A 224158-nucleotide genomic window follows, 5' to 3' on the forward strand; every position below is an offset into this window, starting at 1 on the left:
CGCGAGCCGAGGTCGAGCCCCTCGGCCGACGCGCCCAGCAGCAGCTCGACGCCGAGGACTTCGCGGAGCACCTCCTCGGTGTGGAACGGCTCGACCGCCCGCGGGCCGCCGGCGGCGAGGAACGCCTTGGACAGCGGCGGCCGGTCGTAGGGCAGGTGCTCCTCGGCCCCGATCAGCACGATCCGGCCGCGGTACCCGGTGCGGCGGGCGGCTTCCACGGCGCGCAGCCCGGCGAGCGACGCGCCCACGACGACGAGGGTCATGCCAGCCTCAAGGCCAGCACGGGGCAGGAGTCCACGGCGGCGGCGACGTCCTGCCGGTGCTCCTCGCCGGGCCGCTCGTCGAGCACGACGACGGTGCCGTCCTCGCCGACCTCGAAGAAGTCGGGCGCCATCGCTTCGCACATGCCGAGGCCGTCGCACTTGCCGCGGTCCGCTTCGATCCGCATCACGCACCCACCCGGCCCGGCGCGACGAAGTCGACCTTCTCGCGGACGCCGCAGTCGGGGCAGCACCAGGAGTCCGGGATCGCCGACCACGGCGTGCCGGCCGGGAAGCCCTCCCGCGGGTCGCCGAGCTTCTCGTCGTAGACGTACCCGCAGCCCGGGCACATGCCGCCTTCGGTCGCGTCGCCGTGGGTGTCGGCCGGCGCGGGCCCGGCCGCGGTGACGCGGGTGCCGTACCGGGCCAGGATCTTCTCGCGCTTCGACGGCTGGATGTTCGCGCGGGAGACGTCGCCGCCGAAGTGGGCGAGCACCCGCGGGTCCATCACCCGGCGCCACACCGGCGGCACGAGCGCCAGCACGATCATCCCGGCGTACCCGGTCGGCAGCACCGGCGATTCGGCGAAGTCGCGCAGGGTCTGGTAGCGGCGCGTCGGGTTCGCGTGGTGGTCGCTGTGCCGCTGCAGGTGGTAGAGCAGGACGTTGGTGGCGATGTTGTTGGAGTTCCAGCTGTGGCTGGGATCCACCCGCTCGTAGCGCCGCTTGCCTTCGACGCCGACCCGCTGCCGCAGCATGCCGTAGTGCTCCATGTAGTTGACGACCTCCAGCAGGGAAAACCCGACGACGGCCTGGATCACCAGGTACGGCAGCACGCCCACGCCGAGCCACGCGACCATCGCCGCCCACAGCACCGCGGACATCAGCCAGGCGTTGAGGACGTCGTTGCCGAGGCGGAACGGGTGCTTGCCGCGGCGGGCGTAGCGCTTGCGCTCCAGGCGCCACGCCGACTTCAGCGAACCGAAGACCGTGCGCGGCCAGAAGCGGTAGAAGCTCTCGCCGAGTCGGCTGCTCGCCGGGTCCTCCGGCGTCGCGACGCGGACGTGGTGACCGCGGTTGTGCTCGATGTAGAAGTGCCCGTAGAAGCTCTGCGCCAGCGCGATCTTCGACAGCCAGCGCTCGTGGCTCTCCTTCTTGTGCCCCAGCTCGTGCGCGGTGTTGATGCCGATCCCGCCGATGCAGCCGATGGAGACCGCCAGCCCGATCTTGTCCGCGACGCCGAGGTCCCCGCGGGCGATCAGCCAGAACGCGGCGGCGAAGCCGACGTACTGGATCGGCAGGAAGGCGAAGGTGATCCAGCGGTAGTAGCGGTCCTTCTCCAGCCGCTCGATGACGTCGTCGGGCGGGTTGCTCCGGTCCAGCCCGGCGCCCAGGTCGATGAGCGGCACGATCACCAGGATCACGACCGGGCCGATCCAGAACCACCCGCCCCAGCCGGTGGCCGCGTGCAGCCCGATGGCGAGGAACGCCAGGGACGGCACGACCAGCCCGATCAGCCACAGGTACCGCTTGCGGTCCCGCCACAGCTCGGTCGAGCCGGCGGGGACGGTTCCGGTCAGTTCGCTCATCACGCCTCCTCGAGTGATTTACGAAACTGTAGGTGATGTAAAGCTGGTTTGACAAGAGCTGCCACTTTGTCAATCCGGGCCTTGCCGGCGCCGCTACCCTGGGAAGCGGGTGAGGAGCAGTGGCGGACGAACCGCGGCCGGTGGTCGTACCGGACTTCCGGGGCAGGCAGGCACTCGACGCGTGGCTGTCGGGCCACGACGCGGGCTTGACGCTGCAGGGACCCGATCCGGACAGCCCCCACCCGCTCCTGAACGGCTTGGTCGTGGCCCAGCTCCCGGCCGCGGGGACCCGGCTGGACCGGTGGGGCACGGTGACCGTGTGGGTGACCAGCGGCGGTGACCCCGGCGGCGTCCGCGAGCCCCGGCGGCCACGTCCCGACCTCCGCGCGGAACCCGGCTACGGCGAACCCTGACCGCTGTCACGACGCGCCCGCGACGGACCCCTGTGGTCAAGACCATCAAGCGCCGCCCGCCGCATCAGACGAATTCACATTCACCCGTTCGGCCCAGTGTGCAAGACGGCGAAAACAGCCGCGAGGCCGTTACCAGAGGAAATGCGCGTAACCACGCCGACGCACTCGGTAAACACCGTTCGCCCCTCGCCGGACAACCGTCCGCGAGCTGGGTCAGCACCACGGGCCCTCGGCGGTTCGTGGTAAAAAACGGACCCTGATCGATTCCGCGGCAACACGGAGGGTGAGGCGAAGACGGGTGACGGCGGCCGCTGTGTCCCATCGTCGTGTCCGCTTCCTCGTCCGGGTCCCCTTTCCTCGCCGACCGTCACTCAGGAGTTCGTGAACCGCCGTGCTGAACAAAGACGCCAAGGACGAGTCGGACAAGCCGTACGACAAGTCGATCCGCAAAAGGCTGACCAGGACCGTTCTCATTCCCAGCGTGACGCTGCTCGTGCTGTGGATCGCGGTCTCTTCCTACTTCCTCTTCAACGGCGTTTACGTCCGGCTGGTCGCCGCTTCGGTCCGTGAGGTGTCCATCCCCGCGGCGACCGCGCTGGCCGAATTCCAGAAGGAACGCCAGAGCGCGCTGCAGTACCTGGACGACCCCGCGCTGGGCCCGGGCCGGCTGCAGGCGCAGCAGAAGGTCACCGACGAGAAGCTCGGCACGCTGCAGGACGCGTTCGCCGCGACGATCTCGAACGCGCCGGACGAGATCGCGTCCAAGGTCAACGCGCTGAAGTCGCAGTTCGACCAGCTGCCCGTGCTGCGCTCGCAGATCAGCTTCCGCAGCATCGACCGCGCGCAGGTCAACAACTACTACAACGGCGTGATGGACACGGCGTCGAACCTGTTCGACACCCAGGCCCGCATCGTGCCGGACGCCGAAGCCGCGACCGGCGGCATCACCGCGACCTCGGTCTTCCGCGCCGGGGACGCGATGTCGCGCGAGACGTCGCTCGTGTCGACGGCCTTCTCGGCCGGCACGTTCGCCCCCGACGACTTCGCCCAGTTCGCGCAGCTGTCCGGGACCTACCGCACGCAGCTGGCGCAGATCGAGCCGTTCCTCGACGCGAACGTCCGCGACCGGTACCGGGCGCTGACCAAGAGCACCGCCTGGCAGCAGCTGGCCACCGCCGAAGAGGCGATCGTCAAGCACGGGCCGTGGTCGCCCAGCGAGCAGAACACCGTGCCGGTGTCCGAAACGGACTGGCTGAACGCGACCACCCAGGTCGCCCAGGGCCTCAACGACCTGGCCATCACCCAGGCGGACAAGGTTTCCGCGGCCGCGATCGACTCCGGTGACGCGCAGCTGCGCAACGTCATCATCGGCAGCATCCTGGCCCTGCTCGCGTCGCTGGCGGCGATCATCGTCGCCGTGCGGGTGTCGCGCTCGCTCGTCGACCGCGCGCTGATGACGCGCCTCGCCCGGCTGCGCAACGACTCGCTCGACCTCGCCCGCAACCGGCTGCCGGACATCGTGGCGCGGCTGAAGAACGGCGAACCGGTCGACCTCGAGGAAGAGCTGCCGCAGCTGGACCACGGCCGCGACGAGATCGGGCAGGTGGCGGAGGCGTTCAACACCGCGCAGCTGACCGCCGTCAACGCCGCGGCGAGCGAGGCGAAGGCCCGCAGCGGCGTGCACAACGTGTTCCTCGGCATCGCGCACCGGAACCAGGTCCTGGTGCACCAGCAGCTGCAGATCCTCGACGAGATGGAAGCGCGGGAGGACGACTCGACGCAGCTGGCGTCGCTGTTCCAGCTCGACCACCTCGCCGCCCGCGCCCGCCGGACCACCGAGAACCTGATCATCCTGGGCGGCAAGCAGCCCGGGCGCCGCTGGCGCAAGCCGGTCGCGCTGATGGAGGTCCTGCGCGCGGCCGTCTCGGAGACCGAGCAGTACGCGCGGGTCCAGGTGGAGCAGGTCGCCGACGTCGCCATCGTCGGCGCCGCGGTGGCCGACACCATCCACCTGATCGCCGAGCTCGTCGACAACGCGACGTCGTTCTCGCCGCCCGGCTCGCCGGTCGAGGTGACCAGCCGCATGGTCGCGCGCGGCGTCGTCGTCGACGTGTCCGACCAGGGCCTCGGGATGAAGGACGGCGTCCGCGAGTGGGCGAACTCGATGATGGCGGAGGCCCCCGAGTTCGACGCGATGGCGCTGCGGGCCGACTCCAGCCTCGGCCTGTTCGTGGTCGCGCGGCTGGCGGCCCGGCTCGGCATCACCGTCACCTTCGACCCGTCCCGCTACGGCGGTCTCCGCGCCACCGTGCTCATCCCGGGCCAGCACCTGGCGGGCGAGGACGCCGCGGGTGCCGAAGAGCCCGGCAGCTCCCCGGCGGAAACGACCGCGGTCCTCGCCCCGGTGGGCGCCCCCGCCGCGCGGGCCGCAGAAAGCTCGCTCGGTTCCATGGACTCACCCAGCTCGTTCACCGGCCAGATCCCGATGAAGCGAGAGACCAAGCCGAGGCCGTACCCGGCGCGGGCGCTCACCCCGCCCGACGCCTTGCCGTCCGTGCCCGCCGCGGTGCCGGAGCCGGAGGCGGCGCCCGCCGCCGAGACCCCCGCCGCGCCGCGCCCGGCCGACGACCGGCCCCGGCTGCCCCGGCGCGAGCCGCAGCAGAACCTCGTCGCCCAGCTCGAGGCCGAACCGGACGACAGCGACGACGACGTGGTGGCGCCGGGCGAAGGCACCGCGCGCACGCTGGCGGCGTTCCACAAGGGCACCCGCCGCGGCCGCGGGCCGGACGAAGCGTAGTTCCCGACCACACAGAAAAGTCCACACAGGAAAGTCAGGGTCTGACGTCGAATGAACGAGTACGGGAACCCCAAACCCGATCTCAACTGGCTGCTCGACGACGTGGTGAGCCGCGTGGTCGGCGCGCAGAACGCGATCGTGCTGTCCGCCGACGGGCTGCTCATCGGCAAGTCGGCGGGCATGAGCAAGGACGACTCGGACCAGCTGTCGGCGATCGCCTCCAGCTTGCAGAGCCTCGCCAAGGGGGTGAGCAAGCAGTTCAACCGCGGCCCGGTGCTGCAGAACATGATCGAGATGGAACGCGGCTACCTGTTCGTCTCGGCGGCGGGCCAGGGTGCCTGCCTCGCCGTGCTGGCCGCGGACAACGTCGACGTCGAGATGATCGCCTACGAGATGAGCCGCCTGGTGAAACGGGTCGGCGACTACATGGCGTCGGCGCCGCGCGAAGCGGCGTCGGTGCTGCGGGAGGCCACGTGAGCTCGGACGACGGCTGGTACGACGAGGCCGCCGGGCCGCTGGTCCGGCCGTACACGATCACGAGCGGCCGGACGCCGGGCGACAGCGCGCGGCTGGACCTGTCCACGCAGGTCATGACGCTGCGGTCGGAGCAGGAGCCGGTCGGGCTGGGCCCGGAGCACGTGGCGATCGTGCAGCTGTGCCGCCACCCGGTTTCGGTCGCGGAGATCGCGGTGTACGTGAAGATCCCGCTGGGGGTCGTGCGCGTGCTCGTCGGCGACCTGATCGAGCGCGGCCTCGTGATCACGCGCTCCCCCACCCACCACCCGGCGCAGTCGCCGGACCTCGAAACACTCCAGGCGGTTCTCGATGGCCTCATCAAGTACTGACGGCACGGGGACCGACCTGGTCCCGACGCCGGTCAAGATCATCGTCGCCGGCGGGTTCGGCGCCGGGAAGACCACGATGGTCGGTTCGGTCAGCGAGATCCCGCCGCTGACGACCGAAGAGGTGCTCACCGAGGCGAGCGCCGGGATCGACGACCTGTCCGGTGTGGAGCGCAAGACCACCACGACGGTCGCGCTCGACTTCGGCCGGATCACGATCTCGCCGCGGCACGTGCTGTACCTGTTCGGGACGCCGGGGCAGGCGCGTTTCTGGTTCATGTGGGACGACCTGGCGCGCGGCGCGATCGGGACGGTCGTGCTCGTCGACACCCGGCGGCTGGAGACCAGCTTCGCCGCCATCGACTTCTTCGAGCGCCGGAAGATCCCGTTCGTCGTCGCGGTGAACTGCTTCGACAACGCGCCGCGCTACACCGCCGACGAGATCCGCGAGGCCCTCGTGGTCCCGGATCGAGTGCCCATCGTCATGTGTGACGCGCGTGACAGGGACTCCAGCAAGCTCGCGCTGATCCGGTTGGTGAAGCACGCGATGACGGTGGTGCCCGCGCGGGTCTGAGACCTGCGCGTTGTCCGCTTGGTGTCCGGTCCGGACTCGCCGGTGCCCGAGGTGTCCCTCCGTGTCCACCCCGGACACCGGCGTACCCACATGGCCCAATTGGTTGCACCACCCGGGTGCAGCTTTTTAGTTGAGCAAGCATCCAACTGATAGCATCCGCTGGTGACCAGTCGAGTGCCGGACTTTCCTGAATATATAAGGGAAAACTATCCGGCACACGGCCGTCTCTTCGGTGACTTTCTGTGCGGGCTCTGGGCTACTGCCAGTGAAGCGCTCGGGGTCCCGGTGGAACAGTCCGTCCGGACGACCCGGGCGTTGCGCGCCGCGCTCCCCCGCTGGGCGCACGACCGGATCGGGCTCGTGCCCGCGCACCCGTCCTATGTGGCGGAAGACGGCTTCCCGGCCGAGATGTCGGTGAACTGGTCGGGCGGCGAACCCGAGCTGCGCATCCTGTTCGACAGCCTCGGTCACGACGTCGTCTGGCCCGGGGACGGCGGGCCCGTCACCCGCCGGCTGGACCGCGTCCACGAGACGTTCACCCCGCGGGCGGGCCGCCCGTCCCCCGCGCCGGTGTGGCATTCGATCGCCTGGCGCCCGCCGTCGCGGATCGTCCACAAGACCTACTTCGGGCTCTACGCCTGGCCGCACGCGCACCGCGAGGCCGCCGTCGCGGAGGCGATGGACCGGCTCGGCATGAGCGCGGCCTGGGACGATGCCCGCCGCCGCGTCGAAACCGTCGGCGGCGAACGGGAAATCGAGTTCTTCGCGGTCGACCTGGCCGACGAAGCCGACGCCCGGGTCAAGATCTACTACCGCAACCACGACGCCGGTCTCGCCGAAGTCAACGACGTCGCTTCGGTGGCGCTGAGCCACGACGCGGCCGCCGCGTCGGCCGCGTACCGCACCCTGACCGGCGGCCGGCCCGAAGCCGGGGAAGCCGCCCTGAGCTGCCTCGCGTTCCGGTCCGGGGTGGACCGGGCCGCGGAGTCCACGACGTACCTACGGCTGCCCGATCTCACGTCCAGTGACGAAGAAGCCGTTGAGCGCACGGCGGAACTGCTGCACCGCGAAGGCGTCGACCCGGGCCGGTTCCGCCTCCTCACCGCCGCGCTGGCGCCGGGTCCGCTGTCCGGCACGCGCGTGCTGGAGCTGGTGAGCTACCGCACAGCGGGCCGCCGCGGCGACGTGACCACGTACTTCCGGTTCCCCGTCTACGATCGGGCGCTCGCGCCCGTTGATCTCGGCTAGGCGTCCCGGAAGGATGATCTCCCGCAGCACCAAGCTAAGGAGCCGATCGTGACCCAGCAGGACGTCGAGCGCGTCGCCCGCCACAACGAGCAGCGGCAACGGGAATACGAATCCTCGGACCTGATCCGCCTGCTGAGCGACGAGACCACACCGCCGGAAACCCGGAAGGCGGTGCTCACGTACCTGCAGCCGTGGTCGAACGCCTTCCAGCGGATGATCAGCGCGCGGGTCAGCTTCGAGAGCGACCCGGAACTGCGGGCGCTCGCGCTGGAGCACCAGCAGGAAGAGGTCGGGCACGACAAGATCCTCGCCCGCAGCCGCGCGGAGGACCGGCAGCTGGTCTGGGACCCGGTCATCGAAATGGGCGCCTCGTGGTTCGTCGACCAGTTCGCGATCCTGCCCGGCGTGCAGCGCGCGGTGCTGGCACACCTGGCCCTCGAAGCCGGCAGCCTCGTGTTCAGCCAGGCGGGCACGAAAGCGTTCCCCGAGGACGAATACTTCGAGCTGCACGACGAAGCCGACGTCGAGCACCTCGAGATGGGGTACGAGCTCCTGCGGCAGCGCGAGGACTGGACCGACGACGCGGTGATCGCGGTCCTCGACCGCGCGTGGCAGGTGATCGGCGTGGTTTCCGACCGCATCGCCGAGTGCGCCCGCCGCGATACGGTGGTGGCATGACCACACCCGACCCCGCCGACACCGCCCGCGCGATCGCCGCCGAAGCCGCCGACGCGTACCGGGAAGCGTTGGGAGAGCGCCTGATCGGCGCGTACCTGCTGGGCAGCCTGTCCTACGGCGGCTACTCCGCGGCGGCCAGCGACATCGACGTGGCCCTCGTCCTCACCGACGTCCCCGAAAGCGACGAGGTCGCCCCGGTGACGGCCGCGCTGCAGGAGCGGAGTCCGTTGCACCGCAAGCTGTCGGTGTTCTGGGCCTCCCTCCCGGCCCTGCGCGAAGGCCGTGACGACGGCCGCTTCCCGGCGTTGGACCGCCTGCAGCTCGCCGACCACGGCGTCCTCTTGACCGGCCGCGACGTCCTGTCCGAGGTGGCCCGGCCGGCCGCGTCCGAAATGCTGCTGGAAAGCGCGCGCTTCGCGATCGCGGTCCTGGCGACCGACGAGGTGGCGGCCGAATTCCGCGAGCCCCGCCGCCTGCTGGCGGACAAGGTGTGGTTCACGAAGGCGGTGCTGTTCCCGGTCCGGTTCCTTTGCTCGGCAACGCTTCCGACGGGCCGCGCGGCGAACAACGACGAGGCGATCGAGTGGTACCTGTCCCAGCCGGACACCCCGGCGGCCTCGCTGGTGAAGCTGGCGGAGCGCGTCCGGGCCGGCCACCCGCTGGAGGCGGCGGAGGCACGCCCGGAGCTGCTGGCGGGCCTGGTTCCGTTGTACCGCCACTACATCGAGGCGGAGACGAAGCGCCTGCGCGACACCGGCGCACCGGCGGACGTCGTGAAGGCGTTCGAAGACTGGGGCGACCGGCTGGGTTGACCAATCGACTGAACCCGAGCACTCACGACTGCGGCGTCGGCACCTGCGGGTTCCGGGCCGCCCAAGCGGCGACCTGGGCCCGTGAGTCGAAACCCAGCTTGCGCAGGATCCGGTTCACGTGGCCTTCCGCCGTGCGCCGGGAAATGACGAGCCGGTCCGCGATCTCCTGGTTGCTCCGGCCGTCCGCGATCAGGAACGCGACTTCGCCTTCCCGTTCCGTCAACGGCGTCGGGCGCGCCGGGTCCGTCGCCGCGGGCCGGGACGGGCCCGAATCCCCGAGCGCGTAAGCGATGGCCTCCGGGAGGCCGAACTCGCGGCCGCGGCGCACCGCCGCTTCGAACGGCCCGTCGCCCAGCGCGCGCCTGGTGCGCGTCTCGCATTCGCCGTGCGGGGCGCCGAAGTAGCGCGAGCCGAACATCGGGAAGCCGACCGCCTGCCAGATCGGCTGCGCCGAGCCCAGCATGACCGCCGCCGGCTCCCACTGTTCTCGGGCGGCCTCGGTCCACGCCAGTGCCTCGATCGCCAGCACGATGCCGAGCAGGTCGTGGAACGTGCTCTTCACGCGCAGGCAGTCCCGGCCGTGTTCGGCCGCCCGGTCGAGGTCGCCGCGGCCCAGCGCGACCAGGGCCTGCGCGTAGACGGCGTACGCGTGCGCCCACTGCTCGCCGTGGGCGGCGCCGGTCGCGCACGCCTCTTCGCACAGCCGGCCCGCGCGGTCGAGGTCGCCGAGGAAGACGGACGCGATGGCCAGCTCGATGCCGGCCAGCATCACGTTGCTGTTGAGCTCGCCGAGCTGCCGGTAGCGGGCCAGCGCCTCTTCGAACAACGTCTTCGCGTCGCCGACGTCGTCCCCGACCAGCAGGTTGCAGCCGAGCCGGTGCGTCGCGTAGGCCAGCGCGACCTCGTCACCGGTCCGCCTCGCGTAGGCGCGGCACTCCTCCAGCATCGCGACCGCGGCGGCGTTGTCACCCTGCAACGTCGCGACGTACCCGTTGACGCACAACGCTTTCGCCCGTTCCGCGTCCGGTTCGGCGGCGAGGGCGAGCGCGCGGTCGAGCCAGTGGCGGCCTTCGCCGAACACCCCGCAGCCCGCCCAGTAGAACCAGAGCGTCGAGGCCAGCCGGAGGCCGGTCCCGAGCTCGCCCGGCTCCGTCAGGCTGTAGTCCAGCGCGGACCGCAGGTTCGCGTGCTCGAGGCGGGTCCGCCGGAAGATGTCCGCCTGCTCGGGCCCGAACCACGCCCGTTCGCTCCGCTCGGCGACGTCGAGGTAGTGGTCCCGCATCCGCCGCAGCACCGAAGCCGTCTCGCCGGACGCGGTCAGCTTGTCGCGGCCGAACTGCCGCAGCGGTTCCAGCAGCCGGAACCGCTGCCGGTCGCCGTCGGCCTCGCGGATCAGCACCGACTTCTCGACGAGCCCGGCGATCCGGTGCCGCAGGTCCGCGGCGGGCAGCCCGTCGCCGGCGCAGACGCGCTCGGCCGCCGCGAGGTCGAAGCCGCCGGCGAACACCGACGCCCGCGCCCACAGATGCCGTTCGGCGGGCGAGCACAGCGTGAAGCTCCATTCGACGGCGGCGCGCAGCGTCTGGTGCCGCGGTTCCCCGCCGCGCTTCACCGCGCGGGGCAGCGCGAAGCAGTCGTCCAGCCCGGCTTCCAGCTCCGCCAGCGTCAGCACCCGCAGCCGGACGGCGGCCAGCTCGATCGCCAGCGGAATGCCGGCCAGCAGGCGGCAGATCGAGCCGACGCGGTCCTGGTTCTCCGCCGTGACGGCGAACCCCGGGTCGACCGCCATCGCGCGTTCGGCGAACAGCGTCAGCGCCGGGTAGCGCAGCCACGCCCCGCCGGCCAGCGGGCGGCCCGGTTCCGGCACCGGCAGCGGCGAGACCGGCCACAGGTGCTCGCCCGCCAGCGCGAGCCGTTCCCGGCTGGTCGCGAGCAGCCGGAGCCCGGGCGCGGCCCGCAGCAGGTCGTGGGCCAGCACCGCGCAGGCGTCGAGGAGGTGCTCGCAGTTGTCCAGCACCACCAGTGTCCGGCGGTCGCGCAGGTGCTCGGCGAGCACGTCCGCCGGGCTCCGGCCGGTTTCGTCGTGCACGCCCAGCGCCTCGAGCACCGTGTGCGCCACGAGCGCCGGGTCCTGCAGCCCGTCGAGTTCGACCAGCCAGACGCCGTCGGGGAACGCGCGGGACAGCCCGGCGGCGGTCTGCACGGCGAGCCGGGTCTTGCCCACCCCGCCGACGCCGGTCAGCGTGACCAGCCGCGCCCGCGTCAGCAGCTGCTTGACCTCGGCGACGTCGGCCTTGCGTCCCACGAAACTCGTGGTGTCCGCAGGCAGGTTGCCCCTCTCGCACCCCGTGCCGGCCTTGCCCACCCGTGAACCGTAGGGAGCGCGCCGCGGACGGGTCAATGCGAACCCCTCGGAGGTTGCAACGCCCGGGCGTCAGGCGTCCGGGATTCCGTACAGCGTCGGCGCGTCGCCGCCGTGCATCGCGGCCAGGCTCGTCCGGCAGGCCTGGCGGACGTCGCGGTTCGCCGCCGAACCCGCCTGGCCGCAGCGCGGGCAGAACAGGTGCACCGCGCCGGGCGGGGTTTCGTCGACGGCGACGTCGACCGGGCATTCGCAGCGGCGGCACCACCGGTGCCCGGTGGCGATCAGGACGTGCAGCGGGTCGCCGACGCACTGGTGGGTCCAGCACCGGTGGACGTAGCAGGTGCTGCGGGTGTGCGGGCTGAGGCCGTGCTCCTCGGCGGTGTCCTCGGCGGCCAGGATCGCCGCGAGCCGCCGGTCAGGGAGGTCGGCGTACCGGTCCCGGCCGCGGCCGGGAGAGGGGGCCGGCCGCGCCTCCGGGACGTCCGAGGGGGTGACGACCCGGAGGAGGGGACGCGGCCGGCCGTGCACCATGGGTTCCGAACCTCCTGCGGACTTCTGCGGCACGTCCGAGACTGCTCCGGACCCACCACGCACCGCACCCGTACAAGTACCCGACTCCATACCTGTCCGCATCACCCACCGCACCCGACGGACTACTTCCCGCAGTCGCGGCGGTCGCCACCGCGGCGCGCGGCGAGTAGGCTCCAGGGTCAACTCAGTGGTGATGCCGGGAGCCGTCATGACCGACTCCGAGTTCGACTTCCGCCGGGCGATCCCCGACCGGCCCGGTCCGCGGGACATCGAGCAGCTGGAAGCGCAGACCAGGGCGCTGCGGGCGGTGGACTACCGCAGCGGGGGCGGCATGTGCCGCGACGCCGTGCTCGTCCGGATCCACCTCGGGCACGAGCTGCTCCGCGCGTCCGTGGCGGAGCCGGTGCGCTCGCGGTTGTGCGCGGCGGTGGCCGACCTGCACAACCTGGCCGCGTGGGCGAGCTTCGACAGCGGCCACGTCGGCGCCGCGCACCACCACCTCGACCTGGCGCTGAGCCTGGCCGAGCACTGCGGGCAGGACGACCTGGCCGCCAACATCCGCTACCGGCGCGGCCGGATCCACCTGCACCACGGGGCCGCCGACGAGGCGCTGGCCCAGTTCCAGCACGGCAGGCTGGCGGCGCGGCGCGCCGGATCGGCGCTGGCGGCGAGCATCCTGAGCGCCAACCAGGCGTGGGCGTACGCCGAAAAGGGCGACGAGCGGCTCGCGCTCGACCTGCTCGGCCGGGCCGGCGAGGAGTTCGAGGCGGCGGGCCCCGGCGAACCGCCGGACTGGGCGCGGTTCTTCACCGAGACCGACGTCGCCGCGATGACCGGCACGGTGCGCACCGCGCTCGCCGTGCGCGCCGGCCCCCGCCACGCCCCGGCCGCGATCGCGGCGCTGACCCGCGCGGTCGAGCGCTACGACCAGGACATGGCCCGCAGCCGTTCCTTCTGCCTGGCCATGCTGGCCACCGGCCATCTGATCGAGGGCGAGCTGGAGCGCGGCGCGGAGGTCGGCACCGAAGCGGTCGACACGGCCGAGACGCTCAAGTCCGTCCGCACCAAAGACCGCCTGCGGCCGCTCAAGCTGGAGGCGGAGAAGCACCGCGACCACGCCGGCGTCCGCGCGCTGGCCGAGCACATCACGGCGTTCGCGGTGAGCTCGACGCACGTCTAGCGCAGGGTCAGCGGCGTCTCGGACTCGACGCGGGTGAGCTTCTGCGGGTTGCGCACGTAGTAGAGGCCGGTGATGCGCCCGCCCTCGACCCGGACGGCCATGACGCCGTCGAGCTCGCCGTCGAGGCGCAGGGTGAGGGCCGGGTTGCCGTTGACGACGGTGGCTTCGGTGGTGAGCGCGGCGTCGTTCTTGGCGATGCCGCCGAGCACCAGCCGCGCGAGCCGGTCGGCTCCGGTGACCGGCCGCGGCACGGCCTGCTTGACGCCGCCGCCGTCGCTCATCAGGACGACGTCCGGCGCGAGGACGTCGAGGAGTCCTTGCAGGTCCCGGCTTTCCAGTGCGCGCTGGAACGACTCCAGCACCGCCCGGGTCTCGCGCGCGGAGACGGTCTCGCGGGGGCGGCGGGCGTCGACGTGGCGCCGCGCGCGGTGCGCGATCTGCCGGACCGCGGCGGGGGTCTTGCCGACCGCGGCCGCGATTTCGTCGTACCCGAAGTCGAAGACCTCGCGCAGCACGAAGACGGCGCGTTCGGTCGGCGCGAGCGTTTCGAGGACGAGCATGAGCGCCATCGACACGCTCTCGGCGAGCTCGACGTTCTCGGCGACGTCCGGGGTGGTGAGCAGCGGCTCCGGGAGCCAGGGGCCGACGTAGGCCTCCTTGCGGCGCTTCATGGTGCGCAGCCGGTTGAGCGCCAGGCGGGTCGTGATCCGGACCAGGTAGGCGCGTTCCTCACGCACCTCGGCCAGGTCGACGTCCGCCCAGCGCAGCCAGGTCTCCTGCAGCACGTCCTCGGCGTCGGCCGCGGACCCGAGCATCTCGTAGGCGACGGTGAACAGCAGGTTCCGGTGGGCGACGAAGGTGTCGGTGGCGTTCATGGTCGGCTCCTTTTCCCGGCCGCGGTCAGACCGCGAACCGCCCCCAGGCGACGAACACGGCCACGGCGAGGTACGCGAGGTTCAGGAAGGCCAACTTCGCGCTGCCGTGCCGGACGTGGGTGATCATCGCACCGATCATGAGCAGCACCCAGCACACGGCCGTCACCGGCACGAGCACGGGCGCGATCCCGGTCACCGCCGGCAGCACCAGCCCGGCGGCGGCGAGCAGTTCGAGCACCCCGAGCCCCTTGACGAACCCGGGAGCCGCCTCGGCGGTCCACTCCCCACCCCGCGCGGCGGCCAGCTTCGCCTGCGGCAGGAAGGCTTTGCTGACGCCCCCGGCGAGCGCGACGAGCGCGAGTGCTCCGGCGGCGATCCACAGTGCGAGGTCCATGGCGGTCTCCTTCTTTCGGCTGGTTCGGCCTCAAGACACCGCGGTATGGACGGCTGTGACAGAGCATGACGTGGATCACTTGACGGGCAGGTACGCGGCGACGTCCGCGAGAGCGTCCAGCGTCCCGCGGTCGACGTGCCCGGTGGCAACATCGGCCTCGGCGACCACCATCCCGTAGCCGTCCGGGCGCGACTGGTAGTGCAGCCCGGTCATCTCGACCCCCGCGATCCCGAGCACGGCGGCGATTTCCAGCGGCCGGACGTCACCGCTGCCCTGCACCGCCTCGACCTTCTCGAACTCCTTCGCCTGCCGCTTCGACCGGAACCCCACCCGCACTACGGAGATCACCGCGGCGTTGCCGTGGCCGTCGCCGACCGCGAGCAGCATCCGGTCCAGCGACGTGCACGGCGTCCGGGTCAGGAACTCCCGCACCTTGCCGGTCGCGGCCGCGACGCAGTCCCCTTCCCGCTCGAGACGGCGCACCTCGCGCTTGAGCTCCTTGAGCTTCAGGCGGCTCCAGGCCTCCTTCGGCTTCCCCCGCTTCGCCGACTCCCGCGCCTCGGCCCGCCGGGTCTTGAGCGAGCGCCCCGGCAACGAGTCGACGACATCACCGGCGGCGTTCCCGGCCAGCGCCTCGGACGCGGCCCCGGCTCCCCCACCGCCGCGACCACCACCCCCTTGCCCCTTCCGACCGGGATGAAGATCCGGCGCCCGTCCTTCGTGATCCAGCGTCCCTTTTCCGCCACGCAAGCTCCCCTCGCCGCACCGCGATCAACGCGGCACCCGGCGCGGAAGTTGCCCACCGGCCGCGACTGTCCGGGATCTGTCCACTCGGCGACGCCGTAAGGTGCGGAGCGTGGATCTCGGTCAGGTCTTCGCCGGAGTGCCCCGCGCCGGGCGGGTGGACGGTTGCGCGTACTGCTACCCGCAGTCCGACCTGGACCTGCTCGGCGGCGACCCCGCGCTGGTGCCGGACGAGCTGGTGGGCGCCTTCGCCCGGGAGGTCACCGACCACTGGCCGCAGGAGCAGTACGGCCTGGTGTGGCGTGGCCTCGCACCCCGGATCCTCGGGCTGCTGGAGGCCTCACCGGACGTGCTGTTGCTGCGCGGTCTGCCCTACGCCCGCTTCTCGACATGGCCCGCCGAGGAGCAAGCCGCGGTGCGCGGCGAACTCCGCGCGATGGTGACGCGTGCGCTCACCGGGCCTCCGCTTGCCGCGGCGGATTTGGTGTGCGCCGCGGCCCACGTCGACCACGACCTGCGCCCCTGGCTGAGCCACCTCGACTCGCTGACCGGCGCCGACGCGGAAATCGCGCGCCTCGCCCGCTTCTGGGCCGACGACTTGGCCGCGGGCGGCGAGCCGAGCCTGTGGTGGTTCCCGCCGGACCCGGCCGCGCCGATCCGCGATTGGCTCCACTCCACCGCCCTGCACGAGCGCCTGTCCCGGCTGGACGACCGGGACACGCTGATCGCCATCGCGCAGCTGTGACCCGCCCGCAGCTCACTCGTCGACGCCGCTCTTCCACAGTGCATAGAACGCAGAGCGGGTAACGGGCTTGAGACCGGGTTCGGCGCCGTCCAATGCCTGATCGGTGAGTCCACCGGCGTCATCCTCCAGATGCCGCCACCAGTAGCGGTGAACTTCCCCGGACGAATCCAGCACGATCTGTTTGACGGCCGCCGTTTCGTGGTCGACGATGACGGCCTCGAACAGCCAGCGCGCTCCCGCGTCGACCAGACCTTCGTGATCCACATACTCGAAGTACCGGCGCGGCTCGGAGCCCTCGTCCAAATCCCGATACCACGCGACGGTCGCCCGGAACGCCGCCTCCACGTCCGCCGGAAGATCCGTCACGACCTGAGTATGCCAGCGGTACAACGAGCACTTCGGTAATCGCGTTGGTGGGACTTCCATGATCGGGAACAATGGCTGAAATGGACATGCGCGCCCTCCTCGCACGGATCGATCCGCTGGCCGCGCCGGCGCGGCGGCGGGTTCTCGCCGACACCGCACGCGCGCTGGCCGGGTCCCCCGAGCTGACCACGCTGCTCGCGGAACTGGACGCCGTTCCCGGGATCCCCCGCGGCTGGGCCGCGACGATGGCCGTCATCGCGGCCGACGACACGCACATTCGCCGCAGCGTCGTCGCGGCCGACCTCCGGGTCTCCGGTCAGCTGATGATCCACTGCGCTCGCCACGGCCTGCACTTCGACGTCCTCACCGCGGCTCTGCCCACCGCGCCCCTCGCCTGGCGGCACACCCTCTACCGCGCCGTGCGTGCCACCGGCGCCACGGCGTGGGCCGAAGCACTGCTGCCCTCGGTGCGCGCACGGTTCGGTGACCACGAGGCCGCCGCCGTGCTGGCGGCCTGCGAAGCCGGCACAGTCACGGCTTTGCTGCCCGAACTGGACTTCGCCGTGCCCAACCTCGCCGCGCTGGCCCGCCGGCACCCCGCCGTCGTGCTCACCCACCTGCGCCGTCGGCTGACCGAAGCCGGGGATGCCGGCCGCCAGGCCGTCTGGACGCGGTTCGGTCCCGCGCTGGCGCGGCTCGTCGAGCACGACACGGGACAGGTCGTCGACCTGCTCGCGCACCTCGGACCGCCGACCGGGCTCCCGGCCGGGGCGAACCGCTGGCTGGCGACGGCGATCGCGGCCGAGCCGGACCGCGTTGCCGCCATCCTCGCCGATCCCCTGCGGCGCATCCAGGTCCAGGCGGGCCGGAGCACCGAGCGTGCGCTACGCCGGGCATCGGACGCGTCGCTGACCTCCCTCGCACGCACCTACCTCACCCACGCCCCTCGCCTGACGGCGTTGCTGCGCGGACTCCCGCCCGCACGGCGCGCGACCGTCCTGAGTGGAGCGCTGGGCGAACGGACCCTCCAGCAAGCCAGGCTGCCGATCGCGCTGCTCGACGTCCTGCCCTGGCCGGCGCGGCACGAGCACGCTCGCCGGCTGCTGGCCACCCGCCCCGTGGCCGACGACCCCGGCCTGCGCCGGGAAGCGAGCGCTCGGCTGCCGTGGCCGGAAGCCGAGCCCGTCCTGCGCACCACGACCGCCAGGCCGGCCGCCGCCGAGCGAGCCCTCGGCTACCCGCTGCTGATCGGCGCGGCGGCCGCGACGCGGGACCCGGAGGTCGTCGCCGGCCTGCTGGGGTCACTGACCCGGCTGGCCAACGAGCAGGATCCGGTCCGCCACGCCGCGCTCGCGGCCGTCGCCGCGCTCCCGGGCTGGCTCATGCGGTCCGCCGATCCGGCCACACTGGTCAAGCTGGCCACCGACGCCGTCCAGGCCAGGGACGCGTCCTGGGGCACCCGCCGAGCGGTCGGCACGCTGGCCGTCACCCTCGTCCGGCAGGGAACGCTCACGGCGCGGCCCGACCTGGTCGAGAGCGGACTGCGGATCCTGGAGCTGTCCGGTGGCCACGCGCACAGCCTCACCTTGCACCGGCTCGACCAGGACCTGCCGCGCGGTGCCGAGCAGGCCGTGTGGTCCGCGCTGCGGCCGCTCATCGCCGCCGACGCCCGAGCCGGCCGCTTCAACCTGGTGCTGTCCCTGGCCGCCGGCCTGCACCGGCGCGCGTGGACCATGCCCGATCTCCAGGCCGCCGTGGGCGAAGCGACCGGCGCGGCCGACGACGCCACGGTGCGGTGGGCGCTCGAGCTGTGGCTGGCCCCGCCCGCGACCCGGGACGAACGCGTCGAGGCCGTGCTGCGGCACGACTCGTCCACGATCATGGTGACCGCGGTGGCGAACGCGGTCAGCGGACGCCGGACCGACCTGCTCGACCAGGTGCTGGACCGGCCACCGCAGGGCCGGTTCGTCGCCCGCGGCGTCCGGCTGGTGCCGGTGTTCGACGGGTCGTTGCGGCACTGGCTGCCGCGTCAGGTCGCCCGGTACGCCGAGTTGCTGGCCGACCTCGCCACCGCGCCCCGCAAGGCGGCCTGGGAACGGGCCTCGGCCGTGCGCCGCCTGGCGAGCCTGCCCGGTACCGGTATCGAGGACGTGCGGCCGTTCCTCCAGGACGACGACGTCGCCGTGGTCGAAGCCGCGCTGGCCGGGCTGGCCTGGACCGACCGGCCCGGCGACGCGCTGGGCACCTTGCTCGGCTACGCCGGCACCGACCGCGCCCGGGTCGCGATGTACGCGGCCGGCCGGGCCGCCCGCACCATCCCGCCCGCCGAGCTGCGTGCCGCACTCCGGCCGGTGCTGGCGGGGAAGAAGGTCACGTCGCGCAAGGAGGCGCTCCGGCTCATCGCCGAACACCGCGTGCCCGGCGCCGCCGACGAACTGGCCGCGCTGTGGGCGGAGCCGGAGCTGCACCGCGACCTGCGCCGCGCCATCGTGTCGGCCGCGCGCCGGGTGCTCGACGACGGCCGCGCGTGGCAGTGGCTGGCCGAAGCGGCCGGCCTGACCGCGGTGGCCACCGCCGTGACCGAAGCCGACCCGATGACCATCCCGGAGCGGTATCGGGCGCGCTACGGCGCGCTGGTGCGGACGGTGGCCGGCAGCGCCGACCCGGACACCGCGCGAACCGGCTTGGCCGCCTGGCCCGCGTGGAGCGTCTGGGACCGCGAAGGAGCCGCTGCACTGGTCGCCCTGATCGCCGACCTGCACCGCACCGCGACCTGGCAACCGGCGGCCGAAGCGGTGCTCACCGCGTGCGCTGTCACCGGTGACACGGCGCCGTTGGACGCCGTCGTCACCGCACTCCTCGACATCGACGACGTCGTGGTCGCCGACCGGGACCAGCCGGCCCGGCAACGACTGCGCCACTTCCTCCTGCGCCTGGGCAACCACCTGAGTGCTGACGGCGAAACGATGCGCGGCGCGGCGGAGCGGCTGGCGACGGAACTGGCACACCGCGAGGAGCACCGAACGGACGCGCTCATGCTCGCCGTCACCGCCCTGCCCCGCCGCGGGGACCTGCTGCCGGCGCTGCGCGGGATCGCCGCCCTCGCCGGCCGTCCGGCCCTGGCGTGGCAGGTGGCGGACCGGCTGGCGACCTGGCTGGCCGGCCACGACCCGGGCCGTCCCGAACTGCTCGGCACCGCCTTGGCCCTCGAAGCAAGCCCGGCGGAGGCGTTGCTGGCGGCGAGCATCACGAGCCAGGCCGGCCCGCAAGCCGGCTGGCCGCGTCCCTGGCGCGAGCTGGTGTTGTCGCTGCGCGACCATCCCGACGCCGACATCCGCGACCGCGCGTCCCACCTCTCTTTCGCTCCCGAGTGACCGCCCTGGTCACCAGCCGACGGGACCGAGGCGGTCGATGAAGATGCCGGTGGGTCCGTCGGCGTCGAGTGTCGCGAGTTCGATGATCGGGTCGGTGCCTTCGGTGACCGTCAGCTGGCCGGTGTGGTTGTTCATGTCGGTGGCGGTGAACTTGTGGTTCGCGACCTCGCCGGGGGTCATGGCGTTGAACTTGATGCCCGGGAACGCCTGGGCGTACCGGACGGTGATCATGTTCAGCGCCGCTTTCGACGAACTGTAGGCGAGCTCGTGCATCTTCGAGACGCGCTGCGCCGGATCGGCCATGACCGCGAAGGAACCGCCGCCGCTGGACACCATCACCACCCGCGGGTGGTCCGCCGCGATCAGCAGGGGCAGGAACGCGTGCGTGACCCGGACCGGCCCGTACACGTTGGTGTCGTAGACGGAATGGAGCTCCTCGGCCGTCGCGTCCGCGGGCGGGACGACGTTTCCCGGTGCGCCGGCGTTGTTGATCAGCACGTCCAGCCGGTCGGTGTGCTTGCGCACAAGCTGCTCGGCACCGGCCACCGACTCGTCCGAGGTCACGTCCAGCGGGACCAGGACCACGTTCGCGCCCCCGGCGGCCAGCTTGCCGGCGGCCGCCTGGCCCCGGCCTTCGTCCCGCGAGCCGAGGAAGATCGTCCAGCCCAGCTCGCCGAGCCGCCGGGCCGCTTCGAAACCGAGTCCCTTGTTGCCTCCGGTGATCAGCACCGAGGTCTGTTCCTTGTTCGTCATGCCCACCGGACACCGCTTTTCGCGCTGCTGTGACGACATGTGAACGGCCTCACAGGCTCGGTCAGCAGCCTGGAATGGCGGCCGAGATGCGAAGTCGGCTCCTCAACGCGGCGCTATGCCTTGAGCCGCCGCTCCGATTTACCGAGTACGTGGACCCTGTCGCATCCAGTTCTCCGCACCCCGCGATGGGCAGCGCAGTGCCCCGTCCCCTGTCATGAGACCCGACCGCTCGGTCTGCTCTCGACGCGCTGCCCGGCTCGTCGTCCACTCCCGGCCTTGCCGAACATCCGTACCTGCCGGTGACCGTGGACTCCGGTCAGTCCCAGTAGTTGAAGAGCGTCTCACCCAGATCCCCCGGAGCCCAGAACTCGATGTCGCCTGGGTGGTACCCCGGCCACACCCGTGCGTCGAACGGCCCGGCCAGATCAGCCGGGGTCAGTACCCGGTAGGCCGGGAACTCCGCCAGCACGGCGACCAGTTCGGGAGCATCGACGAACGTCAGCGGCCCGGCGTCGACCGCCGTCCCGTCGATCGCCCGCGGCTCAGCGACCGCCACGACCGGCTCGGTGCGGTCGTTCGTGCACACGATCGACAGGCGATGGCCGCCGTGCTCGACGACGCCCTGGTGGAAGTTCGGCGTGACACCGTCGGCGATCCGGAACTCGACGACCTGGCCGCCGGTGCGCCTGGCTGCTTCGTGGCACGCCCGGCGGAACTCACGGAGGTCGACCATCGCGCGACGGTACCGGCTCGACGCGTCTCCAAGTAACGGATTTCCGGGAAGCCGGCCCAGCCGGACCCGGCCCCTGCCGATCGCCGCGTAGTCGGGCGGTCGACTCGACTCGTGGTCCGAGCCCAGGCTGCAGGACGCCTAGCGCGACGGCGTCCGCACCTACCTCGGCCTGCTGACCGCGGGCCTCCCCCACTTTCTTCATGGTCGCGGGCCGCAGAGCCCCGCGCTGGCCAGCAACGTCGTGCTGACCATCGAGCAGGAAGTCGACCGGATCGGCCAGGACGACTGGGTGGACATCACGGAGTGGACGTGAACCAGACGCTCTACGCGACCACCGACTCGTGGTACCGCGGCTCCAACGCTCGGCGAAGGCATCCTGCGCCGCCACCCGCGCGTCGTGCCGTTCTGGGTCCCCGACTACCAGCTCGACGTACCGTCGCTGGCCGACGCCGGGCCGGCAGGTGGCACCTGAGTCAACCTGACACGACCACAGACGCAATGAAGGCCCAGGTCGATGACCTGGGCCTCTGCTCCCCCGCTTGGACTCGAACCAAGAACCCTCCGGTTAACAGCCGAATGCTCTGCCAGTTGAGCTACAGGGGAATGTCGCTCACTTCCGGTGCCGGTCTCTCCGACCGACAAGAGAAACCTTAGCCCATGCCCCAAAGCCGCTTCACAGCACCCCCCACTTGGCGCAACCAGTACGCGGGCCGGGGTTTTCCTGGACAATGGACAGTCGGACGACCTAGCGACGGGAAGGCGTGGACGCGGATGAAGAAGTTCCTGCTGGGGGCAGGCCTGGGGTACGTACTGGGCGCCAAGGCAGGCCGGGGGCGGTACGAGCAGCTCGTGCGCACCTACCGCCGGGTCGTCGACCACCCCATGGTGCAAGGGGCCGCCGGGGTGGCGCGGGCCAAGATCAGCGAGAAGGTGCGGCGCTGACCCTGGCCACGAAGAACACCCGGCGGAACTCGAACCACGTGGTGCCGTCGGCGCGCACGGGGTAGGCCGAGGCCAGGAGCGGGGCCAGTTCCGCGCGGAACCGGTCCCACTCGGCGTCGGCCAGCGCGGCGCGGACGGGGCGCAGCGCCGTTCCGGTGATCCACTCCAGCACCGGGTTCTCGCCCCGCAGCGGCTGCACGTACGTCGTCTCCCAGGCGTCGACCTCGCAGCCGGCGTCGGCCAGGAGGTTCGCGTAGCCGAGCGGGGTCGAGACCGCGTCGTCTTCGCGCAGGACGACGTCGGCCAGCCGGGACGACCAGGCCGGCGACGCCGCGAGCTGCCGCGTCAGCGCGTGCGAAGGGGCGTTGAAGTTGCCCGGCACCTGAACCGCCAGGTAAGCGCCCGAAGGCAGCGAAGCAGCCCACCGGCGAAGCAGCGAAGCGTGGTCCGGGACCCATTGCAGGACGGCGTTCGACACCACGACGTCGGTGTCCGGTGCCGGCGTCCAGTCGCGGACGTCGAGCACCGTGGCGTCGAGGCCGCGCGAGCGTGCTGCGGTCACCATTTCGGGTGAACTATCGCCGCACTCCAGCACCGCCGACGGCCAGCGCTCGCGGAGGGAAACCGTCAGGTTGCCGGGGCCACAGCCGAGGTCCACCACGCGCCGGGGCGACGCGGCCCCGATGCGCGAGACGAGGTCGTAGAACGGGCGGGCCCGCAGGTCGGCGTAGTCGAGGTACTTCCCGGGATCCCACACGGCCGCCTCCAGCAAGCAGTACGCCTGTACTGAGTACGAGCGTACTGCTATTCGGCAGGCTTGACCAGCTTCGCGGCGGCCTGCTCGGCGATGGCCGCCACCAGGGCGACGTCGGTGCCGGGGTCCGGGCGGACCTGCAGGACGCTGCCGTCGCGGCCCGGGACCTTGCGCTGGACGAACCACGCTCCCCCGGACCCGATCTCCTGCCGGTGCCGCGAGCGGATCGAGCCCTCGACGCGCTGGTAGGCCTCGCGCGGCACCTTGCCCGGCGCGGGCAGCCGGAAGCGCACCGGCGGCCGGTCGGCCAGCACGACCGCCGCTCCCGCCGTGCCGACCTCTTCCGACTCGGTCAGCGTGAACACGCCGTCCGCCCAGGTCGCCTTGGCGACGAGGTGCCAGCCGACGCGCCGCGCGCCGTCTCCGGCTGGGACCCACAGGCCCAAAGCCGTCACGACCAGGTGGCCGCCGCCTTCGACCGGGGCGCTGACGACGACGTCTTCACCGGGCGACAGCGTCCCGGGGAAGTCGGCGGGCGTGCGATCGCCCAGCAACCGGCGCAGGAAGCTCATCTCAGCCCCACGCGCCGGCGGCCGCCTGCTCGCCCAGCGACTTCTTGTACTGCTCCAGCGCGACGAGGTCGCCGAACAGCGCGCGGTAGTCGTCCGGCGCTTCGACCGGCGACAGCCGCTGCAGCTTGCCCTTGATCTCCGCGATCTGCCGCCCGACGAGGCTCTCCTGCAGCCGCGCGAGGATCGACGAGATGTACCGCGAGTCGACTTCGTCCTTGGCCTGCAACGGTTCCACGGCCAGCTCGGACAGCACGCGCCGGACCGTCCCTTCCGGACAGTGCGGGGCCGCCGCGTCCAGCAGCGCCGGGCCGGTGAGGCCCGAACCCGCGCCGCCCGCCTTCAGCACGGCCTCGTGCACGGCCACGTACACCGGGTGCGTGAACGCTTCCAGTGGCAGCGCGTCGTACTCCGGCCCGGCGATCGCGGGCTGCTGCAGCGCGGCCTTCAACGCCTCGCGCTGGACGGCGAACCGGGGGTCCTTCGGGGCCGGGCGGGCCACATCCTGAGCCGGTGCCGCCGGGGCGGCCTGCTGGCCGCGCGCGGGCTGGCGCAGCGGCGCCCCGCCGCGCTTGTCGGTCGCGCCCGCGCTGCCGCGGACCCGGTTGACCACCTGCGCGACGTCCTGCCAGCCCACCCACCAGGCGAGCTTCGACGCGTAGCCGTCGCGGGCCGCGCGGTCCTTGATCGAGGCCACCATCGGCACGGTCTTCTGCAGCGCCGCGACCTGGCCGTCGACCGAGTCGAGGTCGTAGTTCTTGAGCGTGCTGCGGATGACGAACTCGAACAGCGGCGTGCGCCGCGCGACCAGGTCCTTCACCGCGCTGTCGCCCTTGGCCAGCCGCAGCTCGCACGGGTCCATGCCGTCCGGCGCGACCGCGATGTACGTCTGGCCGGCGAACGTCTGGTCGCCCTCGAACGCCTTCAGTGCCGCCTTCTGACCGGCTTCATCGCCGTCGAACGTGAAGATGACTTCGCCGCGGAAGGCGTCGTCGTCCATCATCAGCCGGCGCAGCACCTTCATGTGGTCCTCGCCGAACGCCGTGCCCGACGACGCGACCGCCGTCGGCACGCCCGCCGCGTGCATCGCCATCACGTCGGTGTAGCCCTCGACCACGACGACCTGGTGCCGCTTCGCGATCTCGCGCTTGGCCAGGTCGAGGCCGAACATGACCTGGGATTTCTTGTAGATCGGCGACTCGGCGGTGTTGAGGTACTTCGCCGAGATCCGGTCGTCGTCGAACAGCCGCCGCGCGCCGAAGCCGACGACGTCGTTGCCGACGTCGCGGATCGGCCAGACCAGCCGCCGGTGGAAGCGGTCCATCGGGCCGCGCTGGCCCTCCTTCGACAGCCCCGCGGTGAGCAGCTCCTTGACCTCGAACCCGCGGTTGAGCAGGAACTTCGTCAGCTTGTCCCAGCCGCCGGGCGCGTAGCCGCAGCCGAACGTCTTCGCCGCGGCGGCGTCGAACCCGCGCTCGGACAGGAAGTCCCGCGCCGCGCGCGCCTCGTCGGTGAGCAGCTGCTCGGCGTAGAACTCCTGGGCCACGCGGTGCGCTTCGACCAGCCGGGTGCGGCTGCCGCGGTCGCGCTGGACCGTCGCGCCGCCGCCTTCGTAGGTGAGCCGGATGCCGACGCGGTCGGCCAGCCGCTCGACGGCTTCCACGAACGAGATCAGGTCGATCTTCTGGATGAACTTGATCACGTCGCCGCCCTCGCCACAGCCGAAGCAGTGGAAGGTGCCGTGCGTCGGGCGGACGTTGAACGACGGGGTCTTCTCGTTGTGGAACGGGCAGAGGCCCTTCAGGCTGCCCCCACCGGCGCGGCGCAGTGCCACGTACTCCCCGACGACCTCGTCGATCCGGTTCCGCTCGCGCACCTCCGCGATGTCGCTCTCCCGAATCCGTCCTGCCACGTCACCCACTCTAGCCGCGCCGTTTGCGGCACACTCGGGGCATGGTCTCCACGCCCACCGCCCAGGACACGCTGGCCACGGAGTTCGCCGAGCACCGGAGTCACCTGATCGGCGTCGCCTACCGGCTGACCGGCACCCGCGCCGACGCCGAGGACGCCGTCCAGGAGTCCTGGCTGCGGCTGGCCGGGCTCGACGACGCCGGCCGCGCGGCGATCCGGGACCTGCGGGGCTGGCTGACCACCGTCGTCGGCCGGATCTGCCTCGACCGGCTGAAGTCGGCCGCGGCCCAGCGCGAGAAGTACGTCGGCAACTGGCTGCCCGAGCCGGTCGTCACGCCGTTCGGGCGCCCGGTGAGCGAAGACCCCCTCGACGTCGCCGTGCGGGACGACGGCCTGCGGATGGCCGCGCTGGTCGTGCTCGACAAGCTGACCCCGGAGCAGCGCGTCGCGTTCGTGCTGCACGACGCCTTCTCCGTGCCGTTCGCCGAGATCGCGGACGCGCTCGGCGTCTCGGCCGAGGCCGCGCGCCAGCACGCGTCCCGCGGCCGCAAGGCACTGGCCGACGCCGACCCGGCGCCGCGCGTGCCCCTGGAGGACCAGGCGAAGATCCTCGAGAAGTTCGTCATCGCCCTGCAGGCGGGCGACATCCGGGCGATGACCGAGCTGCTGGCCCCGGACGTCGTGCTCGTCGGCGACTCGGACGGCAAGGGCCGGACCACGCGCCAGCTCATCGTCGGCGCGGACAAGATCGCCCGGTTCTTCGTGGGCCTCACGAGCAAGTACCCGCCCGGGGTGCTCACCGCCGGCACCCCGGTGCTGGTCAACGGCGATCTGGGCGTGTACCTCGCCCCGCAGCCGGGCCAGGACGGCTACTTCGCCCTCGACGAGCACGTGCAGGCGATGACCGTCCGCGACGGGAAGATCGTGGCGATCTACGACATCGTGAACCCGGACAAGCTGACCCGGATCACGCGTCCTGGCGACGAGCCCGCGTGATCCCGGCCGCCAGCAGCAGCGCGGCGAAGGCGCCGAAGTAGGCCAGCGCCCAGGCCGGGGGCAGCGGCGAGTCCGACAGCACCGCGGCGTTGCCGCCGTCGCGGCCCGCGTTCGCCTCGCCGGTGCCGCTGAGGAACTTCGTGGCGGCGTTCAGCGGCAGCCACCGGTGGATCGCCTCCCCGGCCCGCGGGATCAGCTGGACGACGTTCTCCGCCATCAGCGGGTAGGCCACGAGCACCGCGACCGCGCCCGCGGTGTGGCGCGCGAGCAGGCCGACGCCGACCCCGCACACGGCGGCGAGCGCGAACACCGGGCCGGTGCCGGCGACGATCGTCCAGTCCGCGGCGCTGTCCAGCGCCAGGTCGGCGTCCGACGCGAGGACCCGCGCGACCAGCCACGCCGCGAACGCGGCCGCCTCGCCGATCCCGAACGCGTAGCCGGCGACGAGCGCGGCCTTGGCCAGCAGCACCGGCGTCCGGCCGGGCACGGCCTGGAAGGTGCCGTGGATCGTGCCGGAGTGGTATTCGCTGGTCACCGCGAGCGCGCCCAGCACCAGCACCGCGACCAGCGCGAGCTGATAGCCGAACTGGGTGCTCGCGACGGTCGGCGGCAGCCGGGACTCGGTGGCGGTCAGCGCCGTGAGCGCGGCCGGGAAGGCCAGCGCGACGAGCGCGAAGAGACCGCACACCCAGGGCGTGGCGATGCTGAAGAGCTTGATCCGTTCACTGGCGACGAGGTGCATGCGCGGAACGGTCCCGCGGCGGACCCCGGTGGCGCGTCCACCCGGGGTCCGATCCTCCGCGTCCTACGGGAGCGGGACGCGGCAGGCGTCGCCCGAGGTGAAGCCCTGGTCGACGATGCCGAGCGCGCTGTTCATCCGGGCGCGGGAGTTCTCCAGCGCGATCTGGTAGGTCAGCTCGACGACGCCTTCGCGGCCGAACTCGCGCTCGAGCTCGGCGACCTGCTCGTCGGTGACCGTGACCTGCTCGCCGGACATCGCGTCGGCGTAGGCGATCGCGAGCCGTTCCTGGTGGCTGAACGCGGGCGAGGTCGCGTAGTCGTCGATCTGCTTCAGCCGTTCGATGTCCAGGCCGTCGTGCTTCTGCAGCATCGTGCCGAAGTCGACGCACCACGAGCAGCCGATGCGGGTCGCGACCCGGTAGACGGCGAGTTCCCGCACGCTGACCGGCAGCCGCCGGGACGCGCGTTCCACCAGCAGCTCGTGCACGACGTTCGCGCGCAGCAGGCCGGGGTGGTGCGCGACGACGGCCATCGGCTCGGGCACGGCGCCGTAGCGGCGGCCGGCGATCCGGTAGAACAGCTTGAGGACCGGTCCGGCTTCGGTGCTCTTCTTCGCGGTGATGCGCGGCATTTCCGTTCTCCTTCGTCTCGCGGTCACGAGGAGGACGAGACGGCTTCCCCGGACGTGACAGCGGGCGCTGTGAGCCACGCCACCAGCAGGACCGCGGCCGCGCCGGCGAACACGACGGTCAGGCCCGGCGCGGCCAGGCCGCCGGTCGTGGCCAGCGCCAGCCAGCCGAAAACAGCGGCGCCGGCCAGGCCGCCCGCCTGCCGGGCGAAGGTCAGCGACCCCAGCGTGACGCCGAGCAGCGCGCGGTCCGCCCGCGTCTGGCCGAGCACGGTGTAGGCGGACGTGCAGACCGCGAACGCGGCGCCGATCGCGAACAGCCCCGGGGCGAGCAGCCAGGGCACGCCGTCCAGCGCGGCCGCGGCGGCGATCGCGGCGAGTCCCGCCGTGCCGAGCAGGCAGCCGAAGCGGCCCCACGCCGTCATGTCCGGGTGACGGCGGGCCAGCGCGGCGAAGGACGCGGAGAGGGCGAGCTGCCCGGCGGCCATCGCGACGAGCAGCAGCCCGGTGCCCGCCGCGTCGGAGCCGAGCGCGGCGACCAGCGCGACGTAGGTGAAGGTGCCGTAGAGCGCGGCGCCGGCGAGGCCGTTGACGACCACCGCGCGCTTGAGGACGGCGTCCGCGAAGACCTTCGGCGAGATCAGCGGGCTCGCGGTGCGGCGCTGCCTGAGGACGAACAGGAACCCGGTCGCAACGACGGTCGCGACGAGCAACGGTGTCCACAGTGGACTGCGAGCGAGGGTGTCGAAGGTACCCAGCGCCACCACCGCGGCGCCCGCGACGGCCAGCAGCGCGCCACCCGGCACGTCGAGCTTCTCCTTGGTACCGCGGGGTTTCGCGGGCAGCCCGCGCCACCCGAGCACGAGGGCGGGCACGCACAGCGGGAGGTTGACGAGGAAGATCCACCGCCAGCCGGGCCCGGCCGCGAGCAGCCCGCCCAGCGGCGGCCCGCCGAGGGTCGCGGCGGCGAAGACGGCGGTCTGCCAGCCTTGGCGGCGCAGGAGCTCGTCGCGTTCGAACAGCTCGCCGAGCGCGCTCATCGCCGTGACGATCAGGCCGCTGCCGCCCAGCCCCTGCAGCGCGCGGGCGGCGATCAGCGACCCGACGTCCGGCGCGGCGGCGCACCACGCGGACGCGGCGGCGAACACGAGGACCGACGCGGCGAAGGACGCGCGGCTGCCGTAGAGGTCGCCGAGCCTGCCGTGCAGCGGCGTCGCGACGGTCAGGGTCAGCAGGCCGGCGGCGGTCACCGCGACCAGGCCGGTGCGGGCGTGCAGGTCGGCGCCGATGGACGGCAGGGCCGCGGTGACGATCAGGCCGTCGAGCTGGGCCATGGCCATGCCGAGCAGGAGCCCGGCGAACGCGAGGTTCCGAGATGCGTGCATAAAGCACACGTTATAACGTGCATTGTGCACACATCAAGCGATGGTGGTCCCGCGCTCTTCCGCCTGGTCCGCCACTGGGCCCGCCAATGGGCACCGGACGTCGTCGAGCGCTTCGCCGCCGACGCGCCGCCGACGTGGACGGTGCCGAACCTCTTCGTCATCCAGGCGATCGACGGCACCGCGTCCGACGAGGTCACCGTCGCGGACGTGGCCCGCCAGCTGGGCATCGACCGCTCGGTCGCCAGCCGGATGACGACCGAAGCGGCCCGCGACGGCTTCGTGACGCGCTCGACGTCGACCCGCGACGCGCGCCGGGCGGTGCTGACGCTCACCGACGAGGCGAGGGCGTTCCTCGCGGCTTCGCAGGCCCACCAGCGCCAGGCGTTCGAGGCGCTGGTGGGGCATTGGCCCGCCGAAGACCGTGAGCGCTTCGCGGGCTACCTGAGCCGGCTGGCAGGCGAAGTCCTCGGCTAGCGGTGAGGCCGCTAGCAGGGACCAACTCACCGGCAGGCGGGTGAGTTGGCCGTTCCGGTCGGTGAGTTGGCCGCCGGGGTTGCTGCCTTGCCGAGCCCCGCCGCAGGCACCGCCATCGCAACCCGGCGAACGCGCACTAGCTTTCGCCCAGGAAGGCGTTCAGCGCTTCCCAGGCGTGCCAGGCCCGGGTGACGCCGAACTGGGCGTTGAAGCGCACCGCGGCGCGGACGTCCTCCGGGGCCGCGCCACCCCGCAGCGCCCGCCCGACGTGCGTGCGGAACGTGTCGGCCAGCGTCTGGTAGTGGATGTCGACACTGAGGCTGGCCAGCCCGCGTTCGCGCTCGCTGAGCGTGCCGGGACCGTGCCCGGACCGCATCCGCGACTGCAGGTCGAAGTAGCCGGCGTACTGCGGGTCCAATTCGGCGAGCCGGGCCCGCACCGCCTCCGGCAGCGGGCTGGGGCCCGCCGACAGCAATTCCTCCGGCAGCGGCTCGGCGCCCGGCCGGGGGATCCCCAGCTCCGCCTCCAGCCCGGCGAGCCGTTCGAGCCCCTCGGCGGCGGCGTGGTAGCCGGTGTCGTAGGAGACGAACCGCAGGAGTTCCCGCAGGTCGGCGGTGGAGACGCCGGCGGCGAGCCCGGTCCGCACGTGCGCGGCGAACACCCCGCCCAGGGTCGATTGGCAGACGTCGGCCGTGACGCGCAGGAACGTCTTCTCGCGATCGGTGAGCTCGGAAATGGCATCGAGGTAGCCGGCGGAGGCGCCCGCGAGCTGCGCGAACACCAGGTCGAGCGGTTCGGTGGTGGTCAAGATCGTGCTCCCTCATCGAGTTAACGGACGTAGCGCTACAGCTGTAGTGCGAGTGACACTACAGCTGTAGCGCAATGGGTGTCCAGCTATGCTGCCGGTGATGGACGGAACCCCTGCCGCCCGACGGCGGCCCAATGCCCGAGGCCAGGGCGAGCTGCTGCGGGACGAGATCGTCACGGCCGCGGTCGGGATGCTCGACGAGCTGGCCGACGACGAAGCGCTGTCCCTGCGGGCGGTCGCGCGGGTGGTGTCGATCGCGGCGACGTCGGTCTACCTGCACTTCCCGGACCGGGACGCGCTGGTGCTGGCCGCGATGCGGCGCTGCCACGAAGACCTCGTCCGCACCGGCGACGAAGCCGCCGAAGCCGCCCCGGATCCGGCCGCGGCCCTGCGCGCCCGGATCCTGGCGCAGGCCGCGTGGGCGCGCGAGCACCCCGGGCTCTACAAGGTGCTGCACGAAAGCCGGGTCCACCGGCGCCACGGCATGCCGTTCAAGGAGGTCATGGTGGCCCGCACGACCGAGGCGGTCCAGGCCTGCATGGACGCCGGCCTCGCCCCCGCCGACGACGCCGCGACGGTCGCCATCGACCTGCGGACCGCCGTCAACGGCATGCTGGCCCAGCGGATCAACGAGCCCGACCTGCCCTGGCCGCCGGCGGTCGAGCAGATCGACCGGTTCCTGGTGAAGCTGGCCGGCCTGCGGCGCTGACTTGTGATCACGGCGAGAACGGGCTTGGGTGGGCGGGTATGAACCCGGGTTACCCGACGGTGCTCCCGCGGATGGTGGTGCGCGACGTCGTCGCCACCGTCGCCTTCCTGCGCACCGTGTTCGGCGCGACCGGCGAGACCGAGAGCGGCCGGCCCGCCGAAATCCGCATCGGTGACTCGCCGCTGCTGGTGTCCGCCGAAGGCGAGCGCGAGCTCTTCCCCGCGTTCCTGTACGTCTACGTCGCCGACGTGGAGGCGACGTACCGCCGCGCGCTCGACTGCGGCGCGACGAGCCTGGAGGAACCGGCCGACCAGCCCTACGGCGACCGGCGCGCCATGATCCGCGACCCGTTCGGCAACGTCTTCCAGATCGCCCGGCGCCGCGGCTGACCGTCAGCCCGGCAGCGCCGTCCGCCCGGTCAGGCAGCGTTGCACGAGCGGGCCGAAGCTGCCGGCCAGCTCGTCGACGGACGCCGACGCGATCGGTTCGATCCGCACGATGTAGCGCGCGACCGCGAGCCCCAGGATCTGGACGTTGACCATGCCCGCCCGCAGCGCGGCGTCCGGCGCGTCGAGCATCGCCGCGAGCCGGCCGGTGATCTCCCGGTCGATGAACTCGCGCAGCAGCGCTTCGGACTGTTCGTCGGTGGGCGCCGACCTGGTCAGCATCACGAGCGGGGTGCGGTCCGACTTGTCGAGGTTCTCCAGGAGCGTCCGGACGATGCGGTCGCCCATGCCGTCGAGGCCGCCCGTGAAGATCGACTCGATGGCCGGCGGGACGGCGCCGGACATTTCGATCGCGGCGGCGAACAGGCCCTGCTTGGTGCCGAAGAAGTAGAACACCATCGCCGGGTCGACCTCCGCGGCGGTGGCGATCGCGCGCACGGTCGTGCCGCGGTAGCCGTGCCGGCCGAACAGCTCGCGGGCGGTCCGCAGGATCCGCTGCTTGCTCTCCGCGCCGGACCGCCAGCGTCCGGGGCGGTGGGGGACGTCTTCCTCTGCCATGACCGCCGAAGCCTAACACTCTTTCTTCATCACTCGGTGGAGTTTGCCGTACAGTGTTCTTCATCAGGCGGTGAAGAAAGGGGTGGTGGCGTGAAGGTGATCGTGGTCGGCGCCGGACTCGGCGGGTTGACGCTGGCCCACGGGTTGCGCCGGGCGGGGATCGACGTCGTGGTGTACGAGCGGGACGGCGAAGCGGGACGTCCGCAGGGCATCAGCCTGCACGTCGACGACCGGGGCACCTCGGCGCTGCGGGCGTGCCTGCCTCCGGAGCACGCCGCGATGGCGGCGGCCACCACGGGCGGTCCGCGCGAACGGACGCTGACGCTGTCCGACGTGGCCGGAGAGCTCACCGTCGTGGCGTCCCGGCCGGCGGACGGCGCCGAGGGCCGGGCACGGCCCGGTCGGCAGACGCATCGGCCGCTGCTCCGGGCGATTCTGCTGACCGGGCTGGAGGATTCGGTGCGGTTCGGGGCGGAGTTCACGCGGTTCGAGCGGCGGGCCGGCGGCACGGTCCGGGCCTGGTTCGCCGACGGCCGCGTGGACACCGGGGACGTGCTGGTCGGCGCGGACGGGATCGGTTCGGCGGTCCGCCGCCGCTACCTGCCGCACGTGCGCGTGACCGACACCGGACGACGCATGCTCATGGGCGCGACGCCACTGCGGGCCGCGGCTGGGCTGCCGGAGCTGATCGGCGACAGCCCGGCCGTCGTGCGGGTGGGAGGCACGATGATGGTGCTGGGCGTGCTGCGGTTCACCGAATCTCCCGTGACCGCGCGGGAGCGGTGGCTGCCCGCACTGCGTCCCGGCGCCGTCGCCGGGATCGAGGACTACGTGATGTGGGCCTTGCCCACCACGCGGGAGCGGCTCGGTGCGGCGGGGTCGTTGCCGGAGCTGGCCGGGGACCTGCACCCCACGTTGCGGGCGGTCGCCGCCGAGGCGTGGCCGGACGTCACGGTCGCGCTGCGGATCGGGACGATCCCGCCGATGCCCGCCTGGCCCGCCGGTCCGGTCACGCTCCTCGGCGACGCCATCCACCTGGCGCCGGGCTTCGGCGGCAACCTGGCGATGCGGGACGCGCACCGCCTCTGCGAAGCTCTGGCCGAGGCGCGGCGCGGCCGGCTCGATCTGCTCGACGCGATCGGCTCCTACGAGGAAACCCTGCGGCGCACCAGCTTCACGTCCGTCCCGGCGGAGGCGGGCGCATGAGCCTCGACGCGCTGACGAACAAGTCCCTGTCGTTGTTCAGCGCGGTGGGCGGGTGGCGCACGGTCGCCGAAGGCGTCGCGTCGCGGGCGCTGTTCCTCGTCGCGTACCTGCTGAGCGGGCGGGTGCTCACGGCCGCGCTGATCGCCGTCGGCGGCGTGTGCGCGTTCGCCGTGGTCCGGATGTGCACCGACCGCAAGTTCTGGCAGCCGATGGTCGGGCTGGTCGTGGTCGGGGTGTCGGCGCTGCTGGCCGGGAGCACCGGGCACGCGATCGACTTCTACCTCACCGCGGTCCTGATCCAGGCAGGCGGCGGCGTGGTGTTCGGCGTCTCGATGCCGGCGCGGTGGCCGGTCATCGGCGTGGTGCTGGGCGCCGTGCGCGGCGACCGCTTCGCCTGGCGGCGCGACCGGCGGCAGCGGCGGCGCTACACGGTCTGCACGGCGGTGTTCCTGGCGAAGTTCGCCGTCGTGACGGCCTTGCTGGTGCCGCTGTACCTGGCCGGGAAGGTCGTCGCGCTCGGCGTCGCCGCGACGGTGCTGGGCGGTGCGCCCGCGGCGGGGGTCTGCGTCTACCTGTGCTGGCGGATCCTGCGCCCGCGCGAGCCGGCCGTCGCCGCGGCGAGCGGTGGTTGACGGCCGGGCTACTCCCCGGTGCTGCCGTCGATCGACTCGCGGAGGAAGTCGGCGTGGCCGTTGTGGCGGGAGTACTCCTCGACCAGGTGCACCAGGATCCAGCGCAGGGTGGGCGTGTTGCCGTCCCGCAGCGAACGCCGGGCCCGCTGCGTCAGGTCGCCGCTCGCCAGCGCGTCCCGCACCGCCGCCCGCGAGCGCTCGACGGTGTCCTGCCAAAGCCCGCGAAGCTGCTCCGGGGTGTCGTCCGCGGCGGAATCCCAGTCCCAGTCCGGTGTCTCCGCCCAGTCGACCGCGTCGAACGGCGGCCTCCGGTCGTGGGCGGCCCAGACGTAGGAGAACCAGTTGTCCTCCACGTAGGCCAGGTGCTTGAGCAAGCCGCCGAGGGTCATCGAGGCGGGCGCCACCGTCGCGCGCAGGCCCGCCTCGTCCAGTCCGGCGCACTTCCAGGCCAGGGTCGCGCGGTGGAAGTCGAGGAAGCCGAGGAGGGTCGCGGCTTCGTCGCCGTCGAAAGGCGGTTCGGGCCGCCCCTGTTCGTCCACAGAGGTCAGCTTACGGCGTCAGCGGGCGCACGTCCCAGACCCACACCCCGCCGACGAACTCCGCGGGCTTGCGCAGCAGCAGTTCCACTGTGGACTTGAGGGCTTCCTGGTTCTGCCGCGGGCCGACCACGAGGACGTCGGCCTTCCAGTAGCGGAGGTCTTCCAGTGCCTGGGTGCGGTCGGCTTCGGTGACGTTCGCGGCCTGGCCGGTGCGCTCGACCTCCGCGAACAGGTCCGACGTCGGCCGCGGGACGGCGCCGTACCGGCCGCGGCGGTCGTCGGCCGAGGTCGGGCCGACGAAGTAGCCCTCCGGCATCGGGTAGCCGAGGCCGGCGTCGACCTGCCAGTGCAGCGGCTCGGCTTCACCGGTGCTGGGCAGCGGGACGGGCACCAGCGAACCGCCGGGAGCGATGTACTGGCGCCAGATTCCGTCGGCGAAGAAGGGCGGCGAAAGCGGGCGCTGGTGCGTCACCAGCTCCGTCGGCGCGATCGGGAGGAGCACGGCGACGACGGCACCGACCCAGAGCATCTTCACCGGGAAGCGAGGTTTGTCTTCGAGGGGCTGCGGCAGTTCGGCCGCCGCCGTCCAGACGCGGTGCGTCGCGATCGCCAGGAGCCCGCCGACCGCGGGGATGCAGCCCATCGCGAGCCGGGACTCGATCAGCGAGTCCAGCAGCGGCAGCTGGCCCAGCCACTTCCACAGTCCCGGGACGCCGGTGTCCTGGTGCGCCACCGTGATTTCGACACCCAGCGAAAGGAAGGCCATCACGTACATCGTGATCGCGAGCGCCCGCGCGACGACGTCGCGCCACAGCCAGATCGTGAGCACGACCATGAGCACGATCAGCGGCCAGCCGAAGAACGCGTTCTCCTCGGTGCGGTTCATCGAGACGTCCGCGGCGGCTTCCGGCGTGCCGGCGATCGACTGCGTCGCGAAGCGCGTGAGGGCCGCGGTGTCGTTGCCCGCCGAACCGTGCAGGAGGGAGTGGAAGCTGTAGGGACCGAAGAACTGCCAGTACAACGGGAAGCCGGCGATCACCAGCGCGACCACCGCGCCGATGCCGACGCCCTTGCCCAGCGGCGCCAGCATGCCGCGGATTTCCGCGCGGCGCGGGATGAGGTAGGAGATCGCGAAGACGAGGAAGGTGAGCGCGAAGATCGCCAGCGGTTCTTCACCGAGCAGGATCTGCCACGCGACGAGCACGCCGAGCACGATGCCGTTGCGCACCGGGCGTTCGCCGTGCGCGATCTGGATGGTCTTGAGGGCGATGAACGGCAGCACGAACAGCACGACGAAGTTCGGGTGCGCGTTGCCGTGCGAGATCATCGGCGGGGCGAAGCCGCAGAAGGCACCACCGATCGCGGCCGCGGTCCGGTTCGGCACCAGGTGGCGCGAAAACACCCAGTACCAGCCGAACGCGGTGCCGGCGAGGCCCGCCGTCAGCACGATGGCCCAGGTGAGCGTCGCGCCGAAGGTCAGCGTGATCGGCGCGAGCGGGATGTTCAGGCCGAACATCGCCGCGTTCGCCGCCATGTTCACGCCGTCCGGGTAGTTCTGCAGGTCCGTGGTGAACGGGTTCTGGAAGTGCAGCACGGACTTCGCGACGACCGTGGAGTACCACTCCCACTGGCTCTGGTCGGACGCGCCGTTCCAGAGGTAGCCGCGCTTGAGGTCGAACCAGAGCCCGTTGTAGAGCAGGATCGTGAAGAGGAGGTAGCCGCCGCCGATGGCGGTGTCCTGCCACGCCCAGCGTTTCGGGCCGGTGGGTGCTTCGGGGGCGGGCGGGACGAGCTCGGGGACGGCTTCGGACTTCAAGCTCACGGTTCGACCACCCTGGCGAAGAAGTAGAGGGCACCCGTGGCGGCGTGCCGGACCAGTAGCAGGAACGGCCGGTCCACCGTGACGGCGACCGGTTCGTCGATGATCATCGAGGTGAGCCGCATCGTCAGCGCGGTCGCCGCGGCCCCCTCGAAGCCCTGTTCGTCGACGCGCAGCACGGCCTGGTGCAGCACCTCGGAGACGGTCAGCCGCGGGTCCGGGGAAAGCCCGGAGAGGTCGGCTTCGTCGGTGAACATGGTGCGCACGCCCAGGCCGCGCAGCACGCCGGTGAGCGAGCTGGGCACGTCGAGCGAAACTTTCGGGAGCGCGAGCTCGACCGGCTTGAAGCGGATCTCGCCGAGCAGGCTCGCCAGCTTCGCCTCGTCGAGCGCGGCTTCGGCCTCGGCGAGGTCGCCGTCGGGCAGCAGCACGACGGCCTGCAGCCCGCCACCGCCCGCCAGCTGCACGACCTGCCAGCCGTCCGCGTGCGCGTAGCCGACGCTCTCGCCGAGCCACATGGTCGGCACGTCCCGGGTGCCGGAGGGCGCGTGGAAGGGCGCGTCGGAGGTGTTGGCCTCGCGGAACGGCAGCTTCCAGGCGGACTTGAGGTACAACGCGTTGACGAGCACGGCGGCGACGTCCCGGTCGATCGACCCGGGCGGCAGCAGCTGCGGGATCAACCCCCGCGTGGTCCGCCCGACGTCGTCGTTGATCAGCGCCCGCGCGGCTTCGGGCTCCGTCTCGAAAGGCGCCCCGGCAACGGCGGCCCCAGGCCACCCGGCGAGTTCGCTCTTGAAGGAGTCCTCGAGCGGCAGCCGGTCGTCGGCCCACAACGTGTTGGCGACGGCCAGTTCAGGCTGCTCACCACGCTCTTCCCCGAGCTGGGCGGCGTCCTTGAGCAGTCCGGCCTGCTCCCCCAGCAGCGCGACGAGCTCCTCCCGAGTCCGCCCACGCGCGGCGAGCGCGGCGAGGGTCAGCGCACTGGCCACCGAATACGGCGAGAAACAGCTGTTCCCGCCCTCGGCACCGAGGGCCTGGTGAACGGCGAGGGCGAACCGGAGGTGGCTGTCCGTGGCCATGCGGGCGAGACTACCGGAACGCCGCACCCCACCGGGCGCCCACGCGCAACTCCGCCCACCGGTGACAAATCCCCCACCGGCCGACGCGGAGGAGCGTGCTAGCGCCACTCCCCCGAATGCCGCTCGGCCCACCACCGGTGAGCGGAACGGCACTCGCCCCGCGCCGCCGGCCGAGACAGCCGGGCCCGCCGCCGCACGACCGGGAGGCTGAGCCCAAGCCCGCCGCCGCAACCCGCACCGCCGAGCGAATCGCCGCCCGATCACCGCGCCCGCCGGCCGAAACAGCCAGGCCGACCGCCGCCGAGCGAGCCGCCGCCACCCGCCGCCGAGCGAGCCGCGGCCAGAAGCAACCAGGCCCGGCCGCCAAGCGAGCCGCCGCCAGAAGCAGGCCCGGCCGCCACCCGCGCCGCCAAGCGAGCCGCCGCCAGAAGCAGGCCCGGCCGCCACCCGCGCCGCCAAGCGAGCCGCCGCCAGAAGCGACCAGGCCCGGCCGCCGCACCGTGAAGCCGAGCAAGCCACTGGCCGAAACAGCCGGGCCAGCCGTCGCAACACCCGATGCCGGTCAGCGGTGCAGGCGGGTCACGTGCCACGAGTACCACGCGTGGGCCTGCGCGTCCGTGAGCGAAGCGACCTGGTCGATCACCACCCTCAACAACCCGGCGTCATCCTTCGCCGCGTTCCAAGCCGGGACGAACAACGGGTCCAGTGACTCCGGGGCCCGGCGGGCCAGCGCGTGCACCAGCTCCGCCAGCAGCTCGCGCTGGCCCTCCTGCATCGCCAGGCGGCGGCGGTCGCTCATCACGTACCGCAGGGCCAGTGCCTTCAGCAGCGCCACCTCCGCCGCCACCTGTTCGGGGACCGCCAGGCGGGCGCCGTAGCGGCTCAGGGGGCTGGTGCCGAAGGCCGCTCGGGTGCCGGTGACCGCCGCTGTCGTGAAGCGGCCGACCAGTTCGCTCGTCAGGCGCTTCAGCGCGACCTGGGCGCCCGGGGAGCCGTCCGGTTCCGCCTCGGCCAGCGCGGCTACCGCGGGCAGGGCCAGCAGCTCCGTCGCCGCGTTCTCCAATGTGGACACCGACTGCGACGAGAAGTGCTTGGCGGCGGCCTCGGCGACCGCCGCGCGCTCGTCCGGGTGGGCCAGTACGCGCAGCTTGATGCGGCCGGCCAGGACGCCGTCCTCGACGTCGTGGACCGAGTACGCCACGTCGTCCGCCCAGTCCATGATCTGGGCCTCCAGGCAGGTGCGGCCCTCGGGCGCGCCCTCCCGGAACCACGCGAACACCGCCGTGTCGTCCGGGTACACGCCGTACTTCGCCGTGCCGGGCTTGCGGGGCCACGGGTACTTCGTCGTCGCGTCCAGGCACGCGCGGGTCAGGTTGAGGCCCGCCGGGGCGCCGTCGGGGCCGAGGAGCTTGGGCTCCAGGCGGGTCAGGATGCGGATCGTCTGCGCGTTGCCCTCGAAGCCGCCGCACGCCGCCGCGACCTGGTCGAGCGCGCGTTCACCGTTGTGGCCGAACGGCGGGTGGCCGATGTCGTGCGCCAGGCCCGCGGTGTCCACCAGGTCCGGGTCCGCGCCCAGCTCCTCGGCGATGCCGCGGCCGATCTGCGCGACCTCCAGCGAGTGCGTCAGCCGCGTGCGCGGGACGCCGGTGACCTCGGCGCCCTCCCCCGGCCCGACCACCTGGGTCTTGCCCGCGAGCCGCCGCAGCGCGGCCGAGTGCAGCACCCGCGCGCGGTCGCGGGAGAACGCGCTGCGCCCGTCCGCCCGCGCGCCGGGCAGCGCCGCGGCCTTCGCCGGCTCCGGGAGCAGGCGCGCGATGTCGTGTTCGGTGTAACCCACCCGCTCAGCTTAAGCGGCCGCACCGACAAAAACCTCAGCCCAGGAAGGTGGCGAACAGGTCGTCGGCCGGGGTCTTGGTCAGCCGGTAGTACAGCAGCGCGCCGGTCTCCCGGACGATGTAGCGCACCTGGGTGACGCGCTCCTGCACGATCGGCCCGCTGTGCGTCGGCGCCGTCCACGCGTCCAGCCCCAGGTCGCCGGCCATCGTCCGGGCGCGGAAGGAGTGCCACGGGTCGCTGACGAGCACCGCCGTGTGCCAGTCGCGGGCTTCGACCTGCTGGGCGACCGCGCGCAGGCTCCGCAGCGTGTCGCTGCCCTCGCCGACGGCCAGCGTCGCCGACGCCGGGACGCCGTGCCGGGTCAGCCACAGCTGGCCGGCCCGCGCCTCGGTGAAGTTGTCCTCGGCCTTCTTGCCGCCCGCGGTGACGATCGTCTTCGCGACGCCCGCGTCGTAGAGCTGCTTGGCCTTCACCAGCCGGGCCGCGTAGATGTCCGACGGCCTGCCGTTGTACTGCGCCGCGCCCAGCACCACGATGACGTCGGCGGGCGTCCGGTCGTTTTCGCGGGCGACCTGCCACACCCGGAACGCCGTACCGCCGACGAGCGCGAGCACCACGAGCACCACGCCCAGCGCGATCCGGCGTGCCCAGTTCGCGAGCGACGGTTTGGTGCGTTCAGCGGTACCCACCCGTCCCATCTTGTCAGAACGCGGCGGCCCGCTCAGAGCCAGCCGCGCTCCTCGGCGACGCGCACGGCTTCGGCCCGGGTCCGGGCGCCCGTCTTGCCGATCGCGGCGGACAGGTGGTTGCGCACGGTGCCCTCCGACAGGTGCAGGGCCCGCGCCACGTCGGCCACCGTGGCGCCGTCCTTGGCTTCCCGCAGCACGTCCAGTTCCCGCCCGGTGAGCGGGCTGGCCCCGGTGGCGAGGGATTCCGCGGCCAGCGCCGGGTCCACCACCCGGAGTCCACTGTGGACTCGCCGGACGGCTTCGACGAGCTGCTCGGGCGGCGCGTCCTTGACGACGAAGCCGGCCGCGCCCGCCGCCATCGCGCGGGCCAGGTAGCCGGGCCTGCCGAACGTCGTGCAGATGATCACGCGGCACGACGGGAGCGCGGCCCGCAGGTCGGCCGCCGCTTCGAGGCCGTCCTTGCCCGGCATCTGCACGTCCAGCAGGGCGACGTCGGGCTTCGCCTCGCGCGCGGCGGCGACGACCTCGTCGCCCGAGCCGACCTGCCCGACCACCTCGATGTCGCTTTCCAGCCCGAGCACGGTGGCCAGCGCCCCGCGCACCATGGCCTGGTCGTCGGCCAGCAGCACCCGGATCAAGCGAGTCCTCCCGCGGGTTCGGCGCGCACGGCCGGGGCGGCCGCGCGCGGTTCGGGCTGCGGGACCTCCGCCCGCACCAGCAATCCTCCCCCGGGCCGGGCGGACGTCCGCAACGCGCCCCCCACGGCGGCGAGCCGTTCGGAAAGCCCGCGCAGGCCGTTGCCCGCGACGACGCCGGTGGCCCGCCCGTCGTCCTCGACCTCCAGCCAGGTGTCGCCCAGCCGCACCTTCACCTGCTTGGCGCCGGAATGCCGCAGCACGTTCGTGACGGCTTCGCGCAGCACGTAGCCGAAGGTGTTCTGCAGCTCCGGCCGGACGTTGTCGACGGCGTGCGGCAGGTCGGCGTCGATCTCCGCGGCGCGCAACGCCGCCCGCGCGCCGACGAGCTCCGCCGACAGCGACACTTCGCGGTATTCCGAAACCGTCGCGCGGACGTCGGAGAGCGCGCTGCGGGTCAGGCTCTCGATCTCGCGGATCTCCTCCACCGTGCGCGGGATGTCGCCGGAGCTCTCCAGCACCCGCCGGGCCAGCCCCGCCTTGACGGTGATCGTGGTGAGGCTGTGCCCGAGCAGGTCGTGCAGGTCGCGGGCGACGCGCTGGCGCTCGTTCGCCACCGCGAGCGTGGCGATCTCCTCGTTGGCCCGCTCCAGCCGCCGCACCGCGCGGACGAGGTTGGCCATGAAGAACATCGCCAGCGTCACCGAGGCGACCGTGATGAGGTCGCCGTAGTCGGCCAGGAACCGGCCTTCGACCAGCAGCACGACGGCACCGGCGGCCAGCGCGCCGACGTCCAGGATCACCGACCAGGCGGCCGGGAGCAGGAACACCAGCACCGCCGTGCCGTAGAGCAGGACGAACCCGCTCGCGCTGGTCGTCGCCAGCGTCGCGACCCCCAGGGCGTTCATCGTGATCCCGAAGGCCAGCTTCACCCGCCGCTCCCGTTGGAAGAAGAACGGGAAGATCGCGTAGCACAACGCGTACGTGTAGATCAGCACGCCGGTGAGCACGGCCTCGACCGAAACGCCGGGCTCGGCCAGCAGACCCCGCGTGACCGGAACGAGGAACGGCAGCAGGAACACCACCGACATGACCGTCCACCGCAGGCCCTTCGGGCCGCCGCGGCGCCCGGCATCGGGCAGGGGGTCCTCCCACCACGATTCCTTGGTGTCCAGCCCGAACTTGCGCTTCGCCATCGCCGTTCCTCGTTCTCCCGGCCCTCAGACCCGGGCGCTGTCCTTACGGTAACGCCTGATCACGAGCGCCCCCAGCACGACCGCCCACGCCCCCAGCACGCCGGCCGCGGTCGGCAGCGACACCACCATGTCGGTGGTCACCGCGGGCCGCGCCACCTGCAGCACCCAGTACGTCGGCATGATCTGGGCGACGTCGTGCATCCAGCCCGGCATCGACTCGATCGGGATCCAGAGGCCGCCGAGGAAACCCATGCCGAGGGTGACGATCATGTTGACCGGCTGCATCGAATCGGGCGTGCCGAACTGGCCGAGCAGCAGCCCGAGCAGCACCAGCGGGATCGTGCCGAGCCAGACACCGGCGAAGATCCGGACCCAGCCCGCGGCGTCGAGGTGCACGCCCTGCATCGTCACGGCCAGCAGCGGCACCAGCACCAGCGCGGGCAGCCCCACGAGCATCCCGGAGATGCCCTTGCCCGCCAGGTAGCCGCTGCCGGTCAGCGGGGTCAGGCGCAGCTGGCGCTGCCAGCCGACGGCGCGTTCGAGCGCGAGCCGGGCCCCGCTGTTCGTCGCGGCGGCGAAGGTCCCGAACGTCATCATGTTGATCATGATCACGGCGGTGACCGTGGCGTGGTCCGGCGCGTCCGACTTCGTGAAGACGTTGGCCTGCAACAGGAACATCAGCACCGGGAACGCGACGACGAAGATCAGGAAGCGCGGCGCCCGGAAGTTCCGGCGGATCTCGGTGAGCAGGTAGGCGGCGTTCATCGGACGGGCTCCGCGGTCTCGTCGGCGGTCAGGGAGAGGAAGGCGCCTTCGAGGCCGACGGCCCCGATTTCGACGTCGTGCACGGCCGGGACGGCGGCCTTGAGCGCCCAGAGCGTCTCGTCGGAGTCGGCGCTGGAGATCGCGACGCGGTCGCCGCGCAGCTCGAACTCCTTGACACCGGGCAGCGCGGCGATCAGCGCCTCGGTGGCACCCGGGACGGCGGCGCGCAGGGTGCGGCCGCCGGCCAGCGCGCGGACCTCGGCGACGCTCCCGTCGGCGACGATCCGGCCGCGGCGCATCAGCACCACGCGGTCGGCGAACTCCTCGGCTTCTTCGAGGTAGTGCGTGGCGAACACGACCGTGCGGCCGGACTCGGTGAACGCGTACATCGACTGCCAGAACTCGCGCCGCGTCCCGACGTCCATCGCCGCCGTCGGCTCGTCGAGGATCAGCAGGTCGGGGTTGCTGACCAGGGCGACGGCGAAGCGCACGCGCTGCTTCTGCCCGCCGGACAGCTTGTTCGCGCGGCGGCCGGCCAGCTCTTCGACGCCCGCGGCGCGCAGGGCTTCGGCCACCGGCATCGGGCGGCGGTGCAGGGCCGCGACCATGCCGACGGTCTCGCCGACGGTCAGGTCGTCCATCAGGGCGCCGCCCTGCAGCATCGCGCCGATCAGCCCGGCGCGGACGGCGTCGATCGGCTTGCGCCCGAACACGCGGACTTCGCCGGCACCGGGGCTGGTCAGGCCGAGGATCATGTCGACGGTGGTGGACTTGCCGGCACCGTTCGGGCCGAGCAGGGCGACCACCTCGCCCGGGGCGATCGTCAGGTCGAGGCCGTCGACCGCGTGGACGTCGCCGTAGTGCTTGCGCAGGCCGGTGAGGTGGATCGCGGCCCCCGCCGCCACCGCCTGGATGTCTGTTTCTCGCATGCCCCCAGGCTGCCGCGCGACGGGCCCGGGTCCCCAGACCGTGCGTCACGACCTCGCCGTGACAGGTGTCAGGGGTACCCGGGCCCGTGCGTGGTTCAGCAGCCGATGAGGCGGGCCGCCAGGTAGGACTCGAGCTTGTCGATCGCGATGCGCTCCTGCGCCATCGAGTCGCGCTCGCGCACGGTCACGGCCTGGTCCTCGAGCGAGTCGAAGTCGACCGTGACGCAGTACGGCGTGCCGATCTCGTCCTGGCGGCGGTAGCGGCGGCCGATCGCCTGCGCGTCGTCGAAGTCGACGTTCCAGTGCTTGCGCAGGGTCGCGGCGACGTCCTTCGCCTTCGGGGTCAGGTCGGCGTTGCGCGACAGCGGCAGCACCGCGACCTTGAACGGCGACAGCCGCGGGTCGAGCTTGAGCACCACGCGGGTGTCGGTGCCGCCCTTGGCGTTGGGCACCTCTTCCTCGTGGTAGGCGTCGACCATGAAGGCCATCATCGACCGGCCGACACCCGCCGCGGGCTCGATCACGAACGGCCGGTACCGCTGCCCGGACGCCTGGTCGAAGAACGACAGGTCCTGACCCGAGTGGTTCGAGTGCGTGGTCAGGTCGAAGTCGGTGCGGTTGGCGATGCCCTCGAGCTCGCCCCACTCCTGGCCCGCGTTGAACGCGAACCGGTACTCGATGTCGACGGTGCGCTTCGCGTAGTGCGAGAGCTTTTCCTTCGGGTGCTCGTAGTGGCGCAGGTTCTCGGCCTTGATGCCGAGGTCGGTGTACCACTTCGTGCGCTCGTCGATCCAGTACTGGTGCCAGCGCTCGTCCTCGCCCGGCTCGACGAAGAACTCCATCTCCATCTGCTCGAACTCGCGGGTCCGGAAGATGAAGTTGCCCGGCGTGATCTCGTTGCGGAACGACTTGCCGATCTGGCCGATGCCGAACGGCGGCTTCTTCCGCGACGTCGTCTGGACGTTGGAGAAGTTCACGAAGATGCCCTGCGCGGTCTCCGGGCGGAGGTAGGCCAGGCCCTCTTCGGACTCCACCGGGCCGAGGTAGGTCTTCAGCATCATGTTGAAGTCCCGCGGCTCGGTGTACTTGCCGCGCGTGCCGCAGTTCGGGCAGGGCACCTCGGACAGGTCGTCCTCGGTGGTCTCCTTGCCGCTGCGCGCGGCGTACTCCTCGGCGAGCTGGTCGGCGCGGAACCGCTTGTGGCAGGACAGGCACTCGATCAGCGGGTCGGTGAAGACGCTGACGTGCCCGGAGGCCACCCACACCTGCCGCGGCAGGATCACCGAGGAGTCGAGGCCGACGACGTCGTCCCGGCCCTGGACCACGGTCTTCCACCACTGGCGCTTGATGTTGTCCTTGAGCTCGACCCCGAGCGGTCCGTAGTCCCACGCCGAGCGGGTACCGCCGTAGATCTCCCCGCTGGGGAAGACGAACCCACGGTTCTTGCACAGGCGGACTACGGTTTCAATGGTGTTCGTGGGCACTCCACGCTCCGGAAGCATGCGGGGACGGTTATCGGACTAGAACGTCCAGGGTATCCGCCGGGGCCCAGCGGTTGACGCGCAGGCTAGGGCCGCGACACCAGCGACGCCGTCACGACGCGGTTGTCCTCGTAGCCCTCGCTCCCGCCGACGTATTCGCCACCGCAGGTGACCAGCAGCAGCTTGTGCGGGCCATCGGGGTCGAACAGCTGCTCGGAGCGGCCGGCGAGGTCGGTCTTGTGGACGGTCTCGGCGGCGTCGACCCGGTAGACCCAGGCGCCGCCGGCGGTGTCGGTCAGCTTGACCTCCTGGCCGGGCTTGACCTGCCAGAGCTCCATGAACGGGCCCTTCTTGCCCTTCCAGTTGACGTGCCCGGAGAGCAGGGCGACGCCGCGGTCGGCGCCCAGCTCGGCGCCCCACCAGGCGGCTTCGTCGAGGCCTTCGGGGATCTTGAGCGCGCCCTCGGCGTCGAGGTCCTCCTGGACGAGCTTGGCGGTGCCGCCGCCGGGGAGGCTCAGGTTCGCGGGGTCGCGGGCGATGTCCTGGGTGGTCTGCTGCTCGGCGGGTTGGTGGGTGGCGGGCGCGTTCGCGACCGCGGGTTCATCCTTTCCAGTGAAGATGAGCAGGGTGGCAACGACCGCGGCGACGACGAAAGCGCCGGCGACGCCGACGATCCACCAGCGGCCGGAGCCCTGCTTCCGCTCCGCCGGGTTCTGCTCCTGCATGGGGTCGGGCTCCTTCGCTCGGTGACTTCGGCGAAGCAAGACATGCGGCGGCGGGCGCGGGAGGTTGCACCGAGATCGCGGCCCGTCCGGCGACGTGAATGACATTCCCGACGTCCAACAGCATCGTCCGCGGAGACGAATCGGTCATTCACGTCGCTTGGTGGGGTGCGCTCAGCCGGTCGGGCGGGTCACCAGCTTCGCCGTCACCAGGCGGTTCTCGTCGTACCCCTCGGTGCCGCCCACGTAGTCGCCGCCGCAGGTGATCAGGACCAGGCGGTGGGGGCCGTCCTGGCCGAACCAGTGCTGGGCCTGCTGCGGGAGGGCTTCCTTCGGGAGCGTCACCACCTCGTCGACGCGGTAGACCCAGCGGCCGCCGCGGGCGTCGACGATCGTCACCTCGTCGCCCGCGCGGGTGCGCCACAGCTCGTCGAACGGGCCGCGCTCGCCTTCCCAGTTCACGTGGCCCGAGAGCAGTGCCGCGCCGCGGTCGGCGCCCAGTTTCGCGCCCCACCAGGCCGCGTCGGCCAGGCCGCGGGGGATCGGGAGGACGCCCGTGTCGGTCAGTTCCGTGCGGACCAGGCGGGCGGTCGCGCCGTCGGGGAGGCGGACCGTGCCCGGGCGCTGCTGGGCCGCCGATTCGCTGTCCGCCGGCAGCACCGCCGGGGCCGCGTTCTCGCCCGGCAGCGTGCCCGGGGGTGGTGCCGCGATCGGGGGCGACGTCGGGGGCAGCCAGGTCAGGACGACGATCCCGGCCGCGAACGCGGCGACCGCCAAGGCCGCCGCGACGGCGGCCAGCGCGGTGCGGAGCACCTAGTCCGTCCCGGTCTTGCGGCGCCGGCCGAGCAGCAGCGCGACCGCCGCGAAGAACACGCCGCCGAAGAGCAGGCCGACGCCGAGCGGGACGCGGGAGCCGTCGCCGTCGGTCGCGGGGGCCGCCGCGCCGAGGTAGCCGGCCGGGACCTGCGTCGGGACCGCCGCCTGCGACGCGGTCGTGCCGCCCGACTGGTTGCCCGCCTTCGCGACGAACCCCTTCGGGACCGAGCAGCTGACGCCGCCGAGCACGATGTTCGTCCGCACGTCCTGCAGCGCGGCGCCCTGCGCGTCCTTGACGTGGGTGGTGATCTCGACGCGCCAGCCGGCGACCGCGGTGAAGTCGCCGCCGCGCCAGCCGTCCTGCCGGATCAGCTGGTCGAACGTGGCAACGCGGGTCAGCTTGAGGTCGGAGACCGTGGTCGCCTTGTCGGCGTTCGTGATGTCGCCGGGCGGGCCGAGCTTCAGGTTGGTCAGCTGGAGGCCGGCGGTTCCGCCGGGCACCGGGACGATGCCGAGCGTGCCGTCGGACTGGCGCACCCACAGCCGCGCGAGGGAAGTGGTGGCGGTGAGCTTCGCCGGACCGGTGCAGTCCACCGCCGACTTCGCGCCTTCGAGCACGAGCACGGTGTTGTCGACCGGCTTCGCGGCCCCCTGCCAGACGTCGCGGAGCGCGTAGTTCGTCTCGGCCACCGCGGTGGGCACGGTGGTCGCCTGCAACGCGGCGACGACGTTGTGGTCGCGGCTCGCGACACCCGGCGGGTACGGGTTCTGCGACGCGCTGTAGCGGCCGAGGTCGATCTGGTAGTGCCCGCCGAACGTCGCGCGCTCGCCGTCGTCCTTGGGGACGGTGACGCGGTCCGTGCCGAGCTTGGACTGCCCCGGCAGCAGGGGTGAACGCTGCGTTTCGGTGATGAGGGCGCCGCCGCGCTGGCCTTCCGCGCCGATCCGGACCGAAGCGATGTTCGCGAACGAGACCGGCCCGGTCTTCTCGTCGACGGCCTGCGTCTGCGCTCCGGCCAAACCCACTCCGACCAGCGGGAACACCACAGCCGTCAGCGCGGCTGCTTTCGTTGCGAAACGGGTCATGTCTCCCCACTGGTCTGCTCGGGCGCGGCGCCGGCGTGCGAGAAGCGACGAAACGCTCCGCGACAACCTTGCACCGTCGGCCACTACATGCGAAGCCGAAGAGCCAATATCCCACGAACTCACCCGAACGGGGTAATACGACCTGCCGTACCCCGCAGCTCGGCGCCGGGGCGGGGCTCCCGTCCGGGGGAACACTAGGATGGGCGGGGCCGTTATCGGCAATGACTACGGAATTCATGGTCCGGACGGGCAGGCTGGAGGCGGGCATGGCGACGGTGACCGGGAGTGGCGCCCAGCCGGGGCTCGCGGAGTGCGCGCCGGCGTCGGCGCCGGTCCACCCGTCCCCGTCGGTGCTGACGGACGCGGGCGACCTGCTGCGCGCGCTGGCCGCGCCGGTCCGGATCGCGATCGTGCTGCAGCTGCGGGCCGCCGACCGGTGCGTGCACGAGCTGGTGGACGCCCTCGACGTCGCGCAGCCGCTGATCAGCCAGCACCTGCGGGTGCTCAAGACCGCCGGGGTGGTGCAGGGCGAACGCCGCGGCCGCGAGGTGGTCTACCGGCTCGCCGACGACCACCTGGCGCACATCGTGGTCGACGCCGTGGCCCACGTGCAGGAAGGAAAGTGATGAACCCCGCCGCGCCGCGCAGCCAGGCCCCGGTGCCCGGGCGCCGATCGACCCGGCAGCGAGCCGCGGTCGTCGAGCTGCTGAGCACCGTCGACGACTTCCGCTCCGCCCAGGAACTGCATGACGAGCTGCGCAAACGCGGCGACGGCATCGGCCTGACGACGGTGTACCGCACGTTGCAGTCCCTGTCGGAGGCCGGCGAGATCGACGTCCTGCGCACCGACTCGGGCGAAGCGATCTACCGGCGGTGTTCCGCGCACCACCACCATCACCTGGTGTGCCGCCGCTGCGGCCGCACGGTCGAGGTCGAAGGACCGGCCGTCGAGCGGTGGGCGGAGAAGATCGCCGCCGAGCACGGGTTTTCGGAGATCTCGCACACGGTGGAGATCACCGGCACCTGCGGGGAGCACTGAGCGAGCCGGTCACGAGGGCCAGGCCACGTCGTCGATGGCGAGCCACGGCGCCGCGGCCAGTTCGGACGGCGTGAGTCCCGCGATCGCCCGTGCTTCGCGGTGCAGGTGCGACTGGTCCGCGTAGCCGCTTCGCGCCGCCACCGTCGCCGCGCTGTGGCCGGCGGCCAGGAGGTGGGCCGCGTGGTCGAAGCGCACCAGCCGGCCCGCCCTCTTGGGGGTCAGTCCGAGCTGGGCGCCGAACCGGGCCCACAGGCGCTTGCGGCTCCAGCCGACCTCTTCGGCCAAGCCCTCGACCCTGACCCGGCCCCGGCCGTCGAGCGTCCGGCGCCAGGCTTCGACGACCTCCGGCTCCACCCGGGGCCGCGCCGCCATCCGGCGGGTGAGGAGGTCCGTCGCGAGGGCGAACCGGTCGTCCCAGGACGGCGTGGCGCGCAGCCTCTCCTCGACGCGGGCGGCGTCGCGCCCCCACACCTCTTCGAGGGTGGCCACGGTGCCGGTCAGCTCGGCCGAGACGTCCAGCAGGGCGGCGGCCACCACCGGGGACAGGCGGATCTGCAGGCATTCGCCTTCGCGGCCGCCGGTCCGGATACCGCCCGGCAGCAACCCCGCGACGAAGCTGCCGCACCGGCGCGTACCACCGGTTTCGCGGATGATGCCGCCTGTCTCGCTCAGGTCGAGGAACAGGGTGATCGACGGGTGCGCGACCATCGCGATCCCGACGTCCCCGGGGATCCGCTGGCGGAACCCCGCCATCGCGACGCCCGGGAGCCGCGCGGCCGCGCGCGGGACCGCGACCTCCACGTCCGCCCACTTCCAGCCGGTCGGCAGCACGTACGCAGCTTATGCCGGTGAAGCGTCCGCCGTCGCGAAGTGCAGCAGCAGCTCGCTCGTCGGCTCGGGAGCTTCGAGCGGCGGGATGTGCCCGACGCCGGGGAGCAGTTCGACGCGTGCGCCCGGCACCGCGTTGTACTGGTGCGCCGACCGCGGGTCCCAGCGGGGATCCGCCGCGCCGAACACCACCAGCACGGGCTTTCCGAGACCGGCCAGGCGGTCCGGCACGCTCTGTTCGGCGAGGTAGGCGGAATTGGCGCGCAGGATTCTCCGGAACGTGCGGTAGGCGATGCTTCTCAGGTCGGCGACGGCGTCGTCCGGGATCGCCACCGGACGGGCGGTCGTCGCGCGGATCCCCTTGCGGATCACCGCGTCCGAACGCCGGGGCCACAGGATCGGGCCGAACGGCGGGGCGAGCAGGGCCCGCAGGATCAGCGGCTGCGGCAGGAGCGCGCCGAGGCTCGGGCCGGTGCTGACCAGCGCCAGCGACCGCACCAGGTCGGGACGCTGTTCCGCGAGCGCCGTCGCGACGTAGCCGCCGCTGGAGTGCCCGGCCACCGTGACCTGCCGCAGCCCGAGGTCGTCGAGCAGCGCGGCCACGCGGGCGGCCTGCCCGGGCACCGCGTACGACGGCGCGGGCGGCGACTGGCCGCACCCCGGGAGGTCGACCCGGATGACGTGGTGGCGGGCGGCGAGGATCCCGGCCACCGGCCCCCAGGAGGCGCCCGAAGCACCCGAGCCGTGGATGAGCAGCAGGGGCGGCGCCTGCCCCGGACCGTCGTGGACGACGTGCATCCCGTGAACAACCATGTGCCGGACGTTAGAACGCCGCCGGCCGCCCGTCTTGGACGAATGTCAGTACTCGTAAGGATCCTTGGGGGCCGGGACCGTCGCCAGCGAGGCCGGGGTGAAGTCGGGCGTGTAGCTGTTCGCCCGGGTCGCCGTGCCGGGGACCACCTGGCCGGTCACGCGGATCCAGGCGTCGCTCGCCAGGTGGTCCGCGTCGCCGCCGCGGAGGCGGACCGTCACCGGGAACGCGTCGGCCGCGCAGCAGCTGATGACCAGCCGGGCCAGCAGGGTGCCCCCGTCGGTGTGGACGACGAACCCGGTCAGGGCGACCGTGCGGCCGTTCAACGTGCCCGCCGCGTCCCAGCCCGCCCGGCTGACGAACTCGTTGACCGCCAACGGAACCGGGTCGCCCGCGGGGAGCGGCGGGAACGACGCCGCGTTGGCCGCCGCCGCGCTCGCCGGAACCCTCGCCTCCGTGCGGATCACCGAGTCGGCGCCCAGCGCCGGCGGTGCGACCAGGAACACCGCCAGGACGGGGACCAGCAGCAGCCACGCCGGGCGGGCCGAGTGGGCGTGACCGTGACCGCCGTCCGGGGAAGCCGGTGCGGGCGCGGCGCGGGCGGCCAGCAGATCGCGCACGATCGCCACCGCGCCGAGTGCGACCATCACCGCGCCGCCGGCGATGATCCACGGCTGCTGGGCCGGTTTCACGTACCTCAGGTAGTCGCCGTTCACCGCGATCTTGATCAGCGCGCCACCCAGCAGGAGCAGCAGGATGTTCTGCGTCTCGCGTTTCACGCCACCCCCACCAGGAACCCGGCCACGACCGCGCAGGCCACGGCCACCACGAACGTCGCCGGCGCGAAGCGGACCGCGAACGAGCGGCCGAACGTGCCTGCCTGCAACGCGAACAGCTTGACGTCCACCGCCGGGCCGACGACCAGGAACACCAGCTTCGGCAGCAGCGGCAACGCCGTCAGGGACGCCGCCACGAACGCGTCCGCCTCGCTGCAGAGCGCCAGCACCACCGCGAGCACCGCCATCACCAGCACGCCGAGCACCAGCTGGTCGCCCAGCACGCCGAACCACTTCGCCGGTACCAGCACGTTCAGCGCCGAGGAGATCAGCGCGCCCAGCACCAGGAAACCGCCCGCCTCCACCAGGTCCGTGCGGGCCGTTTCGGCGAAGACCCGCCACCGCTGCCCGCTCGCCACCTCCGGGAGCCGCCGCAGCGCGCGCGACGTGATCCACTCGAGCTTGCCCCAGCGGGCCCACAGCCAGCCCATCACCACCGCCGTCGCCAGCGAGCCGGCGAAGCGGGCCAGCACCATCTCCGGCTTGCCCGGGAACGCGACCGCGGTGGCCACCAGCACCACCGGGTTGACCGCCGGCGCCGCCAGCAGGAAGGTCAGCGCCGCGGCCGGCGCCACGCCCTGCCCCATCAGCCGGCGCGCCACCGGGACCGACGCGCACTCGCAGCCGGGCAGCGCGACCCCGGCCAGCCCGGCCACGCCGACCGCCGCACCGGACCGGCGGGGCAGCACCCGTTCCAGCACGCGGGCGGGCACGAACGCCGCGATGGCCCCGCTGATCAGCACGCCCAGCACCAGGAACGGCAACGCCTGCACGCAGACGGCGACGAACACGGTCGACCCGGTGCGCAGCGCGGGCACGTCGAACAGCTGCTGCAGCCAGCCCTGCCCGAGGATGGCGATCAGCAGGATCGCGCACAGCACCTCGACCGAGCTGATCCGGAAGCGGCGGGTGCGCCGGCCGGGCTCGGTCTCGGAAGTGGAAACGATGTTCACGACGACGATGATGCCAGTGCCCACCGACAAGAAATCGGCCGCACCGCCGCGAACGGCCGGAAACGGTCCGTTTCCGACCGGAATCCGCCGTTCGCGGCGGAAATTCCACCCCGTGTGGGTTACCCGGCGGACCCGATACCCGGCAATTCGGTCCGCAGCTGCGAAGCCGTCGAGACGACCAGCATCAGCAACGTCCCCAGCGCCGACGCGTCCAGGCCGGCGGCCGGGAACGCGTACCGCAGCGTGACGTCGAGCCCGGAGTCCGAGTGCCCGACGCCGAGCGTCCCGAACAGCCCCTGCCCCGCCCGCTCGGCGACCGCGACCGACAGCGCCGGCCCGTCCGCCAGGTCCCAGGCGACCACGCAGGTCAGCGAGAGCACGGTGAGCCCCTCGCCGAGCCGGGTCGCCTGGATGACGCACGGGACGTCGCCGTGGGAGAACGTCAGCGCGCCGTCGTCGTCGACGCGCACCTCGAGGTAGCGCTCGAGGGCTTCCTTCGCCTGCGTCAGCAGCTCCGCGGTCTCGGCCGCTTCGGTCGCGCTCACGAGGAAGCCGCCTGGTCGACGGCGCCGCCGAAGCGGCGATCCCGCTTCGCGAACTCCAGGCACGCCCGCCACAGGTGCGTCCGGTCGAAGTCCGGGAACAGCGTGTCCTGGTAGACCATCTCGGCGTAGGCGGACTGCCACAGCAGGAAGTTCGACGTCCGCTGCTCCCCCGACGGCCGCAGGAACAGGTCCACGTCGGGCATCTCCGGCTGGTACAGGTACTTGCCGATGGTCTTCTCGGTGACCTTGCCCGGGTCCAGCTTGCCGTCCGCGACGTCGCGGGCGATCCGCTGCATCGCGTCGCCCAGCTCGGCGCGGCCGCCGTAGTTGACGCACATCGTCATGTTCAGCGCCGTGTTGTGCTTGGTCTTCTCCTCGGCCGCCTGCAGCTCCTTGATCACCGACGCCCACAGCTTGGGACGGCGGCCCGCCCACCGGATGCGCACGCCGATCGAGCCGAGGTAGTCGACCTGGCGGCGGATGGTGTCGCGGTTGAAGCCCATCAGGAACCGCACCTCTTCGGGGCTGCGCTTCCAGTTCTCCGTCGAGAACGCGTACACCGAGAGCCACTTGACGCCGATTTCGACCGCGCCGGCGGCGACGTCGATCATCACCGCTTCGCCGCGCTTGTGGCCCTCGATCCGCGGCAGGCCGCGCTGGTTGGCCCAGCGGCCGTTGCCGTCCATGACCAGCGCGACGTGCTTCGGCACCAGCTCACGCGGGATTTCCGGCGGCTTCGCGCCCGACGGGTGCGGATCCGGGGCCCGCAGCTCATACCGTGACGCCTTGTTCTCGCGTCCCCTGCGCAGCACTGCGAGCCTCCCTGGATGGGGTGAACCGATCAGGGCCGACCCTACTGCCCCTGCGCGGCGGCTTCCCGGGCACGTCGCTCGACGAGGGGAAGCGACCGGAGCTGGCGCTCCAGATGCCACTGCAGGTGGGCCGCGACCAGGCCGCTCGCGTCGCGGCGGGTGCCGGGCAGGGTCGACTCGGCCAGCGGCCATTCGCCGTGCAGGAGGGCGGTGAGCAGGGCGAGGACCTCGGGCGCGGGGTGCACGCAGCCGGGCACCCGGCAGTCCTGGCACATCGAGCCGCCCGCGGCGACGCTGAACGCGACGTGCGGGCCCGGCAGGCCGCAGCGGGCGCACTCGGTGAGCGCGGGCGCCCAGCCGGCGTAGGACATCGCGCGGAGGAAGAACGCGTCGAGCACGAGGGACGCGTCGCGCTCCCCGGCGGCGAGGGAGCGCAAGGCGCCGCAGACGAGGAGGTAGAGCTTGAGCACCGGTTCGCCCTCTTCGGCCGAGAGCCGGTCCGCGGTTTCGGCGATCGCGCTGGCCGCGGTGTAGCGCTGGTAGTCGGCGACCAGCGGCAGCTGGAACGCGTCGACGGTCTCGACCTGCGTGATGACGTCGAGCGTGCGCCCGGTGTAGAACTGCACGTCGACGTGGCCGAACGGCTCCAGCCGGGCCCCGAAGCGGGACGACGTGCGCCGCACGCCCTTCGCGACGGCCCGCACCTTGCCGTGCCGCCGGGTCAGCAGGGTGACGATCCGGTCGGCTTCACCCAGCTTGTGCGTGCGCAACACCACCCCGGTGTCGCGGTAGAGGTTCACCACCCCGACATCGTCCCACTTCCGGGCGATGCCGGGGTGGTGCGCCCCGCGGGAATCAGCAGTAGTAGCCCGTGCAGTAGCTGACCGAGGCCGCCGTGGCGAGCGCGATGATCCAGACGACGATCGCGGTCACGCAGCCGAGCGCGCCGACGATGGTCGCGATCAGGCAGAGCGTCTTGGTCGTCTTCGACGCCTGCTCCGCCATCGCGTAGTTGCCCTGCATCTTGTACGTCTGGACCTCGTTGGACTTCATGATCGCGAAGATCGCGAGGATCCAGAAGAGGAAGATGCAGCCGATCGCCCAGCCCTTGTAGTCCTTGATCTGGTTGATGTCGCCACCACCACCGGGCATGCCGTAGCCGGGGGCGCCGAACCCGCCGGTGGGCGGCTGGCCGTACGGCGCGGGCTGGCCGTACGGCGCCGGCTGGCCGTAGGGCGCGGGCGTGCCGCCGGACGGCGGGCCGTAGCCCGGCTGCTGCGGCTGCTGGCCGTAGGGCTGCTGCTGGCCGTAGGGATTGGTCATGAACTTCTACCCCAACTACTCGTGATTTCCCGCCGGGTCACCCCGGCGGTGGTGCGGGAAGTGCTAGTGCTGGCCGAACTGGCCCGGGTCGATCTTGCGGGTCTGCTCGGCCTCGTCCTGGTTCTCGGGACGCAGCATCTGGGTGCGCTCGGCTTGCTCGTCGAAGGCGGGCGTGCCGCCGGCGTCCGGGCGCAGCATCTGGGTGCGCTCGGCCTGCTCGTCGAACGCGGGCCCGCCCGGCGGCGGGGCGAGCGGCTGGCCCGGCGCCGGGAACCCGCCGGACGGCGGCTGCGGCTGGCCGAAACCACCCGGCGCGGGCTGCTGCGGGAAGCCACCGGATTGCGGCGGCTGCTGCGGGAAACCGCCGGCTTGCGGCTGGTCGAGTCCCCCGGGCTGCGGCTGTTGCGGGAAGCCCCCGGACTGCGGCTGGTCGAGTCCCCCGGGCTGCGGCTGCTGCGAGAAACCACCGGACTGCGGCTGGTCGAACCCACCGGACTGCGGCTGCTGCGGGAAGCCCGCGGCTTGCGGCGGCTGGGCGAGCCCGCCCGGCTGGGGCTGGCCGAAGCCGCCCGGTGCCGGCTGCTCGAACCCGCCGGAGGGCGGCGGGTAGCCGCCCGCGAACTGCTGCGCGCCCGGCTGCCCGAACGGCGCGGGAGCGGCGGCGTCGTCGGCCTGGACGACGACCGTGCCGACGATCTTGTCGGCCAGCGTCTGGGACTTGTCGTCCCACAGCGGCCACAGCCAGCCGACGTAGCAGATGACGTTGTCGACGAAGTGGGCGAGGTCGCGCACGAACGCCATGCCCGCGCCGACCGGCTGCCCGTTGTCCTCGCGGACCAGCTTGATCTTGGCGATCCGCTTGCCCATCGACTGGCCGGTGTTGCCCTGCTGGATCCACCGGTTGTAGACGGTCCAGGCGATCCAGCCGAGGAACGCGAGCGCGCCCACGATGCTGATCAACGGGCCGGCGTGCCGGACGACCAGGTAGAGCAGGCCGAAGACCGCGTACAGCACGAAGATGGGGCCGATGTCGACGAGCCAGCCGAGGGCGCGCTGTCCCCAGGTCGCGTAGTTCCGCGGGGCGCCGAAGGGTGCGCCTTGCCCGAACGGCGCCGGCTGCCCGAACGGCGCGGGCTGGCCGTACGGCGTCGGCTGTCCGAACGGCTGCTGGCCACCGGGCTGCTGCCCGAACGGCTGCTGACCGTAGGGATCGGTCATTGCGTCTTCCCCTCGCTGGTCACTTCCCCGACGCGCGGAAACGGATCCGCCCTCATCGGTCCGGTCCGCGGGAGCGTACTCGGTCGGGTCACGACCGCGCCTCCCAGGCGTCGGTGACCCGCGCACCGGTCCGACGCGACGGGCGGCTCACCGGTTCCGCCGCGTAGCGGTTCAGACGCGCAACGCCGTGAAGGGCGCGAACGGCAGGTTGCGGATGACGAACCAGACGACGAACACGATGGAGAACGTCAGCGGCGTCCAGCGCCAGTGCAGCCAGCTGTCCATCGCGCGGCCGCGCAGGCGCCCCAGGGTCCACGCCGCCGTGCTCCACACGAACAGCAGCACGACCACGAACGACACGGCGTTGTAGTGCAGTGCCGCCGGGATGTCGCCGTGCATCAGGCTGTACGCCATCCGCATGCCGCCGCAGCCCGGGCAGTCGATGCCGAACAGCGCCTTGGTCGGGCACACGGGCAGGAACCCGCCGGGGGTGGTGGGGTCGCCGACCCAGACGACCGCGCAGCACACGCCGAGCCCGGCCACGAGGGCCAGCGGCGGGCCGATCGCCCGCAGCTTGGCCTTCGCGCCCTGCGCCGGGATTCCCGTGTAGACGGTCGTCGCGGTCACGGCGTGAACCAGTCCGCGTTGGCGCCGACGACGAAGATCATCACCACGATGAAGATCACGTAGAGCAGCAGGAGGATCCCGGTCGAGATCGCCGACCACATCGCCCACTTCCGGGCGTCCTCGGCGGCCTTGTGCGCCTCGGCGTGCATGCCTTGGAACCACAGCGAACTGACCTGGCTGGACTTCACGATCGAGACGACGCCCAGCGGCAGGCAGCAGAGCACCGTGCTCAGGATCGCCCACACCATGTTGTTGTCCGGCGGCGGCCCGTAGTTCGGCGGCGGGTAGCCGTAGCCGTAGCCGGGCGGCGGTCCGCCCGGGGGCGGGTACGGCGGCGGGTACTGGTCGGTCACCGGGATCCTCCTGCTGTTCGGCTACGTCAGTATGACGTCGTGCTCGTGCCGAACGTGAAGACGCCCGCGATCATCAGGATGATCCACAGCACGAGCCACGCGACACCGACGACCGCCGAGATGATCGCCCACTTCTTGGCCGAGTCGGCGGCTTCCTGCGCGGCGGCGGTCTGGCCCTGCGCCCACAGCCCGTTCACCTTCGCGGCCTGGACGATCGACACGACGCCGAACGGGAGGCAGCAGAGGATGGTGGTGAGGATGGCCCACACCAGGTTGTTGCTCGGGGGCGGGCCCGGCTGGTACCCGCCCGGCTGGCCGCCGGGGTAGTTCGGCTGCCCGCCGGGCTGGTCGCCGGGGTAGTTGGGCATGCCCTGGCTGTCGGTCATTTTCGGTCGGTCCCCTTCGTCGTGCTCCATGGACGACCACCGGTTCCGCCGCCGCCCCGATCGGCCGCGGTGTGGTCGAGGTGCGAACTGTAGGGGTACCGCTTCGCCGGCGCGCGGGGATTGCGGCCGTCGCGACCGAAATGAGACCAGGAATTCAGAACCCGAGGCGCCGCAGCTGACGGGGGTCGCGCTGCCAGTCCTTGGCCACCTTGATGTGCAGGTCGAGGTACACCTTGGAGCCGAGGAGCCGCTCGATGTGCTTGCGGGCGGTGGCGCCGACTTCGCGCAGCCGCTCGCCCTTGTGCCCCAGGATGATGCCCTTCTGGCTGGGCCGTTCCACGTACAGGAACGCGTGCACGTCGATGAGGTCGTCGCGGCCTTCGCGGGGCAGCATCTCCTCGACGGTGACGGCGATCGAGTGCGGCAGCTCGTCGCGGACGCCTTCCAGCGCCGCCTCGCGGATCAGCTCGGCGACCAGGGTCTGCTCGGGCTCGTCCGTGAGTTCGCCGCCCGGGTACAGCTGCGGGCCTTCGGGAAGCCGCTCGACGAGCAGCTTCGCCAGCGTGTCGACCTGGAAACCGTCCACGGCGGACACCGGGACCAGCTCGGCGAAGTCCATCACTTGCTGCAGGGCAAGCAACTGTTCGGCGACCTGCTGCGGCTGGACGAGGTCGGTCTTGGTGACGATGCCGATGACCGGGGTTCGCTTGGCGATCTTCTGCAGCTCGTTGGCGATGAACTTGTCGCCGGGGCCGATCTTTTCGTTCGCCGGCACGCAGAAGCCGACGACGTCCACTTCGGACCACGTCGTGTGCACGATGTCGTTGAGCCGCTCGCCGAGCAGGGTGCGGGGGCGGTGCAGGCCCGGCGTGTCGATGAGGACGAGCTGGGCGTCCTCGCGGTGGACGATGCCGCGGATGGCGTGCCGGGTGGTCTGGGGCTTGCTGGAGGTGATCGCGACCTTGGTGCCGACGAGGGCGTTGGTCAGCGTCGACTTCCCCGCGTTGGGGCGGCCGACGAAGCAGGCGAAACCGGAACGGTGCTCGGTCATCGGCTGAGCACCTTGAGCACTTCGCCGCTGGGGTCGGCCAGGATGATCGGCGCGTTCGCCGCGATGTCGCGGACCGCGTGCACGGACGCCTCCTTGAGCAGCCCTTCGGCGGTGACGACGGCGGCGGCCTCGATGCCCTCGGCGCCGCTCGACACGGCGGCGGCGACGGCGGCCTGGAGCGCGGTCAGCTTGAACGACGGCTGGTCGACCGTGCCGGCGGCGTACGTGCGGCCGTCGGTGTCGCGGATCGCGGCGCCCTCGGCGGCCTGGGTGCGGGCGCGCGAAGACCGGGCCAGCGTGACGAGTTTCTGGTCCTCGGCCTCGAGGTCAGGCATGTTCGACGCTCCTGTCGCGTTCGTCGGGGTGGGGTACGCGCGTGCGGCGGCGGGTGGTCCGGTCGGCCGGGTCCGTCATCGCGTCGGCGTCGGCCGGGTGGACCACGACGGAGGTGATCCGCATGCGGCCGCGCCGGTCCTTGCCCCCTTCGGCGAACAGCCGAAGGCCGGCGACCTCGGCTTCGGCCCCCGGCAGCGGGACCCTACCCAGTCGTTCCGCGAGCAGCCCGCCCACGGTCTCGACGTCGTGGTCTTCGAGGTCGATGCCGAACAGTTCGCCCAGGTCGTCGACGCTCATCCGGGACGACACGCGGACGGCACCGCCCTCGAGCTCCTCGACCTCGGGGCGCTCGTCGGCGTCGGACTCGTCGGTGATCTCGCCGACGATCTCTTCGAGGACGTCTTCGATGGTGAGCAGGCCGGCGGTGCCGCCGTACTCGTCGACGGCGATCGCCATGTGGTTGTGCGAGCGCTGCATTTCCTTGAGCAGCTCGTCGAGGCGCTTCGAGTCGGGGACGAAGGACGCTTCGTTCATCAGCGTGCTGACGATCGTGCTCGCGCCGTCCGGGTCCATGTACGCGGCCATCAGGTCCTTGATGTTGACGACGCCGACGATGTCGTCGACCGATTCGTCGATCACCGGGAGCCGGGTGAAGCCGGTGCGCAGCGCCAGCGCCAGCGCTTGCCGGACGGTCTTGGCGCGCTCGATCCAGACGATTTCGGTGCGCGGCACCATGACCTCGCGGGCGACGGTGTCGCCGAGCTCGAAGACCGAGTGGATCATCTCGCGCTCGGAGTCCTCGACGACGCCGCGTTCCTGGGCGAGGTCGACGAGTTCGCGCAGCTCGACTTCGGAGGTGAACGGGCCTTCGCGGAAGCCCTGGCCGGGCGTGATGGCGTTACCGATGAGGATCAGCAGCCGGGACAGCGGGCCGAGGACGGAGCCGAGCACGCGGACGGGCCCGGCGACGTACCGGCCGATGCGGTAGGGGTGCTGGCGGCCGAGGGTGCGGGGACCGACGCCGATGAGGACGTAGCTGACCACGACCATGACGACGGCGGCGACGAGCACGGCCAGGCCGAGCGGCGCCAGCCGGGTGCCCACGAACACCGTGACCAGCACGGTCGCGGTGAGCTCGCAGCCGAGGCGGAGCAGGAGCAGCAGGTTGATGTGGCGGCGCCGTTCGGCGACGACCGCGGAGAGGTGGCGGGCGCCGGGCAGCCCGAGCCGGGCGAGGCCGTCGGCCCGGGCTTGCGAGACCGTGCTGATGGCGGCGTCGGCCGCCGCGAAGACGCCCGCCAGCAGGACGAGCGCGATCGCGAAGAGCAGCTGGGCCATGACGGGCGCCTAGTGCCGCGCTTCGGGAGCCAGTGCGCCCCAAGGCCACATTGGTTGCGTCTGACGCACCGAAGGCCGCCTTGGGTGCGTCTGACGCACCGAAGGCCACATTGGGGCGCTTGCGGCGCGGGACACTACGGCGTTTCCCCGGCCGGCTCGTCGGCCGCGTCGAGCCCGGCGATGCCGAGGACGCGGTCGTCGGTGCTGCGCTGGGCGTCCTGCTTGTCCAGTGCGGCGACGGCGTCCTGGTACTCGCCGAGGATGCGCTTCTGGAGCGCGAACATCTCGCGTTCCTCGGCGGGCTCGGCGTGGTCGTACCCGAGCAGGTGCAGGCAGCCGTGCACGGTGAGCAGGTGCAGCTCGTCGATCAGGGCGTGGCCCGCGGTCTTGGCCTGGTCCTTGGCGAACGCCGGGCAGAGCACGATGTCCCCGAGCAGCGCCGGTGACGCGTCGGGCGCGTCGGGGCGGCGGGAGGAGTCGAGCTCGTCCATCGGGAAGGCCATCACGTCGGTGGGACCGGGCAGGTCCATCCAGCGTTCGTGGAGGTCTTCCATGACGTCGAGGGTGACGAGGAGGATGGACAGCTCGGCGAGCGGGCTGACCTCCATCTTGTCGAGGGCGTAGCGCGCGGCCGAGACGATGGACGTCTCGTCGACGTTGACGCCGGACTCGTTGGCGATCTCGATGCTCACCGCCGGTTGCCCTTCCAGCCGTTGCCCTGCTGTCCCTGCGCGTCCTGCACGGCCTGCCACTTCTCGTAGGCGTCGACGATGTCGCCGACGAGCTTGTGCCGGACGACGTCCTGGCTGGTCAGCTCGGCGAAGTGCAGGTCGTCGACGCCGGTGAGGATGTCGCGGACCACGCGGAGGCCGCTGCGCTGCCCGCTGGGCAGGTCGACCTGCGTGATGTCACCGGTGACGACGATCTTGGAGCCGAAGCCGAGCCGGGTGAGGAACATCTTCATCTGCTCGGGCGTGGTGTTCTGCGCTTCGTCGAGGATGATGAAGGCGTCGTTCAACGTCCGGCCGCGCATGTAGGCGAGCGGCGCGATCTCGATGGTGCCCGCCTGCATGAGCCGCGGGATGGACTCGGGCTCGACCATGTCGTGCAGCGCGTCGTAGAGGGGCCGCAGGTAGGGGTCGATCTTCTCGTTGAGGGTGCCCGGCAGGTACCCCAGCCGCTCGCCGGCCTCGACGGCGGGCCGGGTCAGCACGATGCGCGTGACCTGCTTGGCCTGCAGCGCCTGCACGGCCTTCGCCATCGCCAGGTAGGTCTTGCCGGTACCAGCGGGCCCGATGCCGAACACGACGGTGTGCTTGTCGATGGCGTCGACGTACCGCTTCTGGTTCAGCGTCTTGGGCCGGATGGTCTTCCCGCGCCGCGAAACGATGTTGAGGCTGAGCACCTCGACCGGTGACGCGTCGCCGGTCGAAAGCATCCCGATGGTGCGCCGCACGGTGTCGGGGCCGACCTGCTGGCCCCCGCCGGCGAGCTGCACGAGCTCGGCGAAGACGCGCTCGGCGAACGCCACGTCGGCCGGCGAACCGGTCAGGGTGACTTCGTTGCCCCGGACGTGCACGTCGGCGGCGAGCAGCTCCTCGGCGACACGCAGGTTCTCGTCGCGGGACCCGAGCAGGCTCAGCGCGGCGGCGTCGGGAATGGGAAACCGCGACTGCGCAGCCTGAACCGCGCCATCCTCGGTCTTGGCGACGTCCCCGGGGACGTCGGGTCGGGCGGCACCACCCGGTACGGTTCCGGCCACGTGGCCTCAGGCCTGCTTTCTCGGTGAGTACGACTGGACCCCACCGATGCTACTGGCACCCCCCGACAAGACGCAGGCCGGTTTACGCACCCGCCCCGAACAACCCCAGCGGCTCCCCACCCAGTACATGGGCATGCACGTGAAAGACGGTCTGCCCAGCATCGTCACCGGTGTTGAAGACCACCCGATACCCACTCTCGAGCACACCCTCAAGCTCCGCAACGCGCCGAGCGGTCAACGCAACGTCAGCAAGCAACTGCGGATCAGCGGCAGCCAGCTCCCCCAAGTTCCGATACCGCTTCTTGGGCACAACGAGCACATGAACCCGTGCCTGCGGCCGAATGTCCCGGAAAGCAAAGGTCGTCTCATCCTGGTAGACGACATCAGCAGGCACCTCACCAGCAATGATCCGCTCAAAGAGCGTCTCCGCACCATCACTCATGCCAAGCACCCTACCGACGCACCCCCGCGCCGCCCCACCAAACCAACACCGAACGCGACTCGCGGGGGGGTCCGGGGGCTCGCCCCCGGCTGGGGGTCTGGGGGTTTGACCCCCAGAAGACACAACGAACGCAACGCGGCAACCGACGGAGCGAAGCGGAGGAGGATGCCGCGGCGCGGTAGACCCTGGGGGTCGATCTACCGCCGCCGCGGCTGCCGCCGGACCGAGGGGGGAGGTGCCCGGCGGAGCTCGTGTCTTCCCAGTGGCGCGCCGAAACCGTAGGTGGCGCGTTAGTAAACGAGAGTAACGGGTCGGAGTGTGATCGCGCCATAACTGGGCGCAGATTCGCGGGTTTTTCGGGGGTGATCTTTTCAGCGCCAGCGGGTGGTCAGGGCCCCTAGTGCGCCGAGGGCGACGGCCGCGGCGGTGGAGGTGCGCAGGACGGTGGTGCCGAGGCGGACGGCTTGGGCGCCGGCTTCGCGCAGGGTGGTGAGCTCGTCGTCGGTGATGCCGCCTTCGGGGCCGACGACGAGGAGGAGGTCGCCGGTGTCCGGGAGGGTGAGGTCGGTGAGGCGGTCGGGGACGTCGGATTCGAGCACGACGGCGAGGGAGGTGGTGGCGATGAGGCCGGCGAGCTCGCGGGTGGTGACGGGCTCGGTGACGGCGGGGACGTGGGCGCGGCGGGCTTGCTTGGCGGCGGCGCGGGCGGTGGTGCGCCAGCGGGCGAGGGCCTTGTCGCCGCGGCCGCCGTCTTCCCACTTCGCGACGCTGCGGGCGGCGCGCCAGGGTACGACGGCGTCGACGCCGGCTTCGGTGGCGAGTTCGACGGCGAGTTCGCCGCGGTCGCCCTTGGCGAGGGCTTGGGCGAGGACGACGCGCAGGGCGGGCGGGTCCTCGGTCCAGCTTTCCTCGACGGTCAGGGTCAGTGCCGCGTCGCGGCCCGGCTGGACGGCTTCGACGACGCAGCGGGCCATGGCACCGGCGCCGTCGGAGAGCACCAGCCGCTCCCCCACGCGCAGGCGGCGGACGGTGGCCGCGTGCCGGGCTTCCTCGCCGTCGAGCACCGTCCGCCCGGAGGCGGGAACGGTGCCGGCGAGGAAGACCGGCAGGGTGGTGTCGGGCACGGTCAGCGGTGGTTCTTGGCGCGCAGCTTCGAGAACAGGCCGCCGTGCTTGCCGTTCGACGACAACGTCGGCGCTTCCTCGCCGCGCTGCTGGGCCAGCTCGACGAGCAGCTCGCGCTGGGCGTCGTCGAGCTTGGTCGGGACCTGGACGTCGATGTGGACGTGCAGGTCACCGCGGCCGTCGACGCGGCCGGAGGACCGCAGCCGGGGCATGCCCTTGCCGGTGAGGACGAGCTCGGCGTTGGGCTGGGTGCCGGGTTCGATGTCGAGCTCGTAGTCGCCGTCGACCAGCGTCGCGATGGGCACGGTGGCGCCGAGCGCGGCGGTCGTCATCGGGATGCGGAAGTTGCAGTGCAGGTCGTGGCCCTGGCGGACGAAGACCTCGTGCGGGGTCTCGTCGATCTCGACGTAGAGGTCGCCGGCCGGCCCGCCGCCGGGGCCGACCTCGCCCTGGCCGGAGAGGCGGATGCGCATGCCGTCGCCGACGCCCGGCGGGATCTTGGCGGTGACGTTGCGGCGGGCGCGGATGCGGCCGTCGCCGCCGCACTGGCGGCAGGGGTCGGGGATGACCTCGCCGAAGCCGCGGCAGACCGGGCAGGGGCGGGCCGTGACGACCTGGCCGAGGAAGGACCGCTGGACGGACTGGACCTCGCCGGCGCCGCCGCAGGTGTCGCACGTCTTGACCGAGGTGCCCTCGGCGGTGCCGGCGCCGCGGCAGAGGTCGCAGACGATGGCCGTGTCGACGGCGATTTCCTTGTCGACGCCGGTGGCGCACTCCTCGAGGGAGAGGCCGAGCCGGATGAGGGCGTCGGAGCCGGGCTGGACGCGGCTGCGCGGGCCACGGCCGCGGCCGCCACCGCCGCCCGCGGCGCCGAAGAAGGCGTCCATGATGTCGCCGAGGCCGCCGAAGCCGGCGAAGGGGTCGCCGCCGCCCCCGCCGCGCGCGCCGTTGTCCATCGGGTCGCCGCCGAGGTCGACGATCTTGCGCTTCTGCGGGTCCGACAGCACCTCGTAGGCCGTGGTGACCTCGCCGAACTTGTGCTGGGCGTCTTCCGACGGGTTGACGTCGGGGTGCAGCTCCCTGGCCAGCTTCCGGTACGCGCGCTTGATCTCCTGATCGCTCGCGTTCTTCGCCACCCCGAGGATGCCGTAGTAGTCCCTCGCCACCGTCTTCGCTTCTCCTTCTGCTCTGCCCGGCTCAGCTGCCGTGCAGGATCTGCCCCACGTAGTTGGCGACCGCGCGCACCGCGGCGATCGTGCCGGGGTAGTCCATCCGGGTCGGGCCGACCACCCCCATGCCCCCGAGCACCATGTCCTGGCCGTAGCCGATCGACACGACCGAGGTGCTGCGCATCTGCTCGTCTTCATTTTCCTCACCGATGCGCACCGTGATCGCACCGGGGTTGCGCGCGGCGGCCAGCAGCTTGAGCACGACGACCTGTTCCTCGAGGGCTTCGAGGACCTGGCGCAGCGAACCCGGGAAGTCGGCGACGTTGCGGGTGAGGTTGGCGGTACCGCCGAGGACCAGGCGTTCTTCCGGGTGCTCGGCCAGCGACTCGACCAGGACGGTCGTGACGCGGATGAGCGCGTCGCGCAGCTCGCCGGGCGCCTGGTCGGGCAGCTCGGCGACGCGCGCGGCGGCGTCGTTGAGCCGCCGTCCGGACATCGCCGTGTTGAGCACCGTGCGCAGCCGGGCGACGTCCTCTTCGGTCACGACGTCGCCGAGGTCGACCGTGCGCTGGTCGACGCGGCCGTTGTCGGTGATCAGCACCAGCATCAGCCGCGCCGGGGTGAGCGGCACGACTTCGAGGTGGCGCACCTTGGCGTTGGTCAGCATCGGGTACTGGACGACGGCGACCTGCCGGGTCAGCTGCGCGAGCAGCCGCACCGACCGGCGGAGGACGTCGTCGAGGTCGGTGCCGCTGTCGAGGAAGGTGGTGATGGCCCGCCGCTCGGCGGCGCTCAGCGGCTTGACCTCGGAGAGCCGGTCGACGAAGAGCCGGTACCCCTTGTCGGTGGGCACGCGCCCGGCGCTGGTGTGCGGCTGGGTGATGTAGCCCTCTTCTTCGAGGGTGGCCATGTCGTTGCGCACGGTGGCGCTCGACACGCCCAGGTTGTGCCGCTCGACGATCGCCTTCGACCCGACCGGTTCCTGGTTGGACACGTAGTCCGCGACGATCGCGCGCAGCACGTCGAAGCGGCGCTCCTCCGCGTTGGCCACCGGTTCCTCACCTACCTCGTTCGCTGCCGACTCCGAGTTTACGGAAGCCTGAGCCGATCGTGCTCAACCCCGGTCGTCGCCGCGGGTGGAGGCGCGGCCGGCAACGTCATGAACGAGTCGTTCACCTCGCCCGACGCGATGAAAGGGTCGTTCACGACATCCCGGGCCGGCTCGCCCGCCGCGGCCGGGTAAAGGGCGTCCCAATCAATTCCCATGCGCTGTTCTCAATGGAAATTCCCGGGTTGATGGGGGAACCGAAAAGCGGTTTGCTGCCTCTGATCCGCATGCCCTTCCCGACTTCCGAGGTCGCCGTGAACCGAATTGAACCGGCTTCGGCCGGAATGCCCGAAATCGTCCGGCGCGCGGCCGAGGCGAAGGCCCGGCTCGAACACGTCTCGGCGACCGCGTCGAGTCCCGACGGGGCGGTCACGGTCACCGTCAACACCAGCGGTGCGCTGCAGGAACTCACCTTCGGCGCGCGGGCCGACGAGCTGCCGCGGGCCCGGCTGGCCCAGGCCGTCCTCGCCGCCGCCAAGCGCGCGCAGGTCGACGCCGCCCGGCAGCTGACCGCGATCATGGCGCCGGTGATCGGTCCCGACAGCGACGCGATGCATTTCCTCCAGGAACAGATCCCGGCGCCCGAATTGCCCGAAGAACCGGAAAAAGCGCCACGCTGGGAATTCACCGCGACCGAGCCCGCGACGCCGCCGCCACCGCCCGTGCGCCCGGCCCGGCCGCGGCCGGACGACGGCGAAGAAGACTTCGGCGGCCCGATCCTGCGCCGGGGGCTCTGATGGCGCTCAAGGTCGACTTCGACGTCCTCGGCGGGCACGAGGACGAGATCCGCGAGATCGCGGACAAGGTGCAGCAGGCCCTCGACGCCGCCGGCAGCGCCCAAGCGCTCGACTTCGACGCGTTCGGGCTGGTCGGGCAGGTGTTCGCGGTGCCGATCGAGATCTGGACGAGCCAGGCCGAGGACTTCCTCCGCGCGGCCGTCGACGCCGGGCACGAGGTCGCCGACCGGGTGAAGACCGCCCACGGCGCCTTCACCGAGCACGAACAGACGACGAAGTGCCTGATCGAAGGCATCGGCAAGGAGCTGCCGGCATGACCGGGACGCAGGAGAACCCGCTGGTCGCGACCAGCGAGCCGAGCGGCGGCTTCTGGAGCGGGATGGGCGACTCGGCGAAGGGCGAGCTCGACAACGTCAACGCCCAGACGAGCGGCGCCGGCATCTTCAACGACGCCGCGGCCACGCTCACCGACGCCCGCAACGGCGACTGGGGCAACCTCGCGCTGGACGTCGGCACCGACGCCCTCGACCTGCTCGGCGCGGCGATGGACCCGCTCGGCACCCTGGCGAGCGCCGGCGTCGGCTGGCTGATCGAGCACATCAGCTTCCTCAAGGACGGCCTCGACAAGCTCGCCGGCAAGCCCGAAGCCGTCACCGCCAAGGCCGTGACCTGGACGAACATCGCGAAGCAGCTCACCGAGACGGCCGAGCAGTACGAGCAGCAGGCCAAGAAGGTCCAACAGTCGTTCCGGGACTGCGGGTCCGCCGAGGCCTACCAGAAGACGGCGGAGAGCTACGTCGGCGTCCTGCGCGGAGCGGCTTCGCACGCCGACAGCGCGTCGACGGCGATGAACGTCGGCGCGGCGCTGGTCGGCACCGAGCGCGGGCTGATCCGCGACATGATCTCGTCGTTCGTCGGCGAGCTGATCGTCAAGGCGCTGGCCGCGCTGGCCGCGTCGTGGTGCACCTTCGGCGGCACGATCGCGGCGTTCATCGCCGACACGGTCGTCGAGGGCGGGGTCCTCGCCGAGAAGATCAGCACGCGGATCGCGAAGATCGTCGAGAAGCTCGAGAGCCTGGCCAAGGGCGCGGGCAAGTCGAAGGCGGCGCTCGAAGGCGCGGCGAACGCACTGAAGAAGGTCGGCAAGGGCGTCGACAAGATCGTGGACAAGAGCGTCGACACGGCCGCGAACATCGAACGCCGGGCCAACGAGCTCAAGCAGGCGGGCAAGGAGGCGAAGTCCGCCGAGGAGACGGCCAAGGGCTGGAGCGACGCCGCCAAGGCGCACGTGCCCGGCCGCGAGAAGGTCGAAGGGCTCGGCGACAGGCTGTCCGACGACGGCCGCAGCTTCCTCAGCCAGAAGGAGTGGCGCGAGGGCGGCGGCGTCCCCGGCTTCAACCTCGCCGACGGCGTCGGCGTCGCCACCGAAGGCCGCCGCCAGGAGAACGAGCAGATCGACCGCTACCACGAAGGCCAGGAGGCCTACGAGAAGGAACACCCGGAGGGTGAAGGCGAGTGACCGGGCAAGCGGAGGTGGAGCTGGCCAACCGGCAGGGCAGGCTCCACCCCTCGCAGCGGGGGAAGGTGCTCGACGGCTCCTTCTGGCTGGCCGCGGTCGTCGCGGTCGCGGCGCTCGTCGTCGCCGTGGTCGTCCCGCTTTCGACGATCGACACCCGGTTCGGCGCCCGGCTCACCGGGGCCACCGTGGCCGCGGCCCTCGCCACGGCCGTCCCCCTCCTGCTCCTGGCCGCGTGGCTGGCGTTCGTCTGCGGGCGCCGGCTGGCCGACGTCCGGGACGGGCGGCTGGTCGCGATCACCGGCTGGACCCACGACTTCGGCAGGCAGCGGCCCGACCGCGAGTACCCGATCGTGCTCTCCACCCGGCTCAGCAAGGGCCTGAACGAGCACCACTACCTGACCGCGGGCGGGAAGGAGTTCCAGCTCTACGGGACGGGCCCGCGGGTCCAGCCGGACCGGAACAACACCGTCCTGCTGACCCCGCGGTCCCGGCTGCTGATCACCGTCCTGCCGGCGTAGCCCGGGGCTCGATCACCAGGTCGCCGCGGGTGACCGCCCGGATGTGGTCGCCGGCGAGCAGGTCGTGCGGGTAGCCGAGGTCGAGCGCGCTCACCTCGTCGAGGCGGGCCAGCTGGTCCGGCGTGAACTCGACGTCGAGGGCGCCCAGGTTGCCCTCCAGCTGGGCGAGCGTGCGGGCGCCGACGACCGGCGCGGTCACGCCCGGGTTCCGCAGGGTCCAGGCCAGCGCGACCTGGGCGGGCGTGTGCCCCGCCTCGGCCGCGACTTCCGTGACGACGTCGGCGATGGCGAGCGTGCGGTCGGTGACCATGCCGAGCCCGGCGTTGAAGCTCCGGCGGGTGCTCTCGCCGGAGCCCGCGTCGCGGTACTTGCCGGACAGCACGCCGCCGCCCAGCGGCGAATACGGCATCACCCCGAGGCCCAGCTCGCGCGCCATCGGGATCAGGTCGCGTTCGGCGTCCCGCCGGATCAGGCTGTACTCGACCTGCAGCGCGATCAGCGGCGACCAGCCCCGCAGGTCGGCGATGGCCTGCATCCGCGAAACCTCCCAGGCCGGGACGTTGGACATCGCCACGTAGCGGACCTTGCCCTGGCGGACCAGGTCGTCGAGGCCGCGCAGGATCTCCTCGACCGGCGTCGTGAAGTCCCAGACGTGCAGGAAGAGCAGGTCGAGGTAGTCGGTGCCCAGCTGCCGCAGGCTGGTCTCCACCGACGCGAACAGGCTCTTGCGGTGCGGGCCGCCGGAGTTCGGGTCGCCGGGGCGCACCAGCGTCGTGTACTTGGTCGCCAGCACCAGGCGTTCGCGGTGCTCGCGGGCGAACTCGCCCAGCAGCCGCTCGGCGCTGCCGTCGGTGTACGTCGGCGCCGTGTCGAGGAAGTTGCCACCGCGCTCGACGTAGGTGTCGAACAGCTTGCGCGCCTCGGCGGCCTCCGCGCCCCAGCCCCACTCGGTGCCGAACGTGGCCGTGCCCAGGGCCAGCGGCGAAACCCGCAGCCCGGACCGGCCCAGCAGCCGGTAGGTGTCGAGGGTGAGCGTCATCGGGTCCTCCCGTGTCCGTGATGTGCGCCCAGCCTCTGCCGGTGGCGCTCGCGGGGTAAGGGAAGGACCTTCCTGGGAACAGCTGTCCCACCCTGCCGGTTGACCCCGGGTATGACCACCGCCACCGCGGAACTGGCCGCGTTCCTCCGGACCCGGCGGGAACGCCTGGACCCGCGCGACTTCGACCTGCCCGTCCGCCGGTCGCGGCGGACGCCGGGGCTGCGCCGCGAAGAGGTCGCCGAACTGGCCGGGGTCAGCGTCGACTACGTCGTGCGGCTGGAGCAGGCACGCGGGCTGCGGCCGTCGGCGGCCGTGGTGGAGGCGCTGTCGGCGGCGTTGCGGCTGACCGACGGCGAACGCGCCTACTTCTTCGACCTGGCCCGGCAGCGGCCGCGCGGCACCGGCGAGCCCGCCACGACCGCGGAGCCGTCGCTCGCCCGGCTGGTCGACGACTTGTCGCCGCTCCCGGCCATGCTGCTGAACCACCGCTTCGACATCCTGGCCTGGAACGGCGAAATGGCGCGGCTGCTGCTGGACTTCGGCACGCTGCCGCCGTCGCGGCGGAACGCGATGTGGCTGTGCCTGCTGCACCCGGAGATCCGCGAGTACTACGTCGACCGCGAACGCGTGGTGCGCGAAGGGATCGCCCACCTGCGCGCCGCGTGGGCCGCGCACCCGGACGACCCGGTGCTGACCGCGCTCATCGCCGAATGCACCGGTGGCAACGAGGAGTTCGCGCGGTTGTGGGCCGAACGGGACGTCCGGGGCACCGGCCGGGCCGGCAAGGTGCTGCGCCACCCCGGCGCCGGGGTGATCGCCGTGGACTTCGAGGTCCTCGTGCCGCTGCGGGACAGCGGTCAGCGGCTGCTGATCGGCCGTCCGGCGGACGAGGCGAGCCGGGCCGCGCTCAGGAGTTGCGCGGGAAGCCCAGGTTGACGCCCGCGTGCGAGCGGTCCGGCCACCGCGACGTCACGACCTTCGTGCGGGTGAAGAAGTGGAAGCCTTCCGGCCCGTAGGCGTGGCTGTCGCCGAACAGCGAGTCCTTCCAGCCGCCGAAGGAGTAGTAGCCGACCGGGACCGGGATCGGCACGTTGACCCCGACCATGCCGACCTCGACCTCGTTCTGGAACTTCCGCGCGGCGGCGCCGTCGCCGGTGAAGATGGCGGTGCCGTTGCCGTACGGGTTCGCGTTGATCAGGGCGAGCGCGTCGTCGTAGGACGCCGCGCGCGCGACCGAAAGCACCGGGCCGAAGATCTCGTCGGTGTAGATCGACATCTCCGGGCGGACGTGGTCGAACAGCGTCGGGCCCAACCAGAAGCCGTCACCGGCCACCTCGATGCCCCGGCCGTCCACCACGAGGGACGCGCCGGACTCGACTCCCGCGTCCACATAGGACACCACGCGCTCGTGGTGCGCCTTGGTGACCAGCGGGCCCATCTCGGACTCCGGGTCACGGCCGTCGCCGACGCGCAGCCGGGACATCCGCTCGGTGATCTTCGCGACCAGTTCGTCGCCGACCGGGTCGACGGCGACGACCACCGACACCGCCATGCAGCGCTCGCCCGCCGAGCCGAACCCGGCCGAGACCGCGGCGTCGGCGGCGAGGTCGAGGTCGGCGTCCGGCAGCACGACCATGTGGTTCTTGGCCCCGCCGAGCGCCTGGACGCGCTTGCCGTGCCGGGTGCCGGTTTCGTAGACGTAGCGCGCGATCGGCGTCGACCCGACGAAGGAGATCGCCTTGACGTCGGCGTGTTCCAGCAGCCCGTCGACCGCCGCCTTGTCGCCGTGCAGCACGTTGAGCGCGCCCGCGGGCAGCCCGGCTTCGGCGAACAGCTCCGCGATGAACACCGCCGCCGACGGGTCCTTCTCGCTCGGCTTGAGCACGACGGTGTTGCCGCAGGCCAGCGCGTTGGGGACGAACCACAGCGGCACCATGGCCGGGAAGTTGAACGGCGAGATCACGCCGACCACGCCGAGCGGCTGGGCGATCGAGTAGACGTCGACGCCGGTGGAGGCGTTCTCGCTGAAGCCGCCCTTGAGCAGCTGGGCGGCGCCGCACGCGTACTCGACGTTCTCGATCGCGCGGGCGATCTCCCCGGCCGCGTCCGACTCGACCTTGCCGTGCTCGCTCGTGATGATCTTCGCCAGCTCGTGCTTGCGGGCCGAGAGCAGCTCGCGGAAGGCGAACAGCACGCGCGTCCGGCCCGCCAGCGACGTCCCGCGCCAGCCCGGCAGCGCCGCCTTGGCCGCGGCGACGGCGGCTTCGACCTCGGCGTCGCCCGCGAAGTCGACCTGGGCGCGGACCTGGCCGGTGGCTGGGTCGAACACGTCGCCGCTGCGCGCGGGGGTCCCGGTGAACGGCTTGCCGTCGATCCAGTGGCTGATGCGGTCGCTCACGGCGGTTCGCTCCTTCGCTCGGGGGACGTCCACCCGAGTCTCCGGGCGGGCGCCACGCGGACGCCATCGGCAACGTGTACGCCAGTTGCCTCCCGGCCGTACAGTCTGTCCCTGCCGATCACCGCGAGGAGCCATGTACCCGACCGTCGCCGAGGCGCTCGCCCTGCCGGTGCTGCGCCAGGGCCGCCCGCACGTCGTCGCCGGCGCGGCCGGGCTGGACGCGCCGGTGCGCTGGGCGCACGTCGCCGAAGTCGCCGACATCGCGCACCTGCTGCGCGGCGGTGAGCTGGTGCTGACCACCGGCGTCGCGCTGCCCGACGACGGCCCGGCACTCGCCCGCTACGTCGCCGACCTGGCCGGGGTCGGTGCCGCCGGCGTCGTGATCGAGCTGGTCCGGCACTGGAGCGACAAGCTGCCGGCCGCGCTGGTCGAGGCGGCCGAGGAGCACGGCCTGCCGCTGGTCACGCTTTCGCGCGAGACGCGGTTCGTCAGCGTCACCGAGGCGGTGAACGGCCAGATCGTCGACGCCCAGGTCGCCGAGCTGCGCGCCGCCGAGCGGGTGCACGAGACGTTCACCGCGCTGACCGTCGCGGGCGCCGAACCCGGCGTCGTGCTGGGCGAAGTCGCCCGGCTCACCGAGCTGCCCGTGGTGCTCGAGACGCTGTCGCACGAGCTGCTCGCCTACGACGCGGCCGGCACCGACCCGGCCGAGCTGCTGACCGGCTGGCCGTCGCGCTCACGGGTGGTGCAGGTCGGCGAGCGGACCGGCTACCACCCCGGGTCGGGCTGGCTGGTCACCGTGGTCGGCGCGCGCGGGCACGACTGGGGCCGGCTGGTCCTCGTCTGCGCCGACCAGCCGCCGCACCGGCACCGGGTGGTCGCCGAGCGGGCGGCGTCCGCGCTGGCCGTGCACCGGCTGGTCGCGAAGGATTCCGACGGTCTCGAACGGCAGGCGCACCGCGCGGTGCTCACCGAGCTGCTCGCCTCGCCGGCGCCGTCCTCGGAGCTGCTGGCGCGGGCCTCGGCGCTCGCCGTGCCGCTGACCGGGCGGCAGCTGGTCGGGCTGGCGGTCCGGCCGCGGTTGGCCGGCAGCCGCCCCGCGCTGTCGACGCCACCGGTGCTGCGCGAGCTGGCGGAGGCGACGGTGCTGGCGGCCCGCCGCGCGAAGGTGTCGGCGCTGGTCGCGACCGACGACCTCGGGGTGCGGGCGCTGCTCGCGCTGTCGCGGGAGGCCAACGCCGACGCCGTGCTGCACCGGCTCGCCACCGACGTCCACGAAGCCAGGGGCAGTGCGCCCGGCGTGCTGGCGGTCGGCACCACGGTGTCGTCGCCCGCCGAAGCGCACCGGACGCTGCAGGAGGCGGCGCACGTCGCGGCGGCCGCGCTCGGGGCGGGTGACGAGCGCGTCGTGCACCGCCTGTCCGACGTCCGGCTGCGCGGCCTGCTGCACCTGCTGGCGGGCGACGAGCGGGTGACGGCGTTCGCGCACCGGGAGCTGGGTCCGCTGCTGCAGCGCGACGCCGCCACGGGCAGCCGGCTCGTCCAGGCCCTGCGGCACTACTGCGAACAGGGCGGCAACAAGTCGGCGGCGGCCGCGGCCGCGCACACGTCGAGGACGGCGTACTACCAGCAGCTCGCCCGGATCGAGCAGGTCCTCGGCGTCCGGCTGGAGGACCCGGAGTCGATGCTCTCGCTCTACGTCGCCCTCCTGGCGTCAGACCTCACCCGGCCGAGCGAAGAAGACTCACCCGGACGTGGAGCACAGTGATCGGCCCGGGGCTGCCGATGACACCGATATGGCCCTACTCCCCTTCGCTGCCTGCCTGATGAGCCTGAGCTGCCTCGCCCCCGCGCAGCCCCCGGCGTCGACGCTGCAGCTGACCACCCACGACACCGCGAACCGGATCGGCTCGGTGGTGCTCACGTGCGAACCGACCGGCGGCACGCACCCGAAGCGCGCCAAGGCGTGCGCGGTGCTGGCGGGCGTGGACGGCGACTTCTCGAAGATCAACGCCCGGCACCAGGCCTGCACGCTGATCTACGCGCCGGTGGACGTCACGGCCGTCGGCACCTGGCGCGGCAAGCCGGTGTCGTTCCGCGAGACGTACCCGAACCGCTGCGCCGCCGACCGCGACTCGGACGACGTCTTCGCCTTCTGAGCCCGGACGCGCGGAAGCCGCCGGACCGCCCCCACGACGGCCCGGTGGCTTCCGCGCATGTGGTTAACCACGCCTGACCGGCCGGTCCGGTTCAGCCGCAGCGCCCGAGAGGTACGTCACGTGCCGAGGCGCGGGCGAGGTTCCAGGCGGGCCAGCCGTCCGCGGTGTCGCCGGCCAGCACCTGCCGCAGCACGCAGGTGCGCAGCGGTTCCGGCAGCCGCGCCTCGACGACCGGCACGACGTCGGCGGAGAACCCGGCCAGGTACCGGTGGTCCAGCGGCTTCCCGGCGGCGGCGCGATCGAGGTTCGCTTCGGCGATGAGCCGTTCCGGGTCGAGCACGGCGAGCCCGAGCAGCGCGACGGCGGCCGTCCCGATCGCGGCGCGCGGCAGCCACGACGGGCGCAGCCGGACCAGCGACACCAGCACGAGGACGAACACGGCGCCGAACCACAGTTCGCAGACCTCGACCAGCAGCCGCAGCACGGTGAAGCCGTACGCCTCCTGGTAGGTCCCCATCCGGCTGAGCGCCGAGCCGACGAGCACGAGGGTCAACGCGCTCAGCGCCCCGAGCAGGCCGCGCTGGCGGAGCCGATCGGCTTTCGTGCTGTTCGGCGCCCACCGCAGCGCCGCGGCGACGATGGCGAGCGTGAGGACGGTGACGGCGCAGAGCTGCCAGAAGCCGCTGCGCGCGTACTCCGCCGACGTCAGGCCGCTGGTGCGCAGGACGTATTCGGTGCCGCCGAAGAGCACGACCAGCCGGACGGCGACGAAGACGCTGAACAGCACGATCAGGACGACGAGCGGGACCGTCCACTCCAGACCGTACTTGGTCCTTTCCGGACTCTCGGTGTTCGCCGTTTGTACTGGTGCGGCCAGGAAGTAGCACGCCCCGGCCACGAGGAGCGCGACGACGGCGAAGACCACGCACCACCGCACGAGCACGGCGGGACTGAGATCGGGGATCACCGCGGTGACGACGGCGGCGAAGGCGGCATCGGCACTGGAGAGCAGCGGAACGAAGACGGCGACGAGCACGGCGGCTCCGAGCACGGCGAGCGCGATCCGCCGGGCGACGCCGTCCCGGCGTCCGGCGAACCGCCCCAGACCGCGACCGGCCCACGGGATCGCGCGGAGGGCTTCGAGGGGCAGCGCAACCATGTCGTAGAGGACACTGTGGACGGTCCGGGGCCCGACGACAGCCAGCGACCCGGCCACGACGGCGGCCGGTACGCAGAGCGCGAACAGCCAGCCCGAGGCGCGGAAGGTCCCGACGCTCAGGAGGGCGAGGGCCAGCAGGGCCCAGGTGGCGTTCGTCCAGGTGAGCCGTCCTCGGTTGGCGACGGCCACGGCGACGGCGACCGCGAGGGCGGCGAGCAGCCAGCCGATGCCGGGGCGGTCCACGGGGAGGACGAGGGCGCCGGCGATCCCGGCGACGGCGGCGGCGGGGAGGACGGCTGGGGGCAGGGGGACGGTCGCGGACTTCGGGGGCGGGAGGGGCTGGAGGAGGACGGGTGGGGCGGCGATGGCGACGCCGCCGGATGCCGGGGCCATGCCGGTGGCCCAGGCGTTTCCGCCGGGTTGGGCCCATGCGCCGGCAGTTCCCGCCGTCGCGTGGGTTCCAGCGGCGCTCCCAGCCCCCACGCCGGTCCCGGCAACGCTCCCAGCCCCCACGCCGGTCCCGGCAGCGCTACCCGCCGTCACGCCAGTTCCGGCAGCGCTCCCAGCCCCCACGCCGGTCCCAGCAGCACTCCCAGCCCCCACGCCGGTCCCGGCAACGCTCCCAGCCCCCACGCGGGTTCCAGCAGCGCTCCCAGCCCCCACGCCGGTCCCAGCAGCACTCCCGGCCCCCACGCCGGTCCCGGCAGCACCAGCGGCTCCCGAGTCCGCACGGTCTCCCGCAGCACCAACCCCCTCCCCCTCGCCCGCGGTCACCTGGCGCTTGCCCCGCGGCACCCCCTTCCCCGCACCGGGCTTCCCGGCCCCACCCACACTGTTCTTCGGCATTCCACCCACTCCTGACATTCACATTTGCAAACATCCAAGGCCGACCGCCACCTCAAAGGTCTTGAATGAGTCATTCAGGTCTTCGGAGGTCCTGAATGACTCATTCAAGACACTCCGGCGCTGCCGCCCGGCGCCACTCGCGACGCCGTGAGGCCGGTCCGCGATGTCATGAAAGGGTCGTTCACCTCGCCAGACGACATGAACGACCCTTTCATGACATCCCCCGGCGAACGACGCGGCCGGGACCCGGGCCCCAAGTCAGCCGGTCGGCAAGGTCACCCGGATCCGCGACCCCGGCGACGAATCGACCACCCCGATCGTCCCCCCGTGCAGCTCCACCGCCCACCTGGCGATCGCCAGCCCCAGCCCCGTCCCACCGCCGGACGGCCGCTCACCCCGGGTGAACCGCTCGAACACCCGGACCCGATCCGCCGGCGCGATCCCCGGACCCTCGTCGCACACGTCGATGCGCACCTCGCCCGGCCGGACCTCCCCCAGCACGCGCACCGAACCGCCCGCGGGCCCGTGCCGGACCGCGTTCTCCAGCAGGTTCGCCACCACCTGGAACAGCCGCCCGCGGTCCGCGGTCACCTGGACGTCCGGCGCCGACACCGAGAAGCTCACCCCGCGCACCAGCGCCGCTTCGGAGACCGCCTCCGACAACAGATCGGCCAGCGAGAACGACGTCTTGTGCAGCGGAATCGCCCCCGCGTCCAGCCGCGACAGGTCGAGGAGCTCGTCCACCAGCGTCGCCAGCCGCTCGGTCTGCTGCAGGGCCGTCTTCAACGTGGCCGGGTCCGGGTCCTCGACGCCGTCGACGAGGTTCTCCAGCACGCCGTTCAACGCCGTGATCGGCGTCCGCAGCTCGTGCGACACGTTCGCGATCAGCTCGCGCCGCTGCCGGTCCGCGTCCCCGAGGTCCCCGGCCATCTGGTTGAACGCCGAAGCGAGCGAGCCCACCTCGTCCCGCGTGGTCGCCCGGATCCGCCGCGTGTAGTCGCCCTTCGCCATCGCGCGCGCCGCCGCCGTCATCTCGCGCAGCGGGCGCGTCATGCCGTGGGCCAGCACCTGGGACAGCACCAGGGCCAGCACCATCGCGGTGATCGTCGTCTTGGGCGGCAGCCAGCCGATCTGCCAGTTGAAGAACGCGAACGCGACGCCGCCGGACGCGACCATCAGGATCGCCAGCTTCAGCTTGATCGACCGGATCCGGTCGAGCGGCCGCGGCACGAGGTTCACGATCCCGCCTCCAACGCGTAGCCGACGCCGTGCACCGTGCGGATCAGGTCCGCCCCCAGCTTCCGCCGCAGCGCCTTGATGTGGCTGTCCACCGCGCGGGTGCCCGCGGACGTGCCGTGGACGTCCCAGTCCCACACCTCCGACAGCAGCCGTTCGCGCGGCTGGACCGCCCGCGGCCGCCGGGCGAAGTGCACCAGCAGGTCGAACTCGATCGGCGTCAGCTGCGCCGCGACGCCTGCCCGGGCCACGCGCCGCTGGTCGACGTCGATCTCGAGGTCGCCGAGCACGATCCGGGTGCCCGCGACCGACGACGAGCGCTCGACCCGCCGCAGCAGCGCGTGCACCCGCGCGGTCAGCACCCGCATCGAGAACGGCTTCGTCAGGTAGTCGTCGGCGCCGACGCCCAGCCCGACCAGCATGTCCGTCTCGTCGGCGCGCGCGGTCAGCATGAGCACCGGCACCGGCCGCCGCCCCTGGATCCGGCGGCAGACCTCCAGGCCGTCGAACCCCGGCAGCATCACGTCCAGCACCACGAGGTCCGGCTCCGCCGCAGCCTCCGCCTCGACCGCCGCCGGCCCGTCGTGCGCGACGTCCACGGTGAACCCCTCGGCCCGCAGCCGGGCCGCGATCGACGCGGCGATCGTGCCGTCGTCCTCGACGACGAGCACCCGCCGCCCACCCAGTTCCATGGCCACGACCCTATGCACCCCCGGTGGAGACGGTCCGCGTGAAGTGTGGAGATCCTGTGGAGACGTTTCACCCGCTTTGCCGGTTCGTAACGGCCGGATGTGTGACGCAGGTCATGCACCCCGAAGCCCGTTCGCGCAATCGACAGACTGCACTCCAGGCCGTGGAAGAGTGAACACTCTGCCGTTGCCCCGGCGATGACCAGGCGCGCAGGATGCCGCAATGGCGCCGACACCCGCAGACCAGCGCGTGCACGACGACGGCCGGGTCGAACTGGACCCCGCCGACGTCGGGTCTCTCGAAGGCAGCCGGTTCTTCAACGAGGAGCTGGCCCCCGTCGCGATCGAAAAACGGACCTGGACCACCTACAACTACTTCGCGCTCTGGATGGGGATGGCGCACAACATCCCCAGCTACGCGCTGGCCGCGTCGCTGATCGCCCTCGGCATGAACTGGGTGCAGGCGCTGATCACGATCACCATCGGCAACCTGATCGTGCTCGTCCCGATGCTGCTCAACAGCCACGCCGGCACGAAGTACGGCATCCCGTTCCCGGTGTTCGCCCGCGCGTTCTACGGCTTGCGTGGCGCGAACCTGGCCGCGCTGCTGCGCGCGTTCATCGCGTGCGGCTGGTTCGGCATCCAGACCTGGGTCGGCGGCGAGGCCATCTACGTCATCCTCGGGCGCCTGCTCGGCTCGTGGTGGCGCGACTCGGCCGTGGTCGCCGGCCAGCACTGGACGCTGTGGCTGTCCTTCGTGGTCTTCTGGATCGGCCAGATGCTCATCATCTGGCGCGGCATGGAGGCGGTCCGCCGGTTCGAGAACTGGACGGCGCCGCTGGTGTCGGTCGGCTTCCTGATCATGCTCGGGTACGTGCTGGTCAAGGCGGGCGGGCTCGGCCCGATCCTGTCCGACGGCGGCAAGCTCGGCTGGGGCCCGGACTTCTGGAAGGTGTTCGCCCCGGCGCTGATGGCGATGATCGCGTTCTGGTCGACGCTGTCGCTCAACATGCCGGACTTCACCCGCTTCGGCGGCAGCCAGCGCAAGCAGGTCCGCGGCCAGGTCCTCGGCCTGCCCACCACGATGACGTTCATCGCGATCGTGGCCATCCTGACCACGTCGGGCGGGCACGTCCTCTACGGCGAGGACATCTGGGACCCGGCGCAGCTGGCCGACAAGTTCTCCAGCCCGATCGTGGTCGTCGTCGCGCTGGTCGCGCTGGTGCTGGCCACGATCTCGGCGAACCTGGCGGCCAACGTCGTCAGCCCGTCCTACGACTTCTCGAACGCCTTCCCGAAGAAGATCACGTTCGCGGTCGGCGGCGGCATCACCGGCGTCATCGGCATCCTCATCCAGCCGTGGCGGCTCTACTCCGACCCGAACATCTACATCTTCGCCTGGCTCGGCTTCTACGGCGGCCTGCTCGGCGCGGTGGCCGGGGTGCTCGTCGCGGGCTACTGGGTGGTCGCCCGCACCAAGCTCAAGCTGAAGGACCTCTACACACCCGATGGGGTGTACTGGTTCAGCGGCGGCTGGAACTGGCGCGCGCTGGTCGCCACGCTGGTCGGAGCCGTCTTGGCGGTCGGCGGAGCGTATGGCGGGCCGTTCCCCGACGCCGGTCTGATCCCGTTCCTCAAGCCCCTTTACGACTACAACTGGGTGGTCGGCTTCGTCGGCGCGTTCGTCGTCTTCGCCGCCCTGTCCGCATCGTCTACCAAGGAGGAAGCAAGTGAGCGTCGTCCGAGCCGGATTGATCCAGCAGCGGTGGACGGGTGACAAGGAGTCCATGATCAAGGCGGCGGTCGACCACATCGCCACCGCCGCCTCGCAGGGCGCCCAGGTCGTCTGCCTCCAGGAACTGTTCTACGGGCCGTACTTCTGCCAGGTGCAGGACACCGACTACTACTCCTACACCGAGGGCATCCCGGACGGCCCGACGACCAAGCTCATGCAGGAGGTGGCCGAGCGCCACGGCGTCGTGCTCGTCGTGCCGATGTACGAGGTCGAGCAGCCCGGCGTGTACTACAACACCGCCGCGGTGATCGACGCCGACGGCACGTACCTCGGCAAGCACCGCAAGAACCACATCCCCCAGGTCAAGGGGTTCTGGGAGAAGTTCTACTTCCGGCCCGGCAACCTGGGCTACCCGGTGTTCGACACCGCCGTGGGCCGCATCGGCGTCTACATCTGCTACGAGCGGCACTTCCCGGAGGGCTGGCGCGCGCTGGGCCTGGCCGGGGCGAAGATCGTGTTCAACCCGTCGGCGACCAGCCGCGGCCTGTCGCAGTACCTGTGGCGGCTCGAGCAGCCGGCGGCCGCGGTGGCGAACGAGTACTTCGTCGGCGCGATCAACCGCGTCGGCAAGGAACCGCTGGGCGACAACGACTTCTACGGCCAGACGTACTTCGCCGACCCGCGCGGGCAGCTGATCGGCGACGCCGCGTCGGACACCGAAGACGAGGTCGTCGTGCGCGACCTCGACATGGCGCAGCTCGACGAGGTCCGGGACCTGTGGGCGTTCTACCGCGACCGCCGCCCGGACACCTACGGCCCCCTCACGGAGGCCTGATGACCACGCTCATCACGGGTGGCCAGGTCGTTTCACCATCGGGCGCGCTGCTCGCGGACGTCCTCGTCGACGGCGAGACCATCGCCGCCGTCGGGGCGCCCGGCACGCTGTCCGGTGACGAGACGATCGACGCCACCGGCAAGTACGTGCTGCCCGGCGGCATCGACGCGCACACGCACATGGAGATGCCGTTCGGCGGCACCCACTCCGTCGACAGCTTCTCGACCGGCACCACGGCGGCGGCCTGGGGCGGCACGACCACGATCATCGACTTCGCCGTGCAGGCCAAGGGCACGTCCCTGCTGTCCACACTGGACAAGTGGCACGCGAAGGCCGACGGCAACTGCGCGATCGACTACGGCTTCCACATGATCGTCAGCGACGTCAACGACCAGTCGCTGAAGGAGATGGAAGCCTGCGTCGACGGCGGCGTCGGCAGCTTCAAGATGTTCATGGCCTACCCGGGGGTGTTCTACTCCACGGACGGCGAAATCCTGCTCGCGATGCAGAAGGCACGCGAAATCGGCGCCACGATCATGATGCACGCGGAGAACGGCATCGCGATCGACCAGCTGGCCGCGCAGGCGTTCGCGGCCGGGAAGATCGACCCCGTCCAGCACGGCTTGACGCGTCCGCCGGAGCTGGAGGGCGAGGCGACCTCGCGCGCGATCCAGCTGGCGAAGGTGACCGGTTCCCCGCTGTACATCGTGCACCTCTCGGCGTCGCAAGCGCTGGCGGCCGTGGCGGAGGCGCGCAACGACGGCCAGAACGTCTTCGCGGAGACGTGCCCGCAGTACCTCTACCTGTCCATCGAGGACCTCGCCAAGCCGGACTTCGAGGGCGCGAAGTACGTCGCTTCGCCGCCGCTGCGCGAGAAGTCGCACCAGGCCGACCTGTGGCGCGGCCTGCGGACCAACGACCTGTCCGTGGTGTCCACCGACCACTGCCCGTTCTGCTTCAAGGACCAGAAGGAACTCGGCCGCGGCGACTTCCGGGCCATTCCGAACGGGATGCCGGGCGTCGAGCACCGGATGGACCTGCTGCACCAGGGCGTGGTCGCCGGTGAGCTGACGCTCGGGCGCTGGGTCGAGACGTGCTCGGCGACGCCGGCCCGGATGTTCGGCCTGTACCCCAAGAAGGGCGTCATCGCGGCGGGTTCGGACGCGGACATCGTCATCTACGACCCGAAAGCGACGCAGACGTTGTCCGCGGAGACGCACCACATGAACGTGGACTACTCGGCGTACGAGGGGTTCGAGATCACCGGCCGCGTGCACACGGTGCTGTCCCGTGGGCGCGTCGTGGTGTCGCCTTCCGGTTTCTCGGGATCGACGTCGCACGGGAAGTTCCTGTCCCGCTCGCTGAACCAGTACCTGAACTGAGGACGCCATGGACTTCGGGATCGTGCTGCAGACCGACCCGCCCGCGCGCGACGTGGTGCGGCTGATGAAGGACGCCGAGGACGCCGGGTTCCGCTACGGCTGGACGTTCGACTCCTGCGTGCTGTGGCAGGAACCGTTCGTCATCTACTCGGCGATCCTCGCGGCGACGTCGTCGCTGGTCGTCGGTCCGATGGTGACCAGCCCCGGCACCCGCGACTGGTCGGTCATGGCGTCGACGTTCGCCACGCTCAACGACATGTACGGCAACCGGACGGTCTGCGGCATCGGCCGCGGCGACTCCGCGCACCGGGTCGTCGGCAAGCCACCGTCCACTTTGGCCACCGTGCGCGACTGCATGCGCGTGGTCAAGGACCTCGCCGAGGGCCGCGCGGTGACGATGAACGACAAGACCGTGCAGATCCCGTGGATCCGCAACGGACGCCTGGAAATGTGGATGGCGGGGTACGGACCCAAGGCGCTGCAGACGGTCGGCGAGCACGCCGACGGCTTCATCCTCCAGTGCGCGGACCCGGCCATCGCGCGCTGGACGATCGGCGCCGTCCGCGACGCCGCCCGGGCCGCCGGCCGCGACCCGGGTGGCATCACGATCTGTGTCGCGGCCCCGGCGTACGTCGGCGACGACCTGGCGCACCAGCGCGAACAGCTGCGCTGGTTCGGCGGGATGGTCGGCAACCACGTCGCGGACCTGGTGGCACGCTACGGGTCTTCGGGCGCGGTGCCCCGCGAGCTGACCGACTACATCCGCGAGCGGGAGGGCTACGACTACAGCCACCACGGCAAGGCGGGCAACCCGTCGACGGAGTTCGTGCCGGACGAGATCGTCGACCGGTTCTGCCTGCTGGGCCCGGCGTCGTCGCACGTGGAACGGTTGCAGGAGCTGGCGGAACTGGGCGTGGACCAGTTCTCGCTGTACCTGATGCACGACGACCGCGAGGCGACGCTGGCGTCCTACGGCTCGCAGATCATCCCGAAGCTCACCGCGTAGGGCGCCTGCGCTCCCCACGTACTCGTCGCGAGCGGTCAGCGGTACGCGTCGTGCTCGGCTTCCTGCCGGACAGCTGCCAGCGCGTCGCGCAGCTCGGTGAGCCCGACGGAGCCGAGGGCCAGCCGGAGCGCCTGGGGCGCGGTGGGCGTCGTCGCGAACGGCTCGGCCGTGGCGACCGCGACCCGCCGCCGCGCCAAGGCCGCCGCGATCCGGTCCGGGCGCGAATCCGGCGCGAGCGGCAGCCACAGGAAGTACGACGAGGGGTGCGTGACCACGGGAAGCCCGGCAAGCACCTCGGCGGCAATCGCCTGCCGCTGCCGGGCGTCTTCGCGCTTGCGCGTTTCGAGGCGGTCGACTGTGCCGTCGTCGAGCCAGCGGCGGGCCAGCTCCGCGGTCAGCGCGGGGGTGTTCCACGTCGTGGCGCGGATGGCGCGTTCGAGCGACGGCACCAGCGGGTCCGGCGCGACCGCGAACCCGAACCGCAGCCCGGTCGCGACGTTCTTCGACAACGCGGACACGTACACGGTGGCTTCGGGCGCCAGCGCCGCGAGCGGGGGTGGCGCGTCCTCGGCCAGGTAGGCGTAGGACGCGTCCTCGATGATCGTCAGCCCGTGCGCGCGGGCGATCGAGACCAGCCGCGTGCGGCGGGCTTCGTCGAGCACCCAGCCCAGCGGGTTGTGCATTGTCGGCATCGCGTACACCGCGCGGACCCGGCGACCTCGGCACAACCGCTCGAGGACGTCGAGGTCGGGCCCGCCCGCGGTCACCGGCAGCGGCGCCGGCTCCAGCCCGAGCGTGCGCGCGAGCACCCGGAACCCGGGGTAGGTGAGCGCGTCGACCGCGACGACGTCCCCGGGCCGGAACAGGGTCATGGCGGTGATCGCGAGCCCGTGCTGCGCCCCGTCGACGATCAGCACCCGCTCCCGGCCGACGTCCAGCCCCCGCCGCCGCAGGTGCCGGGCGACGGCGGCGCGATCCTGCGCCCGCCCGCGGTGCGGCTGGTAGCGCAGCAGCGCGTCGAGGTCACCGGCGGTGGCGAGGTCGCGCAGCGCCTGGCGCAGCAGATCGGCCTGCCCCGGCACGGCGGGGTGGTTGAAGCTGAGGTCGAGCGCGTCGGCGGCAACGGACCGCTCGTCGGCGGCCTCCCCGATGGCGGGGTCGCGGACGAAGGTGCCCCGCCCCTGCTCGCAGCTGACCAGCCCCATCGCTGCCAGCTCGGCGTACACGCGCGAGGCGGTGACCACGGCGATGCCCTGGTCAGCGGCCAGCCGCCGGTGCGTGGGCAGCTTCGTCCCGGCCGGGAAGCGCCCGTCCCGGATCTGCTTCGCGAGGGTGTCGACGACGCCTTTGTACTTCGGTACGCGCACCCGCCGGATTGTAGGCAGGACAATTCTTGGACTGTCCTGGGTGAGCGGTCTTAGCGTGGCGGCCATGCACACGGCGATCCTGACCTTCGACGGCTACAACGAACTCGACTCCCTGATCGCACTGGGCGTCCTCAACCGCGCGGGCTCGCGGGTGTCGATCGCGAGCCCGACACCGCAGGTGACCTCGATGAACGGCGTGACGTTGACCGCGACGATCGGCTTGGCGGATGCCTGTTCGGCCGACGCGGTGATCATCGGGAGCGGCGTGCGCACCCGCGAGGTGGTGGAGGACCCGGCCATCATGCGGGTGCTGAGCACCCTCGACCCGGCTCGCCAGCTGTTGGCCGCGCAGTGTTCGGGGACGTTGGTGCTGGCGAAGCTGGGGTTGCTGGGCGGGGTGCCTGCGTGCACGGATCTGACGTCGAAGCCGTGGGTGGTGGCGGCGGGCGTCGAGGTCTTGGACCAACCGTTCTACGCGCGCGGCAACGTGGCTACGGCGGGCGGGTGTTTGGCGTCGGCTTACTTGGCGACGTGGGTGATCGCGCGGCTGCACGGGTTGGAGGCGGCTGAGGGGGCGATGCATTACGTGGCGCCGGTCGGGGAGAAGGAGGAGTACGTTGCGCGGGCGATGCGGAACGTGACGCCGTACCTGGAGCCGGCGTTGCGGTGACGGATGTTCCCCGCCTGCGGCCGATCCGGTTCAGTCCAGCAGCGCCTGGTAGACCAGCTGCCGCAGCTGCGGCCGCAGCCGGTAGGTGCTCGACGGCAGCAGCTGCGTGTAGAACCCCACCGTCAAATCCTCGTCCGGATCCACCCAGAACGCCGTGGAAGCCGCGCCGCCCCAAGCGAACTCGCCCGCCGACGACAGCGTGCGGGCCTTCACCGGGTCCTCCAGTACCGAGAAGCCGAGCCCGAACCCGTGACCGTCGAAGGGCATCTCCGCGAACAGCGGGCGGCCGAACGCCTCCAGGTCCACGTGGCCCGGCAAGTGGTTCGAAGCCATCAGGGAAACCGTCCGCGGGGACAGCAGCCGGACGCCGTCGAGTTCGCCGCCGCGCAGCAGCATCTCCGTGAACCGCCAGTAGTCCCCCGCCGACGACACCAAGCCGCCGCCGCCGGAAAGGCAGTCGGGGCGCGCGGTGCCGCTGCGACCGAACGCGTCGTTGCGCACCGCGCGGCCCGACGAAGGATCGCGGACGTACAACGCCGCCAGGCGCGAAAGGGACGTGGCCACGAAGTCCGTGTCCGTCATGCCCAGCGGCGTGAAGATGCGCGACGAAAAGAACTCGTCGAGCGGCAGACCCGAGACCACCTCGACGAGCCGCCCCAGCACGTCCGTCGCGATCGAGTAGTTCCACTCCGCCCCCGGCTGGAACAGCAGCGGCAACGCGGCCCACTGCCGGGTGCATTCCGCCAGGTCCGCGCCCGGCGGGGTGCCCCACTCGAAGCCCGCCGCGCGGTAGATCGCGTCCACCGGGTGGCCGTGGTGGAAGCCGTACGTCAGGCCCGCCGTGTGCGTCAGCAGGTGCCACACGCGGATCGGCGACGTCGCCGGTTCGGTGACCGGCGCCAACGCCGACCCCTTGACGAACACGCGCGGCGAAGCGAACTCCGGCAGCCAGCGCGAAATCGGGTCGTCCAGCTCCAGCAGACCCTCTTCGACGAGCATCATCGCCGCCACCGAGGTGATCGGCTTGGTCATCGAGAAGATGCGCCAGAGCGTGTCGGTTTCGACCGGGAGGTCCGCTTCGACGTCGCGGTGCCCGCCGCGGCCGACGTGCACGACGCGGCCGTGCCTGCTCACCACCGCGAGCCAGCCCGGTAGCCGCCCGTCCTCGACATACCGGTCGAAGTGCGCGTCGAGCCGCCGCAGCCGGTCCGCGTCGAACCCGGCTTCGGCCGGGTCGACTTCCACCTTGAGTTCCGCCATGCCGCGAGGTTACTTCTCGCGCGCCCGTTCGGCCGCCTTCTCTTCACGCCACGCTTCGTCGTTCTTGCCGACGCGCCAGTAGCCCGAGATCGACAGCAGCTCGCGCCGCACGCCGCGCTCGTCGAGCAGGTAGCGCCGCAGGTCCCGCACGAAGTCCGCTTCGCCGTGCACGAACGCCTGCACGACGCCGTCGCGCCACGGCAGCGCGCGGACCGCCGCAGCGACGTCGCCGCCCGAAGCCCGGTGCAGCCAGGTGATCTGCGCGTCGGCCTTGGTGGCCAGCGGCTGCTCCTCGGCCGCGTTCTCGACGAGGATCACCGCGTGCGCCGGGACGCCGGCCGGGAGCGCTTCGAGGGAGGCCGCGATGGCCGGCAACGCGCTTTCGTCGCCCGCCAGCAGGTGCCAGTCCGCCTCGGTGCCCGGCGCGTAGGCGCCACCGGGACCGGACAGCAGCAGCTCGTCACCAGGCTGAGCCGAGGCCGCCCACGGGCCGGCGATGCCCTCGTCGCCGTGGTGCACGAAGTCGATGACCAGCTCGCCGGCCTGCGGGTCGAACGCCCGTACGGTGTACGAACGCATCCGCGGCCAGTGCTCCCGCGGGAGCGTCGCACGGCACTCCTGGACGTCGAACGGCTCCGGGTACTCGACGCCCGGCACCTTGAACAACACCTTGACGTAGGCGTCGGTGAACTCGTTGGGCGTGAAGTCGGCGATGCCTTCGCCGCCCGCGACGATCCGGATCATGTGCGGGGTCAGCCGCTCGGTGCGCAGGACCCGCAGCCGCACCGCGGGACGCCCGGACCGCCGGGGTGCTTCAGCCATCGACCACTCCAATACTAAGGCTTACCTAAGTCAGCCTACGCGCCGGATCCGGCCCGTGCCTACCCAGGTGTACCCGGTTCTTCGGGCAACCGCGCGAACCCGGCGGCGGTCCGCGCCCGGAACCCGAGGAAGAACCGGTTCGCGAGCGGCACTCCCCACCGCCCCCACGAGGCCGCGTTGACGACGCGGTGCTCGACGCGCGCGCCCACGGGGTCCGGCGTCACGCGGTATTCGCCGCGGTACCACCACCCGCCCTGGACCGCGACGAACCCGCGCTCGCGGTCGACGTCCATCCGCATCGGGTACGCGCCCCCGGTCAGCAGCCGCCGCAACCGGTCGAACACCTCCCCGGGCGGCCGCGCGACGACTCCCGAAGCCTCCGCAAGCGCTTTCACGAGCGCGGATCCGAGACGCGCGTGTTCTGGAACGCCGTGATCAGCCACTCGCCGTCCTCCCGGACGAGCACGAAGGTGACGGTCGATTCGCGCCCTTCGTCCGTGGTGTCCGCCCCGGTCAGCGACGAGCCGCCGCCCACGACGGCGACGGCGACGTCCGGGCGGACGAACCGGACCTTCGCCGCCGCGTCGAGCCGCCCGGTCAGCTTGCTCCCCTTCAGCGGGCCTTCGAAGAGCGCGCGGTGCGAGTTCTCGATCCCGGCGCGCCCGGGGAAGTTGGCCCCGAAGAACGTCACGTAGTCGGCGTCTTCGGTGAAGAGCCGGCCGTACGCGGTCGCGTCCCCGTCGTTCCAGGCCTGGGTGAGTTTGCCGAGCACCGCGCGGACGCCGGCTTCCGGAGTGGTCATGGTATCCCCTTCACGAACGCTGTTCGTTTGACGAACACCGTTCTACTGACGAACGACGTTCGCGTCAAGTACAGTGTTCGCGTGACCGTTCCCCCGCCGCCGTGGCGCAGCGCCCCGCGCCGCCGCGCCGCGAAACCCGTCCTGTCCCAGGAGCTCGTCGTGAAGACGGCGCTGGAGATCCTGGCGAAGGAGGGCTTCGACGCCGTCACCATGCGGCGCGTCGCGCAGGAGCTGGAAACCGGGCCCGCGTCGCTCTACGCGCACGTCGCCAACAAGGACGAGCTGGCGGAGCTGATGCTCGACGCCGTGCTCGCCGACGTGCCGCTGCCGGAGCCGGACCCGGCGCGCTGGGACGAGCAGGTCAAGGACCTCGTCCGCGCGCAGATCCGGGTGATGGTCGCCCACCCCGGGATCGCGCGCGTCGCCTGGGACGTCGCCGTGCCGGTGACGCCGAGTTCGCTGCGCCAGGGCGAGGCGATGCTCGCCCTGCTGCGCGCCGGCGGCCTCGAACTCAAGCAGGCGACGTTCGCCGGCGACGCGCTTTCCCTCTACGCCAAGGCGTACGCGTACGAAGCCAGCGGCTGGACGTGGGGTGAGATCGACCCGGCCGAAGTGACCGCACGCGGCGAGCAGATGGTCGCCTACATGCGGTCACTGCCGCCCGAGTCGTTCCCGAACATGCTGCGCATCGGCGAGTTCTTCTCCGCCGAAACCGCCGCCGAACGCCTCGAATTCGCGCTCGACACCTACCTCGCCGGCCTCAAGGTGCTCGCCGCGAGGAACTAGGGCCGCAGCACGATCTTGCCGCGCGTGTGCCGCCGCTCCAGCTCGCGGTAGGCGTCCCGCACCTCGGCCAGCGGGTAGACGCGGGCCACCGGCAGGGTCAGCAAACCCTTGTCCAGCAACAGGCTCAGCTCCCGCAGGATCTCGGCCGACGCGCCGGCCGCGTTGCCGTCGGTCTTGACGTTGTACTTCGCCGCCGCCTCGAAGTCGATGATCGTGTCGATCCGCCCGGGGTGGATCCCCAGGTGCAGAGCCAGTTCCACGTACCCGGAGCCGAAGGTGTCGACGAACGCGTGCACACCGTCCGGCGCCGCCTCCTTGATCCGCTCGAGGACGCCTTCGCCGTAGGAAACCGGCACGACGCCGAGTTCGCGCAGCCACTCGTGGTTGGCCTCGCCCGCGAGGCCGATGACCGTGGCGCCGGCCAGCTTCGCCAGCTGGACCGCGAGCGAACCCACGCCGCCAGCCGCGCCCGAAACGACGACGGTCTCCCCTTCGCGCGGGCACACGGCGCCCACCGCCGCGTACGCGGTCGTCCCGGCGACGAAGAGCGCGCCGGCGACCTCCCACGGCAGGTCCGCGGGCTTCGGCGTCAGGTTCGCCGCTTCCGCGACGACGAAGTCGGCGTGGCTCGAGCGGGTGTCGACGAACCCGATCACCTCGTCGCCGACGGCGATCTCCCCGACGCCTTCGCCCAGCTCGGCGACCACGCCGGCGAAGTCGCTGCCCTGGCCGGAGGGGAACGTCGCCGGGAAGCGCTCGTGCAGGAACCCCCGCCTGATGGCGGCTTCGCCGGGGTTGATCCCGGCGGCGCGCACCTCGACCAGCACCTGCCCCCGGCCCGGCACCGGCCGCGGCACGTCCTCGACCCGCAGGACCTCCACGTCGCCGTACTCGTCGAACCTGATCGCGCGCGCCATGGGGCCTCCTCGAAAGTCGTTGCTGAATACAAGCAACGACCGGACCCTGCCATTGATTCCCGGCTCAGCCCGCGAGCCGCCGGACCACGCCGTCCGCGAGCAGGCGGCCGCGGTCGGTGAGCACCGCGCGGCCCCGGCTGTCCAAAGCGGACGGGTCCAGCAGGCCTTCGGCCGCCGCCGCACGGGCTTCGGCGAGCCCGGGCTCGTCGAGGACGTCCAGCGGGAGCCCCTCGGCGACGCGGAGTTCGAGCATGATCCGCTCGAGGTGCTGGTCGTCGTCGGTGAGCACTTCGCGCCCGCCCGCGGGCGAATCGCCGGCGGCGAGCAGCGCCGCGTACCGGGCCGGGTGCTTGACGTTCCACCAGCGCACGCCGCCGACGTGGCTGTGCGCGCCCGGGCCCGCGCCCCACCAGTCGTCGCCGCGCCAGTAGCCGAGGTTGTGCCGGCAGCGGGCCGCGTCGGACGCCGCCCAGTTCGACACCTCGTACCAGCGCAGCCCGGCCGCCGTGAGCGCGGCGTCGATCATCTCGTAGTCCGCGGCCAGCACGTCGTCGTCCGGGGCCGGCAGCTCGCCGCGGCGGACGCGGCGGGCCAGCGCGGTGCCCTCCTCGACGATCAGCGCGTACGCCGAGACGTGGTCGACGCCGGCGGCCAGCACGGCGTCGAGGGTGGCGAGGAGGTCGTCCGGGCGTTCTCCCGGCGTGCCGTAGATCACGTCGAGGTTCACGTGGTCGAACCCGGCCGCGCGCGCTTCGGCGGCGGCCTGCCCCGGCCGGCCGGGCGTGTGCACGCGGTCGAGGATCTTCAGCACGTGCGGCGCGGCCGACTGCATGCCCAGCGAGACGCGCGTGTAGCCGGCTTCGCGGATCCCGGCGAAGAACTCCGGCGACGTCGACTCCGGGTTCGACTCGGTCGTCACCTCGGCGCCCGGCGCGAGCCCGAAGACGTCGCGGACGGCGTCGAGCACCGAGCCGAGCCCGTCGGCGCCGAGCAGCGACGGCGTACCTCCGCCGACGAACACGGTGTCGGCGGCAGGCGGCACGACCAGCACGCGCGCGGCCAGCTCCAGCTCGCGCCGCAGCCCTTCGAGCCAGGACTGCGGCGACGAGCCGGAGTCCAGCTCGCCCGCGGTGTAGGTGTTGAAGTCGCAGTAACCGCAGCGCGTCGCGCAGAACGGGACGTGCACGTAGACCCCGAACGCCCGGCTGCCGAGCCCCTTCAGCGCGCTCTCCGGCAACGCCGGGTCGATGGGGGTGGCGGGGTCGGGACGCAGCTCGGGCACCCCCCGATTGTCCCCTACGAAGCCGGGAGGTTCGCCGCCGCCCACTCGGGGTCGACGGGGATCATCTCGATGACGTCGAGCAGCACCCCGTTCGGGTCGGCGACGTAGAAGTGCCGCTGCCCGTACACCTCGTCGACGAGCGGGGTGACCAGTTCCACACCCGCTTCCGCCAGGCGTTTCGCCTCGGCCGCCGCGTCTTCGACAATGAGCCCGAACATCACCCCGGCCGTCTCGGCCGCCCGGTACCCCGCCGGCACGGAGGCGTGGCCGCGCTGCACGAAGCTGATCTCGTACCCCGGCGCACCGGCGTTGACGCTGGCGAACCAGTCCAGCTCGACGGTGACCGGCAGCCCGATCACGTCGGCGTAGAAGCGGGTGGTCGCGGCGACGTCGTCCACCAGGTACCCCGCCCCGAAACCCTTGACCTGCATCCCCAGTTCCTCTCTCCAAACCACTGTGCTTGAAGTACTCTACATGTAGTGGTTTGAACAGCGCAAGAGTCCGCATGCAGCACGGTTGACACGATTTTCGCAGGTGAGTGACCCTTCTCCCAGCATGCGGTCAGGCCTGGACCACATTGTGGACGCGTGGCACGCTCAGGTCGTGACTCATGCCGGTGTCTTCCTGGTGGCCCGCCGCCACGTCGACCTCGTGCGGGTCGCGAGCGCCCTCTGCGCACCCGTTCGCTGACTCCCGTCGCCACCACCTGCCACGAAACCGGACAGCCCCATCGGAGGACGCCGTCATGGCCACGCCCACGCGTCAGACCCCCGCCCGACCCGCACGCGCGAAGCAGAAGCGCGGCGAAGGGCAGTGGGCGCTCGGTTACCGCGAGCCGCTGAACCCGAACGAGCGGTCGAAGAAGGACGACCACCCGCTCAACGTGCGGGCGCGCATCGAGAACATCTACGCCCACCGGGGATTCGACTCCATCGACCCGGGTGACCTGCGCGGCCGGTTCCGCTGGTTCGGCCTCTACACCCAGCGCAAGCCGGGGATCGACGGCGGCCGCACCGCGACCCTGGAGCCCGAAGAGCTCGACGACCGCTACTTCATGCTGCGGGTCCGGCTCGACGGCGGCGCGCTGACCACCCACCAGCTCACCGTGCTCGGCGAGATCTCGCAGCAGTACGCGCGCGACACCGCCGACATCACCGACCGGCAGAACATCCAGTACCACTGGATCCGGGTCGAAGACGTCCCGGCGATCTGGGCCAAGCTCGAGAACGCCGGCATGACCACGATGGAGGCGTGCGGCGACAGCCCGCGCGTCATGCTCGGCTCGCCGGTCGCCGGCATCTCGGCCGACGAGATCATCGACGGCACGCCGGCGCTGGACGAGATCAAGCGCCGCTACATCGGCAAGCCGGAGTTCGCCAACCTGCCGCGCAAGTTCAAGACCGCGATCTCCGGCCAGCCCGACGTCGCGCACGAGATCCACGACGTCGCGTTCGTCGGCGTGGACCACCCCGAACACGGACCGGGCTTCGACGTCTGGGTCGGCGGCGGCCTGTCCACCAACCCGATGCTCGGCCAGCGCCTCGGCGCGTGGGTGCCGCTGGACGAGGTCCCGGACGTCTGGGAAGGCGTCATCTCGATCTTCCGCGACTACGGCTACCGGCGGCTGCGCTCCCGTGCCCGGATCAAGTTCCTGGTCAAGGACTGGGGTGCGGAGAAGTTCCGCCAGGTGCTGCAGGACGAGTACCTCAAGCGCGAGCTGATCGACGGCCCGGCACCGGCCGAGCCCGCCAACCCGATCGACCACGTCGGCGTGCACCCGCAGGTCGACGGCAACTTCTACGTCGGCGCCGCGCCGATCGCCGGCCGGTCCTCCGGCGGCACGCTGGTCGCTGTCGCCAAGGCCGCCGAGCGCGTGGGCTCGGGCCGCGTGCGGCTCACGCCGCAGCAGAAGCTCGTCGTGCTCGACGTCCCCGAGGCCCAGGTCGCCACGCTCGAAGCCGAGCTGACGGAACTGGGGCTGGAGACCAAGCCGTCGCCGTGGCGGCGCGGGGTGATGGCCTGCACCGGGCTGGAGTACTGCAAGCTCGCCATCGTCGAGACGAAGGCACGCGCGCAGCAGCTCGTCGCGGACCTCGAGAAGTCCCTGGCGGACATCCAGAAGGACCTCGACACGCCGGTCAGCGTGCACCTCAACGGCTGCCCCAACTCCTGCGCGCGGATCCAGACCGCGGACATCGGGCTCAAGGGCCAGATCGTCACCGACGCCGACGGCAACCAGGTCGAAGGCTTCCAGGTGCACCTGGGCGGCGGCCTCGGCCTCGACGCCGGGTTCGGCCGGAAGCTGCGCGGCCACAAGGTGACCTCGGGCGAGCTGACCGGGTACGTCGAACGAGTCGTGCGCAACTACGTGGCCGGGCGCGAACCCGGCGAACGCTTCGCCCAGTGGGCGGCGCGCGCCGACGAAAGCGCCCTCCAGTGACCGAGCGAGCAGCGCCGTACTACTGCCCCTATTGCGGGGACGAGGACTTGCGGCCGGAAGAGAACGGCGGGTGGCTGTGTTCTGCCTGTCGCCGGGTTTTCTCGGTCAAGTTCCTCGGCCTGTCCCTCCCGGAGGTTTCCCGATGACCGCCACCGCCGACTACAAGACCCTCGCCGAGCGCGCGTCCAAGGAGCTCGCCGACGCCACCGCCGACGAAGCGATCCGCTGGACCGTCGACACGTTCGGCGACGACTTCATCGTCGCGTCCAACATGCAGGACGCCGTGCTCATCGACCTCACCACGAAGGTGAAGTCCGATGTGGACATCCTGTTCCTCGAGACCGGCTACCACTTCCCGGAAACGCTCGGCACGCGCGACGCGGTGCAGACGGTCTACCCGGACGTGAAGATCGTCAACGCCCAGGCCGAGCAGAGCGTCGCCGAGCAGGACGCGGAGTACGGCGAGAAGCTGCACGCCCGCGACGCCACGCTGTGCTGCAACCTGCGCAAGGTCGTGCCGCTGCGCAAGACCCTCGCGAACTACTCGGCGTGGATCACCGGCGTCCGCCGGGTCGACGCGCCGACCCGGGCCAACACCCCGATCGTCACCTGGGACGACCGCAACGGCCTCGTCAAGGTCAACCCGATCGCGGCGTGGACCGACGACGAGTTCAACGGCTACATCCGCGAGCACGGGATCCTGGAGAACCCGCTCGTTTCGATCGGCTACCTCTCGATCGGCTGCGCGCCCTGCACGGCCCGCGTCGAGCCGGGCGCCGACCCGCGCAGCGGCCGCTGGGCGGGCCAGTCGAAGACCGAGTGCGGACTGCACGGCTGAGGAAGGGACGCATGACGACCTTGGAGCCCGCGACCGATGCGGCACAGGACAACTTGGCGGCCTTGGAGTCCGAGGCCATCCACATCTTCCGGGAGGTGGCGGGCGAGTTCGACCGCCCGGTGATCCTGTTCTCCGGCGGCAAGGACTCGACGCTGCTGCTGCACCTGGCGATCAAGGCGTTCTGGCCGGCGCCGGTGCCGTTCCCGCTGCTGCACGTGGACACCGGGCACAACTTCGACGAGGTCATCGAGTTCCGCGACCGCGTCGTCGAGCGGCACGGGCTGCGCCTGGTCGTCGCGAAGGTCCAGGACTGGATCGACGACGGGCGCCTCGAAGAGCGCGCGGACGGGATGCGCAACCCGCTGCAGACCACGCCGCTGCTCGACACCATCGCCGAGAACAAGTTCGACGCCGTCTTCGGCGGCGGGCGCCGCGACGAGGAGCGCGCCCGCGCGAAGGAGCGGATCTTCAGCCTCCGCAACGCCTTCGGCCAGTGGGAGCCGCGCCGGCAGCGGCCCGAGCTGTGGAACCTCTACAACGGCAGGCACCGCCCGGGCGAGCAGGTCCGCGTCTTCCCGCTGTCCAACTGGACCGAGGCCGATGTCTGGAACTACATCGCCCGTGAGAAGGTCGAGCTGCCCTCGATCTACTACGCGCACCGGCGCGAGGTGTACTTGCGCGACGGGATGCTGCTGGCCGAGGGCCCGTGGGGCGGTCCCCGCCCCGGGGAAGAGGTCCGCGAGCTGACCGTGCGGTACCGGACCGTCGGCGACGGCTCGTGCACCGGCGCGATCGAGTCCGAGGCCGCCACCGTCGAAGACGTCATCGCCGAGGTGTCCGCGTCGCGGCTCACCGAACGCGGCGCCACCCGCGCCGACGACCGCATGTCCGAGGCGGCCATGGAAGACCGCAAGCGTGAGGGGTACTTCTGATGTCCAGCCTGTTGCGGCTCGCGACCGCGGGCAGCGTCGACGACGGCAAGTCCACCCTGGTCGGCCGGCTGCTCTACGACACGAAGTCGGTGCTCGCCGACCAGCTCGACGCCGTCACCCGCGCGTCCGTCGACAAGGGACTGTCCACACCGGACTTGTCTTTGCTCGTCGACGGCCTGCGCTCGGAACGCGAGCAGGGCATCACCATCGACGTCGCGTACCGGTACTTCGCCACGCCGAAGCGGTCGTTCGTGCTGGCCGACACGCCGGGGCACGTGCAGTACACGCGCAACACGGTGACCGGCGCGTCCACCGCGCAGCTGGCCGTGCTGCTGGTCGACGCGCGCAAGGGCGTCATCGAGCAGACGCGGCGGCACGCGGCCGTGCTGGCCCTGCTGGGCGTGCCGCAGCTGGTGCTGGCGGTGAACAAGATCGACCTGGTCGACTACGACGAGGCGACGTTCACGGTGATCGCCGAGGAGTTCGCTTCGCACGCCGAGACGCTGGGCTACGCGCGGGGTTCGGTGCTCACGATCCCCGTGTCGGCGCTCGAAGGCGACAACGTCGCGACGCGCTCGGAACGGACGCCGTGGTACACCGGCCCGAGCCTGCTGGAGCACCTGGAGGACGTCCCGGTCGCCCCCGACCCGCACGACTCCGCGCTGCGGTTCCCGGTGCAGTACGTGATCCGCCCGCGCACGGCGGAGTACCTGGACTACCGCGGCTACGCGGGCCAGATCGCCGCGGGCACGGTCCGCCCCGGTGACGAGATCGTCGTGCTGCCGCAGGGCATCCGCAGCCGCGTCGAGCGCATCGACACCGCCGACGGCCCGCTGGCGGAGGCCGGCGCCGGGACGTCGGTGACGCTGCTGCTGACCGACGACATCGACATCTCCCGCGGCGACCTGATCGCCGCCGCGGACGCGCCGCCCCGGGTCACCGACGAGATCACCGGCACGCTGTGCTGGCTGTCGTCGAAGCCGCTGAAGCCGGGCGCGCGGGTGCTCGTCAAGCACGGCACCCGCACGGTCCAGGCGCTGGTCGACGAGCTGCACGCGCGGTTCGACGAGCAGACGCTGTCCAGTGTGGACGCCCCGGCGTCGCTGGAGCTCAACGACATCGGCCGCGTCACGCTGCGGCTGGCCGAAGAGCTGGGCGTCGACGACTACGGCGTCAGCCCGCGCACCGGCGCGTTCCTGGTGATCGACCCGAAGGACGGCGACACGCTGGCGGCCGGCCTGGTGGGCGAGCGCTTCTCGTGACGCCACCCCTGGTCGCCGTCGCGCACGGCAGCCGCGACCCCCGCTCGGCGTCGACCGTGCGGGCACTCGTGGACGTCGTGCGCGCACAGGCCCCGGGTACCGCGGTGCACGAGTCCTTTTTGGACCTGTCGGCCCCGCTGGTGACGGACGTGCTGCGGGGCCTGTACAACTCGGGGCACCGGGCGGCGGTCGTGGTGCCGTTGCTGCTGGGCAGCGCGTTCCACGCGCGGGTGGACCTGCCCGCGCTGATCTCTTCGGTGGTCGCGGACTGCCCGGGCTTCCGCATCCAGGTGTCGGACGTGCTCGGCGCGGACCCGGCCCTGGAGGCGGTGGCCCTGGACCGGCTGGCGTCGGCATCCCACCGCCGGGGCTCGGGCGTGCTGGTGAGCGCGGTGGGGTCGTCGAACGCGTCCGCGAACGCCGTGGTGGCCGCCCTGGCCGCGCGCTGGGAGGAGCGGCTGGGCATCCCGGTGAGCGAAGCGTTCGCGTCCGCCACCCAGCCGGACATCCCCGCCGCGGCCGCGTCGTTGCGTGCGCGGGGCGTGCGGCACCTGATCGTCGCATCGTGGTTCCTCGCGCCGGGCCTGCTGCCGGACCGGATCGCCCGGCTGGCCCGGGAGGCCGATCCGAAGGCGTTCATCGCGAAGCCGTTGGCCGACGACCCGCGCGTGGCGGACGTGGTGATCAGCCGGTACGCGTCCGCGTTGACCGGACTGCTCCGCCAGTACGCCTGAACGCGGGGGAAGGTACGGCGGGCTTCGGGCCTGCGGGCTAGAGATTAGAAGGTTCTCGGTCGGCGCCCGGTCCGTGAAGCGCTCGGTCGCCTCGGCAAGGCCACCTGAGCCACTGTCCGTACCCCAGAGCAGCAGGTCAGCGCCTCCACCACCGCCAAAAGGCGAGTCTCATTCACATTTACCGTCACCCCACGTGCATGGGAACGGTAAATCCTTGACGCGCTAGTTAACTTGCCGGTAACTATCTAATCGCTGCGCAGCTTTCTCCCTCCCCTCTTGAAACCGCAGGTAGGTGGATACAGATGAAAGCTCTTCACCTTTCCCGGCTCGCCGCTCTGACCGCGGCCGCCGCCCTTCCGATCGCCCTCGCCGCCCCGGCGTCGGCGGCCACCTCCGTCACCTTCGACTGCCAGGCCGATGCCCCGATCGTCGGCCCGCAGAAGGTGTCGCTGAACCAGGACGCGGACGTCAGCGCGCCCGCCACGGTCGCCCCCGGCGGGGCTTTCGACGTCGTCATCGACCCGGCGCCGAACACCGTGCCGAGCGATGTGAGCGGGAACAAGGTCAAGAACATCAACACGTTCGCGCTCAAGTTCCCGATCCCCGCGAACTCCACCTACGTCGGCGCCGACCTCGCCGGCGGGTCCGGCCTCGGCAGCACCGCGCCGACCATCGCGGTCGCGAACGGCGTCGCGACGCTGAGCTTCCCCGGCCCGATCGCGGGCGGCGCGACCTTCGAACTGCCCACGATCACCGCGCACCTGACGGCCGGGCAGTCGGGCACCATCGAAACGAAGCTGTCCGGCACCAGCTACAGCGACCCGGGCCTGACCTTCAAGGCGGTGGCGAGCAGCATCATCGGCGACGTCACCGCGCCGACGGCCTGCTTCCCCAACCCCAGCCCCGTCTTCACCACGACGACCATCGGCTGATTTCCCCGGCCACCCTGCGGGTTCCGCCCGTAGGGTGGCCGCATGGGGAACTTCGAACTCGCTCAGGTCAACATCAGCCGCATGACGGCGCCGCTCGACGACGAGTCCTTCCGGGACTTCGTCGACGCGCTCGAGCCGGTCAACGCGATCGCCGACCGTGCGCCGGGTTTCGTCTGGCGCCTGCAGACCGAGGACGGCGACGCCACCTCGATCCGCGCCTTCGAGTGGGACGTCCGCGGCACGTCCGGGATCCTGGTCAACATGTCCGTGTGGACGTCGGTCGAGGCGCTGGCGGACTTCGTGTTCTCCGGCGAGCACCTGGCGGTCCTCAAGCGCCGCCGCGAGTGGTTCCACCGCGTCCAGGACGTGATGACCGCGCTGTGGTGGGTGCCCGCCGGCCACCGGCCGACGACCGCGGAGGCCGAAGCGAAGATCAAGCACCTGCGCGTTTACGGCCCGACCCCGGCGGCGTTCACGCTGAAGCAGCACTTCTCGCCGGCGTCCGACGCCCGCGAGGGTGACCCCGGCTGGCTGTGCCCCGCGTAACACCGGCGTCGCGCGGCGAGTGTGCAAGGGTGACGGGCATGGCTGACGAACTGGTGCACTACGACGTGGTGGGCGGCACCGCCACGATCACCCTGGACTCCCCGCACAACCGCAACGCGCTGTCGGCGCAGCTGCGCCGCGAGCTCTCGGACTCCCTGGCGAAGGCGGCCACCGACGACGCCGTCCGCGTGATCGTGCTGACCCACACCGGCCCGGTGTTCTGCGCCGGGATGGACCTCAAGGAAGCTCGCGGCGGCAGCGCCGGCGACCAGGGCGTCAACGAGTTCCCGAGGATCCTCGAGCAGCTGTGGACGAGCCCGAAGCCGGTCGTCGCGCGCCTGGCCGGCCCGGCGCGCGCCGGCGGCATCGGCATGGTGGCGGCGTGCGACATCGCGGTGGCGGTCCCGGAAGCGACGTTCGCCTTCTCCGAGGTCCGCATCGGCGTGGTCCCGGCGATCATCTCCCTGACGGTCCTCCCCCGCCTGAACCCGCGCGCGGCCCACGAGCTGTTCCTGACCGGCGACACGTTCGACGCCCGCCGCGCGGTGGAGATCGGCCTGCTCAACTCGGCGGTCCCGGCCGACGAGCTCGACGCCGAGGTGACCCGGTTCGTCAAGGCGCTCGCGGCGGGCGGGCCGAAGGCGCTGGCCGAGACCAAGGCGCTGCTGAGCCGCCCCCGCTTCGCGACGCCGTCGGAGGGCTTCGAGGAGATGCTCGGCCTGTCGGCGAAGTTCTTCGCGAGCGAGGAAGGCCAGGAGGGCATCCTGGCCTTCGCCCAGAAGCGCAAGCCGAACTGGGTCCCGCAGGACTGAGCCGGTCCGGGCTGCCGGACGCCGCTCAGGCGTCCGGCAGGACCACCGTGAGCCGCCACGAGCCGGCACTGGGGCCGCTCGGCCCGAGCGCGCGCTGCGCGTCCGAAAGCACGCTGCGGATCGCCAGGTACGTCTTGGGTTCGGCCTTGCGCAGCGCGTCCGAGCCCGGCCAGATCAGCACGTGCTCCCCCGGCGGCAGCCACGACAGGTCGGTCAGGCAGTCGTAGAGCGCGTCGAGGTTGTGCCCGAAGTAGTCCGGAAAGGACAGTGCGGCGGCGAACGCGCTCAGCGTGCTGGCCTTGTCCACGGTGGGCCGCGAGTTCACCAGGTGCGGGTACGCGCCCCGGGCGAACGCCGCTTCGGCGGCGGCCTTCGCCTCCTCCGACGCGCTCATCGGGCCGGGTCCACGACGACGAACGACGAGTAGTGGTCGCCGGTGTAGTACAGCTCGTGCGCCTGCCCGGTGATCAGCCGCCGCGCGCCGCGGTCGGGGCTGCCCGGGGTCTTCACGGTGTACTCGTGGTAGTAACCGGACTTCTTGCCGGGCAAGCGCTTCTCGCGGTTTTCGAACACGACGCCGTCGTTGCGCGGGTACGGGAACGGCCCGCCCTTTTCGATCAGCTGCCACGTGTCCGCGGCCTGGGAGGGCAACGTGGAAAGCGCCTTCAGCGGCAGCCCGGAGTCGGCTCCCGGTACGGCCGCGCTGCCCTTGGCCGGAGCACTCGAGGACGAGCCGGCGGTACTGCTCGACGAGGTGCTCGGGGACGTCGATCCGCCGCCGACGGCGTCCTTGACCAGCCAGCCCCCCAGCACCAGCACGAGGAGCCCGATCAGCGCGGCGGTGATCCGCCTTCGGTTGAACATGGTGCGCGAGCCTATGCCGAGGGGTCGGAGCGGTCGTCGTCACGCCCCGGGGTCAAGCGGCGGGCGAAGAGCCCGACGAGCTTGTCGAGCACCCACGCGGCGGCCAGGCACAGCGGCACGACGACCACCATGACCAGCACGAACTGCACGGGGAACCAAGCCTGGGCGAGCCACAGCTCGACCCCGTCCCACCAGTCGGCAAGCCCGTTGAACACGGTGTGAGCCTACGCGCGCTCTGCTGCCTGCGCGCTTCAGGGCCTCGCTTCCAGAATCGGCGGAGCCGATTGCAGCGGAGGCGAAGCCACCCGACGGAGTCGGGTCCGGGTCCGCCGGACGCAAGGCCCGCTCACCGTGTCTGGCGACACGCAGCACAGGGTTGAAGGAAAAGGTACGTTGCGAGGCATGTTCGCCGTGTACGCGCAGGAACCCAACGCAGACAGCCCGCTGGACTCGCTCGTCGTCGGCGAGCGGCCCGAACCCGACGTGCCGGACGGCTGGGTCCGCGTGCACGTCAAGGCGGCCAGCCTGAACATGCACGACCTGTGGACGCTCCGCGGGGTCGGGATCAAGCCGGAGCAGTTCCCGATGATCCTCGGCTGCGACGGCGCCGGCACCCTCGACGACGGCTCCGAGGTCGTGATCCACTCCGTGATCAACGCCCCCGGCTGGCAGGGCGACGACACCCTCGACCCGAAGCGCACCCTGCTCACCGAGAAGCACCAGGGCACCTTCGCCGACCAGGTGATCGTCCCGGCCCGCAACGTCGTCCCCAAGCCGGCCGACCTCAGCTTCGCCGAAGCCGCCACCATGGGCACGGCCTGGCTGACCGCCTACCGGATGCTCTTCGTGAAGTCCGGGCTGCGGCCGGGCCAGACGATGCTCGTGCAGGGTGCTTCCGGCGGCGTGTCGACTGCGCTGGTGCAGCTCGGCCGCGCGGCCGGGTTCCGGGTCTGGGTCACCGGCCGCACCGAGGAGAAGCGCGCGCTCGCCGAAAGCCTCGGCGCGCACCAGGCGTTCGAGTCGGGCGCGCGGCTGCCCGAGCGCGTCGACGCCGTGTTCGAGACCGTCGGGAAGGCGACCTGGTCGCACTCGGTCAAGTCGCTGAAGCCGGGCGGCATCATCGTGGTCTCCGGCTCGACCAGCGGCCCGGATGCGGGCGCCGAGCTGCAGCGCGTCTTCTTCCTGCAGCTGCGCGTCGCCGGCTCGACGATGGGCACCCGCGACGAGCTCGCCGACCTGCTCGCCTACCTCGACCTGACCGGCGTGCGGCCGCAGATCGGGCAGGAACTGCCGTTCGAAGAGGCAGCCAAGGGGTTCCAGGCGATGCTCGAAGGCGACACCGCCGGCAAGATCGTCTTCACCCGCTGAGGCGCTGACCTGGGCGGATCGCGCACCGGCCCGCCCAGGTCACCGCTTGTACCGCCCACTTGGTGAATTGTCAACGTACTCGGATCGAGATCTGGTCGTTAGCACCCAAATTCGACCAAAACCCAAGGGCGGCAAGCTAATCTGTAAACATGACCGCGACGAAGCGGCCCGCACCGGCTGGACCGGGCGGCCGGCCCAGCAGTGATCCGGACCCCATCCGGGTCTCCTTCCGGCGCTACGCCGGCGTCCGCACCCGCGTCCTCGAGGTCGGCGACCCCGGCCCCGGACCGGAGCTCCCCCGCCGCTCGCGGCGGCGCAAGTCCGCCGCCGCGCACCTGCGGCCCACCGCGCCGCGGCTGGTGCTGCTGCACGGCTACTGCGACAGCGCTGACACCTGGCGCCCCGCCCTCGAGCAGCTCGCGGCCGCCGACATCCCCGCGATCGCGGTCGACCTGCCCGGCTTCGGCGACGCCCAGCCGCTGCGGCCCGGCCCGATGCTGCCGCAGCTCGACGCGTTCACCACCGCTGTCGTCCGCGAACAGGCCGTGCTCGGCTCGGTCGTGCTGGCCGGCAACTCCCTCGGCGGCACGATGAGCCTGCGCGCGGCGCAGAACAGCAGGCTGCCGATCTCCGGCGTCGTCTCGATCGCCGCGCCGGGGTTCGTCGACTCGTGGCTGATCCGCACGGTGGCGCGCTACCCGCTGCCCCTGCGGCTGTACTCGTCCCTGCCGGTCCCGGTGCCGGGTTTCCTGGTGCGCAAGGTCGCCGAGCAGCTCGTCCCGAGGCTGCTCTACGCCGACTCCGCGGCGGCCGACGCGACGCAGGTGCAGCGCTTCACCGCGCTGTTCCCCGACTACCGCGCGACCAAGAGCCGGCTGGAGCAGGCCCGGCAGCTCGTCGCGGAGCTCGCCGACGCCTACCGCCTCGACTCCGTGCAGGTCCCGCTGCTGGTCGTCGCGTGCGGCAAGGACAAGCTCGTCACCGCGGCGTCCGGGCGGCAGCTGCACACGCTGGTGCCGCACAGCAGGCTGCTGGTCCGCGAGGACTGGGGGCACTGCCCGCAGCTGGACGACCCGGTCGAGATCGCGGAGCTGCTCACCTACTTCGCCGCGAGCGCGGTCCGGACCACCCAGGCCAAGCGCGCCGCGGCGACGGCGTCGGAAGCGGTGAGCGAGGACACCGCGGCGGGCTGATCCGCTCACGCTGTCTTCACGCGGAGTTGGCGGTAGGTTCCCCCGTTGGGTCCGTGATCCGGGCTCGCACACCGACGTTCGGGAGACGAAGATGTCCGCTCCAAGCCTGGGCTCCAGCTCCGGCATCTTCCGGCGCAAGCCGATCGACCAGATCCAGGACACCAGCGAAGCCGGCGGCCTCAAACGCACCCTGGGGCTGTGGCAACTGACCGCCATCGGCATCGGCGGCATCATCGGCGCGGGGATCTTCGCCCTCGCCGGCAGTGTCGCGCACGGCGACGACTCGGCCGGCATCCCCGGCGTCGGCCCGGCCGTGCTGATCTCGTTCCTCATCGCGGGCGTCGCGAGCGCGGCGGCCGCGTTCTCCTACGCCGAGTTCGCCGGCCTGATCCCGAAGGCGGGGTCGGCCTACACCTACGGCTACGCGGTCCTCGGCGAGGTCGTCGGCTGGTTCATCGGCTGGGACCTGCTGCTGGAGTACACCGCGATCGTGTCGGTGGTGGCGATCGGCATCTCCGGCTACTTCAACTTCCTGCTCGGGCAGATCGGCCTCGACCTGCCCGCCTGGATGCTCGGCGCGCCCGGCACCGGGCCGGGCCACAAGGTTGACCTGTTCGCCGCGCTGCTCTGCCTGCTCATCGCGTACCTGCTCAACCGCGGCATCCGCAGCGCCGCCCGGTTCGAGACGGCGATGGTCGGCATCAAGGTGCTGATCGTGCTGGTCGTCATCCTGGTCGGCTTCTTCTACGTCAAGACCGGCAACTACACGCCGTTCGCCCCGGCGGGCTTCGGCGGCGCGGTGACCGGCGCCGCGACGGTGTTCTTCGCCGTCTTCGGCTACGACGCCATGTCGACGGCGGCCGAGGAGTCGAAGGACGCGCAGCGGCACATGCCGAAGGCCATCATCTACTCGCTGGCCATCTCGATGGTGCTGTACGTGCTGGCCTGCCTGGTGCTGACCGGCATGCAGAAGTACACCGAGATCGACCCGAAGAGCGGCTTCTCGACGGCGTTCAAGTCGGTCGGCCTCGACGGGCTGGCCACGGTGATCGCGATCGGCGCCATCGTCGGCATCCTCACCGTGCTGTTCACGTTCCTGATGGGCGCCACCCGCGTCGGCTACTCGATGAGCCGCGACGGCCTGCTGCCGGCGTGGCTCGGCAAGACGAACGTGAAGCGCCAGGTGCCGAGCCGGATGACGTGGATCCTCGGCGGCGCGTCGGCGATCATCGCCGGGGTGCTGCCGATCGGCGAGGCCGCGGAGCTGACGAACATCGGCATCCTGCTCGCGTTCGTCGTGGTCTGCGTCGCGGTGATCGTGCTGCGCTACAAGCAGCCCGACCTGCCGCGCACGTTCAAGACGCCGGGCATGCCGGTGGTGCCCGCGATCGGCGTCGTGTTCTCGATCTGGCTGATCACGTTCCTGCAGCCGGCGACCTGGCTGCGGTTCGCGGTCTGGTTCGTGCTCGGGATGCTCGTGTACTTCCTCTACAGCAGGCGGCACTCGCTCCTGAACCGCACCGAGCGCTAGCGGATCCGGTCGAGGCGTGCGGCGGCGTCGCGCGCCTCGACCTTCAGCCGCTCGAGGATGACGGCGGCCGAGGCGTCGTAGGCGAGCGGGTACGTCTGGCCCGCCCACAGCGAAATCGCTTCCGGGTCCCCCGCCTTGGCAGCGGCCTTGCGCACCGGCCCGGCGAGGTGGTTCAGCTGCGGGTACGCCGCGGGGGCGCCCTCGGAAAGCGCGTCCATGAACTTGTTGACCAGCCCCCGCGCCGGGCGCCCGCTGAAGGCGCGGGTGAACGCCGTCTCGCGTTCGGCGAGCGCCAGCGCCTTCCGGTGGGCCTCCGACGTCCCGGCTTCGTCCGCGCGCAGGAAGACGGTGCCGAGCTGGGCGGCGACCGCCCCGGCGGCGAGCACGGCGGCGACGTCCGCACCGTGCACCAGCCCGCCGGCGGCGATCAGCGGCAGGTCGACACGCGCGGCGACGAGCCGCAGCAGCGCCAGCACGCCGTACTCCGCGCCACCGCCGGGCAGGCGGGGGTCGTCGGTGAAGAGGCTCCGGTGCCCGCCCGCCTCGAAACCCTGCACGACGAGCGCGTCGGCCCCGAGGTCCGCGGCCCGCTGCGCGCTCTCGGGCGTGGTCACGGTGACGACCACCTTCGCCCCGGCTTCCTTCAGCCGCTGGACGTCCGACGGCGACGGCGGCCCGAAGGTGAACGACACGACGGGCACCCGCTTCTCGAGCACCACGTCCAGCTTCGCCGGGTAGTTGTCGTCGTCCCACTTCGGTTCCCCGAGCTCGACGTCGTACTCGCGCGCGAAGGCCTCGAGCCGTTCGCGGTGCGCGCCGAGGTCGGCGCCGGTGTCCGGCTGCGGCACGAAGAGGTTGACGCCGAACTCGCCGCTGGTCAGCTCCCGCGTCCGCTCGACCTGCGCCGCCAGCGCGGCGGGGGTGAGCATGCCCGCCGAGAGGAAGCCGAAGCCGCCCGCCTCGGTCACCGCGGCGACCAGCTCCGGGGTGGTGGGGCCGCCCGCCATGGGCGCGGCGATGACCGGGAACGCCAGCTCGTCGAACATGCCACCGAGCGTAGTACTCAGGCGGGCAGCAGCGTCGCGTAGAGCTTCGTGATCACCCCGGCCGCGTGGGCTCAACCACCCAGACTGGTCTAGACCACGGCCGCCGAAGGTGCGACGATCCGGGCAGGCGCGACGGCGAGGTCGCGCCCATCCCGCCAGGAGGTCCCCCGGTGAAGACGTCCAGAACGCGGCGCCTCGGCCGCGCACTCGCCGTGCTGGCCCTGATCGGCGCCAGTACGACAGCCGCCCAGCTCACCCCGGCCGCGGCGGCCACGCCGGCGCTGCAGTCGATCGTCCCGGTCCCGGTTTCGGTGACGGCCGCCGCCGGGGTCTCGTTCCCGCTGGTCTCGACGACGAAGATCGTCACCGAGGCCGGCTCCGCCCCGGCGAAGCAGGTGGGCGACTACCTGGCCGGCGTGCTGCGCCCGTCGACCGGCTTCGCGCTGCCGGTGTCCGACGCCCCGGCGTCCGTGCCGTCCGACAGCATCGCCCTGCTGCTCAGCGGCGCGCCCGCGTCCGTCGGCGCGCAGGGCTACCAGCTCGTGTCGTCGGCGTCCTCGGTCACCATCCGGGCGACGACCGCCGACGGGCTCTTCGCCGGCGTCCAGACGCTGCGGCAGCTCCTGCCCGGCAGCATCGAGAGCCCCTCGGCGCAGCCCGGCCCGTGGAGCGTCCCGGGCGCGACGGTCCTGGACTACCCGCGCTTCGGCTACCGCGGCGCGATGCTCGACGTCGCGCGGCACTTCCACCCGGTGTCGACGGTCAAGCGCTACCTCGACCAGCTCGCCCAGTACAAGATCAACGCCCTGCACCTGCACCTGGCGGACGACCAGGGCTGGCGCCTCCAGATCGACAGCTGGCCGAAGCTGGCGACGTACGGCGGCAGCACCCAGGTCGGCGGCGGCGCGGGCGGCTACTACACGAAGGCGCAGTACACCGAGATCGTGGACTACGCGGCCTCGCGCCACATCACGATCATCCCGGAGATCGACATGCCGGGGCACGTCAACGCGGCGCTGGCGTCGTACGCGGAGCTGAACTGCAACGGGGTGGCCCCGGCGCTGCGCACGGACACGGCGGTCGGCTACAGCTCGCTGTGCATCTCGAAGGACATCACGTACACGTTCATCGCGGACGTCCTGCGCGAACTGGCGGCCCTGACCCCGGGCCCGTACCTCCACATCGGCGGCGACGAGGCGTCCTCGACCTCCGCGTCCGACTACCTGACGTTCGTGAACAAGGTCCTCCCCCTGGTCGCGGCGACGGGCAAGCAGGTGGTGGGCTGGCACGACATCGCGAAGGCGACCCTGCCCGCTTCGGCGACCCCGCAGTTCTGGGGCACCACGACGTCGGACGCGGGCGTGTCGGCGGCGGTTTCCCGCGGCAGCAAGGTGATCCTGTCGCCGGCGAACAAGGCGTACCTGGACATGAAGTACAACAGCTCCACCCCCATCGGCCTGTCGTGGGCGGGCTACATCGAGGTCCAGGACGCGTACGGCTGGAACCCGGGCGCTTACCTGTCGGGCGTGGGCGAATCGGCGGTCCGCGGCGTCGAATCCCCGCTGTGGACGGAAACGGTGACCAAGCCGGCCGACATCGACTACCTGGCCTTCCCCCGCCTGGCCGCCCACGCGGAGCTGGGCTGGTCCCCCTGGTCGACCCACGACTGGACGACGTTCCGCACCCGCCTCGGCGCCCAGGCCCCGCGCTGGGTGGCGCAGGGGATCAACTTCTACCGGTCCACGCAGGTGGCTTGGGACACCGGCGGCACGACGAACCCCGGCACGTGCACGGACCCGGCGTGGAGCGCTTCGCAGGTCTACACGGGCGGCAACGTGGTGTCGCACAACGGGCACAAGTGGACGGCGAAGTGGTGGACGCAGGGCGAGGAGCCAGGAACGACGGGCCAGTGGGGAGTGTGGACCGACAACGGCACCTGCTGAGGTACGGGCCGGGCCCGTCTCGGTGAGGCGGGCCCGGCCGGCGCGGAACTGTAACAGGATCTTTCACCCGTTCGACTCAGCTGGAGTCCGATCCGAAGGCGCACGCTCGCCCTGCGCGGAGCGCCCCGCACGAGGAGTCCAGTGATCGAAGTTCTTCGGGCTGTGGGCAACTCCCAGAGCGCTTTGCTGGGCATCTTCGGTCTCGGTGTCGCTCTTCTGGTGTTCGCGGTGACCGGTGGGCGGGTCATCGTCAGGCACTTCATCCGGGTCGACGCCAAAGCCGGCGCGCTGACGAAGTTCGCGGTCCGGACGATCGGCGCCCTGGGTGTCTTGTGCATCGGCGTTGCCTTCTTCGCGAGCCCGGCGCCGGCGGTCATCGCCTCCTGGTTTCCCGCCGGCGGCAGTTCCGGCACTGCGACAACGCTCACGCCGGACGGGGGCAGACCGGCTCCGGACACACCGTCCCAGCCGCCGGAGACGTCGGGACAGCCGACCAACGCGCAGCAGCCGGAACGACCGCCCAGCACGACGCGGCCGCAGCCGATCGAGGAATCGACACCCGCCGTCGCGGCGGACCCACCGTCCGGGTACCTCAGCCAGATGAAGGCGGTCAAGACGGTCGGCGCCGACGGCACCGAGGAACTCATGACGGCGAACGGCCACGACTACCTGCACAGCGTCTACGCGTCTCAGAACTATTGCCTGAGCAGCAGCCGGGTCTCGTACGTCGACTATTCCCTCGAGCGCAAATACGCGACCTTCACGGCGACAGCCGCTTTGAAGGACACCGACCGGCCGGATCTCAAAGTCCGTTACGAGGTGTTCGCGGACAACAGTTCCAGTCCCCGGTATTCCACGGACATCGCGTACGGCGAACAAGCGTCCGTCTCGGTGCCGGTCAAGGGAGTACTACGCCTCCGGCTTTCCGCAACGTTCTTCACCCCGAAGGACTGCAACGAGTTCGACCGGGCGATCTGGGGAGACGCCCACGTGGGGTGACGGCCCCCGCCTCGGCGTGCACGAACGGTCAGCTCGGCACTTCACCTGGTGATACCGGAACACCGACGGCGGCCGGCGGGTTAGGTTGGGGCATGAGCGCCGATCTGGAGCAGGTTCGCACGCTGTCGCTGCAGGAGCACGGCCTTGCCACCGTCGCCACCACCCGGGCCGATGGGACCGTGCACTCGTCCGTCGTCAACGCCGGGGTCTTCGACGATCCGGTGACCGGGGCGGCCGGGGTTGCCTATGTCGCCGTCGGGAAGGCGCACAAGCTCGCGCTGCTTCGGCGGGCCGGGCACGCCACCGTGACGTTCCGGCGGGGGTGGAACTGGCTGTCCGTCACCGGGGCCACGCACCTCGTCGGACCGGATGATCCCGATCCCGCCTTCGACCCCGCGGGGCTGCCGCAGCTGCTGCGCGACGTTTTCATCGCCGCGACCGGGACGCACGACGACTGGGCCGAGTACGACCGCGTGATGGCCGAAGAGCGGCGGGTTTCGGTGTTCGTCCGGGCGGACCGGATAATCGGCAATCCCTGATCCTTCCCCCTCCGGGAGTCGTCGTTGTCCGAGTCACCCCCTCGCGTCAGCACGCCGGTCAAGGTCCTGCTCGGCGTGCTCCTCGTCGCCGACGCCGGGTTCGGCGTGGTCCTCGCCCTCGGACTGGTGCGCGGCCAGTCGCCGTGGCTGATCGGCGGGGCCTACGCGGCGACCGTGGTCGTCGCCGTGCTGGCCTACCGCGCGTCCCGCGCCGGTGACCTCAAGCGCGGCTTCGAGGGCCTCCAGGACCTCACCGTCGGCGAAGAAGGCCTCCGCCTGCCCGCGGGGACGCTCAGCACGCGCGTGATCCCGTGGACGCAGATCGCCGACATCACGCCACGCCGCTCGGCGCGCTTCGGCGACGGCTTCGTGCGCGACGCCCTCTGGGTCGACCTGGTCACCGGCGGCGGCGTCGAGAGCTCCGTCCAGCGCTACGCACCGCGCGGGCGGCTCGCCCCGGCGCCACCGGGCCGGCGGCAGTTCGAGCAGACGGCGATCCTCGACCCGGGCCTGTTCGACGCCGTGGTCGAGCGCCTCCGGAAGGAACTACGGCACCGGCAGCTGCACGCCCAGCTCCGCGGCTCACCCCGCATCCGCCACCACTGACCGCGCCGGTCCCGGCTCAGCCGCGCCGCCCCAGCAGCTCCCTCGGCACGATCCGCACCGGGAACGGCAGCTCGACCTCCAGCACCTCGTCACCCGCCGCCTTGTCCACCTGCTGGTAGTGACCGTCGCCGTCCAGCTCGAACACCGTCAGCGCGGGGTCGGCCGGGTCGATCACCCAGTAGCTGCCGGTGCCGAGGCGTTCGTAGACCGCCTTCTTGAGGTTCAGGTCGTAGATCGCCGTGCTGGGCGACAGCACTTCGACGGCGAGCACCGGCGGCGCCGGGAGGTCCTTCTCGGTGAAGTCCGCCGCGCGGCCCACCAGGACGTCCGGCTGCAGCTCGATCCGGTCGCCGTGGTGCACCGCGAACGGGGCGCCGAGCACGTCGAACTCCGGCGGGCACACCGCTTCCAGCACGCCGTAGAGGCGGTAGGCGATCTTCTGGTGCCGCAGCCCGGGTGCCGGGGTCACGAGCAGCGCCCCGTCGATGAGTTCGTATCTTCGGCCGTCATCCGGCATCCCCTCCAGGTCGCGCACCGTCATGGGGCCCGACCCGGTCGGATACTGGAAGTCCATCATGAGAGTCATCGTGCCCTCCTTTCGCTCTTCGCACCAGAGCACCAGAGAGCACCGACAGAAACCGCATCGAACACGGGTTCGGCGCCGTTATTCACGCGGAAGAGTGAATAACGGCGCCGGTGTCACTTCGAGGCGACACTCACTTCTTGTTCTTGCCCGAGTCCTCAGTGGACAGTGCGGCGACGAAGGCCTCCTGCGGGACCTCGACCCGGCCGACGGTCTTCATCCGCTTCTTGCCTTCCTTCTGCTTCTCCAGCAGCTTCCGCTTCCGCGAGATGTCACCGCCGTAGCACTTCGCGAGCACGTCCTTGCGGATCGCGCGGATCGTCTCGCGCGCGATGATCCGCGAACCGACCGCCGCCTGGATCGGGACCTCGAACTGCTGGCGCGGGATCAGCTCGCGCAGCCGCGTCGCCATGCGGTTGCCGTAGCCGTAGGCCGCGTCCTTGTGCACGATCGCCGAGAACGCGTCGACGGTTTCGCCCTGCAGCAGGATGTCCACCTTGACCAGGTCCGCGATCTGCTCGCCCGCCTCTTCGTAGTCGAGCGACGCGTAACCGCGCGTACGCGACTTCAGCGTGTCGAAGAAGTCGAAGATGATTTCCGCGAGCGGGATGTTGTAGCGCAGTTCGACGCGGTCCTCGGACAGGTAGTCCATCCCCAGCAGGGTGCCGCGCTTCGTCTGGCACAGCTCCATGATCGTGCCGACGAACTCCGACGGCGCGAGGATGCTGACCTTCGACACCGGCTCGTGCACCTCGGCGATCTTCAGCCCGGTCGGCCAGTCCGACGGGTTGGTCACGACGACCTCGTTGCGGTCCTCCAGGACCACGCGGTAGATGACGTTCGGCGCCGTCGAGATCAGGTCGAGGCCGAACTCGCGCTCGAGCCGGTCGCGGGTGATCTCCAGGTGCAGCAGGCCGAGGAAGCCGCAGCGGAAGCCGAAGCCCAGCGCCACCGACGTCTCCGGCTCGTAGTCGAGCGCGGCGTCGTTGAGCTGGAGCTTGTCCAGCGCCTCGCGCAACTCGGGGTAGTCGGAGCCGTCCACCGGGTACAGTCCGGAGTAGACCATCGGCTTCGGCTCGCGGTAGCCCGCCAGCGCTTCTTTCGCGCCGTGGCGCTCGGACGTCACGGTGTCGCCGACCTTCGACTGCCGGACGTCCTTCACGCCGGTGATCAGGTAGCCGACCTCGCCGACGCCGAGCCCCTTGCTGGGCTTGGGCTCCGGCGAGATGATGCCGACCTCGAGCAGCTCGTGCGTCGCGCCGGTCGACATCATCTTGATCTTTTCGCGCGGCGTGATCTTGCCGTCGACGACGCGGATGTAGGTGACGACGCCGCGGTAGGTGTCGTACACCGAGTCGAAGATCATCGCGCGGGCGGGCGCGTCGGCGTCGCCCTGCGGCGCCGGGACCTGCTTGACGACCTCGTCGAGCAGGTCGCCGACCCCCATGCCGGTCTTGGCCGAGACGCGCAGCACGTCCTCGGGCTCGCAGCCGATGATGTGGGCCAGCTCACCCGCGTACTTGTCGGGGTCGGCCGAGGGCAGGTCGATCTTGTTCAGGACCGGGATGATCTGGAGGTTGTTCTCCAGCGCGAGGTACAGGTTGGCCAGGGTCTGGGCCTCGATCCCCTGCGCGGCGTCGACCAGCAGGATCGCGCCTTCACACGCTTCCAGCGCCCGGGACACCTCGTAGGTGAAGTCGACGTGGCCCGGCGTGTCGATCATGTGCAGGACGTGGTCCTGCCCGTCGACCTGCCAGGGCAGCCGGACGTTCTGCGCCTTGATCGTGATGCCGCGCTCGCGCTCGATGTCCATCCGGTCGAGGTACTGAGCGCGCATGGCCCGCTCTTCCACGACGCCGGTGAGCTGCAGCATGCGGTCGGCCAGGGTGGACTTGCCGTGGTCGATGTGCGCGATGATGCAGAAGTTCCGGATGAGCTCCGGAGGCGTGAAGGTGGTGTCGGCGAACGTCGTCACTCGAATGAGTCCTCGGAAAGTCGGGGATGGCCACCTCTATGTTCCCATGACCCTCCGGGTGCGGGTGGGGGTCATCCCCGATGCGGGGTTCCGCGATCCGTGGTGCCCTCGAAGTATGAGCACTCCGCACCAGCCGGCACCCCCTCCCCAGCCGGAGACCAGCGGCTTTTCCCGCGTTCTCGACCGTGCGTTCGGTCACCCCTCCGGCCCGCTCGGCCGCCTCGGCGGCTGGGTCATGGCGCGGGGCAACGCCGCCACCGAACACCGCGTCGTCGACCTCGCGAAGATCGAACCGGACGAGACCGCCCTGGTCGTCGGGCCCGGCCCCGGCATCGGCCTGGCCGCCACCGCGCGCCTGGCCGGGCGCACCATCGGCGTCGACCCCTCCCCCGAGATGCTCGCGCTGTGCCACGAGCGCTGCGGCGACCGCGCCGAGCTGCGCGAAGGCTCGGCCGCGCGCACCGGCGAGCCCGACGAGTCCGTCGACGTCGTGCTGAGCGTGAACAACGTCATGCTGTGGGACGACCGCGCGGCGGGCTTCGCCGAGCTGTTCCGGGTGCTGCGCCCGGGCGGACGGCTGCTGGTGTCCGCGCACGAGAAGTGGCTGCCCGTGAGCAGGCACGTGCTGGCCGACGAGGCCGCGGCCGCGGGCTTCGCCGACCTGCAGACGTGGACCTGGGAGCCGCCCGGGTTCGCCGCGCTCGCCGCGCAGCTGCGGGCCGTCAAGCCCGCCTAGCGGGTGTCCGTGCGGATCGGGTGGCCCTCGGGCACCTCGACCAGCACGATCCGCGTGCCGTCCGGGTCGGCGATCCAGGCCTCGTCGAGGCCCCACGGCTCGCGCTGGGCGTCCCGCACCGGCTCCAGGCCCTTCGCCTTCAGATCGGCCAGCGTCCCGGCGAGGTCGCGGACCTGCAGCCAGAGCACCAGGTCGGGCGACGAGCCCGTTTCGCCCGCGCCGGAGACCTCCAGGGAGCCGTGCCCGAGGAAGAACACGGTGCCGCCGGGGAACTCGCGCTCCACGGCCAGGCCGAGGGTGTCGCGGTAGAACGCGGTGGTCGCGGCGGCGTCGCGCGGGCGGACGATGAGCCTGCTCTTCAGGACTTCCATCGCACCATCCCTACCGGACGCGCTCAGGCGGCCGCAATCGCGGCGATGCCGGACAGCACGATCACCGACCCGGCCAGCCGCCGGACGGCGTTGCTTTCGCCCAGCACCAGCCACGCGGCGACGCCGCCGATCACGATGCTCAGCTCCCGGGCGGGCGCGACCAGGCTGACCGGCGCCATCGTGAGCGCGAACAGCACGAGGATGTACGCGACCGGCGACAGCACGGCGACCAGCAGCACCTCCCGGCGCTGCTCACGCCAGATGCGGCGGACTTCGGCGCGATCGGCCAGCGCGCCGGGCACGAGCATCGCGCTCTGCAGGAGCGAGCCGAGGCCGAAGTAGACGACCGGCGGCACGCCGATACCGGTCACGGAGTGCGCGTCCCAGAGGGTGTAGCCGGCGATGGTGGCGCCGGTGAGCAGGCCGTAGAGGATCCCCGCCTTGACCGCACGGGGGTCCTCGGCCTGGCGGCCGGTGCTGATCACCAGCACGCCGGCGATGACCAGGAACGCGCCGGCCAGGCCGAGGACGCCGGGCCGTTCGCCGAGCACGAGGACGGCGGCCAGCACCGACAGCAGCGGTCCGGTGCCCCGCGCGACGGGGTAGACGACGGAGAGGTCCCCGACGCGGTACCCGCGTTGCAGGACGACGCCGTAGGCGACGTGCAGCACCGCCGTCACCACGGCGGCGAGCAGCCAGCTCCACTGTGGACGTTCGGGCTCGACGACCAGCAGCACGACGGTCACCGGCAGCAGGAGGACGGCGGAAACCGTGTAGTAGAGCCAGACGAACTGGGTGCCGCCGGAGGAGATCCGCTTGGCGGCGAGGTTCCACGCGGCGTGCACGACGGCGGCGACGAGAACGAGGGACAAGGCGGTGGCGTTCACAGGACCCCTTCGGGTTTTCGCGCGCGCGAAAACCGGGTCCTCCAGGCTTTTGCCCCGTCAGATGAACGACCGGCCGTCCGGGCCCGCCGATGGTGCCGCTCGGACCAGACCCGCCCGGTCCTGGTTGTGTGGTGCGGTGTGCGCGGACCGGCGGCGGAACCCTAGGCACTGACCGCCGTCCACCGTACTCCCGCCGCCGGACGCCCGCGGCCCGGCTGTTAAAGTGGGCGTTCGCTGCCCGTGCGGCATTCCGTCATGGAGGAAACCCGCTTTCCGCGGGGCCACTTCAGCGCGGCGGCGATCTCACCGAGTGAAGCAGGAGTTGCCCTATGGCCAACATCAAGTCGCAGATCAAGCGCATCACCACGAACGAGAAGGCGCGTCAGCGCAACCAGGCGATCCGGTCCTCGGTGAAGACCGCGATCCGCAAGGTCCGCGAAGCCGCCGAGGCCGGCGACAAGGCCAAGGCCGTCGAGCTGCAGCGCGACGCCGCCCAGAAGCTGGACAAGGCCGTCTCGAAGGGCGTCATCCACGCCAACCAGGCCGCCAACAAGAAGTCGGCGCTGGCCAAGCGCGTCAACGCGCTCTGAGCTGGTTGATTTCTGGGAAGGCCCCGGCTTCGGCCGGGGCCTTCTTCGTGTCCGGGGTCAGCGGTCGCCCTTGGCTGCTGCGACTTCAAGGACCGCGCGTTCCAGCGCGTAGCCCGGGTCCGCCGCCACGCCCTTGACCTCGGCGTTCAGCCGCGCGACCACCCGCATGGCCGTGGCCAGCCCGTCCTGGTTCCAGCCACGGGACTGCCCCTGCGCCTTGCGGATCTTCCACGGCGGCATGCCCAGCTCGCCCGCCATCTGATTCGGGTTGCCGCGACCGGCGCCCGAGACGCGCGCGATCGTGCGGACCGCGTCGGCCAGCGCGTCGGCCACCAGGACGTGCGGGACCCCGAGCTGCATCGCCCAGCGCAACGACTCCAGCGCCGCCGAGCGGTCGCCGCTGACCGCCTTCTCGGCGACCGCGAAGCCCGTCACGTCGGCGCGGCCGCGGTGGTACCGGCGGACGGCGTCGGCGTCGACCGCGCCGCCCGTGTCGGCCACCAGCTGGCTGGCCGCCGAGGAGAGTTCGCGCAGGTCGGAGCCCACGGCGTCGATCAGCGCGGCGACCCCGGCCGGGTCGATCTTGCCGCCCGCCCGGCGCACCTCGTGCCGCACGAACTGCTCGCGCTCGGCCGGCTTCGTCAGCTTCGGGCACTCGGTGATCTCGGCCCCGGCCTTCTTCAGCACCGCCGGGAGCGACTTGCCCGCCTTGCTGCGGCCGCCGCCGGTGTGGACGACGACGAGCACGACCCCGTCCGCCGGGTCCTTCAGGTAGGACGCCACGGCGTCGGCCAGCTCCTGCGAGATGTCCTGGGCCGATTCCAGGACGATCACGCGGCCTTCGCTGAACAGCGACGGGCTCACCAGTTCGGCCAGCTCGGGCGCTGTGAGATCGGACACCCGGACCCGGGTCAGCTCGGCCGTCGGGTCCGTCGCGCGGGCGGCGGCGAGCGTGTCGCGGACGGCCCGCTCGATCAGCAGTTCTTCGTCACCCAGGACCAGGTGCAGCGGGGCCGGGGCGGTGGCTTGCGCGGTCACCCCCGAATCTTCTCACCCGCGCCGCGGTGCGCCCGCTCCGGTGATGTCGGGCGGCCACCGTGGCACGGGCCGCGCACGATGTCGTACGGTGTAGCCGAGGCAGCCCGCCCCGGGGACACCCGGCGTGCGCGCACCGACAACCGAATACCGCTCATCCAGAGGGGCAGAGGGAACGGCCCGACGAAGCCCCGGCAACCGGCGTACAGCCCGTCATCCCGCGATCGCGGGGTAGCTGACGACCACGGTGCCAATTCCGGCCCGCTTCGGCGGGGCAGATGAGGAAAGGAACCTCGCGATGACCGCAACCCTCGGCACGACCTCCACCACCAAGACCCCGGACCTCGGTCCCGCCGTCGAGCTGGTGTCGAAGGAAGAGGGTCACCGGCAGCCGCTCGCCCCCGAATTCGTCTCCGCCGAAGACTTCTCGCCGCTCGAGGTCGCCTACGACTTCGGCCGCGTCCGCCGCGAAGACATCGAGGCCGGCCCCAAGAACATCTGGCGCTACAAGAAACTCCTCCCGGTTCCGTCCAACGTCGAAGAGATCCCGAACACCGAGCCGGGCGCGACCCGCCTGGTCCGCGCCGACCGCCTCGCCAAGGAACTCGGCCTCAAGCGCGTGTGGGTCAAGGACGACACCGGCAACCCGACGCACTCGTTCAAGGACCGCGTCGTCGCCGTCGCGCTGGCCGCGGCCCGCGAGTTCGGGTTCGAGGTGCTCGCGTGTCCGTCGACCGGCAACCTGGCCAACGCGACGGCCGCCGCCGCGGCCCGCGCCGGCTGGCGGTCGGTCGTGCTGATCCCGAAGACCCTCGAGCGCGCCAAGATCCTCACCACCGCCGTGTACGACGGCGACCTCGTCGCGGTCGACGGCAACTACGACGACGTCAACCGCCTCGCCACCGAGCTGGCCGGCGAGCACCCGAAGTGGGCGTTCGTGAACGTGAACGTCCGGCCGTACTACTCGGAAGGCTCGAAGACGCTGGCCTTCGAGGTCGCCGAGCAGCTCGGCTGGCGCATCCCGCCGCAGATCGTCGTGCCGATCGCCTCCGGTTCGCAGTTGACGAAGGTGGACAAGGGTTTCCGCGAGCTGGGTCAGCTCGGTCTCGTGGACGCCAGCCCGTACAAGGTGTTCGGCGCGCAGGCCACCGGTTGCTCGCCGGTCTCGGCCGCCTTCCGCGCCGGGCACGACGTGGTCCAGCCGGTGAAGCCGGACACCATCGCCCGCTCGCTGGCGATCGGCAACCCGGCCGACGGCCCCTACGTCCTCGACATCGTCAACCGCACCGGCGGCGCGATCGAGGACGTCACCGACGAAGAGGTCGTCGAAGGCATCCGGCTGCTGGCCCGCACCGAAGGCATCTTCACCGAGACGGCAGGCGGGGTCACCGTCGCCACGGCGAAGAAGCTGGTCGAGACCGGCAAGCTGGACCCGGACGCCGAGACCGTCCTGCTGATCACCGGCGACGGCCTCAAGACCCTCGACGCGATCGAGAACCACGTGGGCCCCAAGGCGATCGTGCCGCCGTCGGCCGCCGCCGTGAACGAGGCGCTCGGCTACTGACGTCCGCGCCGCCCGGGGCGGGCCGCTTGGCGCGCCCCGGGCTTCAGCGGCGAGGTGGCCCACGGGGTTCGCCCCGGCGCGCCACCGCCGGACCCGCCGTGTCCGCGACGACCGCCGTGTCGCCGTCGGCGTCGGTCCGGGTGACGAGAGCACCGAGCGCCGTCAGAGTGTCCATTGTGGACTTGCTCGGGTGGCCGTAGGTGTTGCCGGCGCCCACGCTGACCAACGCCACCCGCGGCGCCACCGCCGCGAGGAACGACGGCAGCGAGTAGCGCGAACCGTGGTGGGGGACTTTCAGCACCTCCGCTTTCAGATCACCGACGTCGGCCAGCAGGTCGGCCTGCGCGGCCAGTTCGACGTCGCCGGTCAGCATCACCCGGCCCGCCGCCGTTTCCGCGCGCAGCACGACCGAGCTGTTGTTGATGGCCGTCCCGTCCTGGCCCACTGGCCGCGCCGGGACGTAACGCGGCCCCAGCACGTCGAGCGACAAGCCGGGCCAGGCCAGCCGCTCCCCCGGGGTCAGCTCCACCAGCGGCACCGCCTGCCGGGCCGCCTCCGCGGCGACCTGCCGCCACGCCCACTCCGGCGCCCGCCCCGGCCCGACGGCGATCCCGCCGACCGCCCGGCCGTCGAAGACCGAAGCGAGCCCGCCGATGTGGTCGGCGTGCAGGTGGCTCAGCACCAGCAACGGAATCCGGTCGACGGCCAGCCGGTGCAGGCACTCGTCGACCGGCCCCGGCTCGGGCCCGGTGTCCACGACGACGGCCCGCCCCGGCTCGGCGGTCGCCAGCACCACCGCGTCACCCTGGCCGACGTCGCACTCGACCACCGCCCAGTTCCGCGGCGGCCACGCCGGCGCCAGCACCCGGACCGGCACGAGCACCAGCAACGCGCAGGCGGCCAGGACTGCCATGAGCACCCGCACCCGCCGGACCCGGGCGGCCAGCACCAGCAACCCGAGGACGGCGGCGGCGAGCAGCCCGCCCCACCAGCCGCCCGGCCAGGCGATGACCGCGCCCGGGGCCCGCGCGCCGTGCCGCGCCACCGTGATCAGCCACCAGGCTTCGGGATCGGCGAGGTGCACCAGGAACCTCCCGCCGCCCGGCCACCACGGACCGGTGACCGTCGCCAGCACGCCGAGCACCGTCGCCGGAGCCACCACGGGCGCGGCGAGGACGTTGGTCAGCACCGAGACCAGGCTCACCGAGCCCGCCATCCCCGCGAGCACCGGCGCCGTCACCAGGAAGGCCGCCAGCGGGATCGCCAGCCCTTCCGCGACGCCCGGCGGGACCCCGCGGCGGACCAGCCCACCCGCCCAGCGCGGCGCGAGCAGCACCAGCCCGGCGGTGGCGAAGACCGACAACGCGAACCCGAAGTCGGTGGCCATCGCCGGGTCCGCCACCACGAGCACGCACACCGCGAACGCCAGCGCGGGCAGCGCCGAACCCCGCCGGCCCAGCGCCAGTGCCAGCAGTGCCACCGCCGCCATGACTCCCGCCCGCAGCACGCTCGGCTCCGGCCCGACCAGCACCAGGAACCCCGCCAGGCAGGTCCCGGCCGCCACCGCCGACAGCCGCGGCCCGAGCCGCAGCAGGCGGAGCAGCAGCAGGACCGCACCACAGGCCACGGCGAGGTTGCCGCCGCTGACCGCGGTGAGGTGGGCGAGGCCCGCGGTGACGAACTCCTGCTCGACGCGAGGCGACAGCCCGCTCGTGTCGCCCAGGACCAGCCCCGGCAGCAGGCCGGCTGGTTCGTCCGGCAGGGCCCGACACAGGTCGTGCAAGCCTGCGCGGAGCCCGGCCGCGGTCCGCTGCCACCACGGCGCCGGGCCGGGCTCCCCCGGCGGGCCGCGCACCGAAAGCACCGCCACGGTCAGGTCCGAGCCGCGGGGCGGCATCAGCAGCCCCGGCGCCGTCACTTCCTGGCCGGGGAGCAGCGACGCCCACTGCTCGACCGGAGCCAGCACCAGGATGCGCCCGGACGACGGCACCGGCCGCCCGTCGACCGACGCCGTGCGCACGTCGGCCGTCAGCACCACCGAGCGGGCGCCGGCCTGCCGGTCGGCGTAGCCCGCGCCGCGCACGGGCTTGGGACGTTCGGCGACCACGACCCGCAGCACCGCGGGCAGGCCTTGGGCCGCTTCGGCAGGAAGGGGATCTTCCTGGGCGTCGCGGATCCGCCAGGCGATCGGACCGGCGGCGACGAGGCCCAGCACCAGCAGCGCTGCCGCCGCGCCGAGCACCCGGGGACGATCACGGGCCCGCCAGCACACGATCCCGGCGAGCGCCGCCGAGGCGAGCCCGGCGGCGAAGGCCGTCCACCAGCCGAGGAGCAGGCCGGCGAGCGCGGCCAGCCAGCACGCCAGCGCCGCCGGGACCAGCCGCAGGTCCTGCCGGGTGTCGATCGGGGGAATCGCGCTCATCCGACCGTCACCTTCTCGCGGAGCTTCTCGAACTTGCTTTCGCCGAGCCCGTCGATGTCGCGCAGCTGCTCGATCTTGGTGAAGCCGCCGTGGTCGGTCCGCCACTGGACGATCCGCTTCGCCATCACCTCGCCGATGCCCGGCAGCGTGTCCAGCTGGTCCGCGGTCGAAGCGTTGAGGTCGACCTTCGCGCCCTCCGCGGGCGCGCCGGCCACGGCGGCGGGCGCCGGGACGCCGACCGCGAGCTGCTCGCCGTCGGCCACCTTGCGGGCGAGGTTCAGCGCGGAGACGTCCGCGCCGGGTTCGGCCCCGCCCGCCGCGCGCAGCACGTCCGCGACGCGGCTGCCCGGGGGCACGGTGACCAGCCCCGGCGACCGGACGCGCCCGATCACGCTCACGACAAGGCCGGCCTGGGGTGCGGCCCGCGCCTCCGCCGCCGGTTTCGCGCTCGGCAGCGCGGGCAGCGGCTCGGGTGCCGGCGGGCCGCCGAGGAGCGCGACCGAGCCGAGGACGATCACCACGACCGCGGCGAGGACACCGGCGAGCGCCCACCGGCGGCGGCCGGCACCGGCCGAGCCGCCCGGCAGCCAGCGCCGGACCAGCCGGCCACCCGGCCCGACCGTGCTCGCGTCGGGCGAGAGCTGGTCGGCCAGCCAGGAGAGCCGGTCGTTGACGGGAGGGCCCGGATCCCGGGCGGACTGCTCGAACACACGATCGACGTTAGGGCGCGCGGGGAGGCGTCCGACAGGGGTGGCGCCGCGTCCTGTGGACAACCGGGGTGTTGTGGACGGATTGCCCCGGCCCGGCCCGGGAACGGCCGTTTCCGTCGTACCCGGGTGGCATGCTGGCGGGTTCGGCTAGCTCCGGGACGGGACCGTGCGCTGGACGACCACGCCCAGCACCCCGGGCCCGGTGTGCGCCCCGATCACCGCGCCCAGCTCGGAGACCACGCAGCCCGCCGAGCGCGGCACCGCTTCTTCGAGCCGGTTCGCCAGTTCGACCGCCCGCTCCGGCGAGGCGAGGTGGTGGACGGCCAGCTCGACGTCGTCTTCGGCCGCCGCTTCGGCGGCGAGCTCGACCAGCCGCGCGATCGCGCGGTTCATCGTGCGGACCTTTTCCAGCGGCAGGATGCGGCCGTCGGCCATGTGCAGCACCGGCTTCACGGCGAGCGCGGTGCCGAGCAGCGCCGCCGCCGGGCCGATCCGCCCGCCGCGGCGCAGGTGGTCGAGGGTTTCCACGACGAACAACGTCGACGAGCAGCCGGCCGCCGTCACCGCCGCGGCCTCGACGTCGGCCGCCGAAGCGCCCGCCGAAGCGGCCGAAGCGGCGTGCAGCGCGGCGAACCCCAGCCCCATCGCCGTGGTCCGCGAATCGACCACGCGGACGCGGTCGGGCCCCACTTCCTGGGCCGCCAGCACGGCCGCTTCCCAGGTGCCCGACAGCTCCCGCGACAGGTGGACCGAGACGATCGAGTCGGCGCCGTCGGCGAGCGCCGCGCGGTACTCCTCGGCGAACTCGGTGGGCGTCGGCCGGGACGTCGTGACGATCTTGCGCTGCTTCATCGCTTCGGCGACCGCCGCCGGCCCGGTCTCCACGCCGTCGAGCGAGACGACGCCGTCGACGAGGACGTGCAGCGGCACCACCCGGACCGCGTGCCGTTCGGCGAAGCCCTCCGGCAGGTGGGCGGTGGAATCCGTGACTACGGCGACCGACACGCCGTCAGCCTACGTGGCCGGGGGTCAGCACCGGTGCCAGCAACACGGACATCGCGTCACCCACCGAGGCGTGCCCCTTCCAGCCCCAGTGCATGCCGTCCGGGTTGCCCTCACCGCTCAGGACGTGCTCTCCGACAACGGCTTCGAGGTCGAGCAGGGGAACGTTCGCCCGTGCGCCCCACGCCGCCATCGCGGCCGCCGCGGCCGGCCGCGCGGTGTGCACTCCGCCGTAGGCCGCCGCGCGGTGCACCGACGGCAGCATCCCGAAGACCGGCAGCTCGGGCCGCAGGGCGCGCAGCGCGCCCACGGCGGTGTCGAGGTACCGCACGGTGAGCTTGGCGGGCAGCACGGTCGGCCGGCCGCGGAAGGCGACCGAAAGCCGGGGCTGCGCGGCGAGGTAGGCCTGGCGCACCACCCGGCGGACGGGGTCGGGACGCAGGTACCGCAGCCCGGTGCGCAGGTAGGTCGGCAGCGGCGACGGCAGCGTGTCCATGCTGCCGACCGCGAACACGACGGCGTCGACGTGGTGCAGGTCGGCCCACACGCGCGGGTCGCCGGTCAGCGACCACCAGGCGTCGCGGGCGTTCCAGCCGATGCCCGCGACCAGGTCGGCGGTGCCGCCCAGCGCGGCGGCCGCGACGTTCGGCCACAGCCGCGGTTCGTCCGCGGCGCACGGTCCTTCGGGACCGTGAAAGCTCAGCGAATCGCCGAACACCAGCAGGCGCGGCCCCATCGGTTAGCCGTGCATCCCCGCGTTGTAGGCGTTCAGCCGCCACTTGCCGTCGCGCAGGCCGAGCTCGACCCAGTGGCAGTTCGAGATCCCGCCCAGCGAAGGCCAGATCGCGACCGGCAGGTTCAGCAGCCGGGCGGTGAGCGCGATGATCAGCCCGCCGTGCGCGGCCAGGAGCACGGTGTCGCCGACGTCGGAGTTGGCCTGCTGCAGGTCGGCGACCACTTCGCCGGCGCGGTCGGCGACGTCGACGCGGTTCTCCCCGCCCGGCGGGGCCCAGGTCGCGTCGGTGCGCCAGCGGTCGCGTTCACCGGGGTAGGCCTCGTCGACCTCCGCGCCGGTGAGCCCCTGCCATTCGCCGAGGTGCGTCTCGCGCAGGCGCTTGTCGATGCGCAGCGGGACGCCGATGGCGTCGGTGAGCACGGTGGCCGTGTCGGTGGCGCGGCGCAGGTCGGACGCGATGACGAGGTCCGGCGAGAACCGGGCCAGCGCGGGTACCGCGAACCGGGCCTGGTTCCAGCCGCGCGGGGTCAGCGCCGAATCGAGGTGACCTTGCATCCGCCCGGCGGCGTTGTAGTCCGTCTCGCCGTGGCGCCAGAGCACGAGCCGCCGCGGGCTCACGGGACGTCCGGGTCCTCGTCGGCGGGTGGCTCCTCGAGTCCGTCCACCTCGATGCGCGGGCAGTCCTTCCACAGCCGCTCGAGGCCGTAGAACGTGCGCTCCTCGACGTGCTGGACGTGCACGACGACGTCGACGTAGTCGAGCAGGACCCAGCGCCCTTCGCGGGCTCCTTCGCGGCGGACCGGCTTGTGGCCGCTCTCCCGCAGCTTCTCCTCGACGTTGTCGACGATCGCGCCCACCAGGCGCTCGTTGGACGCGGAGGCGATGACGAAGGCGTCGGTGATGACGAGCTGCTCGGACACGTCCAGCACGACTACGTCGCTGGCCTTCTTGTCCGCCGCCGCGTGTGCGGCCGCTACGGCCAGCTCTCGTGCCTCGGACGTGGCTGCCACGGTGCTCCTTCACAGATCGGGTTCGCCCGAGAAGGGTACCCGCCGGGACCAGCGGGCCTTCAGTCGCTCTTCCGGTACAGGTCCTTCTTGGCGATGTACCGGACGACGCCGTCGGGCACGAGGTACCAGACGGGCTCCCCGCGTTCGACCCGGTCGCGGCAGCCGGTCGACGAGATCGCCATCGCGGTGACCTCGACGAGGCTCACCTTCCCGCTGGGCAGGTGGTGGGAGTTGAGCCGGTAGCCCGGCCGGGTGACGCCGATGAAGTGCGCGAAGTCGAACAGCTCGTCCGCCTTGTGCCAGGTCAGGATCTGTTCGAGCGCGTCGGCGCCGGTGATGAAGAAGAGTTCGTCTTCGGGGTACTCGGCGTGGAGGTCGCGCAGGGTGTCGACGGTGTAGGTCTGGCCGCCGCGGTCGATGTCCACGCGGCTGACCGAGAACACCGGGTTCGACGCGGTCGCGATGACCGTCATCAGGTAGCGGTCCTCGGCCTTGGTCACCCGGCGGCCGGTCTTCTGCCACGGCTGCCCGGTGGGGACGAAGATCACTTCGTCGAGCCCGAACCGGGACTGGACCTCGCTGGCCGCGACGAGGTGGCCGTGGTGCACGGGGTCGAAGGTGCCGCCCATGACCCCGATCCGCCGTGGTGACATGACTGGGGAGCCTATACATCGCGCGCGCGGGACGCCGGGTGCTGTTCGCCACCCCGCCCGACCGGGCAGAAGGTGTGATTCAGGTCACATAACCACCCGTATTCGTCACGAACGGTCCGTTCGCGACGCCGCCGATTCCCGGATCGTCGGTGCCATGGGGTAGACGTGGGGACGTGGACACCACCGGCACCACCTCAGCCCTCCGCGACCGCGCCGAAACCCTCCTCCGGGCGCTGGCCGGCGACTCGGCGACGCTGCGCGAAGACCAATGGACGGCCATCGAGGCCCTGGTCGCGCAGCGGCGCCGGGCGCTGGTCGTGCAGCGCACCGGGTGGGGCAAGTCGGCGGTGTACTTCCTGGCCACGGCGTTGCTGCGGGAACAGGGAAGCGGCCCGACGGTCATCGTCTCGCCGCTGCTCGCCCTGATGCGCAACCAGATCTCGGCGGCGGCGCGCGCCGGGATCCACGCGGCGACGATGAACTCCGCGAACCCCCAGGAGTGGGACCAGGTGCAGGCGGCGGTCGCGGCCGGCGAGGTCGACGTCCTGCTGGTCAGCCCCGAACGGCTGAACAACCCGGACTTCCGCGACAACGTGCTGCCGAAGCTGACCGCGAGCACCGGCCTGCTGGTGGTCGACGAGGCGCACTGCGTCTCCGACTGGGGCCACGACTTCCGGCCGGACTACCGGCGGCTGCGCACGCTGCTGGGCGACCTCCCGGAGGGCGTGCCGGTGCTGGCGACCACGGCGACCGCGAACGACCGCGTGGTCACCGACGTCGCCGAGCAGCTGGGCCTCGGCACCGGCGGGGACACGCTCGTGCTGCGCGGCAGCCTCGACCGGGAAAGCCTGCGGTTGTCGGTGTGCCGGCTGCCGACGTCGCAGGCGCGGCTGGCGTGGCTCGCCGAGCACCTGGCGGAGCTGCCGGGGTCGGGGATCATCTACTGCCTGACCGTCGCGGCGGCGCACGACGTCGCGTCGCTGCTGAAGGACCGCGGGTACCCGGTGGCGGCCTACACCGGCAAGACCGACCCGGCCGACCGGCAGGCGGCCGAGGACGACCTGCTCGGCAACCGGGTCAAGGCGCTCGTCGCGACTTCCGCGCTGGGCATGGGTTTCGACAAGCCGGACCTCGGGTTCGTCGTGCACCTCGGCGCGCCGTCGTCGCCGATCGCCTACTACCAGCAGGTGGGCCGCGCCGGGCGTGGCGTCGAACGCGCCGAAGTCGTGCTGCTGCCCGGCGAGGAGGACAAGGCGATCTGGGCGTACTTCGGGTCGCTCGCCTTCCCCGACGAGCTGCGGGTGACGCAGGTGCTGAACACCCTCGCCTACGCCGACCGTCCCCTTTCGACGGCCGCGCTCGAGCCGTCCGTGGAACTCTCCCGCTCCCGGCTGGAAATGGTGCTCAAGGTGCTGGACGTCGACGGCGCGGTGCGGCGCGTCAAGGGCGGCTGGACGAGCACGGGCGAGGAGTGGGAGTACGACCGCGGCCGGTACCGGCGGGTCGCGGAAGCACGCGACCGCGAGCAGGAAGCGATGCTCGGCTACCTCGCGACCGGGGGCTGCCGGATGGAATACCTGCGGCGGCAGCTCGACGATCCCGAGGCGGCGCCGTGCGGGCGGTGCGACAACTGCACCGGGCAGCACTGGGACACGGCGGTGGCCGACGAGGTCGTCGACGCGACCCGGGAACGCCTGCAGCGGCCCGGGGTCGAGGTCGCCCCGCGCAAGCAGTGGCCCACCGGGATGTCCTCTTTGGACGTTCCGGTGTCCGGCCGGATCTCGGCCGACGACCAGGCCGAGCCGGGCCAGGTGCTCGGGCGGCTGACCGACGTCGGCTGGGGCAACCGGTTGCGGGAGCTGGTCGGCGCCGGCGCCCGGGACACCGAGGTCCCCGACTCGGTGTTCAAGGCCTGCGTCCAGGTGCTCGCCGGGTGGCAGTGGGCGGAACGGCCGGTGGCGGTGGTCGCCGTCCCGTCGGAGACGCGGCCGCAGCTCGTGTACAGCCTCGCGACGCGGCTGGCCGAGATCGGCAAGCTGGACTTCCTCGGCGCGCTGGACGCGGAAGGGCCACCGCCGCGGCAGGCCAACAGCGCGCAGCGGCTGGCCGACCTGTGGCGGCGGATGAGCATGCCCGCCGACCTCGCGGCGACGCTGCCGGCCGGGCCGGTCCTGCTGGTCGACGACGTCATCGACACCGGCTGGACGATGACGCTGGCCGCGCGGCTGCTGCGGCGGGCCGGGGCACCCGCCGTGCTGCCGTTCGCGCTGGCCAGCACGGCCTGAGTGGAAGGAGGACACGAAAACCGCGTAGTCAGGATCTTTCGCACCGCGAACGAATGTGGCAAAGTCCCGTTCCACCTTCGGGTGACGGGAGGCTGCCATGACCGAGTCCACCGTGCGGGAGCTGCGCCACCGGCTGCCGGTGCGCAAGCTGTTCGCGGCGAGCGCCGGCAACGCGCTGGAGTGGTTCGACTGGACGATCTACGCGACGTTCAGCATCTACTTCGCCGGCGCGTTCTTCCCCGCCGGGAACGACACGCTGGCCCTGATCAACACCTTCGCGACGTACGCGCTGGCGTTCTTCTTCCGGCCGCTCGGCGGTGTCCTGCTCGGACGCTTCGCCGACACCCGGGGCCGGAAACCGGCGATGATCCTCACCATCCTGCTGATGGCGGGCGGGTCGGTGGCGATCGGCCTGCTGCCGACGTTCTCGCTGATCGGCTGGCTCGCGCCGATCCTGCTGCTGGTCGCGCGCATCGCGCAGGGGCTGTCGCTGGGCGGTGAGGTGTCCAACGCGTCGGCGTACCTGGGCGAGATCGCGCCGGCGGAACGCCGCGGCCGGTACTCGGCGTTCTTCTACATCTCGACCGGTTCGGCCGTGCTCGTCGCGACCGTCCTCGGCTTCGTGCTCGCGCGGACCCTGGACAAGGCACAGCTGACGGCGTGGGGCTGGCGGCTGCCGTTCCTGCTGGGCGGCGTCTTCGGCCTGGTCGGGTTGTGGCTGCGCCGCAGCATCGCCGAAACCGAGCTCTTCGAGCGGACGAAGAGCGAGGCCCGGAAGATCGAACGGCCGTTGCTGACAACGCTTACGCACCACCCGAAAGCCGTCGGCAGGCTCGTCGGCTTCTCGATGCTCTCGACCCTTTGCTACTACACGTTCTTCAGCGCGCTGACGTCGTTCGCGGTCAAGACCCGGCACGCCGACGCCGACGCCGTCTTCCTCGCCCTTTCCGTCGGCACGGCGTTGTTCATCGCCCTGCAGTACCCGATGGGGGCGTTGGCGGACCGGTTCGGGCGCAAGCCGCAGCTGCTCGTGTGGTCCGGGGCGACCGCGATCGTCGTCGTCCCGCTGTCCGCGTTGATCGGCCCGGGGATCGGCGGCCTGCTCGTGGTGTTCTGCGTCGGGCTCGGGCTGTACACCGCGATGACGTCGATCGCGCCGGCGATCATGAGCGAGCTGTTCCCGACCGAGCTGCGCGGGCTGGGGATCGGCGCCTGGTACAACCTGACCGTCGCCGTCTTCGGCGGCACCGCGCCGCTGCTCATCACCCTGTTCGGCGAAGTGTCGCAGACGCTGTACTTCTGGTACGTCGCCGTCGGGGCCGCGATCGCGTTCGCGGTGATCCTCACGCTCCCGGAAACGAAAGGCACTGAGCTGAAGTAAACCCTTCGTCGCCGGCCGGTCACGCTCGCTACGCTGCGGGCTCCCCGACCCGAGCCGAAGGAGGGACACCGTGCACACCGCCGACGTTACCGAGGAGCTGGCGCGCCGCGTGGTGGCCGCCGCCGGCCGGGCGCTCGACATCGACCTGACGCCGGAGCAGGCGCTGGTCCAGGCGTCGCCGCGGGAAGGCGTCGACTACCAGGCGAACCTCGCGATGAGCCTCGGCAAGCGGCTCGGCCGCCCGCCGCGCGAGGTGGCCGGGCTGATCGCCGGGGTGCTGGAGCTCGACGGCATCGCGGAGCCGCCCGAAGTCGCCGGGCCGGGTTTCCTCAACTTCGCGCTGCGCAAGGAATGGCTGGAGACGCGCGTCGCCGCCGTGCTCGGTGATCCGCGGCTCGGCGTGCCGGAAACCGCGGCGCCACGGACGATCGCGCTCGACTACAGCAGCCCGAACGTGGCCAAGGAAATGCACGTCGGGCACCTGCGGACGTCGGTGATCGGCGACGCCCTCGCGCGCCTGCTGCGGTTCGCCGGCCACGAAGTGCTGCCGCACAACCACCTCGGCGACTGGGGCACGCCGTTCGGGATGCTCATCGAGCACCTGCTCGACGTCTCGGCCGGGCAAAGCGGCATCGCCGACCTCGACGCCTTCTACCGCGAAGCACGCCGGAAGTTCGACAGCGACGAAGCGTTCGCGACCCGAGCGCGCGAGCGGGTCGTCCTGCTGCAAGGCGGCGACGAAGCGACGCTGGCCGTCTGGCGGGAGCTGATCGCGGAGTCGACGAAGCACTTCAACGAGGTCTACGCGCTGCTCGGCATTTCGCTGACGGACAAGGACATCTACGGCGAGAGCTTCTACAACCCGTACCTCGCCGCGGTGGTCGACGACCTCGAGAAGGCCGGGCTGACCGAGATCAGCGACGGCGCGGTCTGCGTGTTCCCCGAAGGCTTCCGCAACCGCGAAGGCGACCGGCTGCCGCTGATCGTCCGCAAGCGCGACGGCGGTTACGGGTACGCCGCCACGGATTTGGCGACCGTCCGGTACTGGACGGCCGCACGCGGGGCGACCGACCTCCTCTACGTCGTCGGGGCGCCGCAGGCCCAGCACTTCGCGATGGTGTTCGCCGTCTGCCGCGCGGCGGGCTGGCTGACCGGGCACGCCGAGCACATCGGGTTCGGCACAGTCCTCGGCGCGGACGGCAAGACGATGCGGACCCGGTCCGGCGACACCGTCAAGCTGGCCGACCTGCTCACCGAAGCCGTGGCACAGGCCGCCGCGGTCGTCGCCGAACGCAGTGAGCTCGACGCGGCGGGCCAGGCCGAAGTAGCCCGCGCGGTGGGCATCGGCGCGGTCAAGTACGCGGACCTGTCCGGGGACCGCGAACGCGACTACGTCTTCGCCTGGGACCGGATGCTCGCCAAGGAGGGCAACACCTCGGTGTACCTGCAGTACGCGCACGCGCGGACGCGGTCGATCCTGCGGAAGGCCGGCGAGCAGCCCGGCGGCGCGGAAATCGTGCTGGAAGCACCGGCGGAACGGGCGCTGGCACTGAAACTGCTCCGGTTCGGCGAAGCGCTGAAGGCCGCGACGAACGGCTACGCGCCGCACAAGCTGTGCACGTACCTGTACGAGACGGCGGTCGCGTTTTCCCGGTTCTTCGAGGAATGTCCGGTCTTGAAGGCGTCTTCTCCGTCGCTGCGCGCGTCACGGCTCGGATTGACTACGCTGACTTCGCAAACGCTCGCGCTCGGGCTCTCGCTGCTCGGCATCGAAGCGCCCGACCGGCTTTAGCGGAGACCACCTTGGAACTGCCCGCCGACCTGCTCGCGTTGCTGCGCGAACCCAGCCTCTGCTTCCTGGCGACGTCGATGCCGGACGGCTCGCCGCAGCTGACCCAGACCTGGGTGGACACCGACGGGACGCACATCCTGGTCAACACCGTGCTGGGGCACCAGAAGCAGCGCAACATCGAGCGCGACCCGCGGGTGGCGCTCAACGTGGCCGACCGCGACCGGCCGTCGCGGTACTACGCGATCCGCGGGCGGGTCGTCGAAACGACCGAGGAAGGCGCCGTCGAGCACATCGAGGAGCTCGCGCAGCGCTACCTCGGCGGGCCGTACCCGTGGTGGGGCGGGCGGGACCAGACGCGGGTGCTGCTGACCGTCAAAGCGGATCGGATCACCCCATCATGATCATCATCGCCGGTTGGCTCGCCGTCGCGCCCGAAGCGCGGGCCGCCTACCTGGAAGGCTGCGCCGAAGCCGTGCGGCTGGCGCGGGAAGCGCCAGGCTGCCTCGACTACGCGCTGGGCGCCGACCTGCTCGACGCCGGCCGGATCACCGTGTACGAGCGCTGGGAGTCCGATGCGGACCTCGAGCGCTTCCGCGGGTCCGGGCCGTCGGACGAGCAGGCGGCGCAGATCCTCGACGCCTCGGTGGCGCGCTACCGCATCTCGGCGGTCGAAGCGCCGTGAGCCGCTAACAGCGTCACCAGTTCGTCGGCCAGGCCGCGGCCGATCGGCTCGCGCGTCGCCAGCAGGCGGTACCAGAGCACGCCGAACACGACGTCGATCACCGTGCCGGGAGCGACGCCCGCGGGCAGTTCGCCGCGCTCGCCGGCGCGGTCGACGATCGTGCCCAGCGCTTCGCGGCGGCGGTACAGGAAGTCCTCGCGGAACCGCTTGCCGAACTCCGGGTCGAGCTGCGCCTGCGCCATGAGCGCGCGCAGCGTGTCCGCGACCTGGTTCTTCTCCCCCAGTTCGAACGTGCTGTCCAGGAAGCGCCCGAGGTCGGCGCGGAACGACCCCTCGTCGGGGATCGGGATCTGCAAGTCGGCCTTCGTCGCGAGCGCGTCGAGCAGGACGTCGGCCTTCGACGGCCACCAGCGGTAGATCGTCTGCTTGCCGACGCCGGAGCGCGCGGCGATGCCCTCGACGGTCAGCGCGCCGTAGCCCGCCTCCGCGACCAGGTCGAGCGTGGCGGCGAGGATCGCCAGCCTGCTCTGCTCGCTGCGCTTGCGGCCGGGACGGGACTGGTCGGTCATGGGATCCGATGGTACCGTCGATTTCGAAACGAGACGTACCGGTTCGAAATGAGGAACAACGCATGAGCATCGCTCTCGTCGCCGGCGGCACTTCGGGCATCGGCCTGGCGACCGCGCGGCGGCTGCACCGGCAGGGCTACGACGTCCACGTCACCGGCCGCGGCAAGGAGCGCCTCGACGACGTCGCGGCGAGCGACCCGCAGCTGACCGGCCACCAGGCCGACGGCGGCGACGCCACGGCGATGGCCGCGCTGGCGTCGTCGCTGGGCACGGTCGACGTGCTGGTGGTGAGCCTGTCCGGCGCCGAAGGCATGGGGCCGATCGATTCGCTGGACCTCGAGGAGCTGCGGCGGGCGTTCGACGCGAAGTTCTGGGCGCACCTGACGACGGTCCAAGCCGTCCTGCCGCACCTGGCCGCCGACGGCTCGATCACGCTGCTCAGCGCGATCACGGCGCGGGCCGCGATGCCCGGGACAGCGGGGATCGGCGCCCTGAACGCGGCCGTCGAGGCGCTGGTCAAGCCGCTGGCGGTGGAGCTGGCGCCCCGGCGGGTCAACGCGGTCTCGCCGGGCGTCGTCGACACGGCTTGGTGGAGCGGCTTCCCGGCGGAGGTGCGGGAGGGGTTCTTCGCCCAGACGGCGGCTTCGATCCCGGCACGCCGGGTCGCGACGGCCGACGACGTGGCCGAAGTGGTCGCGCTGGCGGCGACGAACGCCAACCTGACGGGCACGGTCCTGGAAGCCGACGGCGGCGCCCGCCTGGTCTCACTGGGCTGAGGCTGTCCCGCACTTTCACGTGAAAGTGCGGGGCCTCGCGTGGGTCAGCGGCGCAGGGGGACCAGGTCGTCGGCGTGGACGACCTCGCGTCGCTGCTCCTCCGGGAGTTCCGGGGTGGAGCGGCCGATCAGGTCCGGGAGTTCCGTCGCGTCGAACGCCACCACCCCGCGGGCCACCGCGCGGTCCTTCGCGTCCACCAGGTCGACCACGTCGCCGGCCTGGAAGTCGCCCTCCACACCGGTGATGCCCGCCGCCAGCAATGACCTGCGGCGGCGGACCACCGCCGTCACCGCGCCGTCGTCCAGGCGGAGCCTGCCCGTCGTGTCGGCCGCGTAGCCGAGCCAGAAGCGGCGGGCGGACAGGCGGGTGTCCGCCGGGGCGAACGCCGTGCCGGGGGACGCCGTGGTCAGGGCGGCGGCGGCTTCCGAAGCCGCGGCCAGGAGGACCGGGATGCCCGCGCCCGCCGCGGTGCGGGCGGCCGCCAGTTTCGAGACCATGCCGCCCGTGCCGAGGCCGGAGCTGGACATGCCGACCGAGATTCCGTCCACATCGGACTCCGACAGGACTTCGGTCAGCTTGCGGGTGGCGCCCTCGCGGGGGTCTCCGTCGTACAGACCGTCCACATCGGACAGCAGGAGCAACGCGTCCGCGCCGATCAGGTGCGCCACCAGCGCCGCCAGGCGGTCGTTGTCGCCGAAGCGGATTTCCTCGGTGGCCACCGTGTCGTTCTCGTTGACCACCGGGACCGCGCCGAGGGCCAGCAGCCGCGAGAAGGTGCGCTGCGCGTTGCGGTAGTGGGAACGGCGAACGACGTCGTCGGACGTCAGCAGCACCTGACCGACCGTCAGCGAATACCGCCCGAACGATTCGGCGTAGGCGTGCGCCAGCGCCAGCTGGCCGACGCTCGCCGCCGCCTGCTGGGTCGCCAGGTCGCGCGGGCGCTTGCCGAGCGAGAGCGGGGCCAGGCCGGCGCCGATCGCGCCCGAGGACACCAGGACGATCTGGGTGTCGCGGGCGACGCGCTCGGCGATCGCGTCGACCAGCGCGTCCAGGCGGGCCACGTCGAGGCCGCTGCCCGCGGTGGTCAGCGCCGACGAGCCGACCTTGACCACCAGGCGGCGCGCCGCCGCGATGGCCTGCCTCGTGCCACTCACTCGCCGGCGTCCTGGTCGTCGAACTCGCCGGTGCCCTCGCGCCGGATGCGGCGGGCTTCCTTGCGCTCGGACGCGCCGACGCGGTCGGTGCGCTCCAAGCGGACGTCGGTGCCGCGCCCGGACAGGTGAACCGCCACCGAAGGCGTCGACGGCTCCCACTCGAACTGGACGTCGCCGATCGTGACCGGGCTGCCGGGCTTCGCGCCGAGCTTCGCCAGCTGCTCCTCGACGCCGAGGCGGTCCAGCCGGTCGGCGAGGTAGCCGACGGCCTCGTCGTTGGAGAAGTCGGTCTGGCGGATCCAGCGCTCCGGCCGCGCGCCGCGCACGATGAACGCGCCCTCTTCCTCCGGGTCGACCTCGACGGTGAACCCGGAGTCGTCGACCGCGAGCGGCCGCAGGACGATCTTCTCCGGCTCCAGCACCGGCTGCGCCTCGCGGTAGCGCTCGACGATCGACGCGAGCGCGAAAGTCAGCTCCCGCAGGCCCTTGCGGGACGCGGTCGAGACCTCGAAGACCTGCAGCCCGCGCGCTTCCAGCTCCGGCCGGACGAACTCGGCCAGCTCGGCCGCCTCCGGGACGTCGATCTTGTTGAGCACGACGACGCGCGGGCGCTCCTCGAGCTTGCCGCCCAGGCTCGGCGTGTACTTCGCGAGCTCGGCCTCCAGAGCGTCCACATCGGACAGCGGGTCGCGGCCGGGCTCGAGGGTGGCGCAGTCGACGACGTGCACCAGCACCGCGCAGCGCTCGATGTGGCGGAGGAAGTCGAGGCCGAGGCCCTTGCCTTCGGACGCGCCGGGGATCAGGCCGGGCACGTCGGCCATCGTGAAGACCGTGTCGCCGCCGGTGATGACGCCGAGGTTCGGCACGAGCGTGGTGAACGGGTAGTCGGCGATCTTCGGCTTGGCTGCGGACAGCACCGAGATCAGCGACGACTTGCCCGCGGACGGGAAGCCGAGCAGGCCGACGTCGGCGACCGAGCGCAGCTCCAGCGTCAGGTCGCGGCTCTCGCCCGGCTCGCCGAGCAGTGCGAACCCGGGGGCCTTGCGGGCCTTCGACGCGAGTGCCGCGTTGCCGAGGCCGCCGCGGCCGCCCTGGGCGGCGACGAACGTGGTGCCCGGGCCGATCAGGTCGGCGACCAGTTCGCCGTCTTCGGTGAACACGACGGTGCCGGAGGGGACCTTCATCACCAGCGACTCCCCCGCCGCGCCCGCGCGGTTGCCGCCCTGGCCGAGCTTGCCGTTGCCCGCCTTGGCGTGCGGACGGAAGTGGAAGTCGAGCAGCGTGTGCACGTTGGGGTCGACGACCAGCAGGACGTCGCCGCCGTTGCCGCCGTTGCCGCCGTCGGGGCCGCCGAGGGGCTTGAACTTCTCGCGGTGCACCGAGGCACAGCCGTTGCCCCCGTCACCGGCGGTCAGGTGGATGACCGCGCGGTCCACGAACCGGGACGCCATGACGTTGCCTCACTTCACTCGCTCTAAAGGGACTGCACAAAACAAACGAGGGGTGGCACCGGATATTCCGGCCCCACCCCTCGTCAGAGGTCTAGACAGAAGCCGAATCAGGCTTCCGACGGCACGATGTTGACCGTCTTGCGGCCACGCTTCTCGCCGAACTGGACCGCACCGGCGGCCAGGGCGAACAGCGTGTCGTCGCCGCCACGGCCGACGTTCACGCCGGGGTGGAACTTGGTGCCGCGCTGGCGGATGAGGATCTCGCCGGCGTTGACTTCCTGGCCGCCGAAGCGCTTGACGCCGAGGCGCTGCGCGTTCGAGTCACGACCGTTGCGGGAGCTGGACGCACCCTTCTTGTGAGCCATAGCTCAGTCCTCTTTCTGAAGAACGAAGATCCGGAGAAGAACTACTTGGAGATGGCGGTGACCTCGACGCGGGTCAGCTTCTGCCGGTGACCCTGGCGCTTGTGGTAGCCCGTCTTGTTCTTGAACTTGTGGATCCGGATCTTCGGACCCTTGGTCTGCTCGACGACCTTGCCGGTGACCGAGACCTTCGCCAACGCGTCGGCGTCCGTGGTGACCTCGCCACCGTCCACGAACAGCACGGCGGGGAAGGTGTGCTCGGTGCCCGGCTCGCCCTCGAGCTTCTCGACCTCGACGACGTCGCCGACGGCCACCTTGTACTGCTTGCCGCCGGTCTTGACGATCGCGTACGCCGACACGGAAGTCTCCTGCATTACTCGACAATGGGTGGGGGCCCGCGCGACCGGCCCACCCGAAAACTCAGGCGGTCCTGGACTCGCGCAGCGACCTGCTCTGGTGGCAGGCCGTACTACAGGTTACGTGGGGTGCCCCGGTGCGTTACCACCGGGGTCCCCTAGTCGTTCAGTTGCTCTGGTCCGAGGCGTGCACCGGCGGGCCCGCGGGCCGCGACGCCGCCCGGCGCGGACGGCGCCGGGTGGAACGCGCGGCCGGTTCGGGCACGCTGACCTCGGGTTCGGCGACCGGCTGAGCGGCCTCCGAAGACTCGTTGACCGGCTCCTCGGCCGGTTCCGGCGCGGACGACCGCTCGACCGCGGGCTCCTCGTCCTGCGGCACCGGGACCTCGTCCGCTTCGGTGGTCACCGGGGTGCCGGCGACCTCCTGGGCGGGCTCGGCGGGCGGCTCGGCCGTCACCGGCGTCTCGTCCGCCTCCGTGGTCGCCGGGACGTCCGCGACCTCCTTGGCGGGCTCCGGGACGTGCCCGTTCACGCCGTGGTCGTGGTCCTTGGCGGCCTTCGAGGCGTTCGCCATGGCCGCCACCGCCGACGCGATCGACTCGCGCTGCTCCGGCGACGGGACGGCGTGCACCTCGGCCTTGGCGGCTTCGGCCTGCTCCTTGGCGGCCTCCTCGCCCTTGCCGCGGCCGCGCGACCGGCGGGAGCTCTTCTCCCCGCCACCGCCGTTGTTGCCGCCGTTGCCGTTCCCTCCGTGGGAGTGGCCCGAACCGCCGCCCGTGCGCTGCACCTCGGTCGAGACGAGCACGCCCCGGCCCTTGCAGTGCTCGCACGGCGTCGAGAACGCCTCCAGCAGGCCGGTGCCGATCTTCTTGCGGGTCATCTGCACCAGGCCCAGCGAGGTGACCTCGGCGACCTGGTGGCGCGTGCGGTCCCGGCCGAGGCACTCGGTGAGGCGGCGCAGCACCAGCTCGCGGTTCGACTCGAGCACCATGTCGATGAAGTCGATGACGATGATGCCGCCGATGTCCCGCAGCCGGAGCTGGCGGACGATCTCCTCCGCGGACTCCAGGTTGTTGCGGGTCACCGTCTCCTCGAGGTTTCCACCCGATCCGGTGAACTTGCCGGTGTTGACGTCGATGACCGTCATCGCCTCGGTGCGGTCGATGACCAGGTAACCGCCGCTCGGCAGCCAGACCTTGCGGTCGAGCGCCTTGGTGATCTGCTCGTCGATCCGGTGGTCGGCGAACGCGTCACCGGTGCCGGTGTAGCGCTTGAGGCGGTCGGTCAGGTCCGGCGCGACGTGCCGGACGTAGGACTCGATGGTGTCCCACGCCTTGTCGCCCTGGACCTCGAGCTTGGCGAAGTCCTCGGTGAACAGGTCACGCACGACCTTGACCAGCAGGTCCGGCTCTTCGTAGAGCATGGTCGGCGCGCCGCCCTTGCGGTTCGACCCGGCGTCGGCCTTCTCCTTGATGACGTCCCACTGGGCCTTCAGCCGGTCGACGTCGCGGCCCAGCTCCTCCTCGCTGATGCCCTCGGAGGCGGTGCGGATGATCACGCCCGCGTCCTCCGGGACGATCCGCTTGAGGATGTCCTTGAGCCGGCGGCGCTCGTTCTCCGGCAGCTTGCGGGAGATGCCGGTGGCGCCGCCCGCCGGCACGTAGACGAGGAAGCGGCCGGGCAGCGAGATCTGCGTCGTCAGCCGGGCGCCCTTGTGCCCGACCGGGTCCTTGGTGACCTGGACCAGCACGGAGTCGCCGGTGGACAGCGCCTGCTCGATCTTGCGGGCCTTGCCCTCCAGGCCGGCGGCGTCCCAGTCGACCTCGCCGGCGTAGAGCACGGCGTTGCGGCCGCGGCCGATGTCGATGAACGCGGCTTCCATGCTGGGCAGCACGTTCTGGACGCGGCCGAGGTAGACGTTGCCGACGATGGAGCCGGAGCCCGACTGCGTCACGAAGTGCTCGACCAGCACGCCGTCTTCGAGCACGCCGATCTGCGTCGAGTCGCCCTTTTCGGCGACGACCATCGTGCGCTCGACCGACTCGCGGCGGGCGAGGAACTCGGCCTCGGACAGGATCGGGGCGCGGCGGCGGCCGGCCTCGCGGCCGTCGCGGCGGCGCTGGCGCTTGGCCTCCAGGCGGGTCGACCCGCGGACGCTGCGCACCTCGTCGCGCGCCGGGCGCTCGGACTGCTCGGCCTTGGCCTGGCGGACGTGCGTGACGGTGTTGGGCGGGTCGTCGGTGCCCTCGGCGTCGTCACCGTCCGAGCCCTTGCGGCGACGGCGGCGGCGACGGCGCTTGCTGCCGCCCTCACCCTCGTCGTCGCTGTCGGACTCCGCCGCGGGGCCGGCGGCTTCCTCGGCCTCTTCGGTGTCCGCTTCGGGCTTTTCGTCACCGTTGCGGCCGCGGCGGCGCGGCTGCTCTTCGGCCTGGTCGTCTTCGGTCTCGGTGCCTTCGTCGGTGCCGTCGGCGCCCTTGCCGCGGCCCCGGCCGCGACGGCCGCGGCGACGGCGACGGCGGCTGCCGCCGTCCTCGTCGTCACCTTCGGTGTCGGTGGCGGGGGTGGTGTCTTCCGCTTCTTCCGTGTCGGCGGCGGGCTCGGGCTCCGGGCGGAGCTCCGGCTCCGCGAACGGGTCGGCGGGCTTGCGGACCGGCTTGACGGCGCGCTCGGCCGGCTCCGGCGGCAGGAAGACCGGCGACGGCGCGGCGAACACCGGCAGGTGGGCGCGGGTCTTCTGGCGCGGGCGCGGCTTCTCGGCCTCGGCGACCGGGACCTCGGGCACCGGCGGGACCGCGGGGGTGGGCTGGGACTGGGGGTGGTTCTGGGTGGCGTCGCGGCCACGGCCGGTTCGGCCCTGGTCGGCGGGGCGGCCCTGGTCGCCGGAGCGGCCCTGGTCACCGGGGCGGCCCTGGTCGGCAGAGCGGCTCTGGTCGGCGCTGGCCCGGTCCTGGTCGGCGGAGCGACCCTGGTCGGCGGAGCGACCCTGGTCGCTGAGGCGGTCCTGGGCGGCTTCGCCCTGGGCAGGTCGCCGACCGGCGTCGGCGTCGCCGCGGCCGGTGGGCTGGCCCTGGTCTGCTTCGGCGCGGACGGGGGCCTGACCGGTGTCGCCCTGGGCTGATCGCTGACCGGTGTCGGCCTGGCCGGTGGACCGGTCCTGCTCGGCCTCGCCCCCGGTGGGGGTCTGGCCGGCGTGGGTCTGCGCGGCGGTGTCGCCGGGGCCGGTGTGCGGGGTCTCACCGGTGGCGGTCTCGGCCGGGGTGAAGGCCTCGGCCACCTTGAGGGCCACGTCCCTCGTCACGCTCGACTGTGCGCTGCGCACGCTTTCGCCCAGCTCGGCGAGCTTGGCGAGGATGTCCCGGCTGTGCGACTCGAGCAGCTTGGCCAGCGCGTGCACCCGGATCCGGGCGGGCAGGTCGGCCAGCGGGCCGCTCGTGGGTGTGGCGGGATTCCCGCCGGTGTGCTCGGCGGGTGTTTCCGCGTTCGACATGTTTCTCCTCCGCCCCCGGGCGCGTCTGCCGGTTCGCACCGGCAGGGACGCGGCCGCGCAGGGGCCCCTTTCTGTTCGTTCCGCCGTGGTGGTCACCAGCGGCGGGAATCCTTGCCCGACAACCGGGCGCCGCACCACCGCTTCCGGTGGGACGCAACCCGGTCAAAGGTCTGCTCGGCGGCGTGCGTGACCCACTCGCGGCCCCCGGGCCGCCCGCCACGTCGTCCAGCCGCCCGGTTCACGGGCGGCGACGCGCCGCGGGAGTTCATGCACATCACCGGGCCGAAACACCGCGGGCAGCACCTCTCACGTGCGCCCCGCGGCCCAGCGGCCACCCCGAGTATCCCACACCGGGTGACCACTCCGGTGTACTCGGTACCTCCCGCAGGCGTCCGGGCGCGCCGCGGGGGCCACCGGCCGGGCGAACTTGGCCGCAGCGCTTGTCCGCCGGGCACGGGGTGGCTACCGTGCGGCTCGGGGTGGCCGGATCGATCGCGCGCACCGGCACCCGCGGTACCTGCATCCGGTGGGAGGTCCGGTGTCCCTGCTGGCGCGGCCGCTGCGGGCGGCCGTGTGCACCGCCCTGGTGCTTTCGGGGTGCGTCACCGCCGGTCCGGCGGTGGCCGACGAGCCCGGCTGCGTCCCAGGGCGGTCACTGCGCTACGTCGTCACCTTCGACCGCGGCACCCCCGAGTCCACGGCTCGCGAGCGGATCACCGGCGCGTGCGGCGCCACCACCGTTTACTACCCGCAGATCGCCGTCGCGGTCGCGACCTCCGGTGACCCGGGCTTCGGCGCGCGGATCGGGCTCGACCGGGCGTTCAGCGCGCAGGCCGAGCGGCTGGCCGCGCAGCGCGCCACGGACCCGGTCAAACCCCAGCCCGCGCGGGCGGCACTCCCCCGGACCGATCCCGGGACGGTACCCACCGCCGACCTGAGCGCGCAGCAGTGGGACATGCGGATGATCAACGCGGACCGGGCGCACGGCTTCACCGGCGGCAGCCGCGACGTCGTCATCGGCGTGCTCGACTCCGGCGTCGACCCGGACCACCCGGACCTCGCCGGCGCGCTCGACCCGGACGACTCGGCCGGCTGCCTGACCGGCGCGCCCGACCGTGCGCCGGCGGCTTGGGCGCCGACGACGTCGGTGCACGGGACGCACGTGGCGGGCATCATCGCCGCGGCCGACGACGGGCGGGGCGTGACCGGTGTGGCGCCCGGGGTGCGGGTGGCGTCGGTGAAGGTGATCGACGACCGCGGCTACGCCGACCCCGAAGCCGCCGTGTGCGGGCTGATGTGGGCCGCGTCACGGCACATGCGGCTGACGAACAGCAGCTTCTTCGTGAACCCGTGGACGCTCTCGTGCATCCGCGGCAACGACCGCGGCGTGGTCCACGAGGCGCTGGCGCGCGCGGTGGAGTACAGCACGTCGGCGGGCACGCTGAACGTCGCGGCGGCGACGAACGAAGCCGTCGACCTGACGCCGTCGGCGCGGTCGGGCTCGCCGGGCGCGGGCAGCGGCTGCGAGGCCCTGCCGGCCGGGCTGCGGGACGTCGTCGCGGTGTCGGCCGTGGGTCCGGACCGGGTGAAGGCGGGCTACAGCTCGTACGGGCTGGGCGTGATCGACGTCACCGCGCCGGGCGGCGAGACGGGCGAGTGCGTCCTGTCGACCGTGCCGGGCGGGTACGCGCCGCTGTGCGGGACGTCGATGGCGGCGCCGCACGTCACCGGCGTGCTGGCGCTGCTGGCTTCCCGCGAGCCCGGCGCCCGCCCTCGGCAGCTGCGCCGGACGCTAGAAACGCAGGCGACGCCGATGGCGTGCCCGGCCGACTACGACCTGACCGGCGACGGCACGCAGGACGCGTACTGCGCCGGGTACGAGGGCTACAGCGGGTTCTACGGGCACGGGATGGCGGACGCGCTGGCGGCCGTCGCGCCGAAGGGGCGCCCGGACCCTGCCCGCTGATCGGCGTGGAGATCCGAACGGTTCACGACGCGGACGACAAGGTTCCGGCGAAGTCGGGCCGGCACGGCGAATTCGGCGGCGCATGCGTCGTGAACGACTCGTCGATGACGTCGCGGCGATGACATGAACGGGTCATTCATGTCGTCTGACGAGGTGAACGACCCTTTCATGACATCGGCCGGCCAAGTCGTGTCCGACCGGCCGGCCGGCGTGGGCGGTGACTGATGTGGCCGCTGGGCCTGGTGTCCTGGTTCCGGATGCCCGCCGGCCGGGAGCGTCGCCCGGCCGCGTGGTCTGCCCGGCGCCGCGGGGATGTCGTGCGCGACTTTGCCGGGATCCTCACGTCAGGAGCAGCTTCGCGATGCGGCGCGTCGACGCCCAGAGGCCCACCCCTCCCAGGAGCAGCAGGTACGCCAGGTTGATCAGCATCGAGCCGGACAGCAGGCCGGTCGCCAGGCCGCGCATCAGCTCGATCGCGTGGTAGAGCGGGAGGCAGCGGACCACCCACTGCAGCGGCTCCGGGTACACCGACAGCGGGAAGAACGTCGTCGCGAACAGGAACATCGGGGTCAGGCCCAGCTGGATGTAGTCGAACTGGGCCGTCGAACGCAGGAACGTCACCAGCGCCATGCCGATCGCCGAGAAGGCCAGGCCGACCAGCAGCGCCGCCGGGACCATCAGCAGGGCCCACCAGGACGCCAGCAGGCCCATCGCCGCCGCGATCGCCAGGAACGCCACCGCGTAGAGGCCGCCGCGGGTGATCGCCCAGCCGATCTCGCCGAGGGCCACGTCCAGCGGGCCGATCGGGGTGGCCAGCATCGCGTCGTACAGCTTGGCGTAGCGCAGCTTGAAGAACAGGTTGTACGTCGATTCGAAGACGGCGCCGTTCATCGCCGACGTCGCCAGCAGGGCCGGGGCCACGAACGCGACGTAGCTCATCGGGCGCCCGTCCGGGCCCGCGACTTCGTTGACGAGCGTGCCGAAGCCGAGCTGGAAGGCCAGCAGGTACAGGAACGGCTCGACCGCGCCGGACAGGAAGATCAGCCAGCTGCCGCGGTACACCATGACCGAGCGCTCGACGAGCATGCGCGCGCGGCCGGCGTACAGCCCGGGTGGCAGCACCCGCAGCAGCAGCCCGGCACGGCGCGGCGGGGCCTGGACGCTCACCATCAGACCACCAGCCTCCGGTAGAAGGCCCGGTGCGCGAACGCCCACCCGGCCGCGAACAACGCCGCCAGCACCGCGAAGTGGCCGAGCATCGCCCAGCCGCCGACGCCGCCGACGCTCACGCCGCGGGCCAGCTGCGTGCCGTGCCACAGCGGGGAAAGCCAGGCCAGCCAGCGGATCGCGGCCGGCAGCTGGGTGATCGGGAAGAACGTGCCGGAGAACAACGTCATCGGCATCACGACGAAGCGGAAGATCAACCCGAACCGCTGGCCCTCGTCGAACGTGCGCGCCGCCAGCGCGGCCATCGGCGTGGTGCAGGCGAGGCCGGTGACGGTGCCCGCGAGGATCACCAGCAGCACCCCCGGCCCGGTCCAGGCGCCGAAGAACAGCGCGACGAACGCGTAGATCGCGCCCGCCAGCGTCAGCCGCAGCGCCGACCAGATCAGGTGGCCGCCGAAGACCTGGCCCGGGGACACCGGGGTGGCCGTGACGGCCAGGTAGTCCTTCTGCCACTTGAACCCCGACAGCACGGGGTAGCTCGATTCGCCGACCGCCTGCTGCGCGGCACCGGCGGCGAGCAGGGCGGGCGCGATGTACTGGAGGTAGGTCAGGCCGCCGGTGACCGCGCCCGGGCGCACCTGCGAGCCGAAGCCGAGGCCCATCGCGGCGAGGAAGAGGACCGGTTGCAGGCCGGTGGAGTACAAAGTGGACACCCAGTGGCGGCGGTACCAGGTCCAGTAGCCCTCGACGCGCAGCCAGGCGCCGTGCCACTTGCCGACCACGCGGCCGGTCGATTCGACGGTGGTCACGGGCGCCGCCCGGGGGTTGCGGGGTGGCAGGGCGACGCGGCCGCCCGCGCGGAGGCATGAACCGGCGGGCGGCCGGCAGCGGCACGGGCCGCGTGGGTCGCCGCTCGGGGCGGGCGAGCCGGCACACCGCGAACGTCGGCCCCGGGAGCCAGGCGCGCCGGGCGGCCGGCAGCAGCACAGGCCGGCGCACCGGGAACGACGAAGGCGGCACCCGGCTCTGGGCAGCTCGCGGCCGGGTGGGTCGGCGAAAGGGTTCCCATCAGTCCACCAGCGTCCGGCCGGTCAACCGCAGGAAGACGTCCTCCAGCGAACTCCGGCGCACCAGGCTCGACAGCGGACGGACCCCGCGGGCGTGCGCGTGTTCCAGCGCCGCCTCGCCGTCGTCGCTGTACAGCAGCACCCGGTCCGGCAGGATCTCCACGCGCTCCGCCAGCCCTTCGACCTGCTGGGCCGCCGCGGCCTGCTCCCCCGACGTGAACCGCAGTTCGACGACCTCGCGCCTCGAGTAGCGCTTGATCAGCTCCGACGGCGAGCCCTCCGCCGCGATGCGGCCGTGGTCCATCACCACCAGCCTGTCGCAAAGCTGCTCGGCTTCGTCCATGTAGTGCGTCGTCACGATCAGCGTCGTGCCCTGCGCCTTGAGGCGGAACAGCCGGTCCCACAGCAGGTGGCGGGCCTGCGGGTCGAGGCCCGTCGTCGGCTCGTCGAGCAGCAGCAGCTCCGGGTCGTTGACCAGCGACCGCGCGATCGTCAGCCGCCGCTTCATGCCGCCGGAGAGCGGTTCGACCTTGTCGTCGGCGCGGTCCGTCAGCTGCGCGAACTCCAGCAGCTCCCCGGCTTTGCGCCGGGCAGCCGCCCGTGACAGGCCGAAGTAGCGGCCGTAGATCAGCAGGTTCTCCCGGACCGTCAGCTCGACGTCCAGGTTGTCCTGCTGCGGCACCACGCCCAGGCGCGCGCGGATGCGCGGCCCGGCGGTCTCCGGGTCGGCGCCGAGCACGCGCAGATCACCGTCGGTGCGTGGCGACACGCACGCGATCATCCGCATGGTCGACGACTTCCCGGCGCCGTTGGGCCCGAGGAAGCCGAACGCCTCCCCGCGCCGCACTTCGACGTCGATCCCGCGCACGGCCTCGAACCCGCCGAAGCGCTTCACGAGCGCTTTGGCCTGCACCAGTGCCGGTTCCCGGTCCTCCGATTCGTCCACCCCACGACCATACGAGCGGGCACCGACAAAAACCGAACGCTTTAGCCGCGCACGGTCACGACCAGCGACTGAGTCACCCCGTTGACCGTCACCGACAGCCGCGCGACGCCCGGGCGCAACGCCGTCAGGACACCCGAAGCCGGGTCGAACGAAACGACGCCCCAGCTCGCCGTCCAGTCCGCGCTCACCGGGTAGGACACCGGCACGTCACGCGTGCCTTGGCGCACCGAAGCACGCACCACCGCGCGTTCGCCACGGGCCAGCAAAGACGGCCCGGACAGCGTCAGCGAGTCGACGTTCGGCCGCGTCTCGAAGCGCACCGGCTGGGCGCGGTCGGCCGGGTCGACGCGCAGCAGCGTCCAGCCGACGAACCCGCCGTCGCCCGGGGCGGCCGCGGGTGCCTTGCCCGAGTTGCCGTTGACCAGGTACGGCACGCCGTCCACCCGGGACAGCGAGAACACGCCGGCGTGCGAGGCGACCGAAGCGGCGGGCTTGCCGGATGCCTGCTCGAACCCGGTCAGCCACTGGGTCAGGAGCGTGGCTTCCTTCCGGTCCCCGAGCTGGGAGTTCCCGGTCGGGCTCGGGTCCTTCACCGGGTGGTGCATGGCGACGACGACCCCGCGCACGGACCGGTCGGCCGCCGCCGAATCGAGCGCCGAGCGCAGCATCCGGACCTGGTCGAACCCGCCGGCCCGCAGCGAGCCGCGCGAGGAGTCCATGAGCACCAGCCGGATGCCGTGCACGTCGACGACGCGGTGGGTCTCCCCGAAGACGGCCTGGAAGTTGGCGAGCCCGTTGCCCGCCTCGGCTTCGTGGTTGCCCGGCACGTAGTACCAGGGCACCTTGCCGTCCAGCTCGTCGGCGATCACCTGCCGGGCCAGCGCGAAGTCGGGAGCGGTCCCCCGGTCGACGAAGTCGCCGTTGATCAGCACCAGGTCCGGCTTCGCGGCGACGGCCTCGCGCAGCGCGCGCCGGGCCTGCGTCACCAGCGGGCCCGCCGGGTCGTCCGCGGTGAACTGGGCGTCGCTGACCACCGCGACGCGCAGGCCGCCGGTCAGCACGCCGTCGGTGACCAGCGCGGGATCGTGCGGCGCCGCGTCCGCGGGCACCGAAGTCGTCGGGGCCACTTCGAAGGTCAGGTCGTCGAACACCAGCCGGCCCTCGTACTGCTGGTCCGGCACGTTCTCGACGGCGTAGAAGCGCGCCAGGCGCTGGCCGTCGGGCAGGCCGGCCGGCACCGCCGCCGTGACGTACCGCCAGCCCGTCCAGTCCACGCTCAGCGAAAGGTCCACGACGGACGCCACGTTCGCGGCGTCGCGCAGTTCCGCCCGCAGCCAGGCGCCCTTGCCGTCGCCGTTCACCCAGAGCCCGATCTTCTGGGTGCCCGCCGGGACGGCGAGCGGCGCGGACGGCGTCACGTAGGCCGCGCGCGTGGCGTTCGTGCCGGTCAGCCGGTAGTCCAGCGCGAGACCGGCGCCGCCGTCGCGCCCGGGTGCCGCCGACAGCGCCGCGCCGACGACCGCCGGGTACACCGTCGCCGTCCAGCCCGCCGGGCCGTCCAGTGGCGCGGCGACCTGGGGCACGGTGCCCACCGAAGCGGCCAGGTGCGTGGTGAAGCCCGCGGCGGACGCGGTGATCGCGGTCGCCCCGGACGCGGTCAGCGCGGTCACCGCGTACCCGTCGCCGGACGGCTCGATCCGCACCACCGAGTGGTCGTAGTCGAGCTTGACGTCGTCGGGTTCCAGCCAGGTGCCGTAGCCGTCGGCGTCGTAGCCGTAGACCTTGAACGTGCTCTTGGCGCCCGCGCCCGACAGCGCGACCTGCTCGGTGCTCGTGCCCAGCCGGACCGGCGCGCCCAGCACCGACAGCGTCGTCTTGCCGGACGCGCGGCCGGACTTCGCGACGACGTCGACGGCGCCCGGGCCGTGGCCGGTGACCACCCCGCGCGTCACGGTCGCCCGCCGGCGGTCCGACGTCGTCCAGTGCGGCTCGGCGGCCACCGCGGCGCCGGTCTCGTCGTGGCCGTCGGCGACCAGGTGCCGGGTCAGGCCGGTCAGCACGCGGTTCGCGTCCGCGGTGGCCACCGCGGGGGCGGGCGCGAAGCCGGTGAGCTTGCCGCTGCCCGGCACGGTCGTGAAGCCGATCCCGTTGGGTACGAGGCGTTCCCCGCCGTCGGACGGCGAGTTCCGGACGCTCGGCGCAGCCTCGCCTTCGTTGCGCGCGAGCAGCGTCGACGAGCGCCGCCGTCGAGGTTGATCGCGTCGTCGGCGCCGAGGCTCTTCATGTGCCGGGCCAGTTCCAGCTCGGTCAGGCCGCGGCTGTCGGCCTGCCGTCCGTCCACAGTGGCCAGCCACATCCGCCTGCCGTCGGCGGAGAAGCCGACCGCGGTCCGCGGGTGCATGGCGACGTTGTCGACCGGCTGCACGACGCCGTCGCGGAGCAGGACTTCGTTGCCGCCCACCGCGACCGCGATCTTCCCGGCGTCCGTGCGGGGCGCGTACGCGACGTCCACCGGGTCACCGGGCTTGAGGGCCGCGAGGGCGTCGGCGCCGGCTTCACGGGCCAGGAGCAGCGTCGTGCCGGCCGCGATCGGGCCGGCCGCGGGCTGCTCGCGCGTGGCGGTCACGACCCCGTCGCGCAGCTCGACTTCCCGCACCCGCGATGCCCCGGCCACCGAAGTCGCCCGGCCGGACGCGCCCCACAACGGCGTGTAGACGCCGATCGCGTCCGTGCCGAGCACCGGGCTGTTGAAGTTCGTGGCCTTGACCGCGCCACCCGGCAGCGTCACGGTGGCTTCGAGGAAGATCGACGCCAGCCGCGCCTTGCCGTCGTCGGTGATCGACGCGGTGAGGTTGTGGCCGGCGGCGGGCGCGGTCTGCAGCTGCCCGTGGTCGATGCCGACGCCGATCGGCGCGCCGGTGGCGCTGATGTCGAAGAAGTCGCCGTTGACCCCGGCGACCGCGCCCGCCCGCGCGACCTGCTGCGAGAGCGGCGTGCGCGCGGAAACCGTGCCGGGGCTGAGGTACGTGGGCTTCAGGACCTTGCTGCCGAGGTCGACGGCGAGGGTGTCGCCGCGGATCCAGCCCGCCGGGTCGAACCGGTCGAACTGGGTGAGGTTCAGCCCGGGCGCGACCTCGGTGGTCGCGCTGCCGGTGACGAGCCCGTCGTCGGGGGCCGCGGCGGCGAAGGCGGTCGGCCCTTCGTGGGCCGACGACGCGGCGGGCGCGGCCTCGACCGGCGGCGTGCCGAGCGGCGCGCGGAGCGGGTCGGCGTGGGCGGGAACGGCGAACGCCGTCGCGGCCAGGGCGACGAACGGCAGCAAGACGCGTGACTTCTTCACCAGGAACCCCAGTATCAAGTGAGAGTGAGCCTGCACCAGCTCAGCGCAGCGGCACGGCCAGGGGAAGGCTTCCCGGTGAACGACGCCTGAATGGTCTAGAACACCATCACGGCGTGAGGGGCGCGGCGAGCAGCGCGGCCGCGGCGTCGCCGGTGACGCGCGGGTCGGGTCCAGTGCGCTTCCACAGCCGCAGCAGGAGATCGCGGGCGGGCGCTTCGACGGACGCGCCGCCGGCGGCCGGGCCGAGCGCGGGCGGCTCGCCGGGGTGCACGGTCCAGACGTCGCCGGTGTCGGTGGCGCGCAGGGAGACCGGGCCGGGCAGCTCGGGAACGGCGTGCCAGCGCGTGACGCGGGGCAGCATCGCGCCGAGCACCTCGTCGACGCCGTCCGCGGCCACGGCCGGGTCGAGCACGTGGCCGCTGCCCGAGTCGGCGAGGTGGACGGCGGTTTCGTGCACCTGGCGGCGGAACCAGAACGCCTTGGTCTTTTCGGTGCCGCCGAAGTGCCAGCACGGGTCTTCGGGGGTGGCCCGCTCGAGGGCGTCGAGGAGCAGTTCGGCGCTTTCGGCGTACCAGGACGCCAGGTCGGCGCCGGGATCCGCTTCGAAGTCCTGCGGCCGCGGCTCCCCGGTGGTGACGACGGTGGCCGCCCAGCGGTGGACGTTCCCGAGGTGCGTGCCGAGGTCGGCGAGCGTCCAGTCGCCGCAGTCGGGCACCTTCGCGGCGAGGTCGCCGGTGCGCAGGGCGTCGGCGAACGCGCCCGTGAGCTCCCGCAGCACGGGCAGGTAGTCGCGGGCGGGGAACGGCATCGTGGTCATCGGCGCTCCGGGTGCGGAGAACCGGGGCCACGCGCGGGCGTGGCCCCGGTGTCGATCACAGGTCGGGGAACCAGAGCTTCAGCTCGCGCTCGGCCGACTCCGGCGAGTCCGAGCCGTGCACCAGGTTGTACTGGGTCTCCAGCGCGAAGTCGCCGCGGATGGTGCCCGGGGTGGCCTTCTCGACCGGGTCGGTGCCACCGGCCAGCTGGCGGAACGCGGCGATCGCACGCGGGCCCTCGACGGCGAGCGCGACCAGCGGGCCCGACGTGATGAACTCCAGCAGCTCGCCGAAGAACGAACGCTCCTTGTGCTCGGCGTAGTGCTCCTCGGCCAGCGCCTGCGGCACGGTCCGCAGTTCGACGGCGGCGAGCTTGAGGCCCTTGCGCTCGATCCGCGAGATGACCTCGCCGACGAGGCCGCGCGCGACGCCATCGGGCTTGACCAGGACCAGCGTGCGTTCAGTCACGACGGTGTTTCTCCTTGTTGCGGTTTGGGTCGGTGCGCGTGAGCGTAGCCGGAGCCGGTGCGGGGTCTCGGCGGAGGCCGGGCAAAGTCGCGGTCGCGTGGTCTGCCCGGCGTCGCGGGGATGTCGTGAAAGGGTCGTTCATGTCGTCTGGCGAGGTGAACGACCCTTTCATGACATGTGGGCGCGCGCCGAGCCGGTCAGCGGCCCTGCGGGTGCAGCTTCTTGGACCACAGCGAAGCCCCCGTGGCGTCCCGCAGGTCCACCGTCAGGTCCCCGCTGACACCGTCCACGTTCAGCTCGCCGAAGTGCTGGAACCCGTCGATCGGCGCCGTGTTCGCCGCCGGCGGGGCGTGCACGAACACCGCCTCGGGGCCGAACGTCGGGTCCAGCGCGTTGGGCCCGAACGCGCCCGCGTTCAGCGGTCCGGACACGAACTCCCAGAACGGGTCGAAGTCCTGGAAGGCCGCGCGGTCCGGGGAGTAGTGGTGCGCCGCGGTGTAGTGGACGTCCGCGGTCAGCCAGACGACGTTGCGGACGCGGCGGCGCTGGATCTCGCGCAGCACCCACGCCAGCTCGGTCTCGCGGCCGCCCGGGGCGCCCGGGAGGTTGTTCGCCACCGCTTCGATGTCCTTGCCGTCCGGGACGACCAGGCCGAGCGGCATGTCCGCCTGGACGATCTTCCACGTCGCCGTGCTGCGGCCGAGCGCGTCGGCCAGCCAGCGGGCCTGGCGGTCGCCGAGGATGTAGCCGGGCTTGGTCTGGTCCGCGGTGTTGGCGTTGCGGTAGGTCCGCATGTCCAGCACGAAGACCTCGACGCGCGAGCCGTAGGTGAAACTGCGGTACACGCGGCCGTCGACCGCCTGGCGCGAGTCGATCGGGTGCCACTCGTGGAAGGCCTGGTACGCCCGCGGCGCGAGGACGTCGGTGCGCTTCTCGGTGTAGGCCGGGTTGTCCAGGACCTCGCCCGGGTACCAGTTGTTCGAGACCTCGTGGTCGTCCCACTGGACGTACGAGGGCACCTGCGCCGCGAACCGGCGGAAGTTCTCGTCGAGGCGGTTGTACGCGTGCTGGCCGCGGAACTCGTCCAGCGTCTCCGCGACCTTCGACTTCTCCGCCGTGACGACGTTGCGCCAGGTCCGGCCGCCGGGCAGGGACACGGTTTCGGTCAGCGGCCCGTCCGAGTACACCGTGTCGCCGCTGTGCAGGAACAGGTCGGGGTTGCGCGCGGCCATCGCCGAGAAGATCGTCATCCCGCCCAGGTCCGGGTTGATGCCCCAGTTCTGGCCGACGACGTCGCCGGACCAGACGATCCGGGTGTCGCGGCGGCCGAGCGGTGCCGTGGCGAACCGGCCGGTCAGCGGCTCGCTCGTGGCGCGCCCGTCGAGGGACTCCGCCGTGACGCGGTAGTGGTACTCGGTGCCGGGCCGCAGCGCGGCGACGCGAACCTGCCCGGTGCCGCCGGTGGCCGGCCCGGCGAGGGGGCCGGGCACCCGGCGGGCGTGCCGGAACGACGGGTCGCGCGCGACCTCGACCACGAGCCGCGACGGGCGGTCCGCGCGGGACCAGACGATCGCCGAGCCGGGGGTGACGTCGCCGGACTGGACGCCGTGGGTGAGCACGGGCCGGTCGCGGCGGACGAGCGGGACCGCGGCGAAGGCCGTCGACGGCAGCACGAGCGTGGCGGCGGCGCCGGTGAGACCGGCCTTGAGCAGGGTACGGCGGGAGTGGTGGGTCATGCGCGGTTTCTATCCCGCCCCGGCCAACGCGGGTTTGCGCGCGGGTGAACGGATATCGGGGGTTTTCCCCATCCCCGGCCCCGCTCGCCGTCGGTAGCGTGGCGATCACGACAAGGGGGTCAGATGAGACCATTCAGGAAAACCCTGGCGGTTCTGACGGCGGCACTCACCATCACCACACTGGGGACGGCCGTCGCGGAAGCCGGCCAGGAGAAAGCCGTTCTCCGCTACACCGAACACGGCATCCCGCACATCGTCGCGAAGGACTTCGGCGGCCTCGGCTACGGGTACGGCTACGCGGCGGCGACCGACAACGTCTGCGAGCTCGCGAACATCTACCTGACGGTGAGCGCGCAGCGGTCGAAGTACCTCGGCCCGGGCGGCGACGGCTACCCGTCGCTGTCCGAAGCGGCGAACAACCTGCACAGCGACCTGTTCTTCCAGCGGATCAACGATTCGGGGATCGTCGACCGGCTGGCCGCGCAGCCCGCGCCGCAGGGCCCGCGGCCCGAGGTCCGGCAGATCGTTTCCGGCTACGTCCGGGGCTTCAACGCCTACCTGGCGCGCACCGGCCGGGCCGGCATCACCGACCCGGCCTGCCGCGGCGCGGACTGGGTCCGGCCGATCACCGAGCAGGACTTCTACCGGCACTTCTACGCCATCGCGATCACCGGCGGCCAGGGCGTGGTCACCGAAAGCCTGTTCGCCGCGCCGCCGTCCGGGCCGGCACCGGCGCCGGGCACCGCCGGCCAGCTGTCCGACCAGGTCCGCAAGGCGCTGGGCGGCGGCGGGCTGGGCAGCAACGGCATCGCGATCGGCGCGGACTCGACCGCGTCGGGCCGGGGCAGCGTGCTGCTCGGCAACCCGCACTACCCGTGGCAGGCCGGGCGCCGGTTCTGGCAGAGCCAGCTGACCATCCCGGGCCGCTTCGACGTCGCCGGCGCGAGCCTGCTCGGCATGCCGTTCGTCCAGATCGGGCACACCGCCGACGCGGCCTGGACGCACACGGTGTCCACACCGGTCACGTTCGGCCTCTTCGAGGTGCCGCTGCAGCCGGGCGACCCGACGACGTACCTGGTCGACGGCAAGCCCGAGAAGATGACCTCGGCCGACGTCACGGTCCAGGTGCGCCAGGCCGACGGCTCGGTGCAACCGGTCCGCCAGACGTTCTGGTCGACGCGCTACGGCCCGGTGCTGGCCGACTTCCAGGGCATTCCGCTGCCGTGGACGGCGAAATCGGCGTACGCGGTGCGCGACGCCAACGCGACGAACCTGCGCGGGCTGAACACGTGGTTCGAACTGGACCAGGCCCGCAGCACGACCGACATCGTGCGGGCGCTGAGCCGCACCCAGGGCGTGCCGTGGGTCAACACCATCGCCACCGACCGGGCGGGCAACGCGCTCTACGCCGACATCCAGGTCGTCCCGCACGTCACCGACGAGCTGGCGGAAGCGTGCAGCACCGTCACGGGCCGCGACACGTTCCAGCAGGTCGGACTGGCCATTTTGGACGGTTCGAAGTCGTCGTGCCAGTGGGGTTCCGACCCGGGCGCGATCGAGCCGGGCATCTTCGCGCCGTCGCGGCTGCCGCAGCAGCAACGCCGTGACTACGAGCTGAACGCCAACGACAGCGCCTGGCTGGCGAACGCGAAGGCGCCGATCACCGGCTACCCGCACATCGTCGGGGACATCGGCACGGAACGCTCGCCGCGCACGCGGGAAGCGTTGCTGACCGCCGAAAAGGGCGGCTTCACGACCGATTCGATGAAGAAGATGCTCTTCGCCGACCACAGCCTCCTCGCCGACCTCACGGCGGCGGACCTGGCGAAGCTGTGCGCGTCCTTCCCGGGCGGGCTGGCGCCGTCGTCGTCCGGCCCGGTGCCGGTCGGGCCCGCCTGCGACGCCCTGGCGAAGTGGGACCACACCTACTCGCTCGACAGCCGCGGTTCGCTGCTGTTCCAGCGGTTCGCCGCGCGGCTCGGGAACGTGGACCGGTTCACCGTGCCGTTCGCCCCGAAGGCGCCGTTGACCACGCCGAACACGCTCAACGTGGCCAACGCGGACGTCCGGAAGGCGTTCGGCGACGCGCTCGTAGAACTGCGCACGGCCGGGCTGGCTCCCGACGCGCGCCTGCGGGACGGCCAGGCTGTCACCCGCAACGGCGAGCGCATCCCGATCCACGGCGCCCAGGGTTTCCTCGGCGTGCTCAACGTGATGACGACGGAATGGGACCCGGCGCGCGGCAACGTCGAGGTCGCGCACGGGTCGAGTTACATCCAGGTGGTCGGGTTCAGCGGGCACGGGTGCCCGGACTCGTCGACGTTGCTGACGTACTCGCAGTCGTCGAACCCGAAGTCGCCGTACTTCAGCGACCAGACGAAGCTCTACAGCCGCGGTGAATGGGTGAAGGAACGCTTCTGCGAAGCGGACATCCTGCGCTCCCCCGCGCTGCGGACCGTGGTGCTGCGCTGAGTTCCCGGCGGGGGCGGGCGCTCAGCCGCCCGTCTCCGCCGACAACGCGCGCAGGTCGGCGAAGGCCTCGTCGAGGTGTTCGTCCAGGCTGCGCGAGGATTCCTCGATCCACGCCCCGGCCGCGTGGTGGAACGTGATCCAGCCGACGTGCGCGGCCAGTTCGGCCAGCCGGTCGGTGACTCCCCGCGCCCGCAGCGCCGCCGCCAGGGCGTCGCCCATCGCCGCGGCCTTGGCCTGGTCGCGCTCCCGCAGCGCCGGGGTCGCCGCGATGACCGCGAGCCGCGGTTCGGCGAACGGCCGGTTGCCCTCGATGATCCGCCCGGCCTTCCGGAAGGCGCGGATCAGGACTTCGAGCGGCGGCAGCCCGTCGGGCGCGTCGGCGACCGAAGCCGTCAGATCCGCGCGCAACGTGGCTTCGCCGTCGAAGAGCACTTCGCGCTTGTCCGGGAAGTGCCGGAAGAACGTGCGCTCGGTGACGCCGGCCCGTGCGGCGATCTCGGCCGTCGTGGTCTGGTCGAACCCGCGTTCCCGGTACAGCTCCAGCGCCGCCTGCTGGAGGCGGCGGCGCGCTTCTTCTCCGCTGCGTGGCACGCTGTCAGCCTACCGGTAGCGACAGCGACTGACACTACGCGGTACAGTTCGTAGCGTCAGTCACTGTCACTACCCGGGAGATGTCCCCATGCACGTCTTCGTCACCGGCGGATCCGGCCTCACCGGACCCGCCGTCGTCACCGAGCTGATCGCGGCCGGCCACACCGTCACCGGCCTCGCCCGCTCGGACGTTTCCGCGGCCCGGCTCGAGTCGCTGGGCGCCACCCCGCACCCGGGCTCGCTGGAGGACCTCGACAGCCTGCGGACCGGCGCCGCGGCCGCCGACGCGGTGCTGCACATGGCCTTCGGCGGCGACTTCACCGACCTCGAGGACATGACCCGCCGCGACCGGACCGCGATCGAGGCGCTCGGCCAGGTCCTGGTGGGTTCGGGCAAGCCGTTCGTCAGCACGTCCGGCACGCTGGTCATGCCCGCCGGCCGGGAGAGCACCGAGCGGGACGAGCCGGACGCGGCCGGGCTCGCCGCCTTCCGGATCGCGGGCGAGCGGGCCTGCCTGGACTTCGCCGGGCAGGGCGTGCGCGCGAGCGTGGTCCGCCTCGCGCCCACCGTCCACGGTCCCGGTGACCAGGGCTTCATCGCCTGGCTCGTGGACACCGCGCGCAAGACCGGGCAGTCGGCCTACGTCGGCGACGGCACCAACCGCTGGCCCGCGGTGCACCGGCTCGACGCGGCCGTCGTCTTCCGGCTGGCCCTGGAAGGCGCTCCGGCGGGCAGCGTGCTGCACGCGACCGCCGAGAACGTGCCGTTCCGGAGCATCGCGGAGACGGTCGGGCGCGGGCTCGGCCTGCCGGTGGTTTCGCTGACGCCGGACGAGGCCGCCGGGCACTTCGTCAGCCCGTTCATCGCCAAGGCCTACGGCACCGACGCGCCCGTCTCCAGCACGCTCACGCGGGAACTGCTCGGCTGGTCACCGCGCCACGCGTCGCTGCTCGACGACGTCGCGAACGGCGACTACCTGTAACGGATCAGGGCTGGGGCTGCTGCTGGCTCGCCAGGGTGCCGGCCGCCATCCGGCGGGCGACGTCCTTGCGCAGCCACAGCAGCCACAGCCAGATCGCCAGGAAGATGACGCCCAGCACGGTGATCGCGGGCAGCCAGAACACCAGCGCGATCAGCACGACCTGCAGCGCGAGGATCAGCGGCACCGCCCACGGGCGCTTGACGAACCCGCAGGTCACGACCAGCAGGACGGCCACCGCGATGACGGTCCAGCCGGTGCCGGTGCTGATCCCGCCGCCGAGCTTGTTGACCACCGGGAGCGCGAGGGCGACCGTGATCGCCTCCATGATCAGCGTCCCCGACATCACGCCGCGGAAGCCCTTCATCGGGTCCTTCGGCTTGGGCGTCTCGTTCGAGGTCACGCCGGCTCCTTCCCGAACAGGGTGCGCGCCTCGCCGGCGGTGACCACCGAGCCGGTGACCAGCACGCCGCCGCCGGACAGCGGCTCCTCGGGGTCGTCGTTGGTCTCCACCAGCGCGATCGCCGTCTCGATCGCCGTCTCCAGGTCGGTCTCGGCGACCACCCGGTCCTCGCCGAATACTGAGATCGCCAGCTGGTTGAGCTCCTCCAGCGGCATCGAGCGCGGCGAGGAATTGCGGGTCACGACGACGTCGGACACCACCGGTTCGAGTGCGTCCAGGATGCCGTGGGCGTCCTTTTCGGCCATCACCCCGACCACCGCGACCAGGCGGCGGAAGGCGAACTCCTCGGCGACGGTCGCGGCCAGCGCGCGGGCGCCGTGCGGGTTGTGGGCCGCGTCGATCATCACCGCGGGGGCCGCGCGGACGCGCTCCAGCCGTCCCGGCGTCTCGACCTCGGCGAACGCCTCGCGCACGGCCTCGACGACCAGCTGCTTGTCCTTGCCCGCGCCGAAGAACGCCTCGACCGCGGCCAGCGCGAGCGCGGCGTTCGCGGCCTGGTGGGCGCCGTGCAGGGGCAGGAAGACGTCGTCGTAGACCCCGCCGAGGCCCTGGAGCTTCAGCAGCTGCCCGCCGACGGCGACCTCGCGCTCCAGCACGCCGAACTCGCTGCCGGCGCGCGCGACCGCGGCGTCGACCTCGACGGCGCGTTCCAGCAGCACCTTCAGGACCTCGGGGTCCTGCTCGGCGATGACGGCGACCGAGCCGGGCTTGATGATGCCCGCCTTCTCGCGCGCCGCGCTGACCGCGTCGGGCCCCAGGTACTCGACGTGGTCGAGGCCGATCGGGGTGATGACGGCGACGTCGGCGTCGGCGACGTTCGTGGCGTCCCAGGCGCCGCCCAGGCCCGCTTCGAGCACGGCGGCCTCGACCGGCGCGTCGGCGAACGCGGCGAACGCCATGCCGGTGAGGATCTCGAACTTGCTCATCGCGACGCCGTCCGCGGCGGCACCGTCCACCATGGACACGTACGGCGCGATGTCGTGCCACAGCTCGGCGTAGCGCGCGGCGGAGATCGGCTGCCCGTCGAGCGCGATCCGCTCGGTGACCAGCTGCAGGTGCGGGCTCGTGTACCGGCCGACGCGCAGTCCCATCCGGGTCAGCAGCGCGTCGATCATGCGGGCCGTGGAGCCCTTGCCGTTCGTGCCGGCGACGTGCAGCACCGGGTAACCCTTGTTGGGCTCGCCCAGGAGCTGCACCAGCGCGGCGATCCGGGCCAGCGACGGCTCGATCTTCGTCTCCGGCCAGCGCTGGTTCAGCTCGGCCTCGACGGCCAGCAGCTCGCGCCGCGCTTCGGGCCCGTCCGGGTCGCCGTACACCGCGGCTTCGCCCTGGTCGTCGAGCTCGTGCAGCTCGGCGTCCTCGGGCACGGTCAGGTCGGGCACCGGGCCGGTGGCGAGGTTGTCGCCCAGCTGGCCGACGCCGCCGATGCCGCCGCGCGCACCGCCGCCCGCCTCGAACGCGGTGTCGCGCACGTCCAGTTCGGGGTCGTGGTCGTCGGACTCCTCGTACCCCGACGTCCCCAGTTCGTCGACGCCCGCGAAGCTGTCCAGATCCGACAGGTCCGGCTTCCGACCTGTCTCATCCTGCGGCACTGACTCTCCTCCGGCCTGGGGTTTCGCGCTTGCCTTCCGAGTCTACGTGCGTGGCGGGTGGCACTCTCGACGCATGCCGTTCAACCACAACGACCACTACCACCCGCTGCTGCTGGACCTGCTGCCGCCGGGACCGGGCATCGCGCTGGACGTCGGCTGCGGCACCGGCCGGTTCGCGCGGCGGCTGGCCGCGACCGGGATGGCGGTGGAGGCGGTCGACGTGTCGGCCGCGATGGTCGAAGCGGCCGCGGGGCTCGGCTCGCCGGGACCCGGCGAGATCGTCTACCGGCAGGCCGACGTCACCACCGACGCCCTGCCCGAAGCCCACTACGACTACATCTCCTGCCTGGCGTCCCTGCACCACATGCCGTTCGAGACGCTCGCGAAGCTGCGTCGCGCGCTCGTGCCCGGCGGGGTGCTCGTGGTGCTGGGTCTGGCGCGACCGAGCACGCCGGTGGACTGGGCACGGGCGATCGCGGCGGTGCCGGTCAACGCGCTCGCCCGGCTGGTCGTCTACGCGGGCGAGCGGTTGAACGGCGGCCCCGAGGACGGCCCGAAGGCCCCGGTGGTCGACGACTTCCCCACGATGGCCGAAGTGCGCCGCGAGGCGGCCCGGCTGCTGCCCGGGAGCACCGTGCGGCCGCTGTTCTTCTGGCGCACGTTGATCACTTACCGTGAGCACGGCGTGGGTGACCCGACTGGCGGGTGAAGTTCATCCCCGTCGCCGACCGGTACTCGCTAGATGTGGAGGCAACGTTTCCACCAGCGAGAACGGGGTCTTCATGCGCATCACCCGGCTGCTCACCGCCGTCGTCTCGGCAGCGATCCTGCTGCCGGCGTCGGCCGCTGTGGCGTCTCCGGCGTCCGCGGCGACCGTCGGCAGCTACGTCGCCCTCGGCGACTCCTACACCTCCGGGCCGTTCATCCCCACCCAGCGGCTCGACCCGCTCGGCTGCGGGCGGTCCACCGCGAACTACCCGTCGGTGCTGGCCGCCGCGCTGCACGCCGGCCGGTTCACCGACGTCAGCTGCGCCGGGGCGGACACCACGAACCTGACGCGGCCGCAGGGCGTGCCGTTCAACGGCACCAACCCGCCGCAGCTGGGCGCGCTGCGGATCGACACCGACCTGGTCACCCTCGGCATCGGCGGCAACGACTACGGCATCTTCGGCAGCCTGACCTCGACGTGCCCGGGCCTGCGGGCGAGCGACCCGACGGGCAACCCCTGCGAAGAGCACTTCAAGGGCGCGATCGGCTCGGCGATCGACAACATCGGGCCGCGGGTGGAGGCGGTGCTCGCCGCGATCCACGAGCGCTCGCCGAAGGCGCGGGTCGTGCTGGTCGGCTACCCGCGGATCGCGCCGGACAGGGGCTACTGCCCGGACGTGCTGCCGTTCGCCGACGGCGACTACGCGTGGCTGAACGGCGTCGAGGAGAAGCTGAACGCCACGCTGTCCGACGCCGCGGACGCGGACGGCGCGACGGAGTTCGTCGACACGTTCGGCCCGTCCCGCGGCCACGACGCGTGCGCGCGCGGCGGCGCGGCGTGGATCAACGGGAAGGACCAGAACGTCTTCGAGGCGGCCGCCTACCACCCCTTCAAGGCGGGCATGGCCGGCGTGGCGGGGGTGGTGCTCAGGGCGTTGCGCTGACGAACTCCAGCACGATCCGGGCGAACTCGTCCGGCAGCTCGACCGGGGCCCCGTGCCCCGCGTCGATCTCGGCGGCGCGTGCGTCCGGGATCGCGGCGACCAGCTCCCGCTGCTGCTCCGCCGTGACCAGCCGGTCGTGCGCGCTGCCGAGCACCAGCACCGGCGCCGTGATCGCGCCGAGCACCGGGCGCAGGTCCACGGTGCGGTCGGTCTCGACCTGGCGGTCCGCGCCGGGCTGGATCACCGTGTCGAGCGTCTTGACGAGCTGTTCGTTGCTCTCGGCGGTCGCCTGCTCCCAGTAGCGCGGGCCGAAGGCCATCAGCGGGAGCAGCCGCGCGAAGGACCCGGTTTCGAGCAGGTCCAGCCAGAAGCGGAATTCGGCGTCCTGCCGGGTGTCCGTGACGGGCCAGGCGGCGTGCAGCACCGCTGTCCGGACGCGGTCGGGGCGGGTACCGGCCAGGTGCGCCGCCACGACGGCGCCGAGGGAATGGCCGACGACGTGGGCGCGCTCGACACCCGCGTGGTCCAGGACGGCTTCGGCTTGGGCGGCGAGGTCTTCGACGCTGATCGGGCCGCCGTCGTCGGTGGTCAGGCCGGAGCCGGGGAAGTCGGGGGCGAGGACGGTGAAGTTCCGCGCTTGCGCCGTGAGGGGTCCCCACTGTTCGCGGGAGGCGGCGGTGCCGTGCAGCAGGAGCAGCGCGGGGCCGTCGCCGGTCCGGTCGTAGTGGACGGTGGTGGTGCCGAGCGTCACTTCGGGCATGGGTCGGGCTCCTTCAGATGATCGAGCGGAGGGCGGCGGTGAACGCGCGGGGGTCCTCCTGGTGCGGGAGGTGCCCGCAGCCGGCGAGGACGTGCACGCGCGCGCCGGGCGTCAGGGCGGCGCAGGTGCGCGGGACTTCGAGGGGGATCTCGGCGTCCAGCTCGCCGTGCAGGTAGGTGATCGGGACCTTCAGGTCGCCGAGGCGCGGGCGCGGGTCGTAGGTGGTGCACTCGGTGAAGAGCTCGTCGATGTAGACGCCGGAGTCGAGCAGCTGGCGGATCGTCCACGCGACGAGCCCGGGCGCGGCGCCCGCGACCCAGTGGGGCACCCAGTCCTCGAACGTGCCGAAACGGTCGTCGACGAGGCGTTCGCGCAGGTCACGCACCTTGTCGAGCATGCCGGTGCTCGGCCAGTAGCCCGGGCTGTCCACGGCGACGACGCGCTCGACCAGCTCGGGCCGGGCGAGCGCGAGTTCGGTGGCGAAGACGCCGCCGATGCTGGACCCGACGACGGTGGGGTGGATCCCGAGCGCCTCGATCACGCCGGCGAGGTCGTCGGCGACGCCGGCGATGGTGTTGCCCTCGGCCGGGTGGTCCGAGCGGCCGCACCCGCGCCAGTCGAGCGTGACGACGCGGTGGTCGCGCACGAGGTCGGGCAGGCACGACTGCCAGACGCGGCCGCTGGTCCCCCAGCCGTGCAGGAGCAGCAGGGCCGGCCCGGCGCCGGCGTCTTCGTAGTGCAGCCGGATGTGGTTCACGGTGGTGAAAGGCATGGCTCGAGCATCGTTTTTCCGGGCGCGCGCTTCGAGGGGCAGTCCGCTCCTACACTCATCACGAACGGTGATGAATGGGGGTCTCGTGGAGCTTCGCCAGCTCAGGTACTTCGTGACGGTGGCCGAGGAGCTGCACTTCGGCCGCGCGGCGGAGCGGCTGCACATCGTCCAGCCGGCCGTGAGCCAGCAGGTGCGGCGGCTGGAGCGGGAGCTGGCGGTCGAGCTGCTCCTGCGCACGACGCGATCGGTGGTCTTGTCGGAGGCCGGGCAGCGGTTCCTGCCGCACGCGCGAGCGGTTCTGGCGGCGGCCGACCGGGCGGCGGATTCGGTGGCGGAGTTCCGCGCCGCCGGGCCGGTGGTCCGGCTGGGGACGAGCGAGGGTCTGGGCGACCGGCTGGACGCGTTGCTGAGCGCCTTCGCCCGGCTGGCGCCTTCGGCGGCCTTGGAGCTGGTCCACGCGCCGACTTCGCAGCGGCTTCAGCGCGTCCGGGACGGCTCGTTGTCCGCGACCATCGTGCGGGGCTCGTGGCCGTTTTCCGGGCTCGACTTCACTCCCTTGTGGACGGACGAGGTCCTGGCAGCCCTGCCTGCCGCACACCCGCTGGCGGCTTCGGACGAGGTCGCGTTCGCCGAGCTGGCTTCGTTGCCGGTGCGGCTCCCGGCCCGGTCGCGGAACCCGCCGTTGCACGATCTGGTCGTCGAGTGCTGCCGCGAAGCCGGGTTCGCACCGCTGCTGGGCAAGGATTTCACGACGGCGCAGGACACGTTGGGCACACTGGGCTTCGGGCGGCCCCACTGGACGGTGTTCTACCGGGCGCACGCGAACCTGCTGCCGGTACCGGGCGTGGTGTTCCGGCCGTTGCGCGATCCTTCGCCGCGGATGCCGGCGTACCTGGCGACCCCGGCGGACCGCCGCGTGACCCCGGAGGTGGTGGCCTTGATCGAAGCGGCCCGCGAAACCGAGGCCGGCTGACCTGTCGATCAAACCATCTGTATTTTGGCGAGAGCGACTCGGTAGCCCAACGCTTCGATCTGACGGGCGTGGATCACGAGATTGAGCTTGCTGAAGAAGAACAGCGACTTTCCGACGGGGCCGAGCTTCGCGGTGGCGATCGCGTACACGAACGTCCAGTCCTCTCGGCGCCCGTACTGCGCTGAGCGGTCCAGTCGACGCATGAATCCCATCAGGTGGTTTTGGTACTTGGCTTCGTGCATCGAGGACGCCGACACACTGCCCTGCGCGAACAGGTGGGACAGCGTGCTCGACTTTGTCGCGTTCTTGACGCAAAGCAACTGACGATCCGGCGTGAGAACATCGCAAACCTCGATCCGCTGGTAACGGCTGTACACAAGATTCTCCTTGTCGAGCAACTGCCACTTGCGGTCACGCGCCAGTCGTTCGTTGTACAACCCCTCAGCGGTGTCGGACTTCTTCTTGGGTTTCAACGCCGCCGGATCCCAGTCCGCCAGGTCGAGGTCCGCGGTTAGGTCTGCCATGCCTTCGACGTACTCATCCACCTCGGCGAGGTAGTCACGATCGATCCGGAACCAGGAACCGGATGTCAAAGCGTAGCGGCCCCCATCAGCGTGATCCACCTCGACCTGGACGTAGTCGTAGAGGCTGTATCTCCGGTCGACATCCTCGCTGTCCTCGTTGAGTGCACGAACCTTGACCTTCTGCAGCACGTCGTCGTACTGCTCGAATTCCTCGAGCACCTCGTAGACCGAATCCGTGGTCAGTTCGTCCAGATCGACGTGCTGGTAGTAGCCGATGCGGTAGTGGTGGATGGCGAGCTGCTCAAAGGGGTCTGGTGCCGCGAACGCGACAGATGCGTCCCGACTCCGGACAAGTTCGGCAACTGCAGCGTCTAGACCTCCGACAACTGGATCATCCCTGCCTAGGCGGATGAAGTTGTCCAGGAACGGAAATGTCTCCCGGTACGCGTCGTTCTCGTAATGAGACATAATCTGGTGCAGTTTTACGGGAAGTCCGCGCAACGAGAACTCCTTGATGTTCAGCCTCAAGGAGTCGGAGCCCTCGACAGTCGAGGCAAACGCGTTGTCGGTGACCCTCCCGCTGAGTTGGCGGATCCACTCCTCTGCCGGCTCGACGCCGAGATCCGCGAACGCACTGGCGGCGGGTAGGATCGTTTTCTGGCTCCGCGCAGACCGGTTGAATCCCTTGGTGTTCGCGCTGGTCACCCTGTCATGGGCGACAACATTGGCGGTCACCCTAAGTCCGAAGCCCGGCTCGACCGTCACAGGCTCAAGCGCGTGGTGACCAGTGCCGAACGTGACGGCAAAGACCCGATCTTGCAGTCCGACGAGGAGCACCCCGGCGCTGCTCTGTGTTCTCAGCCGACTCAAGCCAGATGGGTCGACAACGATCGACGCCACGCTCTGGGTCCACGCGGCCGGCTTGGCTGGTTTCGACCGCACGAAAAGCCGCCAGTTCACTCCTTCGACATTCGGCGGGTGCACATCGATCTCTCGGAACCGAGTCGCCTCCCGCAGGAGCGCTCGGCTCAGTTCGATGCCCGACCGCAGCAGGTTCAGCGTGATCTGCACAGCTCTCTCCTCGAGCGTCCACGTCGGCGGATTCCGCGAGGTCGAAGGCCGAGAACCGCGCACGCCGGCGTCCAAGCCCTGACGTAGTGCCGCATGATTCGCTCGACCGGGTCGCTGTGTTGCGGGCTACAGCCCGCCTTCACTCTGACGGAGCACTAGTCGTAACAGGACAGTCGCCCAAAACGATTCCGACAGCTTGGGCCAGCCACGATCTGGGTACGGAGAAGCCCGGTACTCCCGAAGGAGCACCGGGCTTCGCCAACGACCTCAGGAAGCCGGCAGGGCCGCCAGGCGGGCGGTGATGCGGTCGATGTCCGCGACCGCCGTTTCCTTGCGGACCTTGATCTTGTCGATCACCGGGGCCGGGGCCTTCGCGATGAACGCCTCGTTGCCCAGCTTCGCTTCCGTCTGCGTCAGCTCCTTCTGGGCCGCCGCCAGGTCCTTCTGCAGACGCTTGCGCTCGGCCGCGACGTCGACCGTGCCCGAGAGGTCCAGCTCCACCGTCACCACGCCGTCCGCCAGGGCCACCTCGAGGGACGCGCTGGCCGCGAACTCGTCGGCCGGCGGGGTCAGGCGCACCAGGGACCGGACCGCCTCTTCGTGGCCGCCGGTGTAGCCCGCCAGGCGGGACGCCACCTTCTGGCCCGGCTTCAGGCCCTGGTCGGCGCGGAAGCGGCGGATCTCCGTCACCAGCTTCTGGACGTCCGCGATCCGCGCGTCGGCCACGGAATCGGCATAGCCCGCGGGAGCGGACGGCCACGAAGCGATCACCAGCGACTCGCCGCCGGTCAGCGCCGTCCAGAGCTTCTCCGTGATGAACGGGATGAACGGGTGCAGCAGCCGGAGCACCGTGTCCAGCACGTGGCCCAGGACGGACCGGGTCGCGGCGACTCGCGCGTCATCGCCTTGGTACAGCTGGACCTTCGCCAGCTCCAGGTACCAGTCGCACAGCTCGTTCCAGGTGAACTGGTAGAGCGCGCCCGCCACCTTCGCGAACTGGAAGTCCTCGAACAGGCCGTCCACTTCGGACACCAGCGCGCCCAGGCGGCCCAGGATCCAGCGGTCCGCTTCCGTCAGGTTGGCGGCAGGCGGAAGAGCGGAAGCGACCGAAGCCCCGTTCATCATCGCGAACTTCGTGGCGTTCCACAGCTTCGTGCAGAAGTTGCGGGAGCCCGCCGCCCACTCGTCGGCCAGTGCCATGTCCGCGCCCGGGTTCGCGCCGCGGGCCAGGGTGAAGCGGGTGGCGTCCGCGCCGTACGCGTCCATCCACTCCAGCGGGTCAATCACGTTGCCGCGCGACTTCGACATCTTCTTGCCGTTCGCGTCCCGGATCAGGCCGTGCAGGTACACGTGGTCGAACGGCTGCTTCCCCTGCATCTGGTGCACGCCGAACATCATCATCCGGACGACCCAGAAGAACAGGATGTCGTAGCCGGTCGAGAGCACGCTCGTCGGGTAGAACTTGGCCAGATCGTCCGAGGACGACGGCCAGCCCAGTGTCGACATCGGCCACAGGCCCGACGAGAACCACGTGTCCAGCACGTCCGGGTCCTGCGTCCAGCCCTCGCCCGACGGCGGCTGCTCGTCCGGGCCGACGCAGACGACTTCACCGTCCGGGCCGTAGTACACCGGGATGCGGTGGCCCCACCACAGCTGGCGCGAAATCGTCCAGTCGTGCATGTTGTCGACCCAGTCGAAGTACCGCTTGCCCAGCTCCGGCGGGTGGATCTTGGTGCGGCCGTCGCGGACCGCGTCACCGGCCAGCTTGGCCAGCTCCTCGACCTTGACCCACCACTGCAGCGACAGCCGCGGCTCGACAACAGTGTCACAGCGGGAGCAGTGCCCGACCGCGTGGACGTACGGGCGCTTCTCGGCGACGATCCGGCCCTGCGCGCGCAGCGCCGCGACCACCGCCGGCCGCGCCTCGAACCGGTCGAGGCCCTCGAACGGGCCGGGGACCGTGATCTCGGCCTTCTCGTTCATCACCGTGAGCATCGGCAGGTCGTGGCGGCGGCCGATCTCGAAGTCGTTCGGGTCGTGCGCCGGGGTGACCTTCACCGCACCGGTGCCGAACTCGGGGTCGACGTGCTTGTCGGCCACGATCGGGATGCGGCGGCCGGTCAGCGGCAGCTCGACCTCGGTGCCGACCAGGTGCGCGTACCGCTCGTCGTCCGGGTGGACGGCGACCGCGGTGTCGCCCAGCATCGTCTCCGCGCGCGTCGTGGCCACGACGATGGCGTCGTCGCCGTCGCCGTAGCGGATCGACACGAGTTCGCCGTCGTCGTCGTTGTGGTCGACCTCGATGTCCGACAGCGCGGTCTGGCAGCGCGGGCACCAGTTGATGATCCGCTCGGCGCGGTAGATCAAGCCCTCGTCGAAGAAGTTCTTGAACACCGTCTGGACGGCCTTCGACAGGTTCTCGTCCATGGTGAAGCGCTCACGCGACCAGTCGACGCCGTCGCCGAGGCGCTTCATCTGGCCCAGGATCTTGCCGCCGTACTCGGCCTTCCACTCCCAGACGCGCTCGACGAACTTCTCGCGGCCCAGGTCGTGGCGGGAAAGGCCCTCGCCGGCCAGCTGGCGCTCGACGACGTTCTGCGTCGCGATGCCCGCGTGGTCCATGCCCGGCAGCCACAGCACCTCGTAGCCCTGCATCCGGCGGCGGCGGCTCATCGCGTCCATCAGGGTGTGGTTGAGCGCGTGCCCCATGTGCAGCGAACCGGTCACGTTCGGCGGCGGCAGTACGATCGAGAACGGCGGCTTCCCCGACGAGGCGTCGGCCGTGAAGTACCCGGCCGCTACCCAGCGGTCGTACATCGGTGCTTCCTCGGCGGCCGGGTCCCAGGCACCCGGAAGGTCGGTGGTCTGCTGCGGAGCGTTCTCGGTCACAATGGACAAGTCTACGAACCCGTCACGGCGGGTCACCCAGGGGGAAGGCACTCGGGATGGCACAGCCTCAGCAGCCGCATGATCCGGACGACCGGCGCCTCGAGACGCACCCGGACCTGATGAACCCGGATTGGCAGAAGTACGCCGAGCGGGACGCCTGGCTGGGCGCCAAGAAGGACCTCAAGAAGCGCCGCAAGCGAGAGCAGCGCGCGGGCGGTTTCCAGCGTCCCGGGCAGAGCCGCTGGCCGGGCGTGCTGGCCCTGCTCGTCGTGGCCGGCCTGGTCGCCGCGGCGCTCATCGTGCACCAGATCCAGGGTGTCGGCGTCAACGAAGACCCGTTCGTCTTCTTCGGGTCGTAACGCCCGGTCCCCGCCGTCGATGATCAGGCATCGACCTTGGGGGAAGCACGTGGACGACGACAACCTGCTCGACTCGCACCCGGACCTGATGGACCCGGAGTGGCGCAAGCACGCGCAGACGGACGCCTGGCTGGGCGCCAAGAAGGACCGCAAGCAGTTCCGGAAGCAGCAGAGGCGCAGCGCGCGGAAGCCCCGGCGCCGCTGGTGGATCTTCGCCGTGTTCGTGCTGATCCTCGCGGTGACCACCGCGGCGATCGTGTACGTCGGGCGCCGGCCGGCCCCGGTGGCCGCACCGCCGAACCCGACGCAGGTGGCGCAGTTCGCCCACGTCGACCTGGCCCGGCCGTACGACGGCACTCCGGCCCAGAACTGGCCGAAGGGCCTCGACGGCATCACCTCGCCCGCCGCCGCGCCGGTCGGCGCCTTCAAGGCCGAAGCGGTCGCGGATGCCTACGCGAAGACCCGGCAGGCGATCACCGCCGCCCGCCTCGACCCCGCGGTGCTGTTCTCGCACGATCCGAAGGCCTTTCTCGCGCTCTTCGCCCCGGACCAGCGCGAGCAGCTGGCGCCGCGGCTGGCCGGGAAGGCGGCGAAGGACCAGGCCGGCTTCGACTCCTACCTGACCGAGATCGCCGACGGCTACCACCTGCTCGACGCCGGCCCCCGCACGTTCGGCACGCTCACCGCGCGGGCCGGCGGGAAGCCCGGTGAGCTGACCGTCGACGCCAAGTACGTCGTCGCCTACGCCTTCGACAACGTCCACCCGGAGACGCTGACCAGCCCGAACCAGATCGTCAGCTTCCTGCGCGTCGACGAGGCCTACGTCGTCGCCACCGGCTCGCGCGTCGCGAAGAGCAGCCAGGGCCTGTGGCTCGACGGCGGCCAGAGCGCGACCTCGTCGGTCGGCTGCGCCGCGGCGCGGGAAGGCTTCCTGGCGCCCGGCTACGCGAACCCGCCGGCCGGCCCGTCGGCCGGTGACCAGGACGCGCCCGGCTACTACGACCCGAAGTACCCGGTGCCGACCCTCGACGGCTGCCACTGACGACCCGCGTCCCGGGAGCGGGATGCGTCACAACCGAATACACAGCCTGGACTGCACAGTTAAACTGTGTGCATGGGCGAAGTACCTCCGCACGTGGCCGAGAGCGCCGGCTGGCTCCGCGGCGTCGTCGGGCAGCTGCACCGGCGGCTGCGCCAGGTCGACAACGCCGGGATCCTCACGCCGTCGCAGTCCGCCGTGCTCAACCGGCTGCACCGGGCGGGCCCGGCCACCCAGGGTGAGCTGGCCGCCGCCGAGCACGTGCGGCAGCAGTCGATGGCCGCCACCCTCGGCGTGCTCGACGAGCTCGGCTACCTCGCCCGCACACCCGATCCCGCCGACCGGCGGCGCGTGGTGATCAGCCTGTCCCCCGCCGGCCGCGACACCGTGCGCGGCATCCTCCAGCACCGCGAAGAGTGGCTGGCCCAGGCGCTGCTGGACGAGCTGTCCCCCGCCGAGCTCGACACCGTCACGCGCGCGCTGCCGCTGCTGCAGCGCGTGGCCCAGCACTGAAGGGAAGCCCCACGACCACCGTCACCGCCCCCGCCAAGTTCGGCGCCCGCCTGGTCACCCCGCTGGTGGCAGGCGCGGTGCTCAACCCGATCAACTCCACCCTCATCGCCGTCGCGCTCGTGCCGATCGGGCAGAGCTTCGGCGCCGGGCCCGGCCAGACCGCCTGGCTGATCTCGGCCCTGTACCTCGCCACCGCGGTCGGGCAGCCGGTGGTCGGGCTGCTCGTCGACCGCTACGGCGCCCGCCGCGTGCTGCTGGCCGGCGCGACGCTGGTGATCGTCGCCGGGATCGCGGGGATGATCCCGCTCTCGGTCGGCTGGCTGACGGGCGTGCGGGTGGTGCTCGGCCTCGGCACGTGCGCCGGGTTCCCGGCCGCGATGGCCGTGCTCCGCCACCACGCCGAGGCGAACGGCCAGGGCGTGCCCGCCCGCGTGCTTTCGGTGCTGTCGATGTCCGCGCAGACGGTGATGGTGATCGGCCCGACGCTGGGCGGCGTGCTGATCGGGCTCTTCGGCTGGCCGGCGATCTTCGCCGTCAACATCCCGCTCGCCGGGCTTTCGCTGGTGCTGACGCTGCTGTGGGTGCCGGCGAACGACGGCGGCGCGCGCACCGCGACCCGGATCGACGTGCTCGGCATCGCGCTGTTCTCCGCGACGCTGCTGGCGCTGCTGTTCTTCCTGATGGACCCGGGTGCCGAGGCGTGGCTGCTCGCCGTCGTCGCCGCCTTCGGCACCGCGTTCGCCCTCGTCGAGCTGCGGCGCGACCACCCCTTCCTCGACCTGCGGATGCTCGCGGCCAACGGGGCGATCCTGCGCACCTACCTGCGGCAGGCGCTGAGCTTCATGGCCATCTACGCGATCATGTTCGGTTACGTCCAATGGCTCGAAACCACGCGCCGGCTGTCCGAGGAGGCCGCCGGGCTGATGCTGCTGCCGATGTCGGGCACGGCGGTCTGCGCCGCGGCGTTTTCCGGGCGCGCGTCGGGGATCAAGGCACGGCTGGTCACGGTGGCGGTCGCGCTGGCCGGCGGCTCGGCGCTGCTGCTGTTCGTCCACGACGGCACGGGGTCCGGCGCGCTGCTCGCGCTGGCCGCGTTGTTCGGCCTGGCGCAGGGCCTGACCAGCGTCGCGAACCAGACGACGCTCTACGGTGAGGCGCCCGCCGAGCAGATGGGCACCGCGAGCGGTCTCTTCCGCACGGCCCAGTACCTCGGCGCGATCGTGGCCTCGACGCTCATCGCCCTCTGCTACGGCCCGCACGCGGATTCCGCCGGGCTGCACCGGCTGGCCGTCGCGCTGGTCGTCATCAGCGCCCTGTTGCTCGTCGTCACCGTCGCCGACCGCGGCCTGCGCGCCGCCAAGGTGAAATCGGCGTGAGGCGACGCATCTTTCCTAGGGAAAGTGCGCACCGCAGCGTGAGGCGACGCATCTTTCCTGGAGAAAGTGGCGCGCCGGGCGGGTGGGCCACCCCCTGTTAGCGGTCGCGATCATCGAGGCGGACGATGGGCGCATGACCCGTGAAGCGCCGGCGCAGGACGTGGACGAGACCCGCCTCGAGGTGGGCAAGCCGAAGGGCTGGGCGGCCGGGATACCCGGGGTCGCCGTGTCGCTCGCGCGCAGCGTCGAGCAGCTGGGCACCGGCCGGACGATCAAGGCGCTGCGGCTGCTGAACCAGCGCGAGGGTTTCGACTGCCCGGGCTGCGCGTGGCCGGAACCGCGCGAGGTCGACGGCGAGAAGCGCAAGCTGGCCGAGTTCTGCGAAAACGGCGCCAAGGCCGTCGCCGAGGAGGCCACGAAACGGCGGGTGGACCGCGGCTTCTTCGCGAAGCACCCCGTCCGCGAGCTGAGGACCAAGACCGATTACTGGCTCGGCCAGCAGGGCCGGATCACCGAGCCGTTCGTGCTGCGCGAAGGCGCGACGCACTACGAGCCGATCTCCTGGGACGACGCGTTCGAGCTCGTCGCCGGCGAGCTGAAGGCGCTGACCGACCCGAACGAGGCGTTCTTCTACACCTCCGGCCGCACCAGCAACGAGGCCGCGTTCCTCTACCAGCTGATGGTGCGTTCCTTCGGCACCAACAACCTGCCGGACTGCTCCAACATGTGCCACGAGTCCTCGGGCGCGGCGCTGTCGGCCACCACCGGCGTCGGCAAGGGCTCGGTGAGCCTGGCCGACATCCACCAGGCCGACCTGATCGTCGTCGTCGGGCAGAACCCGGGCACCAACCACCCGCGGATGCTCTCGGCGCTCGAAGTCGCCAAGGGCCGCGGCGCCAAGGTCATCGCCGTGAACCCGCTGCCCGAAGCCGGGTTGATGCGGTTCAAGAACCCGCAGAACGTCCGCGGCGTCGTCGGCAAGGGCACGCCCCTGGCCGACGAGTTCGCCCAGATCCGCCTGGGCGGCGACCTGGCGCTGTTCCAGGCCGTCGGGCACCTGCTGCTCGCCTGGGACGAGGAGGCGCCGGGCGCGATCGTCGACCGCGAGTTCGTCGCGCGGGCCACGGAAGGCTTCGACGACTACGCGAAGCACCTGCGGGAGATCGACTGGCCCGAGGTCGAGCGCGCCACCGGGCTGCCGCGCGAGCAGATCGAGCGCGTCGCGCGGATGATCGCGTCGTCCGAGCGGACGATCTACTGCTGGGCGATGGGCCTGACGCAGCACAAGCACGCCGTGCCGACGATCTCCGAGATCGCGAACCTGGCGCTGATGCGCGGGATGATCGGCAAGCCGGGCGCGGGCCTGTGCCCGGTGCGCGGGCACTCGAACGTCCAGGGCGACCGGACGATGGGCATCTGGGAGAAGATGCCGCAGTCCTTCCTGGACGCCCTCGCCACCGAGTTCGGCATCGACGTCCCGCGCGAGCACGGCCTCGACACCGTCGACGCGATCCGCGCGATGCGCGACGGCCGGGGCAAGGTCTTCTTCGCCGTCGGCGGCAACTTCGCCGCCGCGACACCGGACACGGACGCCACCGAGAAGGCGCTCGAGTCGTGCTCGCTGACCGTCCACGTCTCGACGAAGCTGAACCGGTCGCACGTCGTCCACGGCCGCACCGCGCTGATCCTGCCGACGCTCGGGCGCACCGAGCGGGACGTCCAGGCGAGCGGCGAGCAGTTCGTCACGGTCGAGGACTCGATGTCGCAGGTGCACGCCTCCCGCGGCCGGCTCGCGCCGGCGAGCGAGCACCTGCTCTCCGAGGTCGCCATCGTCGCCCGGCTCGCGGAAAAGCTGTTCGGCGCGGGCCACGCGGTGCCGTGGCGGACGTTCGAGACCGACTACGACCTGATCCGCGACCGGATCTCGCGGGTCGTGCCGGGCTGCCACGACTACAACCGCCGCGTCCGCGAGCCCGACGGGTTCGTGCTGCCGCACGCGCCGCGCGACTCCCGCGAGTTCACCGGCACCGCGAACGGCAAGGGCAACTTCACGGTCTCGGAGCTGCAGTACCCGCAGGCTCCCGAGGGCAGGCTGCTGCTGCAGACGATGCGCAGCCACGACCAGTACAACACCACGATCTACGGCCTTTCCGACCGCTACCGCGGCATCGAGAACGCCCGCCGGGTCGTGCTCGTCAACCCCGCCGACATCGCGGCGCTCGGCCTGACCGACGGCGCGCTGGTCGACCTGGTCTCCGAGTGGCGCGACGGCGACCGCCGGGCCCCGGCGTTCCGCGTCGTGGCCTACCCGACGGCCCGCGGCTGCGCGGCGGCGTACTTCCCCGAGGCGAACGCGCTGGTCCCGCTGGACTCGGTGGCGGACAAGTCGAACACGCCGGTGTCGAAGGCGATCGTGGTACGGCTCGAGCCTCAGCCCTGACGCGCCGCTGCGGCCGGTCCGGCGATCCGCGATGTCATGAAAGGATCGTTCACCTCACCAGACGCCATGAACGACCCTTTCATGACATCCCCGCGGCGCCGGGACCACACGACCAGGCGGCTCTGCCACCGATCGCCCCACGCGCAGGCCGAGCACCAGCCACGGCACTCAGCCCGCGGCCGCCACAGTCGGTTTCGCGGTCGGCGCACCAGGCCTCAGCCCCGGTAGTCGCGCTGCAGGGTGTCGGTCATGGCGGTGACCACGGCCTGGACGTTGTCGAGCGTCGCCGGCGGGATCAGCGCGGCCTCCGTGCCGCCGTCGGCGATGGCCAGGCCCAGGACGACGTTGCCGGAGCGGACGGCGGCCCACTGCTCGGAGAAGCCGGCCTCGTCGCCGACGCCGGTGGCGAGGCGGACGCCCGAGTGGTCGCCGAGCGCGTCGGTCATCAGCTGGGTGGCCTGGGACGCCGCGTTCTCGGTGTCGGAGTCGGTGAACCGCACGACGGCGATCGTGACGACCCGGTAGTCCTGCGGGTTCGGCTTGCCGCCGCCGAGGTCGCGGGCGAACAGGCGCTTGCAGCCGGTGAGCTCGTTGCCCTCGGTCGAGCGGTCCTGCGGCACCACCTTCGCCTCGGCCGTCTTGATCGAGTCCGGCGGGACTTCGACGGTCCCCGGGGCCAGCCGGTCGCGGATGTCCGCGCCGGGCAGCTTGCACGCGTCGATCGACTCGGGGTAGTGCGCCGTGCCGGACGCCGACTGGCACCCCGCGCACAGAACTGCGGAAACGAGCACCGGGAGGAGCCACCGTCCGCGGGCGGCGCTGATGCGCATAGGTTTCGGACTTTCCCTATTTCGTGAAATCGACTTTCCGGTTCGCCACCGATCCGGTGATCTTTTCCGGTCCGTCCCGCGGTGCTGCCGCCGACGGTCACCGCACCCTGCCTCACCAGGCAGGCAACGTCAAGACCAGTCACCCGCGTGGTCCGCCGTGGTCCGGTCGGCGGAAAACAACATTGCGGTGCTTTGCGGAAAAACTTCGCGCGATTTCACGAAATCCTGCGCCGGGCGCGGTCAATTCACGCAGACGACTCCGCTCGACGTGATCGGGTCGTCGCCGGCGGCCGGGGCGCCCCCGCCGTCCGCCGCGCCGGGACCCGCGTACACCGAGCCGAGCACGACCTCGATGTGCCCGGCGGGCACCGACGCGGACTGCTGCGTCGTGAGCCCGCCCAGCAGCTTGGCCACCTCAGCGCCGCGGTCGGCGAGGTCGGGGCCGAACCGGACCAGCGACGTCCGCCGCGTCGCCGTGTTGCCGGTCGCGCCGGGGGTGAACCCCTTGTCGCGCAGCAGACCGGACACGCGCGCCGCGAGCCCCTCCCGCGGCCCCGCGTTGGAGACGTCGACGGTGGGCCCCGGCGCCGCCGGCGACGACGGCGGGGCGGCCGGCCCGATCAAGCCCGCCGCGAACGCCTTGACCGCGGCCGGGTCGACCTGCACCGCGGTCGCGCGGCGGTCGGCCGGGTCGTACCGGTAGTCGGGGTTGACGATCGGGATCGTCTCGAACTGGATGCCGCCGCCGCTGACCCCGCGCATCTGCCCGACGAAGTCGAGCAGGTTCCACGAGGAGTCGAGCACCACCGAGCGCTTCACCGCGTCGATGAGGTCCGAGAGCTTCCCGGGGTCGCCCAGCGTGCCCGCCGACAGCACCTGCCGCGCCAGCCCGGCGAGGAAGACCTGCTGCCGCCGGACGCGGTCGAAGTCGCCGCCCCGGAGGTTGTCGCGCTGCCGCACGAAGGCGAGCGCGTCCGCGCCCGAGATCCGCTGCGGCCCGGCTTGGAAGTTCGCGCCCGAGTTCCGGTCCTGGGTGGGCGCCTTCAGGCAGACGTCGACGCCGCCGACCGCCTTGCTGATCTCGGAGAAGCTGAGCAGGTTGACTTCGGCGAAGTGGTCGATCTTGACGCCGGTGAGGTCCTCGACCGCCTGCCGGGTCGCGCGCCGCGCGGCCGTGAGCGCGCTCTGGTCGATCTTCGCCTTGTCGGTCTCCCCCGCATTGCGCAGCCGCCGCGCCTCGGTGGCCTTCGCGCGCCCGAACGCCGCGTTGATCTTGCCCTTGCCGCCGGGCATCGACACGTAGCTGTCGCGCGGGATGGAAAACGCTTTCACCGCTTTGGTCCCGTTCGGGATCCGCAGCACGATCAGGGTGTCGGTGAGGTCGTCACCGTTGGCACCGACGCGCAGTTCCCGGAGCACGTCCGGCGACAGCGGGTTGCCCTGGGGGTCGGTGCGGGCGTCCCGGCCGACGAGCAGGACGTCCAGCGAACCGTCGGCGGGCTGCTCCCCCGGGCTCGTCCCGCCGTCGGCGTCGATCACGCTGTCGCGCGTGACCTCGTCGAGCGCCTGGAAGTTCACGTAGCCGTACGCCGTGCCGCAGAAGACGACCAGCGCCAGCCCGGAGACGACGATCTTGCCCAGAGGATGCACGCCCTATCGACGCCCGCGGCGCCCGTCGTGCTGCACCGGTGAGGCAGGTCACATCCGCAGGTGCGAGGCGCCGTTGAGGTCGAGGATCGTGCCGGACGCCCAGGTCGCCTCCGCGGACGCCAGGTAGACGACGGCCGCGGCGACCTCTTCGGGGGTGCCGACCCGCCCGAACGGGCTCTGCGCGCGCAGGGCGTCGTCGATCCGGTCCGCCACGCGCTCGGTGGCGGTGAAGCCGGGCGCGACCGCCGTCACGGAGATGCCGTGCGGCGCCAGCGAAACGGCGAGCGACTGGCCGAGCGCGTGCAGCGCCGCCTTGCTCGCGCCGTACGCCGGGTGGTCCGGCTCGCCCTTGAACGCCCCGCGCGACCCGATGTTGACGATCCGGCCGGGCACGCCGCGCCCGATGAGGTGCCGGGCGACGCAGTAGCTCAGGTTCGCGGCGCCCACGAGGTTGACGTCGAGGGTGCGCCGCCAGATCCGCTGCCAGTCCGCGTAGGACACGCCGTCGACCGGGTGCGCGGTCTCCGCCGACGTGGCGACGGCGGCGTTGTTGACCAGCACGTCGACCCCGCCGAGCCCGGCTTCGGCGGCGTCGGCGAGCTTCCGCGCCGCCTCCGGGTCGGCGAGGTCGCCGCCGATCAGCAGGTGTCCTTCGCCGGACAGCTGGGAAAGCGTTTCTTCGGCGTCCGCGGCGCGGTGTCCGTAGTGGACGGCCACCCGATCTCCCCGCGCCGCGAACGCCGTGGCCACCGCGCGCCCGATGCCGCGGGACGCGCCGGTGACGAGAATTCCTTTGCTCATCCGAAAAGCTGTACCAGCTTCAGGAACAGCTGGTACACGCCGTACCCGAACGGGAGCACGACCCACGCCCAGGTCAGCACGATCAACGGGGTCCGGTTGGGCTTCGACGGCTCGCTCATCAGGCTTCACTCCTCGCGGCCGCGGCGACCGGCTCGTGGTACTTCTCCTTGACCGGGCGCACCAGCTCGTTGGCCACGAAGCCGACCACCAGCAGGCCGATCATGATGTAGAACGACAGCTCGTACAGCGCCGGCCCGGACTTGCCCGCCGCCTTCTGGCTGTCGGCGATCCGGTTGACGATCAGCGGGCCGAGCACGCCGGCCACCGACCACGCGGTGAGCAGCCTGCCGTGGATCGCGCCGACCTGGTAGGTGCCGAAGAGGTCCTTCAGGTAGGCCGGGACCGTCGCGAACCCGCCGCCGTAGAACGACAGGATCACCATCGCGCACAGGATGAACACGAGCTTCGACGAGTTCTCCGTCAACGCGATCACCAGGTACAGCACCGCGCCGACGCCGAGGTAGGTGCGGTAGATGTTCTTGCGCCCGACCAGGTCCGAAGTGGACGACCAGACGAACCGGCCGAGCATGTTGCACAGCGACAGCAGCGCGACGAACCCGGCCGCCGCGGCCGTGCCGACCGGCGTCGGCGTGCTCTTGAAGAAGTCGACGATCATCGGGGACGCCTTCTCCAGGATCCCGATGCCCGCGGTGACGTTGAAGCACAGCACGACCCACAGGCACCAGAACTGCGGCGTCTTGATCGCGTTGGCGGCCGAGACGTTCGCGGTGCTGATCATCGCCCGGCCGTGGTCGGTCTTCGGCTCCCAGCCGGCCGGCTTCCAGCCCTCGGCGGGCACCCGCACGAGCAGCCAGCCCATCGACATGAACACCGCGTAGACGACGCCGTGCACGACGAACGCCGTCGCGATGGTGCCGGCGGTCGGCGCGCTGCCGAGCATCGACGACGACCACGGCGACGCGATCAGCGCGCCGCCGCCGAAGCCCATGATCGCGATGCCGGTGGCCATGCCCGGCCGGTCGGGGAACCACTTGATCAGCGTGGACACCGGCGAGATGTAGCCGATGCCGAGCCCGATGCCGCCGATCCCGCCGTAGCCGACGACGACCAGCCAGAACTGCCCGGTCGCCACGCCCAGCGCGGAAACGAGGAACCCGGTGGCGAAGCAGCACATCGAGACGAACATCGCCCAGCGCGGGCCGTTCTTCTCCACGAGCGTGCCGCCGAACGCCGCGGACAGGCCGAGCATGACGATGCCGAGCTGGAACGGCAGCGAGCTCTGCGTACCGTTGAGGTGCATCGTCTTCTCGAGCGGGGTCTTGAACACGCTCCACGCGTAGGCCTGGCCGATCGACAGGTGCACCGAGAGGGCCGCCGGCGGCACCAGCCACCGCGTCCACGTCGGGGGCGCCACGATCCGGGACCGGTCCAGGAAGCCGAGAGCCATCGGTTCCCTCCGTACTCTGGGGATGATGGAGGGAATGTATTACTAAATACCCGGCGTTGCACCATACGGGTGTCGAACTTCCGGGCGGCGAAAGGTGTCAGAGATGGGCAGGGTGACCGTGCGCAGGCCGGTCCGGCGGATTTCCGCGACCGGGGACCGGCGCCGTCCCGACGCGCTCGCCGCCGAAGAGCCCCTGGAGCTGCGGGTCGGCGGCAAGGCGCTCGCCGTCACCATGCGCACGCCCGGCCACGACGTCGAGCTGGCCCACGGCTTCCTGCTGTCCGAAGGCGTGATCGGCGGCCGTGCGGACATCGCCGTCGCCCGCTACTGCGACGGCGTCGACGACCAGGGCCGCAACACCTACAACGTCCTCGACATCGCGCTGGCCGACGGCGTGGCCCCGCCGGACACCGGCGTCGAGCGGAACTTCTACACCACCTCTTCGTGTGGTGTCTGCGGCAAGGCCGCGCTCGACGCGGTCAAGCTCAAGACCCGCTTCTCCCCCGCCGGCGCGGCCTTCGCCGTGAAGAGCGAGACGCTGGCCGGCCTGCCGGACGCGCTGCGTGCCCGGCAGAAGGTCTTCGCCAGCACCGGCGGCCTGCACGCGGCGGCGCTGTTCGCCCCGGACGGCGAACTCGCGGTCGTCCGCGAAGACGTCGGACGGCACAACGCGGTCGACAAGGTGCTCGGCTGGGCGGTGCTGGAGGGCCGGGTGCCCGCGCCCGGCTACGGCCTCCTGGTGTCCGGGCGCGCGTCGTTCGAACTGGTGCAGAAGGCCGCGATGGCGGGCATCGGCCTGCTGGCCGCGGTGTCCGCGCCGTCATCGCTGGCGGTGGAACTGGCCGAGGAGAACGGCATGACCCTCATCGGCTTCCTGCGCGGCGACTCGATGAACCTCTACACCGGCGACCACCGCGTCTTGACCTAGGTGTGATGTCCGGGGAGGTTGGTCAGCCGGGTGACCGGCGGCTTGCCGCCGGTTGCGCTGTGGGGTCGATGGTGATTGTAGAAGTGCAGCCAGCCCGGTAGCGCCGCCCGCCGCAGACTCTCGGACGGGTAGAAGCGGGCGTAGGCCCACCCGTCGGCCAGGGTCCGGTGGAAACGTTCGATCTTGCCGTTCGTTTGAGGCCGGTAAGGCCGGGTCCGTTTCGGGATAACGCCCAGCTCGGCGCACGTGTCGCGCCAAGCGTGGGACCGGTAGGCCGAGCCGTTGTCGGACAACACGCGTTCGACAGTCACGCCTAGATCGGCGAACCAGGCCACGGCCCGGCGCAGGACAGCGGTGGCAGTCACCGCGGTTTCGTCGGTGTGGATTTCGGCGTAGGCGACGCGGGAGTGGTCGTCGATGACGGTGTGCACGAACGCGGTGCCGGTGCGGGGCTTGTAGTCCGCACCGCGGGGCAAGCCTGGCGTGGCGCGTTTGTTGCGCTCGCCTTGCTGCCGGCCGAGGTAACGGTGCCCGCCGCCGTCGGGGATGTTGCCGAACTTGGTGACATCGACATGCAGCAGCGAGCCGGGATGGTCGTGTTCGTAGCGGCGCAGCGGTTCGCCGGTGACCCGGTCGATGCGGGACAGACGGTTGATCCGGCAGCGCACCAGCACCGCGTGCACGGTCGAAGCCGGGACGTTGAGCCGGCCGGCGATCTGGACCGGGCCGAGTCGGTTGCGCCATCGCAGCCGCACGATCGCCCGCATGAGGTGTTCGGGGGTGCGGGTCGGGCTGTGGTGGGGGCGGCTGCTGCGGTCAGCCATCCCTGCCGCGCCCTCGAGCCGGTAGCGCTGCGCCCATTTCGCGGCGGTTTTGGCGGCGACCATGAACATCTTGGCCGCTTCAGCGTGGGTCCAACCGTGTTCGACGACCAGGCGGGCGAGTCGCAGCCGGGTGCGCGGGGTCAGGGTGGCGTTAGGGTGGGACACGAAGGCCTCCGGCGGGTGAAGCGGTTCCTAGACAGCTCCACTTCACATCCGGAGGCCTTCACCTGTCAGCACGACAGGCCGCCAGTAATCACCTCAACTCGGGACAACGTCCCCGGACATCACACCTAGGAGGCGACCCAGTTGCCGTGGAAGCCGTTGGGCACGCGGTCGGGCAGGTGGATCGCCGCCACCGTCTCCAGGGTGCCCGCGTCGAGCACCGTGAGGTCGCTGCGCTGCGACGCCGGGTCGTAGACGAACCCCATCAGGACACCGTCGTCTTCGGCCGCGTCGTCGTGGGACGGGACGAACACGAACTCGCCGGGCTGCCGTCCGCCGCCGAACGCGCGCTCCTGGCGGGAGCCGGTGCGGAAGTCGTGCTTGAACAGGGAGCTGCCCGGGTTCGCCTCGCCGTCGGTCGAGACCGCGTAGCCGTAGCGGTGGGGCCGGCCGACGAGCCGCTCGTCGACGCGCGGGAACTCCTGGCCCCGGTCGTCGAGCCGCTCCTCGAGCACCTTGCCCGCGGTGAGGTCGACGGTCCAGCGGTCCAGCGTCGGGCCGCCTTCGGCCGGGCCGTGCAGCTCCCGGTCGAACATCTTCGGGTGGCGCACGACGTCGAGGACGACGCTGTCGCCGTCGTCGTAGGCGTTGAGCGGGTGGAAGACGTAGCACGGTTCGACGTCGAACCAGCGGACGTCGCGGCTCTGGCCGTCCCGCGGCATGACCCCGATCCGCGCCGGGTACTTCTCGTTCCAGCGGTAGGGCAGGCCGCCGTTCGCGCCGATCTTGCTCGCCATCATCGCCGACACCGGGTCCGGCACGCGGACCTTGCCGACCATCGCCGACACGACCAGCTTCGCGGGCGTCCGCAGCGCGCTCGGCACGGAGGTGGCGACCGCCATCCCGGCGTTGAACGTCACCGGCAGGTCGTAGAACACAACGTACTTCTCGGTCAGGGAGAAGTCGTGCATCATCGGTGACCCGGTGACCTCGACGTCGACGACGCGGCGCGCGCGGCCGGCCGCGTCGATCACCGAGTACTGGACCTTGTTGCCCATGCCGAAGAAGTACGAGACGGCGTGCAGCTCGCCGGTGCGCGGGTCGCGCTTGGGGTGGGCGGTGTAGCCGCCCGGCAGCGTGCCGTCGAAGTCGCAGCGGCCGACGGTGTCGAGCTCGTCGGTCAGCTCGTAGATCGGCGCGCCCGCCTCGACCAGCGCGAGGGTCTTGCCGGCGTGGCCGATCACGTTGGTGTTGGCGCCGAGCGCGTCCAGGCCGCAGAACCGGCTCGCGTCCTCGCCGTTGAGCGTCGCCTTGACCGACTCGTTGCGGACCCAGCGGTTGCGGTACCACTCGGCCTTGCCGTCGCGCAGGCGCACGCCGTGGACCATGCCGTCGCCCATGAACCAGTGGTAGGCCGCCGGGTCCACTTCGGACAGCGGGTTGGGGCCGTTGCGCAGGTAGCGGCCGTCGAGGAACTCGGGGATCCGCCCGGTGACGGCGAGCTCGGTGATCGTGTGCTCCCGGCTGACCGGGGCGAAGTTTCCTTCGAGGAACTTATTGCCCATGGCGTGACCCCTCCGCGCGTTCCATAACTGGGTTATGGATACAGGTATAACAGGGTTATGGGACACTGGCAAGCATGAGCCCCAAACCGCGCGCGACCGACGTCAAGGCCCGGCTCGTCGAGGCCGCCATCCGGCTGCTCGACGACGGCGGCCCGGAAACCCTGCAGGCCCGCAAGCTGGCGGCGGAGGTCGGCGTCTCCACGATGGCGGTGTACACGCACTTCGGCGGCATGGCCGCGCTGGTCGACGAGGTGGCGCGCGCCGGCTTCCTGCGGCTTTCGGAGTGGCTGGCCGAGGTCGGCGAGACCGACGACCCGGTCGCGGACATCTTCAGCCTCGCCCGCACCTACCGGCAGGCGGTCGCCGAGCAGCCCCAGCTGTTCGCGGTCACGTTCGGCCAGTCCGCGCCCGGCGGCAAGCGCGCGACGCTGTCCGACCTCACCACCGAGGAGGGCCGCGAAGCCGCCCCGGAGGGCCTGGAGGCGTTCGAGCACATCGTCCGGGCCACCGAGCGGGCCATCGAGGCGGGCCGCTTCCGGCCCGCGGACAAGTACCAGGCCGCCGCCCAGCTGTGGAGCGCCCTGCACGGCTTCGTCACCTTGGAGGCGTCCGGGCACTTCGGGCCCGGCGAACAGGGCATAGACCACATTTTGATACCCCTCGGCATCACGCTCGCCGTGGGTCTCGGGGACACTGTGGACCGGGCCGAACGCTCCACCGACGCCGCGAAGGCGGCTTGGCGCGCGAGGACCCGAAACGCCGGGCAGGGTGGGAACGACTAACCCGGCGAGCGGGACGGGAGGGGAACGCGGAGCGGGTGCGCGGCGTCCTATGGGAGCAGGCGGGGGACGGAGACAGGTGAACGAGGAAAACGGGGACGCGGAGCGCGCGGGCGGTGGGGACCAGCCGCAGCCCGCGAAGGCGGTCGCGGAGGCGGCGGTCCAGGGCGCGCGGCGCTGGCTGAGCCGCCGTTCGGTGCTGATCGCGGGCGCGTCCGGGCTGGCCGTGACCGGCCTGGCCGTCGGGACGGCGACCGGCAAGCTGCCCTTCAGCCAGGCCCTGCAGCGCGCGCTCGGCGTGGCGTCGTCGAACCCGACGACCCAGCTGGGCAGCACGCGCGTCGAACGCGTCTACTCCGCGGCCCGCGGCCGGATGGTCGACCTGGTGTTCATCCTGCCGTCGAAGACCCCGCCGAAGGGGCTGCCGATGTCGCTGGTGCTGCACGGCCTGCACGGCAACGCCCGCAGCGCGGCCCCGACCGGCACGCTCAAGCAGCTCGCCAGCGACGTCGCCCGCAAGGCGGTCCCGTCGTTCGGCTTCGTGGCCGTCGACGGCGGCGACAACTACTGGCACCAGGTCCACCCGGGCGACGACCCGATGGCGATGCTGCTGGAGGAGGTCCCGCAGTGGCTGCGGGCCCGCGGCTTCGCCGGCCCGACCGGCCTGCCCTTCGCGTGCACAGGCGTCTCGATGGGCGGCTTCGGCGCCCTGGTGTACACCCGCCGCCGCGTGGAACGCCGTCAGCCGCCGTCCGCGGTGGCGACGCTGGCCCCGGCGCTGATCACGTCGTGGCCGGAGATGGCCAAGCGCCACATCTTCCGCGACATCCAGGACTGGACGGCGCTCGACCCGCTGCGCCACATCGACGAGACCAAGAGCGTCCCCAACGGCATCTGGTGCGGCACGGAGGACCCGTTCATCACCGGCGTCCGCCGCTACATCGACGCCGCCCACCCGGCGGTCGCCCACACGGCGCACGGCAAGCACGGCGACCCGTTCAACCGGACGGTGGTGCCGAGCCTGATCAGCTTCCTCGGCAAGCACGTCCCCCGCACGGACTGACGGTCTGTCTACAGCCGAAGTACCCGGCGGGCGAGGTCAGCCGCAGCGGAAGTGGACCCGGGTCGTCGTCGAGCCCGGGATCCAGTACGTGCGGACCAGGTCGGCCAGCCGGTTCACCAGCAGCAGGCCGCGCCCGCCCAGCGTCGACGCCGCCGGCGGGATGCGGCCGGCCAGCGGGTCCGCGATCGTGCCCGTGTCGGTCACCTCGCCGACCACCTCGTCCGGCGCCGCCCACAACCGCAGAACACCCGTGCCGCCGCCGTAGAGCACGCTGTTCGTCGTCAGCTCGGCGATCGCCAGCGCGAAGTCGTCGCGGCGCGGCCGGCGGAGGCCGTGGCGGGCCGCCCAGATCTCCGCGAAGCCCCGCAGCGACGCCAGCTGCGCGAGGTCGAACGAGCGCTCCACCGCGCCGTTCGGGGGCTCCAGCGGGCGCCTCAGGTCCGCGCGGACGCCGTCGGGGTCGAAGCGCGGGCTGTCGAACGGGCCCGCCAGGCCCCACAGCTCGGGGTGGGTGCGCTCGGCGTCTGCCAGGATCGGCGGGGACAGCGCCGCGACGTCGTACGGGCAGAGGATCGCCAGGTCACGGCCCGCGAAGGCGTTGTTGATCAGCGCCTCGTGCTCCACACACGCCGGGTACTCGGCGTCGGAGCGCCAGGCCCAGACCGGCTCGCCGACGATCCGCACCGGGCCGGGGTGCCGGTCGGCGAAGGAGTGCAGCACCGAGGGCAGGATGGCGCCGGGGTTGCGGCCCGCCCGGCCCATGTCGATCAGGAGGACGTCGTCCGCGCGGTCTTCCAGCGCCTTCTCGACGAGCACCAGGTTGCGGCCCGGAACGGCGACGGCGGCGGGCTCACCGCGGTCGAGCCCTTCGAGCAGGAACGGAATGACACCATCGAGGTACTCAGTGTCACCACGGTAGAACAATGCGGGATGCCGGAACGGCTGAAGGGCATCTACCACGCGTCGGTGGTACCCCGGCGGCTACGACGCCAAACGCTACGAAAGGCGGGACTTCACTCCACCCAGCGGCCGACGACGGAGATCAGCCAGAAACCGATCAGCGCCGCGAGGGCGAACAGCAGCACCCAGTTGACCAGCTGACGCCGCTCGGTCACGCCGCGGGCCTGCCACAGCCCGTAGCCCGCGACGAGGAACAGCGGCACCGGGATCAGCGGCAACGGCGACAGCCGGCTCACCACGGCCACGACGCACGTGCCGGTGCACACGGCCAGCACGCCCATCAGCACGCGGTTCAGCCACGGGTACCGCTCGAAAGCGGACGCGATCACGCGTTCGCTCAGCTCGCGGAACCCGAGGACCGGCCCGGCGGCCACCGGTTCGGCGGGCGGGGCCGGAGGCGGCGGCGCCTGCACGCCGCCCCCGCGGGTGGTGCCCCCGGTACCCGGGAAAGAATCAGCAGTCATTCAGCTTTTCCTGTCGGTCTCCGGGCCCGTGGTGGCCCGGAGACGGCCGGCGTCAGGCCGACTTCTCACCGCGCTCGCTGCGGGCGCGCCGGGTCGGCTGCCGGGCGACGATCGTCGGGTTCACGTTCTCCCGGACGGTCTGCTCGGTGATGACGACCTTCGCCACGTCGTCGCGGCTCGGGATGTCGTACATCACCGGCTGGAGCACTTCTTCCATGATCGCACGCAGGCCGCGGGCGCCGGTGCCGCGCAGGACCGCCTGGTCGGCGATGGCCTCGAGCGCGGTCTTGGTGAACTCGAGCTCGACGTTGTCCATCTCGAAGAGCTTCTTGTACTGCTTCACCAGGGCGTTGCGCGGCTGGGTCAGGATGTTGACCAGCGAGTCCTTGTCCAGGTGGTTCACCGTCGCCACGACCGGGAGCCGGCCGATGAACTCCGGGATCAGCCCGAACTTGATCAGGTCCTCGGGCATGGTGTCGGAGAAGACGTCGCTCTCCTCGATCTCGGACTTGGTGCGGATCTCCGCGCCGAAGCCGAGGCCGCGCTTGCCGACCCGCTCGTTGATGATCTTCTCCAGCCCGGCGAACGCGCCGGCCACGATGAACAGCACGTTCGTCGTGTCGATCTGGATGAACTCCTGGTGCGGGTGCTTGCGGCCGCCCTGCGGCGGGACCGAGGCGGTGGTGCCCTCGAGGATCTTCAGCAGCGCCTGCTGGACACCCTCGCCGGACACGTCGCGGGTGATCGACGGGTTTTCGCTCTTCCGGGCGATCTTGTCGACCTCGTCGATGTAGATGATCCCGGTCTCGGCCCGCTTGACGTCGTAGTCCGCCGCCTGGATGAGCTTGAGCAGGATGTTCTCGACGTCCTCGCCGACGTACCCGGCCTCGGTCAGCGCCGTGGCGTCCGCGATCGCGAACGGCACGTTCAGCAGCTTCGCCAGGGTCTGCGCGAGGTAGGTCTTGCCGCACCCGGTGGGGCCGAGCATCAGGATGTTCGACTTGGCGAGCTCGACCGACTCCTCCTTGGAGTCCTTCGGCCCGGCCTTGTCGTCCGCCTGGATCCGCTTGTAGTGGTTGTAGACCGCTACCGCGAGCGTCCGCTTGGCGTCGTCCTGACCGATGATGTACTGCTCGAGGAACTCGTGGATGTCGGCGGGCTTGGGCAGCTCGTCGAGCTTGACGTCGCCGGCCTCGGCCAGCTCCTCCTCGATGATCTCATTGCAGAGGTCGATGCACTCATCGCAGATGTAGACCCCGGGGCCGGCAATGAGCTTCTTCACCTGCTTCTGGCTCTTCCCGCAGAAAGAACACTTCAGCAGGTCTCCGCCGTCACCGATCCGTGCCATGGCCGTTGACCTCGTCCCCTCCGGCGCGGGTTTCCGCGCCTGACGTGTGTTGCGGCGGTGCGACCCCCCGGCCACTCTCGACCGGGCGGAGCCTCACGCATTGCCACTGACGGTACCCGTCCGATGCCGTGGGCGGGAACACCCACACGCTCCGGGAGCACGTCAGAGGACGACCCTAAACCAGGATGCCGGTGTGTGTCGTCTCCTCGACACACACCGGCCTGGCGGATCTACAGAGCCGACGCCTTGCGGTACGGCAGCACCTCGTCGATGATGCCGTACGCCTTGGCCTCCTCGGCCGTGAGGATCTTGTCGCGCTCGATGTCGGTCCGGATCTGGTCCGGGTCCTTGTTCGTGTGCTTGGCCAGGATGACCTCCATCTGGCGGCGCACGCGCTGGATCTCGTTCGCCTGGATCTCCAGGTCCGAGACCTGCCCGTAGGTGCCCTCGGTGGCCGGCTGGTGGATCAGCACGCGCGCGTTCGGCAGCGCGTAGCGCTTGCCCGGCGTGCCGGCCGACAGCAGCACCGCGGCGGCCGAGGCGGCCTGGCCGAGGCAGTACGTCTGGATGTCCGGGCGGACGAACTGCATGGTGTCGTAGATCGCCATCAGCGAGGTGAACGAGCCACCCGGCGAGTTGATGTAGATCAGGATGTCGCGGTCCGGGTCCTCGTGCTCGAGGTGCAGCATCTGGGCCATCACGTCGTTGGCCGACGCGTCGTCCACCTGCACGCCGAGGAAGATGACCCGCTCTTCGTACAGCTTGTTGTACGGGTTCGACTCCTTGACGCCGTAGCTGGTGCGCTCCACGTACGACGGCAGGATGTACCGCGACTGGGGCGTGCTCGGGGCCTGGAAGTCACCCGGGAGCCGGAAGTTGCTCATGATCGAGTCTCCTGTGTGCTTCGCGCTCAGTTCGAGCCCGGACGGGCGATGTCGGCGGTGAGGACGTGGTCCACGAACCCGTAGTCCTTCGCCTCCTGCGCGGTGAACCAGCGGTCGCGGTCCCCGTCCTTGATGATCTGCTCGACCGTCTGGCCGGTCTGTTCCGCGGTGATCCGGGCCAGCTCCTGCTTCCACTTGTTGAACAGGTCGGCCTGGATCGCGATGTCCGACGCCGTGCCGCCGACGCCGGCCGACGGCTGGTGCATCAGGATGCGCGCGTGCGGCAGCGCGTAGCGCTTGCCCGGCGTGCCCGAGGAGAGCAGGAACTGCCCCATCGAGGCCGCCATGCCCATCGCGTACGTCGCGACGTCCGGGCGGATGAGCTGCATGGTGTCGTAGATCGCGAACCCGGCGGTGACCGAACCGCCCGGCGAGTTGATGTAGAAGCGGATGTCGGACTCGGCGTCGTCGGCGTCGAGCAGCAACAGCTGCGCGGTGATCCGGTTGGCGACCTCGTCGTTGACCTCGGAACCGAGGACGACGATGCGCTCCTGGAGCAACCGCTCGAACACCGAGTCGGTGAGGTTGAGCCCTGCGGTGCCGGTCCGCGCCTCGGGCGTGTGCTGCGTCACGTCTGCCTGCCTTTTCGCCGGCGGTGGCCCGGTGCTGACGGCCACCGCTGTCGTTTCAGATGCTTGAGATCTTGTATCCGACCCTAACGAACTTGGGCGGTGCAGAATGCCTGACACCGCCCAAGTTCGCTCACAGCTTCACTCCGCCGGAGTCTTCGCCGTTTCGTCGGTGACCTGCGTCTCCTGGGTTGCCTCGTCGGTGGCGGGCTCGTCCGAGCCGAACAGCTCCGAGAGGTCGACCTCGGCGCCGGAACCGTCGGTCACGGTGGCCTTGCGGACCACCGAAGCGAGGGCCTTGCCGCGCCGGACGTCGGCGTAGATCGCGGTCAGCTGGCCCGACTGCTGGGCGCGCTGGACGTACTCGTCCGGGCTGATGCCGAAGCGCTGGGCCTGGTAGATGATCCGCTCGGTGAGCTCGCCGTCGTTGACCGAGACCTCTTCCTTGTCGGCGATGGTGTCCAGCAGCAGCTGCGTGCGGACGGCCTTCTCCGACTCGGTGCGGGTCTCGGTGTCGAACTCTTCGAGGGTGCGGCCTTCGGCCTCGAGGGCCTTGGCGAACTGGGCCTCGTCGTGGTCGAACGGGTGGATCGCGTCGTGCTTGCGGTTCTCGATCTCGGCGTCGAGCACCTTCTCCGGGATCGGCACCTCGGTGCGCTCCAGGAGCTCGTCGAGCACCTTGTCGCGGGCCTGGACGCCCTGCTGCATCTTCTTGACGCGGCCCAGGCGCTCGCGGAGGTCGCCCTTGAGCTCCTCGATCGTGTCGAACTCGCTCGCCATCTGGGCGAACTCGTCGTCCGCCTCGGGCAGCTCGCGCTGCTTGACCGTCTGGACGGTCACGGTCACCTCGGCGTCCTTGCCGGCGTGCTCCCCGGCGACGAGCTGGGTGGTGAACGTCTTGGTCTCGCCGGCGGTCGCGCCCACGATGGCCTCGTCGATGCCGTCGACGAGCTGGCCGGAGCCGATCTCGTAGGACAGCCCGGTGGTGCTCGCCTCTTCGACGGCCTCGCCGTCGACGGTCGCGGACAGGTCGATCGAGACGAAGTCGCCGGTCTCGGCCGGGCGGTCGACGCCGGTCAGCGTGCCGAAGCGGGCGCGCAGCTCGTCGAGCTGCTCGTCGACCTCGGCGTCGGTCAGCTCGACGTCGTCGACGGTGACCGCGAAGCCTTCGAGGTCGGGCAGCTCGATCTCCGGGCGGACGTCGACCTCGGCGGTGAACTCCAGGACGTCGCGGTCCTCGAGCTTGGTCACGTCGAACTCGGGGTTGCCGAGCGTGCGGACCTCGTTCTCGCGGACGGCCTCGATGTACTTCGCCGGGATGGCCTCGTTGACGACCTCGTCGAGCACCGGGCCGCGGCCGATGCGGCTTTCCAGGACGCGAGCGGGCGCCTTGCCGGGCCGGAAGCCCGGGATGCGCACCTGCTGGGCGATCTTGCGGTAGGCGCGGTCGAAGTTCGGCTTGAGCTCGTCGAACGGCACCTCGACATTGATCTTGACTCGCGTCGGGCTCAGCTGCTCGACGGTGCTCTTCAAGGTCTTCTCCTCGAGCGGTAACGATTGTGTAGGACAATCCTGCGGAAATGGCCCCGGTCACGTGCAGACCGGGACGTCCGAGTCTAGGCCAGTGGCCATCGCCGCCGGGCCGGGGGCCACCTGCGGCGTCAGGACCCGAGCATCCGGCCGATCACCCAGCGCATCTGGCCGCTCGCGTGCTCGGCCGAGCCGCTGGGCTGCACCAGGTGGGACAGCAGCAACCGGACGAACGCCTCGACCGCGACCGCCCACTCCGACGGGGTCAGCCGGACCTGGGGGTAGGCGCCCGCGAACACCGCGGCGACGGCCTCGACGGCCCGGCCGAGCACCGCTTCCGGCTGCGAGGTGAGCAGCGGGAGGAAGTCGTCGCGGCCGCCCTGCGCGCCGCCGAGCGCGATCTGGACCAGCGGGTTGGCGCGGGCGGCTTCGAGGGTGTGCCGGAAGGCGGCCGTCACGCCGTCCACCGGGTCGTCCGGGTGCGCGGCGACGTCGGCGTTCACGCGCGCGACGAACAGGTCGGTCTCGGCGAGCATCAGCGCCTCGGCGAGCTCGGCCTTGGAGCCGAGTTCGTTGTAGACGGTCTGCCTGCTGACGCCGACCCGCGCGGCCAGCTTCCCCATCGTCACGGCGGCCCAGCCGTCCGCGGCGATGACGTCCGCCGCCGCGGCCAGCAACCGTTCCCGGGTGCGTGCCGGGGCGGGGTGGGTGACGGCCTTCACAAGGCGAGCTTACCCACCGCTAACGTTTCGCTGGCGGGCGCCTTTTTTCGAAGCCTGCCCGAACGTTTACAAACCCCGCCGGGTTGTCTACGGTGACTCCCGCCTCGCCAGGAGCTTCTCGACCGAGGAGACCGTTCGATGCCCGTCGTCGACACCCCGCCGCGCGGCACCGGGACGGCGCTTCCGGTGCCGTCCCGCGCGGTGCCTTCGCCCCGGATCCCGCTCCCCCGCGCTTCGGTGCCGACGCTGCTGCTGTTCTTCGGCGGCGTCACGCTGTGGGTCACCGCGACCTGGCTGCTGCTGGAGGGGATCGCGCCGCCGGTGTTCACCGTGCCGCTGCACGCGATCGTCACCTTCACGATGTTCACCGTGGTGCACGAGTCGTCGCACCACGCGGCCGGGAAGCTGACGTGGGTCAACGAGGTGCTCGGCAGGCTCGCGATGCCGTTCGTCGCCGCCTACGCGTCGTTCCCGCTGCTGCGGTTCATCCACAGCGAACACCACCGCAACACCAACGCGGACTCGCGCACCGACCCGGACGCGTGGACCTCGCAGGGCGCCTGGTGGTCGCTGCCGTTCCGGTGGCTGACCATCGACTTCTGGTACGCGCGGTTCTACGCGGCCCGCGTCCGGACCCGCCCGCCGCAGGAGCGCGCGGAGACGGTCGTCGCGGTGTCGCTGGCGTTCGCCGCGGCCGCGACGCTGATCGCCGGCGGTTACGGCGTGGAGCTGCTGCTGGGCTACGTGCTGCCGCAGCGGCTCGGGCTGGCCGTGCTGGCGTGGTGGTTCGACTGGCTGCCGCACCACGGGCTGCCCGCCGCGAAGCCCCGCGACAAGTTCGGCACCACGCGGGTGCGGGTGGGGCTCGAGTGGCTGATGACGCCGATGATGCTCTACCAGAACTACCACCTGGTGCACCACCTCCACCCCGCCGTGCCGTTCTACCGCTACCTGCGCGCGTGGAAGGACAACCGGGACGCGTACCTGGCCCGCGACGTCCCGATCACCACGGCGTGGGGCCGCGAGCTGACCGCGGCGGAGTACCGCGCGTGGCGGCGGCTGACGTGCGAGCTCGGCGGCGAACCGGCGCCGGCGCCCCCGCCGCTCGGGCCGAGCCGCTTCCACCGGCTGCGGGTGCGCGAGGTGCGGCCGCTGACCGCGGACGCCGTCGCGATCACGTTCTACGTCCCGCCGCAGCTCAAGGAGGAGTTCCGGTTCACCCCCGGCCAGCACGTGGCGGTCCGGGCCGTGCTCGACGGGCAGCCGGTGCGGCGGACGTACTCGATCTGCGCGCCGGCGGAGTCCGGGGAGCTGCGGATCGCGGTGAAGCGGCGCCCGGGCGGAGCGTTCTCGAGCCACGCGACGACGGCGCTGGCCGCAGGCGACTTCCTCGACGTCCTGCCGCCGTCGGGCGGGTTCACGCACACCCAGGATCCCGCGCGGACCGCGCACTACGTCGCGCTGGCCGCGGGCAGCGGGATCACGCCGGTGCTGTCGATCCTGGTCAGCACGCTGTCGGCGGAGCCGCACAGCAAGGCGACGCTGCTGTACGTGAACACGTCGGGTGCGACGACTTTGTTCGCGCGAGAGCTGACGGCACTGGCCGAGGGCTTCGGCGGCCGCCTGCACGTCGTGCACTACCGCACCGACGAGCGCGACCCGGACCTGCACGCGCACCGGCCCCGCCAGTTCGACGTGATCGGCGAGGCACTGGCCATTTCCCACGAGCGCTACCAGCGCGGCCGCCTCGACGCCACCCGGCTGCGCGCCCTCCTGCAGAACCGCCTCCACCCGGCGAAGGTCGACGAGTGGTTCCTGTGCGGCCCGAGGGGCCTGACGGACCTGGCCCGCCGCACCCTGGCGGACGCGGACGTCCCGGAGGAGAACGTCCACTTCGAACTCTTCCGCGGCGCGGCCCCGCTGCGCGACCCGGCGGGCCCGGCGGCCACGGTGGCGGTGACCCTGGGCGGCACGACGACCCCCATCCCGGCCGCCGCGGGTGAGACGGTCCTGGACGCGGCCCTGCGCGCGGGTCTGGAGGTCCCGTACTCCTGCCAGGGCGGCGCGTGCGGCACCTGCCAGGCAACGCTCCTGCACGGCCAGGTCGACATGGACGTCCGCTACGCGCTGACCGAGGCCGACGCGGCGGCGTGCCGGATCCTGACGTGCCGGGCCCGGGCGACGACCCCGGAGGTCGCGGTCGACTACGACCGCCGCTGACCCCAAGCGCCCCAATGTGGCCTTCGGTGCGTCTGACGCACCCAAGGCGGCCTTCGGTGCGTCTGACGCAACCAAGGCCACCTTGGGGCGCTTGAGGCGAGGGGCGCGAACGGCGGATTTCCGACGGAAACGGCCTTGAACTGCCACTCGTGACCGCGCGCGGCGCGGTTTTGTCGGACCTGGTGCGCATCCTCGACGCGTGTACCGAGCAACCTGGACCAAGCACCCACTCGTCACCGGCCACGCGAGCAATCCCGACGTCGTACGCGTATCGGAGCTCGAGGAAATCGGCATGCCCCGAAGCAGCATCTACCGGCGGTGCCTACCCGGCGGACCATGGCGCAGACTGCTGCCGGGTGTGATCTTGCTGCATCCCTCGGAGCCGACCGACGAACAACGGCTGAGAGCCGCGCTGCTGCGCGGGGGCAACCGCTCCGTGGTCACGGGGCTTTGGGCCTTGCGCCGGCACGGTTTGCAACGGATCCCGGAACCGGACGACGTCCACCTGCTGACCCCACACGCGCGCGAGGTCACCAGTGCGGGGTTCGCCCTGATCGAGCGCACCACCCGGCTGCCGAACCCATTGCTGAGAGACGGCGTGCCGATCGCGCCGGTGCACCGCGCGGTGCTCGACGGAGCGCGCCGGCTTCGCGACTTCGACACCGTACAAGCGATGCTCGCCGAAGCGGTCCAGCGGAGGAGATGCACGCCAGAGCAGCTCGATCGCGAGTTGAGCCTGGGCAGTCAACGCGGCTCCGCGATCCCCCGGCGAGCACTGCAAGCGATCTTGAACGGTGCGGAGTCGGTAGCCGAGGCAGATGCCTGGGAAATCTGGAAGCTTTCGGAGCTGCCCGCAGCCGAATGGAACGTCAGCGTCTTCGACCGGGACGGCAGCTTCATTTCGAAGCCGGACGCTTGGTGTGAAGACGTCGCCTTCGCCTGGGAGATCGACTCGCGCGGGTACCACGAGGGCGGCGACCACTACGCGGCAACCTTGGCGCGGAACGCGCGGTACTCGGCAGCCGGGATCGTCTGCCTGCAGACCCTCCCGAGCCGCCTCCGGACCGAGCCGGGCGTCGTGATCACCGAACTCCGCGACACCTACGCCGCGGCCTGTGCTCGCCCACGACCTCTCGTCACCTGCCGTCCTTGAGGCCCGAGCGCCCCAAGGTGGCCTTCGGTGCGTCTGACGCACCGAAGGCCACCTTGGGTGCGCCAGACGCAACCAAGGCCACATTGGGGCGCTTGAGGGCCGGCTTCAGCCCGTCTGGGCCGGCGCGCCGGTGGGCGGCGTTCCCTGCCCGCCGCCCGGCTGGGCGCCCGTCTGCCCTTCCGTCACCGACGTCGCCGTCGCCGTGTCGCCCGACTCCGTCGCCACCACCGTGATCGTGTCGCCCGTCGCCAGGCCCGTCGCCTGCGCCGACGTGATCGTGTACGTCTTCGAGAAGCCGTCGTCGCTCTTCGCCGTCAGCGACGTCGCGCTCAGCTCCGTCACCTCACCCGTCTGCATGATCTTCGTGACGTAGCCGCCGTTCCCGTCTGAGGACACGTACTCCCCGTGCAACGCCGACCCCAAGCCGCCGCCCGGCATGCCGCCGGGGCCGCCGGTCATGCCGTTCATCCCGCCGGGGCCGGTGGCCGCGGCGGTCGACGTCGACGACGAAGCGGCCCAGACCGCCGCTCCCCCGCCGGCCACGATCACCGCCGCGACGGCGCCCGCCGCGATCTTCTTGCCCGGGGACCAGCTCGCGCGCGGCGGCGTGCCCGGTGCGGGCGCGGCGCCCCACGTCTGGTCCGGTGTGGACGGTGCCTGCGGTGTGGTCATGGTCGTGCTCCTTAACGAGATCCTTCGGTGCGATCCACGGTGGAGCCCGTCGCTGTGCGCGCACTGTGCCCGCCGTCAGCCGTTCCTGTGACCGGCGGAACCGGGCACCGGCACCGCACAGCCGCCTCACAGGCAGCACACAACCCGCACACACGGCCTGGACGGACGCTGATCCCATGGCCGCGCGAACCGTCCCGTCACGCCCCCGCCGGGGGCGGCTTTCGCTGCGCGCGAAGCTGACCGGGTCGATGGTCGTGCTGCTCACCGTGGTGTGCCTGATCGTCGGCGTCGTCAGCGAGCTCGCGCTCGACGTCTTCCTCACCCGCCAGGTCGACCAGCAGCTGTCCGCGGCCGCGAGCCGCTCGCTCGTCTTCGCGAGCAACGCCCGCCCGCAGGACGCCGGCCCGCTGCCCGACGACCAGGGCCAGCACCCGCTCGGGCAGAACGTCGGCACGGTCAGCGGCACCTTCGACGGGCGGCAGCTCGTCCACGACGACAGCATCTCCGAACACGGCGAACGCCTCCAGCTGACGGCGGCGCAGCAGGCCGGCATGCTCTCGGTGCCCACCGACGGCAAGCCGCACACGGTGTCCCTCGACGACCTCGGCGAGTACCGGCTGATGGCGCTGCCGGTCACCGGGACCGGCGAAGTCGTGGTCACCGGCCTGCCGCTGGCGCCGGTCACCGCCACGCTGGTCACCGTCGGGCTGATCCTGTTCGGCGTCGCCGCCGCGGGCGTGCTCGGCGCGGCCTTCCTCGGCGCGTTCGCGGTCCGCCGCACGCTGCGCCCCCTCGACCGCGTCGCGGCCACCGCCGGGCGGGTCACCGAGCTCCCGCTCGACCGCGGCCAGGTGGCGCTGTCCATCCGCGTCCCGGAGTCCGACACCGACCCGCGCACCGAGGTCGGGCAGGTCGGCTCGGCGCTCAACCTCATGCTCGGCCACGTCGCCCAGGCCCTCGAAGCCCGCCACGACAGCGAGATCCGCGTCCGGCAGTTCGTCGCGGACGCCAGCCACGAGCTGCGGACCCCGCTCGCCGCCATCCGCGGGTACGCCGAGCTGGCCGCCCGCGGCAGCGCGCTGGTGCCGCCCGACGTCGCCCATTCGATGGGCCGGATCCAGTCCGAGGCCGTCCGGATGTCGGCGCTCGTCGAGGACCTCCTGCTGCTCGCGCGGCTCGACGCGGGCCGCCCGCTCGACGTCCGCGACGTCGACCTCACCCGGCTGGTCGCCGACGCGGTCGGCGACGCCCAGGTCGCCGGCCGCGGCCACCGCTGGCTCCTGGAGTTGCCCCCGGACCCGGTCCTCGTGCACGGCGACGTCCAGCGCCTGCACCAGGTGCTGGCGAACCTGCTGGCCAACGCGCGCACGCACACCCCGCCGGGCACCACCGTGGTGACGACGCTGGCCCGCTCGGCGGACGGCAGCGCGGTGCTCACGGTGACCGACAACGGCCCCGGCATCGACCCCGCCCTGCTCCCGGAGGTCTTCGAGCGGTTCGCGCGCGGCGACTCGTCACGCTCCCGCACCGCGGGCAGCACCGGGCTCGGCATGGCGATCGCGTCCGCCGTCGTGCTCGCCCACCACGGCACCATCGAGGTGCACAGCCGTCCCGGGCGGACCGAGTTCGCCGTGCGCCTGCCCGTGGCCGTGCCCGCACAGCGAGTGCACAGCATCGGCACAACCCGGCCCCAGCTGGGCACCGGAAGCTGAGCCCATGACCGCACTCGCGTCACGCGAAACCGTCGTGACCCCACCTGCTCCCACCCGCACCGCCTGGCACCGCCCGGCCCTGGCCGTCCTGCTCCTCGGCACGGCGGTGCTGTACCTCTGGGGCCTCGGCGCTTCGGGCTGGGCCAACGCCTTCTACTCGGCGGCCGCCCAGGCGGGTTCGCAGAGCTGGAAAGCGCTGTTCTTCGGCTCGAGCGACGCGGCGAACGCGATCACGGTCGACAAGACCCCGGCGGCGCTGTGGGTGATGGGCCTGTCGGCGCGGCTGTTCGGCGTCAACGCGTGGAGCATCCTGGTGCCGCAGGCGCTGATGGGCGTCGGCTCGGTTTGGCTGCTGTACGCGACGGTGCGCCGGACGTCCGGCCCGGCCGCGGGCCTGGTCGCCGGGCTCGTGCTGGCCCTGACCCCGGCCGCCGCGCTGATGTTCCGGTTCAACAACCCGGACGCGCTGCTGGTGCTGCTGCTGGTCGCGGCCGCGTACTGCGTGGTCCGCGCCGGTGAGAAGGCGAGCCCGCGCTGGCTCGCGCTGGCGGGCGTGGCGGTCGGGTTCGGCTTCCTGGCGAAGATGCTGCAGGCGTTCCTGGTGCTCCCGGCGTTCGCGCTCGCCTACCTCGTGGCCGCGCCGGCGCCGCTCGGCAAGCGGCTGCTGCACCTGTTGGGCGCGTTCGCCTCGACGGTGGCCGCCGCGGGCTGGTACCTCGTGGTGGTTGCCCTGTGGCCGGCGGCGGACCGCCCGTTCATCGGCGGCTCCCAGACCAACTCCCTGTGGGAACTGGTCTTCGGCTACAACGGCTTCGGCCGCATCACCGGCGACGAGGTCGGCAGCGTCGGCGGCGGCGCGGGCCGCGGCTGGGGCTCGACCGGCCTGACGAGGCTGTTCGGCAGCGAAATGGCGGGCGGCATCGCGTGGCTCCTGCCGGCGGCGCTGCTGGCGCTGTTCGCGGGCCTGTGGTTCACCCGCCGAGCACCCCGCACCGACCGCTCCCGCGCGGCGCTGATCCTGTGGGGCGGCTGGCTCGTGGTGACGGCCCTGGTGTTCAGCTACATGGGCGGCATCATCCACCCGTACTACACGGTGGCACTGGCCCCGCCGATCGCGGCACTGGCCGGCACGGCGGCGGTCCAGCTGTGGCGCCTGCGTTCGAACCCGGCGGCATCCGGTTCGTTGAGCGGCGGCGTGGCTTTGACGGCCCTGACGGCGTACCTGGTGCTCTCGGGCTCGACGTGGCACCCGTGGCTTGCCCCGACGATCCTGGTCGGCGGTCTGCTGGCCGCGGTGGCCCTGTTCTTCGCGGCCCACTTGACCCGCTGGGCGGCCACGGCGGTCGCCGTCTTGGCGCTCATCGTGACGTTGTCGGGCACCGGCGCGTACACCCTGGCGACGGCCGCGGTGCCCCACAGCGGCGCAATCCCTTCGGCAGGCCCATCATCAGGCCGTTTCGGCGGCCCTGGCGGCTTCGGCGGCCCCGCCGGCTTCGGCGGCGGTCGTGGCGGCGGCCCGGGATCGCTGCTGAGCACGACCCTGCCAGGCGCGTCACTGACGGCGTTGCTGCGGCAGGACGCGTCCCAGTACACGTGGACGGCGGCAACGGTGTTGTCGAACGCTGCGGCCGGCTACCAGCTGGCGAGCGGAGCACCGGTGATGGCGGTGGGTGGGTTCAACGGAACGGACCCTTACCCGACGCTGGCGCAGTTCCAGCAGTACGTGGCCGATGGGCGGATCCACTACTTCCTCGGTGAAGGAATGACGATGCAGGGCAGCACCGGTTCGGACGCGGCCCAGCAGATCGCCGAATGGGTGGCGGAGCACTACCGGTCGTCCACTGTGGACGGTGTGACAGTCTACGACCTGACCTCGAGCGACTGAGCGTTCCCATGTAGCCGCGGTTTGTGCGACGATGTGCGCCCGGGCGGACGGGAGGACCCATGACCCAGCCCCACGTGCGGCCGGCCCGTTCCCCGGACGTAGAGCCGTTCGCCGCGGCGTTCGGTGCCGAGTGGTACTTCACCGACCGGCTGGCGCGCCAGCGGGAAGGGCGCGGCGTGCTCCTGCTCGCGTGGCTGGGGAGCCGCCTGGCGGGCGATGTCTACGTGTGGCTCGAAGGAGCCGAAGAGCCGCCGATCCGCGCGCACCTTCCCGGCGTCGCGCTGCTCACCCACCTCGAGGTCCGGCCGCAGCTGCGCAACCGCGGCATCGGCCGGGCACTGGTCGCCGCGACCGAGCGATACGTCCTTGAGCGCGGCGGCCACCGGGTCGCCCTGGCGGTCCGCACCGACAACCCGGCCGCTGCCCGCCTGTACCGCCGCTTGGACTACCGGGACTGGGGTCATGGCGAGGTCACCTGCTACACGCTGGACGTGCGGCCGGACGGCCGAGTCGTCCGCCGGCCGGAACGCTGCCACGTGCTGGTCAAAGGCCAGGAGCCGGTCACACCCGAAGTGCGACCGAGCGGCGCCGCGCGCCGGTCGTGACCCCGACATCGACCTGAGCGGCGCGCGGGATCTCGAGGGCCGCGACGGCGTGCTCGATGCCCAAACCAGCCCCGTGGTCGCGCCGGAGCCGGGTGACCCGCCGCCGCCAGCGCCCGCAATCCGACTGCCAGGCACTCAGGTACCCCATGCACAGCTCCGGCGTGATCAGCAGGCTGTGCCCGATCGCCGCTTTGAGCGCGGCGACCATCCGCGCGCGTACGGCTGCCTCGTTCGGCGACGCCCGTACCAGCTCGATGGTGTCGTGGATGATCCGCCGCCGATGGACGAGGAACTCCCGCCAGTAGGCCTGATCGGCGTCCGCCAGGCCGAGGTGGCTGTCGAACAGACCGAACACGCCCTCCGCCAGCGTGTCACCCAGTTCTTCACCACGGGCGCGCCGAGCGTCGCGATACGGGTCGTAAACGCGCTGGACAGCTGTTCCGGTGATCGCCGACGGCCGCAAGCCGGTGCCGTCGAGGAGGAAGAACCAGTCTTCGTTGTAGATGTTCGGGAAGAAGGACTCGAACGCGACTTCACCGACCGCGAGGGCTCCGCCACCGATGAACGTGTCCTGTGGCAGTCCGACATCCCGGATCGCGTGACACACGACGGAGTTGTCCGGCATGCCCGCGTTGGCGAGCCCGACGACCGGGTACTCGCCGAGCAATCCGGCGGCGGCACCGAGGTGGACCGGATCGGGCAGCTCGATGTCGTCGTCGAGGAAGAGGATCCGTTCCCAGCCGGCGAGCACCGCGATGAGCAACCCGAGGTTCCGCTTGAAACTGGTGTCAGCCGACCGGCCGAACCGGGTGGACCGCAGGACCCGATCGGTGGCGAAGTCCGGCACCAGCTCGGGATCGAGCAGACCGGTGTCGATGGCGAGGGCGCGGGCACCGGCGTTCCTGGCCTCGATGACGGCGTCGAAGGCGGTGGATCGCTTGCTGCACAGCATGAGCAGGAGGACGTCCTGCTCTTTGGCCGCGGAGATGGCCTGACACAGGTAATGGGCCGGGCGACTGGTGGGCACGATGATCGCATCGAGCTCCGCCCGCGGAGCGTCGAGGGCGTCACGAGGGGCCAGCAGGCCCCGGTGCGACCGGTGCTGGCGCGCGGTCATTCGGCGGCCTCGGGCCACTCGTGCAACCGGTTCTCCTCGAGGGTCCAGTCCGGGGTCAGCCCCTGCCCTCCGACGACGGGTACCCGGCTGATGATGCTGAACGACTCCGCTTCGCCGAAGCGATCGTGCAGGTAGCCCGCGTTGCGGTCGCGGAACCTCGGGTCGGTCAGCGCGCGAACCGCTCCCAGCGTGCCGCGGCCGTACATGCCGTTGCACACGGTCACGGTCCGCTTCCGGTTGAACGGGCTGATCCCGCGGTAGAACTGCGCGACGTCTTCCAGCAGGCGACCACCGTCGAACTGCGGCTCCAACAGGATCGACCGGCCGTTCCGGCGCACCCGGAAGCCGCCCTGTTCGGCGTCCTCCTCCCGGCCGACCTGCTCGACGGGGAGATCGACCCGTTCGATCACGTCGCGGGTCACCGAGTTCCAGTCGACCCCACCGAGCAGGATCAAGTGGGCGGTGTAGTCGTCGGGTATCAGGCTGTCCGCGGTACGGAAAGTGACCCGGGCTTCGGGGTTGCGGGCCCGGATGTGGCCGAACAGCTCGATCAGCGCGTCGGGGTCGGCATAGGTGTACAGCGAAACGAAGTCGGCGCTCTCCGGATCGGCGTAGCTGAGGTGGCGGCGGAGCTCCTCCGGCAGCGGAGCGCACACGATGGTGACGTCCTGGTGCTCTTCGAAGGTCCAGAGATCCCGCACCTGCTCGAAAGTCTTGGGTTCGAAGCCTTCGTGAAGCGACCGCAACTCGTCCAGGAGCTCGTCACGCCGCTCCCGTTCCTCCTTCGTCAATTCCCCGGCCGGCACGACACGCAGGTGGTCACCGTCCAGCGACCGCCGGGTCGCGAACAGCGTCGCGTACACCTCGAGCCGCTTGATCGGCGGCATGACCGGGTTTTCCGGGTTCTCCCACGAGGAAATCAACGCGACGCTGACCCTGCCGATGGCCCCGGCGAGGTCGGCCTGCGTGATACCGGCGTCCGGCCATTGCTCCTCGCGCAGGGCGCGCAGACGGCGGGCGAGCGCGGCCCGGGGCGTTCGCTCTGGCATCACTCCGCCACCCTCCAGTGATCCGCAGTGGCGCGGGCAAGAGCACGATTGTACCCGTAGCGGCACCGTTTCCGGGCCGCCGTGGAATCGGCTCGGCCGATCGCGTTTCCGTCTCGATTCCCGCCGTTTGTGCCGGCGCCGGCGGAATGACGATCAGTGGTGCCCGAGCACGGCGGCGACGAGCGTGGCCGCCTCACCACCGTGCCAGGAGCTGGCTGAGAACCGCTCCTGCGCGGTGCCCTCCCACGCCGGCCCGTCGGCACCCAGCGTCAGCGCGGGGCCGGCCGTCATCGTGCCGATCTCCTGCGCCGGCACACCTTCTCCCCACAGCGTTTTGACGACCAGCCCCGCGTCCTCCGCCCGCGTGGCCACGACCAGCCCCCAGTCGCCCCACGTCTGGGCGAGCTCGAACGGGTGCAAGCCGCTCTGTCGCGCCACCTCCGCCACGATCGCGTCGAGTTCGAACTCCCCGGTCATCGTCGCGCCGAGCCCGTTGGCCTCGCAAAGCGTGCGAACCGTCGCGAAGAGGCCGTCGGACACGTCCATCGCCGCTCGCGCGAGTCCGCCGGCGGCGAGTATCCGCCCCGCTTTCAGCTGGGCGTCCGGCCGGCACGCCCGCCGCCAAAGCTCGTCCGCCAGCGCCTCCGGCAGCGAAGCCCGTCCCGTCTTCACCAGTGCGGCCGCCCAGAGGTACCCCGGTGAACCGACCAGCAACAGGCGGTCGCCCTCCTGAGCCCCGGACCGCCGGAGCCTGCTGCCCGGCACGCACCGGCCGATCGCGGTGGCCGTCAGCTGCATCGTCGCGCCGTCCCGGATGTCGCCGCCGGCGACCTTCGTCCGGTGTTCCCGGCAGCAGGCGTCGACGCCGTCGAGGAGGCGCTCGAACTCCGCGACCGTCGTCGTCTTGGGGAGGGTGTAGTTCACGACCAGGCCAAGCGGCTCGGCGCCGGCAGCGGCCAGGTCCGACAAGTTGATCGTGGCCAGCAGCCAGCCCGCGTGGAACAGGTCCGGCTCGGCCAGGATGTTGACGACCGGCGTCGGGCAGCTGTCGGTCGTCGCGACCAGTTCGCACCCCGTCTCGACCGCCGCCAGGAACGCGCTGTCGTCGCCGAAGCCTTCCAAAGCACCGTAGCGGGGCCGCAGCACGCGTTCCTGGATGCCCCGCTCGCCCAGGTCGCCTAGCGTGAGCTCAGTTGCGCCGGACATGGTCTGCCAATCGGGACGCGACGACTGTGTGGTCGCTCGAGTAGTTGTGCGGCATTTCGCCGTAGGTCAGCTCGCTCCCGGAAGATGCGAACAGCATCAAGTTGCAGATCCGCGTCCCGGGGTACAGCAGCACCGGGTGCCGCAGGTGGTTGACGATCTCCAGGGTGAGCACCGCGCCCGCGGCCCGTCCGAACCCGGGGCTGACCTGACCGCACAGCACGACGCTGATCCCGAGCCGCGCGTAGTCGCTGGTGCCGTCGACGAGGCCGGCGAGGGTCCCGGGGAGGCCGATCTTCTCCAACGTCGGGGCGAGCACCACCTCGCCGGGCTCCACGACCAGCCGCCCCTGGGCGTCGAACTCCTTGGGAACCAGGTCCGGGTGGGTCGCCCGATCGGCGACGTCGACCGGGCCGGACGTCGTGAGCGTGAACGCCTCGTACCCGAGCCGGAGGCTGAGCGCGGCCGGGCGCACGAGAGTGGCGTCGAACGGCTCGACCCGCAGTTCGCCGGACTGCTGAGCGCGCCGGATCGCCCGGTCGGTCAGCACCCCGCGGTCACCTCGTCGCGCTGGGCTCCGGCGCTTCATGACCTGGGCCTTGAACTCCATGAGCGTCATGGTGCGACCTCGTTCTCGAGGCTCGAAAGGATCTCGCTCACGAGCCGCACCAAGTCGGCTCCGTCGAGTGCGAAGTTGGGCTGGTCGTCGCTTTCCCCCGGCTCGCAGTAGACGACCGTCGTCGGCGTCCGGCGCGGTCCCTGGACCACGACAGTCGCGGTGAGCCCGGCGTCGATCGGACGCACCGTGTGCACGACCGAGGTGTCGCACCGGTACACGTCACCACCGTGGACGTGCCGGACCCCGCGGCGTTTCAGCCGGGCTTCGCCGTCAGCGACGAGCGCCGCCGGGTTCGCGGGGTCGGTACCGTAGCGGTACCGCTGGTACGGCTTCCCGCCGTCGGTGGCCTCCTCGAAGTCCACCATGTGCATCCCGGTTCCGGTGAGCACGTAGGAGGAGAAGTCCCACCGGTGGCTGTGCGGGTTGGATTCACCGCGCGAAGGCGTCTCGCCGCGGGGCCAGACGTGCAGGCGAACGCGGAACTCCGGTTCGACGCCGGCGTGGAGGACGATCTTCGCGAAGCTGTTGGGGTGCCAGTACGAACGCTTGGCCACCTCGGTGACCGCCGCGTCGTCGGCGATCAGGTCCCGCAGCCAGGCGGCGAAACCGAGCCGGTCGGCGCGGATGTGCTCGGACGCCGCTTCGAGCTGGGTCAAGCCGATGTGGAGATCGTCGCCGCGAAGCGCTTCCGCGATCCGGCGCGGGAACGCGTGGCCTGCCGAAAGATCGGCGGCAACGACGAAGGGAGTCGTGCTCATCGTGCGGGGATTCTCTATTCTGCGGCTGGTGGGAGGAAAGGGGGTGCCGTGAACGCCAGCGCGGCCGAGCGCAGGGCGGTGACGGCGTCGAGGGTCATCCAGATGGGAAGGTCGCCGCTGCCCCAGGCCCACAGGCCGACACCGGCTTCGTAGCGTTCCCAAAGCGAGCTGAGTGCGCGGCTCAGCCGGACCGCGGGCACCTGCGGGGCCTCCGCGAGTGCTTGGACGACCCAAGCGGAAGTGAAGTGCTTGATGTTCACGCGGACGGATTGCCGGCCACCGGGTTGCGGCAGCGCGAGTTCTTCCATGATCCCGTCGTCGGGGTGGGTGCGGTCGACGAGCCATTCCGTTGCCACGTCGACGGCGTCGCGGACGTCGGGGCGGTCTTCGCCAGTCCGCAGCAGAACCCGCAATGCCACGACGGCACGCGCGGTGTGCGCTGCGGACGGTTCCGGCGACACGAGTCGCGGTTCTTTCTTCTCGCCCCACAAGAGGACGCCGTCGAAGTCCAGCCGGGCCGCGAGGAGGTCGTCGGCCAGCCGCCGGGTCAGCGGGGCGTCGGGTCCGATGCGCGCCGAGGTGCGCAACGCGGTAGCGAGCAAAAAGGGGCGCGTCCGGCTGTATTCGTCGAGTGAGTTCTCGAGGTGCTGGAGCCCTTCTTCGGCGGAGAGGACGGTGCTGGCTTGGCACAGCGCGTCCACCACCGCCGCGGTGACCTCGGGGCGGCGGCCGGCGGAACGGCCCTGCCACCCGAAGTCGGACCGCTTCGCGTAAAGATCCTCGACGATGTCGTGTAGGTCGATGTAGGTGGCGCCCAACACGACCGTGGCGCTGATCCCGTAGGCCGTGGCGAGCGTGGTCTGCTCGCTCGTCTGCTGGAGGTTGTGCCGCCAGCCGACCGCACGGCCGTTCTCGTCGCGGATCAGAAGCCCGGCGAGGCTGTGTCCGGCCCGCCGGAAGACTTCGAGCAGCGAGCCACCCGTCGACAGGAGCGCACCGCCTGCCGGCGCCGGCGACCGGGCCGCCTCGACCATCCGGACCAGCGAGTTCGCTGCCCGGAAGTGATCGTCGAGCAGCCGGGCGTTCTCCACCGACGGCAGGTACCGCCCGGTTTCCCACTGGGTCAGGTTCGCCCGGGTCACACCGATGATCCGGGCGACGTCGGCCTGGGTCAGCCCAGCCGCCTTGCGCAGCCGGCGCAACTCCCTGCCTACCTCCGCGACGGTCAGCGTTACCACATCAGTACCTATCGGCGGCTCTGCCGCCGACATAGAATGTAGGTAGGCACCGGCCACTGTTCTTACCTACTCATGTAGGCAAACGTAGGGAGGTGACAGTTCGTGGACACAGAGCGCACCTTATCCCATCCTCGCGGCAATGACGCCGCCGACTCGGCCCGACTCCTCCAAAAGGGTTGCGGCCGCAGCTCACAGGCCACCTTTTTGTCGGCCACCTCGCGACCGGCCGCTCCCGGGTTACCACGGAGAGTGCCCAGCGGCCCGGAAAGCCGCCGCCGGATTGCCTGATCGAGCCACCCACCCGAACGCGTGCGTCACCGCCGGAAGTATCAGAGGCACGGTCACACCTCTCCTACGTCCAGCCAACGTGACGATCCACCGCCTGGCCGAACTTCGACGAATCGCGAGCTGAATCCCGCCTTCTGAGTCACCTGACACACAAGGCGCGGCGTTCCGGAGGTTTCCTGGATCCACCGAGGAGGAGGGCACTCATGGACCCCAACACCACCGCCGCACCGCGCGGCAGCCGCTGGCGGCGTGGCGTCTACGCCGCCGGGCTCGTCATCCCCTTCACCGCGTCCCAGCTTTGGGCGCTGCTGGTGCTGCTGCGGCTCGCGCCGCTCGACGGTCTTGTCGGGCAGGCCGTCGTGCTCGTCCTGGTGGGATCCGTCGCCGCGGTCTGGGCGGGGTGGCGGTGGACCTGGCGGCTGGGCAAGGACAAGGACTTGCAGCCCGCCCCCAAGACGCGGATCCCGACATGACGTCCGGGCCGGCGATCGTCGCGGCCATCGTGGCCGCCACCGGGGCCGGGCGTCTCCTGCACCACCTCGGCGGGGTCTTCCGCCGTCGCCACGACGAAAGGAGCACGGAGATGAGCGAGCAGCCGTCCTTCCCGCTGCGGGTTTACCACTGGCGGTGGGAGATCCTGGCCGTCACCCTGCTCCCCTACTGCGCCGTGACCTTCGCGCTGTGGGCGGGTCCACTGTGGGCATCGCTCGTCCTGGCCGCCGCGCTCGGCTGGGCGGTGCTGCGGCGGCGCCAGGTCCGCGCCCGGTTCAAGGCGGTGGCGCTGCAGCACCGGCTGCGGGCGGTGTTCCCGCACCTGCGCCTCCCCGGCGGCCGGCCCACCATCCTCTGGAGCCGGCCCCGCGGCGGTGACGTCGTCGTGTCGCTGTACGGCCGCGAGGCCTTCGACCACCTGCACCGCCACCGCGCGGTCCTGGCGGCGGCGTGCTCGGTGCCGGAGGTCTACGTCGACCGGCACCCGCGGTACGCGAGCCTGGTGACGCTGACGATCAGCGCGGACGCGCCGAAGCGCGAGCCGGGCCGGGGCTCCCTGCCGAGCAACGTCGTGCCGCTGCGCGTCCACAGCTGAGCACCGGGCCCGGTGTCCCCCGTCTCGGGCACCGGGCCCGGCGCACAGCAAGCGCACAGAGAGATCACACGGTCACCAAAGCGGCGGCCGCGACCGTAGGGGCATGACAGCCACCGCCCCCGCACCGCGGCCCGGGACCGTGCCGGTCGACCTGGCCGGTCCGCAGCCCGTTCTCGACGTCGTCATCCCGGTCTACAACGAAGAGGCCGACCTCGAACCGTGCATCCGACGGCTGCACGCACACCTGGCCGAACACGTCTCCTACCCGTACCGGATCACCGTCGCCGACAACGCGAGCACCGACGCGACGCTGCAGGTGGCGGAAAGACTGGCCCGCGAGTTCCCCGAGGTGGCCGTCCACCACCTCGACGAGAAGGGCCGCGGCCGCGCGCTCAACGCCGTCTGGCGGGCCTCCGACGCCGCTGTCCTGGCCTACATGGACGTCGACCTCTCCACCGATCTCGCCGCGCTCGGGCCGCTCGTCGCGCCCCTGCTGTCCGGGCACTCGGACGTCGCCATCGGCAGCAGGCTCGCCCGGGGGGCGCGAGTGGTGCGGGGGCCGAAGCGCGAGTTCATTTCCCGCTGCTACAACCTGATCCTCCGCTCGACGCTGGCCGCGAAGTTCAGCGACGCGCAGTGCGGGTTCAAGGCGATCCGCGCCGACGTCGCCCGTGAGCTGCTGCCGCACGTCGTCGACACCGGCTGGTTCTTCGACACCGAGCTGCTCGTCCTGGCGCAGCGCGCCGGGCTGCGGATCCACGAGGTGCCGGTCGACTGGGTGGACGACCCGGACTCGTCGGTCAACATCGTCAAGACCGCCACCGAGGACCTCAAGGGCATCGCCCGCGTCACCAAAGCCACCTTCACCGGCGAGATCCCGATCAGCAGGCTGCGCGAGCAGCTCGGCCGCCAGCCGATCGGCGTCGACGCGCCGGGGGTGCCGCCGCGGCTGGTCACGCAGCTGGTCCGGTTCGCCGCGATCGGCGTCAGCAGCACGCTGGCCTACCTCGTGCTGTTCCTGCTGCTGCGGACGGTCGTCGGCGCGCAGGCGGCGAACTTCACGGCGCTGCTGGTGACGGCGATCGGGAACACCGCGCTGAACCGGCGGCTCACGTTCGGCATCCGCGGCCGCGCCGGTGCCGGGCGGCACCAGTTCGAAGGGCTCATCGTGTTCGGCCTCGGCCTGGCGCTCACGAGCGGGTCGCTGGCCCTGCTCAACGGGTCCACCACGCCCGGCCTCGTCCTGGAGATCACCGTGCTCGTGCTGGCGAACCTCGCCGCCACGGTGCTCCGCTTCCTGCTCCTGCGCGGCTGGGTCTTCAACCCGCGCCGCCAGGCCGCCACCCAGAAGGAGTCCTGATGACCGCCGTCCTGTCCGACCCCGTGACGCGGGAACCGCGCCACCGCAGGGATTCCGTGGCGCACGCGCCGCCGCGCTGGGTCCGCCCGGCGGTGTTCGGGCTGCTGGCCGCGACCGCCGTCCTCTACTTCTGGAACCTGACCGCGTCCGGCTTCGGCAACTCGTTCTACGCGGCGGCCGTGCAGTCCGGGACGCAGAGCTGGAAGGCGTGGCTGTTCGGATCGCTCGACTCGGGCAACGTCCTGACCGTCGACAAGCCGCCGGCGGCGCTGTGGGTCGGCACGGCGTTCGCGCGGGTCTTCGGGTTCTCGAGCTTCACCGTGCTGGCGCCGCAAGCGCTGATGGGCGTCGCGTCCGTCGGCGTCCTCTACCTGACGGTGAAGCGGACCGCGGGCCCGGTCGCCGGGCTGCTGGCGGGCGCGATGCTCGCGGTGACGCCGGTGGCGGCGCTGATGTTCCGGTTCAACAACCCGGACGCGCTGCTGGTCCTGCTGATGGTCGCGGGCGCCTACTTCGTCGTGCGCGCCACGGAAAAGGCGAGCCCGCGGTGGCTCGCGCTGGCCGGCGCGGCGATCGGGTTCGGGTTCCTGACGAAGATGATGCAGGCGTTCCTGGTGCTGCCGGCGTTCGGGCTGGTGTACCTGCTCGCGGCGCCGGCGTCGCTGGGCAAGCGGCTGCTGCACCTCGGCGGGGCGGTCGTCTCGCTGGTCGTTTCCGCGGGCTGGTTCATCGCGCTGGTGGAGCTGTGGCCGGCGTCGTCGCGGCCGTACATCGGCGGGTCCGAAGGGGACAGCCTGCTCGAACTCGCGTTGGGCTACAACGGTTTGGGCCGCATCTTCGGCGGCGAGGGCAACGGCGGCGGCATGGGTGGCGGCGGCATGGGCGGCAACACCGGGTTCGGTGGGTCGACCGGCCTGTTCCGGATGTTCGGCGCCAGCTTCGGCACGGAGATCTCGTGGCTGCTGCCCGCCGCGCTGATCGGGCTGGTCGCCGGGCTGTGGTTCACCCGCCGCGCGCCGCGCACCGACCGCACCCGCCTGGCGCTGGTCCTGTGGGGCGGCTGGCTGGTCGTGACGGCGGCGGTGTTCAGCTTCATGAGCGGCACGGTCCACCCGTACTACTCGGTGGCGCTCGCGCCGGCGATCGCCGCGCTGGTCGCGATTTCGGGCCGCGCGCTGTGGCACGGCCGGGCGAACCCCGCGCCGCGGGCGACGCTGGCCGGGATGGTCGTGGCGACGGCGGTGTGGTCGTTCATCCTGCTGGACCGGACGCCGGACTGGTTCCCGGCGCTGAAGTGGCTCGTCGCGGTGCTGGGCGTGCTGGTCGGCACGGTGCTGGTGATGGGCGTGCCCGCGTCCCGCCGGCTGGTGGCCGTCGTGGCGGCGGCGCTGGTCCTGACCATCGGGGCGTCGTCCGCGGCGTACGGTGTCGAGACGGCTTCGGTGGCCCACAGCGGTTCGATCCCGACGTCCGGCCCGACGTCGAGCGGCTTCGGCGGGGGTGGTTTCGGTGGGGAGGATTCGTCGTCGAGCGCGATCGGTTCGCTGCTCGCGCGGACGACGACCAAGTGGGCGGCGGCGACCACGGGCTCGCAGAGCGCGGCCTCCCTGGAACTGGCCAGCGGCAAGGCGGTGATCGGGATCGGCGGCTGGAGCGGCTCGGACCCGGCCCCGACGCTGGCCGAGTTCAAGGCTTACGTGGCGGCCGGTGAGATCAAGTACTACGTCGAAGGTGGCCGGGGCGGTGGCCCGGGTGGCGGTTCGTCGGAGATCACGGACTGGGTGACGGCGAACTTCACCGCCACCACGGTCGACGGCCAAACGGTGTACGACCTGCAGAGCTGACCGCACGCACCACGGGGCGTGAGCGCGATCCGGCGCTCACGCCCCTTTCGCACGCAGGTGGTGGCTCACGTCGCCGACGAGGTCCACCGTCGCCCGGCGCTCCGTGAACCGCCAGCCGGACTCGCTCTTCGTGAACCGGTCCGCGTAGCGCCCCGCCGCGATCGTCTGCAGCGGCAGCCCCGGAACCGCCTGCAGCACCGTGAAGTAAGCACTCGACGAGGCCGTCGACCCGCGCACCTCCACCGCCACGTTCGTCGTCACGTGCTTGGTCCGCGGAGTCCCGTCCTCGTACACGATCACCGTTTCCCGCAGCATCCGCTCCACTGCCGCCGAGCCGCTCAACGATCCGCCGCTGCCGGTGAACACGCCCGCGGAGAACAACTCCCCCACCCCGGCGAAATCCCCCGCGTCCACCAGCGCCGCGTACGAAAAGATCAAGTTCGAGAGCGCCCGGTAGTCGTCCACGGAAACGATCTTACAGAGAAAGTATGGAAACCTTCCGTAGCTTGGCGGCGAACGGCGGCAGGGGGCCGCCGGTCAGGGGGTGCACCATGGATCGACGGGACCTGCTCAAGATCGGCGTCGCCACCGTCGCCGGGGCCGTGCTGCTCGAAGGGACCGCTGCCGCCGACACCGGGCTGCCACCGGTCGAGGGCATGCGCGGGGACCGGCGGGCCAACGAACTCTGGTACCAGCTCGACGAAATCTCGCTCTACCACCCGGCGCAGGAAGTCCAGGACGCCTACGCCGTCCTCTTCCCCTTCATCCAGCAGAACGCGCCGGAAGGCCTGTACGAAAAGTGGCGGGCGCTGAGCCTGGAACCGGGTTACCCCGGGAACTACGCCGAGTTCGCCAAGCCCGTCGAACAGCCGCTGCGGACGCTCTCGACCCTGCAGCTGGACAACTTCGACCGCTTCTACCGCGGCGACGAAGCCGGCCTCGCCGGCGCGTTCGCCGCCTTCGGCCAGGGGGTGCTCTTCGACCCGCGGCGGGCGGCCGCCGAGTCGGAGGTGCACACCATGAACGGCGATCCGCCGAACGGGTACCACTTCTGGCACGCCGTCCAGCGCGCGCAGATGGTCCTGGACATCGACCGGCGGCGGTGGGCCGCGCTCGACCCGCTCGTCGGGTTCGCGTGGGCGCTGCAGTCGATCGCGAAACCCGACCACCGGCACGTCAACCCCGGCCTGCCCCGGGAGCAGGTCCGCGCGCTGGCCCGCTACTGGCTGCCCCGCTCGCCGCGGCAGCTGGACCGGGACTTCCGGTCGGCGCCCTACCCCGCCTGAGCCGCCAGCACCCGCTGGTACGCCGCCCGCAGCGCCGGGCCCGGCTCGACGCCCAGCCGGTCGGCGAGCAGCGCGCGGCCGCGGTGGTAGACGTCGATCGCGTCCGCCTGGCGGCCGCTCGCGCAGAGCCCCGCCATGAGCAGGGCCCTCGCGCGTTCCCGCAGCGGGTGTTCGAGGACGAGCGCGGTGGCGTCGGGGACCGCACGCAGGTGGTCGCCCGACGCCACTTCCGCCTCGATCCGGCCTTCCAGCACCGCCAGCCGCAGCTCTTCGAAGCGCGCCGACTCGCCCGCGCGCAACGGCTCGGCGACGTCGGCGAGCACCGGGCCGCGCCACAGCTCCAGCGCGGCGCGGAACGCCTTCGCCGCCGGGCCCGGCCGTCCCGCGCGCAGGTCGTCGTGGCCGGTCCCGGCCAGCCGCTCGAACTCCTCGGCGTCGACCGTGCCGCACGGCGTGAGCAGGTAGCCGCCGCCCGAACGGACGAGCCGGGCGGGCCGGCCGAGCGCGTGGCGCAGGCGGGAAACGTACGTGCACACCTGCGCTTCCACGGTCGAAGGCCGCTCGGCGTCCCACAGCAGGGAAATCAGCCGTTCGTCGGGTACCACCCGGCCGCGGGCCAGCAGCAACGCCGCCAGCAGCGTCCGCGGCTTGCGCCCGCCGAGCGCGGCCGGGCGGCCGTCGGCGCGCGACACCGCCAGCGGCCCCAACATGCGGAACTCCATTGCCCCCACCCCGTTCCCACCGTACGCGGAACCGCACCGGAAAGTCTCAGACGGCCCACAGGTTCGGCGCGGATCATGGTGGTCAGAGGGGATGAGGAGGCCGCGATGATCACCACCCGTCCGGGGTACCCGCGCTGGCACACCGCGAGTGCGCAGGGCCCCCGCTCGCTCAACGCCGACGCCGTCGGGGCCTACGCCGCCGCCGGCGGGCCCGGCGTCGTCTTCGCGCTCGCCGACGGGGTCGGCGACGACCCGGCCGCCGCACGGGCCGCCCGCGCCGCCGCCGCGGCCGCCGCGCGGACTCCGGTCCACAAAGGACCAGTCGAGGCCGTGCTCGCCGCCCAGCGCGCCGTCCGCGAGCAGGCGGGCGGGGACGCCGTGCTCGTCGTCGCGATGCCGGCCGCGCACGGCGGCTACCGCATCGCCTGGGTCGGCGACGCCCGCGCGTACTCCTGGGACGGCACCACGCTCTCGCGGCTGACCACCGACCACACCCTCGCGGAGTACTTCCGCGCCCGCCACCAGCCGGTGACGCCGCGCATGGAGCACGTCGTCACGACCAGCGTCCGCACCACCGAAGCGGACGAGATCGGCACGGCGGAGACCACGAGCACGGGCCTGCTGCTGACCAGCGACGGCATCCACAAGCCGCTCGCCGGCGGCGGCATCCGCGCCGTGCTGGCCCAACCGGGCGCGGGTGCCGCGGAACTCGTCGAAGCGGCGCTGGCCCGCGGCGGCTCGGACAACGCGACCGCCATCTACGTCGAACCCCTGGAGGCCGACGTCACGACGGTGCGATTTCCCGTCGCCGCGTGAGCCCGGTTAGTGCGGTGACCACGAAGGTTCACCGGGGCGGGGCCCTGGGGTGGTGAGGCCGGCCTGTCGAACGGCCTCGTGCCGATCTCCGTCGTCAGACGGGAACGGCCGGCTCACCGCTCACAACGGCCAACTCGTGCACCGGAACGGCCAACTCGCCGGCAGGCGGGTGAGTTGGCCGTTCGGGTCGGTGCGTTGGCCCTTCCGGTTGGTGAGTTGGCCGCCGGGGTTGTTGTGGTCGGTGCTGCCGAGGGGGCGGGGAGGCCAGTGTGGCGGGTTCGCTTGCGCCCCAATGTGGCGTTCGGTGCGTTGAACGCACCGAACGCCACATTGGGTGCGTTCCCGGTCATCGCACTAGCCGCGTTTGAGCTGCCGGTACTCGCGCAGCACGAGGACGATGATCACAACGTCGAGCGCGGCGAAGAACGGCAGCGCGATCGAGTGGGTGTGCACGGCCCGGAAGATCTCGTAGACCACGAAGGCGGCGAGGACGACGGCCGCCACCGGGTAGGCGCGGACGATCTTCCGGGCCAGCGCCCACACCAGGCCGAGCTTGATGAGCCCGTGGGCGAGCAGGTAGGCGACGGCGAACGTCTTGGTGTCGCCGTTCAGGAAGTTCTCCGTCGCCGACTGGAGGTGCCGCGCGAGCGTGCCCGACGGGTCGCCGAGCAGGTCGCGGGTGATCACCGCGTGGGTGAACCCGCTGACGGCCGCGGCCGGGATGAACGCGAGGATCAGGGCCCCGACGACCTGCAGCGCGCCGTCGAGGCCCTTGATCGCGATGGCGACCCGGAAGAACTTCTCGGTCGCCGTGGCTTTCGCTTCCGTCATGCCACCCAGCTCAGCACAAAGCGCAGGTCAGCGCACCTGGGACAGAGCGGGCGGAACGGACTTCGTGCCCCACGTCGTGGGGGTGTCGCTCAGCGAAAACCGGATCTTGCCGGCGCGGAGCAGGTCCGTGTGGGAGATCCAGCTGCGGTCGTAGCCCCGCGACCCGATCCGGACGTCCTGGGTGTACTGCAGCTTCGCCGCGCTCGCGCCGGGCGCCTCGATCTCGATCTCGCGGCCGCCCGCCGGGTGGATCTCGACCTTCTCGAACATCGGCGTGCTCAGCAGGTACGTCCCGGAGCCGGGCTGGGCTTCGAAGACGCCGGTCATGCCGAAGACGAGCCACGACGAGATGGTGCCGAGGTCGTCGTTGCCGGGCATGCCGTACGGCGTGTCGGTGAACAGCGTCCGCGCCGCGCGCAGCACGGCCGAGGTCTTCCAGGGCGCGCCCGTCCAGCTGTACATCCAGGGCGCGTGCAGGTCGGGCTCGTTGTTCGGGTTGAAGGCGAAGTTGTTGTGGTAGTCGTACGCGCCGTGGACCCAGGAGTCCTTGGCGGCCTTCGCCGGGTCGGTGAGCAGCAGCGGCGTGTCGAAGAAGGTGTCGAGCCGCTTCTCCGCCTGCGCCGGGCCGCCCATCAGGCCGAACAGCTTCGCCGTGTCCTGCTGGGCGAGCCACTGGTACTGCCACGGCGTTCCCTCGTGGAAGCCGGTCGACTGCGCCGGGTCGGGGTCGCCGACGCCGGTGCCGTCCGCCGCGCGGGTGCGCGGGAAACCGGTGAAGCCGTGGGATTCGACGCCGGTGTCCCACAGCTTCGCGAAGTTGCCGCAGCGGGCGGACAGCGTCGCGGCCTTGTCCCGGTAGCCCAGCCCGGACGCCATGGTCGACAGCGCGCAGTCGGCGAGGGCGTACTCGAGGGTCGCCGAGCCGGCCTGGCGGGTGTCGCCGTAGGTGTAACCCGGGAGGTCCTGGTACCCGATCCAGCCGTTCTTCACGTACGTCGGGTTGCCGTCGCGGCCGCGGAAGATCGACTGGTCGGCCGGGACCTCGTTGGCGTTGCGCCACAACGCGTCGAAGAGCTGACGCGCGGTCCGGTCGTCCAGGATGCCGCGGCGGTAGTTGTCGACCACCCACGGCGTGACGGGGTCGCCGCTCATCACGTTCGTCTCGCCGCCGCCCAGCGCCCAGCGCGGGACCCAGCCGCCGTCCTGGTAGATCTTGAGGACGGACTTGGTCATGTCCGCCGCCTTGTCCGGGTGTAGGAGCGCGACCAGCTGGTTCTGCGACCGGTAGGTGTCCCAGAGCGAGAACATCTGGTAGTACGTGTCCCGGCTGCGGTGCACGGCGTCGTCGAAGCCGCGGTACGAACCGTCCACATCGGACCCGACGGACGGGTGCAGCAGCGACCGGTACAGCGCGCTGTAGTACGTGCGCTGGTCGGCGGTCGTCCCGCCGGCGACGCGCATCCGGTTCAGCTCGGCTTGCCAGGTGTCGTGCGCCTGCTTTTCGGCCTTGTCGAACGACTGGGGCTGCTCGGCCGCGCGGTTCAGCCGGGCGCCGTCGATCGAGGTGTACGACAGGCCGACGGAGGCGCCGACCTGGCTCTTGTCGCTGCCGAAGGTGAGCCACGCGCCGGTGCGCTGGGACCCGAGCTTGGCGTCGCGCTGGTTCGGGGTCAGCTTCGAGTCGGTCCAGGTGCCGAAGCCGGTGAACTCGCGGTCGAACTTCGCGCTGAAGAAGACCTTGTAGCGCTCCTTCTGCGTCTCCCAGCAGAAGTTGCCGCCCTGCAGCCAGCCCTCGACGGTGTCGTCGCCGACGACGTGGACGTCCCCGGCGTAGGTGTAGCCGTTGCTCTCGCCGACCTCGATGAGGACGTTCTGGCTCGCACCGTCCGGGAAGGTGTAGCGGTGCTGGCCGGTGCGCTGGGTGGCGGTCAGCTCGGCTTCGACGCCGTTGCCGAGCTTGACGCCGTAGTACCCGGGCCGTCGCGTCTCGTCGGCGTGGCTGAACTTCGCGCCGTACTGCGCGGGATCGCTGCTGGTCACGGCGCCGGTGGTGGGCATGAAGCGGAAGTTGCCCATCGTCTGGCAGCCGACCCCGGAGAGGTGGGTGTGGCTGAAGCCGAGGGTCGTGTCCTGGGCGTAGTCGTAGGACGCGTACTTCTTGAGCTGGGTGTCCGGGGACAGCTGCACCATCCCGAAGGGGGTGGTGGCGCCCGGGAACGTGGTGCCGTCCCCGTTGTTGCCGATCGAGGTGTCGACGAGCGTGGTGGGGTCGTCGGCGAACCTCGGCCCGGCGGCTTGGGCGGGGGTCGCGAGGGCCATCGTCGTGGCTCCGGCGAGCAAGGTGGCAAGGACGCGCGTCCGCGCTCTCATCCGTGTCCTCCTGACAACGTTGTCACATCAACGGTGGGATCCTTTCCGTTGTCCGGTGGACATTGCAAGCCCCGAACGAAGGGGGTCAGATCTGGTGCGTGACGTGCCCGTCGAGGATGGTCGCCGTCACCGGGAGGTTCCGCAGGTCCGACGGCGAGAGCGCCGACGGGTCCGTCGCCGTCACCATCAGGTCCGCGACGTCCCCCACGGCCACGCCGCGGCGGCCGCCCGAGGACGAAGCCAGCGCGTCGGCGAACGGGATCGACTGCTCCGGGTGCCACGGCGGGCGGTCGTCGTCGGTGCGGGCGACCGCCGAGGCGATGCCGTCCCACGGGTCGAGGGGCGCGACCGGCGCGTCCGAGCCGAACTCCAGGCGGGCACCCGACTCCAGCAGCGAACGGTACGAGAACGCGCGCGAAGTCCGGCCGTGCCAGTGGCGGTCGGCCACGTCCCGGTCGTCCGGCTGGTGGGCGGGCTGGACCGACGCCACCAGGCCCAGGGCGGCGAACCGCGGGATGTCGGCCGGCGCGAGCAGCTGGGCGTGCTCGACGCGGCCCGGGCAGCCGATCTCCTCGAAGGCGTCCAGCGCGATCGTGTTGGCGTGGTCGCCGATCGCGTGCACCGCCGGGAGCAGGCCGTGGTCGAAAGCGCGGCGCATCAAGGGAAGCAGCTCGGCGGGCGGGAGTTCGAGCAGGCCCGGTGACTCGCTGCCCGGGTAGGGGTCGTGGCAATAAGCCGTGCGCGTGTTGAGGGAGCCGTCCACGAAGAGCTTGAACGGGCCGACCGTCAGGCGCCCGTCCGCGTCCGGGAGGACGTCGCCCGTGCGGTGGCCGCGCTCGATGGTCTGGTCCAGCAGGTGTTTCGCGATCACGCACGCAACCCGGGTCGACGGCGTGCCGCGGCGGGTCCAGTCCGCCACCGTGTCCGCGTACTCGTAGTCGACGATCTGCGTCACGCCGCGAGCCGCCGCGGCGGCGAGGGCTTCCGCGACCCAGGCGTCCTGGGTGTCGATCGACGCCGTCGGGAGCTGGGCCGTCGCGCTCATGCAGTCGGCCTCCAGCAGGACGCCGGTCGGGTGGTCGCGGCCGATCAGCTTCAGTGCCGCCGGGCTCAGCCAGAGCGTGTGGAGGTCCGCGCTGAACAACGCGACCGCGCGGCCGGGCAGCGCGCGCTGCAGCAGGTCCTTGTGCGGCAGGTCCGGCCACAGCCCGTCGCGGAAACCCGCGCCCACCACCAGCTCCGACTGCGGGGCCGGCGTCGCCAGCAGGTGCGCCAGCAGCAGCTCGATCGCCTCCGCGGCCGACCGGGCCGCGTCCAGGGGGATGCGGCGGCGGAAGGTCGCCCACTGCACGACGTGGACGTGCGCGTCCACCAAACCCGGCAGCAGCGTGCCGCCGTGACCGTCGACGACCCGCGCGGCGAACCCGGGCGCCCCCGGCTCGGTGATCGCCGTGACGCGGCCGTCGTTCACCCGTACGTCCGCGAGCTCGCCGCCGAGCCCGGGGCGCACGCGGCGCAGCAGGAGATCATCCATGCCGCTTACCTTGCCAGCCGGACCCGTCCGGGTGAAGCACGGCTTGAGAGGGGAAATATCGGGGTACTAGCCAGTGTTGGAAAAGATGGCAGCCGTCGCCCGCCGAAGGGTCAGGGCCGGTCCATGGGCGCCGCCTTCACAAGCCGCGCAGGGTTCGACTCCCTCGGTTGCCGCTCGAGTTATCCGACCGGGATGTCCCGGCGCCGCAACGCGATCAGGCCGACGGCGCCGGCGGCGCCCGCGATCAGGACCAGCCACAGCACCGGAACCGCCGAGAACGTGCCACCCGGCAGGCGCGCCAAGTGCTGGAACGGCGAGATCCCCAGCACCGCCGGGCTCCACCGCAACGCCGTACCCACCAGCGACAGCAGCAGGAACGCGCCCAGCAGCCCCCACGCCGCCGCGGCGAAACGCGGGGCGAGACCGATCAACGCCGCCGCCAGGCCGGCCAGTACCCACACCGCCGGCAGCTGCGCGAGCGCCGCCGGGACCAGCGACGCGCCCGTTCCGTACGCCGCGCCGGTCGCCAAACCCGTGACCGCCAGCAAGACCGCCGAACCCAGCACCGCGATCAGCCCGTGCGCCGCCGCCCAGCCGAGCCGGCCGACCGCCGTCGCCAGCACCGGCTCCGCGCGGCCCGCCGCCTCCTCGGCACGCAGCTTCAGCGTCGCCTGCACCGCGTACCCCGCCGCCGCCAGGCCGAACAGCGTCATCGTGCCCGCCAGGTACGCGTCGGTCACCGCGCCCCCGCCGCCCACGCGGGAGAACACCTCCGCGACGGCCGGGTTGTCGCGCATCATGCCCGCGACGTTCTTGGCGACCCCGCCCATCAGCAGCCCGACCAGCGCGAGGCAGCCGGTCCAGACCACGAGCGTCCCCCGCTGCAGCCGCCAAGCCAGCGCCCACGGCGAGCGCAGGGACGCCTTCGCCGTCGCCCGGCCCGGCCGCGCCGGGAGCAGCGCCGCACCCAGATCTCGCCGCGCGGAGAGCAGGACCGCCGCCGCGAAGAGCAACGCCGTCGCGAAAACGCCCAGCGCGAGGACCCACCACCGCTCGCCCGCGAACGGCCGCAGCCGGTGCGCCCAGCCGATCGGCGACAGCCACGACAGCCAGCCCGCCGGGCCGCTGTCGCCGGCCGCGCGCAGCAGGAACGCCAGGACGAGCCCGCCGATCCCGATCCCCCGCGCGCCGCTCGCGCCCCACGTCAGCTGCGCCGCGACCGCGCCGACCCCGGCGAACACCCAGCCGCACAAGGAAAATCCCAGCCCCAGCGCGAACGCGCCCGCCGCCGGGACGCCCTGCGCGGACAGCCCGGCACCCACGAGCACCCCGTACGCCAGGCACGCCCCGCAGGCGGCGATGACCGCGGCCGCCAGACCCGCGTGCCGCCCGACGACGGTCGCGCCGGTCAGTTCCCGGCGGCCGGCCTCCTCCTCGGTCCGGGTGTGCCGGATCACCGTGAGCAGCGCGATCAGCCCGGCCACGACCGGGACGAACCCGCACTGCCACGCCAGCAGGTTCCCCACCGAGGAGCCGTAGAGCGGACCGTTGCGGACCACGAACGTCGCACTCGACGCGTTCAGGTCGTAGAAGTGCTGTCGCGAAGCCTCGTCCGGGTACGCGGCTTCGATCGACGACAGGTACCCCATCGGCGCCGCCGTCAAGGCGATGATCCACAGCGGCAGCAGCAGCCGGTCGCGGCGGAGCACCAGCCGCAGCAGCGCGAAGGTCCCGGTCATCGCGCCGGCTCGTAGTGGCGGAGGAACAGCTCCTCGAGCGTCGGCGGCCGGCTGACCAGGTTCCGCAGCCCGGCTTCGGCCAGGTGCCGCATCACGTCGTCCAGCGCGGGCTGGTCGACGGACAGGTGGACGTGCGAGCCGTACGTGCCCAGGTCGTGGACGCCCGGCAGCGCCCCCAGGTCCGCCGGCACGTGCGCGAGCGAGGCGTCGATCGTGATCCGGCCGAGGTGCCGCAGCTCGTCGAGGGTGCCCGACTCGACGGTGCGGCCGGCCCGGATGATCGTGACACGGTCGCACAGCGCCTCGACCTCGGACAGGATGTGCGAAGAGAGCAGTACTGTCCGGTCGCCGCGGGCCCGTTCCTCCTCGACGACCTGCCGGAACGCCTCCTCCATCAGCGGGTCGAGCCCGGACGTCGGTTCGTCGAAGATCAGCAGCTCCACATCGGACGCCAGCGCCGCGACGAGCGCGACCTTCTGCCGGTTGCCCTTCGAGTACGTCCGGCCCTTCTTCCGCGGGTCGAGGTCGAACCGTTCGATCAGCTCCGCGCGCCGCTTGGCGTCGAGACCGCCGCGCAGCCGGCCGAGGAGGTCGATGACCTCGCCCCCGGTGAGGTTGGGCCAGAGCGTGACGTCGCCCGGCACGTACGCGAGCCGCCGGTGCAGCCGCGTCGCGTCGGCCCACGGGTCGCCGCCGAGCAGGGTGGCGCGGCCGCCGTCGGCGCGCATCAGCCCGAGCAGGACGCGGATCGTCGTGGTCTTGCCGGCGCCGTTGGGCCCGAGGAAGCCGTGCACCTCGCCGGTGTGGACGGTCAGGTCGAGCCCGTCGAGGGCCCTCGTCCGGCCGAACGCCTTGGTGAGGCCGTCGGCGGTGATCGCTTCGGCCATCGTCATCCCTTCCGTTCGTAGGCGGCCAGCGCTTCGCGGGCCTTTTCGAGGGTTTCGCCGTCGCCGAGCGGGTTGAGGAACAGGTGCCCGGCGGCCAGGGACATGCGCAGCATCGCCTCGTGCGTGCCCGGCTCCTCGCCGAGCGCGCGGGCGACGTGGTCCTGCAGGATCATCAGCCCGCCGGTCATCGCGGCGAGCGCGGCGGCGACGCCCCGCGGGTCGGGCATGTCCATGCCCTGCTCCCGGAAGTAGCGCTCGGTGCCGTCGACGATCTCGGTGAACTGGGCGGCGGCGGCTTCGGAGCCGTCGATCAGCGCGCGCCCCAGGTACCGGCGGTAGAGCAGCTGGCGGGCGTCGAACGACGGGAGGAACCCCGGGTTCGCGGCCCCCTTCGCCAGCACGTCCTCCTTGAACTTGAGCAGCTCGTCGAAGACGTACGCGTCGCAGGCCTCGCGCAGGCCGTCCTTCGAGCCGAAGTGGTGGCGGATGAGCCCGCCCGACACCCCGGCCGCCTCGGCGATGTCCAGGATCGACGTCTTTTCCATGCCGCGGGCGGTGAACAGCCGGATGGCGGCGTCGCGGATCCGGGCCCGCGCGGTGAGGTCTTCGGTGCTCATGCCCGTCCTATACGTACGTGTAGCAAACTACACGAGAATGTAGTCCCCTATACGCACGTATAGCAAGGCCGCACTTTCACGTGAAAGTGCGGCTTCGGGTTACCGCCTAACCGGTCAGCCGGTTAGGCCATTCGGCTCGCAACCAATTGCGGTCTTTGGGCTAACTGTCTTATTGCTGACGAAGATCCCACACGGTGTACTGCTCGGACGCACATCTTCACGAAGGGTCGTTTCAGTGACACAGCACAGATCGCGCTGGAGACGGCGGGCCGGGATCACCGTCCTCGCCACCGCACTCGGCGCCTCCGTCCTCGGCGTCGCCGTTCCCGTGGCGTCCGCCCAGCCGGCCCCGCCCACCTCGGGCGCGGCCGACGGCAAGACCCTCGACGAGCACGACCGCGCACTCGTCGCCGAGGCCGAGAAGGCCGGCAAGCCCGACGTCACGCTGCTGATCGCGGCGGAAAAGGGCCAGACCGGTGCCGCCGTCAACGAGCTCAAGGCCCTCGGCGGCGTCGTCCAGTCCACCGACACCAAGCTCGACTACGTCAAGGTCACCGTCCCCACGGACAAGGCCGAGAAGGCCGCGAAGCTCAAGTCCGTGAACGCCGTCGACGTCGACGGCCTGATCATGCGCGACGACCCGAAGCCCGACGGCGCGACCACCCCGCTGCCGCAGCCGGCCCCGGGCAAGGACACCCCGCGCGTCAACCCGTACCTGCCGACCGGGGACACCTACGCGGCGCAGTTCGGCCAGGTCCTGCCCAACTGGGACGGCAAGGACACCACGGTCGCGGTGCTCGACTCCGGCGTCGACCTCGACTCCCCCGCGCTGGCCACCACCAGCCACGGCGAACGCAAGATCGTCGACTGGTACAACGCCAACGCCACCAACTCCGGTGACGGCACCTGGGTCAAGCAGTCCACGCAGACCTACACCGGCACCTTCACCGCGAACGGCAAGAGCTGGACGGCCCCGGCGACCGGCGGCCCGTACACCTTCGGCGTGTTCGGCGAGACCGCGGGCGACCTGGGCGCCGCGGACAGCGAGACCGGCGGCGACATCAACCGCGACGGCGACCGCGCCGACTCGTGGGGCGTGCTGCTCGACCCGGCGACCAAGGAGGTCCGGGTCGACCTCAACGGCAACGGCGACTTCACCGACGAGAAGCCGATGACCGACTACGCCAAGAAGTACGACGTCGGCTTCTTCGGCACCGACAACCCGGCCACGGACATCGCCGAGCGGATGGCGTTCGTGGTCCAGACCGACAAGCCGGGTTACGTCGGCATCGGCATCGCCGGCGCCGAGCACGGTTCGCACGTCGCCGGCATCGCGACCGGCAACGACCTCTTCGGCGGCAAGATGGACGGTGCGGCCCCCGGCGCGAAGGTGCTGGCGGTCAAGGTCTGCCTCACCGGCAGCGCGTGCACCTCGTCGGGCCTGATCGACGGTGTCGTCTACGCGGCCAGCCACGGCGCCGACGTCATCAACATCTCGATCGGCGGCCTGCCGGCGCTCAACGACGGCAACAACGCCCGCGCGGAGCTCTACAACCGCACGATCGCCGAGTACAACGTCCAGATCTTCATCTCGGCGGGCAACAGCGGCGCCGGGGCGAACACCGTCGGCGACCCGTCGGTGGCCACGGACGCGATCTCGGTCGGCTCGTACATCACCAAGGAGACCTGGCTGTCGAACTACGGCTCGGTCACCGCGAACGCCGAGTCGCTGCACCCGTTCTCCTCGCGCGGCCCGCGTGAGGACGGCGGCTTCAAGCCGGACATCATCGCGCCCGGCGCGGCGATCGCCACCACCCCGCGCTGGGAGGCGCCGGGCCCGGTGGCCGGGACGTACACCCTGCCCGCCGGTTACGCCATGCTGCAGGGCACGTCGATGGCGGCGCCGCAGGCGACCGGCGCGGCGGCGCTGCTGGTGAGCGCGTACAAGGCGACGCACCAGGGCCAGCGGCCGCCGGTGGCGCAGCTGCGCGCGGCGATCAAGTCGACCGCGCGGTTCGTGCCGGGCATCAGCGCGTACGCCCAGGGCGCGGGGCTGTTCAACGTCCCGGCCGCGTTCGTCGCGCTGTCGCTGAACCCGAAGCCGGACGCCGTCTCGACGTCGGTCGAGGTGCACACGGCGCTGTCGAACCTGCTGGCGACGCCGAACACGGGCGTGGGCATCCACGACCGCGAAGGCGTGACCACGGGCAAGGCCTACACCCGGACCTACACGATCACCCGCACCACGGGCTCGGCGCAGCCGGTGCCGTACTTCGCGCGGTGGACGGGCAACGACGGCACGTTCTCGTCGAAGTCCACGGTGGTCCTGCCGCTGAACACGCCGGTGAAGTTCGACGTCAAGGTGAACCCGAAGACCGCGGGCGCCCACTCGGCGCTGCTGTACCTGGACAACCCGCTGACCGTCGGCATCGACGTGCAGACCCTCAACACGGTCTTCGCGCCGCAGGAGTTCACCGCCGACAAGGGCTTCCAGGTCGACGTGGCCGGCAAGATCGCCCGCAACCAGGCGACCAGCTACTTCGTGCGGGTGCCGCAGGGCGCCAGCGCGCTGAAGGTGGACCTGGACGCCGGCGCCGGCGCGCCGGGCAAGAGCCAGGTGCGCTTCCTGCGCTACGACCCGACCGGTGTCCCGGCCGAGGCCAGCACGTCCACGACGTACTGCTACCTCCCCGACGCGGGTGCCGGCTGCCCCGGTGGCACGCCGACCAGCCGCACGATCGCCAACCCGCTCCCGGGCGTGTGGGAGATCGTCGTCGAGGCGCGCCGGACGTCCGACGTGGCCGACGCGGCGTACAAGCTGTCGGCTTCGGTGCTGGGCACGGCGATCTCGCCGAACCCGGACACGATCGCGTCGGCCACGCTGAACACGCCGATCGCGCGGTCCTACACCGTGACGAACACGCTCGGCGGGTTCACCGGCAAGCTGAACGGCGCCACGCTGGGCAGCGCGAAGGTGGCGCGGCCGTCGATCGGCGAGGGCGCGCAGCAGCAGTACCAGATCGCGGTGACGCCGGGCTCGACGTCGCTGACGGCCACGATCGGCAAGACGTCCGACGTCGGCGCCGACCTGGACCTGGTGCTGTACAACTGCACGACCGGCTCCTGCGTGCAGGCGGCGGTCAGCGCGGACGGTGACTCCGAGGAGTCGGTGACCGTGGCCAACCCGGCCGCGGGCGTCTGGGTCGCGCTGGTCGACGGGTACGCGGTGCCCTCGGGCACGACCGAGTTCGACTACCTCGACGTCTTCACCAACCCGGGCTTCGGTTCGGTCGCGGTGACCGACGCCAACGCGGCGCACGCGTCGGGCAGCTCGTGGACGGTGCCGGCGACGGTGACCGCCACGGCGGCCCCGGCCGCGGGCCGCACCCTGCGCGGTCAGCTGACCGTGCAGACCGACACCGGTGTCACGGTCGGCTCCTCGCTGGTGCTGATCAACGCGGTGAGCTAGTCCCGCTCAACGGAAACCGCCCCGGGTGCGCCCGGGGCGGTTTTCGCTGTGTTTGGTGGGTTTCCGACGCAAGTTTGCGTATGTGCGGTGAAGTCTTGCCGTGTTTCGGCGCGTGCCCGTATGGTCGGGACCATGCGCCGGCTGTCTTCCCGGACCCAGTTGTTCTACTACCCGTGGTACGGCGGCGGTTCCACCGGCTACCGGCACTGGACGCAGGGCGGCCACACACCGCCGTCCGACATCGGCGCGAACTTCTACCCGGTGCTGGGGCCGTACGACTCCGGCGATTTCTCCGGCGCGGTCGAACAGCACATGCGCTGGATCGAGCAGTCCGGCGCCGGGGTGATCGTGTACAGCTGGTGGGGCCAAGGGTCCTATGAGGACGGTCTGGCGGCCGGCGTGCTGGAAGCCGCGGCCCGGCACGGGATCAAGGTCGCGTGGCACCTCGAGCCGTACAGCGGCCGGACGGCGGCGTCCACTGTGGCCGATGTGAACTACCTCTTGGGCCGGTACGGTGCGAGCCCCGCGTTCTACGTCTTCGAAAGCTTGCGGATCACCGACTGGACGGCGCTGGACCAGGTGCGCTCGTCGGCGATCGTGCTGGCGCAGACGACCGACACGAGCAAGGTCGCGCACTTCGGCGGGATGTACACCTACGACGCGATCGCCGGGGCCACCGCGCCGGGCTGGCGCGAGGCCGGGGCGTACTGCGAGGCGAACGGGCTCGTGTGGGCGCCTTCGGTGGGTCCGGGGTACGTCGACGACCGCGCGGTGCCGGGCAACACGACCCCGACACTGGCGCGGGACAACGGCGCGACCTACGACCGCGAGTGGCAGAACGCGCTTTCTTCCCAGGCGGACTGGGTTTCGGTGACGTCGTTCAACGAGTGGCACGAGGGGTCGGTCATCGAGCCCGCGCGGTCTTCGCCGCCCGCCGCGGGGTACGAGACGTTCGCCGGGGCCTACGGGACGTCGGGGACGGCCTCGGAAACCGCTTACCTGGACCGGACCCGCTACTGGGCGGCGCAGGTCGCCTCCTGAGGTGCCGGACCGGCCCGGCTTCGCCGAGGCCCTGGCGCTTACGCCTCCTGAGCCCGGCTGACGAACGGCGCCGGGTCGGCGAGCACGCGGTGCACGACCCGGCCCGCCGCCCCCAGCGTCGCCGCGTCGCCACCGAGACGTGACGCGGTCAGCACCGGCGGCGCGCCGCGGAGGCCGCCGAGGCGGGTGGCGAGCACCTCCGACACCGGTCCGGACAGCCACGGGTACAGCTGGGTGAACACCCCGCCCAGCACGACGCGGTCGAGGTCCAGGAGGTTCACCGCCGACGTCAGGGCGATGCCGAGGGCCTTCCCCGCGGCCTCGCACGCTTCCCGCGCCGCGCGGTCGCCATCCGCCAGCGCGGCCACGAACGCGGGCAGCGTCGGCGCGTTTCCGGCCGCCAGCAACGCTTCCTGGCCCGCGAAGGTCTCCAGGCAGCCGTTCCCGCCGCAGCGGCAGAGCGGGCCCTGGGGCGCGACGACGACGTGGCCCAGCTCGCCGGCAAGGCCGCGGGCACCGGCGAACAGCGTGCCGTCGACGACCAGGCCGGCGCCGATGCCGACTTCGCCGGAGACGTAGAGGAAGTCGCGTTCGCCGTCGCCGTACCAGAGCTCGCCGAGGGCCGCGAGGTTCGCTTCGTTGTCCAGCTCGACCGGGATCGGCAGGCGCAGCAGGTCGGCCGGGCGGACGTCCTGCCAGCCGAGGTTGGGGGCGCTGAAGAGGACGCCGTCGCCGACCGGGCCGGACACCGCGAGCACCGCGCCCGCGACCTCGAGGCCGAGCCGGTGGGCCTCGGCGAGCGCCTCGGTGGCGAGCGCCTGCAGCTCCCCCAGGACCTTCTTCGGCCGCGAGCCGCGGTTGTCGCGCTCGCGGCGGGCGGCGAACCGGACGCCGCCGGTGAGGTCGAGCACGCGCCCGGCGAGGTAGTCGACGTTGATTTCGAGCCCGAGCGACGCCACGCGAGCCCCGCTGAGCACGACCGCCACGCCGGGGCGGCCGCGTTCGCCCGCCCGGGCCGGGCCGGTTTCGGCGAGCAGCCCCGCGTCGACCAGGTCGCCGACCAGCTTGCTCACCGTGGACTTGGTCAGGCCGGTGACCTCGGCGAGCGCGGCGCGGGTCAGCGCGCCGCCGCGGTGGACCGCGCCCAGCACCACCTCGAGGTTGCGGGCGCGCATCTCCTCGTGCCGCACGGCCTGGGTCATCTCGTCCCCTCCTGCTGTGCACTTTAACCGGCCCCCTTGACGCCCGGGATCCCCTCGGCGCATATTTAGTCTACATCGTGAACTAAATGAAGGGATCGTCATGAGCGACTACGCCCCCCGGCCGGCCGACAAGTTCACCTTCGGCCTCTGGACCGTGGGCTGGCCGGCGAACGACCCGTTCGGGGTCGCGACACGGCCGCCGCTGGACCCGGTGGAGAGCGTCCACCGGCTGGCGGAGCTGGGCGCGTACGGCGTGACCTTCCACGACGACGACCTGCTGGCCACCGAACCCGACCGCGACAAGGCGATCGAGGCGTTCCGCAAGGCGCTGGCCGAGACCGGCCTGAAGGTGCCGATGGCGACGACGAACCTGTTCACCCACCCGGTGTTCAAGGACGGCGGCCTGACCAGCAACGACCGCGACGTCCGCCGCTACGCGCTGCGCAAGGTCCGCCGCAACATCGACCTGGCGGCCGAGCTCGGCGCGGAGACGTACGTGGTGTGGGGTGGCCGCGAGGGCGCGGAGTCCGACGGCGCGAAGGACGTCCGCGCGGCGCTGGCCCGCTACAAGGAGGGCCTCGACCTGCTGGCGGACTACGTCGTGGAGAAGGGCTACTCGCTGCGGTTCGCGCTGGAGCCGAAGCCGAACGAGCCCCGCGGCGACATCCTGCTGCCGACGATCGGCCACGCGCTGGGCTTCATCTCGCAGCTGGCGCGGCCGGAGATGTTCGGGCTGAACCCGGAGGTGGGGCACGAGCAGATGGCGGGCCTGAACTTCGTGCACGGCATCGCGCAGGCGCTGTGGCAGGGCAAGCTGTTCCACATCGACCTGAACGGCCAGCACGGCCCGAAGTACGACCAGGACCTGATCTTCGGCCACGGCGACGTGAAGAGCGCGTTCTTCCTGGTGGACCTGCTGGAGAACGGCGGCTACGAGGGCCCGCGCCACTTCGACTACAAGCCGCTGCGCACGGAGGACCCCTCGGACGTCTGGGTCTCGGCGGCGGCGAACATGCGGACGTACCTGATCCTGAAGGAGAAGGCGGCGAAGTTCCGGTCCGACCCCGAGGTGGCCGAGGCGTTGGCGGCTTCGCGGGTCCCGGACCTGTCGACGCCGACGCTGGCGCCGGGCGAGACGTTCGACGACGTCCTGAACGACGACTTCGACCTGGACGCGGCGGCCGAGCGCGGGTACCACTTCACGCGGCTCAACCAGCTGGCTCTGGAGCACCTGCTCGGCGTGCGCTGAAAAGCCGTGAAGGCCTCCTTACCGGCCATAAGAGCCGGTAAGGAGGCCTTCACGGACTTCAGGACACCGTCAGGGTGTCGATGTCGAACAGCGAACCCGCGCCACCTCGGAAGACGAGGTGGAGGGGGCCGGAACCGGGTGACAAGGTGGTCGAGACCGTCTGGAACGTCTCCCAGCTCCCCGTGACAGGCACCGTCACCGTCCCCAGCAACGCACCCGTAGCCGAACCGGAACGGATCTCGATCGTGCCGCCCGCGCCCGCCGAGGACACCACCGCGCTGAAGCGCGTGATGCCCGAAGTGCTCACCGACGCGTACCCGGCCCAATCGCCGTTCTCGATGTAGCCCAGGGTCTGGCCGCCGCTCGCCGGGGCGTGGGACGCGACCTGCACCCCCGACCCCGACGTGAACGACTCACCCTCCACAGTGGACGACGCCACCCCGCACGAAGCCGGAGCAAGACCTGCGGCATAACGGATCGCGCCCAGCAGGGAAGCGCGGAACACCGGGTCCGAATAGGACTCGATCGTGTGGCCGAGTCCCGTGTAGAACGCCCGGCCGTTCCCCTGCGGGTGGCACCACGTGATCGGGTGGTCCGCGCCCATCTCGCCGCCCGTGTAGCTGGACTCGTCCAGCGTCTGCAGCACGTGCACGCTGCCGCGCGGGTTCGTCCGGTAGTTGTACAGCTCGTCCGTCCGCGTCCACACCGCGGGCAGCCCGGCCGTCGCCGGGTGGGTGTTGTCCTCGGTCACGAAGCGGGCCTGCTGGATCGCCGGGTGGCTCTTGAACCACGCACCGACCAGCTGCCCGTACCACGGCCAGTCGTACTCCGTGTCCGCCGCCGCGTGGACGCCGACGTAGCCGCCGCCTCCTTCCACATAGGACTGGAACGCCGCTTGCTGCGTGGCGTCCAGGACATCACCGGTCGTCGAAAGGAATACCACGGCTTCGTAGGAGGACAGCGAAGTGAACACCGACGCGTCCTCGGTGGCCGTGACGGTGAACCC

Annotated in this window: 222 protein-coding genes, 1 tRNA gene and 1 riboswitch (2 of these 224 cut by a window edge); of the genes, 87 read left to right on the top strand and 136 right to left on the bottom strand. The window is 71.8% G+C overall.

Annotation, left to right across the window (positions count from 1 at the left end; genetic code table 11):
* The 3 genes in view from EIY87_RS37190 to EIY87_RS37200 are tightly spaced (each overlapping or abutting the next) and all read right to left on the bottom strand, a layout consistent with a single transcriptional unit that may run on beyond the window.
* Positions 1-263: the 5' end (the start) of an NAD(P)/FAD-dependent oxidoreductase gene (locus tag EIY87_RS37190; RefSeq protein WP_125314639.1), read on the bottom strand. It extends 889 nt beyond the left edge of the window; only the first 263 of its 1152 coding nucleotides appear in the window; the start codon lies at positions 261-263; the stop codon falls past the left edge of the window.
* The gene (locus EIY87_RS37195) at positions 260-448 is read right to left on the bottom strand and encodes a ferredoxin (protein WP_125314640.1); all 189 of its coding nucleotides are present in this window, start codon (positions 446-448) and stop codon (positions 260-262) included. The genes EIY87_RS37190 and EIY87_RS37195 overlap by 4 nt, the downstream gene beginning before the upstream one ends.
* Positions 448-1848 carry a fatty acid desaturase gene (locus EIY87_RS37200; RefSeq protein ID WP_125314641.1) on the bottom strand — a complete coding sequence of 467 codons (1401 nt, stop codon included), beginning with the start codon at positions 1846-1848 and terminating at the stop codon, positions 448-450. Before EIY87_RS37200 ends, EIY87_RS37195 begins: the two co-directional genes overlap by 1 nt.
* A gap of 119 nt (positions 1849-1967) precedes the next feature.
* Here EIY87_RS37200 and EIY87_RS37205 point away from each other — a divergent pair, with 119 nt between their 5' ends.
* The 8 genes from EIY87_RS37205 (at position 1968) to EIY87_RS37240 (ending at position 9212) form a co-directional block, all read left to right on the top strand.
* Entirely contained in the window at positions 1968-2261 is a 294-nt protein-coding gene (locus tag EIY87_RS37205) for a PASTA domain-containing protein (RefSeq protein WP_125314642.1), read from the top strand.
* 391 nt (positions 2262-2652) lie between these two features.
* Positions 2653-5058, top strand: a complete 2406-nt coding sequence (locus EIY87_RS37210; protein WP_125314643.1) for a sensor histidine kinase — start codon at positions 2653-2655, stop codon at positions 5056-5058.
* Positions 5059-5109: 51 nt separating this feature from the next.
* Complete coding sequence (locus tag EIY87_RS37215) at positions 5110-5535, top strand: roadblock/LC7 domain-containing protein (protein WP_125314644.1); 426 nt, start codon at positions 5110-5112, stop codon at positions 5533-5535.
* A complete protein-coding gene (locus EIY87_RS37220) occupies positions 5532-5903 on the top strand; it encodes a DUF742 domain-containing protein (RefSeq protein WP_125314645.1) in 372 nt (123 codons plus the stop codon). The genes EIY87_RS37215 and EIY87_RS37220 overlap by 4 nt, the downstream gene beginning before the upstream one ends.
* On the top strand, positions 5884-6474 hold the full coding sequence (locus EIY87_RS37225) for a GTP-binding protein (RefSeq protein WP_191984406.1): 591 nt from the start codon (positions 5884-5886) through the stop codon (positions 6472-6474). Before EIY87_RS37220 ends, EIY87_RS37225 begins: the two co-directional genes overlap by 20 nt.
* A 285-nt stretch (positions 6475-6759) precedes the next feature.
* Entirely contained in the window at positions 6760-7722 is a 963-nt protein-coding gene (locus EIY87_RS37230) for a hypothetical protein (protein WP_225440282.1), read from the top strand.
* A 48-nt stretch (positions 7723-7770) separates the two neighbouring features.
* Positions 7771-8400, top strand: coding sequence for a hypothetical protein (locus EIY87_RS37235; protein ID WP_125314646.1), 630 nt, complete (start codon positions 7771-7773; stop codon positions 8398-8400).
* Positions 8397-9212, top strand: coding sequence for a hypothetical protein (locus EIY87_RS37240; RefSeq protein ID WP_125314647.1), 816 nt, complete (start codon positions 8397-8399; stop codon positions 9210-9212). Before EIY87_RS37235 ends, EIY87_RS37240 begins: the two co-directional genes overlap by 4 nt.
* Before the next feature lie 22 nt (positions 9213-9234).
* Here the strand turns inward: EIY87_RS37240 and EIY87_RS37245 are convergent, their stop codons facing one another.
* Both EIY87_RS37245 and EIY87_RS37250 read right to left on the bottom strand, forming a co-directional pair.
* Positions 9235-11517: an ATP-binding protein gene (locus EIY87_RS37245; protein ID WP_225440283.1), complete on the bottom strand. Its 2283-nt coding sequence runs from the start codon at positions 11515-11517 to the stop codon at positions 9235-9237.
* Between the two features lie 129 nt (positions 11518-11646).
* Positions 11647-12108: a hypothetical protein gene (locus tag EIY87_RS37250; RefSeq protein WP_225440284.1), complete on the bottom strand. Its 462-nt coding sequence runs from the start codon at positions 12106-12108 to the stop codon at positions 11647-11649.
* A 208-nt stretch (positions 12109-12316) separates the two neighbouring features.
* Between EIY87_RS37250 and EIY87_RS47880 the strand changes: the two genes are divergently transcribed.
* Positions 12317-13288, top strand: a complete 972-nt coding sequence (locus EIY87_RS47880; RefSeq protein WP_158641437.1) for a tetratricopeptide repeat protein — start codon at positions 12317-12319, stop codon at positions 13286-13288.
* Here the strand turns inward: EIY87_RS47880 and EIY87_RS37260 are convergent.
* The 3 genes from EIY87_RS37260 to EIY87_RS37270 all read right to left on the bottom strand — a co-directional run bounded on the left by EIY87_RS37260 (position 13285) and on the right by EIY87_RS37270 (position 15151).
* Positions 13285-14163: an RNA polymerase sigma-70 factor gene (locus tag EIY87_RS37260; protein WP_125314649.1), complete on the bottom strand. Its 879-nt coding sequence runs from the start codon at positions 14161-14163 to the stop codon at positions 13285-13287. The two genes, EIY87_RS47880 and EIY87_RS37260, sit on opposite strands and share 4 nt — an antisense overlap.
* A gap of 25 nt (positions 14164-14188) precedes the next feature.
* Positions 14189-14557, bottom strand: a complete 369-nt coding sequence (locus EIY87_RS37265; RefSeq protein ID WP_125314650.1) for a DoxX family protein — start codon at positions 14555-14557, stop codon at positions 14189-14191.
* A gap of 75 nt (positions 14558-14632) precedes the next feature.
* Positions 14633-15151 (bottom strand): hypothetical protein, encoded by a 519-nt coding sequence (locus tag EIY87_RS37270; RefSeq protein WP_225440285.1) that lies wholly within the window; start codon positions 15149-15151, stop codon positions 14633-14635.
* Between the two features lie 262 nt (positions 15152-15413).
* Between EIY87_RS37270 and EIY87_RS37275 the strand changes: the two genes are divergently transcribed.
* Positions 15414-16046 carry a hypothetical protein gene (locus EIY87_RS37275; RefSeq protein WP_125314651.1) on the top strand — a complete coding sequence of 211 codons (633 nt, stop codon included), beginning with the start codon at positions 15414-15416 and terminating at the stop codon, positions 16044-16046.
* A 12-nt stretch (positions 16047-16058) separates the two neighbouring features.
* Here EIY87_RS37275 and EIY87_RS37280 read toward each other — a convergent pair whose 3' ends face one another.
* On the bottom strand, positions 16059-16412 hold the full coding sequence (locus tag EIY87_RS37280; RefSeq protein ID WP_125314652.1) for a hypothetical protein: 354 nt from the start codon (positions 16410-16412) through the stop codon (positions 16059-16061).
* Between the two features lie 80 nt (positions 16413-16492).
* Between EIY87_RS37280 and EIY87_RS37285 the strand changes: the two genes are divergently transcribed.
* Entirely contained in the window at positions 16493-19786 is a 3294-nt protein-coding gene (locus tag EIY87_RS37285) for a hypothetical protein (protein ID WP_125315022.1), read from the top strand.
* Between the two features lie 9 nt (positions 19787-19795).
* Here the strand turns inward: EIY87_RS37285 and EIY87_RS37290 are convergent, their stop codons facing one another.
* The 3 genes from EIY87_RS37290 to EIY87_RS37305 form a co-directional block, all read right to left on the bottom strand.
* On the bottom strand, positions 19796-20539 hold the full coding sequence (locus EIY87_RS37290; RefSeq protein ID WP_125314653.1) for an SDR family NAD(P)-dependent oxidoreductase: 744 nt from the start codon (positions 20537-20539) through the stop codon (positions 19796-19798).
* 316 nt (positions 20540-20855) lie between these two features.
* A complete protein-coding gene (locus EIY87_RS37295; protein WP_125314654.1) occupies positions 20856-21272 on the bottom strand; it encodes a hypothetical protein in 417 nt (138 codons plus the stop codon).
* 530 nt (positions 21273-21802) lie between these two features.
* Positions 21803-21875, bottom strand: a tRNA-Asn gene (locus EIY87_RS37305).
* A 168-nt stretch (positions 21876-22043) separates the two neighbouring features.
* Here EIY87_RS37305 and EIY87_RS48155 point away from each other — a divergent pair.
* Complete coding sequence (locus EIY87_RS48155; RefSeq protein ID WP_166641722.1) at positions 22044-22214, top strand: hypothetical protein; 171 nt, start codon at positions 22044-22046, stop codon at positions 22212-22214.
* Here the strand turns inward: EIY87_RS48155 and EIY87_RS37310 are convergent.
* Genes EIY87_RS37310 through dnaG form a run of 3 tightly spaced genes read right to left on the bottom strand, consistent with a single transcriptional unit; the run spans position 22192 to position 25458 of the window.
* Positions 22192-22971: a trans-aconitate 2-methyltransferase gene (locus tag EIY87_RS37310; RefSeq protein WP_125314655.1), complete on the bottom strand. Its 780-nt coding sequence runs from the start codon at positions 22969-22971 to the stop codon at positions 22192-22194. The two genes, EIY87_RS48155 and EIY87_RS37310, sit on opposite strands and share 23 nt — an antisense overlap.
* 47 nt (positions 22972-23018) lie before the next feature.
* Positions 23019-23540: a hypothetical protein gene (locus tag EIY87_RS37315; RefSeq protein WP_191984407.1), complete on the bottom strand. Its 522-nt coding sequence runs from the start codon at positions 23538-23540 to the stop codon at positions 23019-23021.
* Between the two features lies 1 nt (position 23541).
* Entirely contained in the window at positions 23542-25458 is a 1917-nt protein-coding gene (dnaG, locus tag EIY87_RS37320) for a DNA primase (RefSeq protein ID WP_125314656.1), read from the bottom strand.
* 32 nt (positions 25459-25490) lie between these two features.
* Here dnaG and EIY87_RS37325 point away from each other — a divergent pair, with 32 nt between their 5' ends.
* Positions 25491-26444, top strand: coding sequence for a sigma-70 family RNA polymerase sigma factor (locus tag EIY87_RS37325; RefSeq protein ID WP_125314657.1), 954 nt, complete (start codon positions 25491-25493; stop codon positions 26442-26444).
* On the opposite strand, the gene EIY87_RS37330 is transcribed toward EIY87_RS37325, so the two are convergent.
* The 3 genes from EIY87_RS37330 to EIY87_RS37340 form a co-directional block, all read right to left on the bottom strand.
* Complete coding sequence (locus EIY87_RS37330; protein WP_125314658.1) at positions 26416-27186, bottom strand: hypothetical protein; 771 nt, start codon at positions 27184-27186, stop codon at positions 26416-26418. The genes EIY87_RS37325 and EIY87_RS37330 overlap by 29 nt on opposite strands.
* A 63-nt stretch (positions 27187-27249) precedes the next feature.
* Entirely contained in the window at positions 27250-27816 is a 567-nt protein-coding gene (locus EIY87_RS37335; RefSeq protein WP_125314659.1) for a carboxymuconolactone decarboxylase family protein, read from the bottom strand.
* A gap of 23 nt (positions 27817-27839) precedes the next feature.
* On the bottom strand, positions 27840-29198 hold the full coding sequence (locus EIY87_RS37340) for an MFS transporter (RefSeq protein WP_125314660.1): 1359 nt from the start codon (positions 29196-29198) through the stop codon (positions 27840-27842).
* Positions 29199-29222: 24 nt separating this feature from the next.
* Between EIY87_RS37340 and EIY87_RS37345 the strand changes: the two genes are divergently transcribed.
* Positions 29223-29672, top strand: coding sequence for a MarR family winged helix-turn-helix transcriptional regulator (locus tag EIY87_RS37345; RefSeq protein WP_125314661.1), 450 nt, complete (start codon positions 29223-29225; stop codon positions 29670-29672).
* Positions 29673-29808: 136 nt separating this feature from the next.
* Here EIY87_RS37345 and EIY87_RS37350 read toward each other — a convergent pair whose 3' ends face one another.
* Positions 29809-30480 carry a carboxymuconolactone decarboxylase family protein gene (locus tag EIY87_RS37350; protein WP_225440289.1) on the bottom strand — a complete coding sequence of 224 codons (672 nt, stop codon included), beginning with the start codon at positions 30478-30480 and terminating at the stop codon, positions 29809-29811.
* Between the two features lie 100 nt (positions 30481-30580).
* Between EIY87_RS37350 and EIY87_RS37355 the strand changes: the two genes are divergently transcribed.
* Positions 30581-31189 (top strand): TetR/AcrR family transcriptional regulator, encoded by a 609-nt coding sequence (locus tag EIY87_RS37355; RefSeq protein ID WP_125314663.1) that lies wholly within the window; start codon positions 30581-30583, stop codon positions 31187-31189.
* A gap of 38 nt (positions 31190-31227) precedes the next feature.
* Positions 31228-31578, top strand: a complete 351-nt coding sequence (locus tag EIY87_RS37360; RefSeq protein WP_225440290.1) for a VOC family protein — start codon at positions 31228-31230, stop codon at positions 31576-31578.
* A 3-nt stretch (positions 31579-31581) separates the two neighbouring features.
* On the opposite strand, the gene EIY87_RS37365 is transcribed toward EIY87_RS37360, so the two are convergent.
* Positions 31582-32193: a TetR/AcrR family transcriptional regulator gene (locus tag EIY87_RS37365; protein ID WP_125314664.1), complete on the bottom strand. Its 612-nt coding sequence runs from the start codon at positions 32191-32193 to the stop codon at positions 31582-31584.
* Between the two features lie 90 nt (positions 32194-32283).
* Here EIY87_RS37365 and EIY87_RS37370 point away from each other — a divergent pair, with 90 nt between their 5' ends.
* Complete coding sequence (locus EIY87_RS37370) at positions 32284-33399, top strand: FAD-dependent oxidoreductase (RefSeq protein WP_225440291.1); 1116 nt, start codon at positions 32284-32286, stop codon at positions 33397-33399.
* Complete coding sequence (locus EIY87_RS37375) at positions 33396-34031, top strand: DUF3159 domain-containing protein (RefSeq protein ID WP_125314665.1); 636 nt, start codon at positions 33396-33398, stop codon at positions 34029-34031. The genes EIY87_RS37370 and EIY87_RS37375 overlap by 4 nt, the downstream gene beginning before the upstream one ends.
* 8 nt (positions 34032-34039) lie before the next feature.
* Here the strand turns inward: EIY87_RS37375 and EIY87_RS37380 are convergent, their stop codons facing one another.
* The 13 genes from EIY87_RS37380 to EIY87_RS37440 form a co-directional block, all read right to left on the bottom strand.
* Positions 34040-34570 carry a DinB family protein gene (locus tag EIY87_RS37380; protein ID WP_225440292.1) on the bottom strand — a complete coding sequence of 177 codons (531 nt, stop codon included), beginning with the start codon at positions 34568-34570 and terminating at the stop codon, positions 34040-34042.
* A gap of 10 nt (positions 34571-34580) precedes the next feature.
* Positions 34581-36392 (bottom strand): glycosyl transferase, encoded by a 1812-nt coding sequence (locus EIY87_RS37385; RefSeq protein WP_225440293.1) that lies wholly within the window; start codon positions 36390-36392, stop codon positions 34581-34583.
* Complete coding sequence (locus EIY87_RS37390; protein WP_125314667.1) at positions 36389-37468, bottom strand: serpin family protein; 1080 nt, start codon at positions 37466-37468, stop codon at positions 36389-36391. The genes EIY87_RS37385 and EIY87_RS37390 overlap by 4 nt, the downstream gene beginning before the upstream one ends.
* 562 nt (positions 37469-38030) lie before the next feature.
* The gene (locus EIY87_RS37395) at positions 38031-39305 is read right to left on the bottom strand and encodes a deoxyguanosinetriphosphate triphosphohydrolase (protein ID WP_125314668.1); all 1275 of its coding nucleotides are present in this window, start codon (positions 39303-39305) and stop codon (positions 38031-38033) included.
* Positions 39306-39339: 34 nt separating this feature from the next.
* The gene (locus tag EIY87_RS37400) at positions 39340-39993 is read right to left on the bottom strand and encodes a YdcF family protein (RefSeq protein WP_125314669.1); all 654 of its coding nucleotides are present in this window, start codon (positions 39991-39993) and stop codon (positions 39340-39342) included.
* Positions 39994-40025: 32 nt separating this feature from the next.
* Positions 40026-40631: a response regulator transcription factor gene (locus tag EIY87_RS37405; protein ID WP_086864637.1), complete on the bottom strand. Its 606-nt coding sequence runs from the start codon at positions 40629-40631 to the stop codon at positions 40026-40028.
* On the bottom strand, positions 40628-41824 hold the full coding sequence (locus EIY87_RS37410) for a sensor histidine kinase (RefSeq protein WP_125314670.1): 1197 nt from the start codon (positions 41822-41824) through the stop codon (positions 40628-40630). Before EIY87_RS37410 ends, EIY87_RS37405 begins: the two co-directional genes overlap by 4 nt.
* Before the next feature lie 24 nt (positions 41825-41848).
* Positions 41849-42589 carry an ABC transporter permease gene (locus EIY87_RS37415; protein ID WP_125314671.1) on the bottom strand — a complete coding sequence of 247 codons (741 nt, stop codon included), beginning with the start codon at positions 42587-42589 and terminating at the stop codon, positions 41849-41851.
* Positions 42586-43518, bottom strand: a complete 933-nt coding sequence (locus EIY87_RS37420) for an ABC transporter ATP-binding protein (protein WP_191984409.1) — start codon at positions 43516-43518, stop codon at positions 42586-42588. Before EIY87_RS37420 ends, EIY87_RS37415 begins: the two co-directional genes overlap by 4 nt.
* A gap of 95 nt (positions 43519-43613) precedes the next feature.
* Complete coding sequence (locus tag EIY87_RS37425) at positions 43614-45002, bottom strand: glycine--tRNA ligase (RefSeq protein WP_125314672.1); 1389 nt, start codon at positions 45000-45002, stop codon at positions 43614-43616.
* An 83-nt stretch (positions 45003-45085) separates the two neighbouring features.
* Positions 45086-45724, bottom strand: a complete 639-nt coding sequence (locus EIY87_RS37430; protein ID WP_125314673.1) for a class F sortase — start codon at positions 45722-45724, stop codon at positions 45086-45088.
* 171 nt (positions 45725-45895) lie between these two features.
* On the bottom strand, positions 45896-46534 hold the full coding sequence (locus EIY87_RS37435; RefSeq protein WP_125314674.1) for a class F sortase: 639 nt from the start codon (positions 46532-46534) through the stop codon (positions 45896-45898).
* Positions 46535-47623 carry a hypothetical protein gene (locus EIY87_RS37440; protein ID WP_125314675.1) on the bottom strand — a complete coding sequence of 363 codons (1089 nt, stop codon included), beginning with the start codon at positions 47621-47623 and terminating at the stop codon, positions 46535-46537.
* A gap of 266 nt (positions 47624-47889) precedes the next feature.
* Between EIY87_RS37440 and EIY87_RS37445 the strand changes: the two genes are divergently transcribed.
* Positions 47890-48249, top strand: a complete 360-nt coding sequence (locus tag EIY87_RS37445) for an ArsR/SmtB family transcription factor (RefSeq protein WP_125315027.1) — start codon at positions 47890-47892, stop codon at positions 48247-48249.
* Complete coding sequence (locus EIY87_RS37450) at positions 48249-48662, top strand: Fur family transcriptional regulator (protein ID WP_125314676.1); 414 nt, start codon at positions 48249-48251, stop codon at positions 48660-48662. Before EIY87_RS37445 ends, EIY87_RS37450 begins: the two co-directional genes overlap by 1 nt.
* A gap of 9 nt (positions 48663-48671) precedes the next feature.
* Here EIY87_RS37450 and EIY87_RS37455 read toward each other — a convergent pair whose 3' ends face one another.
* From EIY87_RS37455 to hrcA, 21 genes are all read right to left on the bottom strand, one after another.
* Entirely contained in the window at positions 48672-49493 is an 822-nt protein-coding gene (locus tag EIY87_RS37455; RefSeq protein ID WP_225440294.1) for a helix-turn-helix domain-containing protein, read from the bottom strand.
* A gap of 9 nt (positions 49494-49502) precedes the next feature.
* On the bottom strand, positions 49503-50303 hold the full coding sequence (locus tag EIY87_RS37460; RefSeq protein ID WP_225440296.1) for an alpha/beta fold hydrolase: 801 nt from the start codon (positions 50301-50303) through the stop codon (positions 49503-49505).
* Between the two features lie 45 nt (positions 50304-50348).
* On the bottom strand, positions 50349-51080 hold the full coding sequence (locus EIY87_RS37465; protein WP_125314677.1) for a TIGR03943 family putative permease subunit: 732 nt from the start codon (positions 51078-51080) through the stop codon (positions 50349-50351).
* Positions 51077-52084 (bottom strand): permease, encoded by a 1008-nt coding sequence (locus EIY87_RS37470; RefSeq protein ID WP_191984431.1) that lies wholly within the window; start codon positions 52082-52084, stop codon positions 51077-51079. Before EIY87_RS37470 ends, EIY87_RS37465 begins: the two co-directional genes overlap by 4 nt.
* 125 nt (positions 52085-52209) lie before the next feature.
* Complete coding sequence (locus tag EIY87_RS37475; RefSeq protein ID WP_125314679.1) at positions 52210-52635, bottom strand: YbjN domain-containing protein; 426 nt, start codon at positions 52633-52635, stop codon at positions 52210-52212.
* Positions 52632-53447: an isoprenyl transferase gene (locus EIY87_RS37480; protein ID WP_086858941.1), complete on the bottom strand. Its 816-nt coding sequence runs from the start codon at positions 53445-53447 to the stop codon at positions 52632-52634. Before EIY87_RS37480 ends, EIY87_RS37475 begins: the two co-directional genes overlap by 4 nt.
* Before the next feature lie 41 nt (positions 53448-53488).
* Entirely contained in the window at positions 53489-54250 is a 762-nt protein-coding gene (gene recO, locus EIY87_RS37485; protein WP_125314680.1) for a DNA repair protein RecO, read from the bottom strand.
* A gap of 52 nt (positions 54251-54302) precedes the next feature.
* Positions 54303-54770 (bottom strand): CD225/dispanin family protein, encoded by a 468-nt coding sequence (locus EIY87_RS37490; RefSeq protein ID WP_125314681.1) that lies wholly within the window; start codon positions 54768-54770, stop codon positions 54303-54305.
* A gap of 63 nt (positions 54771-54833) precedes the next feature.
* Complete coding sequence (locus EIY87_RS37495) at positions 54834-55988, bottom strand: RDD family protein (protein ID WP_125314682.1); 1155 nt, start codon at positions 55986-55988, stop codon at positions 54834-54836.
* Between the two features lie 171 nt (positions 55989-56159).
* On the bottom strand, positions 56160-56615 hold the full coding sequence (locus EIY87_RS37500; protein WP_125314683.1) for a DUF2752 domain-containing protein: 456 nt from the start codon (positions 56613-56615) through the stop codon (positions 56160-56162).
* Complete coding sequence (locus EIY87_RS37505) at positions 56612-56968, bottom strand: CD225/dispanin family protein (RefSeq protein ID WP_125314684.1); 357 nt, start codon at positions 56966-56968, stop codon at positions 56612-56614. Before EIY87_RS37505 ends, EIY87_RS37500 begins: the two co-directional genes overlap by 4 nt.
* A gap of 26 nt (positions 56969-56994) precedes the next feature.
* On the bottom strand, positions 56995-57354 hold the full coding sequence (locus EIY87_RS37510; RefSeq protein ID WP_125314685.1) for a CD225/dispanin family protein: 360 nt from the start codon (positions 57352-57354) through the stop codon (positions 56995-56997).
* A gap of 154 nt (positions 57355-57508) precedes the next feature.
* A complete protein-coding gene (era, locus tag EIY87_RS37515; protein WP_125314686.1) occupies positions 57509-58405 on the bottom strand; it encodes a GTPase Era in 897 nt (298 codons plus the stop codon).
* Positions 58402-58740: a cytidine deaminase gene (locus tag EIY87_RS37520; RefSeq protein ID WP_125314687.1), complete on the bottom strand. Its 339-nt coding sequence runs from the start codon at positions 58738-58740 to the stop codon at positions 58402-58404. Before EIY87_RS37520 ends, era begins: the two co-directional genes overlap by 4 nt.
* Positions 58733-60079 carry a hemolysin family protein gene (locus tag EIY87_RS37525; protein ID WP_125314688.1) on the bottom strand — a complete coding sequence of 449 codons (1347 nt, stop codon included), beginning with the start codon at positions 60077-60079 and terminating at the stop codon, positions 58733-58735. The genes EIY87_RS37520 and EIY87_RS37525 overlap by 8 nt, the downstream gene beginning before the upstream one ends.
* Positions 60080-60213: 134 nt before the next feature.
* Positions 60214-60771 (bottom strand): rRNA maturation RNase YbeY, encoded by a 558-nt coding sequence (ybeY, locus tag EIY87_RS37530; protein ID WP_125314689.1) that lies wholly within the window; start codon positions 60769-60771, stop codon positions 60214-60216.
* Positions 60768-61841, bottom strand: a complete 1074-nt coding sequence (locus EIY87_RS37535) for a PhoH family protein (RefSeq protein ID WP_125314690.1) — start codon at positions 61839-61841, stop codon at positions 60768-60770. Before EIY87_RS37535 ends, ybeY begins: the two co-directional genes overlap by 4 nt.
* An 82-nt stretch (positions 61842-61923) precedes the next feature.
* Positions 61924-62283 (bottom strand): histidine triad nucleotide-binding protein, encoded by a 360-nt coding sequence (locus EIY87_RS37540; RefSeq protein WP_125314691.1) that lies wholly within the window; start codon positions 62281-62283, stop codon positions 61924-61926.
* Positions 62284-62654: 371 nt separating this feature from the next.
* A complete protein-coding gene (locus EIY87_RS37545) occupies positions 62655-63407 on the bottom strand; it encodes a 16S rRNA (uracil(1498)-N(3))-methyltransferase (protein WP_125314692.1) in 753 nt (250 codons plus the stop codon).
* Between the two features lie 2 nt (positions 63408-63409).
* Complete coding sequence (dnaJ, locus tag EIY87_RS37550; RefSeq protein ID WP_125314693.1) at positions 63410-64573, bottom strand: molecular chaperone DnaJ; 1164 nt, start codon at positions 64571-64573, stop codon at positions 63410-63412.
* A gap of 31 nt (positions 64574-64604) precedes the next feature.
* Positions 64605-65627, bottom strand: coding sequence for a heat-inducible transcriptional repressor HrcA (gene hrcA, locus EIY87_RS37555; RefSeq protein ID WP_125314694.1), 1023 nt, complete (start codon positions 65625-65627; stop codon positions 64605-64607).
* Positions 65628-65686: 59 nt separating this feature from the next.
* On the opposite strand from hrcA, the gene EIY87_RS48680 reads away from it, so the two are divergent.
* Genes EIY87_RS48680 through EIY87_RS37575 form a run of 4 tightly spaced genes read left to right on the top strand, consistent with a single transcriptional unit; the run spans position 65687 to position 68458 of the window.
* Positions 65687-66421 carry a YbaB/EbfC family nucleoid-associated protein gene (locus EIY87_RS48680; protein ID WP_225440297.1) on the top strand — a complete coding sequence of 245 codons (735 nt, stop codon included), beginning with the start codon at positions 65687-65689 and terminating at the stop codon, positions 66419-66421.
* Positions 66421-66738 carry a type VII secretion target gene (locus tag EIY87_RS37565; protein ID WP_125314695.1) on the top strand — a complete coding sequence of 106 codons (318 nt, stop codon included), beginning with the start codon at positions 66421-66423 and terminating at the stop codon, positions 66736-66738. The genes EIY87_RS48680 and EIY87_RS37565 overlap by 1 nt, the downstream gene beginning before the upstream one ends.
* Positions 66735-67940, top strand: a complete 1206-nt coding sequence (locus EIY87_RS37570; protein ID WP_125314696.1) for a hypothetical protein — start codon at positions 66735-66737, stop codon at positions 67938-67940. Before EIY87_RS37565 ends, EIY87_RS37570 begins: the two co-directional genes overlap by 4 nt.
* A complete protein-coding gene (locus tag EIY87_RS37575; protein ID WP_125314697.1) occupies positions 67937-68458 on the top strand; it encodes a hypothetical protein in 522 nt (173 codons plus the stop codon). Before EIY87_RS37570 ends, EIY87_RS37575 begins: the two co-directional genes overlap by 4 nt.
* Here the strand turns inward: EIY87_RS37575 and EIY87_RS37580 are convergent.
* Positions 68439-69497 carry an aldo/keto reductase gene (locus tag EIY87_RS37580; RefSeq protein ID WP_125314698.1) on the bottom strand — a complete coding sequence of 353 codons (1059 nt, stop codon included), beginning with the start codon at positions 69495-69497 and terminating at the stop codon, positions 68439-68441. The genes EIY87_RS37575 and EIY87_RS37580 overlap by 20 nt on opposite strands.
* Positions 69498-69608: 111 nt before the next feature.
* Here EIY87_RS37580 and EIY87_RS37585 point away from each other — a divergent pair, with 111 nt between their 5' ends.
* Positions 69609-70433 (top strand): helix-turn-helix transcriptional regulator, encoded by an 825-nt coding sequence (locus tag EIY87_RS37585; protein ID WP_125314699.1) that lies wholly within the window; start codon positions 69609-69611, stop codon positions 70431-70433.
* Here EIY87_RS37585 and EIY87_RS37590 read toward each other — a convergent pair.
* A complete protein-coding gene (locus EIY87_RS37590) occupies positions 70405-71895 on the bottom strand; it encodes a CoA-acylating methylmalonate-semialdehyde dehydrogenase (protein ID WP_125314700.1) in 1491 nt (496 codons plus the stop codon). The two genes, EIY87_RS37585 and EIY87_RS37590, sit on opposite strands and share 29 nt — an antisense overlap.
* Positions 71896-72028: 133 nt before the next feature.
* On the opposite strand from EIY87_RS37590, the gene EIY87_RS37595 reads away from it, so the two are divergent.
* Both EIY87_RS37595 and EIY87_RS37600 read left to right on the top strand, forming a co-directional pair.
* On the top strand, positions 72029-73663 hold the full coding sequence (locus tag EIY87_RS37595) for a PucR family transcriptional regulator (protein ID WP_125314701.1): 1635 nt from the start codon (positions 72029-72031) through the stop codon (positions 73661-73663).
* Positions 73664-73721: 58 nt separating this feature from the next.
* Positions 73722-74054, top strand: coding sequence for an SSI family serine proteinase inhibitor (locus EIY87_RS37600; RefSeq protein ID WP_191984410.1), 333 nt, complete (start codon positions 73722-73724; stop codon positions 74052-74054).
* Between the two features lie 91 nt (positions 74055-74145).
* Here EIY87_RS37600 and EIY87_RS37605 read toward each other — a convergent pair whose 3' ends face one another.
* From EIY87_RS37605 to EIY87_RS37620, 4 genes are all read right to left on the bottom strand, one after another.
* Entirely contained in the window at positions 74146-75606 is a 1461-nt protein-coding gene (locus tag EIY87_RS37605; RefSeq protein ID WP_125314702.1) for a DUF4153 domain-containing protein, read from the bottom strand.
* A 146-nt stretch (positions 75607-75752) separates the two neighbouring features.
* Positions 75753-75959, bottom strand: coding sequence for a hypothetical protein (locus EIY87_RS37610; protein ID WP_125314703.1), 207 nt, complete (start codon positions 75957-75959; stop codon positions 75753-75755).
* A gap of 358 nt (positions 75960-76317) precedes the next feature.
* Positions 76318-77298, bottom strand: coding sequence for a HAMP domain-containing sensor histidine kinase (locus tag EIY87_RS37615; RefSeq protein WP_125314704.1), 981 nt, complete (start codon positions 77296-77298; stop codon positions 76318-76320).
* Positions 77295-77966 (bottom strand): response regulator transcription factor, encoded by a 672-nt coding sequence (locus EIY87_RS37620; RefSeq protein ID WP_318531917.1) that lies wholly within the window; start codon positions 77964-77966, stop codon positions 77295-77297. The genes EIY87_RS37615 and EIY87_RS37620 overlap by 4 nt, the downstream gene beginning before the upstream one ends.
* Positions 77967-78207: 241 nt before the next feature.
* Here EIY87_RS37620 and EIY87_RS37625 point away from each other — a divergent pair, with 241 nt between their 5' ends.
* Genes EIY87_RS37625 through EIY87_RS37640 form a run of 4 tightly spaced genes read left to right on the top strand, consistent with a single transcriptional unit; the run spans position 78208 to position 82942 of the window.
* Complete coding sequence (locus EIY87_RS37625) at positions 78208-79761, top strand: NCS1 family nucleobase:cation symporter-1 (RefSeq protein ID WP_125314706.1); 1554 nt, start codon at positions 78208-78210, stop codon at positions 79759-79761.
* Between the two features lie 10 nt (positions 79762-79771).
* Positions 79772-80554 carry a nitrilase-related carbon-nitrogen hydrolase gene (locus tag EIY87_RS37630; RefSeq protein WP_249027179.1) on the top strand — a complete coding sequence of 261 codons (783 nt, stop codon included), beginning with the start codon at positions 79772-79774 and terminating at the stop codon, positions 80552-80554.
* On the top strand, positions 80554-81936 hold the full coding sequence (hydA, locus tag EIY87_RS37635) for a dihydropyrimidinase (RefSeq protein ID WP_125314707.1): 1383 nt from the start codon (positions 80554-80556) through the stop codon (positions 81934-81936). The genes EIY87_RS37630 and hydA overlap by 1 nt, the downstream gene beginning before the upstream one ends.
* Positions 81937-81943: 7 nt before the next feature.
* Positions 81944-82942 (top strand): TIGR03842 family LLM class F420-dependent oxidoreductase, encoded by a 999-nt coding sequence (locus EIY87_RS37640; protein WP_125314708.1) that lies wholly within the window; start codon positions 81944-81946, stop codon positions 82940-82942.
* Positions 82943-82977: 35 nt separating this feature from the next.
* Here EIY87_RS37640 and EIY87_RS37645 read toward each other — a convergent pair whose 3' ends face one another.
* Complete coding sequence (locus tag EIY87_RS37645; protein ID WP_125314709.1) at positions 82978-84309, bottom strand: aminotransferase-like domain-containing protein; 1332 nt, start codon at positions 84307-84309, stop codon at positions 82978-82980.
* Positions 84310-84373: 64 nt separating this feature from the next.
* On the opposite strand from EIY87_RS37645, the gene EIY87_RS37650 reads away from it, so the two are divergent.
* Positions 84374-84979, top strand: a complete 606-nt coding sequence (locus EIY87_RS37650) for a DJ-1/PfpI family protein (protein WP_125314710.1) — start codon at positions 84374-84376, stop codon at positions 84977-84979.
* A gap of 30 nt (positions 84980-85009) precedes the next feature.
* On the opposite strand, the gene EIY87_RS37655 is transcribed toward EIY87_RS37650, so the two are convergent.
* Genes EIY87_RS37655 through EIY87_RS37670 form a run of 4 tightly spaced genes read right to left on the bottom strand, consistent with a single transcriptional unit; the run spans position 85010 to position 87863 of the window.
* Positions 85010-86239: a serine hydrolase domain-containing protein gene (locus tag EIY87_RS37655; protein WP_125314711.1), complete on the bottom strand. Its 1230-nt coding sequence runs from the start codon at positions 86237-86239 to the stop codon at positions 85010-85012.
* A 9-nt stretch (positions 86240-86248) separates the two neighbouring features.
* Entirely contained in the window at positions 86249-87061 is an 813-nt protein-coding gene (locus EIY87_RS37660; RefSeq protein WP_125314712.1) for a siderophore-interacting protein, read from the bottom strand.
* 59 nt (positions 87062-87120) lie between these two features.
* Positions 87121-87456 carry a hypothetical protein gene (locus EIY87_RS37665; RefSeq protein ID WP_125314713.1) on the bottom strand — a complete coding sequence of 112 codons (336 nt, stop codon included), beginning with the start codon at positions 87454-87456 and terminating at the stop codon, positions 87121-87123.
* A complete protein-coding gene (locus tag EIY87_RS37670; protein ID WP_125314714.1) occupies positions 87453-87863 on the bottom strand; it encodes an SgcJ/EcaC family oxidoreductase in 411 nt (136 codons plus the stop codon). Before EIY87_RS37670 ends, EIY87_RS37665 begins: the two co-directional genes overlap by 4 nt.
* 141 nt (positions 87864-88004) lie before the next feature.
* Between EIY87_RS37670 and EIY87_RS37675 the strand changes: the two genes are divergently transcribed.
* Positions 88005-88649, top strand: a complete 645-nt coding sequence (locus EIY87_RS37675) for a TetR/AcrR family transcriptional regulator (RefSeq protein WP_449657972.1) — start codon at positions 88005-88007, stop codon at positions 88647-88649.
* Here EIY87_RS37675 and EIY87_RS37680 read toward each other — a convergent pair.
* The 3 genes from EIY87_RS37680 to EIY87_RS37690 all read right to left on the bottom strand — a co-directional run bounded on the left by EIY87_RS37680 (position 88646) and on the right by EIY87_RS37690 (position 91279).
* Positions 88646-89566 carry an NADP-dependent oxidoreductase gene (locus tag EIY87_RS37680; protein WP_125314715.1) on the bottom strand — a complete coding sequence of 307 codons (921 nt, stop codon included), beginning with the start codon at positions 89564-89566 and terminating at the stop codon, positions 88646-88648. The two genes, EIY87_RS37675 and EIY87_RS37680, sit on opposite strands and share 4 nt — an antisense overlap.
* Before the next feature lie 64 nt (positions 89567-89630).
* Entirely contained in the window at positions 89631-90848 is a 1218-nt protein-coding gene (hemW, locus tag EIY87_RS37685; protein WP_125314716.1) for a radical SAM family heme chaperone HemW, read from the bottom strand.
* Between the two features lie 14 nt (positions 90849-90862).
* The gene (locus tag EIY87_RS37690; protein WP_125314717.1) at positions 90863-91279 is read right to left on the bottom strand and encodes a VOC family protein; all 417 of its coding nucleotides are present in this window, start codon (positions 91277-91279) and stop codon (positions 90863-90865) included.
* 124 nt (positions 91280-91403) lie between these two features.
* Here EIY87_RS37690 and EIY87_RS49360 point away from each other — a divergent pair, with 124 nt between their 5' ends.
* The 10 genes from EIY87_RS49360 (at position 91404) to EIY87_RS37735 (ending at position 99344) form a co-directional block, all read left to right on the top strand.
* Positions 91404-91538, top strand: coding sequence for a putative leader peptide (locus tag EIY87_RS49360; RefSeq protein ID WP_404800131.1), 135 nt, complete (start codon positions 91404-91406; stop codon positions 91536-91538).
* Positions 91539-91593: 55 nt separating this feature from the next.
* Positions 91594-93288, top strand: coding sequence for a nitrite/sulfite reductase (locus tag EIY87_RS37695; protein ID WP_125314718.1), 1695 nt, complete (start codon positions 91594-91596; stop codon positions 93286-93288).
* Positions 93285-93434 carry an eL43 family ribosomal protein gene (locus EIY87_RS48685; RefSeq protein ID WP_086860657.1) on the top strand — a complete coding sequence of 50 codons (150 nt, stop codon included), beginning with the start codon at positions 93285-93287 and terminating at the stop codon, positions 93432-93434. The genes EIY87_RS37695 and EIY87_RS48685 overlap by 4 nt, the downstream gene beginning before the upstream one ends.
* Positions 93431-94126, top strand: a complete 696-nt coding sequence (locus EIY87_RS37705) for a phosphoadenylyl-sulfate reductase (RefSeq protein WP_125314719.1) — start codon at positions 93431-93433, stop codon at positions 94124-94126. The genes EIY87_RS48685 and EIY87_RS37705 overlap by 4 nt, the downstream gene beginning before the upstream one ends.
* An 11-nt stretch (positions 94127-94137) precedes the next feature.
* Positions 94138-95058 carry a sulfate adenylyltransferase subunit CysD gene (cysD, locus tag EIY87_RS37710; protein WP_125314720.1) on the top strand — a complete coding sequence of 307 codons (921 nt, stop codon included), beginning with the start codon at positions 94138-94140 and terminating at the stop codon, positions 95056-95058.
* Positions 95058-96320 carry a sulfate adenylyltransferase subunit 1 gene (locus EIY87_RS37715; RefSeq protein WP_125314721.1) on the top strand — a complete coding sequence of 421 codons (1263 nt, stop codon included), beginning with the start codon at positions 95058-95060 and terminating at the stop codon, positions 96318-96320. Before cysD ends, EIY87_RS37715 begins: the two co-directional genes overlap by 1 nt.
* Positions 96317-97054: a sirohydrochlorin chelatase gene (locus EIY87_RS37720; RefSeq protein ID WP_125314722.1), complete on the top strand. Its 738-nt coding sequence runs from the start codon at positions 96317-96319 to the stop codon at positions 97052-97054. The genes EIY87_RS37715 and EIY87_RS37720 overlap by 4 nt, the downstream gene beginning before the upstream one ends.
* A gap of 302 nt (positions 97055-97356) precedes the next feature.
* The gene (locus tag EIY87_RS37725) at positions 97357-97986 is read left to right on the top strand and encodes a cyclase (RefSeq protein WP_125314723.1); all 630 of its coding nucleotides are present in this window, start codon (positions 97357-97359) and stop codon (positions 97984-97986) included.
* 42 nt (positions 97987-98028) lie between these two features.
* A complete protein-coding gene (locus EIY87_RS37730; protein ID WP_125314724.1) occupies positions 98029-98532 on the top strand; it encodes a DUF3291 domain-containing protein in 504 nt (167 codons plus the stop codon).
* 38 nt (positions 98533-98570) lie between these two features.
* Positions 98571-99344 (top strand): enoyl-CoA hydratase family protein, encoded by a 774-nt coding sequence (locus EIY87_RS37735; RefSeq protein ID WP_125314725.1) that lies wholly within the window; start codon positions 98571-98573, stop codon positions 99342-99344.
* A 25-nt stretch (positions 99345-99369) separates the two neighbouring features.
* Here the strand turns inward: EIY87_RS37735 and EIY87_RS37740 are convergent, their stop codons facing one another.
* From EIY87_RS37740 to EIY87_RS37750, 3 genes are read right to left on the bottom strand one after another with little or no spacing between them, the layout of a single operon-like run.
* Positions 99370-99738 (bottom strand): barstar family protein, encoded by a 369-nt coding sequence (locus EIY87_RS37740; RefSeq protein WP_125314726.1) that lies wholly within the window; start codon positions 99736-99738, stop codon positions 99370-99372.
* Positions 99735-100208, bottom strand: coding sequence for a ribonuclease domain-containing protein (locus EIY87_RS37745; RefSeq protein WP_125314727.1), 474 nt, complete (start codon positions 100206-100208; stop codon positions 99735-99737). Before EIY87_RS37745 ends, EIY87_RS37740 begins: the two co-directional genes overlap by 4 nt.
* 11 nt (positions 100209-100219) lie before the next feature.
* On the bottom strand, positions 100220-100423 hold the full coding sequence (locus tag EIY87_RS37750) for a hypothetical protein (protein WP_125314728.1): 204 nt from the start codon (positions 100421-100423) through the stop codon (positions 100220-100222).
* 187 nt (positions 100424-100610) lie between these two features.
* On the opposite strand from EIY87_RS37750, the gene EIY87_RS37755 reads away from it, so the two are divergent.
* From EIY87_RS37755 to EIY87_RS37765, 3 genes are all read left to right on the top strand, one after another.
* Entirely contained in the window at positions 100611-101576 is a 966-nt protein-coding gene (locus EIY87_RS37755; protein WP_125314729.1) for a quinone oxidoreductase family protein, read from the top strand.
* Between the two features lie 149 nt (positions 101577-101725).
* Complete coding sequence (locus EIY87_RS37760) at positions 101726-102769, top strand: alpha/beta fold hydrolase (protein ID WP_125314730.1); 1044 nt, start codon at positions 101726-101728, stop codon at positions 102767-102769.
* 91 nt (positions 102770-102860) lie between these two features.
* Positions 102861-104300, top strand: coding sequence for an amino acid permease (locus EIY87_RS37765; RefSeq protein ID WP_191984412.1), 1440 nt, complete (start codon positions 102861-102863; stop codon positions 104298-104300).
* On the opposite strand, the gene EIY87_RS37770 is transcribed toward EIY87_RS37765, so the two are convergent.
* Complete coding sequence (locus EIY87_RS37770) at positions 104297-105346, bottom strand: NAD(P)H-dependent flavin oxidoreductase (protein WP_125314731.1); 1050 nt, start codon at positions 105344-105346, stop codon at positions 104297-104299. The genes EIY87_RS37765 and EIY87_RS37770 overlap by 4 nt on opposite strands.
* Positions 105347-105516: 170 nt before the next feature.
* On the opposite strand from EIY87_RS37770, the gene EIY87_RS37775 reads away from it, so the two are divergent.
* The 4 genes from EIY87_RS37775 to EIY87_RS37790 all read left to right on the top strand — a co-directional run bounded on the left by EIY87_RS37775 (position 105517) and on the right by EIY87_RS37790 (position 109433).
* Positions 105517-107289: a family 20 glycosylhydrolase gene (locus EIY87_RS37775; RefSeq protein ID WP_125314732.1), complete on the top strand. Its 1773-nt coding sequence runs from the start codon at positions 105517-105519 to the stop codon at positions 107287-107289.
* Positions 107290-107430: 141 nt separating this feature from the next.
* Positions 107431-108288: an NPCBM/NEW2 domain-containing protein gene (locus EIY87_RS37780; protein ID WP_125314733.1), complete on the top strand. Its 858-nt coding sequence runs from the start codon at positions 107431-107433 to the stop codon at positions 108286-108288.
* A gap of 92 nt (positions 108289-108380) precedes the next feature.
* The gene (locus EIY87_RS37785) at positions 108381-108827 is read left to right on the top strand and encodes a pyridoxamine 5'-phosphate oxidase family protein (RefSeq protein WP_125314734.1); all 447 of its coding nucleotides are present in this window, start codon (positions 108381-108383) and stop codon (positions 108825-108827) included.
* A gap of 24 nt (positions 108828-108851) precedes the next feature.
* Positions 108852-109433 (top strand): hypothetical protein, encoded by a 582-nt coding sequence (locus tag EIY87_RS37790; RefSeq protein WP_125314735.1) that lies wholly within the window; start codon positions 108852-108854, stop codon positions 109431-109433.
* Between the two features lie 16 nt (positions 109434-109449).
* On the opposite strand, the gene EIY87_RS37795 is transcribed toward EIY87_RS37790, so the two are convergent.
* Together EIY87_RS37795 and lepA are read right to left on the bottom strand one after the other, a co-directional pair.
* Positions 109450-110019, bottom strand: coding sequence for a Uma2 family endonuclease (locus tag EIY87_RS37795; protein ID WP_125314736.1), 570 nt, complete (start codon positions 110017-110019; stop codon positions 109450-109452).
* 130 nt (positions 110020-110149) lie between these two features.
* Complete coding sequence (lepA, locus tag EIY87_RS37800; protein WP_125314737.1) at positions 110150-111991, bottom strand: translation elongation factor 4; 1842 nt, start codon at positions 111989-111991, stop codon at positions 110150-110152.
* 115 nt (positions 111992-112106) lie between these two features.
* Between lepA and EIY87_RS37805 the strand changes: the two genes are divergently transcribed.
* Positions 112107-112727: a class I SAM-dependent methyltransferase gene (locus EIY87_RS37805; RefSeq protein WP_125314738.1), complete on the top strand. Its 621-nt coding sequence runs from the start codon at positions 112107-112109 to the stop codon at positions 112725-112727.
* Here EIY87_RS37805 and EIY87_RS37810 read toward each other — a convergent pair.
* On the bottom strand, positions 112724-113098 hold the full coding sequence (locus EIY87_RS37810; RefSeq protein ID WP_125314739.1) for a VOC family protein: 375 nt from the start codon (positions 113096-113098) through the stop codon (positions 112724-112726). The genes EIY87_RS37805 and EIY87_RS37810 overlap by 4 nt on opposite strands.
* Positions 113099-113121: 23 nt before the next feature.
* On the bottom strand, positions 113122-113985 hold the full coding sequence (locus tag EIY87_RS37815; protein WP_191984413.1) for a DMT family transporter: 864 nt from the start codon (positions 113983-113985) through the stop codon (positions 113122-113124).
* A 329-nt stretch (positions 113986-114314) separates the two neighbouring features.
* On the opposite strand from EIY87_RS37815, the gene rpsT reads away from it, so the two are divergent.
* Complete coding sequence (rpsT, locus tag EIY87_RS37820) at positions 114315-114575, top strand: 30S ribosomal protein S20 (RefSeq protein ID WP_013228460.1); 261 nt, start codon at positions 114315-114317, stop codon at positions 114573-114575.
* Between the two features lie 57 nt (positions 114576-114632).
* Here rpsT and holA read toward each other — a convergent pair whose 3' ends face one another.
* The gene (holA, locus tag EIY87_RS37825) at positions 114633-115613 is read right to left on the bottom strand and encodes a DNA polymerase III subunit delta (RefSeq protein WP_125314741.1); all 981 of its coding nucleotides are present in this window, start codon (positions 115611-115613) and stop codon (positions 114633-114635) included.
* Positions 115614-115761: 148 nt separating this feature from the next.
* A riboswitch (SAM riboswitch) is annotated at positions 115762-115895 on the top strand.
* 13 nt (positions 115896-115908) lie between these two features.
* On the opposite strand from holA, the gene thrC reads away from it, so the two are divergent.
* Positions 115909-117174: a threonine synthase gene (gene thrC / locus EIY87_RS37830; RefSeq protein WP_125314742.1), complete on the top strand. Its 1266-nt coding sequence runs from the start codon at positions 115909-115911 to the stop codon at positions 117172-117174.
* Between the two features lie 43 nt (positions 117175-117217).
* On the opposite strand, the gene EIY87_RS37835 is transcribed toward thrC, so the two are convergent.
* The 7 genes from EIY87_RS37835 to nadD form a co-directional block, all read right to left on the bottom strand.
* Complete coding sequence (locus tag EIY87_RS37835) at positions 117218-119596, bottom strand: ComEC/Rec2 family competence protein (RefSeq protein WP_125314743.1); 2379 nt, start codon at positions 119594-119596, stop codon at positions 117218-117220.
* A complete protein-coding gene (locus tag EIY87_RS37840) occupies positions 119593-120306 on the bottom strand; it encodes a ComEA family DNA-binding protein (protein ID WP_125314744.1) in 714 nt (237 codons plus the stop codon). The genes EIY87_RS37835 and EIY87_RS37840 overlap by 4 nt, the downstream gene beginning before the upstream one ends.
* A gap of 147 nt (positions 120307-120453) precedes the next feature.
* Complete coding sequence (locus tag EIY87_RS37845; RefSeq protein ID WP_125314745.1) at positions 120454-121311, bottom strand: DegV family protein; 858 nt, start codon at positions 121309-121311, stop codon at positions 120454-120456.
* A gap of 4 nt (positions 121312-121315) precedes the next feature.
* The gene (gene octT, locus EIY87_RS37850; protein ID WP_125314746.1) at positions 121316-122044 is read right to left on the bottom strand and encodes a diglucosylglycerate octanoyltransferase; all 729 of its coding nucleotides are present in this window, start codon (positions 122042-122044) and stop codon (positions 121316-121318) included.
* Between the two features lie 3 nt (positions 122045-122047).
* On the bottom strand, positions 122048-122662 hold the full coding sequence (locus tag EIY87_RS37855; protein ID WP_125314747.1) for a histidine phosphatase family protein: 615 nt from the start codon (positions 122660-122662) through the stop codon (positions 122048-122050).
* Positions 122659-123054, bottom strand: a complete 396-nt coding sequence (gene rsfS / locus EIY87_RS37860) for a ribosome silencing factor (protein WP_125314748.1) — start codon at positions 123052-123054, stop codon at positions 122659-122661. The genes EIY87_RS37855 and rsfS overlap by 4 nt, the downstream gene beginning before the upstream one ends.
* 59 nt (positions 123055-123113) lie before the next feature.
* Positions 123114-123683 carry a nicotinate-nucleotide adenylyltransferase gene (nadD, locus tag EIY87_RS37865; RefSeq protein ID WP_263855656.1) on the bottom strand — a complete coding sequence of 190 codons (570 nt, stop codon included), beginning with the start codon at positions 123681-123683 and terminating at the stop codon, positions 123114-123116.
* A 197-nt stretch (positions 123684-123880) separates the two neighbouring features.
* Here nadD and EIY87_RS37870 point away from each other — a divergent pair, with 197 nt between their 5' ends.
* From EIY87_RS37870 to EIY87_RS37890, 5 genes are all read left to right on the top strand, one after another.
* The gene (locus EIY87_RS37870; protein WP_125314750.1) at positions 123881-125992 is read left to right on the top strand and encodes a RecQ family ATP-dependent DNA helicase; all 2112 of its coding nucleotides are present in this window, start codon (positions 123881-123883) and stop codon (positions 125990-125992) included.
* Positions 125993-126089: 97 nt separating this feature from the next.
* Positions 126090-127373 carry an MFS transporter gene (locus EIY87_RS37875; protein WP_125314751.1) on the top strand — a complete coding sequence of 428 codons (1284 nt, stop codon included), beginning with the start codon at positions 126090-126092 and terminating at the stop codon, positions 127371-127373.
* A gap of 70 nt (positions 127374-127443) precedes the next feature.
* Positions 127444-129165, top strand: a complete 1722-nt coding sequence (argS, locus tag EIY87_RS37880; RefSeq protein WP_125314752.1) for an arginine--tRNA ligase — start codon at positions 127444-127446, stop codon at positions 129163-129165.
* 11 nt (positions 129166-129176) lie between these two features.
* Positions 129177-129566 (top strand): PPOX class F420-dependent oxidoreductase, encoded by a 390-nt coding sequence (locus EIY87_RS37885; RefSeq protein WP_125314753.1) that lies wholly within the window; start codon positions 129177-129179, stop codon positions 129564-129566.
* Positions 129563-129847: a putative quinol monooxygenase gene (locus EIY87_RS37890; RefSeq protein ID WP_125314754.1), complete on the top strand. Its 285-nt coding sequence runs from the start codon at positions 129563-129565 to the stop codon at positions 129845-129847. The genes EIY87_RS37885 and EIY87_RS37890 overlap by 4 nt, the downstream gene beginning before the upstream one ends.
* Here EIY87_RS37890 and EIY87_RS37895 read toward each other — a convergent pair.
* Positions 129817-130416, bottom strand: coding sequence for a TetR/AcrR family transcriptional regulator (locus tag EIY87_RS37895; protein ID WP_125314755.1), 600 nt, complete (start codon positions 130414-130416; stop codon positions 129817-129819). The genes EIY87_RS37890 and EIY87_RS37895 overlap by 31 nt on opposite strands.
* Positions 130417-130478: 62 nt before the next feature.
* Here EIY87_RS37895 and EIY87_RS37900 point away from each other — a divergent pair, with 62 nt between their 5' ends.
* Positions 130479-131192, top strand: a complete 714-nt coding sequence (locus EIY87_RS37900; RefSeq protein ID WP_125314756.1) for an SDR family NAD(P)-dependent oxidoreductase — start codon at positions 130479-130481, stop codon at positions 131190-131192.
* Between the two features lie 44 nt (positions 131193-131236).
* On the opposite strand, the gene proB is transcribed toward EIY87_RS37900, so the two are convergent.
* The 5 genes from proB to EIY87_RS37925 form a co-directional block, all read right to left on the bottom strand.
* Positions 131237-132346, bottom strand: coding sequence for a glutamate 5-kinase (gene proB / locus EIY87_RS37905; protein WP_125314757.1), 1110 nt, complete (start codon positions 132344-132346; stop codon positions 131237-131239).
* Complete coding sequence (gene obgE / locus EIY87_RS37910) at positions 132343-133797, bottom strand: GTPase ObgE (protein WP_125314758.1); 1455 nt, start codon at positions 133795-133797, stop codon at positions 132343-132345. The genes proB and obgE overlap by 4 nt, the downstream gene beginning before the upstream one ends.
* A 107-nt stretch (positions 133798-133904) precedes the next feature.
* Entirely contained in the window at positions 133905-134162 is a 258-nt protein-coding gene (gene rpmA / locus EIY87_RS37915) for a 50S ribosomal protein L27 (protein ID WP_086846674.1), read from the bottom strand.
* Positions 134163-134203: 41 nt separating this feature from the next.
* The gene (rplU, locus tag EIY87_RS37920) at positions 134204-134518 is read right to left on the bottom strand and encodes a 50S ribosomal protein L21 (protein ID WP_125315034.1); all 315 of its coding nucleotides are present in this window, start codon (positions 134516-134518) and stop codon (positions 134204-134206) included.
* 163 nt (positions 134519-134681) lie between these two features.
* Positions 134682-138002: a translation initiation factor IF-2 N-terminal domain-containing protein gene (locus EIY87_RS37925; RefSeq protein WP_125314759.1), complete on the bottom strand. Its 3321-nt coding sequence runs from the start codon at positions 138000-138002 to the stop codon at positions 134682-134684.
* A gap of 538 nt (positions 138003-138540) precedes the next feature.
* Between EIY87_RS37925 and EIY87_RS37930 the strand changes: the two genes are divergently transcribed.
* The gene (locus tag EIY87_RS37930; RefSeq protein WP_125314760.1) at positions 138541-139968 is read left to right on the top strand and encodes a S8 family peptidase; all 1428 of its coding nucleotides are present in this window, start codon (positions 138541-138543) and stop codon (positions 139966-139968) included.
* A gap of 339 nt (positions 139969-140307) precedes the next feature.
* Here the strand turns inward: EIY87_RS37930 and EIY87_RS37935 are convergent, their stop codons facing one another.
* The 8 genes from EIY87_RS37935 to EIY87_RS37965 form a co-directional block, all read right to left on the bottom strand.
* Positions 140308-141138 (bottom strand): ABC transporter permease, encoded by an 831-nt coding sequence (locus EIY87_RS37935; RefSeq protein ID WP_125314761.1) that lies wholly within the window; start codon positions 141136-141138, stop codon positions 140308-140310.
* Positions 141138-141944 (bottom strand): ABC transporter permease, encoded by an 807-nt coding sequence (locus EIY87_RS37940; RefSeq protein WP_125314762.1) that lies wholly within the window; start codon positions 141942-141944, stop codon positions 141138-141140. Before EIY87_RS37940 ends, EIY87_RS37935 begins: the two co-directional genes overlap by 1 nt.
* A gap of 259 nt (positions 141945-142203) precedes the next feature.
* Positions 142204-143148: an ABC transporter ATP-binding protein gene (locus EIY87_RS37945; RefSeq protein ID WP_125314763.1), complete on the bottom strand. Its 945-nt coding sequence runs from the start codon at positions 143146-143148 to the stop codon at positions 142204-142206.
* A 41-nt stretch (positions 143149-143189) separates the two neighbouring features.
* On the bottom strand, positions 143190-145277 hold the full coding sequence (locus EIY87_RS48690; RefSeq protein ID WP_225440298.1) for a metallophosphoesterase family protein: 2088 nt from the start codon (positions 145275-145277) through the stop codon (positions 143190-143192).
* Positions 145202-146488: a phosphodiester glycosidase family protein gene (locus EIY87_RS48695; protein WP_225440299.1), complete on the bottom strand. Its 1287-nt coding sequence runs from the start codon at positions 146486-146488 to the stop codon at positions 145202-145204. The genes EIY87_RS48690 and EIY87_RS48695 overlap by 76 nt, the downstream gene beginning before the upstream one ends.
* A gap of 106 nt (positions 146489-146594) precedes the next feature.
* A complete protein-coding gene (locus tag EIY87_RS37955) occupies positions 146595-147305 on the bottom strand; it encodes a maleylpyruvate isomerase family mycothiol-dependent enzyme (RefSeq protein ID WP_125314764.1) in 711 nt (236 codons plus the stop codon).
* Between the two features lie 55 nt (positions 147306-147360).
* Entirely contained in the window at positions 147361-147771 is a 411-nt protein-coding gene (gene ndk, locus EIY87_RS37960; protein WP_086858017.1) for a nucleoside-diphosphate kinase, read from the bottom strand.
* Positions 147772-147968: 197 nt separating this feature from the next.
* Positions 147969-149507, bottom strand: a complete 1539-nt coding sequence (locus EIY87_RS37965; protein WP_125314765.1) for an alkaline phosphatase D family protein — start codon at positions 149505-149507, stop codon at positions 147969-147971.
* Between the two features lie 123 nt (positions 149508-149630).
* On the opposite strand from EIY87_RS37965, the gene EIY87_RS37970 reads away from it, so the two are divergent.
* Entirely contained in the window at positions 149631-151979 is a 2349-nt protein-coding gene (locus EIY87_RS37970; protein WP_125314766.1) for a penicillin acylase family protein, read from the top strand.
* Between the two features lie 21 nt (positions 151980-152000).
* Here the strand turns inward: EIY87_RS37970 and EIY87_RS37975 are convergent, their stop codons facing one another.
* Positions 152001-152570, bottom strand: coding sequence for a TetR family transcriptional regulator (locus EIY87_RS37975; RefSeq protein WP_125314767.1), 570 nt, complete (start codon positions 152568-152570; stop codon positions 152001-152003).
* A gap of 88 nt (positions 152571-152658) precedes the next feature.
* Here EIY87_RS37975 and EIY87_RS37980 point away from each other — a divergent pair, with 88 nt between their 5' ends.
* Positions 152659-153552, top strand: coding sequence for an SDR family oxidoreductase (locus EIY87_RS37980; protein ID WP_125314768.1), 894 nt, complete (start codon positions 152659-152661; stop codon positions 153550-153552).
* Positions 153553-153556: 4 nt separating this feature from the next.
* On the opposite strand, the gene EIY87_RS37985 is transcribed toward EIY87_RS37980, so the two are convergent.
* Both EIY87_RS37985 and folC read right to left on the bottom strand, forming a co-directional pair.
* The gene (locus tag EIY87_RS37985) at positions 153557-153916 is read right to left on the bottom strand and encodes a DUF4233 domain-containing protein (RefSeq protein ID WP_166639955.1); all 360 of its coding nucleotides are present in this window, start codon (positions 153914-153916) and stop codon (positions 153557-153559) included.
* Between the two features lie 32 nt (positions 153917-153948).
* Positions 153949-155604, bottom strand: coding sequence for a bifunctional tetrahydrofolate synthase/dihydrofolate synthase (gene folC, locus EIY87_RS37990; protein WP_125314770.1), 1656 nt, complete (start codon positions 155602-155604; stop codon positions 153949-153951).
* Between the two features lie 73 nt (positions 155605-155677).
* Between folC and EIY87_RS37995 the strand changes: the two genes are divergently transcribed.
* Positions 155678-156313, top strand: coding sequence for a class I SAM-dependent methyltransferase (locus tag EIY87_RS37995; RefSeq protein ID WP_125314771.1), 636 nt, complete (start codon positions 155678-155680; stop codon positions 156311-156313).
* A 73-nt stretch (positions 156314-156386) separates the two neighbouring features.
* A complete protein-coding gene (locus EIY87_RS38000; protein ID WP_125314772.1) occupies positions 156387-157256 on the top strand; it encodes an SGNH/GDSL hydrolase family protein in 870 nt (289 codons plus the stop codon).
* On the opposite strand, the gene EIY87_RS38005 is transcribed toward EIY87_RS38000, so the two are convergent.
* Positions 157240-158016, bottom strand: coding sequence for an alpha/beta fold hydrolase (locus EIY87_RS38005; protein ID WP_125314773.1), 777 nt, complete (start codon positions 158014-158016; stop codon positions 157240-157242). The two genes, EIY87_RS38000 and EIY87_RS38005, sit on opposite strands and share 17 nt — an antisense overlap.
* A gap of 13 nt (positions 158017-158029) precedes the next feature.
* On the bottom strand, positions 158030-158788 hold the full coding sequence (locus EIY87_RS38010; protein ID WP_125314774.1) for an alpha/beta fold hydrolase: 759 nt from the start codon (positions 158786-158788) through the stop codon (positions 158030-158032).
* 85 nt (positions 158789-158873) lie between these two features.
* Here EIY87_RS38010 and EIY87_RS38015 point away from each other — a divergent pair, with 85 nt between their 5' ends.
* A complete protein-coding gene (locus EIY87_RS38015) occupies positions 158874-159761 on the top strand; it encodes a LysR family transcriptional regulator (protein WP_125314775.1) in 888 nt (295 codons plus the stop codon).
* Positions 159762-159769: 8 nt separating this feature from the next.
* Here the strand turns inward: EIY87_RS38015 and EIY87_RS38020 are convergent, their stop codons facing one another.
* Positions 159770-161356, bottom strand: a complete 1587-nt coding sequence (locus EIY87_RS38020; RefSeq protein ID WP_158641438.1) for a DUF6119 family protein — start codon at positions 161354-161356, stop codon at positions 159770-159772.
* Between the two features lie 267 nt (positions 161357-161623).
* The gene (locus tag EIY87_RS38025; protein ID WP_125314777.1) at positions 161624-164245 is read right to left on the bottom strand and encodes a valine--tRNA ligase; all 2622 of its coding nucleotides are present in this window, start codon (positions 164243-164245) and stop codon (positions 161624-161626) included.
* A 56-nt stretch (positions 164246-164301) separates the two neighbouring features.
* Between EIY87_RS38025 and EIY87_RS38030 the strand changes: the two genes are divergently transcribed.
* The 5 genes from EIY87_RS38030 (at position 164302) to EIY87_RS38050 (ending at position 169972) form a co-directional block, all read left to right on the top strand.
* Positions 164302-164604, top strand: coding sequence for a hypothetical protein (locus EIY87_RS38030; protein ID WP_125314778.1), 303 nt, complete (start codon positions 164302-164304; stop codon positions 164602-164604).
* A gap of 49 nt (positions 164605-164653) precedes the next feature.
* Positions 164654-165646 carry a hypothetical protein gene (locus EIY87_RS38035; protein WP_191984414.1) on the top strand — a complete coding sequence of 331 codons (993 nt, stop codon included), beginning with the start codon at positions 164654-164656 and terminating at the stop codon, positions 165644-165646.
* Between the two features lie 72 nt (positions 165647-165718).
* Positions 165719-166156, top strand: a complete 438-nt coding sequence (locus EIY87_RS38040; protein WP_125314780.1) for a MarR family winged helix-turn-helix transcriptional regulator — start codon at positions 165719-165721, stop codon at positions 166154-166156.
* Positions 166157-166221: 65 nt separating this feature from the next.
* Positions 166222-167532 carry an MFS transporter gene (locus EIY87_RS38045; protein ID WP_125314781.1) on the top strand — a complete coding sequence of 437 codons (1311 nt, stop codon included), beginning with the start codon at positions 166222-166224 and terminating at the stop codon, positions 167530-167532.
* A 133-nt stretch (positions 167533-167665) separates the two neighbouring features.
* Positions 167666-169972 carry an FdhF/YdeP family oxidoreductase gene (locus EIY87_RS38050; protein WP_125314782.1) on the top strand — a complete coding sequence of 769 codons (2307 nt, stop codon included), beginning with the start codon at positions 167666-167668 and terminating at the stop codon, positions 169970-169972.
* A gap of 215 nt (positions 169973-170187) precedes the next feature.
* Here EIY87_RS38050 and EIY87_RS38055 read toward each other — a convergent pair whose 3' ends face one another.
* From EIY87_RS38055 to EIY87_RS38070, 5 genes are all read right to left on the bottom strand, one after another.
* Positions 170188-170763 carry a hypothetical protein gene (locus tag EIY87_RS38055; RefSeq protein WP_225440300.1) on the bottom strand — a complete coding sequence of 192 codons (576 nt, stop codon included), beginning with the start codon at positions 170761-170763 and terminating at the stop codon, positions 170188-170190.
* 279 nt (positions 170764-171042) lie between these two features.
* Positions 171043-172452 (bottom strand): LCP family protein, encoded by a 1410-nt coding sequence (locus EIY87_RS38060; RefSeq protein WP_125314783.1) that lies wholly within the window; start codon positions 172450-172452, stop codon positions 171043-171045.
* 48 nt (positions 172453-172500) lie between these two features.
* Positions 172501-173253 (bottom strand): SDR family NAD(P)-dependent oxidoreductase, encoded by a 753-nt coding sequence (locus EIY87_RS38065; RefSeq protein WP_125314784.1) that lies wholly within the window; start codon positions 173251-173253, stop codon positions 172501-172503.
* Positions 173250-173372 (bottom strand): MFS transporter small subunit, encoded by a 123-nt coding sequence (locus EIY87_RS49060; protein ID WP_255481977.1) that lies wholly within the window; start codon positions 173370-173372, stop codon positions 173250-173252. Before EIY87_RS49060 ends, EIY87_RS38065 begins: the two co-directional genes overlap by 4 nt.
* Positions 173372-174721: an L-lactate MFS transporter gene (locus tag EIY87_RS38070; protein ID WP_125314785.1), complete on the bottom strand. Its 1350-nt coding sequence runs from the start codon at positions 174719-174721 to the stop codon at positions 173372-173374. The genes EIY87_RS49060 and EIY87_RS38070 overlap by 1 nt, the downstream gene beginning before the upstream one ends.
* Before the next feature lie 103 nt (positions 174722-174824).
* Between EIY87_RS38070 and fdhD the strand changes: the two genes are divergently transcribed.
* On the top strand, positions 174825-175649 hold the full coding sequence (gene fdhD / locus EIY87_RS38075; RefSeq protein WP_125314786.1) for a formate dehydrogenase accessory sulfurtransferase FdhD: 825 nt from the start codon (positions 174825-174827) through the stop codon (positions 175647-175649).
* Here the strand turns inward: fdhD and EIY87_RS38080 are convergent.
* Positions 175646-176638: an IS481 family transposase gene (locus EIY87_RS38080; RefSeq protein ID WP_125314787.1), complete on the bottom strand. Its 993-nt coding sequence runs from the start codon at positions 176636-176638 to the stop codon at positions 175646-175648. The genes fdhD and EIY87_RS38080 overlap by 4 nt on opposite strands.
* A gap of 125 nt (positions 176639-176763) precedes the next feature.
* The gene (locus EIY87_RS38085; RefSeq protein ID WP_125314788.1) at positions 176764-178200 is read right to left on the bottom strand and encodes a carotenoid oxygenase family protein; all 1437 of its coding nucleotides are present in this window, start codon (positions 178198-178200) and stop codon (positions 176764-176766) included.
* Positions 178201-178274: 74 nt separating this feature from the next.
* On the opposite strand from EIY87_RS38085, the gene EIY87_RS38090 reads away from it, so the two are divergent.
* Together EIY87_RS38090 and EIY87_RS38095 are read left to right on the top strand one after the other, a co-directional pair.
* A complete protein-coding gene (locus EIY87_RS38090) occupies positions 178275-178982 on the top strand; it encodes a TetR/AcrR family transcriptional regulator (RefSeq protein ID WP_125314789.1) in 708 nt (235 codons plus the stop codon).
* 178 nt (positions 178983-179160) lie between these two features.
* Positions 179161-180042, top strand: a complete 882-nt coding sequence (locus tag EIY87_RS38095; protein WP_225440329.1) for an alpha/beta hydrolase — start codon at positions 179161-179163, stop codon at positions 180040-180042.
* Between the two features lie 36 nt (positions 180043-180078).
* Here EIY87_RS38095 and EIY87_RS38100 read toward each other — a convergent pair whose 3' ends face one another.
* The 7 genes from EIY87_RS38100 to EIY87_RS38130 all read right to left on the bottom strand — a co-directional run bounded on the left by EIY87_RS38100 (position 180079) and on the right by EIY87_RS38130 (position 186579).
* Positions 180079-181002, bottom strand: coding sequence for a sensor histidine kinase (locus EIY87_RS38100; protein WP_125314791.1), 924 nt, complete (start codon positions 181000-181002; stop codon positions 180079-180081).
* A 53-nt stretch (positions 181003-181055) separates the two neighbouring features.
* Entirely contained in the window at positions 181056-181466 is a 411-nt protein-coding gene (locus tag EIY87_RS38105; protein WP_125314792.1) for a hypothetical protein, read from the bottom strand.
* A gap of 52 nt (positions 181467-181518) precedes the next feature.
* A complete protein-coding gene (gene clpX, locus EIY87_RS38110; RefSeq protein ID WP_125314793.1) occupies positions 181519-182814 on the bottom strand; it encodes an ATP-dependent Clp protease ATP-binding subunit ClpX in 1296 nt (431 codons plus the stop codon).
* A 230-nt stretch (positions 182815-183044) separates the two neighbouring features.
* The gene (locus EIY87_RS38115; protein ID WP_125314794.1) at positions 183045-183698 is read right to left on the bottom strand and encodes an ATP-dependent Clp protease proteolytic subunit; all 654 of its coding nucleotides are present in this window, start codon (positions 183696-183698) and stop codon (positions 183045-183047) included.
* Positions 183699-183724: 26 nt separating this feature from the next.
* On the bottom strand, positions 183725-184330 hold the full coding sequence (locus EIY87_RS38120; RefSeq protein ID WP_125314795.1) for a ClpP family protease: 606 nt from the start codon (positions 184328-184330) through the stop codon (positions 183725-183727).
* Positions 184331-184468: 138 nt separating this feature from the next.
* Complete coding sequence (gene tig / locus EIY87_RS38125) at positions 184469-185860, bottom strand: trigger factor (RefSeq protein WP_125314796.1); 1392 nt, start codon at positions 185858-185860, stop codon at positions 184469-184471.
* Positions 185861-185988: 128 nt separating this feature from the next.
* Positions 185989-186579, bottom strand: a complete 591-nt coding sequence (locus EIY87_RS38130) for a TetR family transcriptional regulator (protein WP_125314797.1) — start codon at positions 186577-186579, stop codon at positions 185989-185991.
* 138 nt (positions 186580-186717) lie between these two features.
* Between EIY87_RS38130 and EIY87_RS38135 the strand changes: the two genes are divergently transcribed.
* Both EIY87_RS38135 and EIY87_RS38140 read left to right on the top strand, forming a co-directional pair.
* Entirely contained in the window at positions 186718-188799 is a 2082-nt protein-coding gene (locus EIY87_RS38135; protein WP_125314798.1) for a fatty acid desaturase, read from the top strand.
* 367 nt (positions 188800-189166) lie between these two features.
* Positions 189167-189952 (top strand): hypothetical protein, encoded by a 786-nt coding sequence (locus EIY87_RS38140; RefSeq protein ID WP_125315036.1) that lies wholly within the window; start codon positions 189167-189169, stop codon positions 189950-189952.
* Between the two features lie 105 nt (positions 189953-190057).
* Here EIY87_RS38140 and EIY87_RS38145 read toward each other — a convergent pair whose 3' ends face one another.
* On the bottom strand, positions 190058-190624 hold the full coding sequence (locus EIY87_RS38145; protein WP_125314799.1) for a hypothetical protein: 567 nt from the start codon (positions 190622-190624) through the stop codon (positions 190058-190060).
* Positions 190625-190800: 176 nt separating this feature from the next.
* Here EIY87_RS38145 and EIY87_RS38150 point away from each other — a divergent pair, with 176 nt between their 5' ends.
* From EIY87_RS38150 to EIY87_RS38160, 3 genes are read left to right on the top strand one after another with little or no spacing between them, the layout of a single operon-like run.
* Positions 190801-192336 carry a sensor histidine kinase gene (locus EIY87_RS38150; protein ID WP_125314800.1) on the top strand — a complete coding sequence of 512 codons (1536 nt, stop codon included), beginning with the start codon at positions 190801-190803 and terminating at the stop codon, positions 192334-192336.
* A gap of 4 nt (positions 192337-192340) precedes the next feature.
* Entirely contained in the window at positions 192341-194221 is a 1881-nt protein-coding gene (locus EIY87_RS38155; protein WP_191984415.1) for an ArnT family glycosyltransferase, read from the top strand.
* Between the two features lie 59 nt (positions 194222-194280).
* Positions 194281-194826: a GNAT family N-acetyltransferase gene (locus EIY87_RS38160; protein ID WP_125314801.1), complete on the top strand. Its 546-nt coding sequence runs from the start codon at positions 194281-194283 to the stop codon at positions 194824-194826.
* Here EIY87_RS38160 and EIY87_RS38165 read toward each other — a convergent pair.
* The 6 genes from EIY87_RS38165 to EIY87_RS38190 form a co-directional block, all read right to left on the bottom strand.
* On the bottom strand, positions 194783-195943 hold the full coding sequence (locus EIY87_RS38165) for a hypothetical protein (protein ID WP_125314802.1): 1161 nt from the start codon (positions 195941-195943) through the stop codon (positions 194783-194785). The genes EIY87_RS38160 and EIY87_RS38165 overlap by 44 nt on opposite strands.
* On the bottom strand, positions 195940-196992 hold the full coding sequence (locus tag EIY87_RS38170) for a helix-turn-helix domain-containing protein (protein ID WP_125314803.1): 1053 nt from the start codon (positions 196990-196992) through the stop codon (positions 195940-195942). The genes EIY87_RS38165 and EIY87_RS38170 overlap by 4 nt, the downstream gene beginning before the upstream one ends.
* Positions 196993-197145: 153 nt before the next feature.
* The gene (locus EIY87_RS38175) at positions 197146-198198 is read right to left on the bottom strand and encodes a thiamine-phosphate kinase (RefSeq protein WP_125314804.1); all 1053 of its coding nucleotides are present in this window, start codon (positions 198196-198198) and stop codon (positions 197146-197148) included.
* Positions 198182-198814 (bottom strand): dCTP deaminase, encoded by a 633-nt coding sequence (gene dcd, locus EIY87_RS38180; RefSeq protein ID WP_191984416.1) that lies wholly within the window; start codon positions 198812-198814, stop codon positions 198182-198184. Before dcd ends, EIY87_RS38175 begins: the two co-directional genes overlap by 17 nt.
* The gene (locus EIY87_RS38185; protein ID WP_125314805.1) at positions 198811-199572 is read right to left on the bottom strand and encodes a hypothetical protein; all 762 of its coding nucleotides are present in this window, start codon (positions 199570-199572) and stop codon (positions 198811-198813) included. Before EIY87_RS38185 ends, dcd begins: the two co-directional genes overlap by 4 nt.
* Positions 199573-199586: 14 nt before the next feature.
* A complete protein-coding gene (locus EIY87_RS38190; protein ID WP_225440302.1) occupies positions 199587-200843 on the bottom strand; it encodes a helix-turn-helix domain-containing protein in 1257 nt (418 codons plus the stop codon).
* Positions 200844-201301: 458 nt separating this feature from the next.
* On the opposite strand from EIY87_RS38190, the gene EIY87_RS38195 reads away from it, so the two are divergent.
* From EIY87_RS38195 to EIY87_RS38210, 4 genes are all read left to right on the top strand, one after another.
* Positions 201302-201571 (top strand): hypothetical protein, encoded by a 270-nt coding sequence (locus EIY87_RS38195; RefSeq protein WP_125314806.1) that lies wholly within the window; start codon positions 201302-201304, stop codon positions 201569-201571.
* Entirely contained in the window at positions 201568-202185 is a 618-nt protein-coding gene (locus EIY87_RS38200) for a hypothetical protein (RefSeq protein WP_191984417.1), read from the top strand. The genes EIY87_RS38195 and EIY87_RS38200 overlap by 4 nt, the downstream gene beginning before the upstream one ends.
* Before the next feature lie 103 nt (positions 202186-202288).
* The gene (locus EIY87_RS38205; protein ID WP_125314807.1) at positions 202289-203545 is read left to right on the top strand and encodes a bifunctional glycosyltransferase family 2/GtrA family protein; all 1257 of its coding nucleotides are present in this window, start codon (positions 202289-202291) and stop codon (positions 203543-203545) included.
* Positions 203545-205389, top strand: a complete 1845-nt coding sequence (locus tag EIY87_RS38210; protein ID WP_125314808.1) for an ArnT family glycosyltransferase — start codon at positions 203545-203547, stop codon at positions 205387-205389. The genes EIY87_RS38205 and EIY87_RS38210 overlap by 1 nt, the downstream gene beginning before the upstream one ends.
* A gap of 36 nt (positions 205390-205425) precedes the next feature.
* Here the strand turns inward: EIY87_RS38210 and EIY87_RS38215 are convergent, their stop codons facing one another.
* Positions 205426-205854 (bottom strand): nuclear transport factor 2 family protein, encoded by a 429-nt coding sequence (locus tag EIY87_RS38215; protein WP_125314809.1) that lies wholly within the window; start codon positions 205852-205854, stop codon positions 205426-205428.
* Positions 205855-205940: 86 nt separating this feature from the next.
* Between EIY87_RS38215 and EIY87_RS38220 the strand changes: the two genes are divergently transcribed.
* Positions 205941-206675: a hypothetical protein gene (locus EIY87_RS38220; protein ID WP_225440303.1), complete on the top strand. Its 735-nt coding sequence runs from the start codon at positions 205941-205943 to the stop codon at positions 206673-206675.
* Here the strand turns inward: EIY87_RS38220 and EIY87_RS38225 are convergent.
* Positions 206663-207385 (bottom strand): AfsR/SARP family transcriptional regulator, encoded by a 723-nt coding sequence (locus EIY87_RS38225; protein WP_225440304.1) that lies wholly within the window; start codon positions 207383-207385, stop codon positions 206663-206665. The genes EIY87_RS38220 and EIY87_RS38225 overlap by 13 nt on opposite strands.
* Before the next feature lie 117 nt (positions 207386-207502).
* On the opposite strand from EIY87_RS38225, the gene EIY87_RS38230 reads away from it, so the two are divergent.
* A complete protein-coding gene (locus EIY87_RS38230) occupies positions 207503-208213 on the top strand; it encodes a PP2C family protein-serine/threonine phosphatase (RefSeq protein WP_125314812.1) in 711 nt (236 codons plus the stop codon).
* 354 nt (positions 208214-208567) lie between these two features.
* On the opposite strand, the gene EIY87_RS38235 is transcribed toward EIY87_RS38230, so the two are convergent.
* The 6 genes from EIY87_RS38235 to EIY87_RS38260 form a co-directional block, all read right to left on the bottom strand.
* Complete coding sequence (locus tag EIY87_RS38235; protein WP_125314813.1) at positions 208568-209044, bottom strand: DUF2127 domain-containing protein; 477 nt, start codon at positions 209042-209044, stop codon at positions 208568-208570.
* A gap of 27 nt (positions 209045-209071) precedes the next feature.
* The gene (locus EIY87_RS38240) at positions 209072-211414 is read right to left on the bottom strand and encodes a GH92 family glycosyl hydrolase (RefSeq protein WP_225440305.1); all 2343 of its coding nucleotides are present in this window, start codon (positions 211412-211414) and stop codon (positions 209072-209074) included.
* A gap of 85 nt (positions 211415-211499) precedes the next feature.
* Positions 211500-212948, bottom strand: coding sequence for an amidohydrolase (locus EIY87_RS38245; RefSeq protein ID WP_125314814.1), 1449 nt, complete (start codon positions 212946-212948; stop codon positions 211500-211502).
* 179 nt (positions 212949-213127) lie between these two features.
* On the bottom strand, positions 213128-214687 hold the full coding sequence (locus EIY87_RS38250; RefSeq protein WP_125314815.1) for an ABC transporter permease: 1560 nt from the start codon (positions 214685-214687) through the stop codon (positions 213128-213130).
* A complete protein-coding gene (locus EIY87_RS38255) occupies positions 214684-215574 on the bottom strand; it encodes an ABC transporter ATP-binding protein (protein WP_191984418.1) in 891 nt (296 codons plus the stop codon). Before EIY87_RS38255 ends, EIY87_RS38250 begins: the two co-directional genes overlap by 4 nt.
* Before the next feature lie 2 nt (positions 215575-215576).
* The gene (locus tag EIY87_RS38260; protein ID WP_125314817.1) at positions 215577-216191 is read right to left on the bottom strand and encodes a TetR/AcrR family transcriptional regulator; all 615 of its coding nucleotides are present in this window, start codon (positions 216189-216191) and stop codon (positions 215577-215579) included.
* A 235-nt stretch (positions 216192-216426) separates the two neighbouring features.
* On the opposite strand from EIY87_RS38260, the gene EIY87_RS38265 reads away from it, so the two are divergent.
* Both EIY87_RS38265 and EIY87_RS38270 read left to right on the top strand, forming a co-directional pair.
* Positions 216427-219660 carry a S8 family serine peptidase gene (locus tag EIY87_RS38265; protein ID WP_125314818.1) on the top strand — a complete coding sequence of 1078 codons (3234 nt, stop codon included), beginning with the start codon at positions 216427-216429 and terminating at the stop codon, positions 219658-219660.
* 132 nt (positions 219661-219792) lie between these two features.
* Positions 219793-220701, top strand: coding sequence for a glycoside hydrolase family 99 protein (locus EIY87_RS38270; protein ID WP_225440306.1), 909 nt, complete (start codon positions 219793-219795; stop codon positions 220699-220701).
* 38 nt (positions 220702-220739) lie between these two features.
* Here EIY87_RS38270 and EIY87_RS38275 read toward each other — a convergent pair whose 3' ends face one another.
* Entirely contained in the window at positions 220740-221903 is a 1164-nt protein-coding gene (locus tag EIY87_RS38275; RefSeq protein ID WP_125314820.1) for an ROK family transcriptional regulator, read from the bottom strand.
* A 100-nt stretch (positions 221904-222003) separates the two neighbouring features.
* Here EIY87_RS38275 and xylA point away from each other — a divergent pair, with 100 nt between their 5' ends.
* Positions 222004-223152, top strand: coding sequence for a xylose isomerase (gene xylA / locus EIY87_RS38280; RefSeq protein WP_125314821.1), 1149 nt, complete (start codon positions 222004-222006; stop codon positions 223150-223152).
* Between the two features lie 58 nt (positions 223153-223210).
* On the opposite strand, the gene EIY87_RS38285 is transcribed toward xylA, so the two are convergent.
* Positions 223211-224158 carry the end of a carbohydrate-binding protein gene (locus EIY87_RS38285; protein ID WP_125314822.1) on the bottom strand. It continues 2919 nt past the right edge of the window, so the window shows 948 of its 3867 coding nt (coding positions 2920-3867); the start codon falls outside the window, past its right edge; it ends in the stop codon at positions 223211-223213.

The organism is Amycolatopsis eburnea, from assembly GCF_003937945.1.
GTDB lineage: Bacteria > Actinomycetota > Actinomycetes > Mycobacteriales > Pseudonocardiaceae > Amycolatopsis > Amycolatopsis eburnea.

What these genes read in the sequence shown, in the direction of transcription:
- EIY87_RS37195 (WP_125314640.1), bottom strand. Translation starts at nt 448, where the DNA reads ATGCGGATCGAAGCGGACCGCGGCAAGTGCGACGGCCTCGGCATGTGC.
- EIY87_RS37200 (WP_125314641.1), bottom strand. Translation starts at nt 1,848, where the DNA reads ATGAGCGAACTGACCGGAACCGTCCCCGCCGGCTCGACCGAGCTGTGG.
- EIY87_RS37215 (WP_125314644.1), top strand. Translation starts at nt 5,110, where the DNA reads ATGAACGAGTACGGGAACCCCAAACCCGATCTCAACTGGCTGCTCGAC.
- EIY87_RS37225 (WP_191984406.1), top strand. Translation starts at nt 5,884, where the DNA reads ATGGCCTCATCAAGTACTGACGGCACGGGGACCGACCTGGTCCCGACG.
- EIY87_RS37240 (WP_125314647.1), top strand. Translation starts at nt 8,397, where the DNA reads ATGACCACACCCGACCCCGCCGACACCGCCCGCGCGATCGCCGCCGAA.
- EIY87_RS37250 (WP_225440284.1), bottom strand. Translation starts at nt 12,108, where the DNA reads ATGGTGCACGGCCGGCCGCGTCCCCTCCTCCGGGTCGTCACCCCCTCG.
- EIY87_RS47880 (WP_158641437.1), top strand. Translation starts at nt 12,317, where the DNA reads ATGACCGACTCCGAGTTCGACTTCCGCCGGGCGATCCCCGACCGGCCC.
- EIY87_RS37260 (WP_125314649.1), bottom strand. Translation starts at nt 14,163, where the DNA reads ATGAACGCCACCGACACCTTCGTCGCCCACCGGAACCTGCTGTTCACC.
- EIY87_RS37265 (WP_125314650.1), bottom strand. Translation starts at nt 14,557, where the DNA reads ATGGACCTCGCACTGTGGATCGCCGCCGGAGCACTCGCGCTCGTCGCG.
- EIY87_RS37285 (WP_125315022.1), top strand. Translation starts at nt 16,493, where the DNA reads ATGGACATGCGCGCCCTCCTCGCACGGATCGATCCGCTGGCCGCGCCG.
- EIY87_RS37290 (WP_125314653.1), bottom strand. Translation starts at nt 20,539, where the DNA reads ATGACGAACAAGGAACAGACCTCGGTGCTGATCACCGGAGGCAACAAG.
- EIY87_RS37295 (WP_125314654.1), bottom strand. Translation starts at nt 21,272, where the DNA reads ATGGTCGACCTCCGTGAGTTCCGCCGGGCGTGCCACGAAGCAGCCAGG.
- EIY87_RS48155 (WP_166641722.1), top strand. Translation starts at nt 22,044, where the DNA reads ATGAAGAAGTTCCTGCTGGGGGCAGGCCTGGGGTACGTACTGGGCGCC.
- EIY87_RS37315 (WP_191984407.1), bottom strand. Translation starts at nt 23,540, where the DNA reads ATGAGCTTCCTGCGCCGGTTGCTGGGCGATCGCACGCCCGCCGACTTC.
- EIY87_RS37325 (WP_125314657.1), top strand. Translation starts at nt 25,491, where the DNA reads ATGGTCTCCACGCCCACCGCCCAGGACACGCTGGCCACGGAGTTCGCC.
- EIY87_RS37330 (WP_125314658.1), bottom strand. Translation starts at nt 27,186, where the DNA reads ATGCACCTCGTCGCCAGTGAACGGATCAAGCTCTTCAGCATCGCCACG.
- EIY87_RS37335 (WP_125314659.1), bottom strand. Translation starts at nt 27,816, where the DNA reads ATGCCGCGCATCACCGCGAAGAAGAGCACCGAAGCCGGACCGGTCCTC.
- EIY87_RS37340 (WP_125314660.1), bottom strand. Translation starts at nt 29,198, where the DNA reads ATGCACGCATCTCGGAACCTCGCGTTCGCCGGGCTCCTGCTCGGCATG.
- EIY87_RS37355 (WP_125314663.1), top strand. Translation starts at nt 30,581, where the DNA reads ATGGACGGAACCCCTGCCGCCCGACGGCGGCCCAATGCCCGAGGCCAG.
- EIY87_RS37360 (WP_225440290.1), top strand. Translation starts at nt 31,228, where the DNA reads ATGAACCCGGGTTACCCGACGGTGCTCCCGCGGATGGTGGTGCGCGAC.
- EIY87_RS37365 (WP_125314664.1), bottom strand. Translation starts at nt 32,193, where the DNA reads ATGGCAGAGGAAGACGTCCCCCACCGCCCCGGACGCTGGCGGTCCGGC.
- EIY87_RS37375 (WP_125314665.1), top strand. Translation starts at nt 33,396, where the DNA reads ATGAGCCTCGACGCGCTGACGAACAAGTCCCTGTCGTTGTTCAGCGCG.
- EIY87_RS37390 (WP_125314667.1), bottom strand. Translation starts at nt 37,468, where the DNA reads ATGGCCACGGACAGCCACCTCCGGTTCGCCCTCGCCGTTCACCAGGCC.
- EIY87_RS37410 (WP_125314670.1), bottom strand. Translation starts at nt 41,824, where the DNA reads ATGGCGAAGCGCAAGTTCGGGCTGGACACCAAGGAATCGTGGTGGGAG.
- EIY87_RS37415 (WP_125314671.1), bottom strand. Translation starts at nt 42,589, where the DNA reads ATGAACGCCGCCTACCTGCTCACCGAGATCCGCCGGAACTTCCGGGCG.
- EIY87_RS37420 (WP_191984409.1), bottom strand. Translation starts at nt 43,518, where the DNA reads ATGCGAGAAACAGACATCCAGGCGGTGGCGGCGGGGGCCGCGATCCAC.
- EIY87_RS37430 (WP_125314673.1), bottom strand. Translation starts at nt 45,724, where the DNA reads ATGCAGGAGCAGAACCCGGCGGAGCGGAAGCAGGGCTCCGGCCGCTGG.
- EIY87_RS37440 (WP_125314675.1), bottom strand. Translation starts at nt 47,623, where the DNA reads ATGACCCGTTTCGCAACGAAAGCAGCCGCGCTGACGGCTGTGGTGTTC.
- EIY87_RS37445 (WP_125315027.1), top strand. Translation starts at nt 47,890, where the DNA reads ATGGCGACGGTGACCGGGAGTGGCGCCCAGCCGGGGCTCGCGGAGTGC.
- EIY87_RS37450 (WP_125314676.1), top strand. Translation starts at nt 48,249, where the DNA reads ATGAACCCCGCCGCGCCGCGCAGCCAGGCCCCGGTGCCCGGGCGCCGA.
- EIY87_RS37460 (WP_225440296.1), bottom strand. Translation starts at nt 50,303, where the DNA reads ATGGTTGTTCACGGGATGCACGTCGTCCACGACGGTCCGGGGCAGGCG.
- EIY87_RS37490 (WP_125314681.1), bottom strand. Translation starts at nt 54,770, where the DNA reads ATGACCAATCCCTACGGCCAGCAGCAGCCCTACGGCCAGCAGCCGCAG.
- EIY87_RS37495 (WP_125314682.1), bottom strand. Translation starts at nt 55,988, where the DNA reads ATGACCGATCCCTACGGTCAGCAGCCGTTCGGGCAGCAGCCCGGTGGC.
- EIY87_RS37510 (WP_125314685.1), bottom strand. Translation starts at nt 57,354, where the DNA reads ATGACCGACAGCCAGGGCATGCCCAACTACCCCGGCGACCAGCCCGGC.
- era (WP_125314686.1), bottom strand. Translation starts at nt 58,405, where the DNA reads ATGACCGAGCACCGTTCCGGTTTCGCCTGCTTCGTCGGCCGCCCCAAC.
- EIY87_RS37520 (WP_125314687.1), bottom strand. Translation starts at nt 58,740, where the DNA reads ATGCCTGACCTCGAGGCCGAGGACCAGAAACTCGTCACGCTGGCCCGG.
- EIY87_RS37525 (WP_125314688.1), bottom strand. Translation starts at nt 60,079, where the DNA reads ATGGCCCAGCTGCTCTTCGCGATCGCGCTCGTCCTGCTGGCGGGCGTC.
- EIY87_RS37540 (WP_125314691.1), bottom strand. Translation starts at nt 62,283, where the DNA reads ATGAGTGATGGTGCGGAGACGCTCTTTGAGCGGATCATTGCTGGTGAG.
- EIY87_RS37565 (WP_125314695.1), top strand. Translation starts at nt 66,421, where the DNA reads ATGGCGCTCAAGGTCGACTTCGACGTCCTCGGCGGGCACGAGGACGAG.
- EIY87_RS37570 (WP_125314696.1), top strand. Translation starts at nt 66,735, where the DNA reads ATGACCGGGACGCAGGAGAACCCGCTGGTCGCGACCAGCGAGCCGAGC.
- EIY87_RS37580 (WP_125314698.1), bottom strand. Translation starts at nt 69,497, where the DNA reads ATGACGCTCACCCTCGACACCTACCGGCTGCTGGGCCGGTCCGGGCTG.
- EIY87_RS37585 (WP_125314699.1), top strand. Translation starts at nt 69,609, where the DNA reads ATGACCACCGCCACCGCGGAACTGGCCGCGTTCCTCCGGACCCGGCGG.
- EIY87_RS37595 (WP_125314701.1), top strand. Translation starts at nt 72,029, where the DNA reads ATGTACCCGACCGTCGCCGAGGCGCTCGCCCTGCCGGTGCTGCGCCAG.
- EIY87_RS37600 (WP_191984410.1), top strand. Translation starts at nt 73,722, where the DNA reads ATGAGCCTGAGCTGCCTCGCCCCCGCGCAGCCCCCGGCGTCGACGCTG.
- EIY87_RS37605 (WP_125314702.1), bottom strand. Translation starts at nt 75,606, where the DNA reads ATGGCCCCGGCATCCGGCGGCGTCGCCATCGCCGCCCCACCCGTCCTC.
- EIY87_RS37625 (WP_125314706.1), top strand. Translation starts at nt 78,208, where the DNA reads ATGGCGCCGACACCCGCAGACCAGCGCGTGCACGACGACGGCCGGGTC.
- EIY87_RS37630 (WP_249027179.1), top strand. Translation starts at nt 79,772, where the DNA reads ATGATCAAGGCGGCGGTCGACCACATCGCCACCGCCGCCTCGCAGGGC.
- hydA (WP_125314707.1), top strand. Translation starts at nt 80,554, where the DNA reads ATGACCACGCTCATCACGGGTGGCCAGGTCGTTTCACCATCGGGCGCG.
- EIY87_RS37640 (WP_125314708.1), top strand. Translation starts at nt 81,944, where the DNA reads ATGGACTTCGGGATCGTGCTGCAGACCGACCCGCCCGCGCGCGACGTG.
- EIY87_RS37650 (WP_125314710.1), top strand. Translation starts at nt 84,374, where the DNA reads ATGCACACGGCGATCCTGACCTTCGACGGCTACAACGAACTCGACTCC.
- EIY87_RS37655 (WP_125314711.1), bottom strand. Translation starts at nt 86,239, where the DNA reads ATGGCGGAACTCAAGGTGGAAGTCGACCCGGCCGAAGCCGGGTTCGAC.
- EIY87_RS37660 (WP_125314712.1), bottom strand. Translation starts at nt 87,061, where the DNA reads ATGGCTGAAGCACCCCGGCGGTCCGGGCGTCCCGCGGTGCGGCTGCGG.
- EIY87_RS37670 (WP_125314714.1), bottom strand. Translation starts at nt 87,863, where the DNA reads ATGACCACTCCGGAAGCCGGCGTCCGCGCGGTGCTCGGCAAACTCACC.
- EIY87_RS37680 (WP_125314715.1), bottom strand. Translation starts at nt 89,566, where the DNA reads ATGGCGCGCGCGATCAGGTTCGACGAGTACGGCGACGTGGAGGTCCTG.
- EIY87_RS37690 (WP_125314717.1), bottom strand. Translation starts at nt 91,279, where the DNA reads ATGCAGGTCAAGGGTTTCGGGGCGGGGTACCTGGTGGACGACGTCGCC.
- EIY87_RS49360 (WP_404800131.1), top strand. Translation starts at nt 91,404, where the DNA reads ATGCGGTCAGGCCTGGACCACATTGTGGACGCGTGGCACGCTCAGGTC.
- EIY87_RS37695 (WP_125314718.1), top strand. Translation starts at nt 91,594, where the DNA reads ATGGCCACGCCCACGCGTCAGACCCCCGCCCGACCCGCACGCGCGAAG.
- EIY87_RS37705 (WP_125314719.1), top strand. Translation starts at nt 93,431, where the DNA reads ATGACCGCCACCGCCGACTACAAGACCCTCGCCGAGCGCGCGTCCAAG.
- cysD (WP_125314720.1), top strand. Translation starts at nt 94,138, where the DNA reads ATGACGACCTTGGAGCCCGCGACCGATGCGGCACAGGACAACTTGGCG.
- EIY87_RS37715 (WP_125314721.1), top strand. Translation starts at nt 95,058, where the DNA reads ATGTCCAGCCTGTTGCGGCTCGCGACCGCGGGCAGCGTCGACGACGGC.
- EIY87_RS37725 (WP_125314723.1), top strand. Translation starts at nt 97,357, where the DNA reads ATGAAAGCTCTTCACCTTTCCCGGCTCGCCGCTCTGACCGCGGCCGCC.
- EIY87_RS37730 (WP_125314724.1), top strand. Translation starts at nt 98,029, where the DNA reads ATGGGGAACTTCGAACTCGCTCAGGTCAACATCAGCCGCATGACGGCG.
- EIY87_RS37735 (WP_125314725.1), top strand. Translation starts at nt 98,571, where the DNA reads ATGGCTGACGAACTGGTGCACTACGACGTGGTGGGCGGCACCGCCACG.
- EIY87_RS37740 (WP_125314726.1), bottom strand. Translation starts at nt 99,738, where the DNA reads ATGAGCGCGTCGGAGGAGGCGAAGGCCGCCGCCGAAGCGGCGTTCGCC.
- EIY87_RS37745 (WP_125314727.1), bottom strand. Translation starts at nt 100,208, where the DNA reads ATGTTCAACCGAAGGCGGATCACCGCCGCGCTGATCGGGCTCCTCGTG.
- EIY87_RS37755 (WP_125314729.1), top strand. Translation starts at nt 100,611, where the DNA reads ATGTTCGCCGTGTACGCGCAGGAACCCAACGCAGACAGCCCGCTGGAC.
- EIY87_RS37760 (WP_125314730.1), top strand. Translation starts at nt 101,726, where the DNA reads ATGACCGCGACGAAGCGGCCCGCACCGGCTGGACCGGGCGGCCGGCCC.
- EIY87_RS37765 (WP_191984412.1), top strand. Translation starts at nt 102,861, where the DNA reads ATGTCCGCTCCAAGCCTGGGCTCCAGCTCCGGCATCTTCCGGCGCAAG.
- EIY87_RS37770 (WP_125314731.1), bottom strand. Translation starts at nt 105,346, where the DNA reads ATGTTCGACGAGCTGGCGTTCCCGGTCATCGCCGCGCCCATGGCGGGC.
- EIY87_RS37785 (WP_125314734.1), top strand. Translation starts at nt 108,381, where the DNA reads ATGAGCGCCGATCTGGAGCAGGTTCGCACGCTGTCGCTGCAGGAGCAC.
- EIY87_RS37795 (WP_125314736.1), bottom strand. Translation starts at nt 110,019, where the DNA reads ATGACTCTCATGATGGACTTCCAGTATCCGACCGGGTCGGGCCCCATG.
- EIY87_RS37805 (WP_125314738.1), top strand. Translation starts at nt 112,107, where the DNA reads ATGAGCACTCCGCACCAGCCGGCACCCCCTCCCCAGCCGGAGACCAGC.
- EIY87_RS37810 (WP_125314739.1), bottom strand. Translation starts at nt 113,098, where the DNA reads ATGGAAGTCCTGAAGAGCAGGCTCATCGTCCGCCCGCGCGACGCCGCC.
- rpsT (WP_013228460.1), top strand. Translation starts at nt 114,315, where the DNA reads ATGGCCAACATCAAGTCGCAGATCAAGCGCATCACCACGAACGAGAAG.
- thrC (WP_125314742.1), top strand. Translation starts at nt 115,909, where the DNA reads ATGACCGCAACCCTCGGCACGACCTCCACCACCAAGACCCCGGACCTC.
- EIY87_RS37835 (WP_125314743.1), bottom strand. Translation starts at nt 119,596, where the DNA reads ATGAGCGCGATTCCCCCGATCGACACCCGGCAGGACCTGCGGCTGGTC.
- octT (WP_125314746.1), bottom strand. Translation starts at nt 122,044, where the DNA reads ATGGGGCCGCGCCTGCTGGTGTTCGGCGATTCGCTGAGCTTTCACGGT.
- nadD (WP_263855656.1), bottom strand. Translation starts at nt 123,683, where the DNA reads ATGGGCGGCACCTTCGACCCCGTGCACCACGGCCACCTCGTCGCGGCC.
- EIY87_RS37875 (WP_125314751.1), top strand. Translation starts at nt 126,090, where the DNA reads ATGACCGAGTCCACCGTGCGGGAGCTGCGCCACCGGCTGCCGGTGCGC.
- EIY87_RS37890 (WP_125314754.1), top strand. Translation starts at nt 129,563, where the DNA reads ATGATCATCATCGCCGGTTGGCTCGCCGTCGCGCCCGAAGCGCGGGCC.
- EIY87_RS37895 (WP_125314755.1), bottom strand. Translation starts at nt 130,416, where the DNA reads ATGACCGACCAGTCCCGTCCCGGCCGCAAGCGCAGCGAGCAGAGCAGG.
- EIY87_RS37900 (WP_125314756.1), top strand. Translation starts at nt 130,479, where the DNA reads ATGAGCATCGCTCTCGTCGCCGGCGGCACTTCGGGCATCGGCCTGGCG.
- obgE (WP_125314758.1), bottom strand. Translation starts at nt 133,797, where the DNA reads ATGGCGTCCCGGTTCGTGGACCGCGCGGTCATCCACCTGACCGCCGGT.
- rpmA (WP_086846674.1), bottom strand. Translation starts at nt 134,162, where the DNA reads ATGGCTCACAAGAAGGGTGCGTCCAGCTCCCGCAACGGTCGTGACTCG.
- EIY87_RS37925 (WP_125314759.1), bottom strand. Translation starts at nt 138,002, where the DNA reads ATGTCGAACGCGGAAACACCCGCCGAGCACACCGGCGGGAATCCCGCC.
- EIY87_RS37935 (WP_125314761.1), bottom strand. Translation starts at nt 141,138, where the DNA reads ATGGTGAGCGTCCAGGCCCCGCCGCGCCGTGCCGGGCTGCTGCTGCGG.
- EIY87_RS37955 (WP_125314764.1), bottom strand. Translation starts at nt 147,305, where the DNA reads ATGACCACGATGCCGTTCCCCGCCCGCGACTACCTGCCCGTGCTGCGG.
- EIY87_RS37965 (WP_125314765.1), bottom strand. Translation starts at nt 149,507, where the DNA reads ATGACCCACCACTCCCGCCGTACCCTGCTCAAGGCCGGTCTCACCGGC.
- EIY87_RS37970 (WP_125314766.1), top strand. Translation starts at nt 149,631, where the DNA reads ATGAGACCATTCAGGAAAACCCTGGCGGTTCTGACGGCGGCACTCACC.
- EIY87_RS37980 (WP_125314768.1), top strand. Translation starts at nt 152,659, where the DNA reads ATGCACGTCTTCGTCACCGGCGGATCCGGCCTCACCGGACCCGCCGTC.
- EIY87_RS37985 (WP_166639955.1), bottom strand. Translation starts at nt 153,916, where the DNA reads ATGAAGGGCTTCCGCGGCGTGATGTCGGGGACGCTGATCATGGAGGCG.
- EIY87_RS37995 (WP_125314771.1), top strand. Translation starts at nt 155,678, where the DNA reads ATGCCGTTCAACCACAACGACCACTACCACCCGCTGCTGCTGGACCTG.
- EIY87_RS38000 (WP_125314772.1), top strand. Translation starts at nt 156,387, where the DNA reads ATGCGCATCACCCGGCTGCTCACCGCCGTCGTCTCGGCAGCGATCCTG.
- EIY87_RS38005 (WP_125314773.1), bottom strand. Translation starts at nt 158,016, where the DNA reads ATGCCCGAAGTGACGCTCGGCACCACCACCGTCCACTACGACCGGACC.
- EIY87_RS38010 (WP_125314774.1), bottom strand. Translation starts at nt 158,788, where the DNA reads ATGCCTTTCACCACCGTGAACCACATCCGGCTGCACTACGAAGACGCC.
- EIY87_RS38030 (WP_125314778.1), top strand. Translation starts at nt 164,302, where the DNA reads ATGGCACAGCCTCAGCAGCCGCATGATCCGGACGACCGGCGCCTCGAG.
- EIY87_RS38040 (WP_125314780.1), top strand. Translation starts at nt 165,719, where the DNA reads ATGGGCGAAGTACCTCCGCACGTGGCCGAGAGCGCCGGCTGGCTCCGC.
- EIY87_RS38050 (WP_125314782.1), top strand. Translation starts at nt 167,666, where the DNA reads ATGACCCGTGAAGCGCCGGCGCAGGACGTGGACGAGACCCGCCTCGAG.
- EIY87_RS38065 (WP_125314784.1), bottom strand. Translation starts at nt 173,253, where the DNA reads ATGAGCAAAGGAATTCTCGTCACCGGCGCGTCCCGCGGCATCGGGCGC.
- EIY87_RS49060 (WP_255481977.1), bottom strand. Translation starts at nt 173,372, where the DNA reads ATGAGCGAGCCGTCGAAGCCCAACCGGACCCCGTTGATCGTGCTGACC.
- EIY87_RS38070 (WP_125314785.1), bottom strand. Translation starts at nt 174,721, where the DNA reads ATGGCTCTCGGCTTCCTGGACCGGTCCCGGATCGTGGCGCCCCCGACG.
- fdhD (WP_125314786.1), top strand. Translation starts at nt 174,825, where the DNA reads ATGGGCAGGGTGACCGTGCGCAGGCCGGTCCGGCGGATTTCCGCGACC.
- EIY87_RS38085 (WP_125314788.1), bottom strand. Translation starts at nt 178,200, where the DNA reads ATGGGCAATAAGTTCCTCGAAGGAAACTTCGCCCCGGTCAGCCGGGAG.
- EIY87_RS38090 (WP_125314789.1), top strand. Translation starts at nt 178,275, where the DNA reads ATGAGCCCCAAACCGCGCGCGACCGACGTCAAGGCCCGGCTCGTCGAG.
- EIY87_RS38105 (WP_125314792.1), bottom strand. Translation starts at nt 181,466, where the DNA reads ATGACTGCTGATTCTTTCCCGGGTACCGGGGGCACCACCCGCGGGGGC.
- clpX (WP_125314793.1), bottom strand. Translation starts at nt 182,814, where the DNA reads ATGGCACGGATCGGTGACGGCGGAGACCTGCTGAAGTGTTCTTTCTGC.
- EIY87_RS38115 (WP_125314794.1), bottom strand. Translation starts at nt 183,698, where the DNA reads ATGAGCAACTTCCGGCTCCCGGGTGACTTCCAGGCCCCGAGCACGCCC.
- EIY87_RS38135 (WP_125314798.1), top strand. Translation starts at nt 186,718, where the DNA reads ATGCCCGTCGTCGACACCCCGCCGCGCGGCACCGGGACGGCGCTTCCG.
- EIY87_RS38145 (WP_125314799.1), bottom strand. Translation starts at nt 190,624, where the DNA reads ATGACCACACCGCAGGCACCGTCCACACCGGACCAGACGTGGGGCGCC.
- EIY87_RS38150 (WP_125314800.1), top strand. Translation starts at nt 190,801, where the DNA reads ATGGCCGCGCGAACCGTCCCGTCACGCCCCCGCCGGGGGCGGCTTTCG.
- EIY87_RS38155 (WP_191984415.1), top strand. Translation starts at nt 192,341, where the DNA reads ATGACCGCACTCGCGTCACGCGAAACCGTCGTGACCCCACCTGCTCCC.
- EIY87_RS38160 (WP_125314801.1), top strand. Translation starts at nt 194,281, where the DNA reads ATGACCCAGCCCCACGTGCGGCCGGCCCGTTCCCCGGACGTAGAGCCG.
- EIY87_RS38165 (WP_125314802.1), bottom strand. Translation starts at nt 195,943, where the DNA reads ATGACCGCGCGCCAGCACCGGTCGCACCGGGGCCTGCTGGCCCCTCGT.
- EIY87_RS38170 (WP_125314803.1), bottom strand. Translation starts at nt 196,992, where the DNA reads ATGCCAGAGCGAACGCCCCGGGCCGCGCTCGCCCGCCGTCTGCGCGCC.
- EIY87_RS38175 (WP_125314804.1), bottom strand. Translation starts at nt 198,198, where the DNA reads ATGTCCGGCGCAACTGAGCTCACGCTAGGCGACCTGGGCGAGCGGGGC.
- dcd (WP_191984416.1), bottom strand. Translation starts at nt 198,814, where the DNA reads ATGACGCTCATGGAGTTCAAGGCCCAGGTCATGAAGCGCCGGAGCCCA.
- EIY87_RS38185 (WP_125314805.1), bottom strand. Translation starts at nt 199,572, where the DNA reads ATGAGCACGACTCCCTTCGTCGTTGCCGCCGATCTTTCGGCAGGCCAC.
- EIY87_RS38190 (WP_225440302.1), bottom strand. Translation starts at nt 200,843, where the DNA reads ATGTCGGCGGCAGAGCCGCCGATAGGTACTGATGTGGTAACGCTGACC.
- EIY87_RS38195 (WP_125314806.1), top strand. Translation starts at nt 201,302, where the DNA reads ATGGACCCCAACACCACCGCCGCACCGCGCGGCAGCCGCTGGCGGCGT.
- EIY87_RS38200 (WP_191984417.1), top strand. Translation starts at nt 201,568, where the DNA reads ATGACGTCCGGGCCGGCGATCGTCGCGGCCATCGTGGCCGCCACCGGG.
- EIY87_RS38205 (WP_125314807.1), top strand. Translation starts at nt 202,289, where the DNA reads ATGACAGCCACCGCCCCCGCACCGCGGCCCGGGACCGTGCCGGTCGAC.
- EIY87_RS38210 (WP_125314808.1), top strand. Translation starts at nt 203,545, where the DNA reads ATGACCGCCGTCCTGTCCGACCCCGTGACGCGGGAACCGCGCCACCGC.
- EIY87_RS38220 (WP_225440303.1), top strand. Translation starts at nt 205,941, where the DNA reads ATGGATCGACGGGACCTGCTCAAGATCGGCGTCGCCACCGTCGCCGGG.
- EIY87_RS38225 (WP_225440304.1), bottom strand. Translation starts at nt 207,385, where the DNA reads ATGTTGGGGCCGCTGGCGGTGTCGCGCGCCGACGGCCGCCCGGCCGCG.
- EIY87_RS38230 (WP_125314812.1), top strand. Translation starts at nt 207,503, where the DNA reads ATGATCACCACCCGTCCGGGGTACCCGCGCTGGCACACCGCGAGTGCG.
- EIY87_RS38235 (WP_125314813.1), bottom strand. Translation starts at nt 209,044, where the DNA reads ATGACGGAAGCGAAAGCCACGGCGACCGAGAAGTTCTTCCGGGTCGCC.
- EIY87_RS38240 (WP_225440305.1), bottom strand. Translation starts at nt 211,414, where the DNA reads ATGAGAGCGCGGACGCGCGTCCTTGCCACCTTGCTCGCCGGAGCCACG.
- EIY87_RS38245 (WP_125314814.1), bottom strand. Translation starts at nt 212,948, where the DNA reads ATGGATGATCTCCTGCTGCGCCGCGTGCGCCCCGGGCTCGGCGGCGAG.
- EIY87_RS38250 (WP_125314815.1), bottom strand. Translation starts at nt 214,687, where the DNA reads ATGACCGGGACCTTCGCGCTGCTGCGGCTGGTGCTCCGCCGCGACCGG.
- EIY87_RS38255 (WP_191984418.1), bottom strand. Translation starts at nt 215,574, where the DNA reads ATGGCCGAAGCGATCACCGCCGACGGCCTCACCAAGGCGTTCGGCCGG.
- EIY87_RS38260 (WP_125314817.1), bottom strand. Translation starts at nt 216,191, where the DNA reads ATGAGCACCGAAGACCTCACCGCGCGGGCCCGGATCCGCGACGCCGCC.
- EIY87_RS38270 (WP_225440306.1), top strand. Translation starts at nt 219,793, where the DNA reads ATGCGCCGGCTGTCTTCCCGGACCCAGTTGTTCTACTACCCGTGGTAC.
- EIY87_RS38275 (WP_125314820.1), bottom strand. Translation starts at nt 221,903, where the DNA reads ATGACCCAGGCCGTGCGGCACGAGGAGATGCGCGCCCGCAACCTCGAG.
- xylA (WP_125314821.1), top strand. Translation starts at nt 222,004, where the DNA reads ATGAGCGACTACGCCCCCCGGCCGGCCGACAAGTTCACCTTCGGCCTC.